Origin of the sequence: Streptomyces sp. NPDC058257, from assembly GCF_042881845.1 — a bacterium.
Lineage (GTDB): Bacteria > Actinomycetota > Actinomycetes > Streptomycetales > Streptomycetaceae > Streptomyces.
In genome coordinates this window covers 1-171928 of the sequence record NZ_JBHVXJ010000019.1, presented here as the reverse complement: position 1 = coordinate 171928, position 171928 = coordinate 1, and the positions used below count along the sequence as shown (strand labels likewise).

The following is a 171928-nucleotide window of genomic DNA, read 5'->3' as shown; positions in this document are numbered from 1 at the left end:
GGTTACATTCCGAACCCGGAAGCTAAGCCTCACAGCGCCGATGGTACTGCAGGGGGGACCCTGTGGGAGAGTAGGACGCCGCCGAACTATTATTAGAAGAGCTGGTCCCTGAACTTCGGTTCAGGGACCAGCTCTTTTTTGTTTTGCGACACTTGCCGTTCACGTTCCGCAGCCAGCATCTGAGGCATGGGGACAGTTGGCATGTTGCGAGCCGCAGGTGTCGGTGCAGGTGACGAGGTCATCGTGCCGGCATACGGAAACGTCGAGATCGCCGAGGCCGTGGTCCTGGCAGGGGCCGTGCCCGTGTTCGCGGACATCGACCGGGCGACGTACTGCCTGGATCCTGACGCGGTGAACGCCGCCGTGACCTCCCGTACGGCCGCTGTGGCCGTCGTGCACCGCTTCGGGCACCCGGCCGACGTCAGGCGGCTTCGGGACATCGGGCAGCGACACGGCATCCTCGTGCTGGAGGAGTGCGAGTCGGACGCACCCTACGACGAGCTCGCGCAGCGGCGTGGGCACGCGACCTACCTGAGTGGGCGGCTCGGCGGTGTGATCACCCCGGACGGTGTCGAGGGGCACAGCTATCAGCAGTACGTCGTGCGTGTGCCCGGCAACGGGCGGCCGGACCGGGACGCGTTCGCGCGTGCCGTGCGGGCCAAGGGAGTTGACTGCCGGGTGCCGGTGAAGACGCCCGTCCACCGCACGCCGAAGTTCTGGCGGGACGTGTATCTGCCGGAGACCGAGCGTGCCGCGGACGAGACGCTGTCGCTGCCGGTCGGCGCTTCGATGTCGCGGCGCGAACTGCAGCGGGTCGTATCGGCGTGCAACGCGCTCGGAGGTTTGTTGCAGCCTGCCTTCTGAGGGGCGCTCACCGCGGTTCGGATCGGGCGCGAGTTCGGGGTATGCTTTATTCCGTTGCGAAGCGGGAAACCGCAAAAGCGCAACAGGCCCCTATAGCTCAGTCGGTAGAGCGTCTCCATGGTAAGGAGAAGGTCAGCGGTTCGATTCCGCTTGGGGGCTCAGAGAGTAAGTCGGGAAATTCCCCGCCCAGTTGGGCGGGGAATTTTTTGTTTCCCGGGGGCCCGTAGGCCCCCGGGGCGGAATTCTCAGTCCTTCTGAATGCCGGGGACCCGCATCGCGAGGATCGCCATGTCGTCCGACGGGGCGTCCGTCGCGAAGCGCTCCACCGCGCGCATGATGCGGGCCGCGACCGCGCCCGCCGTGAGGCCCGTGCATGTGGTGAGGACGTCCGCGAGACCGTCGTCGCCGAGCATGCGTGTGCCCTCGCGGCGTTCGGTGACTCCGTCCGTCACACAGAGCAGGACGTCACCTGGGTCGAGCGTCATCGTCTGTTCGTAGAGCTCCAGGTCGTCCATGACGCCCAGGAGCGGCTGCGGCTCCGCGTACGGCTCGACCGTGCCGTCCTGGCGCAGGCGCAGCGGGAGCGGGTGTCCCGCGCAGACGATCTTCAGGACCGCCGAGCCGTCCTCCTGCGGCCACAACTCCCCGTAGAGGAGGGTGAGGAAGCGGCTTCGGGCGCCCTCGTCGAGGATCGCGGCGTTCAGGCGCTCCAGGACCGCCGGGCCGCCGAAGCCCTCGCGGGCGAGCAGGCGCAGGGCGTGGCGGGCCAGGCCGGTGACCGCGGCGGCCTCCGGGCCCGTTCCGCAGACGTCGCCGATCGCGAAGCCGTACGCGCCGTCGCGGATGGGGAAGAGGTCGTAGAAGTCGCCGCCGACCTCATTGCCCTCGCCTGCCGCGCGGTAGATGACGTCGACCTCGACGCCCGGGATCTGCGGGAGCCCCGGCGGCAGCAGGCTGCGCTGGAGGGACTGGCTGATGGCCATGCGCTCGGAGTAGAGGCGGGCGTTGTCCAGGGCGAGGGCCGCTCGGCGGGACAGATCCTCGGCCAATTCCAGGATCTCTTGGCGGAAGTGTTCGTCGGAGGGCTTGCCCAGCGTGAGCATGCCGATGACGCGGTTCCGGGCGACCAGGGGCAGGACGACCGTCTCGCCGCCCACCGCGGATGCCGTGGAGAGCGTCGTGCCGATGCCGGAGCCCAGGCTCATGGGCTCACCGAGGCCGAGGCTGCGCATGGAGGTGCGCAGGGCGGCCTGGTGGGCCGCTTCCGAGGGTGCGGCCCAGACGCGGGCTCCGGGGGTCGGCACGGGGTCGGGAGGGGCGATCTTGGAGAGGAGGGCCTTCAGGCCGTCGATGCGCTCCTCGTCCTCATGGAGGACGTACGAGAGATAGGGCTCGGACGCCTGGTCGGCGATGGTGTAGACGGCGCACCAGGTGGCGAGGGTCGGGACGGTCATCTGGGCCATGAGGGCCAGGGTCTGGTCGCGGTCCAGGGTGCCGGCGAGGAGATCGGAGGCCTCGACGAGGAAGGAGAGCGAGCCGCGGCGCAGGCGTTCGAGCTCGCCGAGGCGCGCGGACTCGACGGCCAGGGCGATGCGGTCGGCGGCGAACTGCAGGCGCAGGGCCTCTTCGTTCGAGTAGCGGTCGGGGGACTCGGCGGCGACGCCGAGGGAGCCCGTGAGGCGGCCTTCGACCTTGAGGGGGACTGTGACCACGGAGCGCATGCCCGTGCCGTTGAGGAGCGGGACGGCGCCGGGAACGACCGTGAGGTCCTCGTGTACGGCCGGCATGCGGGCGGAGCCGTAGCGTCCGGGGCCCGCCTCCACGGGGACGCGGGCGAAGCGCTGGCGGGCCGACGGAAGGCCTGTGGAGGCGCGGACCTCCAGCTCCGTCTCGTCGTCCGTGGCGAGGAGCAGGAAGGCGGCGTCGCCGTCGAGCATGTCGCGGGCGCGCTCGACCGTGCGCTGGAGCAGACCGTCGAGGTCGTCCGGCGCCGGGGAGCCGATGAAGACCTCGAAGGGGTCGGCGGTGTGCGACTCGGCGAGCACCCCGGGCTCGGGGGCGGGGCCGCGCAGCGGTGTCTGCAGGACGGCGCGCTCGTCGTCGCGGACGAGCAGACAGACCGTGGACGGTTCGCCGTCGGCGTCGCGGACGCGCAGGTGCGAGGCGTAGACGGGGGTCACGCGGCCGTCGGAGCCGCGGATGCCGTAGCTGCCCTCCCAGCGGGAGAGCCGCAGGGCCTCCACGATGCCGGTGCTCGTGCCGGGGGTGTGCGGCCAGGCGGCCAGGTCGGTGAGGGGTTTGCCGGTGACCTGTTCGGCGACGTACCCGAAGAGCTCTTCCGCGTCTTCGTTCCAGGCGGAGATCGCGCCGACCCGGTCGATCTGGACGACGGCGACGCGGACTCTGCCGTCGGTGACCGGGAGCATCTCGGCCGGCAGCGCGGGGCCGGCGGCGCGGGTGCCCACCGAGCGGTCGGGGAGGTCGAGTTGGAACCAGACCTGCTTGTGCTCGGGGGTGTAGTCGACGCCCCAGCGGGTGGCGAGTGCCGCGCACAGCTGGAGGCCGCGGCCGCCCTCGCGGTCGGGGCTGCCCATGTTCGCTGCGGACTGCTGGAGCGGGATCTCGCGCTCCGGATAGTGGTCCGACACCTCGATGCGTACGGCGTCGTCGCTGCGCAGGCAGAGGACGTCCGCGGCGGTTCCGGCGTGCACCACCGCGTTGGTGACCAGCTCGCTGGTGAGGACGACGGCGTCGTCGACGATGTCCGTGAACCCCCAGCCCTGGAGGGTGTCGCGGACAAAGGAGCGTGCCGTCGCGACGGAACGCCCGACGGGGTCGAAAGTCGCAGCCGCGCGCGCGGTGATCACAGAACTCCTCGTACGAGTATCGACGCCCAGATCTCCCACCATGGTGCGGCCGCCCCTCCGATGCCCGCTTGTACGTGTGCCACCGCCCAGGCCGGGCAGGACCGGGGTGGTTGGACAGCCGGATGCCAGGTTACTTACCTTCGCCGTCCAAGCTGATGCCGGTCGTCAGTGTTTTCCGCCCGGAGGGTGTGCGGACGGTGTGCGAAGCTGCCGAACTGTTATGGCCTGGTTCAGCCATGGTGAAACACTGGGCAAGCTTCTTGGAGAGAGCCCAGGTAACCCGAGCAGTACGGTCGACCCTTGCGGGAGGGACACAGTGGAGTCTGGCGCAGCGACGCGGGGCACTAAAACGCGTGCGAAAGACGGACAGTCCACGAGCAAACAGCGCAAACCGCGCCACGGGGCGACTACGTCTGTGGACACGGCGGCCCTGAACAGACTGCTCGCGGCGCTCGCGGCCATGCGGGACGGAAACTTCCGCAAGCGGCTCACGGTCTCCGGTGACGACGTCATGTCCGAGATCGCCGCCGTCTTCAACGAGGTGGCCGATCGCAATCTGCATCTGACGGGTGAGATCTCCCGGGTGCGTCGCATGGTCGGTCGTGAGGGAAAGCTCACGGAGCGGCTCGAGACCGGCGCCAGTGAGGGCTCGTGGGCACATGCGATCGATGCGTCCAACGCGCTCGTCGACGATCTCGTACGTCCGGTCTCCGAAGTCGGAAGGGTGCTCTCCGCTGTCGCGGACGGCGACCTGGAGCAGCGGATGGAGCTGCGGGCGCAGGCGGACGAGGGGAACGGCCACCCGCTGCGCGGGGAGTTCCTGAAGGTCGGCCGGACGGTCAACAATCTGGTCGATCAGCTCTCGACGTTCACCGACGAGGTCACGCGGGTGGCCAGCGAGGTGGGCACCGAGGGCAAGCTGGGCGGTCAGGCGCGGGTACGTGGAATGTCCGGTTCGTGGAAGGATCTCACGGATTCGGTGAACACCATGGCGTACCGGCTCACCGCGCAGGTGCGTGACATTGCTCTCGTCACGACGGCGGTCGCCAAGGGTGACTTGTCCCGGAAGGTGACGGTTCACGTCGCGGGCGAGATGCTGGAGCTGAAGAACACCGTCAACACGATGGTGGACCAGCTCTCGTCGTTCTCCTCCGAGGTGACCCGTGTCGCGCGCGAGGTCGGCACGGAGGGCGAGCTCGGCGGCCAGGCGCAGGTGCCCGGTGTGGCGGGAGTGTGGAAGGACCTCACCGATTCGGTGAATCTCATGGCCGGCAACCTCACCGCACAGGTGCGTGGGATCGCCCAGGTCACGACGGCCGTCGCGAACGGCGATCTGTCCCAGAAGGTGACGGTCAGCGCGCGCGGCGAAGTCGCCCAACTCGCCGAGACCATCAACCAGATGACCGAGACGCTGCGTACGTTCGCCGACGAGGTCACCCGGGTGGCGAACGAGGTCGGCGCCGAGGGGCAGCTGGGCGGTCAGGCGAATGTGCCGGGCGCGGCGGGGACGTGGAAGGACCTCACCGACTCGGTGAACACGGTCTTCCGGAACCTCACCACGCAGGTGCGGGACATCGCCACGGTGACGACGGCGGTCGCCAACGGTGATCTCTCGCAGAAGGTCACCGTCGATGTCGCGGGCGAGATGCTCGAGCTGAAGAACACCGTGAACACCATGGTGGACCAGCTCTCCGCCTTCGGTGCCGAAGTGACACGTGTGGCGCGGGAGATCGGCGTCGAGGGTGAGCTGGGCGGCCAGGCGCAGGTGCAGGGTGCGGCCGGTACGTGGAAGGACCTCACGGACTCGGTCAACACCGCCTTCCGCAACCTCACGGGCCAGGTCCGCAACATCGCGCAGGTGACGACGGCGGTCGCCAACGGTGATCTGTCGCAGAAGGTCACCGTCGACGTTTCCGGCGAGATGCTTCAGTTGAAGAACACCGTGAACACGATGGTGGACCAGCTGTCGTCCTTCGCCGATCAGGTCACGCGGATGGCGCGCGACGTGGGCACCGAAGGCCGCCTCGGCGGTCAGGCGCGCGTGGACGGTGTCAGTGGCACGTGGAAGGAACTCACCGACTCCGTCAACTTCATGGCCGGGAACCTGACGTCGCAGGTGCGTCAGATCGCCCAGGTCACGACGGCGGTGGCCCGGGGCGATCTGTCGCAGAAGATCGACGTGGACGCGCGTGGCGAGATCCTGGAGCTGAAGAACACCATCAACACGATGGTCGACCAGCTCTCCGCCTTCGCCGACCAGGTGACCCGGGTGGCCCGCGAGGTGGGCACGGAAGGCCGCCTCGGCGGTCAGGCGCAGGTGCCGGGCGTGGCCGGAGTATGGCGTGATCTGACCGACTCGGTGAACGGCATGGCCGGCAACCTCACCGCTCAGGTCCGCAACATCGCTCAGGTCGCGACCGCGGTGGCGCGGGGTGATCTGTCGCAGAAGATCGACGTGGACGCGCGTGGCGAGATCCTGGAGCTGAAGAACACCCTCAACACGATGGTGGACCAGCTCTCCGCCTTCGCCGAGCAGGTGACGCGGGTGGCCCGTGAGGTGGGCACCGACGGCATCCTGGGCGGTCAGGCCGAGGTGCAGGGTGTCTCCGGCACCTGGAAGGACCTCACGCAGTCCGTGAACGGCATGGCGAACAACCTGACCCTTCAGGTCCGCAACATCGCCGAGGTCACCACGGCCGTCGCCATGGGCGACCTCTCCAAGAAGATCACCGTCGACGCCAAGGGCGAGATCCTCGAACTCGTCACCACCGTGAACACGATGGTCGACCAGCTCTCCAACTTCGCCGAGCAGGTGAACCGCGTGGCCCGCGAGGTGGGCACGGAGGGCAACCTGGGCGGCCAGGCGCGGGTCCCGGGCGTCACCGGTACCTGGAAGGACCTCAGCGACAACGTCAACCTGATGGCGAACAACCTGACCGGCCAGGTGCGCAACATCTCCCAGGTCGCGGCGGCGGTCGCCAACGGAGACCTCACCAAGAAGGTCACCGTCGAGGCGCGCGGTGAGGTCGCGCAGCTCGCCGACACCGTCAACACGATGGTGAAGACACTGAGTTCGTTCGCGGACGAGGTGACCCGGGTGGCCCGCGAGGTGGGCACGGACGGCATCCTCGGCGGTCAGGCCCGTGTGCCCGGAGTCTCGGGTACGTGGAAGGACCTGACGGAGTCCGTGAACGGCATGGCCTCCAATCTCACCGGCCAGGTCCGCAACATCGCGATGGTCACCACCGCGATCGCCAAGGGCGACCTGACCAAGAAGATCGACATCGACGCCCGGGGCGAGATCCTGGAGCTGAAGACCACCATCAACACCATGGTCGATCAGCTGTCGTCCTTCGCCGAGCAGGTCACGCGGGTGGCCCGCGAGGTGGGCACGGAAGGGCAGCTGGGCGGTCAGGCACGGGTGCGGGACGTCGACGGCACGTGGCGCGACCTCACCGAGTCCGTGAACGAGATGGCGGGGAACCTGACGCGTCAGGTGCGCGCCATCGCCGAGGTCGCCACCGCGGTGACGCGCGGCGACCTGAACCTGAAGATCGACGTCGACGCGGCGGGCGAGATCCAGGTCCTTCAGGACAACATCAACTCGATGATCGCCAACCTCCGCGACACCACCCTGGCCAACAAGGAACAGGACTGGCTCAAGGGCAACCTGGCCCGCATCTCCGGCCTGATGCAGGGCCGCCGCGACCTGGACGACGTCGCCTCGCTGATCATGAGCGAGCTGACGCCGGTGGTCTCCGCGCAGCACGGCGCCTTCTTCCTGGCGCTGCCCACGGAGGACGCCCCGGAGCCCGGCGCCGAGCAAGGAGACGCGTACGAACTGCGCATGATGGGCAGTTACGGCTACTCCATGGGATCCATGCCGACGTCCTTCCGGCCCGGCGAGACGCTCATCGGCACGGCGGCACAGGAGCGGCGCACGATCCTCGTGGAGAACGCGCCGTCCGGCTATCTGCGGATCGCCTCCGGTCTCGGCGAGGCACCGCCCGCCCAGGTGATCGTCCTTCCGGTGCTCTTCGAAGGGACCGTCCTCGGTGTGATCGAGCTGGCCGCCTTCCAGCCCTTCACGCAGATCCAGAAGGACTTCCTCAGCCAGATCGCCGAGATGATCGCGACGAGCGTCAACACCATCAGCGTCAACACGAAGACCGAGGTGCTGCTCAGGCAGTCGCAGGAACTCACCGAGCAACTGCGGGAACGGTCGGCGGAGTTGGAGAACCGGCAGAAGGCACTGCAGGACTCCAACGCCGAACTGGAGGAGAAGGCCGAGCTGCTCGCCCAGCAGAACCGCGACATCGAGGTCAAGAACACCGAGATCGAAGAGGCCAGGCAGGTACTGGAGGAGCGCGCCGAACAGCTCGCCGTGTCGATGCGGTACAAGTCCGAGTTCCTGGCGAACATGTCGCACGAGCTGCGTACGCCGCTCAACTCGCTGCTGATCCTGGCCAAGTTGCTCGCCGACAACGCCGACGCGAACCTCACCCCCAAGCAGGTGGAGTTCGCCGAGACGATCCACGGGGCGGGCTCGGACCTGCTGCAGCTGATCAACGACATCCTCGACCTGTCCAAGGTCGAGGCCGGCAAGATGGACGTCTCCCCGACGCGCATCGCCCTCGTCCAACTCGTGGACTACGTAGAGGCCACTTTCCGGCCGTTGACCGCGGAGAAGGGGCTCGACTTCTCCGTACGCGTGTCTCCGGAGCTGCCGGCGACCCTGCACACGGACGAGCAGCGGCTCCTTCAGGTGCTTCGCAACCTCCTGTCCAACGCGGTGAAGTTCACCGACTCCGGAGCGGTCGAGCTGGTGATCCGGCACGCGAACGCCGATGTGCCCAACGCCATCCGCGAACAGCTCCTGGAGGCGGGTTCGCTGCGGGACGCGGACGCGGATCTGATCGCCTTCTCGGTGAGCGACACCGGCATCGGGATCGCGGGCAGCAAGATGCGGGTGATCTTCGAGGCGTTCAAGCAGGCCGACGGCACGACGAGCAGGAAGTACGGCGGTACGGGACTCGGGCTCTCCATCAGCCGGGAGATCGCGCGTCTCCTCGGCGGAGAGATCCACGCGGCGAGCGAACCGGGCCGCGGCTCGACGTTCACGCTCTATTTGCCGCTGCACCCGAGCGAACTGCCGCCCCAGGGCTACACGCAGCTGGCACCCCTGCCGGGAACCCCCGCGCGGCCCGCCCTGGAGGAGGGGGCGTCCACGGCCGCACCCGCGGCCGAGCAGCCGCCCCAGAGCGAAGCGGCCCCGCCGCCGAGGGCGGAGGAGATGCCCGGGGCAGGCACGCTCTTCAGGCGCCGCCGCCGTGCCGCGCACGCCTCGTCGGAGCAGCCGCCCGTGCTGCCCGGGCAGGGCGTCCCGGAGCCCGCGGAGGCGCGCTCGCAGGAGCAGTGGCCGACCGCGGGGCAGGAGAGGTCCGAGGCCCGTCCCGGCTATCACTTCGGCGGTGAGAAGGTTCTCATCGTCGACGACGACATCCGCAATGTGTTCGCGCTCACCAGCGTCCTGGAGCAGCACGGGCTCTCGGTCCTCTACGCGGAGAACGGCCGTGAGGGCATCGAGGTCCTGGAACAGCACGACGACGTGACGGTCGTCCTGATGGACATCATGATGCCGGAGATGGACGGGTACGCGACGACGACGGCGATCCGCAGGATGCCGCAGTTCGCCGGGCTCCCGATCATCGCGCTCACGGCGAAGGCCATGAAGGGTGATCGGGAGAAGGCCATCGACTCCGGCGCATCCGATTACGTTACGAAGCCGGTCGACCCGGATCATCTGCTGTCGGTGATGGAGCAGTGGATGCGAGGGGAGTGACCGAGAAGAGGCTCCATTACGCGGAGTTGCTGACAGAGTGTGGCCGAAGTCGTGTAGAACCACGGTATTCGGGGAACCTTCTGGTCTCCCACCGCGTTTCTGCTACGTGCACAGTGACATCGCGGTGACAGGGTGTGGCGACAGGCGGGGTGCGGCTACCATGACCGGCACAAGGACGGACGGCGTAAGGGAGTCGTCCCCTGGGGCGGCGCCCGGTGTACCGCCGGGGCGAGGAGGGCGGGCCATGGTGCAGAAGGCCAAGATCCTCCTGGTCGATGACCGGCCGGAGAATCTGCTGGCGCTGGAGGCCATCCTCTCTGCGCTCGATCAGACCCTGGTGCGGGCATCGTCCGGGGAGGAAGCGCTCAAGGCACTACTGACGGATGACTTCGCGGTCATCCTGCTGGATGTCCAGATGCCGGGCATGGACGGTTTCGAGACCGCCGCGCACATCAAGCGGCGGGAACGGACCCGGGACATCCCGATCATCTTCCTCACCGCCATCAACCACGGTCCGCACCACACGTTCCGGGGTTACGCGGCGGGTGCGGTGGACTACATCTCCAAGCCCTTCGATCCGTGGGTGTTGCGCGCGAAGGTCTCGGTGTTCGTCGAGCTGTACATGAAGAACTGCCAACTGCGGGAGCAGGCGGCCCTGCTGCGTCTCCAGCTCGAAGGCGGCGGCAAGTCCGCGGCGGGTGACGCCAAGGAGCCCGCAGGGCTTCTCGCGGAGCTCTCCGCGCGCCTGGCGGCCGTCGAGGAACAGGCGGAGGCGCTCTCCAAGCAGCTCGACGAGGACTCGGCGGATGCCGCCGCGGTCGCCACCGCGGCTCATCTCGAACGCAAACTCACCGGTTTGCGGCGGGCTCTTGACGCCTTGGAGCCGGGCACCGGCAGCGGTGCTCCTTCGGTGTCCTCGCAGAGCTGAGTGCGGCGCGGACACCGGGCGGAGCGGTGCCGGGGGTGGTGAACATCCGGAATCTTCAGGACCGGAGGCGGTGAACATCCGTCAGTTCACCGCCTCCGCAAGGGCGACACAAACGGGTGAAGCGGTGGGCACACGTGTCCGCAGTGGTCTCCACCGGTAACCTCGGACCCATGGCCTCACGTCCGTCCGCAGCCAAGAAGACGCCCGCGAAGAAGGCGGCCGCGCCCACAAAGGCTCCGGCGAAGAAGGCCGCCGCCAAGAAGCCGCCGCCCAAGAAGGCTCCGGCGAAGAAGGCGCCCGCCAAGAAAGCCGTGGCCAAGAAGCCCGCACCCAAGCCCGCGCCCAGTCCCACGGGCGGCGTCTACCGCCTCGCGCGCGCCCTCTGGCTGGGTCTCGCGCACAGCGTGGGTGCCCTGTTCCGTGGCATAGGGCGTGGCGCGAAGGGGCTCGACCCGGCGCACCGCAAGGACGGCGTCGCGCTGCTGCTGCTCGGTGTCGCCCTGATCGTCGCCGCGGGTACGTGGTCGAATCTGCGCGGCCCCGTCGGTGACCTCGTCGAGATGCTGGTGACCGGCGCCTTCGGCCGCCTCGATCTGCTGCTCCCGATACTGCTCGCGGTCATCGGCGTACGCCTCATCCGGCACCCCGAGAAGCCCGAGGCGAACGGCCGCATCGTGATCGGCCTGTCCGCCCTCGTCATCGGCGTGCTCGGCCAGGTGCACATCGCGTGCGGTTCGCCCGCCCGTGCGGACGGCATGGAGGCCATAAGGGACGCCGGCGGCCTCATCGGCTGGGCCACGTCCACTCCGCTGATCTTCACCATGGGCGAGGTCCTTGCCGTACCGCTGCTCGTCCTGCTGACCGTCTTCGGACTCCTCGTGGTCACGGCGACGCCCGTCAACGCCATCCCGCAGCGGCTGCGGCTGCTCGGCACCAAGCTCGGCGTCGTCCAGGCGGCACCGGAAGAGGCGCACGGGGACTACGGGGACGACGAGCGGTACGAGGAGCAGTGGCGCGAGGCGCTGCCCGCCCGCTCGCGCAGGCGCTCCGAGGCCCCTGAGGCGTACGACCCGGACCAGGCGGAGGAGGAGGCGCTCACCCGGCGGCGCAGGCCCCGCAGGGCGTCCCAGCCCTCTCTGGACCGGCCGATGGACGCGGTGGACGTGGCCGCCGCCGCTGCCGCCGCCCTGGACGGCGCAGTCCTGCACGGCATGCCGCCCTCGCCGCTGGTAGCCGACCTCACGCAGGGCGTCTCCGGGGAGCGCGAACGCGATGAGCAGCCCGCGGAGACCTCCGCGCCGGTGCCGACCGCGCGCGCCACGGACAGTCCCGCCCGCGCCAAGGACGGCCCGCCGCCCGGCGTACGTCGCAAGAAGCCCGGTGAGTCCGACGACTCCGGAGTGCCGGACCTGACCAAGGCCCCGTCGGACAAGCCCCGGGACCTGCCGCCGCGCGCCGAGCAGCTGCAGCTCGCGGGGGACATCACGTACTCGCTGCCCACGCTCGACCTGCTCGAGCGCGGTGGCCCCGGCAAGTCCCGCAGCGCCGCCAACGACGCGGTCGTCGCCTCGCTCAGCACTGTCTTCAGTGAGTTCAAGGTCGACGCCGACGTCACCGGCTTCACGCGCGGCCCGACGGTCACGCGGTATGAGATCGAGCTGGGCCCGGCCGTGAAGGTCGAGAAGATCACGGCTCTGGCCAAGAACATCGCGTACGCGGTCGCGAGCCCCGACGTCCGCATCATCAGCCCCATCCCCGGCAAATCCGCGGTCGGCATCGAGATCCCGAACTCCGACCGCGAGATGGTCAACGTGGGCGACGTGCTGCGGCTCGCGGACGCCGCCGAGGACGACCACCCCATGCTGGTCGCGCTCGGCAAGGACGTCGAGGGCGGCTTCGTCATGGCCAACATGGCGAAGATGCCGCACATCCTGGTCGCCGGAGCCACCGGCTCCGGAAAGTCGTCCTGCATCAACTGCCTGATCACGTCGATCATGATGCGGGCCACCCCCGAGGACGTGCGGATGGTCCTCGTCGACCCCAAGCGCGTCGAGCTCACCGCGTACGAGGGCATCCCGCACCTGATCACGCCGATCATCACCAACCCCAAGCGGGCCGCCGAGGCGCTCCAGTGGGTCGTGCGCGAGATGGACCTGCGCTACGACGACCTCGCGGCGTTCGGCTACCGGCACATCGACGACTTCAACCAGGCCGTCCGCGAGGGCAAGCTCAAGACGCCCGAGGGCAGTGAGCGGGAGCTCACCCCGTATCCGTACCTACTGGTGATCGTCGACGAGCTCGCCGACCTGATGATGGTCGCCCCGCGCGACGTCGAGGACTCGATCGTGCGCATCACGCAGCTGGCGCGCGCGGCGGGCATCCACCTGGTGCTTGCCACGCAGCGGCCGTCCGTGGACGTCGTGACCGGTCTGATCAAGGCGAACGTGCCCTCACGGCTCGCCTTCGCGACCTCCTCGCTCGCCGACAGCCGCGTCATCCTCGACCAGCCGGGTGCCGAGAAGCTGATCGGCAAGGGTGACGGGCTCTTCCTGCCGATGGGCGCGAACAAGCCCACCCGAATGCAGGGCGCCTTCGTCACCGAGGACGAGATCCACGCGGTCGTCCAGCACTGCAAGGACCAGATGGCGCCCGTCTTCCGGGAGGACGTCACCGTGGCCACCAAGCAGAAGAAGGAGATCGACGAGGACATCGGCGACGATCTCGATCTGCTCTGCCAGGCCGCTGAGCTGGTGGTTTCCACTCAGTTCGGGTCCACGTCGATGCTCCAGCGCAAGCTGCGCGTCGGCTTCGCGAAGGCCGGACGGCTCATGGACCTGATGGAGTCGCGCGGCATCGTGGGGCCGAGCGAGGGCTCCAAGGCCCGTGACGTTCTTGTGAAACCTGATGAGCTGGATGGCGTGCTGGCCGTGATCCGCGGGGAGGCTCACCCATAAGGGTGCGGCAGGCAACCGTTTCCCTTCGACATACGTCAAGTTGAGGGGAGGGACAGCACCATGCCCCACCATCAGGATGTGCCGCCATTCCGATGGCGTACAAAGTCCGTCGCCCAGTTGCCCCACCCTTCGCGAACCCCCCTAGACTGAACATCCGGCAGGTGGCTACACGCTCGAAAGGCGCCCCCGTGTCCATCGGCAACTCCCCTGAAGACGACCGCCCTTCAGACCACCGACCCACCGACGACCAGCCTGCCGAGAGCCTTCCGGCAGCTGAGAGTCCGGCAGACGACCGGCCCGCGCCGGCGGAGGACCGGCCCTCGATCGGCCGTATGCTGCAGCAGGCCCGCGTCGACGCGGGCCTGACCGTCGACGAGATCAGCACGTCCACCCGGGTGCGGATCCCGATCGTGCACGCGATCGAACAGGACGACTTCTCCCGATGTGGCGGAGATGTGTACGCCCGCGGTCACATCCGGACGCTCGCACGCGCCGTGGGGCTCGATCCCGCCCTGCTCCTTGCCCAGTACGACGAGGCGCACGGCGGCCGGCCGCCCGCGCCGACCCCGGCGGCGCCGCTCTTCGAGGCCGAGCGGATCAGGTCCGATCCGCGCCGTCCCAACTGGACCGCCGCCATGGTCGCCGCGATCGTCGCCGTCATCGGTTTCGTCGGCTTCACCGCGTTCAGCGGGGGCGACGACAGCAACGGGTCGAAGTCGCAGGTCGCCGAGGGTTCCACGCCCGCCACCACCAAGCCCGCCACGAAGAAGCCCGCGCCCGACAAGCCCGCCGACCCCAAGCCGGACCCCTCGGACAGCGCGATCGCCGGCGCCCCCCGGGACAAGGTCACGGTCAAGGTCAACGCATCGGACGGCCGCAGTTGGATCTCGGCCAAGGACCACAGCGGCCGGACGCTCTTCGACGGCGTCCTGGAGGAGGGCAAGTCGAAGACCTTCCAGGACAAGCAGAAGATCGACCTGGTCCTCGGTGACGCGGGCGCGATCAAGCTGTACGTGAACGGCAAGGCGGTCCAGAACGAGTTCGACCCCGGCCAGGTCGAGCGGCTCACCTACACCAAGGGCGATCCCGAGGTCGGCTGAGCTGCGTCAGGTGCGTCAGCCGCGTCAGCTCCGCGAGCCGTGTAAGGCCTTGTGGTGAGGGCCCGGACCCTCGCGGCGGGGGCCCGGGCAGGGACAAAGTAGTCTTGAGAGCATGCCTGAACGCCGCACCGTCGCCCTTGTCACTCTTGGCTGCGCCCGCAACGAGGTGGACTCGGAGGAGCTCGCAGGCCGCTTGGAGGCGGACGGCTGGCAGCTCGTCGAGGCCGCCGAAGACGCGGACGTCGCCGTAGTCAACACCTGTGGATTCGTCGAAGCCGCCAAGAAGGACTCCGTCGACGCCCTCCTGGAAGCCAATGACCTCAAGGGTCATGGCAAGACCCAGGCCGTCGTGGCCGTCGGCTGCATGGCCGAGCGGTACGGCAAGGAGCTCGCCGAAGCCCTGCCCGAAGCCGACGGTGTCCTCGGCTTCGACGACTACTCCGACATCTCCTCCCGCCTGAACACCATCCTGAGCGGTGGCAGTGTCGAGGCCCACACCCCGCGCGACCGGCGCAAGCTCCTTCCGATCAGCCCTGCCGAGCGGCAGGAGGCGGGCTCCGACGTCGCGCTTCCCGGGCACGCGCCCGTGGACCTGCCCGACGGCCTCGCACCCGCCTCGGGGCCGCGCGCCCCGCTGCGGCGGCGTCTGGGCACCAACCCCGTCGCCTCGGTGAAGCTGGCCTCCGGCTGCGACCGGCGCTGCTCGTTCTGCGCCATCCCCTCCTTCCGCGGCTCCTTCATCTCGCGGCGCCCCTCCGATGTCCTCGGCGAGACGCGCTGGCTGGCCGAGCAGGGCGTCAAGGAGGTCATGCTCGTCTCCGAGAACAACACCTCGTACGGCAAGGACCTCGGGGACATCAGGCTCCTGGAGACGCTGCTGCCCGAGCTGGCCGCCGTCGACGGGATCGAGCGGGTGCGGGTCAGCTACCTCCAGCCCGCCGAGATGCGCCCCGGGCTCATCGACGTACTGACCTCCACGGAGAAGGTCGCCCCCTACTTCGACCTGTCCTTCCAGCACTCCGCGCCCGGTGTGCTGCGGGCGATGCGGCGCTTCGGGGACACCGACCGGTTCCTCGAGCTCCTCGACACCATTCGGACGAAGGCACCGCAGGCCGGTGTCCGGTCCAACTTCATCGTGGGCTTCCCCGGGGAGACCGAGGCCGACGTCACCGAGCTCGAGCGGTTCCTCACGGGTGCGCGGCTGGACGCCATCGGCGTCTTCGGGTACTCCGACGAGGAGGGCACGGAAGCGGCGACGTACGACAAGAAGCTGGATCAGGACGTCGTCGACGAGCGGCTCGCGCGTATCTCGCGGCTCGCCGAGGAACTGACCTCGCAGCGCGCCGACGACCGTCTCGGTGAGACCGTCGAGGTGCTCGTGGAGTCCGTGGACGAGGAGGACGGCGCGATCGGCCGGGCGGCTCACCAGGCGCCCGAGACGGACGGCCAGATCCGCTTCACGGGCGCCACGGGTGGGGACGGCCTGCAGGTCGGCCGTATGGTCGTGGCAAAGGTGGTCGGCACGGAAGGCGTGGACCTGGTGGCTGAGTACAGCGAAATTCTGGGGGACCCGCCCCGGATCCCGGCCGAGGAGGCGCGCAGATGACCGGAGTCCCGGCATCCGCGGCGGGCGGCTCCGGCGCGCAGGGCGCCAAGCCGGTGCGCGGTGGAAAGTTGGGCGCTGCGGCCGTCAATCAGGCCAGCGTGTGGAACGTCGCCAACTTGTTGACGGTGATCCGGCTGCTGCTCGTGCCGGGCTTCGTGATGCTCCTGCTCGCCGAAGGCGGGTACGACCCGGCCTGGCGGGCGTGGGCCTGGGCGGCCTTCGCCGTCGCCATGATCACCGACCTGTTCGACGGACACCTGGCACGCACGTACAACCTGGTCACGGACTTCGGGAAGATCGCCGACCCCATCGCCGACAAGGCGATCATGGGCGCCGCGCTGGTCTGCCTCTCCTACCTCGGCGATCTGCCGTGGTGGGTGACGGGCGTCATTCTCGGGCGTGAGCTCGGGATCACACTGCTGAGGTTCTGGGTGATCCGCTTCGGTGTCATTCCGGCCAGTCGTGGCGGCAAGATGAAGACGCTCTGGCAGGGCGTGGCGGCCGGGATGTACGTCCTGGCGCTCACGGGACCACTGGCCACGCTGCGGTTCTGGGTGATGGCGGTCGCCGTCGTCCTGACGGTCCTGACCGGGCTCGACTACGTGCGGCAGGCGGTCGTGCTGCGCCGCCTCGGCCTCGCGGAGGCGCGGGAAGCGGCAGCCGCTTCCGCTGCGGCCTCCGGCGAGGGAGCCCGGGAGTCGGCGACCTGATGTCCGCCGATCCTTTCGCCGGTCTTTCCACCGATCCGTCCGCCGACCTCGCCGCCGAGCCGGCCGCGGAGGTTCTGCGGCTTCTTCAGGCCCGGGGTGAGACGCTTGCCGTCGCCGAGTCGCTCACCGGGGGTCTTGTGGCCGCCGAGCTGACGGCGGTGCCGGGGGCCTCGCGGGTCTTCAGGGGGTCCGTGACGGCGTACGCGACCGAGCTGAAGCATCAGGTGCTCGGAGTCGACGGCACTCTTCTGGCCGAGCGTGGAGCCGTGGATGCCGAGGTGGCGCTGCAGATGGCGGCCGGTGTGCGCAAAGTCATGGGGGCGGACTGGGGAATCGCGACCACGGGCGTCGCGGGGCCGGATCCGCAGGACGGGCAGCCGGTCGGAACCGTTTTCGTGGCGCTCGACGGGCCGGATTCAGCGGTCGGCGGGCCGGTTTCCGCGGTCGGCGGGCCTGGGTACGCGCTTCGCTCTGAGGGGAAAGTGGCGGCACTGCGGTTGAACGGTGAGCGTTCGGACATTCGTATGGAGAGTGCACGGAGCGTGCTCAGGCTGCTGATCGAGCGGCTGTCCGGCGAACGTGCTGGGAATGGGCGGGCACAGGATACGGAACAGAACGGGGGGACTTGATGTTTGCAGCCCTGAGTGAACACGACATCGCTCCCCGCACGGCCGCGGCGCGAGGCGGTACGGTGGGGCGTGAAGGATGCGGCTACGCGGTCCGAGGAGGGAGCCACCGATGATTCTGCTCCGTCGCCTGCTGGGTGACGTGCTGCGTCGGCAGCGCCAGCGCCAGGGCCGTACTCTGCGCGAAGTCTCCTCGTCCGCCCGAGTCTCGCTCGGCTATCTTTCCGAGGTAGAGCGGGGGCAGAAGGAGGCATCCTCCGAGCTGCTTTCCGCGATCTGCGACGCGCTTGACGTACGGATGTCCGAGCTCATGCGCGAGGTGAGCGATGAGCTCTCTCTCGCCGAACTGGCTGCGTCGGCAGCGGCTACGGAACCGGTGCGTGCACCGGTTCGCCCCATGCTCAATTCCGTCTCGGTGAGCGGTGTGCCGCCGGAACGGGTGACCATCAAGGCGCCTGCGGAGGCGGTGGACGTCGTCGCCGCGTGATGCCGCGCTGACTGCGCACACTGCTTGAGCGCTCAGACGTGACGAAGCCCCGGCCGGGTTACCGGCCGGGGCTTCGTGCGTTCTGACGTCCGGTTCGCGTTCGAGAGCCGCTGAAAGAGAGCTGTCTAAAGCTGCGATTTGAGGTGACTCGTTCATCTGCTGAACCGACTGTGAGATGTCCCTATTGGTGCACTCGTGTCATGGTTGGTGGGGATTTTCGCTTACGCGATCCCATGATCTTTGGAGGTTGGATGAACGTCGTGAAGAGCCCCCTGTCCGAAGCGGATCTGAAAACGGTCTCGGATGCCCTGCAGGGGGCGCTCGTGGACCTGGTCGACCTCTCCCTGGTGGCCAAGCAGATCCACTGGAACGTGGTCGGCCCGCGCTTCCGCTCCGTCCACCTGCAGCTCGACGAGGTCGTGGACACGGCACGGACGCACTCCGACACGGTGGCCGAGCGGGCTTCCACGCTCGGGGTCTCGCCCGACGGCCGTGCGGCGACCGTGGGGCGGAGCAGCGGCATCGGCGAGGTCGCCGGTGGCTGGGTCAAGGACACGGACGCGGTCGGAACGCTCGTGGACGCGCTCGGTGCGGTGATCACGCGGATGCGGGAGCGGGTCCAGGCGACCGGTGAGGCGGATCCGGTGAGCCAGGACATCCTCATCGGGATCACGGCCGATCTGGAGAAGCATCACTGGATGTTCCAGGCGGAGAGCGGCTGATGCCGAGAAGCACCGAGAGCCACCGAGAGCCACCGAGAGCTGCCGAGCGAGTCGAGCGAGTCGAGCGAGTCGAGAGCTGCCGAGTGAGCAAGGAACGGTTGATCAGGGCGGGGCGGGGCTGAACGGGGCGGTGGCTGTGCCTCGTGTGCTCTGTGGTGCGCCCTCCCGCTCGGTGAAGCGGGGCGTCTAGCGTGCACCCAGGGGGCGTCCGGGGGGGGGCGTCCGGCGTCGGATATCGAGCGGGCCTCGTGCGGAGGTGGTGGCCGTGGCATGGAAAGTCGTGCGGTGGACGCCGGCTCTGGCGTTCGGGGCGCTCTGGTGGTGGGGCGTGCTGCGGCTGGCGCTGGCTCCTGATGCGGGTGTTCTGGAGGGGGCCGTCGCCGCCGGAGGGTGGGGGCTGAGTCTGCTGCCGGTGCACTGCGTGCCGCAGTCCCGGGCGGTGCGCGCCGCGTCCCTGGCCAGAGCGCGCACTCCGCGAACGGATGGTGCGCGGTGGCCCGGCGGGCGTGCGCCGCGGTGGTCCGAGGAGCGTACGGCCAGGGGTGCCGCTCGGGCCGCTGCCGGTGCCGTCACCAAGGCATGGCGACGCCGCCGTTCGGGCGGAGAATCTGGCCCGTCGTGAAGGCGGACGCGTCCGAAGCCAGATGCAGGACGGCGTGCGCGATGTCCTCCGGTTCGCCGACGCGGCCCAGCGGGGACATGCGGACCATCAGGCCTTCGGTGTGCGTTTGGGCGTCGCTGTCGTGGCGGTCGGTCATGGGGGTGCGGATCCAGCCCGGAGCGACGGCATTGACGCGGATGCCGTGCGGGCCCACCTCGGTGGCGAGGGTCTTGGTGAGCTGGACGACGGCGGCTTTCGCGGCGCCGTAGCAGAGGAGGCCGGGGCCGCCGGTGTCCACGGCTCCTGAGGCCATGGTGATGATGCTGCCGCAGCTGCTTCCGGGGTGGCGGCGGCGGGTGTCGTTGGTCTCGTCGGCGTTTGCGGCGATCATCGCGCGGGCCGCGGCCTGGCAGGCGTACAGGACGCCCTTGAAGTTGATGTTCAGGACCCGGTCGAGGTCCTCGTCGCGGGTCTCCAGTACCGGGCTGTTGTGCATGATCCCGGCGATGGCGGCCATGACATCCAGGCGGCCCGTGGCTGCCGTGGCGCTTGCGACGGCCTGGTCGACCTGGGTTCTGTCCGCCACGTCCAAGGGGTGGGTGTGCGCGGCGCCGCCCGCGTCCTTGATGAGCGTGGCCGTCTCGTGGAGCCCCTGGGTGTCGCGGTCGGCACAGTGGACGGTGGCGCCTGCTTCCGCGAGCAGTACGGCCGAGGCCCTGCCGATGCCGCTTGCCGCGCCGGTGACGAATGCGGTGCGTCCGCTGAGGTCGTACGCCGTTATGGGCATGACGGGACGGTACGGCCGAATCTGACGGGGCGTCAACTGGTGTGCGGGTGTGGGGTGCTGTGCGCCGGGTGCGGTGCTTGGGGGCCGGATTCAGGGGGCCGGGCCCCGTTGGCAGGTGGGGCACCAGTACGTGGGGCGGTCGCGGGAGCCGTCGCCCTGCTGTGCCTTGCGGATCGGGGTGCCGCAACGCAGGCAGGGGTGGGGCGCGCGACCGTAGACGTACAGGCGCCGGCCAGGGAGGTCGCGGCCCGTGGTGGTGCGCGAGGGGCGGTCGCGGTTGGCTTCCAGGAGCTTCTTGGAGAGGGCGGGGAGGCGTGCGGCCGTCTCGGCGGAGAGCTCGCCGATGGGGAGCCACGGTGTGGTGCCCAGGAGGAAGCAGATCTCGCTCTTGAAGACGTTGCCGATGCCCGCGAGGTTGCGCTGGTCGAGCAGGGCCTCGCCGAGGGGGCGCTCGGGGGTCGCGAGGAGGTTGTCGAGCGCTCTGCCGGGGTCCCAGTCCGGGCCCAGGAGGTCGGGGCCGAGGTGTCCTACGGCCTTGTGCTCGTCGGCGGTGCGCATGAGTTCGAGTACGGGCAGGCGGTAGCCGACGGCTGTGCGCTCGGCGGTGCCCAGGATCGCCCTGATCTGGTAGCCGGGGCCGCCGCTCCAGCGCTCGCCGGGGGCGTACAGCCGCCAGGAGCCTTCCATGCGGAGGTGGGAGTGCAGGGTGAGCCCGCCCTCGATGCGGGTGAGGAGGTGTTTGCCGCGCGGGGTGACGTCCAGGACGGTGCGCCCGGTGAGGTCGACGGTCGCGAGCTTCGGTACGCGGAGGTCGGAGCGCGTGACCACGTGCCCGGCGAGAGCGGTGTGCAGCCGCCGGGCTGCCTGGTGGATGGTGTCCCCTTCGGGCATGAGGTCCAGGGTGGCATGTCGGTCGCGGGGCGAGGGCGAGGCGAGGGGCTTCGGGCGCGGCTGTGGGTGCGCTTGGTGGCCTCATGCGCTGGGCGTCACGCGCGCAGGCGTAGGCCCCGTGGGGTGGCGTGGAAGCCCGCTCCTTCCAGGAGTGGGGCGAAGGGCGAGGTCAGGGAGGAGCCTCCGTTGATGCGCTCGACCGTGACCGTGCCGAGTGAGCCCGCTCGGGCCGCGGCGGCGAGGGCTTCGGCGGCCGCGTGCAGGCGGGCGTCCTCGGTGGCGGGGGCGTCGTCCTGCGGGGCCGATGGCCAGGCAAGGAGGGTCTTGCCGCCGCGCTCCATATAGAGGGTCAGTTCGCCGTCGACGAGGACGACCAGGGAGCCTGCCTTGCGGCCCGGCTTGTGGCCCGCGTCGGTGGGCGGATCGGGCCAGGGGAGCGCTGCTCCGTAGGCGTTGGCCGGGTCGGCGGCGGCCAGAACGAGGGCCTGGGTCTCCGAGGAGCGTGGGGAGTAGTTCATGGCCGACGGCGAGCTGTCCGTGCGGTCGCGGGCGTTCGCCGCCGCGCGGAGCCGGTCCACCGCGCCGTCCATGGCGAACTGCGCGGCGCCGAGCCCCTCGACGACATAGCCGCGCCGCGCCTGACCACTGTCCTCGAAGGCGGACAGGACGCGATACGTCGCCGAGAAGCCGCCCTCGACCCCCTCGGCCGCGACGGCCCCGCGGGTCACCACGCCGTGCCGGTCCAGGAGAGTGCGGGCCAGGGCATGGGCGCGCAGGGTGGGGTCGGGTTCGCGGGCGGGGAGCAGCGACCAGCGGCCCGCGACGGTCGGCGGTCCCGTGCGCGAGGTGGGGCGGGCGGCGGCCGTCAGTGTGCCGTAGCGACCGCGCGGGGCGGAGCGCTTGGCGCGGTGGGCCGTGGAGCCCGCGGTGCGGCCCGAGCCCAGGAGCGAGCGCATCGGGGCGAGGGTGTCGTTCGTGAGCCGTCCGGACCAGGCGAGATCCCAGATCACGTCGGCCAGTTGGGTATCGGAGGCCTCGGGGTGTGTGGTGGCGCGGACCTGGTCGGCGATCTGCCGGAAGAACAGGCCGTACCCGCCGGAGAGGGTGTCAAGGACCGATTGATGGAGCGCGGTGAGTTCCAGGGGATGGGCCGGCGGCAGGAGCAGGGGTGCGGCGTCGGCCAGATACAGGGAGACCCAGCCGTCCTTGCCCGGCAGGGATCCGGACCCGGCCCACACCACCTCTCCGGCGGCGGTGAGTTCGTCGAGCATCGCCGGTGCGTACCCGGTTACGCGGGAGGGCAGGACGAGCTTTTCGAGGGCGGACGCGGGCACGGTCGCCCCCTGCAACTGCTCGATGGCGCGCACAAGGCCGTCCACGCCCCTCAGCCCGTGCCCGCTCAAGTGCTGCCACTGCGGCAGGAACTGGGCGAGCGCGGCGGGCGGCACCGGCTCCAGCTCATGCCGCAGGGCGGCCAGGGAGCGGCGACGAAGGCGGCGCAGGACGGCCGCGTCACACCACTCCTGGCCGATGCCCGCCGGATGGAACTCTCCTTGTACGACACGTCCGCCCGCGGCGAGGCGCTGCAGCGCGCCCTCGGTGACCGCCGCGCCCAGGCCGAAGCGGGCGGCGGCGGTGGCGGAGGTGAAGGGGCCGTGGGTGCGGGCGAACCGCGCGATGAGGTCACCGAGGGGGTCTTTGACGGGCTCGGTGAACGCCTCGGGGACACCGACCGGCAGCGCTGTGCCCAGCGCGTCACGCAGGCGGCCCGCGTCCTCGATCGCCGCCCAGTGATCGGCCCCGGCGATGCGGACGCGGATCGCGCGGCGGGCGGAGGCCAGCTCCCGCGCCCACTCCGGGTCGCCGCCGCGCTCGGCCAACTCGGCCTCGGTGAGCGGCCCCAGGAGGCGCAGCAGGTCGGCGACGCCTTCGACGTCCTTGACGCGGCGGTCCTCCGTGCGCCACTGGAGCTCCTGCTCCAGTTCCGCCAGGACGTCCGCGTCGAGCAGCTCGCGCAGCTCGGCCTGGCCGAGGAGCTCGGAGAGCAGCCGGGAGTCCAGGGAGAGGGCCGCCGCGCGCCGCTCGGCCAGCGGTGAGTCGCCCTCGTACAGGAACTGCGCCACGTAGCCGAACAGGAGCGAGCGCGCGAAGGGGGACGGCTCGGGGGTGGTGACCTCGACGAGCCGGACCTTGCGGGACTCGATGTCGCCCATCAGTTCTGTGAGGCCGGGGACGTCGAAGACGTCCTGGAGGCACTCCCTGATCGCTTCCAGGACGATGGGGAACGATCCGAACTCGCTCGCCACCTGGAGCAGTTGCGCGGCACGCTGGCGCTGCTGCCACAGGGGCGTGCGTTTGCCGGGGCTGCGGCGCGGCAGCAGCAGCGCGCGGGCGGCGCACTCACGGAACCGCGAGGCGAACAGGGCCGAGCCGCCCACCTGGTCGGTGACGATCTGGTTGACCTCGCCCTTGTCGAAGGCGACGTCCGCAGCCCCTACGGGGGCTTTCTCATTGTCGAAGTTCTCGTACTCCAGATGCTGGTCGGTGGGTTCCTGGTCGAGCAGGTCCAGGCTCATCAGATCGGCGTCCGGCAGGCGCAGCACGATGCCGTCGTCGGCGTGCATGACCTGGGCGTCCATGCCGTACCGCTCGGTCAGCCTGGAGGCGAGCGCCAGAGCCCAGGGCGCGTGCACCTGCGCGCCGAACGGGGAGTGCACCACGACCCGCCAGTCGCCCAGCTCGTCGCGGAAGCGCTCGACCACGATCGTGCGGTCGTCCGGGATGTGGCCGCAGGCCTCACGCTGCTCGGCGAGGTACGTCAGGATGTTGTCGGCCGCCCAGTCGTCCAGGCCCGCGGCCCGCAGCCGCACGCGTGCGTCGTCGCGCGACAGGGAGCCGACCTCCCGCAGGAACGCGCCCACCGCACGGCCCAGTTCGAGCGGGCGGCCCAGCTGGTCGCCCTTCCAGAAGGGGAGCCGTCCAGGGACACCGGGCGCGGGGGAGACGAGCACGCGATCGCGCGTGATGTCCTCGATGCGCCAGGAACTGGTGCCGAGTGTGAAGACGTCGCCCACCCGGGATTCGTAGACCATCTCCTCGTCGAGCTCTCCGACGCGGCCTCCGCCCTTCTTCGGGTCGGCGCCGGCCAGGAAGACCCCGAAGAGGCCGCGGTCGGGGATCGTGCCTCCGGAGGTGACCGCGAGGCGCTGCGCCCCGGGGCGCCCGGTGACGGTGCCTGCGACGCGGTCCCAGACCACTCGGGGGCGCAGCTCCGCGAAGGCGTCCGAGGGATAGCGGCCCGCGAGCATGTCCAGGACGGCCGTGAACGCCGACTCCGGGAGCGAGGCGAAGGATGCGGCGCGGCGGACCAGGGCAAGCAGGTCGTCGACCTGCCAGGTGTCGAGGGAGACCGTCGCGACGAGCTGCTGTGCCAGGACGTCCAGGGGGTTGGCCGGGATGCGCAACGACTCGATGGAGCCGGTCCGCATCCGCTCGGTGACCACGGCGGCCTGCACCAGGTCCCCTCGGTACTTGGGGAAGACGACGCCGGTGGAGACCGCGCCCACCTGGTGCCCTGCCCGGCCGACCCGCTGCAGGCCGGAGGCCACGGAGGGCGGTGACTCGACCTGGACGACCAGGTCGACCGCGCCCATGTCGATGCCCAGTTCCAGGCTGGAGGTGGCGACGACGGCGGGCAGGCGGCCCGCCTTCAGATCTTCTTCGACGAGTGCGCGCTGCTCCTTGGAGACCGAGCCGTGGTGGGCCCGTGCGAGGACCGGAGGGGCGCCCTTGGCCGCGCCCGACTCGGCCATCAGCTCGGCGGGGGAGTGGTCCTCGGGGAGAGGCTCTCCCGTCGCGCGTTCGTACGCGATCTCGTTGAGCCTGTTGCACAGGCGCTCCGCGAGACGGCGTGAGTTGGCGAACACGATCGTCGAGCGGTGCGCCTGGACCAGGTCGGTGATGCGTTCCTCGACGTGCGGCCAGATCGAGGGGCGCTCCGCGCCCTGGTCCGAGTCGGCGACCGGTGAACCGCCCAGCTCGGCGAGGTCCTCGACCGGCACGACCACGGACAGGTCGAACTCCTTGCCGGACGGCGGCTGGACGATCTCCACCCTGCGCTGCGGGGACAGATAGCGCGCCACCTCGTCCACAGGACGGACCGTCGCCGACAGGCCGATGCGGCGGGCGGGCCGGGGAAGGAGCTCGTCCAGCCGCTCCAGGGAGAGGGCGAGATGGGCGCCGCGCTTGGTGCCCGCGACGGCGTGCACCTCGTCCAGGATCACCGTCTCGATGCCCGTCAGGGCGTCCCGCGCGGCGGAGGTGAGCATCAGGAAGAGCGACTCGGGTGTGGTGATCAGGATGTCCGGCGGGCGGGTGGACAGGGCGCGGCGCTCGGCGGGCGGGGTGTCGCCCGAGCGGATACCGACCCGCACTTCCGGCTCGGGGAGCCCGAGGCGGACGGACTCCTGCCGGATGCCGGTCAGCGGGCTGCGCAGGTTGCGCTCCACATCGACCGCCAGGGCTTTCAGCGGAGACACGTACAGCACCCGGCAGCGCTTCTTGGGGTCGGCGGGCGGCGGGGTCGAGGCCAGCTGGTCGAGGGCCGCGAGGAACGCGGCGAGCGTCTTGCCCGAGCCGGTGGGCGCGACGACCAGCACGTCCGAGCCCTCGCCGATGGCCTTCCACGCCCCGGCCTGCGCGGACGTGGGCGCGGAGAAGGCACCCGTGAACCAGCTGCGGGTCGCGGGGGAGAACTCATCGAGAGCGCCGAGGGCGCTGGAGGCGGACCTGACCATGACCCCATCGTGCACCCCGCCACTGACAACTGCCCCGACCTGCGGAAAAGGGCTTGCGTGGCTGTCGCAGAATGGAGTCATGGCAGGTTCGTCGGAGCAGGCCCGGCACTGGCGGTACGCGGAGCTGCCAGGCGTCGATCTGCTGCGTGCCCACTACATCAGCAAGACCTTCGTGCGGCACACCCACGAGCACTTCGTGATCGCCGCGATCGCCGAGGGCGTCGACGTCTTCCACCACGGCGGCGCCGAGCAGCACGCCGGGCCCGGAACCGTCGCCCTGATCAACCCCGACACCATGCACACGGGCCGGGCCGGTGTGCCCGAGGGGTGGCGGTACGGGGTGGTCTATCCGTCGCCTGATCTGGTCGCGGCCATCGCCGCCGAGACCACCAACGTCCGCGGGACCCCCGGCTTCGTCCGTCCGGTCCTCGAAGACCCGTACGCCGTGACTCTCGTCCACCGGGTGCTGCGTGCCGCGGAGGAGGGCAACGCGCTCGCCGCCGATACTCTGCTGCGGGTGGCCGCGACCCGGCTGCTTCGGCTGAACGGCGGACCCGTTCCGCAGCGTGCCGTGCGCACGGCGGGTGCCAGGGTCGCGGCACGCGCGCGTGACGTCCTCCAGGAGCGTCTCGCCGACCCGCCGAGCCTGGAGCGGCTCGCAGCCGATCTGGGAGTCGGCCCCTTCGCCCTGCTGCGGGCCTTCCGCGACGCGTACGGGATGCCGCCGCACACGTGGCTCACCGACGCGCGTGTGCGCGCCGCACGGCGCCTTCTGGACGCGGGGGCGGCGCCCGCGGAGGCGGCCGTCGCCGTGGGGTTCACCGACCAACCACACCTGAACCGGCACTTCGCGCGGATCGTCGGGGTACCGCCCGGGGCCTACCAGCGCGAGCGCAAGAACGTACAAGACGGGGAATCGGCCCTGCTCGTACCGTCCGGCGTGTGGCAGAACAGACGACACCCGCAGACGTAGAAGCCGACCCCCGGGCAGACATGACAGGCGACCGCACACCGAGGAAACCCGACTCCGCCGTCGTCCGCGACGCCCTCGGCGTCGGGATCGCCGTCGGCCTCTCCGGCTTCGCCTTCGGAGTGACCTCGGCGGGCAGCGGCCTCACCGTGCCGCAGACCTGCGCGCTCAGTCTGCTGGTCTTCACCGGCGCCTCGCAGTTCGCGCTGGTCGGGGCGCTCGCGGGCGGCGGGAATCCGTTCACGGCCGCGGCGGGCGCCTTCTTCCTCGGCGTACGCAACGCGTTCTACGGACTGCGGCTCTCGCAGCTCCTGTCCCTGCCGCGCGCGCTGCGCCCGTTCGCGGCCCACTGGGTCATCGACGAGACCACCGCCGTCTCCCTCGCCCAACCGACACGGCGCGCCGCCCGCATCGGCTTCACCGTCACCGGGCTGAGCCTCTACGTGCTGTGGAACATCACCACGCTGCTCGGCGCTCTCGGCGCCGAGGCCATCGGTGACACCGACGCGTGGGGGCTCGACGCCGCGGGACCCGCGGTCTTCCTCGCGCTCCTCGCGCCGATGCTGCGTACGCCTACGGAGCGGGCCGTGGCGGGGATCGCGGTCGTCCTGGGGCTCGGCCTGCTGCCCGTACTGCCCGCGGGCGTGCCGGTCCTGGTGGCCGCGCTCGCCGCGCCGGCCGTGCTCTACGTAGAGGGCCGCAGGACCGCCGCCAGGGAGGGCGCGCGCCCCGACGGCACCCACCACGCTCCCCACACCCACCACGCTCCCAACACCCACAACACTCACAAGGAAGACCGTTGAACATCTGGATCGCGATCGGCGTGACCTTCGTCGGTTGTTACCTCGTGAAACTCGCGGGCCTGCTGGTGCCCGTCGGCGCTCTGGAGCGCCCGCTCGTCAGGCGCATGGCCGCCCTGCTGCCCGTGGCGCTGCTCGCCGCGCTCACGGCCCAGCAGGCCTTCGCCGAAGGGCGGGTCCTACAGCTCGACGCCAAGGCCCTGGGGCTCGTGGCGGCAGCCGTGGCGCTGCTGCTGCGCGCCCCGTTCCTGGTCGTCATCGGGGCGGCCGTGGTCGTCACCGCGGGGGTGCGGGCGCTCACGGGCTGACCGCTGCCGCCGTCCCCGCAGCCTCGAACACCCCATCCCTTCGTACACGGGCCCCGTGGGTAATGTGACGCGTCACCACCGCGGCCCCGCCCCTTGCGACCGCCCCCGGAGAGGAGACACCGTGGCGCTGTCCTCCGAAGCCAGATCCCTCGCGGCGCGCTGCGAGCCCAGGGTCAATGAACTGGCCCGCAGGATGGCCCGTGAGTCGTTCGAGGAACTGCCCGGATACGCGGAGCTCCCCGACGACGTGAAGGACCTGGAGATAGCCGCGACCGCACGCCACGGAGTGCGCCTCTTCCTGCGTCGCGTCACCGATCAGCCCGGCAGCCACCGGGTCTTCCGTGAGCGAGCGGCACAGCGCGCGGAAGAAGGCATGCCGCTGCACCTGTTGCTGCGTACGCACGCCCTGGGGGTCTACGTCCTGTGGCAGGCGCTGCGCGACGTGGCACGCCCCGGAGAGGAAGCGGCCCTGATCGAACTCGTGGACGTGCTGCTGCAGTCGCACCCCGCCATCGTCGGGACCGTGGCCGAGACCTACCTGGACGAGCGCTCCGCACTGGAGGCCGAGCAGCGCGCCCAGCGCGGTTCCCTGATCCGCGGCCTGCTCGACGGCATGGTGCCGCCCGGCCACGTGCTTCTCGGCCAACTGGGTCTGGCGGGGCCCGCGCTCGTCCTCGCGGTCGGCTTCGACGGGGCGCCGGCCGAAGGCCCCGTGGCGGTACGGCGGCGGCTGCGGCGTGTGCAGACCGCCCTGGACCACGCCTTCGACGTGGAGGTGCTCGCGCTCCTGGAGGCCGGCGGCGGGCGGGTCATCGTGCCCAAGGAGTGCGGGCCGCCCGATGACCTGCCGCGCCGTCTCGGCAAGGCCTGCGACCTTCCGGTGCGCGTGGCCGCGGTGGACGCCGCCGGGCCCGAGGCCGTGACCGGCGCGGCCCGCACCGCGACCGAGATACTGCGCATCACGCGCGCGTGCGGGATGCCTCCGGGCCTGCACCGCATGGAGGACGTGCTCCTTGAGTACCACCTCTCCCGCCGCAACGAGAGCAGCCACCTCATCTCCGCGCTGCTCGACCCGGTGGCCGACCACCCCGAACTCCTGGAGACGCTGCGCACCCACCTCGCCCATCAGCAGGAGCGCAGGGCGACCGCCGCCGCCCTCGGTCTGCATCCCAACACCGTCGACAACCGCCTCGCGAAGATCGGCGAACGCACCGGCATCGACCTGTCGGCACCGCGCGGCACGGCACTCGCCATCGCGGCGCTGCTCCTGAGGGAGGCGGAGGAAGCACCGTCAGGCGATGGGGCGTCCATGCGCCCGTAGCGTGCGCAGCGCCTCCACGGTGACGATCGGGCGCGATTCGAGGGCGCTGCCCGGCGCCCACTGCCGCCAGCGGATCGGCCAGCCACCGTCCTCCTGCTGCTCCTGTTCGAGGAAGTCCAGGGAGCGTGCCATCTCCTCGTCGGTGAACCACGCGCGCGCGAGCGACTCGGGCGTCTTCGCGTAGTCGTGGGCGAAGTGGTGCTCATCCGGTGCGTATCCGGGTGCCACGGGATACCCGTCGAGCCGTCCGGGGTCGAGCGCGACGAGGCGCTGCTCCCGGGTGAGCCTGCCGAGCCGGTCGGCGGCCGCCTGCGCGCGCGGGCGGTCGGGCGCCCCGTCGAGAAAGGCGACGGCCGCCTGGATCTCGTACGGATGAGACTTCTCGAGGGACTCGACGGCGGCCCAGCAGAAGTCGGTGGCCCTGAACAGCCAGGCGTGCCACACCTCGTTGCGGTGCAACAGGCCCACTACGGGGCCGGTGGTGAGGAGTTCGCTCGGCGGATCGTCCACCACGGGCACGAACGGAGCCGAGGGGTAGCCGCGTTGGCTCGGATGGATCGCGGGAAGGGCGCCGTCGGACGTGGAGACCGAGGTCAGATAACGGCACACGCGCTCCACCCGCTGCCCACCGCAACGCCGGATCGAGTCCAGGACGCGCAGCGCGTGCCCGACGTGCAGGGGCTGGCTCACGGGGCCGCGCAGATCCGGTTCGAGCGCATATCCGTACCCGCCGTCCTCGGTGTCGTAAGCGGCCAGGGCGGACTCGACCGCGTCGGCCAGCGGGTCGGCTCCACCGCCGCCCGTGCCGCTCAGGAAGTGGTACGCGAAACGCCGCTGCTCGAGGACGCGCGCGGTGAGCCAGACGAAGTGCTCGGCGCGTGCCACCGGCGAGGGCACGGCGTGCGGGGATGCTCCGGTTTCGGCCATGCACAGACCGTAGGCCGGAAAGCGCCTTCGGTAAGCCCTCTGCGTCCGGCTGCACTCTCAGGGGCGTGATACTGGAGGCATGCGGTTGACGATTTTCTGGGAGCGGATGGCGGACCACTTCGGACAGGGGTACGCCGACTCGTTCGCTCGCGATCACGTGATGGCGGAGCTCGGCGGGCGCACGGTGCATCAGGCGCTGGACGCGGGCTGGGACGCCAAGGACGTCTGGCGCGCCGTGTGCGCGGCGATGGACGTACCGGCCGCCAGGCGCTGACGGCGGGCAGCGCCGTCCGCGGGCGGGCCCTCCCCGGGTTCTGGTGGGCACGAAGATGTGGGGGGCGGCGGCTGAATGCCGGTGGCGTGGGCGAGACTGGGCTCGTGGCATCGACAGACGAGACCGCGCAGGTCACCCAGGATGTAGCTCCGCTCGGCACGACGCCGCCCGCACAGCCCCCGAACGGGGCGGGGACGGGGCGGGGCGCCAGCATGCCGCGCTGGCTGCCACGCGCCATGGTGCTGGCCCTCGCGCTCATCGCCTGTTTCCAGTTGGGCAGTTGGGCCTTCCATCAGCTGACCGGGCTCCTGATCAACATTTTGATCGCGTTCTTCCTGGCGCTCGCGGTCGAGCCCGCGGTGAGCTGGATGGCCGCGCGCGGGCTGCGCAGGGGCTTCGCGACCTTCCTGGTCTTCCTCGGTGTCCTGATCGCGAGCGCGGGCTTCGTCACGCTCATGGGCTCGATGCTCGCGGGCCAGATCGTGGACATGGTCGACGACTTCCCCGATTACCTCGACAAGGTCATCAGCTGGATCAACCAGACCTTCCACACGGAGCTCTCCCGGGTCGAGATCCAGGACAGCCTGGTCCACTCGGACTGGCTGCAGAAGTACGTGCAGAACAGCGCCAGCGGCGTCCTCGACGTGTCGGGGCAGGTCCTCGGCGGTCTCTTCCAGCTCCTGACGGTCCTGCTGTTCTCGTTCTACTTCGCGGCCGACGGCCCGCGTCTGCGGCGAGCGCTCTGCTCCGTGCTCCCGCCCGCCCGGCAGGCCGAGGTGCTCCGGGCCTGGGAGATCGCGGTCGACAAGACCGGCGGCTATCTCTACTCGCGCGGCCTGATGGCGCTGATCTCCGGAGTCGCGCACTACATCCTGCTGCAGGCACTCGGCGTGCCGTACGCGCCCGTGCTCGCTGTGTGGGTCGGCCTGGTCTCCCAGTTCATCCCCACCATCGGCACGTATCTGGCGGGCGCGCTGCCGATGCTGATCGCTTTCACGGTCGATCCCTGGTACGCGCTGTGGGTGCTGATCTTCGTGGTGGTCTACCAGCAGTTCGAGAACTACGTCCTGCAGCCCAAGCTCACCGCCAAGAGCGTGGACATCCACCCGGCGGTCGCCTTCGGGTCGGTCATCGCGGGCACGGCACTCCTCGGCGCGGTCGGCGCCCTGATCTCCATCCCGGCGATCGCGACCCTGCAGGCCTTCCTGGGGGCGTACGTGAAGCGGTACGACGTCACGGACGACCCGCGCGTCCACGGGCACCGGCGCAGGGGCGGAACGTCGCTGCTCACGCGCATGCGGCGTGCTCTGCGCGGGCCGAACCATCCGGGGGCGGCATCGGAGGCCGAGGTGGCGGCGGACGAGGCCGCTTCAGGTGCGGGCCCGGACTCCGGTGCGGGCCCGGATTCTGGTGCGGGCCCGGAGTCCGGGGCGGACCCGGCTTCCGGTGCGGGCCCGGGCGAACGTCAGTAGGCAGCGAGCGTCTGTAGGCCACCGTCCCCCGGATTCCCCGGGGTGTTTCTGAGGGACAGAGCCGCGGCACGGAGGCTCGCGGGGGCGATGTGCGCCCGGCGGACCGGACCCTTCCGTACCCTCGGTGGGGCCGCGTGGTGCGCTTGACACCAAAATCGAACATCCATTCTCATGGATGGCCTGGCGGCGTTTTCCCGGGGTTTTCGCGGGGGGATCCCTGGGGCTCCGGCGGATTCCGGCGGGGCGATCGCCCCGAGTTATCCACAGGCCGGACGGCCGTCGGGGCGGATTGTCAGTGGCAGGCGCTAGCGTCATTGACGTGAAGCGATCGACACAAGCAAATCGGGTGGAACCCATGGCAGGAACCGACCGCGAGAAGGCGCTCGAAGCCGCGCTCGCACAGATTGAACGGCAGTTCGGCAAGGGCGCAGTGATGCGCATGGGCGAGCGGCCGAACGACCCCATCGAGGTCATCCCCACCGGGTCGACCGCGCTCGACGTCGCGCTCGGCGTCGGCGGCATCCCGCGCGGCCGTGTGGTGGAGGTGTACGGACCGGAATCCTCCGGTAAGACGACGCTGACGCTGCACGCCGTGGCGAACGCACAGCGCGCGGGCGGCGCCGTCGCCTTCGTGGACGCCGAGCACGCACTCGACCCCGAGTACGCGAAGAAGCTGGGCGTCGACATCGACAACCTGATCCTGTCCCAGCCGGACAACGGCGAGCAGGCGCTGGAGATCGTCGACATGCTGGTCCGCTCCGGCGCGCTCGACCTGATCGTCATCGACTCCGTCGCGGCCCTGGTGCCGCGCGCGGAAATCGAGGGCGAGATGGGCGACTCGCACGTGGGTCTGCAGGCCCGTCTGATGAGCCAGGCGCTCCGGAAGATCACCAGCGCGCTCAACCAGTCCAAGACCACCGCGATCTTCATCAACCAGCTCCGCGAGAAGATCGGTGTGATGTTCGGCTCCCCGGAGACCACGACCGGTGGCCGCGCGCTGAAGTTCTACGCCTCCGTGCGTCTCGACATCCGCCGCATCGAGACCCTGAAGGACGGCACGGACGCGGTCGGCAACCGCACCCGCGTCAAGGTCGTCAAGAACAAGGTCGCGCCGCCCTTCAAGCAGGCCGAGTTCGACATCCTCTACGGCCAGGGCATCAGCCGCGAGGGCGGCCTGATCGACATGGGCGTGGAGAACGGCTTCGTCCGCAAGGCAGGCGCCTGGTACACCTACGAGGGCGACCAGCTCGGCCAGGGCAAGGAGAACGCCCGCAACTTCCTCAAGGACAACCCCGACCTCGCCAACGAGATCGAGAGGAAGATCAAGGAGAAGCTGGGCGTCGGCGTGAAGCCGAAGCCGGAGGAGCCGACCGCCGAGCCCGGCAAGGACGAGGCAGGTGTGACGGGCGCGGCCGAGGACGCCGCCAAGACGGTGCCCGCACCGGCGGCCAAGGTCACCAAGCCCAAGGCCGCCGCGGCCAAGAGCTGATCCATGACGCGGCGCACGGACTGGGCGGACCAGATCGCTCCCGAGCACCACACCGACCCCGCGGGCCGAGGCCTCGCGGACGGTGCGGATCAGGGCGGCGCCGACCGGGCCGGTGACGGCACCGGCCTCCGCGGGGGCGGCGGCCGGAGGGGCCGCCGACGGCGTGGCGGCTTCGGTGAAGGTCGAGGTGACGGTTCACAGGACAGCGGCCCCCCTTCCTCGTCGAGGGCCGAGAAGGGGGATCCGCCGACGGGGGATCCGGGTGAGCGGGCGCGGGCGATCTGTCTGCGTCTGCTCACCGGGACCCCGCGCACGCGCAAACAGCTGGCGGACGCGCTGCGCAAGCGGGACATCCCGGAGGACGTGGCGGACGAGGTACTCACCCGCTTCGAAGAGGTCGGTCTGATCAACGACGGCGCCTTCGCGGGCGCGTGGGTGGAGTCCCGGCACCACGGCCGGGGTCTGGCCCGACGAGCGCTCGCGCAGGAGCTGCGTACGAAGGGCGTGGACGCCACGCTGATCGAGGAGGCCGTGGGGCAGCTGGACTCGGAGCAGGAGGAGGCGACCGCACGCGAGCTCGTCGCCCGCAAGCTCCGTGCCACGCGGGGCCTCGACCGCGACAAGCGGCTGCGCCGCCTCGCGGGCATGCTCGCCCGCAAGGGCTACTCGGAAGGCCTGGCACTCCGGATCGTCCGGCAGGCCCTGGAGGAAGAGGGCGAGGACGCGGGGGACTTGGGGTACGACGGGGGTTGAGCCGACCAGGGCCCTCGCGGGGGTGGGGCTCAGGTCAGGGCCGGGCAGCGCGGTGCGAACCGCGGCCCGGCCCTTCTGCGTTCCGCGGGACAGGTCTCGCTCCTTAGGCGCGCCATGCCTCAACTCCCCTGCCCGGCCCGAGGGTGGGGTTACCCCCGCTGAAGACGCTCGCCGTCCTGTCGGCCTTCAGCGTCGGCATGACGGGCAGCGCCGCGCCCTCGATCACGCACTTGGTGTACGTCTGCGTGGTGGCCGTCGCGGCTCTGCTCGCCCGCACCGCGACCGCGCTTCCTGGCCGCGCCGCCCTGAAGCCCCGCCCCGTCACGGTGGCGACGGCCAAGGAGTGAATGTGCTCAGCCCCCGGCAGGAAGGCCGGTGTCGACAGGAAGCCCGGCGGCCTTCCACGCCTGGAAACCGCCGGTGAGGTCGGTCGCGTGCCGCAGCCCCAACTGCCGCAGCGAGAGGGCCGCGAGACTCGACGCGTACCCCTCGTTGCAGATCACGACGACCCGCAGGTCGTGGCTCACGGCCTGCGCGGCACGGTGGCTTCCCTGAGGGTCCAGGCGCCACTCCAGCTCATTGCGTTCGACGACGAGGGCGCCGGGGATCAGACCGTCCCGCTCGCGCAGGGCCGCGTACCGGATGTCGACCAGAAGCCCCCCGGCGGCAGCGGTGTCGCGCGCCTCCCGCGGAGTGAGCCGGTCGAGGTCGAGCCGCACGCGCTCCAGCAACTCGTCGATGCCTACGGGACGTACATCTGCGGGACGTACATCCGCGGGACGTGCGTCTACGGGCTGCTCACTCACTGCCAGTCCTCCGGGCGCTCCACGGACTCCAGACGCAGGACCGCGCCCGTACGGCTGTACCGGCGGATGCGGGGCAGCGGCGGATAGTAGGCGTGCACGGAGACGGCGTGCTCGCTCGTGGACTCGTTCAGAACCTCATGTACGTGGTTCTGGCCGAACGCCCTGCCCTTGCCGGCCGTCAACTCGCGCTCGCGGTCCACTCCTTCGGACAGTTCCAGGGTCTTCCAGCCGTCGGTGGGCAGCCGGGCGGCGAGCGAGTTCTCCTTGAGGGTGCCTGCGGCGGTGAGGAAGGCACCGACCGACTCCGCGTGGTCGTGCCAGCCCGTGCCGGTGCCGGGCGGCCAGCCGATCAGCCAGGCCTCGCTGCCGCCGGGCCCTTCCAGGCGCAGCCAGGTACGCCCCTCGGGGTCGAGCGGCAGTGAGGCGATCAGCTCGGGGTCGGCCGCGCTGCGGCGCACGAAATCGAGAAGCTCGGCGGCGGTGGGCGCGGGCGCCGGCGTGGAGGCATGCGTGGTGGGGACAGTCGAAACGGCGGAAGTCGAGCCGGTGGAGACAGAAGGAGACACAGCTACCGTCCTGGAAGTTCGCGGAAGCGCGCACCGAAGAGCCGAAGAGGCGGGCGCGCGAAGGGAGGGCGAATTCAGCAGGACGTGCGACACACGCAGCCCGCATAGCGGATGAGGTCCATATGGACCCTCCGCCACAGGCGCACATCGGTGTCGGTCATATTTCGGAGTAGACCATGACGCTGCGTACCGGTCAACTCCTGTTCACTGGGTGGTCGGCGGGCTCGCGACGGCCGTGCTCTCCTCCTTCTCCGCGGTGTCCGCACTCTTCTCCGCGGTGTCCGCGCTGTCCGCACGACGCTTGGGCACCGCACCGCCGAGAGCGGCCTCGGCCGCCGTATACAGCTCGGCGGGGCGTACCCCGCCGAGCGCGGTGACCAAGTGACCGTCGGGGCGGATGAGCAGCACCGAGTGCGCGGGGGCCCCGGGGTAACTCTCCGCCACGAGAAGTTCCGCCGGGTGCGGCAGCGCCGTGACGGCGGCGGCGAGCCGGGGCATGATCCCGGCCGTCACCCAGTGTCGCCGCTCCCACACAACCGTGCCGGGCGCGACGAGGACGACGAGCAGGTGCCCCACGCCGAGCCGGTCCCGCAGCCGCACGAAGGAGCCGTCGGGCGCCGTCACCGGCACATCGGCCACGGGTGCCCCCGGCTCCGTGTCCACGGCCACCTCGGACTCCAGGGGCGCGGGCGCCAGCGGTGACTCCGCGTACGACGTGGGCGCGCCGAGGGGCCCGCGGCCCACATGGCCGTCGGTGAGGAGTGTGTCGTGCCCGCGCGCCGACCCCGGCACGTACGAGCGCAGACCTCCGCCGCCCCGCAGTATCGGCAGCGACTGATCGGCGGCGCGCAGGCGTGCGGCGACGCTCGCCCGCCGCTCGGTCTGGTAGCTGTCGAGCAGAGCGTCCCGCGGGCCGTGATGCCAGGCAAGGGCCAGCTTCCAGGCGAGATTGTCCGCGTCCCGCAGCCCTTCGTCGAGCCCCTGCGTACCGAGCGCGCCGAGCAGATGCGCGGCGTCCCCCGCGAGGAAGGCGCGGCCGACCCGCCACCGCCGGGCAAGACGGTGGTGGACGGTGTGCACGCCCGTGTCGAGCAGCTCGTACGGTGGTGTGGAACCCCCGCACCAGCCCGCGAGGGTCTCGCGGATGCGGACCACCAGGGCGTCGGGCGTCACGAGATCACCGCGCGGCGGCAGCAGCCAGTCGAGCCGCCACACTCCGTCGGCGAGCGGGCGGCCCGTCACCTCGGCGCCTCCGTGGCGCCACGGAGGCATCCGATGCAACAACGCCTCGCCGGGTCCGGGAAGTTCCGTGCGCAACGCGGCCACGGCGTGTCGTTCGACAGCCGTGCGCCCCGGGAAGCGGACGTCGAGGAGCTTGCGCACGGTCGACCGGGGTCCGTCGCAGCCCACCAGATAACTGCCGCGCCACCAGGTGCCCTTGGGGCCGCGTGTGTGGGCTGTGAGGCCGCCCGCGTCCTCCTCCAGGGAGTCGAGCTTGCTCTCCACCGCGATCTTGACCAGACGCTCCTCGGCGATGGCCGCGCGCAGGGCGCCCGTCAGCGCGTGCTGGGGCACATGCAGCGGGGCGGGCATCTCGTCACTGAACGTGAGCTCCCGCATCAGCTGCTTGCGCCGCAGGGACCGCAGGCCGACCCATCGCGCGCCGGATTCCTGGTCACCGAACGAGTGATCGGTCAGCCGCTCCATGAGCGCCGCGGTGTCATCCCGCAGGACGACGGTCCTGGCGGGCCGCTGTTCGTCCTTGCCGGGACCTTCGTCGAGTACGACGGTGGGTACGGAGTGACGCGCGAGAGCCAGGGCGAGCGTGAGACCCACGGGGCCCGCGCCGACGACGATCACCGGGTCCACGGGACGCACCCTCCCGCCGCGAGGGCCCGGGAGCGCTGGACGTACGTACAGGAACTTACAGTTGGAGCCCGGTGCGCGATCACAGAACGTATGCAACAGACTGCTCGGCGAGCCGTCAAGCTGGACGCACGGGTGGCCGGGGTTCCTCTGGGATGGTTCGTGAGGGCGCCCGGTGGGACATGCGTCAGGGCCCGTCGAACGGATTCGACGGGCCCTGGGACATGCGCTGCTGACAGGGCGTCACTGCCCCTGGGATCGCGTCAGTTCTTCTTCTCCGGGCTGTCACCCGGCTGTACGTCCGCCGCGGCGGTGTCCCCGGCGGGGCCCTGCGGCGCGGAGGGGTCGAGCACACCGGGTGCCTCGGCCGGTTCGGCGGCCGCTGCGACGGCGATACCGGTCTTGGCGCGACGTCCGCGCTTCTCGATCCAGGTGGCGAGCGACGAGAGGAGAAGGCAGAGCCCGATGTAGATGACGCCGAACACGGTGACCGTCTGGACGAACGGGTACACGCCGTTGACCGGTGTGTTGTTCGCGATCAGTCGGGCCGACTGGAGCAGCTCGGGGTAGAGGACGAAGAATCCGAGCGAGGTGTCCTTCAGCGTCACCACCAGCTGGCTGATGATGGTCGGCAGCATCGACCGGATCGCCTGCGGGAAGAGCACCGAACCCATGACCTGGGTCTTGCGCATCCCCAGGGCGTAGGCGGCCTCCATCTGCCCCTTGGGCACCGCGTTGATGCCCGCTCGGAGCACCTCGGCCTGGACGCATCCGTTGTAGATGGTCAGGCCGATCACCAGCGCCCAGAACGGGGTCATGTCGCCGACCAGGCCGACCCAGAACGCGAAGATGGTGATGAGCAGTGGAATCGACCGGAAGAGGTCGATGAAGGCGACGGCGAACCAGCGCACCGGCTTGTGCTCGGAGAGCCGGGCCACACAGAGCACTACGGCGAACACCAGCGAGAAGATGCCCGCGAGGGCGAACACCTTCAGCGTGGCGACGAGGGAGTCCAGAATGTTCTGCTGAATTCCGGTGTAGTTGAAGATGTCCCAGAGGTCACCTTCGAACTCGCCCTTGCTGTTCAGTCGAAGAATGATCCAGACAATGCCGCCCAGGAAAGCCGCGGTGCCGACAACGCTGTAGATGATGTTGCGGACGCGGGCTTTGGGGCCGGGGGCGTCGAAGAGAACGTTGGCACTCATCGGGCGACCTCCAGGCGGTGCTCAAGGAGTCGGAAGAGGCCGTTGATGGCGTACGTGATGATCAGGTACGCGATGGTGATCCAGACGAAGATCATCACGATGTCGTAGCCCTCATTGCTCAGCGTCTTGGAGATGTTGAACAACTCGACGTTGTCGAAGGCACCCGCGATGGCGGTGTTCTTCGTCAGGGCGATGAAGATGCTGGAGAGCGGCGGCACCACCGTGCGCGTGGCCTGGGGCAGGACGATGAGCCGCATCGTCTGGGCGAAGCTGAGCCCGATCGCTCGGGCCGCCTCCGCCTGGCCGAGCGGCACGGTGTTGATGCCTGAGCGGACGGCTTCGGCGACAAATGCCGACGTGTAGAAACCGCAGGCGAGCGTGGCGAGGAGGAACGAGTCGAGGTCGGGGTAGAGAACCTTGGGCACGACGAAGAACGCCACAAGGAAAAGCAGAGTCAGAGGGGTGTTCCGCAGCAGCGTGACCCAGAGGGTTCCGAATATTCGCAGCGGCGGTACGGGTGATACGCGGAACCCGGCGATGATGACCCCGGCCAGCACAGCCACGAGCGCGCTGGATGCGGTCAGCTTGAGAGTCCCCCAAAACCCTTCGCGGAAAAGCGACAGGTTGTCGAGCAGTACGTCCATGAATTCTCCGCGAGGTCTTTCGCGACGGGTCGCAGGTGATCGCGACGGGCCCCGGCCGGCGGGGCCGGGGGCGGTGGCAGGGTTGTGCGACAGGTCCGGCAGCGATGCGGGCAGCGGACGTCCCGCTCCGCACCGCTGATGGGTGCGGGCGGAGCGGGACGTGCCGGACTACTTCGGGTCGGTGAAGGCCGGCGGGTCCTTGTAGTCGGAGCCGGACTTGCCGAGGGTGGCGTCGTAGGCCTTCTTGTAGTCGCCGTTCTCCTCGTGCGCCTTGATGGCGTCCGCGACGGCCGTCTGCAGGGCCGTGTCGCCCTTCTTCAGGCCGACACCGTAGGGCTCGTCCGAGAAGGGCTTGCCGACGACCTTGAGCTTGCCCTTGTTCTGCGCCGCGTAGCCCATCAGGATCGCGTCGTCCGTGGTGACGGCGTCGACCTGGTTGTTCAGGAGCTGGGCGACACACTCCGAGTACTTGGAGAGCTCGGTGACCTTGGCGCCGTACTTCGGCTTCTTGATGTTCTGCAGCGGCGTGGAACCGACGATGGAACAGACCTTCTTGCCGCGGACCGTCTCCGGGCCGGTGAGTTCCTTCTCGTCCTTGCGGACCAGGAGCGAGGCGCCGGCGTGGAAGTACGGTCCCGCGAAGTCGATCTGCTTCTTGCGCTCGGGGTTGATCGTGTACGTGCCGATCATCAGGTCGACGTCGCCCTTGGCGACCGCGGTCTCACGCGCGCCGGAGTCGACGGTCTTCCACTCGATCTGCTTCGGCGAGAAGCCGAGATCGGCCGCGATCATCTTGGCGATCTCGATGTCGAAGCCGGAGTACTCCTTGGTCGACTGGTCCTGGAAGCCCAGGTACGGCTGGTCGGCCTTGGCGCCGATCACCAGTTTGCCGCGCTTCTTGGCGGCCTTGAAGACGGACGAGTCGACCGATGCGTCCTTCTTGACGTCGTAGCTGAGGGCCTTGGAACCGGAGGTGTCCGGTCCTTCCGGCTTGTCGCCGGCGGAGCCCTCCTTGCCGCCGCAGGCCGTGGCGGCAAGCGAGAGCGCGGCGAGCGCCGCTACTGCGGCGGCGGACTTACGGAGCTTCATGGTGAACATCCTTAGATTCGACTGGCGTTGAGACGACGTAGGAGCCTCAGTGTTTAAGGATCTTCGACAGGAAGTCCTTGGCCCGGTCGCTGCGCGGGTTGCTGAAGAACTGGTCCGGCACGGCCTCTTCGACGATCCGGCCGTCCGCCATGAAGACGACGCGGTTGGCCGCCGATCGTGCGAAGCCCATCTCGTGGGTGACCACGACCATGGTCATGCCGTCACGCGCGAGCTGCTGCATGACCTCCAGGACCTCGTTGATCATCTCCGGGTCGAGCGCCGACGTGGGCTCGTCGAAGAGCATCACCTTGGGGTCCATCGCCAACGCGCGTGCGATCGCGACGCGTTGCTGCTGACCACCGGAGAGCTGCGCGGGGTACTTGTCGGCCTGCGTGGCGACACCCACGCGGTCCAGAAGGGCACGTGCCTTCGTCTCTGCTTCCGCCTTGGACGTCTTGCGCACCTTGATCTGGCCCAGCATCACGTTCTCGAGCACGGTCTTGTGCGCGAAAAGGTTGAAGGACTGGAAGACCATGCCCACGTCCGCACGGAGGCGGGCGAGCTCCTTGCCCTCCTGGGGCAACGGCTTGCCGTCGATCGAGATGTCTCCCGACTCGACCGTCTCCAGGCGGTTGATGGCGCGGCACAATGTCGACTTGCCCGACCCGGAGGGGCCGATCACGACGACGACCTCACCGCGGGTGATGGTCAGGTCGATGTCCTGGAGGACGTGCAGAGCGCCGAAGTGCTTGTTGACGTTCTTCAGCACGACCAGGTCGTCCGCTCCAGGCGGTATGGCGTCCTTGGTCACCGATACTTCGGTCACGGCTTGTTGCTCCATCCTCCTCGGTTGGGAGGACAGTAATAACCCGGTGCGACCAGCGTCATTACATCTGAGGGGAAATTGAGCATAACGATCCGGCCGCAACCGGACACTCCGCGTGAAGGGGACGCCCCCGCACGTACCGGCTGCGTAACGGAACGTGCCCGTGGCCCGAACCCTCTTGACGCGGTCCTTACCTATCGGCGTGGATGCCTTGGTGCCTGTGCACGCGCGCGTACCGGCCATCGGCGAGCGCGAACGGAACGACCGATGAACCGGAGGGGGCCCGCATGAGACTGCTCCTCGTCGAGGACGACAATCACGTGGCGGCGGCCCTGTCCGCGGTCCTGGCCAGGCACGGCTTCGACGTCGTGCACGCACGCAGCGGAGAAGAAGCGCTGCAGGCCCTGCTGCCCGGCAAAACGGCACCCTTCGGAGTCGTGCTCCTCGATCTGGGGCTGCCCGATCAGGACGGCTACGAGGTCTGCGGAAAGATCCGCAAGCGTGGGTCGACGCCCGTGATCATGGTGACCGCGCGTGCCGACGTGCGCTCGCGGATCCATGGTCTGAACCTCGGTGCCGATGACTACGTGGTGAAGCCCTACGACACCGGGGAGCTGATCGCCCGCATCCACGCGGTCATCCGGCGGCCCCCGTCCGGCGCCGCCGCGGGGCCCGCGGACAGCGAACTGCGCCTCGGTTCCGTACGCATCGAACTGCCCACCAGGCAGGTCAGTGTGGACGGTTCGACGGTCCAGCTGACCCGCAAGGAGTTCGACCTGCTCGCGCTTCTCGCCCAGCGGCCCGGCGTGGTGTTCCGCCGGGAGCAGATCATCAGCGAGGTGTGGCGCACCAGCTGGGAGGGAACGGGGCGCACTCTTGAGGTGCATGTCGCCTCCCTGCGCTCCAAGTTGCACATGCCGGCCCTGATCGAGACCGTGCGGGGCGTGGGCTATCGGCTCGTCGTCCCGGCCGCGTAGCGCGTAGCGAGGTCAGGTGCGTTCTCGCCTCCTCCCGCTGCTCATCGTCCTCATGGCGGGGGTACTGCTCGCGCTCGGCTTCCCGCTCGCGGTGAGCGTGGCCGCGGCGCAGCAGCAGAAGGTGGTCGTCGACCGGATCGACGACACGGCGCGCTTCGCGGCCCTCGCGCAGTTCGTCACCAAACGTCCCACGGGATCGCGCCCGCGGAACAAGGACGAACGCCGCGAAACCCTCCAGACTGAACTCGACTACTACCACGAGGTCTACGGGATCAAGGCGGGCGTCTTCTTCCGGGACCGTGAGCCCATGGCTCACGCGCCCGGGAGCTGGTTCCTGCCCTCCAGGGGTGCCGAGGTGCGGGAGGCCTTCGAGGAGGCCCTCAGGTCCCGTGGGAGCCACGATCCGCAGCAGGTGTGGCCCTGGCAGCGCGGCCGGCTCGTCGTCGCCTCCCCGGTGATCAGGGACGGGGACGTCATCGCGGTCGTCGTCACCGAATCACCTACGGGGCGCATGCGTTCGAAGACGCTGCAAGGGTGGCTGCTCATCGGCGCGGGAGAGTCGGCGGCCATGCTCCTGGCCGTCGGTGCCGCGCTGCGCCTCACCGGCTGGGTGCTGCGTCCGGTGCGGGTCCTGGACGCGACCACGCACGACATCGCGACCGGGAGCCTGAAGTCGAGGGTGGCGGCCGCGGGCGGCCCGCCCGAACTCCGGCGCCTCGCCCGGTCGTTCAACGAGATGGCCGACAACGTCCAGGACGTCCTGGAGCAGCAGCGGGCCTTCGTCGCCGACGCCTCGCACCAGCTGCGCAACCCGCTCTCCGCCCTGCTGCTGCGCATCGAGCTGCTCGCCCTCGAACTGCCCGAGGGGAACGCGGAGATCGCCTCCGTGCGTACCGAGGGCAAGCGCCTGGCCCAGGTCCTCGACGACCTCCTCGGACTCGCCCTCGCCGAGCACGCGGCAGCCGATCTGCGGCTCACCGACATCGGTGCGCTCACGGCCGAACGGGTCGGTGCCTGGCGGCCCCTCGCCGAGGAGCGTGGGGTGCGGCTGCTCGGCACCTGCCCGGCGACCACCGGCTGGGCCGACCCGGTCGCCCTGTCCAGTGCCCTGGACGCGGTGATCGACAACGCCCTCAAGTTCACACCCGAGGGCGAGGAGGTGCGCGTGGAGGTCACCTGGAGCGGTGCGCTGACGACCGTGGTCATCACTGATGGCGGCCCCGGCCTCACGGAGGACGAGCTCGCCCGCATCGGCGACCGCTTCTGGCGCAGCAACCGCCACCAGAACGTGCAGGGCTCGGGCCTCGGCCTGTCCATCTCGCGGGCCCTGCTCACCGCGGGCGGCGGCTCGATCGCCTACGAACAGCACGAGCCGCACGGACTGCGGGTGACCGTCGGCGTCCCGCGCGGCGAACCCGCCCCCCGGGCCTGACGGGATCCGACCGGGCCGGACACGGCCTGAGCGCTACGGCTTGACCGACTGGTAGTAGCGGCGTGCGCCCTCGTGCAGGGCGAGCGGGTCCGTGTAGAGCGCCGTGCGCAGGTCGACCAGCTGGGCCGCGTGCACCTCGTCACCGATGTGGTCGCGGCTGTCGATCACCGTGCGCGTCAGCCCCTCGGTCAGGTTCGGATCCGCCCGGTCAGTGGTGACCAGGAGGTTCGCCACGGCCAGGGTCGGTACGGACTCGCTCTGCTGGACGGCGGGATAGGCGTCGGCGGGCATCACCGCTGCCCGGTAGTAGCGGGAGGCCCCGCCCTGCTTGTGCAGCGCGTCCACGAGGTCGCCGAGCGGGACGAGCCGGACGTCGAACTTCTCGGAGAGCTCGGCCACGGTGAGGGTCGGCAGTCCGCCCGACCAGAAGAAGGCGTCGATGTCGCCCTTCTTGAGAAGTTCGGGCGCCGTGTCGATGCCGGAGTCCACCGACGTGAGGTCCTTGTCGGGATCGAGTCCGGCGGCCTTGAGCACCCGGTTCGCTATCAGCCGCACCCCCGAGCGCGGCTGGCCCACGGCCACCTTCTTGCCCCGCAGGTCCTGCGCCTTACCGATGTCGGACGAGCGCCGGACGACGAGCTGGACGTAGTCGTCGTACAACCGCGCACAACCCCGCAGCCGCTCCGCGCCCGCACGCCCCTCCTGGCGGTACTTCGCGACGGCGTCGGCCGCCGCGACGGTGAAATCGGCCCTCCCCGTGGCCACCCGCTCGACGTTCTGCTGCGAGCCCTCGCTGTTGAGCAGCTTCACGTCCACCTTGGGCATGTCATGGGAGATCGCGGTCCGCAGGAGCTTGCCGTACCGCTCGTACACCGCGTTCTTCACGCCCGTGCTGAACGTCATCCGGCCCTCCGGAGAGTCGCCGCCCGCCGGAACGAGCCACCACATCAGGAGTCCGAAGACCACGAGGGCGGCGGCCGCACCCTGGAGTGCGCGGCGCCTGCTGAGGTGGTGGGGTGCCTGGAGCATGCGCGCGATCCTGCCAGGCCACTCGCCGCGATGGCCAGGGCCCGGCTCCCGGCAGGGACACTTCGGCGACCGCCTACCCTTGTCCTATGAGCAGCGGAGACCGGGGACAGGCAGTGGGCGTCAAAGGAACGTACGAGGTACGCACTTACGGGTGCCAGATGAACGTCCACGATTCGGAGCGCCTCTCCGGTCTCCTTGAGGGCGCCGGCTACGAACGCGCGCCCGAGGGGTCGGACGGCGACGCCGACGTGGTCGTCTTCAACACGTGCGCCGTGCGGGAGAACGCCGACAACCGTCTGTACGGCAACCTCGGCCGCCTGGCGCCGATGAAGACCAAGCGGCCCGGCATGCAGATCGCCGTCGGCGGCTGCCTGGCCCAGAAGGACCGCGACACCATCGTCAAGAAGGCGCCCTGGGTCGACGTCGTCTTCGGCACGCACAACATCGGCAAGCTGCCGGTGCTCCTGGAACGCGCCCGCGTCCAGGAAGAGGCGCAGGTCGAGATCGCCGAGTCGCTCGAGGCGTTCCCCTCGACGCTGCCCACGCGCCGCGAGAGCGCCTACGCGGCGTGGGTCTCCATCTCCGTGGGCTGCAACAACACCTGCACGTTCTGCATCGTCCCCGCCCTGCGCGGCAAGGAGAAGGACCGCAGGACCGGCGACATCCTGGCCGAGATCGAGGCACTCGTCGGTGAGGGCGTCTCCGAGATCACCCTGCTCGGCCAGAACGTGAACGCGTACGGCTCGGACATCGGTGACCGCGAGGCCTTCAGCAAGCTCCTTCGGGCCTGCGGGAAGATCGAGGGCCTGGAGCGCGTGCGCTTCACGTCGCCGCACCCGCGCGACTTCACGGACGACGTGATCGCCGCCATGGCCGAGACCCCGAACGTGATGCCGCAGCTGCACATGCCGCTCCAGTCCGGCTCGGACCCGATCCTCAAGGCGATGCGCCGCTCGTACCGCCAGGACCGCTTCCTCGGCATCATCGAGAAGGTACGCGCCGCCATGCCCGACGCGGCGATCTCCACCGACATCATCGTCGGTTTCCCCGGGGAGACCGAGGAGGACTTCGAGCAGACGATGCACGTGGTCCGTGAGGCCCGCTTCGCCAACGCCTTCACCTTCCAGTACTCCAAGCGCCCCGGTACGCCCGCGGCGACCATGGAGGGGCAGATCCCCAAGGAGGTCGTGCAGGCGCGCTACATGCGTCTTTCCGCCCTCCAGGAGGAGATCTCCTGGGACGAGAACAAGAAGCAGGTCGGCAGGACCCTGGAGCTGATGGTCGCCGAGGGCGAGGGCCGCAAGGACGGCGCCACCCACCGCCTCTCCGGACGCGCCCCCGACAGCCGCCTGGTCCACTTCACCAAGCCGGACACCGAGGTCCGCCCCGGTGACGTCGTGACAGTCGAGATCACCTACGCGGCGCCGCACCACCTGCTCGCCGAGGGCCCCGTCCTGAACGTGCGCCCCACGCGCGCGGGTGACGCCTGGGAGAAGCGCAACACCGAGGCGGCGGCCAAGCCCGCGGGCGTGATGCTCGGACTGCCGAAGGTGGGCGCCCCCGAGCCGCTCCCGGTGGCCGCGGGCAGCGGCTGCGGCTGCGACTGACCGGGGCGAGTGGCGGGGACGGGGACGGGGAGAGGCTGATGGCGCGCTGGGCGCTGATGATGGAGAACCCTCCGGGGCCGGGGGCGTGGCATCTGTTCGAGCTGATGGCCACGGTGGACGGCACGCATGAGGAAGCGGTGGAGCGGTTCGCGGAGTTCGTCCGCCTGTACCGCCCCAAGCACCCGCGCTATCCGGTGCGGATGCGGCGCTACCGCACGGCCGACGGCTGGATGGTGATCGGCGACGGCTCGTCCGGGGGCTCCTTCCCGTACCGCTTCTCGATCTCCGAGCTGGAGTGGGACTCGGGCCCGATCGCCTACTAGCGCGCGGGCGCGCGTTACGCTGCCGATCATGCTTGTCGCCGCAGCCGTCTGCCCCTGCCCGCCTCTGCTCGTCCCCGAGGTCGCCGCGGGCGCTGCCCCCGAACTGGACGCGGCGCGTGCCGCGTGCACGGACGCCATCGGAGTGCTCGCGGCCTCGCGGCCCGACCGGCTCGTCGTGGTCGGCCCCGCCGAGCAGAGCGGGCGTGGCCCGCATCAGCAGGGTGCCCGTGGGTCCTTCCGCGGTTTCGGCGTGGACCTCGACGTGCGCCTCGGGCGTCCGGGCGGTGACGGCACGGACGGCGCCCCGGAAGCTGCGGCGGAGCGTGCGCTTCCGACCTCCCTTGCCGTCGCCTCCTGGCTGCTCGACCGTACGGATTGGTCGGCGGCCCCGCTGGAGGGGCTCGGCGTGGGGGAACCTCTGGCGGCCGAGCGGTGTATCCGAGTCGGCGGGGACATCGCGGCGCTGGGCGACCGGGTCGCTCTGCTGGTGATGGGCGATGCCAGCGCGTGCCGCACGCTGAAGGCGCCGGGGTATCTCGACGAGCGGGCGGCCGGGTTCGACGCGGAGATCGCTCGTGCGCTGGGGGCGGCGGACGTCGAGGCACTCAAGGCGCTCGACGAGGAGCTGGCATGCGAACTGAAGGCGGCAGGCCGGGCTCCGTGGCAGGTGCTCGCCGGCGCGGCCGAGGGCGCGGGCCTGAGCGGCGAGCTGCTCTACGAGGACGCTCCGTACGGCGTCGGGTATCTGGTGGCCACCTGGTCGTAGCGGCCTGGTCCAGGGCGCCCGACGCACGGCGACGGCCGCGGAGCTGGTGGCGCTCCACGGCCGTCCGCCGGTGTCGTTCAGTGACCCGGTCGGCTGACTCAGCCGGTCCTCCGGCGCTGTGCTGCCGCCGGTACCGCCGAGTGATCCAGCCGATGGTTCAGGGAGCCTGAGGGGGCTTCGGCGGGGCGGCGTCGCCGCCCGGGCCCTTGCCCTCGTCGGGTGTCCCGGCGAGGCGGTCCATGGCGTCCTTCGCCTTGCCCGTTCCCGTCTGGATCTTGTCGCTGTACTTGCCCTTGGTCTTGTCGTCGACCGCCTTCGCGGCCTTGTCGAGACCTTGGTCGATCTTGTCCCCGTGCTGTTGCGCGAGGCCCGCGACCTTGTCCTTCGCCGGGGCGAGCTTGTCTTTCAGGTTCTGCAGGAAGCCCATCGGTTACCTTCCCTCGCTGGGAGAGTCACTTGCGGGCGCCCTCGTCGGCCTCGTCGTTGTCGGCGGCCTTCTCCGCGGACTGCTGCTTCGGGATGTCCACGTTCTCCGCGGCAGCCTCTTCGGTGTCCTCCGCCTCGTCCTCGGTCTTGCCCTCGGTCTCGGCGTCGGCCTTCGTGTCGGCCTCGGTCTCGTCCTCGGCGGCGGCTTCGGCCTTGGCCTCTTCCTTGCCGGTCTCGGGCTCGGAGGACTCCCCGGCCGCTTCCGGCTCGGCCGTCAGGGTGGCGGCCGACGCCTCGGGTGTTGACGCCTCTTCCGTGTCCTTGGACTTCCTACGGAACCGTGCAAAAACGCCCATATCTACTCCATACGGTACTCGTGTGGGCGAAATCCCGCGCCGCCCGGTGCGCCCTGTTGCGCCGCCCGGGTCGCCGGTCCTCGAAAACCGGCGGCTGGAACCTCGCAACAGGCAACGACCCCGGAGGTGTGGCGTCACGTAGCTCGTTCGGGAAGTGGCCGCGGTGTTTGCGAGACTGGGGCGGTGAGTAGAGCAGCTCCCGCACCGCGGGTCATCGCCGTCGTCGGGCCGACCGCGGCAGGAAAGTCCGATCTGGGCGTTTTCCTCGCCCAGCGTCTCGGCGGCGAAGTCGTCAACGCCGACTCCATGCAGCTCTACAGAGGGATGGACATCGGGACCGCCAAGCTGACCCTCGAAGAGCGCGACGGAGTCCCGCACCACCTCCTCGACATCTGGGACGTCACGGAGGCGGCGAGCGTCGCGGAGTACCAGAAGCTGGCGCGAGCCGAGATCGACCGTCTCCTCGCCGACGGGCGCTGGCCGATCCTGGTCGGCGGCTCCGGGCTCTATGTCAGGGGGGCCGTGGATCACCTGGAGTTCCCCGGTACGGACCCCGTGGTCCGGGCCCGCCTGGAGGAGGAGCTCGAGCTTCAGGGCTCCGGCGCGCTCCACGCGCGCCTCGCCGCCGCCGACCCCGGTGCGGCCCAGGCCATCCTCCCCAGCAACGGCCGCCGGATCGTCCGCGCCCTCGAGGTCATCGAGATCACCGGCAAGCCCTTCACCGCCAACCTCCCCGGACACGACTCCGTCTACGACACCGTCCAGATCGGCGTCGACGTCGGCCGCCCCGAACTCGACGAACGCATCGCCACGCGCGTGGACCGCATGTGGGGCGCGGGCCTCGTCGACGAGGTGCGCGCTCTGGAGGCGGTCGGGTTGCGAGAGGGGCGTACGGCGTCGCGCGCTCTGGGGTACCAGCAGGTGCTCGCGGCGCTCGCGGGAGAGTGCACCGATGCCGAGGCGCGCGCGGAGACCGTGCGCGCGACCAAGCGCTTCGCACGCCGTCAGGACTCGTGGTTCCGCCGCGATCCCCGGGTGCACTGGCTCAGCGGCGCCATGGCCGATCGAGGGGAACTCCCGGGACGGGCACTGACGTTGGTCGAACGAGCGGTCACAGCCTGATCACGTGATGGCATCGGGACGCTCAGGCGGTCATCCCGGCCCCCGGCGCCGTGCCATCATCGACCATCGATCGACCAGTGGAGTCCGAAGCAGGAGGGCGGATGGCGATGGAGGCCGGCCCTCGTGACACCGCACATGGTGGCGGCGAGCTGACCCCGGACGGCCCCGACGGGGTACCGGACGGCGTGATCGACGACGGTCCCGGCCCGGAGCAGATGGCCGTGGCCGAGGTCGAGGTCGAACTGCGCCCGCAGCGCCGTCTGCGCATCTGGCAGCTCGCACCGATCGTCATCCTCGCCGCGGCGGGATCGCTGATGTTCGCCTTCCCGCTCGCCTTCGAGTTCGGTGACGGCGGAGCCGTCGTCGCCATGCTCGGGCTCCTGATCAGCTGCTGCGCCGCGGGCTGGGGCATGATGGCCGCGCGCCGCGTGGGTCACACCTGGCCGGGGCTGCCGGAGCGCGGTTCCGGAGGCCGCCCGGACTGGCGGATCGTCTGCGCGTACGCCCTGGTGTTCCTGGCTGTCGCCGTCCTCGCCGTGTGGCGCGTCGCCCGCCTTCGCTGACGGCGTCCTACCAGGTCAGGGCTCTGCTGGGTACCGTACGGGCCGAGTGTCGGCGGCACCCCGTACGATCGAGGAATGAGCACGCGGATCGCCTTCCTCAAGGGGCACGGGACCGAGAACGACTTCGTGATCGTCCCGGACCCCGAGAACGCCATCGAGCTGCCCCCGGCCGCTGTGGCCGCCCTGTGCGACCGCCGCGCGGGCATCGGGGGAGACGGCCTGCTGCATGTCGTGCGCTCCGCGGCACACCCCGAGGCGCGCCACCTGGCCGCCGAGGCCGAGTGGTTCATGGACTACCGCAACGGCGACGGTTCGATCGCCGAGATGTGCGGCAACGGCGTGCGCGTCTTCGCCCGCTATCTGCAGCGCGCCGGACTGGTGGGCGAGGGCGATCTGGCCGTCGCGACCCGTGGCGGCGTGAAGACCGTGCACATCGCCAAGGCGGCGGCCGGCGGGGACGTCACCGTCGGAATGGGCAAGGCGCTCCTCCCCGAAGGGGACATCGCCGTCTCCGTGGGCGACCGCCACTGGCCGGCGCGCAACGTGAACATGGGCAACCCCCACGCGGTCGCCTTCGTGGACGACCTGGCCCACGCCGGAACTCTGTACGACCCGCCGCCATTCAGCCCCGTCTCGGCCTACCCCGACGGCGTGAACGTGGAGTTCGTCGTCGACCGTGGCCCGCGTCACGTCGCCATGCGCGTGCACGAGCGCGGCGCGGGCGAGACCCGCTCGTGCGGCACGGGCGCGTGCGCCGTCGCCGTCGCGGCGGCCCGCAGGGACGGGGCGGACCCCAAGGCGACCGGTTCGCCGGTCACGTACACCGTCGATCTGCCTGGTGGGAGCCTGGAGATCACCGAGCGGCCCGACGGCGAGATCGAGATGACGGGCCCCGCGGTGATCGTCGCCGAAGGCGAGATCGACGCGGAATGGCTCGAAACTGTAAACCCGTGAACTGTCGCTCGAATGGGTGATCCGTTTCACGCTCGGCGAGAGGCGGTCAGCGGCGCGTGATGGGCTCGGTAGCATCAAGCACCGGCCCGGACGGAGCATGTCGCCGTCCGCTCACCGCCGGTCGGAGCAGCCGGAGGTGCCCATGAGTGCGGAGGCTACAAACCCTGCGATGTCTGGGCCCGTGACGCCCGCAGCGCAGCGCAGGCGCGGTCGTCCAAGGCTTGACCTGCGAAGGCTCGGCCGGGCGGCCCTGATGGGGCCCGCCGCCCGGGACCGGTTGCCGGACGCGATCGGCCATGTGGCGGAAGCCCATCGCGCCCATTACCCGGACGCGGATCTGGAGCCGTTGCGGCGTGCGTGGGTGCTCGCGGAGTCCTCTCACCGCGGCCAGATGCGCAAGAGCGGTGAGCCGTACATCACACATCCGCTCGCGGTGACGTTGATCCTGGCGCAACTGGGCGCCGAGATCACGACCCTGACCGCGTCCCTGCTCCACGACACCGTCGAGGACACGGACGTGACGCTCGATCAGGTACGTACGGAATTCGGCGACGACGTCTGTTATCTGGTCGACGGCGTCACGAAGCTGGAAAAGGTCGACTACGGAGCGGCCGCCGAGCCGGAGACCTTCCGCAAGATGCTCGTGGCCACCGGCAACGACGTCCGCGTCATGTCGATCAAACTGGCCGACCGCCTGCACAACATGCGCACGCTCGGCGTCATGCGCCCCGAGAAGCAGGCGCGGATCGCCAAGGTGACGCGGGACGTGCTCATTCCACTCGCCGAGCGCCTCGGCGTACAGGCGCTCAAGACCGAGCTGGAGGACCTCGTCTTCGCGATCCTCCTGCCGGAGGAGTACTCCCGGGTCCAGGAGCTGATCGCGGCCAACGAGGCGGACGGCGGCGACCCCCTGGAAAGGACGGCCGACGACGTGCGGGCCGTACTGCGCGAGGCGGGCATCGCTGCGGAAGTCCTCATCAGGCCGCGGCACTTCGTCTCGGTCCACCGGGTGCACCGCAAACGCGGCGAGATGCGCCCGGCGGACTTCGGACGGCTCCTGGTCCTGGTGAACGAGGACGCGGACTGTTACGGCGTGCTAGGGGAGCTCCACACGTGCTTCACGCCGGTGGTCTCGGAGTTCAAGGACTTCATCGCCGTACCGAAGTTCAACCTCTACCAATCGCTGCACACCGCCGTGGCCCGCCCGGACGGAGAGGTCGCCGAAGTCCTCATCCGTACGCACCAGATGCACAAGGTGGCCGAGGCCGGCGTCGTCGCCCTGCGCAATCCGTACGCTCCTCCTGCGGAGGAGCAGTCCGATACCGCGTCCGACACCCCTTCCGACGACTCCTTCGAGGGCGAGCGCGCCGACCCCACCCGGCCCGGCTGGCTCTCCCGCCTGCTCGACTGGCAGGAAGCGGCCCCCGACCCGGACACGTTCTGGTCCACGCTCCGCGAAGACCTCGCCCAGGACCGCGAGATCGCCGTCTTCCGCCCCGACGGCGGCACGCTCGGGCTGCCCGCGGGGGCGAGCTGCGTGGACGCCGCCTACGCCCAGTACGGCGAGGACGCCCACGCCTGCATCGGGGCACGTGTCAACGGACGCCTGGCGACGCTGAGCACGGTCCTGCGGGACGGCGACACGGTCCAGCTGCTCATGGGGCAGGACGCGGCGTCCGGGCCGTCGCGCGAGTGGCTCGACCACGCGCGCACGCCCGGCGCCCGGATCGCCATCCGGCGCTGGCTCACGACCCACCCCGCGCCCGCGTCGGCTCCCGCCGCGTCGTCCCCGGAGAAGCCCACGCCCCCGCCGCAGGCCGCCGACTTCCCCCGACCCGCCGCGGCGAACGCCGTCGTGGACAGGGAAGGCGCGAGCGTACGGCTCGCGGGCTGCTGTACGCCCGTGCCCCCCGACGAGGTGACCGCCTTCGCCGTGCGCGGCGGCGTCGTCACCGTGCACCGCGTCGAGTGCCCCGCGGTCGCACGCATGAAGGAAGTGGGCCGCGCCGAGGTCGGAGTGCGCTGGGGGGACAGCGCGGAGTGCCGGGTCACGCTGATCGCCGAATCGTTCGGGCGGGCACACCTGATGGCCGACCTCACCGAGGCCATCGCCATGGAGGGCGTCGAGGTCATGTCGGCGACCGTCGAGCCGCCGAGCCAGCAGCGCGTGCGCCACACGTACACGCTGCAACTCCCGGACGCGGACCACCTTCCGGGGCTGATGCGCGCGATGCGCGCGGTGCCCGGGGTGTACGACGTCAGCCGCGCCCAGCACCCGGCGGCGACTCCGTAGCAGCGCGCTCCGGCGCGTCAGCGTCGCCGCAGCCGCCTACTGGCGACTCGTTCGAGTGGCATGTCGCGCGCCGACACCGGCGTGGAAGGTCCGCGCTGATAGCGGTAGTTCATGCTGCTCACCCCCCGGGTCAAGGCCTCGCGGCCGAAGACTCTTCGCATCGCGACCGCGCTCCTGGCCGCGGCCGCCTCCGCCACGCTCCTCGCCGCGAGTGTGCCGTCACCGGCCAAGCCGCTCGGCATCGGCGACCGGCTCTTCCCGCATCTGGGAAATCCCGGCTACGACGTCATGTCGTACGACATCGACTTCACGTACCGCGGCGACAACAAGAAGCCGCTCGACGCCACGACGGTGATCGACGCGCGGACGAGTGCTCCGCTGGAACGGATCAACCTCGACTTCGCCCACGGCAAGGTCCGCTCCGTCGAGGTCAACGGCGCTCCCGCCCGCTTCGAATCCACCGGTGAGGACCTGGTCGTCACACCCTCGCGGCCGCTCGGCCCGGGCGAGAACATGCGGATCACCGTCCGGCACACCAGCGACCCCTCGCCCGCCAAGGACCAGGAGGGCGGCTGGGTGCCCACCTCCGACGGGCTCGCCATGGCCAATCAGGCCGACGCCGCGCACCGTGTGTTCCCGAGCAACGACCACCCCGCCGACAAGGCGCAGTTCACGTTCCGCGTCACCACCCCGAAGGGGCTCACCGCCGTCGCCAACGGCCTGCCCGTCGCCACGGCGCACACCGGGTCCACCACGACCCGGGTCTTCCGCACCCACCACCCCATGGCGACGGAACTCGCGCAGGTCTCCATCGGCCGCTCCACCGTGGTGCGGCGCTCCGGGCCGCACGGTCTTCCCGTACGTGACGTGGTGCCCACCAAGGACCGCAAGAAGGTGGAGCGCTGGCTGGACAAGACGCCGGACCAGATCGGCTGGATGGAGGGGAAGGTCGGCCGCTACCCCTTCGAGGCGTACGGGGTGCTGATGGCGCAGGCGCAGACCGGCTTCGAACTCGAGACGCAGACCCTCTCGCTCTTCGAGAGCGACCTGTTCAAGCGGCCCGAGTTCCCCGAGTGGTACGTGGACTCGATCATGGTGCATGAGCTGGCGCACCAGTGGTTCGGCGACAGCGTGAGCCCGAGCTCCTGGTCCGATCTCTGGCTCAACGAAGGACACGCCACCTGGTACGAGGCACTCTTCGCCGAGGAGAAGGCCAAGAAGCCCCTCCAGAAGCGGATGCGTGAGGCCTACCGCCAGTCCGACGGCTGGCGTGCCGCGGGCGGGCCGCCCGCCGCGCCGAAGGGCCCCGAGCCGGGGCAGAAGATCAGCATCTTCCGCCCGGTCGTCTACGACGGCAGCGCGCTGGTCCTCTACGCACTGCGGCAGGAGATCGGGCACCGCGACTTCGAGCGTCTGGAGCGTGACTGGGTGCGGACCTACCAGGACGGGAACGCGACGACCGAGGACTTCGTGCGGCTCGCCTCATCGGTCTCCGGCCGTGACCTGAGCGGATTCTTCGAGGCCTGGCTGTACGGCGCGAAGACGCCGCCGATGCCGGGGCACCCGGACTGGCGTAAGGCGGCTCCCGCAGGGAAATAACCCCGTGACGAGACGGGCCGTTCCGTGCAACCATTCTTCAGGTCGGCGCCGCTGCGGGTCCGGGAAAACCCTTCGGGGGCATCTCAGGGCCGGTATCGGTCGGCCCGGGGAATCTCGGGGCGGCCCGGAGCGTTGACCACCATGACGAGTCCCATCGACGTTAAGGATCCAATGACCTCCTCTTCTTCCCCTTCCCAGGACGCGCAGAGCCTCGCGCAGAACTACCCCGAAGGTCTTCGGGCCGATGCCCTGATGGAAGAGGACGTCGCCTGGAGCCACGGACACGACGGAGACCGGGACGGCGAGCAGTTCGACCGCTCCGATCGCGCGGCCCTGCGCCGCGTCGCCGGCCTCTCCACCGAGCTCGAGGACGTCACCGAAGTCGAGTACCGACAGCTCCGTCTGGAGCGAGTGGTGCTGGTCGGCGTGTGGACCTCGGGCACGGTGCAGGACGCGGAGAACTCGGTCGCCGAGCTGGCCGCCCTCGCCGAGACGGCGGGCGCGCTCGTGCTCGACGGTGTCATCCAGCGCCGCGACAAGCCCGACCCGGCCACGTACATCGGATCCGGCAAGGCTCTGGAGCTGCGCGACATCGTCGTCGAGACCGGCGCCGACACCGTCGTCTGTGACGGCGAGCTGAGCCCCGGCCAGCTGATCCACCTCGAAGACGTCGTCAAGGTCAAGGTGGTCGACAGGACCGCCCTGATCCTCGACATCTTCGCCCAGCACGCCAAGTCCCGAGAGGGCAAGGCGCAGGTCGCCCTTGCCCAGATGCAGTACATGCTCCCGCGCCTGCGTGGCTGGGGTCAGTCGCTCTCCCGTCAGATGGGCGGCGGCGGTTCCAGCGGTGGCGGCGGCATGGCGACGCGTGGTCCCGGTGAGACCAAGATCGAGACGGACCGTCGCCGGATCCGCGAGAAGATGGCGAAGATGCGCCGGGAGATCGCGGAGATGAAGACGGGCCGCGAGATCAAGCGCCAGGAGCGCAAGCGCAACAAGGTGCCCTCGGTCGCGATCGCCGGTTACACGAACGCGGGCAAGTCCTCCCTGCTCAACCGCCTCACGGGCGCGGGCGTCCTGGTGGAGAACTCCCTGTTCGCCACCCTCGACCCGACCGTGCGCCGGGCCGAGACGCCGAGCGGCCGGATCTACACCCTGGCCGACACCGTCGGGTTCGTACGGCATCTGCCGCACCACCTCGTCGAGGCGTTCCGCTCCACCATGGAAGAGGTCGGCGAGTCCGACCTGATCCTGCACGTGGTGGACGGTTCGCACCCGGTGCCGGAGGAGCAGCTGGCCGCCGTGCGCGAGGTGATCCGCGATGTGGGCGCGACAGACGTGCCCGAGATCGTGATCGTCAACAAGGCCGACGCGGCCGATCCGCTGGTCCTCCAGCGGCTGCTGCGCAACGAGAAGCACGCGATCGCGGTCTCCGCCCGCACGGGCGCGGGCATCGAAGAGCTGCTCGCGCTGATCGACACCGAGCTGCCGAGGCCCGAGATCGAGATCGAGGCCCTCGTTCCGTACACGCAGGGTCAGCTCATCGCGCGGGCGCACGCCGAGGGCGAGGTGCTCTCCGAGGAGCACACCGCCGAGGGCACGCTGCTCAAGGCGCGGGTGCACGAGGAACTGGCGGCGGACCTCACGCCGTACGTCCCCGTCGCGGGCTGAACGCGGGCCCGGACCGTACGCGGGCCCGGACCGTGCAGTGCGCGCGGATCACATGACGAAGGCCCGCCCCCTCTCGTAGGGGGCGGGCCTTCGCCGCGTCATGTGCGAGTCGCGAGGTGCGGCGGTCGCCCGCCGTGTGCGGCTACTTGGAGCCGTACTTCTCGCTCATCATGTCGTAGACCTGCTCGGCGCCCTTGCCCAGCTGCGGTCCTGCCAGCCAGGTGTTCTCGGCCGGGCCGATCGAGGTGTTCGAGACCAGCTGGGTCTTGCCGCCCACCATCCGGAACCAGCCGCCGCCGGACGAACCACCGGTCATGGTGCAGCCGATGCGGTACATCGTCGGCTGCGCGGGAGTCAGCGAGAGACGGCCCGGCTTGTCGACGCACTTGTGCATGATCTGGCCGTCGTACGGGGGAGCGGCCGGGTAGCCCCAGGCACCCATCGAGCTCACGCTCTGCGTCGCCGGGGTCGTGAAGTCGACGTCGAGCGCGTTGCCGACGGTCTCCTCCAGGGACTTGGATCCCTGCTCCGGCTTCACGTGCAGCACGGCGTAGTCGTACGGCGCACCGGCACCGCCCGAAGCGGCGCCCTGGTCGATCCACTCGTTGGAGGTCGAGACCCAGTCGGCCCAGTACTGGCCGTAGGGGGCGACTTCCTGCGGTGCCGCGTTGCTCAGCTCGGCCTCGGACTTGCCCAGGTCGTTGTAGGCGGGCACGAAGGTGATGTTGCGGTACCAGCCACCGGCGGAACCGGCGTGCACGCAGTGGCCCGCGGTCCACACGAGGTTGGACTTGCCCGGGTTGCGCGGGTCCTTCACGACCGTGCCGGAGCAGACCATCGAGCCTTCGGGGGCGTCGAAGAAGATCTTGCCGACCGGGGCGGCGTTCTCGTGGTAGGGCGTCTTCTCGCGCTTGGCCTGGACCGGCGACGGCTCGGGGTCGGTCGCGCCCTGGTCGGCTGCGGCGTCCTTCGCGGCGATCGTCTTGTTCGGGTCCTTGGCGTCCTTCATCCGCTCGGGCTTCCAGAGGCCCTCGATGACCGGGTTGACGAAGTCCTTGGACTCGCGGAGCCAGTCGTCCTTGTTCCAGTTCTTCCAGGCCCCGTCCTTCCACTTGTCCGGGTCGATGCCGTGCTTCTTCAGCTTGTCGGCGAGGTCCGCGGGCAGCTTGGCGTCGGAGCCGGTGTCGGAACCCTTGTCCGCGTCCGCGCCTTGGGAGGAGCCGGAGTCCGCCTTGTCACTGGCCTTGTCGTCGCTCGGACCACAGGCCGTGGCGGTAAGTGCCAGAGTCGCGGCGAGTCCGGTGGCGGCGAGTGCGAGACGCCGCCCGCGACTGCGCGCCAAGGGCACACGAGTGGAGTGCATGGTGCTGTAACCCCCGTATTGAACGTGTAATGCTGCAATTTGCCATGTACGTGTCATGTGTGCGCGGATGCTCCGGAAGCCTCCCGCCGACGCGACACCTCACTATGCCTGTGTGTTTGGGGACGAATGGAGGCGGGGTCGTGAAGGTTTCCGGCGACCCCGCCTCGTACACCAGGCGATTACCGATTCCTGAATACCGGCGACGAACTACCGGCAACGGGCTACCGGCGACGAACTACCCGTCGGCTACTTGTCGGCGAACTTCTTGCTGACCTCGCCGTAGATGCCCTTGGCCTCCTTGCCGAGACGCGGACCGGCGAGCCAGCCTGCCGTCACCGGGCCGATGGAGGTGTTGGACACCAGGGCGGGCTTGCCGTCCGAGCCCTCGGCGACCCAGCCGCCACCGGACGAACCACCGGTCATCGTGCAGCCGATGCGGTACATCGTCGGGTCGGGCTTGCTGATCGAGAGCCGGCCCGGCTTGTCGGCGCACTGGAACGCCTTCTGGCCGTCGAACGGCGGGGCGGCCGGGTAGCCGGTCGCCGTCATGTCGGCGATCTGGGGCACGGCCTTGGCGTTGAAGTCCACCGGGAGCGCCGAACCGACCTGCTCCTCGAGCGACTTGCCCTCGCTGCCCTTCTCGGGCGTCACGTGGATGACCGCGAAGTCGTACGGCGCGCCCGTGCCGCCCGTCGGGCCACCGTTCTCGATCCACTGGTCGGAGGTCTGCGCCCAGTCGCCCCACCAGACGCCGTGCGGAGCGACTTCTTCCTTGGGGGTGCTCTCCAGCTCGTCGACCGACTTACCGGTGTTGTTGTACGAGGGCACGAAGGCGATGTTGCGGTACCAGCCGCCCTTGGCGCCGGCGTGCACGCAGTGACCCGCGGTCCACACCATGTTGGACTTGCCCGGGTGCGCCGGGTCCTCGACGACGGTGGCGGAGCAGACCATCGAGCCGTCGGGCGAGTCGAAGAACAGCTTGCCCGACGCGGGAGCGCTGGCGTCGTACGGCGTCTTCAGGGCCGCCGCCTCCACCGGCTCGGGCGTCGGGTCGGTCACGCCCTGGTCCCCGGAGATGTCGTTCTCCTCGACACCGCGGTCGGGGTTCTTGTCCGCGTCCCGCATGCGGTCCGAGTCCCACAGGCCTTCGATGATCGGGTTGACGTAGTCACCGGCCTCGCGGAGCCAGTCGTCCTTGTTCCAGTTCTTCCAGGCCCCGCCCTTCCACTTGTCCAGGTCGATGCCGTGCTCCTTGAGCCGGTCCTGGATGTCCTGCGGAATCTTGACCTTGCCGTCGTCGTTGCCGTCGCCGGCGGACTGGGACGCGGACGACTCGTCACCCGCGTTGTCCTCGCTCGGGCCACAGGCCGTCGCGGTCAGAACGAGCGCCGCGCCGATGGCGACAGCGGCCGCCACGGGGGAGGTTCTGCCGCGCGCGCTCCTCCCACGACGAGCGGTCTTGAGCGGGCGTATGGGTCGCATAGAGAGATTCCCCCTGGGCTTCGAGATCGTTCGCATACCGGACACCCGGTGCCGCACGGCGCGTTGAGCACCGCACTCGCGTGGCGGTGCGCACCCTGCTGCGGATGAACGGCACCCCACACTATGCCGGTGCCGTAGGGGACAGCCGACGGAACGGCAACGGTTCCGTCACGGCAAGGATCTTCCGATTACCCGTGTTCCTCCGCAGCCTCCGTCGTTGGTACGTACGGGGGAGTGGCGGCCTGTGTTCATCTCCCCTGCCAACTCGTCGGCGCAGCAGCCCAGATCGAGTGGGGAGCGCCCATTCCCAGCGGGAGGACCAACAGTCGTGGCCGTGACCGAGCCGGCGCCCGCGGCGGTTTCCGCGGCGCAGTCCGCAGCGCACGAGGGAGCGCACGAGGGATCACAAGAGGGAGCGCACGAGGGGATCCTGCGACGCCAGGCGGCGCGCGAATCGTCGGCGCGCACCTATGCGCGCGCCCTGCCGATCGTGCCGGTGCGGGCGCGCGGCCTGACGATCGAGGGCGCCGACGGACAGCGCTACCTCGACTGCCTCTCGGGTGCGGGGACCCTGGCCCTCGGGCACAACCACCCGGTCGTGCTCGAAGCGATCAGGAAAGTCCTCGACTCGGGGGCACCGTTGCACGTCCTCGATCTGGCCACGCCGGTCAAGGACGCCTTCACCACCGAGCTGTTCCGCACGCTGCCCCGAGGACTCGCCGACCGGGCGCGGATCCAGTTCTGCGGACCCGCCGGTACGGACGCGGTGGAGGCCGCGCTCAAACTCGTGCGTACGGCCACCGGGCGCGACGGCATGCTCGCCTTCACCGGCGCCTACCACGGGATGACAGCGGGGGCGCTCGAAGCATCCGGCGGCGCTTCGGATGTACGCGTCGCGCGTCTGCCCTATCCGCAGGACTACCGCTGCCCGTTCGGCGTCGGCGGTGCGGGCGGCGCCGAGCTGGCGGCCCGCTGGACCGAGAGCCTCCTCGACGACACCAAATCGGGAGTGCCGCAGCCGGCCGGGATGATCCTCGAACCGGTGCAGGGCGAGGGCGGTGTGATCCCCGCCCCCGACCAGTGGCTGCGCCGGATGCGCGCGATCACCGCCGCTCGCTCGATCCCGCTCATCGCGGACGAGGTCCAGACCGGCGTCGGGCGCACCGGCGCCTTCTGGGCCGTCGAGCACAGTGGCGTCGTCCCGGACGTGATGGTGCTGTCCAAGGCCATCGGCGGCAGTCTGCCCCTGGCCGTCGTGATCTACCGCGACGACCTCGACGTCTGGCAGCCCGGCGCCCACGCGGGCACCTTCCGCGGCAACCAGCTCGCCATGGCTGCGGGCACGGCCACCCTCGCGTACGTCCGTGAGAACGGACTCGCGGAGCGCGCGGGAGTCCTGGGCGCCCGCATGCTCACCCAGCTGCGGTCCCTGGCCGCCGAGCAACCCTGCATCGGCGATGTCCGGGGCAGCGGCCTGATGATCGGCGTCGAGCTCGTGGACCCGGCTGCCGCGGACCCGTTCGACACGGCCGGCGCGGACCAACCCGGTCCGGGCGCCACGGACCTCCCTGACCCCGCCGGATCCGCCGACCACCTCGCCTCCGTCGCCCTGGACCGCGCCAGGCGTCCGCTTCCCCCGGCACCCGCACTCGCTGCCGAGGTGCAACGAGAGTGCCTGCGCCGCGGGCTCATCGTCGAGCTGGGCGGACGGCACTCCAGCGTCGTACGCCTCCTTCCTCCTCTGACCATTACGGACGAGCAGGCGGCCGCGATCCTGGACCGCCTCGCCGACGCGATCTCCGCGGCGGCGCGCCCGCACCGCGGATAGCCACGCGGACCAGGTCCGTCCCGTGTACGGCCCGAAGACAACAGCACAGCTCCAGCCCGTCACCCCGGAGCCCGAACGACTTCACAAGGAAGCCCTCTTGAACGCCACCCCCGCATCCGACGGCCCACCCCACTCCCACGTCCCAGGTGCGTGCGGCAAGCAATCCTCGCTGGTGGCGGAGCCCGGTACGGTCCCCCGGCAGAAGGGAGGCCGGCAGAGCGAGCAACTGCGAGGCGCGACCGCCGACCTCCTGGAGCACCCGGACCCGTACACCGCCGCGCAGGTGGCGGCCATCGAGAACCTCCTGCGCTGCTGGGTACGCGAGAACAACTTCCCCGCCCCCGAGCAGGGCGCCCTGCGCATCCCGCTCGACGCCAGCGGCACCGCACTCCTCGTCCCCGTGTACTACTGGTCGGCCACGGGCTGGCACCGGTTCGGCCTCCCGTACCTGGAAGACGGCCCCCAGAGCGCGCCCCCGGCCGACGCCGTCACCGTCGCCGCCCTCCTGGGCCGCGAGACGGGCCGGCGGAACACTGCCGCCGGTACCGGTACCGGCACCACCACCGGCATCAGCACCGATGGCGACGGTGACGAGCGAGTCGAGGCAGGCGACCTCGTCGGCCGCGTCGCCGACTCGGTGCGGCGCACCGCCACCTTCATCGCCGACCGCAGGAACAACCCCGGCGACGAGCCCGACCTCTTCCTGGCCGCCGAACAGTCCTTGCTCCTCGGCCACCCCCTGCACCCCACCCCGAAGAGCCGCGAAGGACTCTCCGACACCGAGTCCCGGCTCTACTCACCGGAGTTGCGCGGCACCTTCGCACTGCACTGGCTCGCCGTCGAACCCTCCGTGCTCGCCGCGGACTCGGCCTGGACCGAGCGTGGCCGCACCCTTCCGGCCGAACAGCTCATCGCCCGCCTCGCGGGCCCGGACCTGCCGCTGCCGGAAGGCCGCGCCGCCCTGCCCCTGCACCCGTGGCAGATCCGTGAGCTCAGGCACCGCCCCGCGACCGCCGCTCTCCTGGAAGCCGGACTCCTCAAGGACCTCGGCCCCCACGGCGCACCGTGGTACCCGACCTCCTCCGTGCGCACCCTCTACCGCTCGGGCGCCGCAGCCATGCTGAAGCTCTCGCTCGGCCTGCGCATCACCAACTCCCGTCGTGAGAATCTCCGTAAGGAACTCCACCGAGGCGTCGAGGTCCACCGGCTCCTGCGCAGCGGCCTCGCCGAGCGGTGGCAGGCGGCCCACCCGGGATTCGACGTGATCCGCGACCCGGCCTGGCTCGCCGTGGACGGCCCCGACGGCGAGCCGGTCCCCGGACTCGACGTCATGATCCGGCACAACCCCTTCAGACCCGGCGACGACGTCACCTGCATCGCGGGACTCGTCTCGCCCCGGCCGTCACCGCAGTCCACCGGGCATGACCGCGCCCCCATGCGCTCCCGGCTCGGCGAGATCGTCACCCGCCTCGCCGGCCGGACGGGCCGTCCGCGGGGAGCCGTGGCCACGGAGTGGTTCCTGCGCTACCTGGAGAACGTCGTACGCCCCGTGCTCTGGCTGGACAGTGAGGCAGGTGTCGCCCTGGAGGCCCACCAGCAGAACACACTCCTGCTGCTCGACTCCGACGGCTGGCCGGTGGGCGGCCGGTACCGCGACAATCAGGGTTACTACTACCGCGAGTCCCGGCGCGCCGAACTCGAACGAAGGCTCCCCGGCATCGGTGAGCACAGCGACACGTTCGTGTCCGACGAAGTGGCCAACGAGCGCTTCGCCTACTACCTCGGCATCAACAACGTCCTCGGCCTCATCGGAGCCCTCGGTGCCGAATGCCTGGCCGACGAGAGGCTGTTGCTCGCGGCGTTCCGCCGCTTCCTCGGCGATGTCGCCGCCGGCCCTGCTTCGCTGCGTACACCCTTGGCCTCCCTGCTTCTCGACTCACCCGTGCTGCGGTGCAAGGCCAACCTGCTGACCCGGCTTCGCGGGCTCGACGAGCTCGAGGGCCCCGTCGACACCCAGTCCGTCTACGTCTCCATCGCCAACCCCCTTCATTCCTGAGGAAGATGACCCACCGCTTCTGAGAGGAGCGACGCCGTGCCTCTGCCTGATGCGAGCGCCGACGCCGGAACCGAGACCGCTGCCGAGTCCGCCACCGCCGACAGGGCCGACATCCAGGACACCCTGGACCTGCGCCTCCCGGACGAACTCATCGCCCTGTTCGGCGCGAGTGACGCGAGTGAGCCAGTCGACGATCTGCTCGACAACGTCGCCGGCTGGGGCCCGGCGACCACCTCTGCCGGTGTCTTCCAACTCGTCTCCGTACGTGTCGAACGCGACCTCCCCCTCATCAGCCGGTGGATGAACGACCCCGCCGTGGCGGCGTTCTGGGAGCTGGCCGGCCCCGACGCCGTCACGGAGGCGCATCTGCGCGACCAGATCGACGGTGACGGGCGCAGCGTCCCCTGCCTCGGTGTCCTGGACGGCACACCGATGAGCTACTGGGAGGTCTACCGCGCGGACCTCGACGCCCTGGCCCGCCACTATCCGGCCCGCCCGCACGACACCGGTCTCCACCTCCTCATCGGCGGTGTCGCCGACCGCGGACGGGGGCTCGGCACCTGCTTGCTGCGGGCGGTCGCGGACCTCGTGCTCGACCATCGGGCCGCGTGCGCACGCGTCATCGCAGAACCCGACCTCCGCAACACCCCCTCCGTCTCCGCCTTTCTGAGCGCCGGCTTCCGCTTCTCCGCCGAGGTGGATCTCCCCGACAAGCGCGCGGCGCTCATGGTCCGTGACCGGGCCCTGCGCGCAGTGCTCTGACCCGCTCACCCTCAGCGCTCGCCCTCAGTACCCCGCTCGACCTGATCCGGTTCCCTCCCTGAGGAGTTCCCGTGCCGAATCCGTCCGTCCCCCCGACGCCCCGAGAGCCGACCGTTCCCAACGACCCGCCTCTCTACGACCCGCCTCTCTACGACCCGCCTCTCTACGACCCGCCCGAACTGACCCCGGAGAGATGGGCGAGGGCGGGGCGCCGCCTCCTCGCGAAAATGGTCGGTGAGTTCGCCTACGAGGAGATCATCGAGCCCGTCCCCGCCGGACCGGGAAAGACGGACGGTTACAGCCTCCGTCTCGATGACGACGACGGGGGCCACGGGGGCCACGAGGGCCACGGACAGGGCGGGGACGGCGGACACGAGCCCCCGGCGGCGGCCCCCTGCCTCCTCTTCCGCGCACACCGCGGCTCGTACGGCAGTTGGCGCGTCGACCCGGACAGCCTGGCCCTGGCCGAGGGAGATGGACCGCCGCTCCCCTTCAGCGACCCCCTCCGTTTCCTCGCCCTGGCCCGCCGCACCCTGGGAATCGACGGCGCCACGCTCGGCCACCTCATCCGCGAGCTGACCGTCACGCTCTCCGCCGACGCCCGGCTCGACCGGACCGCCCTCACCGCGGCGCAGCTCGCCGACCTCGACTACGCGCATCTCGAAGGGCATCAGACCGGGCACCCCTGGCTCGTCCTCAACAAGGGGCGCATCGGCTTCTCCGCGAGCGACACCGCCCGCTGGGCACCCGAGGCCCGCCTCACCGCGCGGCTCCCCTGGATCGCCGTCCACACCGACCTCGCCGCCTACCGGGGCGTCACCGGTCTGGACACGGCGGAGAAGCTCTACACGCGTGAACTCACCCCCGCGACAAGGGAGTCCTTCGCGGGCATACTCAGGGCACGCGGCCTCGACCCGCATGCCTATCTCTACTTGCCGGTGCACCCCTGGCAGTGGGACGACATCGTCCTGACCCTCTTCGCCCCCTCCGTCGCCGCGGGAATGATCGTCCCCCTCACCACCGACGGCGACCTGCGGCTGCCCCAGCAGTCCATTCGTACGTTCCTGAACCTGTCCCGGCCCGACCGGCACACCGTCAAGCTGCCGCTGTCGATCCTCAACACCCTGGTGTGGCGCGGACTCCCGACCGAGCGCACCCTGGCGGCCCCGGCGGTCACCGCCTGGATGCACGCGCTGCGCGACGCGGACCCCTTCCTGCGTGACGAATGCCGGATGATCCTGCTCGGCGAGGTCGCATCGGTGACCGTCGAGCATCCGCTCTACGAGGGTCTGCCCGAGGTCTCCTACCAGTACAAGGAACTGCTCGGTGCGATCTGGCGCGAACCGATCACCCGGTATCTCGCGCCCGACGAGCGCGCCCGCACGCTCGCCTCCTTGTTGCACACCGATCCGCACGGCAAGGCTTTCGTCGCCGAGCTGGTCGAGCGCTCGCGCCTGGCCCCCGAGGTGTGGCTGCGGCACTTCTTCGCCGCCCTGCTCCCTCCGCTCCTGCAGTTCCTGTACCGGTACGGCACGGTGTTCTCCCCTCACGGGGAGAACGCCATCGTCGTCTTCGACGACAAGGACGTACCCGTCCGGCTCGCGGTGAAGGATTTCGTCGACGACGTCAACGTCAGCGCCGAAGCCCTCCCGGAGCACGCGACGATGCCGGACGGCGTCCGGGACGTACTGCTCACCGAACGTTCCGATTTCCTGACGCAGTTCATCCACTCGGGGCTCTTCGTGGGTGTCTTCCGCTATCTCGCCCCGCTGTGCCACGAGCAGTTGGGCATCTCGGAGACCGTCTTCTGGTCCCTCGTCCGTGCCGAGATCCTCCGCCATCAGGCGCGCGCTCCGCAGCTCAAGGAGAGATACGAGATGTTCGACCTGCTCAGCCCCCGCATCGAGCGGTTGTGCCTCAATCGCAACCGGCTCCACCTCGACGGGTACCGGGACCGCCCCGAACGCCCGCACGCCGCCGTGCACGGGAGCGTGCCGAACCCTCTTCACCAGCCTTGACCGGAGGATTGTCAGTGGAGACCCGTAGGGTGGTCGCGCTATGACAAAGCCCTCCCTTCCCGAGCTCCTGCACGCCGCCGTCACCGCCGTCGGCGGCACGGAGCGCCCTGGCCAGGTGACGATGGCCGAGACCGTCGCCGAGGCGATCGACGACGGCTCCCACCTGCTGATCCAGGCCGGTACCGGCACGGGCAAGTCCCTCGGATATCTGGTGCCAGCCCTCGCGCACGGCGAGCGTGTGGTGGTCGCGACCGCCACGCTCGCGCTGCAGCGTCAGCTCGTGGAGCGTGACCTGCCGCGGACGGTGGACGCCCTGCATCCCCTCCTGCGGCGCCGGCCCCAGTTCGCCATGCTCAAGGGCCGCTCGAACTACTTGTGCCTGCACCGACTCCACGAAGGAGTGCCGCAGGAAGAGGAGGAGGGGCCGGGCCTCTTCGACCAGTTCGAGGCCGCCGCACCCTCCAGCAAGCTCGGCCAGGATCTGCTGCGGATGCGCGACTGGGCGGACGAGACCGAGACCGGCGACCGGGACGACCTCACTCCCGGCGTGTCCGACCGCGCCTGGTCCCAGGTGTCCGTCTCCTCCAGGGAGTGCCTGGGAGCGTCGAAGTGTGCGTACGGAGCGGAGTGCTTCGCCGAGGCGGCGCGTGAGCGGGCCAAGCTCTCCGATGTGGTGGTCACCAACCACGCGCTCCTCGCGATCGACGCCATCGAGGGCGCTCCCGTCCTTCCCCAGCACGAAGTGCTGATCGTGGACGAGGCCCATGAGCTGGTGTCCCGGGTCACCGGCGTCGCCACCGGTGAGCTCACTCCGGGCCAGGTCGGCCGCGCGGTGCGCCGAGCCGCCAAGCTAGTCAACGAGAAGGCGGCCGATCAGCTCCAGACCGCGTCCGAAGGCTTCGAGCGGGTGATGGAGCTGGCACTCCCCGGCCGTCTCGAGGAGGTTCCGGAAGATCTCGGGTACGCGCTGATGGCCCTGCGTGACGCAGCCCGCACGGTCATCTCGGCGCTCGGCTCCACCCGGGACAAGTCGGTCCAGGACGAGGACTCGGTACGTAAGCAGGCACTCGCGTCCGTCGAGTCGATCCACGACGTGGCGGAGCGCATCTCGAACGGCTCCGAGTGGGACGTCGTCTGGTACGAGCGTCACGACCGCTTCGGGGCCTCGCTGCGGGTGGCGCCCATGTCCGTGTCGGGCCTGCTCCGCGAGAAGCTCTTCAGCGACCGCTCCGTGGTCCTCACGTCCGCCACCCTCAAGCTCGGCGGCGACTTCAACGGAGTGGGAGCCTCCGTGGGGCTCGCCCCCGAGGGCACCGCGTCCGAGGACGCCCCTGCCTGGAAGGGCCTCGACGTCGGCTCGCCCTTCGACTACCGCAGGCAGGGCATTCTGTACGTCGCCCAGCATCTGGCCCGGCCCGGCCGCGAGGGCACGCGCAGCGACATGATCGATGAGCTGGCCGAACTGATCGAGGCGGCGGGTGGCCGCACGCTCGGCCTCTTCTCGTCCATGCGCGCCGCTCAGAACGCCGCCGAGGAGCTCCGTGGCCGGCTCGACATGCCCATCCTGCTGCAGGGCGAGGAGACGCTGGGCGAGCTGATCAAGAACTTCGCGGCGGACTCGCAGACCTGCCTGTTCGGGACGCTTTCGTTGTGGCAGGGCGTCGACGTGCCGGGTGCGAGCTGCCAGTTGGTGGTCATGGACAAGATCCCCTTCCCGCGTCCCGACGACCCGCTGATGAGCGCGCGCCAGAAGGCGGTGGACGACGGCGGCGGCAATGGCTTCATGGCCGTCGCCGCGACGCACGCGGCGCTCTTGATGGCGCAGGGCGCGGGCCGCCTTGTGCGGGCCTCGGCGGACCGTGGAGTGGTCGCCGTCCTGGACCCCCGGCTCGCCACCGCTCGCTACGGCAGCTATCTGAAGGCCTCGCTGCCCGATTTCTGGTACACGACGGACCGCAATCAGGCGCGCCGTTCCCTGGCCGCGATCGACGCGGCAGCGAAGGCGACGGTCACGATCACGGCCGCAGAGGAGGACAAGGCCGCAGAGGAGGACAAGGCCGCAGAGGAGGACAAGGCCGCAGAGGAGGACAAGGCCGGTAGCGAGGGCTCGGCCGACGGGGAGTAGCTCGCGTACGGCCCTGAGACGCACGTACGTACGACCCTCGGACGCAGCAGGGCCCCGGAACCGGCGCAGTTGGTTCCGGGGCCCGGTCAGGGGCGGGGGCTCACACCCGCCGCAGTACCGCCACGACCTTGCCGAGGATCGTCGCCTCGTCACCGGGGATGGGCTGGTACGCGGAGTTGTGAGGCAGCAACCACACGTGTCCGTCCTCGCGCTTGAACCGCTTGACCGTCGCCTCGCCGTCGAGCATGGCGGCGACGATGTCGCCGTTCTCCGCGACGGGCTGGCGGCGGACCGTCACCCAGTCCCCGTCGCAGATCGCGGCCTCGATCATCGAGTCGCCGACGACCTTGAGGACGAACAGCTCACCGTCGCCGACGAGCTGCCGGGGGAGCGGGAAGACGTCCTCCACCGACTCCTCGGCGAGGATCGGACCACCGGCGGCGATGCGGCCGACCAGTGGCACGTACGAAGCGGCGGGCTTGCCTGCCGTGTCCGTGGGCTGGCTGCTCGGCTGGTCCGAGCCGCGCACCTCGTACGCACGCGGGCGGTGCGGGTCACGGCGCAGGAAGCCCTTGCGCTCCAGGGCCATCAGCTGATGGGCGACCGACGAGGTACTGGAGAGGCCTACCGCCTGCCCGATCTCCCGCATCGACGGCGGGTAGCCCCGCCGCTGCACCGAGTCCCTGATGACCTCGATGACACGGCGCTGCCGGTCGGTGAGTCCCGAGCTGTCGGCGCGGATTCCAGGAGGTCGGCCCGGTAGGGAGCGGGTGGGCTTGGGGCCCTCCTGGTTCGTGTCTGCGTCATTCATGGCATGCACCGGCTCGAGTCGGCTCTGGCGGTCCTGGGCGGTGATGGTGGCGCTGTCTGCGGTGGTGGTCACGTCGGTCGGCCCCTCTCGAGAATGTTCTCCCTAGTTAGCCAACGGTAGTTGCTTTCGAAAGGTTGCGCCAAACACACGTTCGAGTGAAAAATCGCAGAATGCCTACTGCGATCATGCGTCTGGGTGTATGGCTAACGTTCGAGCCGAATGGCATTTCGGTTGATTACGGTACGCTTCACCGCTGAGGTCGCGACCCCCTCGGCGGGGCTCCCATACTGCCATTCGCCGCCCGGTCGGACCGGCACCGCCCCCCTTCCTGTGTGGCGCGCGAGGCGGGCTCGTACCCTTCACGGCGGGCCGTGGGTGCGCGACACGCGATGGGGCTGAATTTGCGGCCAAACCCCAGATCTAGTGGTTGGATTGCGACCACGGCCCAGCAGTTGTGGTCCCCGGTCTTTTCAGGCCTCGGGTATCGCCTATGCTTGGGGCTGCTTCGAGGGCCTCACGGGCCTGGTGAGGCCTACGAGTCGTGTCTTGAAGGAGGGTTGGGAGTTCCATGCACTGCCCCTTCTGCAGGCACCCCGACAGTCGCGTCGTCGACAGTCGCACCACCGACGACGGAACGTCGATCCGCAGGCGCCGTCAGTGCCCCGACTGCTCGCGTCGATTCACGACCGTCGAGACATGCTCACTGATGGTGGTCAAGCGCAGCGGCGTGACCGAGCCTTTCAGTCGCACGAAGGTGATCAACGGCGTACGCAAGGCGTGCCAGGGGCGGCCGGTGACCGAGGACGCCCTCGCCCTGCTCGGGCAGCGGGTCGAAGAGGCGGTACGGGCCACCGGAAGTGCCGAACTGACCACGCACGACGTGGGTCTGGCCATACTCGGTCCGCTGCAGGAGCTGGACCTTGTGGCCTACCTGCGCTTCGCGTCCGTCTACCGGGCGTTCGACTCTCTCGATGACTTCGAGGCTGCCATCGGGGAGCTGAGGGACCAGCGGGGGAAGCGGCTCGACGACGAGTCGCCCGGCGCCGACGGCGAGCGCGGCGCGAATGACTGCGGGCCCGGAGGGACTGTCGAAGTCCCGGTGCCCGCCACTGCCACCGACTGACCCGCGCAGCGGTCTACGGCGGCACACACAGACCTGCTTGCGGGGCGCCTTCGCGGGCTCCGCGGCACCGGACAACATCGTGTCACGGGAACATCGTGGCACTTCAGGGCGTTTTAGCCTGATACAGGGAGGCGGCATGACCGAGACGACGAGCGGCCCGGCACGAGGTTCCCGCGCCAAGGGATCCAAGGCCAGCAAGGGTCTGCGTATCGAGCGCATCCATACGACGCCCGGCGTGCATCCGTACGACGAGGTGGTCTGGGAGCGCCGAGACGTCGTCATGACCAACTGGCGCGACGGCTCGGTCAACTTCGAGCAGCGTGGCGTCGAGTTCCCCGACTTCTGGTCGGTGAACGCGGTCAACATCGTCACCAGTAAGTACTTCCGCGGGGCCGTTGGCACCCCGCAGCGCGAGACCGGCCTCAAGCAGCTGATCGACCGCATCGTGAAGACGTACCGGAAGGCCGGCGAGGACTACAACTACTTCGCGTCGCCCGCCGACGCCGAGATCTTCGAGCACGAGCTGGCGTACGCCCTCCTGCACCAGATCTTCAGCTTCAACTCGCCGGTCTGGTTCAACGTGGGCACGCCCCAGCCGCAGCAGGTCTCCGCCTGCTTCATCCTGGCCGTGGACGACTCCATGGACTCGATCCTCGACTGGTACAAGGAAGAGGGGATGATCTTCAAGGGCGGCTCCGGCGCCGGCCTGAACCTCTCCCGCATCCGTTCCTCGAAGGAACTCCTTTCCTCCGGCGGCAACGCCTCGGGACCGGTCTCCTTCATGCGCGGTGCCGACGCGTCCGCGGGAACGATCAAGTCGGGTGGCGCCACGCGCCGCGCGGCCAAGATGGTCATCCTCGACGTCGACCACCCCGACATCGAGGGCTTCATCGAGACCAAGGTGAAGGAAGAGGAGAAGATCCGCGCCCTGCGTGACGCGGGCTTCGACATGGACCTGGGCGGCGACGACATCACGTCCGTCCAGTACCAGAACGCCAACAACTCGGTCCGCGTGAACGACACGTTCATGAAGGCGGTCGAGGAGGGCGGCAAGTTCGGCCTCACGTCCCGCATGACGGGCGACGTCATCGAGGAGGTCGACGCCAAGTCGCTCTTCCGCAAGATGGCCGAGGCCGCCTGGGCCTGCGCTGACCCCGGCATTCAGTACGACGACACCATCAACGCCTGGCACACCTGCCCGGAGTCCGGCCGGATCAACGGCTCGAACCCGTGCAGCGAGTACATGCACCTGGACAACACGTCCTGCAACCTCGCCTCGCTGAACCTGATGAAGTTCCTGAAGGACGACGGCCTGGGCAACCAGTCCTTCGAGGCCGACCGCTTCGCGAAGGTCGTCGAGCTCGTCATCACCGCGATGGACATCTCCATCTGCTTCGCGGACTTCCCGACCCAGAAGATCGGCGAGAACACCCGCGCCTTCCGTCAGCTCGGCATCGGTTACGCCAACCTCGGCGCCCTGCTGATGGCGACCGGCCACGCCTACGACTCGGACGGTGGCCGCGCGCTGGCCGGTGCCATCACATCCCTGATGACCGGCACCTCGTACAAGCGTTCCGCCGAGCTCGCCGCGGTCGTCGGCCCGTACGACGGCTACGCCCGCAACGCCACGCCGCACAAGCGCGTCATGAAGCAGCACTCGGACGCCAACGGCACGGCGATCCGTGTCGACGACCTGGACACGCCGGTCTGGGCCGCCGCCACGGAGGCCTGGCAGGACGTGCTGCGCCTCGGTGAGAAGAACGGTTTCCGTAACTCCCAGGCGTCGGTCATCGCCCCGACCGGCACCATCGGTCTCGCGATGTCCTGCGACACCACCGGCCTCGAGCCGGACCTCGCCCTGGTCAAGTTCAAGAAGCTCGTCGGCGGCGGCTCGATGCAGATCGTCAACGGCACCGTGCCGCAGGCGCTGCGTCGTCTGGGCTACCAGGAGGAGCAGATCGAGGCGATCGTCGCCCACATCGCCGAGAACGGCAATGTGACCGACGCCCCGAGCCTGAAGACCGAGCACTACGAGATCTTCGACTGCGCGATGGGCGAGCGCTCCATCTCCGCGATGGGTCACGTCCGGATGATGGCGGCCATCCAGCCGTGGATCTCCGGCGCGCTCTCCAAGACGGTCAACCTCCCGGAGTCCGCCTCCGTCGAGGACGTCGAAGAGGTCTACTACGAGGCCTGGAAGATGGGCGTCAAGGCGCTCGCCGTCTACCGCGACAACTGCAAGGTCGGCCAGCCCCTCTCCGCCAAGAAGAAGGAGCAGGAGAAGGCCGCGGTCACCGAGAAGGCCGAGGACACGATCCGCACCGCGGTCGAGAAGGTGGTCGAGTACCGCCCCGTCCGCAAGCGCCTCCCCAAGGGCCGCCCGGGGATCACCACCTCCTTCACCGTGGGTGGCGCCGAGGGCTACATGACCGCCAACTCCTACCCGGACGACGGTCTCGGCGAGGTCTTCCTGAAGATGTCCAAGCAGGGTTCGACCCTCGCGGGCATGATGGACGCCTTCTCGATCGCCGTCTCCGTGGGCCTGCAGTACGGCGTTCCGCTGGAGACGTACGTCTCGAAGTTCACGAACATGCGCTTCGAGCCGGCCGGCATGACGGACGACCCGGACGTGCGGATGGCGCAGTCGATCGTCGACTACATCTTCCGCCGCCTGGCGCTGGACTTCCTGCCCTTCGAGACCCGTTCCGCGCTCGGCATCCACTCGGCCGAGGAGCGTCAGCGTCACCTGGACACCGGTTCGTACGAGCCGTCCCTCGACGGCTCCGACGCGGACGCCGAGGGTCTGGGCCTGGCCGCTCCGCAGCAGCCCGAGGTTCTGAAGCCGGTCGCCGTGCCGAAGGCGGCCGAGGCGGAGAAGCCCGCTCCGCAGCAGGCGCACACGAGTGCGGAGCTCGTCGAGATGCAGCTGGGCATCCAGGCCGACGCGCCGCTGTGCTTCTCCTGCGGGACGAAGATGCAGCGTGCCGGTTCCTGCTACATCTGCGAGGGCTGCGGCTCGACCAGTGGTTGCAGCTGAGCGGTTCTGGCTGAGCGGTCGTAGCTGAACGCCGCACGTGCCGGGAGCTTCGGGCGCCGGCCCGGAGTGAAGCCTGAACGACAAGGGCGGTGGTGCCGAGAAATCGGCGCCACCGCCCTTGTCGTTTGTCGTGACGCGAGGACCCGGGGCCGTCTCCGGGCGTCGTTCTCAGATCGCGGTCCCCATCACCGCGGCGAAAGTCGTCGGGTCGGCGTCGAATCCGCGGATGATCTCGCGGAAGGACCATGCGCCCGACTCGTTCCGGGTGAACTCCGCGATCGTCGCGGCCGTGTGCCCGGAGACCGCGGAGAGGTCGTTCTCCGCGAGGTCGGTGTGTCCGGTGCGGATGCGCACCGCGGTGTTCGGGATGTCGCCGAATGCCTTCGCCCCCTCGTGAGGCTGTATGGCCACACCGACCACCACGCGCGCGTACGAGGCCGCGAGCCGGTCGAGCTCCAGGGTCATTACCTCGTCGAAACCGAAGCCCTGGCCAGTCTTGCTGTCCCTGTTGAGGGTGATGGTCCCGTCGGGGGCGCGGCTGTCGAAGTGCACCAGGTACACGGGGCTGTCGTACGGGGCGTCCGCCAAGTAGGTCGCGGCGATGATGTCGAGATCATTCGGCGGCGTACCGACAGGGCTCGGATCCCATTTGAGCCCCACCTCGACCTTTTCGATCCCCTTGCTGACACTGCTCACAGAGCTTCCCCTCCTCGTGTACCGGCTGACGCTGACGCACCAGGCATGTCCGCACGGCACGTCCTACGGACACGCTACGGCGTATGACTGACATCACTGAAGTTTCCCGGTCCGTACGGCTGTTGGCCGCCGAGGGCATTTCTGGTGGCGTGCGTACACGCGCGCGTAGATCATTGGCCCCATGACTTGGAACGGGGAAGAACTGGACATCGAGGCCTACCTGGCCAGGATCGGTTACGAAGGAGAGGTGAAGCCCGACTTCGACACGCTCCGTGCACTCCACCGGGCGCATGTGGCCTCGATCCCCTTCGAGAACCTGGAGATGATGCTCGGCCGGCCCGTACCGCTGGACCTGGCGGCACTGCAGGACAAGCTGGTGCGGCAGCGCAGGGGCGGCTACTGCTACGAGCAGAACCTTCTGTTCGCCGCGGCTCTGGAACGTATCGGCTTCACCGTCACGGGACTCGGCGCGCGGGTCAGAGTGGGTGCCTCGTCGCGCCGCGCGGTGACGCACATGCTCCTGAAGGTCGAGGCGGACGGGCGGCAGTGGCACTGTGACGTCGGTTTCGGCGCCGAGGGGCTGCTCGAACCGATCCCCATGGGGGACGAGAGCGGCGTACCGCAGAACATGCGACAAGGAGAGTGGCGGTTCGGGATCGTCCAGGAGGCGAACGGTGCACGGGTGCTGCGGACCGAGCGTGCGGACGGATGGTCCGATCTCTACGAATACACGTTGGAAGAACGCCTTCCCGTCGACTACGTAGTGATGAACCACTACACATCGACCCACCCCAGGTCGCCGTTCATCCGCCGTCCCGTGCTCCAGAGGGCCGCTCCCGATGTGCGCCGCACATTGGTAGGTGAACATCTGACGGTGACGCGACCGGACGGCACAACGGACGAACGCGACGTATCCGCCGATGAGTTGAGCGAGGTCGTCGTCCGAGAGTTCGATATTGAACTGAGCGCCGATGACAGCGCCGAGCTGATCCGGGCGCACTACGCCGGAGCGTGACCCGGGCCACGCTCGCGGCCGTACGATGGCGCCGTGCTGGTCAAGTGGATTCGCTGCACCGTGGTGGACCGACGGGGGTTCGAGCGGGGGCAGCGAAAGTGGGCGGGGCTTCTGGGGGAGCCGGGGTTCCGGGGACAGGGTGGAGGGTGGAGCCGTGAGCGGCCGGGCGTGGCGCATGTCTTCGCCTTCTGGGAGAGCCGGGCTTTCTACGACTCCTTCATGGCGCGCTCCCATGACCGGCTGGCCGCAGCGCAGGCGGGCACCTTCAAGGACATCCAGAGCAAGCTGTTCGACCACCGTTTCGACGTGAAGACAGGCTTTGAGCCGCGCTTCGCGGACGCCGACGTGGTGCGGGTGGCGCACTGCCGGGTCCATGAGGCGCGGGTGGAGCACTTCGCGCTGATGCAGGAGAAGGTCTGGAACCCGGCGATGGCGGGCTCTCCCGGGATGGTGCGCGGGCTCTTCGGTGAGGCGTCAGGGCACGAGTTCCTCGTCCTCTCGATGTGGCTGTCGGCCGCCGAGCACGGCAAGTACCGCAGGGAACGGGTGGAACGCCTCTTGCTGCGCGCACAGACCGAGGCCGACGTCGCCGCGCTGGCCGGTGACATCGTGGAACTGGAGCCTTCGTGGACGGTGTGACGCCTCGTGCGGGGTGACCTGCCGCGGCGCCGCTGAGGGTGGGGTGACGGGGGCGGTACGGGTAGTGGCCGTATACGCCGGATGGAGCTCGGACAGCCGACCGGTTGGGCCGCCCGGCAGGGGGCGATCTAGGGTTTCCGTATGGCACGTCCGCGGCGCATCTTCCTTGTCCGACACGGCGAGTCGGCCGGAAACGCCGACGACACCGTGTACGAACGCGAACCCGACCACGCGCTGGCGCTCACCGAGAAGGGGTGGCGGCAGGCGGACGAGACGGGGGAGCAGCTGCGGGACGCCGTCGGCGTGGAGCGGGTGAGTGTGTACGTCTCGCCCTATCGCCGCACCCACGAGACCTTCCGGGCCATGCGGCTCGACCCCGATCTTGTGCGGGTGCGCGAGGAGCCGCGGCTGCGGGAGCAGGACTGGGGAAACTGGCAGGACAGGGACGACGTCAGGCTCCAGAAGGCGTACCGCGACGCGTACGGACACTTCTTCTACCGATTCGCCCAGGGAGAGTCGGGGGCCGACGTGTACGACAGGGTGGGCGCGTTCCTGGAGAGCCTGTACCGGAGCTTCGAGGCGCCGGACCACCCGCCGAACGTCCTGCTGGTCACCCATGGCCTGACCATGCGCCTGTTCTGCATGCGCTGGTTCCACTGGTCGGTGGCGGAGTTCGAGTCGCTGTCCAACCCCGGGAACGGCGAGATGCGGACGCTGGTGCTCGGCGACGACGGAAAGTACACACTGGATCGCCCGTTCGAGCGCTGGCGCGAACCGGAACCGTACGGCGTCACCGGATAGAGTGGCAGGGCGATGACCGCTGACTCCTCTCCCGACCGGCGCCTGGCCCGCGCTCTGGCCAGCCTGCGTGGACTGGCGGTGGGGGACGCGCTGGGCTCACAGTTCTTCGTGCCCGCGAACTACCCGCTGCTGAAGCGCCGGGAAGCGCCCCCAGGCCCCTGGCAGTGGACCGACGACACCGAGATGGCCTGCTCCGTGCTCGCCGTCCTGGTCCGTCACGACCGGATCGACCAGGACGCGCTCGCCCTGTCCTTCGCCGAGCACCATGACTTCGACCGCGGCTACGGCCCTGCCGTGAACCGGCTGCTCAGGCAGGTCCGGGAGGGCGGTGACTGGCGGGAACTGGCCTCCGCGCTGTTCAAGGGGCAGGGCTCCTGGGGGAACGGCGCTGCCATGCGGATCGCGCCGCTCGGCGCCTGGTACGCGGATGATCCGGAGCAGGCGACGCACCAGGCGGAGATCTCCGCCTACCCCACCCATCAGCACCGAGAGGCGGTCGTGGGAGCCATGGCGGTGGCCGCAGCCGCGGCACTGGCCGCCGCCCCCGACGGGCCGCCCGCGCCGAAGGCGCTGCTCGACGGCGTCATCGACCTCGTGCCCCGCAGCGCCGTGGGTGCGGGACTCCGCCGGGCGCGGGACATGCTCGACTACGGGGACGCGGCTACGGTCGCCGCGGTGCTGGGCTGTGGCCGCCGTACGACGGCTCATGACACGGTGCCCTTCGCCCTGTGGTCGGCAGCCCGAGGCCTCGGCGCCTACGAGCGGGCCATCTGGTCCACCGCCCAGGTGGGCGGCGACATGGATACGACCTGCGCCATCGTGGGCGGAGTGGTTGCTTCCGGTGAGGGTGGCGCGCCCTTGGACGAGTGGCTGGAGCGGAGCGAGGCGTTGCCCGGCTGGGTGCCGGTCGCGGCGGGCTGACTTCGGGGCTGCGGAAATCGGCTTCCGGGGATCGGCTTCCGGGGTTCCGGGTTCCGGGCTTTTTTCGGGGGGCCGGGGCGACTGTCACGGTCATGCCACAGCCGGGCCGATTCGCGGGGCGTCATCGGCCTCGCGGCTACTCTTTCCGGCAGGCCGCGAGTTGATCATGACTCGTGTGTCGTCAACGAGATGCCGGTCGCCCGGCGGCCCCGCCACGCGTGCGTGCCGTCCGCTGCACGTGCGGACCGGCCGGGAGGGGGTCCCGTGTCCGATACACCGTCCACGCCGTCCACGCCTGTGCCGTCAGGCAGTGGCAGCGAGAGGGAGAGCGAGGGGCCGGAGGACGCCGTGCCCCGCCCCCGTGGCGCTGAGGCGAGCCCGGGGCCGCCTGCCGACTGGGCGTACCCGGTGGGCTCCGCGGGCAAGCCCGAGCCGTTCCTGGCCGATCTGCGGGCCCAGCCGCCCGCTCCGGTCCGGACGGGAACGCTCGTCGCGGTGCTCGCCACCGGCCTGCTGAGCATGGTGCTGCTCGGCGACGGGCTCGCGCTCAATCTGCTCATCGTCGCCGTGCCGACCGCGCTCGCCGCGTACTTCGCCGCTGAACAGGCCGGTCGCAGGCCGCGCCCCTGGACGCTGGTCTGGGCGATCGGTGGCCTCGGGCTGCTTGCCGTGCCCGCCCTGCGGGACGCGGGCTGGCCTTCGTTCCTCGCCATCGTCTCCGCCGTCGCGCTCGGCTCGCTCGCCCTGCACGGCTGCCGCACCTGGCCCGGCGTCCTGCTCGGCCCGCTCGGGCTCTTCGAAGCGGTGCTCTCCGGACTGGGCTGGGGCTGGCGCGGTGCACGGAGCCGCGCGAGCGGGTCACGGAGCGGGCCCGTGCTGCGGGCGGTCGCGGTGACCGCCGTGCTGCTGCTGGTCTTCGGCGCGCTGTTCGCCGGGGCCGACGCCGCCTTCGCGGGGCTCCTCGGCGATCTGATGCCCGACGCCTCCGTCTCTGAGGGGCCGTGGCGTGTGCTGCTCTTCGCGGCCGGTGTCGTCGGAGCGCTCGCCGCGGCACACACCGCTGCCGCGCCCGTGCGCTGGGACCGGCTCTTCGTGGGTCCTGGCCGGGAGCGGGGCCGCATGGAGTGGGCGCTGCCGCTGATCGTCCTGAACCTGCTGTTCGCGGCGTTCAACGTGGTCCAGCTCGCGGTGCTCTTCGGTGGCTACGACGCGGTACTGGAGAAGACCGGCCTCTCGTACGCGCAGTACGCACGCCAGGGCTTCTGGCAGCTGCTCCTTGCCACGCTGCTCACCCTGGTCGTCATCGTCCTCGCGCTGCGCTGGGCGCCGCGTGACGGGTCACGCGACCGGGTCCTGGTGCGGGCCGTGCTCGGTACGCTCTGCGCCCTCACGCTCGTCGTCGTGGCGTCGGCGGTACGCCGCATGGACATGTACGTCGATGCGTACGGTCTGACCCGGCTGAGGGTCTCGGTCGTGGCCGTGGAGCTCTGGCTCGGTCTGATCGTCGTATTGATCATGGCGGCGGGGGTGTGGGGCGCCCGCTGGCTGCCGCGTGCCGTCGCAGCCAGTGCCGCGGCCGGTGTGCTGGCCTTCGGGATCCTCTCGCCCGACGGACTCATCGCCGAGCGCAATGTCCAGCGCTACGAGGACACCGGGAAGTTCGACCTGGAGTACGCGCGCGGGCTGTCCGCCGATGCCGCACCGGCCGTCGACGGGCTCCCGGAGCCGCTGCGCTCCTGCGCCCTTGAGGGCATCGCGAACGGCCTCGGCTCCGAGCGAGGCCCTTGGTATGCCACCAGCCTGGGCGAGGCGCGGGCCAGGGACATCATCGAGAAACGGCCGCCGGAGGTCCCCCCGGAGGGCTGCGAACGCTCCGGCGGCCGGGAGACCTCGTACCGCTGAGGCCCGCCGATGTGGAGCTCCACATCGGCGGGAGCTCCCGCCGATGTGGAGGCCCGGCGCATACGCCCCCTCAGCCGCCTGCGGGCCCCGCCGCACCGGCCGTACCTGACAGTGCCTCCAGGTCGCTCTTGCGCACCCGGACCAGTACCACGGCGGTGACCAGGGCGAGCAGGGCCATGGCGACGGCCGGTATGAAGGCCGTCGAGATCCCCTGGGACAGCACTTCGTGTCCCCAGGGCGCCGGGAGCTCACCGGTCTCGGCGAAGGCGGCCTTCTGCTGCGGCGACGCGTGCGCCATGAAGTCCGCCATCTGGTCCTTGCCCTCGTTCCGGCTCGCCGTGCCGAACACCGTGGTCAGGATGGAGAGGCCGAGTGAACCGCCCACCTGCTGTGTCGCGTTGAGCAGGCCCGATGCCGCGCCCGCCTCGTGTGGGGCCACTCCGGAGACGGCCGTCAATGTAAGGGTCACGAAGTTCAGACCCATGCCGAAGCCGAACACCAGCATCGGGCCGAGCACTCCGCTGACGTACGAACTGTCCGGACCGATGAGGGTCAGCCAGCCGAGCCCGAGGGCCACGAGGGCCGAACCGGTCACCATGAACGGCTTGGGGCCGAGGACCGGAAGGAGCCGTTGGGAGATGCCCGCGCCCGCCACGATCGCGACCGTGATCGGCAGGAAGGCGAGGCCCGCTTCGATCGGTGTGTAGCCCAGTACGTTCTGCACGAAGAGCACGATGAAGAAGAACATGCCGAACATCGCCGCGGCCAGGCTCAGCATGATCACGTACGAGCCCGAGCGGTTGCGGTCCGCGAACATCTTCAGCGGAGTGATCGGTTCCTTCGCCCGGCTCTCGACCAGGGCGAAGGCCAGGAGCAGGACGATCGCCGCGCCGAACGACGCCAGGGTGACGCTGTCGCGCCAGCCGTCCTCGGCCGCCCGGATGAATCCGTAGACCAGGGAGGCCATGCCGAGGGTCGACGTGAGGGCGCCCGCGATGTCGAAACGGCCCGGATGGCGCTCGGACTCGTTGATGTAGAGCGGGGCGAGGAAGGCGATCAGGATGCCGATGGGTACGTTCACGAACAGCACCCAGCGCCAGTCGAGCCACTCCGTGAGCATGCCGCCGGCCAGCAGACCGATGGCGCCGCCGCCCGCGGAGACGGCCGCGAAGACGCCGAACGCGCGGTTGCGCGCGGGGCCTTCGGGGAAGGTCGTGGTGATGAGTGCCAGGGAGGTGGGTGATGCGATCGCGCCGCCCACGCCCTGCAAGGCCCGCGCGGCGAGCAACTGCCAGGGTTCCTGGGAGAATCCGCCCAGGAGCGAGGCGAGGGTGAAGACCAGGATGCCGGTCATGAAGACCCGGCGGCGGCCGAGGATGTCACCGGCACGGCCACCGAGAAGCAGCAGTCCGCCGAAAGTGAGCGTGTACGCGCTGACGACCCAAGTGAGGTCAGTCGTGGTGAATGTGAGCGCGTCCTGAATGTGCGGGAGCGCGATGTTCACAATCGTCGCGTCGAGGACCACCATGAGTTGGCAGGCCGCGATGACGGCCAGCGCGATTCCGGGCCGGCCTGCTCGGCGGGCGGCGCCGGGCTTCTGATCTTGAGCTAACTGAGAGGTTGTCACTATGGGTCCCCCACAAGAGCATTAGTGAACGCTCCCGTTCACTGGATCGTCCACGGTAGTGACTCCCCATCAGTGAACGCAACCGTTCACTGACACTGCCTCGAATTGCGCAACGGAGAGATATCGATGGTTACTTCGCGCTGGAGCGCCGCCTCCGCTCAGACGGCCTCCCCGCGCCGACGGGGCCCTGTGCTGGAGCGGGCGATCCTCGATGCCGCGCTCGAGCAGCTCAGCACCGTCGGCTGGAACGGTCTGACGATGGAGGGTGTGGCGGCAGGCGCACAGACCGGCAAAGCCGCGGTCTACCGCCGGTGGCCCTCCAAGGAGGACCTCGTCGTGGACGCGCTGCAGGCCGCCCTTCCGGAACTCGACTCCGCGCCGGACTGTGGCGGAGTCAGGGAAGACCTCCTCCAGCTGTGCAGGCAGATGCGTGCGGCGATGTTCTCGCGGCCCGGATTCGCTCTCCGGTCCGTGCTTCACGAATGCGACACGGTGACGGCCGAGCGGTTCCATGGAGTGATTTTCGAAGGGGTCGTCGAGCCGAGCGTGAAGCTGATCAAAGAGGTCGTACGTCGTGGAGTCGAGCGCGGAGAGGTGCGCGCCGAGGCCGTGGACCCGTACGTATGCGACGTCATTCCGGCGATGATGATGTATCGCTCCAAGGTGTGCGGGAGCGAATGGAGCGACGAGGAATTCGCCGAACTGATCGACCAGGTCATGGTTCCGCTGCTCCGTCGGTAGACCTGGGTGTCGCGGGTGACATCCGGCGGCGTACGCTGTCTGGCGCCATGCCGTACGAACCTCCCACCCACACCGTCGAGCGCTCCCTTCGCGCTACCACCGGAGCGAAGATCGTTGCCGGCGTCGACGAAGTCGGGCGCGGCGCGTGGGCGGGACCGGTGACCGTCTGCGCGGCGATCACGGGACTGCGCAGGCCGCCCGAAGGGCTCACCGATTCCAAGCTGATCAGTCCCAAGCGGCGCACGACGCTCGCCGGGGAACTGGAGAGCTGGGTCACGGCGTATGCCCTGGGGCACTCCTCGCCCGAGGAGATCGACGACATGGGGATGACCGCCGCGCTGCGGCTCGCCGCCGTGCGCGCCCTGGAGGCGTTGCCGGTGCGTCCGGAAGCGGTGATTCTCGATGGGAAGCACGACTATCTCGGGATTCCCTGGCGGGTTCGTACGGTGATCAAAGGCGATCAATCCTGTGTGGCCGTCGCCGCGGCGTCGGTGATCGCCAAGGTTCGGCGCGACAAAATGATGGCCGAACTGGGTATCGAACATGCAGACTTCGGTTTTGCGGCCAACGCCGGCTATCCGTCGCCGGTGCACAAGGCCGCGCTGGCGGAGCGGGGGCCCACCCCGTACCACCGGATGTCGTGGGCGTATCTTGATGCGCTGCCCCAGTGGCGGCACCTCAAGAAGGCCCGCAGCTGGGCGGATGGAGGCGTTCCGGAAATCGAGGGCCAGCTTGGCTTCGACTTCTGACACTTCCGGCAGTTCCACTCGCACTCATGTGCCACCCGCCGATGCCCCTCGCACCGGCGTCTGATAAATAACAACGCATGCCTCTCAGTCCCGAGGAGCCTCAGATTCACGAGAGTGCCCAGGGTCCCCGCGTGACCCCGGCCAGTGGCCGCATCACGCCGACCCCCCGCCCCGTACCCGGCCCGCGTCCCGCGGCTGTGCCGCGTCCCGGCCGACCGGGCCCCGCCCGGCCGACGCCGCCGGCGCAGCGCACGTCGCACGAGCCGGCCGCCACGCCCGGGCCGTCCGCCCCGGCTGCTTCCGGACCTTCCGCCGTCTCCGCAGGTTCCCCTGCGGGCTCAGCGACGGATGCCGGTGCTTCGGTTCCGCAGATCCAGCTGATCCCGGCTTCCGCCGAGGGGGCGCTCGACGCCGCCGAGGAAGCAGTCGACCTGCTGCTCGACTCCGGCCGTGCTCCGGGTGAGGTCCTGGTGATCACCACCGGCGACCCGCACCCGTGGGCCACGCACGAGCTGTCGTTCGGCGAGGCCTCCTACTGGGCTCAGCACGACGCGGGTGACGACGTCTTCTATGCCGACGCCGCCGCCCTGGGCCGTGCCGTGACCCGCCCCGTGGTCGTCGTCGCCATCAACGGCGGCAGCGAGGAGACCGCGGTCGGCGCGCTGCCGACGGCGCTCACCCGGGCCGGAACCCTGCTGATCGTCTGCGGTGACCCGCAGCGGATCAACGCGATGCTGGGCGCGGGCGTCTGACGTTCACTGTCTGACACCTGCGCGCCGGGTCCCGGCTTCCACTGCCTGTCTCCGAAGTCGGGTGGCCGGTGACCGTGGTGGCGGTGGTGGTCGGTGTCGGGCGTGGCATGGCCGGGTGAGCTTCGAGCTGGGCGCGTCGCGTACCGCGTGACGCGGGTGGCGGCGCGCTCCGGTCCATGCCCGTGGCCCGCCCGGTGCGGCGGGGCGAAAAACGCCTCAGCGTGCCGCCGCCCGGCGCAGGACGTCGGACGCGGCGCCGCCGGTGCGGGGTGGCGGCGGATCGGTGTCGGCGAAAGCCTCCGGGCGTGAGCCGGAACTCGGCCGACGGCCGCCACGGCCTTCGCCGAGCACTTGCCAGCCGTCACGGGTCAGCGTGATGTAGGCACCGCACCGCAACCCGTGCAGTGTGCAGGCGTCCCGCAGACCCCACATCCACGCCCCGTCCTCCGGCGTCCAACGCGCGTCACCGTCACGGCAGTAGAGCAGGACGGCGGTGCGCACCGGGGTGCGGCGCCGCAGGTCGTGCGGGATGACCCGACGCAGCTGCGCGAGCAGCGCGTTACGGAACACCCAGCCGTCCGCCGTGCTCGGCCGTCGGGGGAACGAGGCGCTCGCCCGGAGCCGTTCCTCCGAATCGAGGACAGCGACGACGGCTGTCCCGGGCGTCGGGCGATGCCGGGCGTGCAGGCCGCTGACGACCTCACGCGGATTGCGCAGCAGGGGAATTCCCGCGGCTGACCACTCCGCGGGTTCGAGCATCCGGGCCAGTCGGTTGGTGGAATCGGCGGACATCTCAGCCGACGTCGAAGACTCCGACATCGATGCCGCAGCGAACGGAGCGAATCCGAAGGTCACGGTCCTCCCTTCGGCTACGCGCCCATAGGGCGGGTCGGACTGGGGAGCGCACCGCGGCACAGCCCTGCCGGACCACGGGGAGGCGCGCGGGGAGCAGCACCAATTCTTCCCGCCGTACTGCCTTGCGGCAACGAGCAATCGGGCCCGCCGACCAGTATCTGGTGATGCGCCGCCTATATCCCTGCCCAAGGCGACCCACATCGACGCTTGCGTCAGCCTTGTACGGCCAGGACCAGCGGCAACACCCCCTTGGCCCCGGCCCGGCGGAGCATGCGCGCGGCCACCGCCAGGGTCCAGCCGCTGTCCGTCAGATCGTCGACGAGCAGAACGGGACCGCCCGCTTCCTGGAGTGCCGCCGCGAGCTCGGGGGGCACGGTCAGCGCCCCGTCGAGGGCGCGCAGGCGCTGCGCGCTGTTGCTCCTGGGCACATGTGCCGTATCGGCTCCGGCGGCGTACTCGATGGAGCCGAGGAGCGGGAGGCGGCCGATCTCGGCGATCCGCGCGCCAAGTGACTGGATCAGCTGGGGCCTCGTGTGCGAGGACATGGCCACGACACCGGCCGGCCGCGCCTGGGCGTCGTCGTTGCCCGACGCCCAGCCGCCGGGGCCCTTCGCCCAGTCGGCGAGCACGCCGACCACGGCCTTCGCCACGTCGTCGGGCACCGGTCCGTCAGGGGCCTGCGGGGCGAGCATCGGCCGGAGTCTGTTGCCCCATCCGATGTCAGAGAGCCGCCCCAAGGCCTTGCCCTGGGAGGCCTGTTCTCCCACGGGGATGCGCCCCTTGAGGTCGACGCCGACGGCGGCGAGCCCGGTCGGCCACATCTTCCGGGGTTCCACGTCGACACCCGCACGGACCAGTTCGCCCCGTGCCGTGTCCAGTGCCCCGGAGGACACGGCATCGGTGAAGCGCGCGCCCGCGCAGTTGTCGCAGCGCCCACAGGGTGTTGCTGCCTCGTCGTCCAGCTGCCGCCGCAGGAACTCCATCCGGCAGCCAGGAGTCGTGGCGTAATCACGCATCGCCTGCTGCTCCGTCTGCCGCTGCTTGGCGACCCAGGCATAGCGCTCGGCGTCGTACGCCCAGGGCATCCCCGTGGAGGTCCAGCCGCCCTTGACGCGCCGGACCGCGCCATCCACGTCGAGGACCTTGAGCATCGTCTCGAGCCGGGACCGGCGCAGCTCGACCAGCGGCTCAAGGGCGGGCAGCGACAGCGGCCTTCCCGCCTGCGCGAGGACGTCCAGCGTGCGCCGGACCTGCTCCTCGGGAGGGAAGGCGAGCGAGGCGAAGTAGTTCCAGATCGCTTCGTCCTCCTTGCCCGGAAGCAGGAGCACCTCCGCGTGATCGACACCACGGCCCGCGCGGCCGACCTGCTGGTAATAGGCGATCGGGGACGAGGGCGAGCCGAGATGCACCACGAAGCCGAGATCCGGCTTGTCGAAGCCCATGCCCAGGGCGGAGGTGGCCACCAGGGCCTTCACCCGGTTGGCGAGCAAATCTTCCTCGGCCTGCTGCCGGTCCGCGTTCTCCGTCTTACCGGTGTACGAGGTGACGGTGTGCCCGCACTGCCGCAAGAAGGCGGTGATCTCCTCGGCGGCGGCGACGGTGAGCGTATAGATGATTCCCGAGCCCGGCAGCTCGTCCAGGTGGTCGGCGAGCCAGGCGAGCCGGTGCGCGGCGTTGGGAAGTTGGAGCACGCTCAAGCTCAGGCTCTCGCGGTCGAGAGGCCCGCGCAGCACGAGCGCGTCCGAGCTGCCGCCGGTGCCCAACTGCTCGGCCACGTCGGCCGTCACACGTGCGTTGGCCGTCGCGGTGGTGGCCAGCACGGGGACGCCCGGCGGCAGGTCGGCGAGCATGGTGCGCAACCGTCGGTAGTCGGGCCGGAAGTCGTGGCCCCAGTCCGAGATGCAGTGCGCCTCGTCGACCACGAGCAGGCCGGTCGCAGCGGCGAGCTTGGGCAGGACCTGATCTCGGAAATCCGGGTTGTTCAGCCGCTCCGGGCTGACGAGGAGAACGTCCACGTCGCCGGAGGCCACCTCGGCCTGGATGGTCTCCCACTCCTCCGTGTTGGAGGAGTTGATCGTGCGGGCGGTGATTCCGGCTCGCGCGGCCGACTCCACCTGATTGCGCATGAGCGCGAGCAATGGGGAGACGATCACGGTGGGGCCGCTGCCACGCTCCCGCAGCAGTGCGGTCGCGACGAAGTACACGGCGGACTTTCCCCATCCCGTGCGCTGTACGACCAGGGCCCGGCGCTTGTCGGCGACCAGCGCCTCGATGGCGCGCCACTGATCCTCGCGCAGTCGTGGACCGTCCGACGGCGCCTCCTCGCCGTTTTCGGGGGCGGGGCCGCCGACGAGGCGGGCGAGTACGGCATCGGCCGCCGTGCGCAGATCTTCGTTGGTCATGCCCCCATGCAACCCGATGGGTCTGACATTAGGCGAACGAGTCCACCGGCCTGTGGATAACTCTTGGCGTGCCCCTGATCGCAGTTATCCACAGGCCAAACCGGAATCTGGTGATCCGCGGGAGAGTCGGCGCATGGCGAATCACAGCGAACAGAACGACCCGATCAATTCCGCCGACTCCACCGACTCCGCCGACTCCATCGGTTCCACCAGCACCACTGATTCCATCGACGAGACCCTGGTCACCTTGCGCACCCCGGCCGAACTCGCCGATGCCCTTCCGTACCTGCTCGGGTTCCGGCCCGAGGAGAGCGTCGTCCTGATTGCTCTGCACGGCGAGCGGGGGCGGCTGGGTGGCCGTGTGCGCCTCGGTATTCCCGGGCGCGCTGAGGACTGGCCACCCATCGCGGAGCAGCTCGCCCAGTGTCTGGTGGGCGGCTGCGAGCGGCGCGGGACCCGGCCTGACGGCATTGTCGCCTTCCTGTGCGCGGAGCCCGTGGGTGCCGAATCCGGACGGCAGGTCATGGAGCGCCTGCGACCGCTTGCGCAAGTGCTCCGCACCGCCTGCGGAAGCCTCGACGTCCCCGTGTTCGAGGTCGTGTGCATCTCGGCGGGCAGTTTCTGGACCTACTGCTGCCCGAACAAGGAGTGCTGCCCGCCGGAAGGCGTACCGCTGCTGCGGCCGGGCACGTCGGTCCTGGCCGCGGCCACGGCCTACGCCGGCGTACAAGTGGGTGTCACGCCGAGGGAGATGCGGGCGCGCCTCACCCCATGGGAATCCGTCGCCGCGGCGGATCAGGAGGCCGCTCTCGACGCGGCGGGCATGGCGATCGTGCGCCGGATCCTGGACGAGGACGGGCACGCCGAGGTCGCCGCTGACACGCTCGACCTGGCCCGCCGGATCATGGCGCGCATGGCCGATGCACCGACGGTCGTCGACAGGCTGGAGGCGGATCTCCAGGACGACGAACTTATCGCGCACGACGAAGCCGCGGCGCTGATCCTCGGCCTGCAGGACCGTACGACTCGTGATCAGGCGGCGGAATGGATGGAGGGCGACGCCGCGGCAACGGCACTTCGTCTCTGGAGGGTGCTGGCCCGTCGCTGCGTCGGCGCCTACGGAGAGCACGCCGCGGCTCCCCTGTCCCTCGCGGGCTGGGTCGCCTGGTCCCTCGGCGATGCCACGGAGGGGCAGGAAGCCCTGGCCATGGCGCTGTGTGCCGACCCCAGCTACACCTTCGCGCAACTCCTGCACCATGCCTGCGCCGGGGATCTGGACCCTGAGCCGATCCGCCGCTGCTTGCGAAGGGGACGAACTGACGGTGGCGCGTCGGGTGTTCAGACCGAATTGCCCGTACCAGCGGAGACCTTGGACTCCGCGGGAGAGCCGGTGGGCGCCGCCTCCCGACGCCGCAGCCGCCCCTCACGGCCGAAGAGCGGCACTGGTGCACGGGCCGCCTCAAGGCCGAACACAGGGCCGCAGAACCGCCGTCGCACCACTCGGCGCGCGGCGAGGAACGACACATGAACGCGGGAGTTCGTTGCCTGGGGGCAGCCCTGAGGGCAGCCCTGGGGCAGCCGTGAGGGAGGGCGAGCGGGACAGGGCGAGATGGGTACCGTCGTGGGTGGCTTGCGGCCGAGACCGGGGCCGGCCGAGTGGCTTCGTGTTCCGTGGGCGTGACCTGGGGCGGGGGTGGCCCGTTCACCTGAGTGGCGGCACCTGTGCCTGGGCCGAGCCGCCGTACGACCTCCGACTCCCCGTAGCGCGGACAGCGCGGAAGAAGCCGCCTCATGTCCCTGCCCGCTCCGTCTCCAGTCTCCGGCAGAGAGGGTCCCCAGCGACCCACGCCGACTCCATGGCGCCCGTCCGGCGGGCACGCCCCGGCTCCCGCGCCGCGTCGCCCCGCACAGCTGCCGCCCGTGCACGACGCGCTGATCTGTGTGGCCATGCCCGCGCTCGCGATCTCCACGGGTCAGGGGCAGTTGACCGGCCGCGGACTCGAGGGGTTCTACCGCGCGGGGCGCAGGCTGTTGTCCCGCTGCCAAGTGCGGGTGGCGGGGCGCGAGCCGGTGGTCGTGCAGGCCCGGATGCTCTCGGCCGACCGTGCCCGCTTCGTCGCGACACTGCGTACGTCCGCGGACGGCGGTCCGGATCCGGATGTGATCGTCGAGCGGACCCGGTACGCGGATGGTACGGAGCGGATCGTCCTGACCAGCGGCACGGGCCGCCTTCTGCGGCTGCCCGTGGAGGTGTCCCTCGGCACGGACCTGGCGGAGCTCGGAGCGATCGCGTCCGGCAACACCGGTCCCGAACTGCCCGCCAGCGTCCACGACTCCGGCATGCGCTGGTCCTCTCCCGCTGGCCACTGCGCGGTTACCGCGCATCCGGCGCCCGCGGACGCGCTGGCCTCCGCGGGGCTGTTGCGCTGGGAGGTGGAGCTGCCACCGGGCGGTACCTGGAGTCTGGAGCTACGGGTGCGTACGGAGGGCGCGGGTCCGGTGCGGGCGGTCGGACACGGGGCCTCGCGTTCACTCACCACGGCACGGGCGGCGGGCGACGATCCCAGGGCGCGGGCTCTGCTGGACCGGTCAGTGGAGGATCTCCAGGCGTTGCTGATGCGGGACCCCGAGCACCCGACCGATGTCCATCTGGCCGCGGGGGCGCCATGGCGCTGTGGTCTCGCTCCGGCCGAGGCGCTCGTGGCCGCCCGGATGACGTTGCCGATCGGCACCCGGATCGCCTTGGGGACGCTGCGTACGCTCTCCCGCCGTCAGCTCACGGGCAAGGGCCCGCGGGCGGGCATGATCCCCGGACCGGTGCGGAACAAGGGTCCGCACCTGCCGCCCGGGTGCACGGGGATCGAGGCGACGCTGCTCTTCCCGGTGCTGCTGGCGGAGGCATGGCGTTGGGGACTTTCGGCGCGGGAGACGGAGGAGTTGCTGCCGACGGCCGAGCGCTGCCTGCGGTGGCTGCTCGCGGCGGTCGGCGACGGAGTACGACTGCCGGACCCGTATCCGGGTGGCCCCGCGCCATGCGAGACCCAGGCCCATGCCCACCGGGCCGCGCTGCTCGGCGCCGACCTGCTCGACGCGCACGGCCGTGCGGGCGGTACCGACCTGCGGCAGTGGGCGGAGCGACTGCGAGGCGCCTTCCGGGAGAACTTCTGGGTGGAGGACCGGACGGGTGGCCGACCCGCCGCGGCCTGCCTGCCCGACGGCCGCCCCGTTCCCCTCCTCACCGGTGGTGCCGCCCACCTCCTCGACACCGGCCTGCTCGGGTCCGGTGCGCTGGCACCGGGGCTGCTCGACAAGGTGCAGACCGAGCAGCTGGCCCGGCTGCTGGGCGGCCCCGCCATGGACTCGGGGTGGGGTCTGCGGAGCTTGGGCGTCAAGGAAGCCGCGTACAACCCTTTTGGGCATCGTGGCGGAGCGGTCCGTATCCATGAGACGTCGGTCGCCGTCGCGGGTCTGGCCGCCGCCGGATACGAGAAGGAGGCGAGTGGACTATTGCGGGGGGTGATGGCGGCGGCCGAGGCGTTCGGCTACCGGCTGCCTGAGATGTACGCCGGGGAGCAGCGCACGGAGGGCGGCGCTCCGTTGCCGCATCCCGCTGCCTGCACCCCGGCGGCCGTCTCAGCGGCCGCCGGGGTGCAGCTCCTCACGGCGCTCGCCGGGATCCGGCCCGACGCCCCGTCGGGCACGGTGACGCTGAGGCCCGTCAGCAGCGCCCCTCTGGGGGAGCTGGGGCTGACGGCGCTGTGCGTCGCGGGCGCCCCGTTCGCCGTGCGTGTCAGCAGACTCGGTCTCGCCATGGTCGAGGAGGCCGCCGACGGACTGCAGTTGGGTGTGTGACCCACGGGAGGAGGCCAGCGACGGGTGTGGCGCACACCTGACGCAGGACCCGCGGCGGGTGCACACCTGACGCGGGACCCGGTGAATCCAGCCGGGCAGGGACAGAGGGACAGCGCCGCGCGCACGTCGGGGAGGGAGGGGCAGCGCCGCGCGCACGTCAGGAAGGGCGGCCGATCTCCCAGGCTGCCTCGATCATCCGGAAGATCTCGTCCACCGCGGCCTCCGGATCGTCCGCCTCACGGGCCAGCGCATAGGCGTCGATCACGAACCTCGCGATCGTCCGGCAGGCCGTCGCGGTCTGCGACAGGTCGAGATCGGCGGCGATGGCCGTTGCCAGCGACTCCGCATGGCGCAGCTGCATCGACTCGTCGTACTTACGCAGGGCAGGTGATTCGTCGATCATCCGGAAGACCGGGGCGGCGTCGTTCGCCGTGCAATGTCGCACCAAGGCCTGGATCTCGCGGCGCAGCGCAGGGATGAGCGGTTCGTGCGGCGCGCGGCCGGTGACTGCCTGAGTGAGGCGTTTCTCGAAGTCTTCGTCCTGCTCGAACACCAGGGCCTCTTTCGAGGCGAAGTGGGAGAAGAGCGTGGTGACGGCCACGTCGGCCTCGGCGGCCACGTCACGGATGCCCACCGCGTCGTACCCGCGTTCCATGAAGAGCTGCATGGCGGTGTCAGCGATCTTCTGGCGGGTCGCGGCCTTCTTGCGCTCTCGACGTCCGGACGGCACGGTCATACGCTGATGCTATCAGGTACAAAACACTAACCGTTTTGGAACACTAACCGTTTTGAAGCACTAACGGTTAGTGTTACGGTCGTCGGTATGAAGAGAGTGAGCTTCGCCGAGTTCGGCGGTCCCGACGTTCTGCAACTCCTGGAAGCCGAGGAGCCCCACCCGGGTCCCGGCCAGATACGTATCGCCGTGCGGGCGGCAGGTGTGAACCCCGTTGACTGGCGGGTCCGTGAAGGTCAGGTCCTGGGGGCCCACCCGATCGAGCTGCCCGCCGGAGTCGGCCTTGACGCCTCCGGGGTGGTGGACGAGGTCGGCGAGGGTGTCGAAGGGGTCGAGATCGGCGATCACGTGTTCGGTGAAGGTGCCAGCACCTATGCCGAGTTCGCCGTGCTGTCGGCCTGGGCGCGAATGCCCGAAGGGCTGACGTTCGAAGAGGCGGCCGGTTACCCCTCCGTAGTGGAGACCGCGCTGCGCATCATCCGCGAGGTCGGTGTGCAGCCCGGGCAGACGCTGCTGGTCAGCGGTGCGTCGGGGGGAGTCGGATCGGCCGTGTTGCAGATCGCCCGCGACCGAGGCATCGCGGTGATCGGCACGGCCGGGACCGCGAACCAGGACTACCTGCGTGACCTGGGAGCCGTCGCCACGACGTACGGCGAGGGCTGGGTCGAGCGGGTACGGCAGCTCGGCCGTGTCGACGCGGCTCTCGATCTGGCCGGCTCGGGCGTGATCCGCGAGCTCGTCGAGCTGACCGGGGACCCGCAGAAGGTGATCTCCATCGCCGATCTCGGCGCGCCGGAGTTCGGTGTCCGATTCTCCGGCGTGGCCGGGAGTGTGCCGGCGGCGCTCGCCGAGGCCGCCGGTCTCATCTCGCGGGGGAGGCTCCATATCCCGGTCGAGAAGTCGTACACGCTCTCCGAGGCCGCTCAGGCGCACATCGACAGCCAGGCCGGTCACACGCGCGGGCGCCGGGTCGTGATCATCTGAGCCACTGCCTGCGGGGCCGCACGGCCCGGCGCGGCCCGGCAAGCTGAGTTCCTGGTAGCTCCGATTCGGCGAAGTCTCTCAACCACGGTCCATTGGGACGGACTTCGCCGAGTCGCCCCGTCCGCATGCCGAATCGACGGCGTGGGGGCTCTTGTGTGTGCTCCGGCCTTCTCCCGGGCGCTCCGCCGCGTTCGAGTGGTGCTCATGGTCGCGCGGAAATGTTCTTGAGACCGCGGAACCTGGAACCAGGATCGGCTGCCGGAGGAGCTGTTTATCGTCAGGCAGACGACTATGATCGCGGCATGTCGCCCTACGACCCGTCGGCCTTCCCGCCCTTCGCTGTCACCGTCGATCTGGTCGTGCTGACCGTGCGCAGCCACGCGCTCTGCGCGCTTGCCGTGCGGCGGGGTGAGTCGCCGTTCCAGGGCCGCTGGGCGCTCCCCGGCGGATTCGTGCGCGACGACGAGGACCTGTCGGCGGCCGCCGCGCGGGAGCTGGTCGAGGAAACGGGGCTGTGCGCCCACGATCGGGACACTCCGGTCCAGGCGAACGGCGCGCACCTGGAGCAGCTCGCCACGTACGGCGATCCCAAGCGCGATCCGCGGATGCGGGTCGTGAGCGTCGCCCATCTCGCGCTCGCCCCCGATCTGCCCGCACCACGAGCCGGTGGTGATGCGAAAAGCGCACGCTGGGCGCCGGTCGAGGCACTGCTCCATCAGGGCGGATACGGCCGCGAGGGCGAGCAGGCGGCGCCGCTGGCCTTCGATCACGCGCAGATCCTGGCGGACGGCGTGGAGCGCGCCCGTTCGAAGATCGAGTACTCCTCCCTTGCGACGGCCTTCTGCCCGCCCGAGTTCACCGTCGGAGAGCTTCGCCGGGTGTACGAAGCCGTGTGGGGCGTCGTGCTCGACCCGCGCAACTTCCACCGCAAGGTGACCGGCACGCCTGGCTTCCTCGTCCCCACCGGCGGTACGACCACCCGCCAGGGCGGCCGCCCCGCCCAGCTCTTCCGCGCGGGCGGCGCGACGCTGCTCAACCCGCCGATGCTGCGCCCCGAAGTCTGAGGTCCGAGCCGCGGGGCATGCGCTGGTCACCTGTCGGTCTGACCGCGCGATGGTCGCGTAATGGACACCCGCGACCCACACCCTGACCGAAATGACGGAAATATCGCGTTATCTTGCTGATGTACCCACGGGGTTCGTCCGTCCCCGACCCGGCGGACGAACCTTGGCCGCCGAGCGGTCGCACATCCCGCGAGAGAAGCGATGATCCAGGCCATCGGACTGACCAGCAATCTCCGCCAGGAGCTGCCACCCGCCGTCGACGACGTGTCCTTCGAGGCGCGAACAGGCCGTGTCACGGCGCTGCTCGGCGCACAGGGCGCCGGCAAGACGACGGCGCTGAGACTCATGCTCGAAATCCAACAGGGCCGAGGGATCACCTACTTCAGAGGGCGTCCGCTGCACCGCATCGCCCACCCCTCCCGCGAGGTGGGCGTCCTTCTGGGCGAGGTGCCGGGGCATCCCGGCCGCACGGTCCGCGGCCAGCTGCGCATGCTGTGCGCTGCCGCCGGTGTTCCCGTCCAGCGCGCCGACGACGTACTCGAGGTCGTCGGTCTCGTCAGCCTCCGTGATCAGCGGCTCGGCACGCTCTCGCGCGGCATGGACCGGCGTCTCGGCCTGGCCTGCGCGCTGCTCGCCGACCCGCACACGCTCGTCCTCGACGGTCCCGCCGACGGGCTTTCGGCCCGGGAGGGCGGGTGGCTGCACGACGTTCTGCGCGCGCACGCCTCCCAGGGGGGAACGGTCCTGTTCTCCACGGCCGACCCCAAGGAGGCGGCACGCAGCGCCGACCGGGTCGTCACGCTGGAAGCGGGCCGTCTCGTCGCCGACCAGGAAGCCGGGGATTTCGCCCGCACCCGGCTGCGCCCCCGTGTCGCGGTGCGCAGTCCCCACGCGGCGCGCCTCGGCGCCCTGCTGTCCAAGGAGGCCCGCGCGGGGCAACGCTCCATCGAGGTGGTGAAGGAGTACGGCAACAGGCTTTCGGTATACGGCAGCAATTGCGCCGACGTCGGAGAGACGGCGTTCCGCCACGGAATCCTCGTCCACCAACTCGCCGATGAGATCGGGGATGCGGGGCCTGTCGCTGTGGCGCCGACGCCGCTGGCCGCGCCCTCGCCCGCGCCCGAACGGTCCGCGCCCGCGCCCGAACGCAGAGTCGAAGTCTCCGGTGGGGCGGCTGCGGCCGTGGGCAGCACGGGCGTGGATACGGGGCAGACGTCACGCGGGGGCTCGGCGGGAAGCCCGGCAGGAAAGACCCCGGCGGGGGGCAGGCCGGCCGAGGCGGCTGACGTGCTGCCCGGGGCCGGGGCCGGGGCCGGGGCCGACACTGGCACTGGCAGCACTGGCAGCACTGGCAGCACTGGCAGCACTGGCACCGGCGTCGAGACCGTGTCCACGACCAAGATCCTCATCCCGCTCGCCCCCATGGACCTACCCGCCCCCACGGACCTACCCGCCCCCACCGACCCCCTCGCCACCGCTGCCCCACAGGCCGCCGTGGCCCCGTCCTCCTTGCCGCCACCCATCTCGATCCGCCCCGCCCGCAGCCCCCTTCGTCCCTTGCGCTACGAGCTGCGCCGCATCGCCGGTGTCGGCACCGGGTACCTCACCGCGGCCGTCGTGCTGGCCGTCTCCGCCGTCCTCTGCGTCTTCCTCGCAAGGAGCGGTCACACGCCGCAGCCGCTCCTGCTGGCCGCCTGGCCCCAGGAACTGCCCTTGCCGCCCGCGGCGCTTGGCGCCGGGCTGCTCGGCGCGCTCGCCTTCGGCGAGGAGTTCCGTCATCCCGCCCTCGCCGTCGACCGGGGCACCGTCCCCCGCCGCTTGGGGCTGCTCTGTGCCAAGTTGATCGTCGCGGCGGCCACGGGGCTCCTGCTGAGCCTGCTCGTCCTGGCTTCCGACACCGCGCTGCTCCACCTGGTATACGGCGACGAGCTCGTGAAAGTTCCCGCTGACTGGCTTTCGCTGAGCGCGAGTTGGATCGCCCTGGTGGTGGGCTGCGCCTGGGCGGGGGTGCTCGCGGGCGGAGTCTTCCGGTCCACTACGGCAGGCCTCGCAGCGGTTCTCGCGGTACCGATCGTCGTCGTACCGCTCGTACAAAAGGCCTTGGAGGGACCATCTGTGCGATCGGCGGCGGGGCTGCCGGGGAGGCTGCGCGACCTCGCGCTGGTGCAGTGGCCGTTCGGTGTCGAGCGATATCTGGCCGGCGGAGTCCGGATGGTCGTCCAACCTGTCGGCAGCGCACTGATGTTGTCACTGACCGCTCTGCTCTGCGCATATCTGCTCACCGGGATGCGCAGCAGAGCTCGATAACGATCGCTCGACGCTTCCGTTCCCGTGCTGCGCACAACTCCTAGGAGAACGGCCATTTCTTTCCGATAAGGCGTCAAGCGCGGCGGGGTAAGCGATCACCCTTTCGTGTGCTTTTCACCAAAGACCTCAAGGGACTTGGGAGCCACGCCGACAAAGGATCCGTGAGTACCCTTGCGCACACCATGATGACCGCCGCCCGCTCCGCAGACTCCGGTCTCGCCGGCCCGGGCGAACTCGACCGCTACCCCTACGCAGAGGCCCCTGGTGCCGACCGCGTCGTCGCGCCCCCGTGGGACAGCGCCGACCACGACCTCGGCCGTGTGGGCCGACGCACCGCAGGAAACCGTGGCCGTGGACTGCACGGCCAACTCGTCCAGCAGCTCGGTCAGATGATCGTCTCCGGCGACCTGGGCGCCGACCGCCCGCTGGTCCCCGAGGAGATCGGCCAGCGTTTCGAGGTGTCCCGCACCGTCGTGCGGGAATCGCTGCGCGTACTTGAAGCCAAGGGCCTGGTCAGCGCGAGGCCGAATGTCGGCACGCGCGTGCGCCCCGTCAGCGACTGGAACCTGCTGGACCCGGACATCATCGAGTGGCGCGCGTTCGGGCCGCAGCGCGACGACCAGCGCCGTGAACTGGGTGAGCTTCGCTGGACGATCGAGCCGCTCGCCGCCCGGCTCGCCGCGGGCCACGGCCGAGAGGAGGTGCAGCAGCGGCTCGCCGACATGGTCGAGATCATGGGCCATGCCCTGAGCCAGGGCGACGGGATCACCTTCTCCCGCGCCGACGCGGAGTTCCACTCGCTGCTCATCCAGCTCGCGAGCAACCGCATGCTGGAGCACCTGTCCGGCATCGTCTCGGCCGCACTCCAGGTCTCCGGTGGCCCGATCACCGGCTGCGACCGTCCCACCGAGGCGTCCCTGGCCCATCACTCGCGCATCGTCGACGCTCTCGGGTCGGGAGACGGACCCGGCGCCGAAGCGGCCATGCGGCAGCTGCTCACCGCCCACCCGGAGGTGGAGCGCGTCGTGCCCGCCCCCCGCGAGCACTGACCGGCCGGGTCTGCGTCCGTACGGCCGGCTCATGCGCCTCGCGGCCCGACCTCATCACTCCGTTGGCGCGGTACCGTCGCCGGGCCTCTGCGGGGCCCTCTGGGATCAGGCAGAGACCCGGTGGCGCGGCCGTTGCCGTCAGGACGGTCACCAGAGCCTTGATCTGGACACTTCTGACCGCATCTGGACGCTTTTGGGCGCTTACGGGGTGTGACTCGGGCCACGTAGATTGGGCGTAACGCTCCTCGGGGCAGCGCGATGACCTAAGAGGTGATAGCCGAGGAGGGAATACAGCAGTCGTTCGCGACGCTGTGTAGCTCCCCGGCCCCGCCTGCGCCGTCGGCCCATCCCCAGTCGTCGGTCGTCGGTCCTGGTCCACAATGGACGGGGCCGGAAGCCGTTTTCCAACGTTCCGAGAGGTTGTTCGTGTCGGCCAGCACATCCCGTACGCTCCCGCCGGAGATCGCCGAATCCGTCTCTGTCATGGCGCTCATCGAGCGGGGAAAGGCTGATGGGCAGATCGCCGGCGATGACGTGCGTCGTGCCTTCGAAGCTGACCAGATTCCGGCCACTCAGTGGAAGAACGTTCTGCGCAGCCTCAACCAGATCCTCGAGGAAGAGGGTGTGACGCTGATGGTCAGTGCCGCGGAGCCGAAGCGCCCCCGCAAGAGCGTCGCAGCGAAGAGCCCGGTCAAGCGCACCGCGACCAAGACCGTCGCGGCCAAGACGACCACGGCTAAGCAGGCCACCGCGACCGCCGCCCCCGAGGCGTCGGCCGTAGATGTCGCAGCTGAGGACTCGCCCGCGAAGAAGGTCGCCGCCAAGAAGACGACGGCAAAGAAGGCCGTCGCCAAGAAGACCGTCGCCAAGAAGGCGACGGCAAAGAAGAGCGCGTCCAAGCAGGACGACGAGATCCTGGACGACGAGGCCACCGAGGAGACACCCGCCAAGGGCAAGCCCGGTGAGGGCGAGTCCACGGAAGAGGGTCCCCAGGCAGGCTTCGTGCTCTCCGACGAGGACGAGGACGACGCCCCGGCCCAGCAGGTCGCCGCGGCCGGTGCCACCGCCGACCCCGTCAAGGACTACCTGAAGCAGATCGGCAAGGTCCCGCTCCTCAACGCGGAGCAGGAGGTCGAGCTCGCCAAGCGCATCGAGGCCGGCCTGTTCGCCGAGGATAAGCTGGCGAACGCCGACAAGCTCGCACCGAAGCTCAAGCGCGAGCTGGAGATCATCGCCGAGGACGGGCGCCGCGCCAAGAACCACCTCCTGGAGGCCAACCTCCGCCTGGTGGTCTCCCTGGCCAAGCGCTACACCGGCCGCGGCATGCTCTTCCTGGACCTCATCCAGGAGGGCAACCTCGGTCTGATCCGCGCGGTCGAGAAGTTCGACTACACCAAGGGCTACAAGTTCTCCACGTACGCCACCTGGTGGATCCGGCAGGCGATCACCCGCGCCATGGCCGACCAGGCCCGCACCATCCGTATCCCGGTGCACATGGTCGAGGTCATCAACAAGCTCGCGCGCGTGCAGCGCCAGATGCTCCAGGACCTGGGCCGTGAGCCCACCCCGGAGGAGCTGGCCAAGGAACTCGACATGACCCCCGAGAAGGTCATCGAGGTCCAGAAGTACGGCCGTGAGCCGATCTCCCTCCACACCCCCCTGGGTGAGGACGGCGACAGCGAGTTCGGTGACCTCATCGAGGACTCCGAGGCGGTCGTCCCGGCCGACGCGGTCAGCTTCACGCTCCTTCAGGAGCAGCTGCACTCCGTGCTCGACACGCTGTCCGAGCGTGAGGCGGGCGTGGTCTCCATGCGCTTCGGTCTCACCGACGGCCAGCCGAAGACCCTCGACGAGATCGGCAAGGTCTACGGAGTGACGCGTGAGCGCATCCGTCAGATCGAGTCGAAGACGATGTCGAAGCTGCGTCACCCGTCGCGTTCGCAGGTTCTGCGCGACTACCTCGACTAGTCACCAGCGCTCCACAAGAAGGACCCGAAACCTCGTGCGAGGCTTCGGGTCTTTCTGTTTGTCCGATGAGTTCGCCCTGGCCCGGACGTGCGTGGCGCGGGTGCGGGGTGTGCCGCACTGGATCACTGTGGGTGTGCCATGGCAACCCAAAGTGAGGAGATCGCATGCCTCGTCCTTTCGCCCGAACATTTACGGCGGCATTGGCCCTTGTCGCACCGGTGGCGGTGCTGCCGCTGGCCTCTCCGGCCCCCGCGGCGGCCGACAGCATCGTCATCGGGGGCAGCCCGGTCCGGGTGGCCGACAATCCCTGGGTGGTGGCGCTGTCCAGTCGTGACCGGTTCGGGGGTACGCGCTCGGGACAGTTCTGCGGAGGTGTGGTGGTCGGTCCCACGACGGTCCTCACCGCGGCGCACTGCATGGGCGAGGAAGTCCTCGGAGTGCCGCTGCGCAAGATGAGCGACCTGAAGGTGATCGCGGGCCGTGACGACCTGAGCACGTCGGCCGGCCGCGAGATCCCGGTGCGCGAGGCGTCGGTCAACCCGGAGTACGACAGCTCCTCGAACTCCGGAGACGTCGCGGTCCTGTCTCTGGCGAGCCCGCTTCCCAAGAGTTCCGCGATCCGCATGGCCGGGGAGGGGGACCCGGCGTACGAGCCCGGCACGCGCGCGGCCGTCTTCGGGTGGGGTGACACGACGGGGGCGGGTGACTACGCACGTACGTTGCGCTCCGCGCCCGTACGGGTACTGCCTGACTCGACGTGCGGGAAGGCCTACCCGGGCAGCTCCGACGGTACGTACACGGCCGCGTCCATGCTGTGTGCCGGGGAAGTCAAGGGCGGGCGTGACGCCTGCCAGGGGGACAGCGGGGGTCCGCTTGTCGCACACGGGCGGCTGATCGGCCTCGTGTCGTGGGGCAGCGGCTGCGGGCGGGCCGGGAGCCCCGGGGTCTATACGCGGATCTCGGGCGTCGCGCGGGACATGCCTCTGCACGGCTGAGACTGCGGAATTCGCCACGCGGGGAGAGTGAACCTCCGCGTGGGACCGCCGAGAAGGTGCCTGGGCGGCCGTGTGACGAGAGCGGGCGGCCGCCCCTGGGGTTGGCAGGGTCGGCCGCCCGGTCACCGGCCTGGAGAGCGCCGGATGGCTCGTCGTGGGTGCGAGGTGTCAGTGATCCTCGTCATTGGTTTCCGGGACGGCCGTAAGCCGCTCCGTCTCGTCCTGTATCTCAGCGGCGATCTTCTTGAGTTCCGGCTCGAACTTGCGGCCATGGTGGGCGCAGAAGAGCAGTTCACCGCCGCTCAACAGGACGACGCGCAGGTATGCCTGGGCGCCGCAGCGGTCGCAGCGATCAGCGGCCGTCAGGGGGCTCGCGGGGGTCAGAACAGTAGTCACGTCGCCTCTTCTCTAGCTCGACGAGCTGTCGTACCAGGGTCAACATCCAACCAGGCCGAAAACGTTCCCGCTCGTGGCTTTTCCTCGAAGTTTTTTCCGAGGCGGCTGTCTGCTGCCGGTTGGCGGCGAATGTGCCGTATTACGTCTCTTACGTGTCGTACGGTTTCGCGCTGTCTGTCAGGTCGGTCGTCCACCGGCTGGGTTGCCGGTTGTTCATGAGGACGTGCCCGGAGCCTAAATGGTTCATGCCTGGAAGGGAACGTGACGTGCGCTTCACTCCATTGAGGGATCGAACAAGCGTGCGGCGCTGGACTAGTGTGAGTTGAGACGAGGGTGGCGTTACAACGGCTCTACCAGGCCTCGGTACCCTCTGAGCGGCAACCGAAGCCGGGGCCTTACCCCAAAGGACCCCATTTGAAATTCAGCGAGGAGCGAACCGCGTGACCGCCGAGACGTCCGTGCCGTCCACAGCGTTGCTGACCGGAGCAGACCGGGACGGTTCCAACTACACCGCGCGGCACCTGCTCGTCCTGGAGGGGCTCGAGGCCGTTCGCAAGCGTCCGGGCATGTACATCGGGTCGACGGACAGCCGTGGCCTGCTGCACTGCCTCTGGGAGATCATCGACAATTCCGTCGATGAGGCCCTGGGCGGCTACTGCGACCACATCGAAGTCATCCTCCACGACGACGCCTCCGTAGAGGTCCGGGACAACGGCCGAGGCATCCCGGTGGATGTCGAGCCCAAGACCGGCCTCTCCGGCGTCGAGGTCGTCATGACGAAGCTCCATGCGGGCGGCAAGTTCGGCGGTGGCTCCTACGCCGCCTCCGGCGGCCTGCACGGTGTGGGTGCCTCCGTGGTGAACGCCCTGTCCGCGCGCCTCGACGTCGAGGTGGACCGCGCTGGGCACACCCACGCGATCAGCTTCCGTCGTGGTGTCCCCGGCGCCTTCGCCAAGCCCGGCCCCGATGCCGACTTCGACTCGTCGGCCAAGCTGCGCAAGGCGAAGAAGATCCCCAAGAACCGCACCGGCACGCGCGTGCGCTACTGGGCCGACCGGCAGATCTTCCTGAAGGACGCCAAGCTCAACCTGGACACGCTGCACCAGCGCGCCCGGCAGACCGCCTTCCTTGTGCCGGGCCTGACCATCGTCGTACGCGACGAGTACGGCCTCGGCGACGGCGGCACCAAGGGCGAGGAGTCCTTCCGCTTCGACGGCGGCATCAGCGAGTTCTGTGAGTACCTCGCCCAGGACAAGGCCGTCTGCGACGTCCTTCGCCTCACCGGGCAGGGCAGCTTCAAGGAGACCGTCCCGGTCCTCGACGACCACGGCCAGATGACCCCCACCGAGGTCACGCGTGATCTCACCGTGGACGTCGCCATGCGCTGGGGCACGGGTTACGACACGACGCTGCGGTCCTTCGTCAACATCATCGCCACCCCCAAGGGCGGCACCCACGTATCGGGCTTCGAGCGCTCCCTCACCAAGACGATGAACGAGGCGATGCGCACCCAGAAGGTGTTGCGCGTCGCCGAGGACGACATCGTCAAGGACGACGCCCTGGAGGGACTGACCGCGGTCGTCACGGTCCGTCTGGCCGAGCCGCAGTTCGAGGGCCAGACCAAGGAGGTGCTCGGCACCTCGGCGGCCAACCGCATCGTCGCCAACGTCATCGCCAAAGAGCTCAAGGCGTTCCTGACATCCACCAAGCGGGACGCCAAGGCGCAGGCGCGCGCCGTGATGGAGAAGGCCGTCGCCGCGGCCCGCACGCGCATCGCGGCCCGTCAGCACAAGGACGCCCAGCGCCGCAAGACGGCCCTGGAGTCCTCCTCGCTGCCCGCGAAGCTCGCCGACTGCCGCAGCGACGACGTGGAGCGCAGCGAGCTCTTCATCGTCGAGGGCGACTCGGCGCTCGGCACCGCCAAGCTGGCGCGGAACTCCGAGTTCCAGGCACTGCTGCCGATCCGCGGCAAGATTCTCAACGTTCAGAAGGCGTCCGTGACGGACATGCTGAAGAACGCCGAGTGCGGCGCGATCATCCAGGTCATAGGGGCGGGGTCCGGCCGGACCTTCGACATCGACGCGGCGCGCTACGGCAAGATCATCCTTCTCGTCGACGCCGATGTCGACGGCGCGCACATCCGGATTCTTCTGCTCACCCTCTTCCAGCGCTACATGCGCCCGATGGTGGAGGCGGGCCGGGTCTTCGCGGCCGTGCCGCCCCTGCACCGTATCGAGCTGGTGCAGCCGAAGAAGGGCCAGGACAAGTACGTCTACACGTACTCGGACAACGAACTGCGCGAGACGCTGCTGGAGTACCAGCGCAAGGGGATCCGCTTCAAGGACTCCATCCAGCGCTACAAGGGCCTCGGTGAGATGGACGCGGACCAGCTCGCGGAGACCACCATGGACCCCCGCTACCGCACGCTGCGGCGGGTCAACATCGGTGATCTGGACGCCGCCGAGCAGGTTTTCGATCTGTTGATGGGCAACGACGTGGCGCCCCGCAAGGAGTTCATCACGAGCTCGGCGGCGACGCTGGACCGCTCGCGCATCGACGCGTAGCGCTCGCGCGAAACTGGTGCGTCCCGCCCGTGCGAACGCACTCCACCCGTGGGTGGAGCCCTCGGCTCCACCCACGTTCCACCCCTGCTCCGATGTCCTGACCAGGTCTTTTCCGTAGCGTCGAAGGCGTCGATCCTCCTCGGATCGGCTCCGAACTCTTTCGCCCCACGGAGGCCGTCATGTCTGGGCTCGCCAATGTTCTGGTGGTCTGCGCCGTCGTCGCGTTTGTGATCGTGCGCCAGTTCAAGGCGCAGCAGATCACCGCGGACAGGCGCTGGTGGGTCATACCTGCCGTGCTGGTCTTCATGGCCGTGCGCAAGCCCGACGTGCTGGATCCCCATCACCACGCGCTGTCCATCGCCCTGCTCGGTGCGGAGCTGGTGGTCGCTCTGGCCATGGGCTTCGGCTGGGCGCGGACCACATATGTGTGGACGGCGCCGGACGGTGCCGTGTGGGGGAAGGGCACCAAGGCCACCGCCCTCGTGTGGGGGGTCGGGATCGGGCTGCGGCTCGGCCTGTTCGGTCTCGGCGCGCTGCTGGGCGTGCGGCAGGGCAGTGCCGCTCTGATGCTGGCCCTCGCGGCCACGCTGCTTGTGCGCAGCGGCATGCTGGTGCAGCGGGCCGGCCTGTTCCGCCCGGCGTACGGTGTTGCGGACGCGGCATACGAGCCGATGCGGAAGGACCCCGTGTGATCTCGGACCGGTGGATGAGATGGCCCTCCCGGGAAGGGCTCACCCGGGGAGGACAGAGCGCCGCCCGGCTGTGGTTCGTCAGAGTCCTGCGGGTGGTGATCGCCGGCGGCCTGCTGTGGAACGCGTTCCATCACGACAGAGGCTGGCGTCTGGTGGCCGGGGTCGGCCTGGTCGTGCTCTGCTCCGGGCTTGCCTGGGCATTCTTCCGCACCTCCTTCGATCGTCGGTTGTGGCCCTCGGTCACTCTGCTGCTCCTGCTGACGGGGGCCGGGTATGCCGCGCAGGCGGGCGACTGGAGGGTGCTTGCGCTCGTCCTCTGGTGCAGTACGGGGGTCCTGGCCCTGGAGAGGCTGCCGCTTCTGATGGCGGCGGGTTGTGCGCTTGTCGCGCTGGCCGGGTTCGCGGCGTACAACAACGACAACTGGCTCGTCACGAGCCTCATCGTCATCGGGCTCGCGCTGGCCGGGTACACCCTGCGGCTCGACGCCGACGCGCGGGGCAATGCCCAGCGACTGCTGGCCCAGGAGCGGGCCGCTCGCACGGCGGAGGCCGAGACGGCCGCGCTCGCCGAGCGGGCCCGCATCGCCCGGGAGATCCACGACGTGCTCGCGCACAGCCTTTCCGCACAGATGGTGCACCTGGAGGCGGCGCGTCTGCTGATCGAGGGGGATGCGACACGCGATCAGGTTCTCGATCGCGTGGTGGCGGCGCGGTCCATGGCCCGCGAAGGGCTCGCGGAGACCCGGCAGGCGCTCTCCGCGCTGCGTGGCGAGATGACGCCCGTCGAGGATTTCCTTCACGAACTTGTCGCCTCGGACAAGGCCGCGGTGTCCGTGACGGGGGCGCGGCGCGCTCTGCCCGCCGAAGCGTCACAGACGGTGCGCCGCGTCGCGCAGGAGGCACTGACGAACGTCCGCAAACACGCGCCGGGCGCCACCGTGTTCGTACGCCTGGCGTACGGGGAGGGTGAAGTGACCCTGGACGTAAAGGATTCGGGCGGGCCGCCGGGTGAGCTCGCCGCTTCCGGAGCCGGGTACGGTCTGCTCGGAATGCGGGAGAGGGCGGAGCTGCTGGGCGGGTCCCTGACGGCCGGGCCCGGCGAGGAGGGCTTCATCGTGACGCTGAAGGTGCCCACATGACGACGGAGGGCGGCGCCAAGGTGCCGGCGCGGGTGATCGTGGTCGACGACCAGACAGTGGTGCGCGAGGGGATCGTGATGCTGCTGGGGCTGCTGCCCGGCATCGAGGTCGTCGGTTCCGGGGGAGACGGAGAGGAGGCCGTCCGGCTCGTCGCCGAACTCGCGCCGGACGTCGTCCTGATGGACCTGCGCATGCCCAGGGTCGACGGCGCGGAAGCCACCCGCCGTATCCGCGCCGAGTATCCAGGGACACAGGTCGTGGTGCTGACCACCTTCGCCGACGACGACTCGCTCTTTCCTGCGCTGAGAGCCGGTGCGCGGGGCTATCTCACCAAGGACGCCGGTGGGGACGAGATCGTGCGGGCCGTCGAGGACGTGCTCTCCGGCAACGGGGGTCTCTCGCCGCAGATCCAACGGCGTTTGCTGGAAAGGCTCTCGGAGCCCGAGCAGCCCGCGCCCGCGGTGGAGCCGCCCGACGGTCTCACCACGCGCGAGACCGAAGTGCTCGTCCTGATCGCCGAGGGAATGACGAATCAGGAGATCGCCCGAGAGATGTGCGTCTCCACCGCGACGGTGAAGACGCACATCAACAACCTCTTCGCCAAGACAGGCCTCAAGGACCGAGCGCAGGCTGTTCGTTACGCCTACGGGCACGGTCTCGCCAAGCCGCCGAGCGCCAGGCCCACCTGAGTGCGGTCTTTGATGAGGTCCGTCACCTGATGGGGTGAAGTGAGGGGAGAGGAGAGTCAGGGATCTTCCCGTTCTGTCCATCCTTGGGCACGCGGCCGAACCAGGCTGCGGACAAGGAGAGTTCGGTGGAGAAGCACGACGGGCGCGATGCCGGGCAGGCGCGGACCGGTGATCCGAGGGATCCCTGGTACGACGCGCTTGCGTCCGGCTGGGGCGAGTTGGACGGCACAGGGGCTCCGGCGCCTGTGGCGCCGCCCCGATCCGCGCCGGAGCGGGGCGCGAGTGCGGCCGACATCTATCTGGAGGTCCAGCGCAGTGCTGCCTTCCAGGAGGTGCGCGGCCGGTATCGGCGGTTCGTCATCCCTGGTGTGGCCGTCTTCTTCACCTGGTACGTCGCGTATGTCGTGACGGCGACGACGGCGCCCGGGTTCATGGCGCGGCCCGTCACCGGATCCGTGAACGTGGCGATGCTCGCGGGTCTCGGGCAGTTCCTCACGACCTTCCTGCTGACCTGGGCGTATTCCCGGCATGCCCGGCTGAGGAGAGATCGCGCGGCGCTCGATCTGCGCTGGGCCGTGTTCGAGCAGAAGCGGGAGCAGGACCAGAAGAGGGTCCAGGCCCAGCGGGAACACGACCAGTCGAGCGAGCAGGAGTCGGGCCGGGGGAGTGAGCGATGACCGGGGACCACCAGACGCTCGCGCTCCTGCTGTTCGGCGTGTTCGTGGCCGTCACGCTCGCCATCACGACGTGGGTGAGCCGGAACCGGCACGGCTCGGCGGAGGAGTTCTACGCGGGTGGGCGGCTCTTCTCGCCCATGGAGAACGGATTCGCCATCGCGGGCGACTACATGTCGGCCGCATCCTTCCTCGGCATCTCCGGACTGATCGCCCTCTTCGGGTACGACGGGCTGCTCTACTCCGTGGGCTTTCTCGTCGCCTGGCTGGTCGTGCTGTTCCTGGTGGCCGAACTGGTGCGCAACTGCGGCCGGTTCACGCTCGCCGATGTCGTCGCCGCCCGGATGAGGGAGCGGCCCGTGCGTATCGCGGCGGGAACTTCCTCGGTGACCGTGTCCGTTCTCTACCTGGTGGCGCAGATGGTGGGGGCGGGCTCGCTGGTCGCGCTGCTGCTCGGCGGGACGAGCGGGGCGGCGCAGGCCTGGACCGTGATCGGCGTCGGCGCGCTCATGGTCGTCTACGTGTCGTTGGGAGGGATGCGGGCCACCACCTGGATCCAGATCGTCAAGGCGGTCCTGCTGATGTGCGGCACGATCGCGCTGACCGTGCTCGTTCTGGTGCGTTTCCACGGCGACTTCGACCAGTTGCTGCGGACGGCGGCCGACCGCAGTGGACACGGCAGCAAGTTCCTCGCGCCCGGCTTGAAGTACGGCGGGGACTGGACCTCACGCCTGGACTTCATCAGCCTCGGGCTCGCGCTCGTCCTCGGCACGGCCGGACTTCCGCACATCCTCTCCCGCTTCTACACGGTGCCGACCGCGCGCGCCGCCCGCCGCTCCGTGGTCTGGTCCATCGGTCTCATCGGCAGCTTCTACCTGATGACGATCGTCCTTGGCTTCGGCGCCGCCGCGATCGTGGGACCCGGAGCCGTGCGGGGATCGAACGCCGCGGGGAACACGGCGGTTCCGCTCCTCGCCCTCGATCTCGGGGGCGGCGCGAACTCCACAGGCGGAACGGTTCTGTTCGCGATCGTCGCCGCGATCGCCTTCGCCACGATCCTCGCCGTCGTCGCCGGGATCACGCTCGCCTCATCGGCGTCCGTGGCCCACGACCTGTACGCGTCGCTGCGGCGCAAGCGAGCGAAGCCTCGCAGTGAGGTGGCGGTGGCACGCCTCGCTGCGGCCGGGATCGGCGTGGTCGCGATCGGCCTGGGGCTGCTCGCCCGAGATCTCAACGTGGCGTTCCTGGTCGGACTCGCCTTCGCGGTCGCCGCGTCCGCGAATCTGCCCGTGCTGCTCTACTCGCTGTTCTGGCGGAACTTCACCACACGGGGAGCGGTCTGGTCGGTCTACGGGGGCCTGGTGCCCTCCCTGGCGCTTGTCGTGCTGTCACCGGTGGTCTCCGGAGGGCCCGGATCCCTCTTCCCGGGGGTGGACTTCCAGTACTTCCCACTGGAGAACCCGGGGCTCGTCTCCATCCCGCTGGGCTTCCTCGCCGGATGGCTGGGCACCGTCACCTCGCCGGAGCCGGCGGACGAGGCCAAGCACGCGGAGACCGAGGTGCGGTCGCTCACCGGGGCGGGAGCGGTGTAGGCGCCCTCTACGAGCGCCCGGCTATGAAGCGCTGGGCGCCCATTCGTAGCGGTGTTCAGGGCGGCCCGTGTCGCCGTACTTGAGGCTGAGCCTGACCCGGCCCGAGCGCTCCAGGAGCTTCAGATAGCGCTGGGCCGTCTGGCGGCTCAGCCGGGTGCGGTCCGCCAACTCCTGGGCGGACAGCGGCCCCTCGGCCCCCATCAAGGCCCTGCGGACCAGCTCGGCCGTGGTGGGGGAGTGCCCCTTGGGCAGTTCCGGCGCCGGAGTCGCCGAGAGGGCGCCGAAGATCCGGTCGACCTCGGCCTGCTCGGCCTCGCCCCCGCCGTCCAGGGTGCGGCGCAAGGTCGCGTACGCGTCGAGCTTGGCCCGGAGTCCCGCGTAGGAGAACGGCTTGACCAGGTACTGCAGGGCGCCGTGACGCATCGCGGCCTGGACGGTGGCGACATCGCGCGCGGCGGTCACCATGATCACGTCTGTCTGATGGCCGCGCTCACGCAACGTACGGACCACCGTGAGGCCTGTCTCGTCCGGCAGATAGTGGTCGAGGAGCACCAGATCGACGGGGAGCTCCTCGACGAGCCGCAGTGCCTCGGCGGCGCTGTGCGCCTTCCCGGCCACCCGGAAGCCGGGGACCTTGGCCACGTAGGCGGCGTTGACGTCCGCGACCCTGACGTCGTCGTCCACGACGAGCACCTCGATCATCGTGTCTCCTCCGTGGGGGCGAGGTCGGACTGTGCGAGCGCTTCGGGCAGTACGACGGTGAACTCGGCGCCCCCGTCGGGCGAGGCGCCGGCCCGCGCGCTGCCGCCCTGCCGCTCGGCGAGCCTGCGGACCAGGGCGAGCCCGATGCCGCGCTTGCCGTGCGCCGGGGGCTCCTTGGTGGACCAGCCCTCCGTGAAGATCGTCTCGCGTTGTTCGGACGGTACGCCGGGGCCCGTGTCGCGCACCTGTAGGACGACGGCGCGTCCCTCGGTGCGCACATCGACCTCCACGCGCGCGTGGAGGGTGCCCGCCGCCGCGTCGAGCGCGTTGTCGACGAGGTTGCCGACGATGGTGACCAGACCGCCCGGGTCGATCAGACGGTCGGGCAGCGCGGTGTCGCGCGGGACGGCGAGGACGACGCCCCGCTCCGCGGCGACCGTGGCCTTGCCCACCAGGAGCGCGGCGAGCAGCGGATCGCCGATCTTCTCCGTGATCTGCTCGGCCGTCACCCGGTGGGCGCCCGCCACCTCACCGACGAACTCCGCGGCCTCCTCGTACATCTCCAGCTCCAGGAGGCCGAGCAGTGTGTGCATGCGGTTGGCGTGTTCGTGGTCCTGGGCGCGCAGTGCGTCGATGAGGCCGCGGGTGGAGTCCAGCTCGCGGCCAAGCTGCTCCAGTTCGGTGCGGTCGCGCAGGGTGGCGACGGCGCCTCCGTCGTCCGTGGGCATGAGGTTGGCGATCAGGACACGCTGGCCGCGAACGGTCAGGAGGTCGGTTCCCGTGACCCGCCCCGCGAGCACGTCGGTCGTACGGCCCGGGCCGAGCGCGGTGTCGAGCGGCTGCCCGATGGCTTCCGCTCCGAGGCCCAGGAGGCGCTGGGCCTCGTCGTTGAGGAGGCGGATCCGGCCGGCGCGGTCCAGCGCGACGACACCCTCGCGGATGCTGTGCAGCATGGCCTCGCGTTCCGCAAGGAGTGCCGAGATATCGGAGAAGGCCAGGTCACGAGTCTGCCGCTGCACCCTGCGTGAGATCAGATAGGCGGCGAGGGCGCCGACGGCGAGCGCCCCGCCCGCGTACGCGAAAAGACCGGGGATCGCGTGGATGAGGCGGGCCCGGACGCTGTCGTACTCGATGCCTACGGAGACGGCGCCCACGATGTCCCCGTCGATGTCCCGCAGCGGCACCTTGCCGCGCGCCGAGCGGCCCAGGGTGCCGTCGTCGATCTCCATGACCTCGTCCCCGGCGAGCGCGTCGCTCGGGTCGGTCGAGACGACCTGTCCGATCTGGTCGTGGTCGGTGTGGGACCAGCGAACGCCGTCCTTGTTCATGATCACGACGTACTCGGCGCCGCTGGCACGCCGGATCCGTTCCGCTTCCGTCTGCACGGGGCCGTCGACCGTCGGTTTCGAGGAGCGCAGGTCATCGGCGATCTTCGGCTGGGCGGCCGTGGTCTGCGCGATGGCGAGCGCGCGGCGCATCGCCTGGTCGTCCAGCTGATCGCTGAGCGGCGCGAGGAACAGCCCCGTGGCGAGCACGGCGACCCCGGCGGCGATCGCCAGCTGCATCAGCAGCACCTGCGAGAAGACGCGCCGCGGCAGGCCGAGGCGGAGTCGTCGGGCAGGAGAGGTGGGGCTCATGTGTACGAACGGTACGGCGCCCTGAGCGCTACTCCGAAGTCACTGTGGCGGGGATCTCCTGTACGGAGTCGTACGCCGTCGGCCGCACCGCCACGACATCCATGCGCGCCGGGGCCGCCAGTGCCGCCCCGCAGCTCTCGGGGCGCGGCGGCAGCGAGGTCCCCTGGGCGACCGTCACGCGCCATCGCCGTCCGTCGGCGTGGGCCACCGTCACGTCCCAGCGTGGGGCCGTGCCGTCCGTGTGGACGACGCTCAGGGCCCCCGCGGCGGTCTCGCCCGTCTCCGTGCGCACCGCGAGCTCGGCGGCCTGCGCAGGGCGCTCCCAGGCGGAGCTGCCCCGGCAGCCTTCGGTGACGACGTGGCCCGTGCGCACCCCTTCGAGGATCTCCTTGACGGCGGCCTGTCCGGAGCGGCCGTACGCGTAGCCGTAGGGCAGGACCAGCAAGGTGGGGGAGAAGCGGTGACCACCCAGATGAGTGACCTCCCAGACGCCTTGTTCGCCGGACGCGGTGAGCTCAGCGGCAAGTGGCCTGCCGAGAAGGGCGCAGCAGCGGTCACGCTTGCCGTTCGTGCAGACAAGGGCGAGCGGGGCGCCCGTGTGCGGGGTACCGAATCCGCCGTGGTCGCCCGCGCCGAGGGCCGTGAAGTCGAGGTCGAGCAACTCCTGCGGCCTGTCCGTGACATGGCCGCGCAGCCAGGTGTTGCCGGGCACGGTGTGGGCCGCGTACACCCGCCGGAGCGCCGGGGTGTGGCGGTCCGCGTGGCGTCCGGGGCGGCGGATGAGTGCGACGCGTACGCCGGTTCCCTCGGCGGCGGCCTCAAGGGCGCCGCCGATCGCCGGATCCAGATGGCTCGCGGTGAGCGCTTTGGCGCCCCACGGGCCCGGCTGTTCAAGGAGCAGCCAGGTCCTGGCGGTGGCCGCGGTCCCCGCGAGAGGCTCGTCCAGATCCCGCGAAGCGGTGGCGCACTTACTCACAGAGGGGAGCCTAACCCGCGCCGGGTCCGTGGTGGTTCATCCGCCGCCGGGAGCGGGCATCGGCTGGGGCGGGCGCGGCCCGACGTACTGCCCACTGGGGCGCATGCGCAGCGGGCGTTCCTCGTACTCCTCCAGGGCATGGGCGATCCAGCCCGCCGTGCGTGCCACGGCGAAGATCGTCTCGCCTGCCTCCGCGGGCATCCCGGACGAGGCGGTCAGGACGGCCAGGGCCAGGTCGACATTGGCGTGCAGGTCGGTGTGCCGGGCCGTGGTGGCCACCACGTCGCGGGCCGCCGCCAGGGCGGGGCCCGCCTTGGGGATGACCTCCAGGAGGGCGAACAGGGCCTCCGCGCGCGGGTCTTGGCCGGGATAGAGCCGATGGCCGAGGCCCGGGACACGGCGGCCCGCGCGGAGTTCGTCGGCCACTACGGGGGCCGCGCTGCCCCGGTCGAGGACGTCCAGGAGCATGCGGTGCGCGAGGCCGCTCGCCGCGCCGTGCAGGGGACCTTCCAGGACGCCGAGGCCGGCGGACACCGCCGCGTACGGGTGGGCGCGGGCGGAGGCGGCGACGCGGACGGCGAGCGTGGACGCGGCGAGATCGTGGTCGATGAGGAGGGCGAGCGCGGTGTCCAGGGCGTGCAGGAAGGCGTCGTCCGGCTGTCGGGCGGTCAGCCGGGCCCAGAGCCGGTGGGCCAGGGGGCCTTCGTCCCGGTGGGTTCGGCCGGCCGGTGGCAGCGCGGTGACGAGGGTGGGGATGAGGGTGCGGGCGGTGCCGATGACGGCTTTTTCGGAGAGGTCGAAGCGGAGGGGGTCCGCTGCCGCGGCCGAGATGGCGGCCACGCGCAGGTGGTCGGTCGGGCCGCTGTGCTCGGGCAGCGCGTCGATGGCACGGCGTGCGGCGCCGACGGTCTCCGCGGGGGCGGTGAAGCGGATTCCTGGGCGCATGACGCCGGTCCACAGCCACTCGGCGACCTCTTCGTACGAGTGCGCCAGGGCCAGGTCCAGCGCGTCGACGCCGCGGTAGTAGTAGCGGTCCTTGTCGATGAGAGTGATGCGGGTGCGGACGGAGAGTTCGCCGCCAGTGGAGGCGACCGCCGGCTCCCGGCGGTTCTTGCGGGCGAGCGACTCGACCTCCTCGGCGTCGAAGGTGCTGCCCCGTGCGCCGGGACCGCGGCGGCTGCTGAGCTGCCCGCGGCTCACATAGGCGTACACGGTCTCGGGCTTCACGCCGAGCAGTTCGGCGGCTTCCCGGGTGCTCAGGCGGCGGCCCTCGCGGGTGGCTGCCGACGTGGCGTGGCCCGACGCCTCGCTGTCCGTGCGGGTCACTTCTCGATCCGTCATGGGCGACACCGTATCCGGATTGACTATGTATTGATTCAATCAATATTGACAGGTATTGAGTCAAGCATGGACAGTCAAATCAAGTCCAGGGAGGAAGTCGAGGAAGAACATGCCGATCAATGGATCCACCACCACCCCCACCGCCCCCATGGAGGTCCCTCGCGGGCTCGCGGGCGTCGTCGTGACCGAGACCCGGCTCGGCGACGTCAGGGGGTACGAGGGCTTCTACCACTACCGCCAGTACTCGGCCGTCGAGCTCGCGCGGACCCGCGGCTTCGAGGACGTCTGGCACCTGATGTTCCACGGCACGCTGCCGGACGCCGAGCAGCGGAGCGCCTTCGCCGCGCGGACCTCGAACCTGCGTCGGCTGCCCGACGAGGTACGCGCCGCGCTGCCCGCCATAGCCCGCGCCAGCGCCCTGTCGGGGCCGCTCTCCGGGCTGCGCACGGCCCTGTCGCTCTTCGGCGCCGCGAAGGGCTTCCGCCCCGTGTACGACATCGACGAGGACCGGCGCCGCGACGACGCCCTCGCCGCGTCAGCCGTGGTGCCGACGCTGCTCACGGCCCTGTACCGGCTCGGCCAGGGACTCGACCCCGTCGAACCCCGCGACGACCTGTCGTACGCGGCCAACTACCTCTACATGCTGACGGGTTCGGAGCCGGACCCCGATCGGGCGCGGGCGATCGAGCAGTACTTGATCTCGACCGTTGATCACGGATTCAACGCGTCAACGTTCACGGCCCGGGTGATCACCTCGACCGGCGCGGATGTCGCGGCCTGTCTGGTGGGTGCTGTGGGCGCGCTGTCGGGGCCGCTGCACGGCGGGGCGCCCAGCCGTGCGCTCGACACGCTCGATGCCATCGGCACGCCCGACCGCATCGACGGCTGGATCCGAGAGCGGGTCCTCGCGGGCGACCGCATCATGGGCTTCGGTCACCCGGTCTATCGCACGGAGGACCCGCGTTCGCGGATGCTGCGGGGTATCGCGCAGCAATTCGGTGGCCGGATGGTGGAGTTCGCGGTCGAGGTCGAGCGCCAGGTCGAGGCGATCCTCGCCGAACTGAAGCCGGGGCGCGAACTGCACACGAACGTGGAGTTCTACGCGGGTGTCGTCATGGAGCTGTGCGGTCTGCCGCGCGAGATGTTCACGCCCACGTTCGCGGCGGCGCGGGTGGTGGGCTGGGGCGCGAACATCTTGGAGCAGGCGGAGGACTCGAAGATCATTCGGCCTGCGGCGCGGTATGTGGGGGAGCGTGCGCCACAAGCGGTGCCGACGGCCCTCTAGACGGTGATGGAGATGCCCTGCGTCTAGTGCCGCTTCAAGCGACGCCGCAGCGCCTGATCGGCTCGACCCGCAGCCAGGTGCTCGCTCTGTCGACGCAGGCGAGTCGGCGCCGGTCGTCGGCATGGTGGTTTCGCGAGATTTCGCCAGATTTCGCCAGCTGATGTAGCGGCGGATCGTGCTGCCCTGTTCCTCGTGGGTGGCGTGGTCGGTGCCGTCGGGGGCGAAGTGGCGCAGGCGGGGGCGAAGTGGCGCGGGCGGGGGTGAACTGGGCCGCGAGCTGCCGGGCGGTCCAGCCGGTCATGGAGCGCGGCTCTTTCCACCGAAGGGAGGCAGGCGGTGTCGCCGTCGCCGGTGTCGCAGCGGCGGCACCGCCGGGGGAGTTCCTCGCAGTTCCTCGCAGTTTCCCGCAGTTTCCCGCAGTTCCTTGCTGTCACTTGCAGTCACTTGCTGTCTATGCGGCCGATCGCCGTTCCGGCCTCGGCGAGGGCGGAGGCTGCCTTGTCCCAGCTGGTGTCGGACGGGTTCAGCGCGCTGCGCAGATAGGCGGTGGTCAGGCGCTGGAGGACAGCGACGCGCTCCGGGTTCTCGTCGGTGGTCTCCGCAGCTTCCCAGTTCGGGATACCGCCCAGGGAGTGTTCCGCACCGAACAGAGTGAGCAGGTCGGTGGCTCCGGGGCTGTGCGTGTAGGCGTCGGTGAACCAGTCCGGGCCGCGGCTGGACATCTTGGACTGGTCGCGGTCGCCGGCGACCACGAGCGTCGGCGTGGCCAGCTCGGCGAAGGACGGGTTCATGAACGGAAAGTGCTCCTTGGCGAACGGGTGCAGTTCCTCGCCGCCGATCCCGGTCGCGGCCAGCAGCACACCGGCCTTGACCCGCCGGTCCGCGTAGTCCCCGCCCACGTGCCCGAATCCGTCGAGGATGCGGGCACCGAGCAGCATCTGAACCGTCTGCCCGCCCCAGGAGTGGCCGGCGACGACGACCTGGTCCCGGTCCACCCGCCCGGCGAGCCCCGGTACGGCCGCTTCCACGGTGTCGAACTGGTCGAGAACGCGTTCCAGGTCCGCGTGCCGTTCGGTCCAGATCCGCCCGAACGCCGGGTCGTCGAATCCGATGCCGTTCCGCCGGGAATCCAGGTGGGTCGGCTGCACCACGACGAAGCCCCGCGATGCCCAGAACGCCGTCAGCGGAGCGTATCCGTCCAGCGACCAGCCGTTGCCGTGCGAGAACAGCAGTACCGGCAGGCTCTCACCGGTCACCGGTGCGGAGACCCGCACCGCGAGCGGAACGGCCCGGCCGGGGGCGTCCAGGGCGACGGGGGCGACGGACACGACTCGGTCGCCGGTGCCGACGACCTCGTCCAGGGCGTGCACGATCGGAGTATCGGTTGTTGCGGGAGCGCTGCTCATGAGAGTCCTCTGGTCTTTGCGTTCTGGGTTCCCGCCGCCCACAATGAAAGCGGAGCGACGCTCCGAACAATACGGAGCGCTGCTCCGCTTTGCAACGCCGCGACGAAAGTGCCCTCGATGACCGACCCGAACACCCCTGCCGCAGCGCCTCGCGGCAAGCGGACCGACGCTCGCCGCAACGAGCGGGTCCTGCTCGACGCGGCGGCGGCCGTATTCGTCACGCGCGGGGTCGACGCGCCGGTGCGGCTGATCGCGGCGGAGGCGGGTGTGGGGATGGGGACGATCTACCGGCACTTCCCGACCCGTCCCGCTCTGATCGCGGCGGTCTATCGCCATCAGGTCGAAGCGCTGGCCGAGGCCGGGCCGACCCTGTTGCGGGAGGCGGCGGAACCGAGCGCGGCGTTGCGGCGGTGGGTGGCCGGGTTCGTGGACTTCCTCGTCACCAAGCACGGGCTGGCCGGCGCCATGGGGGCCGATGCCGACGGCGCGGACGCCCTGCACCGGTACTTCCTCGACCAGTTGGTGCCCGTCTGCGACACCCTCCTGCATGCGGCGCTCGGCGACACCGGCACGGAACGGATCTCGGGGTTCATGCTCATGCGCGGCATCGGCAACCTCTGCATCGGCGCCGGTAACGACGCCCGCTACGACGCCGGCCGCTTGGTCGACCTGCTCGTCACCGGCCTTCTCGCCACCGAGCAGCCGAGCGGCCGTTCACGCTCCGCGGGAAACGCCGCTCACTGACCCCGCTCACTGACCCCGCTCACTGACCCCGCTCACTGACCCCGCGCGCTGACCTCGATCGATGGCTCCCGACTCAGCCGCATCGAGGCCCAGTTCATCGCCCTGCGCTGCGAACGTTGCTTGAAGCGGCGCTGGACGGGGGTGTACGCATTACGGGCTCGGCCGCTCCAGCGGCCGAGCCCGTAATGCGTACACCGACTGACGTTCAGGCGTCCGGGATGTCGCCCTTGGCGCGGACCAGCGTCTCGCGGCTCACGATCACGATGCGTTCGTAGTCCGCCCGCGAGGCGTCGGACGGAAGTTCCTTCTCGAGCGCCGCTGTTGCTTCTGTCCCGATCACGGCGAAGTTTCCGTCGCTGAGTTCGAATACATCGGGGCACGACTGTCCTGAGGCGCTGCCCCGCTGCTGGGGAGAGACTCCGATGCGACGCACGATCTTCAACGGTTATCCAGTCTGGGAGCGTTTGGGAGATCCGCGTCCGGGGTAGAACGCGCGCGCCCACAGTAGAGACTGGCGATGCCTTAGACAAGCCGGGTCAACTCGGCACGCGACGTCATCGAAGGGTTCAACTAGGCTTATTCGTACGGAGGTTCACCGACGACCCACCATTCGTCGGTGTCGGCCTCCTCCAGATCCTGGATGAGCTTGTCGACCATTCGGCCCAGGCGGGCCTCGTCCGAAGCATCGAGGAGGCTGGCCCGGTGCGGGCCGGTGGCCTTCCAGTAGCCGCGGAAGACCGGGTTCTGGCAGATCAGGCGCAGATGCCCGTGCACCTCTTCCCAGCTGAAGTTGCCGACGCGCCAGAACAGCAGTGCGTTGGTGTACACCGCGTTCGCGAACAGGTACTGCCGCAGGGTCCGGGCATCGAGAGGCATGTCGAAGGTGTCCAGGACAGCCGCCAGGTCGGGGTCGTCCATCGCCTTGCTGAGCATGTCGAACTGCAGTCGCTGCTGCGCGATCAGGTTGTCGTCGCGCTGGTGCTCGGACTGCTCCGCGCACGTGAGTCGCAGCCGCAGCGTCCCGTGCTTGCGTTGCTGAGCGGTCAGGGCCGCCAGAGCCCCGACGGCGAAAGCAAGGCCCGCGGATGCGGCGGACCCCAACCCCCGTGTCCCAAATTTCTGTGTGGCCATGTCAACCCCCGAATCGGCGACCGTCCGCCGGTCGTCGGATGCGGGTCGACAGGGTGAGGACCGGCGAGCGATGGGCGGCGCGCTTGCCGCCTCCTAGGATGCCGAGCGGCTCTGATCGGCAGGGAGGCGGAGAGGAGGCGCACGGAAGGCAGCAGTGTTCGCATGTCCCGACGCCGTGACCGATGTGTGCCCCGCCTGCGCCGCTAACAATCGTTCACTTCGCGGCCCCTCTACGCGCTCGTATGCTGGGGCGGCAGTCGTTCGTCGTACGCGAGCCGGGCACGCGCCGGTGCGCGCGTCAGTGTGAAAGGGGTCGCACGTTGACTCAGCCGGGTGCTCGCGCAGGTGCTCAACCGGGTGCGGGGCAGATCCCCGTCGTCGTCCTCACCGGTTTCCTGGGCTCCGGCAAGACGACGCTGCTCAATCATCTGCTCCACCGTAGCGGTGGCAGCCGTATCGGTGCGATCGTCAATGACTTCGGGTCCATCGAGATCGATGCCATGGCTGTCGCCGGGCAGCTGGGTGACTCCACCGTCTCGCTCGGCAACGGCTGCCTGTGCTGCGCCGTCGACGCCAGTGAGCTCGACGAGTATCTGGAGCGGCTCGCCCGGCCCTCCGCCCGGATCGACGTCATCGTCATCGAGGCCAGCGGGCTCGCCGAACCGCAGGAACTCGTGCGCATGGTGCTCGCCAGCGAGAATCCGCACATCGTGTACGGAGGGCTCGTCGAGGTCGTCGACGCCGCCGAGTTCGACTCCACCCGGCAGCGGCATCCCGAGGTCGACCGGCATCTGGGGATCGCTGATCTTGTCGTCGTCAACAAGGTCGACCGCGTCCCCGAGGCGGAGCGTGAGCGGATCCTCGGCGTCGTCCGGGGCTTCACCGATCGCGCGGCCGTGATCGCGGCCTCGTACGGACGTGTCGACGTGGAGCTGCTCCTGGACCGGAAGCCGGTGGGTGAGCGGATCGGGCAGCTGTCCTTCGATGACCTGCATCAGCACGACGACGCCGGGCAGCAAGAGGACGGCGGGCAGCACGAGTGCGGCGGGCAGGACGAGGACGGCGGGCACGACGGGCACCACGATCATCTGCACTCCGCCTACGAAAGCCTCGCCTTCTCCTGCGACGTGCCCATGAGCCCCCGGCCGTTCATGGCGCTCCTCGACAGTCGGCCCGAAGGGCTCTACCGCATCAAGGGGTACGTCGACTTCGGCGCCGCCGACCCGCGCAACAAGTACGCCGTGCACGCCGTGGGGCGGTTTCTGCGCTTCTACCCCGAGCCGTGGGCCCCGGGCGAGGCCCGTCTGACCCAGCTCGTCCTCATCGGGACGTGCGTCGACGTACCCGCTCTGGAGAAGGAGCTCGACGCCTGTCGTGCGTACGCCCCGCACGCTGATGCCGATGAGCACAGCATGTGGGGCGTACTGCGATACGTACAGGAACTCGATCCGGTGGAGTAAGCGGAGTAAGCGGGGCAAGCGGAGTAAGTGGGGCAAGCGGGGACAGGCGTGCTACGCCGGGCCCGCTACCGCCGCCACCGGCTTCGCCAAGGAGACTCCCGAGCCGTCGCGGCGCGGGTCGATCTCCGGCAGCTCGGCCGGCAGACCAGTGCGCTGGGCCGCGAGCGGCGGTGTCGGGCCCGCCCACGCGAAGCTCAGACAGTCCTCGCCCTTCAGGAAGCGCTGGACGCGCACGCCTCCCGTGGCCCGGCCCTTGCGGGGGTACTGGTCGAACGGCGTCACCTTGGCCGTCGTCTGCACCGAGTCGTCGAGCGTGCCGCGCGAGCCCGCCACCGTGAAGACCACGGCGTCCACGGCAGGGTCCACCGCCACGAAGGAGATGACCTTGACGCCGTCCGCGAGCTTGATGCCCGTCATGCCGCCCGCCGCACGGCCCTGCGGGCGCACCTGCGCGGCTTGGTACCGCAGGAGCTGGGCGTCGTCCGTGATGAAGACGAGGTCCTCCTCGGCCGTGCGCAGCTCGGCCGCGCCGATGATCCGGTCACCGTCCTTGAGGGTGATGACCTCCAGCTCCTCCTTGTGGGACGGATAGTCCGGGACCACGCGCTTGACCACGCCCTGTTCGGTGCCGAGGGCCAGGCCCGGTGAGGACTCGTCCAGGGTCATCAGGCAGATCAGGCTCTCGTCGCCCTCCAGGGAGAGCAGCTCCGAAACCGGCGCGCCTCCGGAGAGGTTGGGCGCCGCATGCGTCTCCGGGAGCTGCGGGAGGTCGACTACGGAGAGGCGCAACAGCCGTCCCTCGGACGTCACCGCGCCCACCTCGCCCCGCGCGGTCGCGGGGACGGCGGAGACGATCACGTCGTGCTTGACGCGCTTGGTGTCGCTCTCGGCGAACGGCTCGCCGTTGGCCGTGCGGGCAAGGAGGCCGGTCGAGGAGAGGAGCACGCGGCACGGGTCGTCCGCCACCTGCAGCGAGACCGTGGGCGCCGGGGTGCTCGCCGACTCCAGGAGGACCGTGCGCCGGTCCGTGCCGAACTTCTTGGCCACGGCGGCCAGTTCGGCGGAGACCAGCTTGCGCAGCTCCGCGTCCGACTCCAGGATCCGGGTCAGCTCGTCGATCTCGGCCTTGAGCTTGTCGCGCTCGGACTCCAGCTCGATGCGGTCGAACTTGGTCAGGCGGCGCAGCGGAGTGTCCAGGATGTACTGCGTCTGGATCTCGCTCAGCGAGAAGCGCTCGATCAGGCGCTCCTTGGCCTGTGCGGAGTTGTCGCTGGAGCGGATGAGGCGGATGACCTCGTCGATGTCCAGGAGGGCGACGAGGAGCCCCTCGACCAGGTGCAGCCTGGCCTGCTTCTTGCCGCGGCGGAACTCGCTGCGGCGGCGCACGACGGTGAAGCGGTGGTCGAGATAGACCTCAAGAAGTTCCTTGAGGCCGAGTGTGAGGGGCTGGCCGTCCACCAGGGCCACGTTGTTGATGCCGAAGGACTCCTCCATCGGCGTCAGTTTGTAGAGCTGCTCCAGGACGGCCTCGGGGACGAAGCCGTTCTTGATCTCGATGACCAGGCGCAGGCCGTGCGAGCGGTCCGTGAGGTCCTTGACGTCGGCGATGCCCTGGAGCTTCTTCGAGCCGACCAGGTCCTTGATCTTCGAGATGACCTTCTCGGGGCCTACGGAGAAGGGCAGTTCCGTCACGACCAGGCCCTTGCGGCGGGCCGTCACGTTCTCGACGGCGACCGTCGCGCGGATCTTGAAGGTGCCGCGCCCTGATTCGTACGCGTCCCTGACCCCGGACAGGCCGACGATGCGGCCACCCGTGGGCAGGTCGGGACCCGGCACGAAACGCATCAGCGTCTCCAGGTCGGCCCCGGGGTGCTTGATCAGGTGGCGGGCGGCGGCGATGACCTCGCCGAGGTTGTGCGGCGGCATGTTCGTCGCCATGCCGACGGCGATGCCCGACGCGCCGTTGACCAGAAGGTTCGGATAGGCCGCCGGAAGGGTGACCGGCTCCTGCTCCTGGCCGTCGTAGTTCGACTCGAAATCGACTGTGTTCTCTTCGATCGACTCCGTCATCAAGGACGTCGCGTCGGCCATCTTGCACTCGGTGTACCGCATGGCGGCCGGCGGGTCGTCGTTGCCGAGCGAGCCGAAGTTGCCGTGTCCGTCCACCAGGGGCAGACGCATGGAGAAGGGCTGGGCCATGCGCACCAGGGCGTCGTAGATCGACGCGTCGCCGTGCGGGTGCAACTTACCCATGACCTCGCCGACGACGCGGGCGCACTTCACATAGCCGCGGTCGGGGCGCAGGCCCATCTCGTTCATTTGATACACGATCCTGCGGTGCACCGGCTTCATGCCGTCGCGGGCGTCCGGCAGGGCGCGCGAGTAGATGACCGAATACGCGTACTCGAGGAAGGATCCCTGCATCTCGTCGACGACGTCGATGTCGAGGATCTTCTCCTCGAACGACTCGTCGGGCTGCGGGGTCTTCGTGCTGCGGCGGGCCATCGCTGCTGCGGCTCCTTCACGGTGTCTGCCAGGGCATCAACGGGATCTGACGCCGACCATTGTGCTCTGTCCCACTGACAACGCCGACCACGACCCGGACTTCGGCCGTGACTACGCCGAGCGCGGAGCGGGAACTTCACCGGTTGTCAGCACGCTTGCATACAGTGGCACGACTGGCAGAATTTCCAGCTTTTCGCGATCGAAGGGACGTACATGCCCATGGGTCACACGGCCACAGCCGAGGCCGGCTCCGGCGGCCTGACAGCGACCGAGCACCGGCTGGCCAACGGCCTGCGCGTGGTGCTCTCCGAGGACCACCTGACCCCGGCCGCCGCGGTCTGCCTCTGGTACGACGTCGGCTCGCGCCACGAGGTCAAGGGGCGTACGGGCCTCGCCCACCTCTTCGAGCACCTGATGTTCCAGGGCTCGAAGCAGGTGCACGGCAACGGCCACTTCGAGCTGGTGCAGGGTGCGGGCGGGTCGCTCAACGGCACCACGAGCTTCGAGCGCACCAACTATTTCGAGACCATGCCCACACACCAGCTCGAGCTGGCCCTGTGGCTGGAAGCCGACCGGATGGGCTCACTGCTCTCCGCGCTCGACGAAGAATCCATGGAGAACCAGCGGGACGTCGTCAAGAACGAGCGCCGCCAGCGCTACGACAACGTTCCCTACGGCACGGCGTTCGAGAAGCTGACCGCCCTCTCGTACCCCGAGGGCCACCCCTACCACCACACCCCGATCGGCTCCATGGCCGACCTGGACGCGGCGACGCTCGAAGACGCGCGGAACTTCTTCCGTACGTACTACGCGCCCAACAACGCAGTCCTGTCGGTCGTCGGCGACATCGACCCGCAGGAGACCCTCGCCTGGGTCGAGCGGTACTTCGGGTCCATCCCCTCGCACGACGGCAAGCAGCCGCCGCGCGACGGCTCGCTGCCCGACACGATCGGCAAGGAGCTGCGCGAGGTCGTCGAGGAAGAGGTACCGGCCCGCGCCCTGATGGCCGCCTACCGCCTCCCGGAGGACGGCACGCGCGCGTGCGACGCGGCCGACCTGGCGCTCACGGTCCTGGGCAGCGGCGAGTCGTCGCGGCTCTACAACCGCCTCGTGCGCCGCGACCGCACCGCCGTGGCGGCAGGTTTCGGCCTGCTGCGCCTCGCCGGAGCCCCCTCGCTCGGCTGGCTCGACGTGAAGACGTCCGGCGACGTCGAGGTCCCCGTCATCGAGGCGGCCGTCGACGAGGAGCTCGCCCGCTTCGCGGAAGAGGGCCCCACCGACGAGGAGATGGAGCGCGCCCAGGCACAACTGGAGCGCGAGTGGCTGGACAGGCTCTCCACGGTGGCGGGACGCGCGGACGAACTGTGCCGGTACGCGGTCCTGTTCGGCGACCCGCAGCTCGCCCTGACAGCCGTCAAGCGCGTCCTCGACGTCACGGCGGAAGAGGTCAAGGCGGCCGCGGCGGCCCGCCTGCGCCCCGACAACCGCGCGGTGCTCGTGTACGAGCCCACCGAGGGCTCAGCGGCCCCCGAAGGCGCCGAAGCCACTGACGAGGACGAAGAGGAGGCGGCGAAGTGACCGAGGCCGCGACGATGCAGTTCCACCCCCAGCCCCAGGCGGGCACCGCACGGCCGTGGGCCTTCCCCGCGCCCGAGCGCGCCACCCTGGACAACGGCCTCACCGTGCTGCGCTGCCACCGCCCCGGCCAGCAGGTCGTCGCCGTGGAGATCCACCTCGAGGCGCCGCTCGACGCCGAGCCCGCGGGCCTGGACGGCGTCGCCACGATCATGGCGAGGGCCTTCAACGAAGGCACCGACAAGCACTCCGCCGAGGACTTCGCCGCGGAACTCGACCGCTGCGGCGCCTCCATGGACGCGCACGCCGACCACCCCGGCGTGCGTGTCTCCCTCGAAGTCCCGGTCTCGCGCCTCCCGAAGGCGCTCGGCCTGCTCGCCGACGCCCTGCGCGCCCCCGCCTTCGCGGACAGCGAGATCGAACGCCTCGTGCGCAACCGCCTGGACGAGATTCCGCACGAGGCCGCCAACCCGGGGCGCCGCGCCGCCAAGGAGCTCTCCCGGCAGCTGTTCCCGGCGACGTCGCGCATGTCGCGCCCCCGCCAGGGCACCGAGGAGACGGTCACCGCCATCGACTCGGCGGCGGTGCGTGCCTTCTACGAGAAGCATGTGCGTCCCGCCACTGCCACCGCGGTCGTCGTGGGCGACCTGACCGGCGTCGACCTGGACGCCGTCCTCGCCGACACCATCGGCGCCTGGACGGGCGGCACGGCCCAGCCGCGCCCGGTGCCCCCGGTGACCGCCGACGACACCGGGCGTGTCGTCATCGTGGACCGCCCCGGCGCCGTCCAGACGCAGCTGCTCATCGGCCGCGTGGGACCGGACCGGCACGACCGCGTCTGGCCCGCGCAGGTGCTCGGCACGTACTGCCTCGGCGGCACCCTCACCTCGCGCCTCGACCGCGTCCTGCGCGAGGAGAAGGGATACACCTACGGCGTACGGTCCTTCGCCCAGGTCCTGCGTTCCGCCCCGGACGGCACAGGTGCCGCGATGCTGGCCATCAGCGGCTCGGTGGACACCGAGTCCACGGGACCGGCCCTCGAAGACCTGTGGAAGGTGCTTCGCACCCTCGCCGCCGACGGTCTGACGGACGCCGAGCGCGATGTCGCCGTGCAGAACCTGGTGGGCGTCGCCCCGCTCAAGTACGAGATGGCGGCGTCCGTCGCCGCCACTCTCGCCGATCAGGTCGAGCAGCACCTTCCGGACGACTTCCAGGCGCAGTTGTACCGCCGGCTGGCCGCGACCGGCACCGTGGAGGCCACCGCCGCCGTGGTGAGCGCCTTCCCCGAGGACCGCCTGGTGACGGTGCTCGTCGGTGACGCCGCGCAGATCGAGGAGCCCGTCAGGGCGCTCGGCATCGGTGAAGTGAGTGTGGTCACGGGCTGAGTGACAGTCAGGACATATCGGGACCCCAGTGGCTGGAATTTGCTACTGGGGTCCTCATATGTCCGAATTAGTATGGAGGTTACGTGTCTGCCCTGTGGCGTGCGCTACAAAAACTCTGATCCGTTTGTCGTTTGAAAGACGCCCCGCTTAGCGTCGGTCCGGCTGTTCGTCATGCAGTACGCCGCACCCGCGGCACCGGACAGTCATCGCCGAGTCCCCGTACGGCGCGAGCCAGGGGAGCCGGGGACCCACATGTCCCCTTGGGGTGAATCGGGAACCTTGCCGTGAGGCGAGGGACTCGTAGGAGACCTTCCTGCTCCGAACCCGTCAGCTAACCCGGTAGGCGAGAAGGAAGGAAAGGATCAGCCGCTTCATGGCGTTCACCCGTGCCACCGGGAAGCACCGTCGCCCCAGCCGCCTCACGCGCACGACCGCGAACGTGGCGGGCGTCGCCGCCCTCACCACCACCGGTGTCATAGGAGGCCTGGCCGCTCCGGCCCTCGCCGCCGACGACGCCGCGGCTCTTGAGCACACCGGCCTCACCCAGGCGGTCTCCGTCGGCGACTCGCTCGCCGCCAGCGTCGACGCGCAGGCCGCCGCCCAGCAGCAGGCCGCCGACGACGCGGCAGCGGCCAAGAAGGCCGAAGAAGCCGCCAAGAAGAAGGCCGAGGAGGCCAAGCGCAAGGCCGAGGCCGAGGCGAAGGCCAAGGCCAAGAAGGAGCGCGAGGCCAAGGAGCGCGCCGCTCGCGAGGCCGAGCGCAAGCGCCTCAACAGCTACGTCTCCCCGATCACCGGCTCGTACGTCTCCACGGGCTACCAGACCGGCGGCGGCATGTGGTCCTCCGGCAGCCACACCGGCATCGACTTCCACGCCGCGTCCGGCACCTCGGTCCACGCGGTCGGTTCCGGCACCGTCGTCGAGGCCGGCTGGGGCGGTGCCTACGGCAACAACGTGGTCATCAAGATGAACGACGGCACGTACACCCAGTACGGCCACATGTCGTCCCTCGGTGTCACCGTCGGCCAGGCCGTCACCCCGGGCCAGCAGATCGGCCTCTCGGGCTCCACCGGCAACTCCAGCGGCCCGCACCTCCACTTCGAGGCCCGGACCGGCGCGGACTACGGCACGGACATCGACCCGATCGCGTACCTCCGCTCGCACGACGTCGGCGTCTGATCCACCGAACGCCGATCCACCGAACGCCGATCCAGCGAACGCTGATCCAGCGAACGCTGATCCACTGAAAGCCCCGGCTCGTCGAGAGCCGGGGCTTTCGCCGTACCGCCGTAGCCGTAGCCGTAGCCGTAGCCGTACTTGTACCCGTACCCGCGCCGATCGCCTTTGGCCAAAATATATCCATGAATTTCGGCCTGCCATCGGAAATTCGGCCGCTCTGCAATAGGGTCACTGAAAAGGCGTCGATCGACCGCGTTTCGCGGGGATTAAGGCGGAGGTCAGGTCATGCGCATTCCCGCGCACTCGGTATGCACGGCCATCCGGGACGACATCGTCTCCGGTGTCTACGAACGGGGTGGCCGACTCACCGAGGAACTGCTCGCACGCCGCTATGGAGTCTCCCGCGTCCCCGTGCGCGAGGCCCTGCGCACCCTGGAGGCCGAGGGGTTCGTCGTCACGCGCAGGCACGCGGGCGCGTGCGTCGCGGAGCCCACCGAGCAGGAGGCGGCCGACCTCCTGGAGATACGCATGCTCCTGGAGCCGCTGGGGGCGGCCCGCGCCGCTCAGCGCCGCACGGAGGCGCATCTGAAGGTCCTGCGCGGACTCGTCAGGCTCGGCCAGGAGCGTTCGAGGGGCGGTCGGAGCGACGACCTGCGCTCCCTGGGCGGCTGGTTCCACGAGACGCTCGCCCAGTCGTCCGGCAGCCCGGGTCTCACAGCGCTGCTCACCCAGCTCCGGCACAAGATCGCCTGGATGTACGTCGTCGAGACACCGGCCGCTCCCGCGGAGTCCTGGGCGGAGCACGCCGCGATCGTCGACGCGGTCGCCCGCGGGGACGCGGAACGGGCCAGGTCGCTCGCGGCGGCCCACGCGGAACGGGCGGCGGCCGCGCACCGGCCGCGCTTTCGCCCGCAAGGTCACCGGGCCGCGGGACGAGATCGTGTGAGGGATTCGCAACATGCCGTAAACACGGTGGGCCTCCGGCATTAACAGAGGCGCCGTATACAAAGAAGTGCTATTCGGCGGGGGACTATTTCGGCTGCCCGAATGTGGCACGTTCAGGGAATGCGGCTCTGATATTCGGCAGCTGGAAACAGAAGCACCGAAGGGCCCGCCCCTATTCAGCGCGGGCCCTTCGGCGTATGAGTACCAGTCTTTACTAGACGGTCTCGGGGAGCTCTTCGAGGCCGTCCGCGACCAGCTTCGCCAGACGGTCGAGAGCGGCGTCCGCGCCCTCGGCGTCGGAGGCGAGCACGATCTCCTCGCCGCCCTGCGCGCCCAGACCGAGCACCGCGAGCATGGAGGCGGCGTTCACGGGGTTGCCGTCAGCCTTGGCGATCGTCACGGGGACGCCGGCGGCGGTGGCCGCGCGGACGAAGATGGAGGCGGGTCGGGCGTGAAGGCCCTCGGCCCAGCCGACGTTGACGCGGCGCTCAGCCATGTGTTGCTGCCCTTCCAGATGTCTCACACTTGTCTAGACCAGTGTCTCATGCGATCACATGTGCTCCGCCGGCCGTCGGCCCGTACGGTGCCGACCGACGGGCCCTGCTCCGCCGACCGTACGTCCTCGTGCCGCGGGCCCACGTCCCGCCCTTCGACGACTCCTAGCCTGCCCCGGCCGAGGCGCCCCCGCGACCCGTACCCTGGGCCTCATGCAGACCCCGTCGGAACGGCAGGCATATCCCTCCCACTGGGAAGCCGACGTCGTCCTGCGTGACGGAGGCACCGCCCGGATCAGGCCCATCACGGCCGAGGACGCGGATCGCCTGGTCAGTTTCTACGAGCAGGTCTCGGACGAGTCGAAGTACTACCGCTTCTTCGCCCCCTACCCGCGCCTGTCCGCCAAGGACGTCCACCGCTTCACCCATCACGACCAGGTGGACCGGGTGGGTCTGGCGGCCACGGTGGGCGGCGAGTTCATCGCCACCGTGCGCTTCGACCGGATCGACTCCCGCGGCATGTCCGCGAGCGCGCCCGCCGACGAGGCCGAGGTCGCCTTCCTGGTGCAGGACGCCCACCAGGGCAGGGGCGTCGCCTCCACCCTCCTGGAACACATCGCGGCCGTCGCCAGGGAGCGCGGCATCCGCCGCTTCGCCGCCGAGGTGCTGCCCGCCAACACCAAGATGATCAAGGTGTTCACGGACGCGGGCTACCAGCAGAAACGCAGCTTCGAGGACGGCGTCGTACGACTCGAATTCGATCTGGAGCCGACCGACCGCTCGCTCGCCGTGCAGCGCGCCCGTGAGCAGCGGGCCGAGGCGCGGTCGGTGCAGCGGCTGCTCACGCCGGGTTCGGTCGCCGTGATCGGCGTCGGGCGCACGCCGGGCGGCGTGGGGCGCAGCGTCCTTCGCAATCTGCGCGAGGCGGGCTTCACGGGGCGCCTGTACGCGGTGAACAGCGCGTTCGGGGAGGGCGAGGAGGGGGGCGAGGTCGACGGGGTGCCTGCCTACCGCTCCGTGCGGGACATCGACGGGCCCGTCGAGCTCGCCGTCGTCACGGTGCCCGCCGAGCGGGTGCCGCAGGCCGTCGCCGAGTGCGGTGAGCGCGGGGTGCTCGGGCTCGTCGTGATCTCCGCCGGGTACGCGGAGAGCGGCCCCGAAGGGCGTGAGCGGCAGCGCGAACTGGTGCGTCAGGCGCGGTCGTACGGCACGCGCATCCTCGGCCCGAACGCCTTCGGGGTCATCAACACGTCGCCCGACGTACGGCTCAACGCCTCGCTCGCCCCGCGTCCGCCCGCGCGCGGCAGGATCGGCCTCTTCACCCAGTCCGGCGCGATCGGCATCGCGCTCCTCTCGGGCCTGCACCGGCGCGGCGCGGGCCTGTCGACCTTCGTGAGCGCGGGCAACCGCGCGGACGTTTCCGGCAACGACGTGCTCCAGTACTGGTACGAGGACCCGGACACCGATGTCGCCCTGATGTACCTCGAATCCATCGGCAACCCGCGCAAGTTCACGCGGCTCGCCCGGCGCGCGGCGACGGCGAAGCCGCTGGTCGTGGTGCAGGGGGCGCGGCACAGCGGGATCGCGCCCACGGGGCACGCCGTGCAGGCCACGCGGCTTCCGCATGCCACGGTGTCGGCGCTGCTGCGCCAGGCGGGGGTCATCCGGGTCGACACCGTCACCGAGATGGTGGATGCGGGGCTGCTGCTCGCGGGGCAGCCGTTGCCCTCCGGGCCGCGGGTGGCGATTCTCGGGAACTCCGAGTCGCTCGGGCTCCTCACGTACGACGCGTGTGTCGCCGACGGGCTTCGGCCGCTGCCCGCGCGGGACCTGACCACGGGGGCCACCCCGGATGACTTCCGGGGCGCTCTCGCCGAGGCGCTGTCGGACGATGCCTGCGACGCCGTGATCGTCACGGCGATCCCCTGGGTGGGGGAGGACGGGGCCACGGGGTCGCCCGAGGGCGAGGAGCTCGCCGCCGCGCTGCGGGAGGCGGCTGCCGGTTGCCCGGCGAAGCCGGTGGCCGTGGTCCACGTCGAACTCGGCGGGCTCGCCGAAGCGCTGGCCGCGGCGACGCGTACTCGCCCTGACGCCGCTGCGCCTGTCCCCGGCGGTGAGGGCTGCGCCCACCCTTCCCCGAGCTCTCAACTTCGTTCGGGCAGGGAAGGCCCCCATCGCCCTGCGGGACGCCCGCCCACAGCGACGGCGGCTTCAGCGGGTGGCCCCGCGGCGCAGGTACCCACCGCGCCCGCAGCGCAGGCCGCCACCGTGCCCGCGGTCGCCGTCCCCGCCCCGGAGCCCGAAGCCGGACCCGGCCCGGCGCAGGCGTACCGCATCCCCGCCTACCCCGCCGCCGAGCGCGCCGTCCGCGCCCTTGCCGAAGCCGTCAAGTACGCCCAGTGGCGGCGGGACGCCAAGGCGCCCGGGAAGGTTCATGAGTACGAGGACATCGACGAGAGCGGCGTCGCCCGGCGGATCGACGAGCTTCTCGTGGAGCAGGGTGACCCCCGTGGCGCCACTCTCGCCGAGGGTGACGCCCGCGAACTGCTCGGGCGGTACGGCATCGACGTACGCGAGGCGCTGCCAGCGCCCGACCCCGACGCGGCCGTGGCGGCCGCCCGTGCGCTCGGCTACCCCGTGGCCCTCAAGACCACGGCCCCGCACCTGCGCCACCGCGCCGACCTCGGCGGCGTGCGGCTCGATCTGGCGGACGAGGAGCAACTGCGCCGCGCCTACGCCGAACTGACCGACGCCTTCGGCAAGCCCGTCGAGCTGCGCCCCGTCGTGCAGCCGATGGCGCCCCGAGGTGTCGACACCGTCGTCCGCGCGGTGATCGACCCGGCGGCCGGAGCGGTGCTCTCGTTCGGTCTCGCCGGCGCCCCGTCCGAGCTGCTCGGCGACACCGGACACCGGCTGATCCCGGTCACCGAGCGCGACGCGGGCTCCCTGGTCAGATCCATCCGGACCGCCCCGCTCCTCTTCGGCTGGCGCGGCTCGGCGCCCGTGGACACCCCGGCTCTCGAAGAACTGCTCCAGCGGGTCTCGCGCCTCGTGGACGATCACCCCGAGGTGGTCGCCGTGTCCCTGGAACCCGTGGTCGTCGCCCAGCGCGGCCTCTCCGTGCTCGGCGCCTCCGTGCGGCTCGCGCCCCCGCCCGCGCGCAGTGACCTCGGCCCGCGGACCCTGCCCGGGTACTGAGGCGGCCGGTGGGGAACCGTGGGCCCTCCGCCGGGTCGTAGGATGGACGGTATGGCAAAGACCGGTACGACGACCCAGGGGCTGCGCGCGGCGATCGAGCGCAGCGGCTACTACCCGGCCCTCGTGGCCGAGGCGGTGGAGGCCGCGATCGGCGGCGATCCCATCGGGTCGTACCTGGTCCACCAGGAGACCACGTTCGACGCGAACGAAGTCCGCAGGCACGTGACGGTCCTCGTCCTGACCGGCACCCGCTTCATCGTCAGCCACACGGACGAGCAGGCGGCGGACAGCACATCGCCGACGCCGTACGCGACGACCTCCACGGAGTCCGTGAAGATCGGCCGGATCTCGTCGGTCGTCGTCAGCCGCGTCGTCGCCAACCCCGAGAAGTACGTCCCCGGCTCGCTGCCCCGCGAGGTCGTCCTGACCATCGGCTGGGGCGCCGTGTCGCGCATCGACCTGGAGCCCGCCGCCTGTGGCGATCCCAACTGCGAGGCGGACCACGGCTACACCGGCAGCTCCACCGCCGACGACCTCAGCCTCCGTGTCAGCGAGGCGGGCGACGGCCCGGACGCCGTGCGCCAGACCCTGGCGTTCGCGCAGGCGCTTTCCGAGGCGACCGCGGAGACCGCCCGCTGATGTCCCTGCCCGCCTGGGATGACGTAGAGCCGCTCTCCCTCGACTCCGCACCCCTGCCCGAGTACGGCGCGGGCTCGCTCGCCGACCTGCTGCCCACGCTCGTCGCGCACCAGGGCGTCGACGGCTTCACGCCCGTCATCCCGGAACTCGCGCCCGCCGACCGGAACTGCGTCTTCCTGATCGACGGCCTCGGCTGGGAGCAGCTCCGCGCCCATCCGGCCGAGGCGCCCTTTCTGACCTCGCTCATCAGTTCCTCGCGAGGCGGCACGGGCCGTCCGATCACCGCGGGCTTCCCCGCCACCACCGCGACCTCCCTCGCTTCGGTCGGCACGGGCCTGCCGCCCGCGTCGCACGGCCTGCCCGGCTACACGGTCCGCAATCCCGCCACCGGCGAGCTGATGAACCAGCTCCGCTGGAACCCGTGGACGGACCCGCGCAAGTGGCAGCCGTACCCCACCGTCTTCCAGCAGGCCCACGCCGCGGGCGTGCACACCGCCCAGGTGTCGTCCCCGACCTTCCAGAACACTCCGCTCACCAAGATCGCCCTGAGCGGCGGCAGCTTCCGCGGCAAGCTCTCCGGCGAGGACCGCATGGACCTCGCGGCCGAGCAACTTGGCGCGGGCGACCGGTCGTTGGTCTACACGTACTACGCGGAGGTCGACGGCAAGGGGCATCGCTTCGGCGTCGACTCCGACGCCTGGCGCGGCCAGCTCATGTACGTCGACCGCCTGGTCCAGCGACTTGCCGAGCAACTCCCGCCGCGCAGTGCCCTGTACGTCACCGCCGACCACGGCATGCTCGACATCCCCTTCGACGAGCGGTCCCGTATCGACTTCGACGAGGACTGGGAGCTGAGCGCGGGCGTCGCCCTCCTCGGCGGCGAGGGCCGTGCGCGCCATGTGTACGCGGTGCCGGGCGCCGAGAACGACGTCCTGACCGTATGGCGCGAGGTGCTCGGCGAGCAGTTCTGGGTGGCGAGCCGGGACGAGGCCATCGCCGCGGGCTGGTTCGGTCCTTCCGGCGCCGTCGACGAGCGGGTGTACGCACGCATCGGCGATGTCGTCGCGGCCGCCCACGACGACGTGGCGATCATCGCTACCAAGAAGGAACCGAAGGAGTCGGCCCTCGTCGGCATGCACGGCTCCATGACCCCCGTCGAGCAGCTCGTGCCGCTCATCGAAGTACGCCCCTGACCGGACACCCGGTGCGCACCGCCCCCGTACGTACGCCTCGAAAGGCCTCAACTCCCCATGCCCGAGCTGGTGTTCTTCTCCGGAACGATGGACTGCGGAAAGAGCACCCTGGCTCTGCAGATCGAGCACAACCGCTCGGCCCGCGGCCTGAAGGGGATGATCTTCACCCGTGACGACCGCGCGGGCGAGGGCAAGCTCTCCTCGCGGCTCGGCCTCGTCACGGACGCGATCGAGGCCGCGGAGGACTTCGACTTCTACGCCCACCTCGTCGACCACCTCTCCCGGGGCGGCCGCGCGGACTATGTGATCGCGGACGAGGCGCAGTTCCTCGCCCCGGGACAGATCGACCAGCTGGCCCGCGTCGTCGACGACCTGGGGCTCGACGTCTTCGCCTTCGGCATCACCACGGACTTCCGCTCCAAGCTCTTCCCCGGCTCGCAGCGCCTGGTCGAACTCGCCGACCGTGTCGAGGTGTTGCAGGTCGAGGCCCTGTGCTGGTGCGGCGCCCGCGCCACCCACAACGCCCGCACCATAGGGGGCGAGATGGTCGTCGAAGGCGCCCAGGTCGTCATCGGCGACGTCAACCACGCGGCGGACGAGGTGGGTTACGAGGTGCTGTGCCGCCGTCACCATCGCAAGCGGACGACGAGCGCCACCTCCCACGCGGCGGCCCTGTCGCCGGACGTCCTGCCGGTCACTCCCGGTTGATCGCTTCGGGGCCCCTGTGGCGAGAATCGGCGCCTCGATGTGTGGGCCCTGGGGCCGCCCTTCGCCGTACAAGCGCATGCGCACACGCATGAATTCATCATGTTGAAGGCATGACGGCGAGGATTCCCCGGTCGGTGGGCAGTGGCCGAGACTCGAAGGTGCCAAGGATTCGGTCACCCGCCCAAAGGACTGCCATGGACATCGTTCCCGAGCTCTCGCCGTTCTTCCGCGGTCCACAGCACTTGGTGCACAAGCCGGACAGCCCTGAGGCCTTCCTCCTCGATGTGGGCTCGCCCGTGCGGCAGAGCTTCACGTACGCCACCGAACTGCCCGAGGGCCACCCGCTGTTCGGCGACATGGCGGCCCCCTTCCACGATCTGCTCTTCCCGGTCGAGGCACTGCGGCACGCCGCGCTGTTCGCGGCCCGGCAGTACTTCCGGGTACCGCCGCAGCGGATCACCGCGGTCTCCGCCAGCGGCACGGAGATCACCGACGTGGCTCCGTGGCGGCGGTCCGACGGGCCCGCGTTGATCGCGCTCGAACTCGCCCTCACCCCGGTCAACGTGATCACAGGAGTACCCCGTGGCCTGGAGTGCGAGGCCACCGTGTCGATCGGCGGCCGGCGCTGCGGAACGGCGGGGGCCGAGCTCGTCTTCCTCTCGCCCGGAGTGCACCGCGGCCACCGCGAGGCGGGGCGGCGGCAGAGCGAGCAGAGCCTCCTCGCCGGGTGCGGGCAGATCCCCGTGTCCGGTGTACCCGCGCCTGAACACGTGGGGCGGCGCAGCGCCCGCAACGTACTCGTGGGGCTGCCGGTCGAGGGCGACGACGAGCGGCTCGTCTTCCCCGTGGACCTGGAGGCGGCGGGCCAGGTGCTCGGCGACGAGGTGCCCGCGGCGCTGTTCCTGGAGGCCTCGCGGCAAGCGGCCCTGATGGCCGCCGCCGAGCTGCACGGATTCATCCCTTCGCACGCGCTGCTCACCCGCTGGCACGGCGCCTTCCGCGGCTTCGCCGAGCCCGCGCTCCCACTGCGCTGTGCGGTGCGCGCGGAGAAGCCGGACGCCCGGGGCGCCGTACGGAATGCCGCCGGGTCACCCACGGCCCGGTTGCGCCTGGAGTTCCTGCAGGGCGACCGCGAAGTGGCCCAGGTGTCCGCGTCCGTACTGCAGGACTGCTAGGCACGCCATGCGATTCAGAGTGCTCGGACCGGTACGGATGGCGCCGCGGGCGCCGACCGCGGCCAAGCCGCGGGTGGTGCTCGCCACCCTGCTGATGCAGGGCAACAGCGTGGTCTCGACACATACCCTCATCGACGAACTGTGGAGCACCGAGCCGCCCCGCACGGCCGCGACCACCCTGCAGGTCTACGTCTCCCATCTGCGCAAGGCACTCGTGGATGGCGTCGGGGACGAGGCGCAGCCGCTGCTCACCGTGCCGCCCGGCTATCTGATCCGGGTCGCCGCCGACGACCTCGACCTGCTGGTCTTCGAGACGCTGCGGGACGAAGGGCGGGCGGCCTACGCGCGCAAGGACTACGCGGAGGCGTCCCGGCGGCTCGCGCGGGCGCTTGCCCTGTGGACGGGCCCCGCGCTCTCCGGTATTCCGCACGGGCCGACCCTGGAGACCTCCGCCATCCGGCTCAACGAGCTGCGCCTGGAGGTCCTGGAGCAGCGCGTCTCCGCAGATCTGCGCCTGGGCCGCCACCAGGAACTGATCGGTGAGCTCATGGCGCTCGCCCATGACCACCCCCTGCGCGAGACCGTGCACTGCCATCTGATGGTCGCGCTGTACCGCTCGGGGAGGCAGTCGGACGCCCTGCACGTGTACCACCGGGCCCGACGCGGGCTCGTCGACGAACTCGGGGTGGAACCCGGCCCCGTGATGAGCCGCCTCCTGGAGCGGATTCTCGCCTCCGACTCCTCACTGACCTGGCAGGGGAACACCCCCGGTACCGCCGAAGCTCCCCCCAGGACTCCGCCGGGCCCGGAGGGGCCCGTGGTGCGGCTGCCGGAACCGGTGGACCACTTCACCGGGCGCGCGGCCCAACTCTCCCTGGGGAGGCGGTTCCTGGAAGGGGCCGGGCCGCTGCCGGGGCGGGTGCTCGCGATGTCGGGGCGGGCCGGGGCCGGGAAGACCGCGCTCGCCGGGCGCCTCGCGCACGACGCGGGCGACCTCTTCCCCGACGGCCGTGTGCTGCTGTTGCTGCGTGACGCCGGGGGGCGCGCGCTGACCCCGCATGCCGCCCTGACGACGCTGCTGCGCCGACTGGGAGGCGGCAAGGGGGAGGCGGGGCCCGTGGTGGGTGACGGGTCCGGGGCGTCCGCTGTCGCTCCGGAGGCCGAAGCCGCCGATCTCGTCTACGAGTCGACCAAGGGCCGCAAGATGCTCTTCGTGCTCGACGACGCGGTGTCCGAGGCGCAGGTGCGGCCGGTTCTCGCGGCGCTGCCCGACAGCACGGTCCTGCTGACCGGTCGGCATGCGCTCGGCGCCCTCGACGGCGTACAGCACCTCGTTCTCGACGTGTTCGGCCCGCAGGAGGCGGAGGAGCTCCTGGTGCGGTGCGGCGGCCCCGCGATGAGCGAGGACCCGGTATCGGTCAGCGAGACCGCCCGGCTGTGCGGCAATCTGCCGCTCGCGCTGCGGGTGGCCGCCGCGGGGCTCGCCGCGCGTCCGCACTGGAGCGCCGCGGACCTCGTCGGGCGGCTCGCCGACGAGCGGACCAGGCTCACCTCGCTGGAGCTCGGCGACCTCGACGTGCGCAGCAGTCTGCTGACCGCCTACCGGGACGTGGGGATACAGGGGCGGCAGGCCTTCCGGCTCCTCGGTCTCGCCCCGCTGCCCGACTTCCCGCTGTGGAGCGCGGCGGCGCTGCTCGCCACGGATCTCGCGGAGGCCGAGCGGCACGCCGAGGAGCTGGTGCGCGCCCAACTCCTGGAGGCCAGGCCCCACTCCGGGCAGCTGACGACGGTCCGCTACAGCTTCCACCCCCTGCTGCGGTCCCTGTCCCTGGAACTCCTCGACAAGCGGCCGGTGTCGGCGACCGACCGGCTCGGCCGTGCGTTCCTGGCCCTCGCGCGCCGCGCCGACGCCCTGCTCGCGCCCGGGCGCGACCCTCTCGGGGACTCCCTGGAACCGTCGGCCGGTATCCACCCCGACGCACTGATCGGATCCGCGCCGCTCCAGTGGTTCCGGGAGGAGGCCGCGGGCCTTCTGGAGACCGTGCGGCAGGCGCACGCGGCGGGGCTCTGGCAGCTCTGCTTCGCCCTGGCATCCGCGTCGGCGGGCTACTACGAGGCCGCGGCGCTGTGGGACGACTGGGAGCAGGGGCACCAACTCGCCCTGGACGCGGCCCGGCAGGCCGGTGACCCACGGGCGGAGGCCGCTGTGCTGCGCTCCCTCGGCGATCTGGCGTGGCAGCGGCAGGAGACGGCGACAGCCATCGACCGTTACCGCCTCGCCTGGCACCTCTTCACCCGCTGCGGGGACCGTGTGTCCGCCGCCCGCTGTCTGTCCGGCGAGGCGGACGTCATGCTCGGACAGGGCCGTGGGGCGCGCGCCGAGCGCTGCTACGTGCGCGCGCTGTCGGCCGGGCAGGCGGAGAACGACCCCCGGGGCACCGCCGACGCCCTGCGCGGCCTGGCCCTCGTGGCGCTGCGGGAGGGGCGCACCGCCGAGGCCCGCGGTCGGCTCGCCGAGTGCGCGGCGCAGGCCCGGCGTGCGGGGGACCGGCGCTGGGAGGAGTACGCCACGCGCACGCTGGGCGCCGTGGACGCGACGGCGGCCGTGGGCCGTGAGGCGGACACCGCGGGCCGGCCGCTGGAGGTCAGACCGGGCGTGTGGCTGCTTCCGGCGCTCGGTCCTGTCCTGCCCCGAGCGACCTGACCTGTGGGTTGTCGGAGCCGGCGTACCGCGGCGCCCGCAGCCTGAAGGGACGGTTGTGCGGCCTCAAAGCGCCCTGCGACAAGGCGTGTTGACCTAGTAGCGTTACGTGGTGACCCACCCGTGAGTGGCTCCCCCCGGGACGCCATGGAAGGAGCGCAGACACAGTGCGCCGTATCGCGTCCGAAGTCCAGATCAGCGCCCGTCCCGACGAGGTGTGGGACGTCCTCACCGATTTCGAGCGGTTCCACGAATGGAACCCGTTCCTGGTGCGGGCCGCAGGCCGCGCCGAGCCGGGCCAACGCCTCATGCTGCGTTTCCGGTTGCCGGACGGCGGCCGCGAGATGGTGTTCAAGCCGACCGTCCTGACGAGCGAGCCGGGCCGACTGCTGCGCTGGCGGGGCAGGCTCGGCCTGCCCGGCGTCTTCGACGGGCTGCACACCTTCGAGCTGACGGCTGGCGGGGGCGGCACCCATGTGCTGCAGAGCGAGACGTTCACCGGTGCGCTCGTCCCCGTCACCGGATCCGTCATCCGGCAGAGCGAGACGGGGTTCGGGATGCTGACCGATGCCCTGAAGGGGCGGGTGGAGGAGCGGGCCGCCGCGAGTTGAGGGGCCGCCGCGAGCTGAGGGCCGCGGCGGACCGGGGGCCGCGAACCGGGACGCGAGAGCCGGGCGGGGAAGCCCGCCGCCGGCCCCCCGGGGGAAGTGGGGCCGGCGGCGGGCTGGCCCGGGGCCGCGCCGAACGGGTGCGGCGCATGTCCATCACCCTGCCCGGGCGCTCTAAAGGCGCACTTGAGCCCGGTCCGACGGACGATCTGCAAGGGCCTCTTTAGCCGCTGCCGGGAGAGTCGAGCGACCGTGACTCCTCCGGAAAGGCAGCGTTGACGATGACAACTGAGCTGACCGCACAAGTGTGCGTGGTCGGAGGGGGGCCCGCGGGCCTCACCCTGGCCGTGGAGCTCGCCAAGCGCTCGGTCTCCGTCGTGGTCCTGGAGCAGAGCGGCCACTTCGACCGGTCGTTCCGTGGCGAGTCGGTCTCTCCCGACTCGGTGTGGCTCCTCGACCGCCTCGGCGTCCTGGGGCGGCTCGACGGCGCCTACCAGCAGATGCACCGCATGGAGATAGTGGACTCCGGCAGCGCCGTGCTGCGAGCCGACTTCACCCGCTTCCCGTATCCGCACCCCTACCCGGTGGAGATGCCGCAGCCCGCGCTCCTGTCGGCACTCGCGGGGCTCGGTGAGGAGTACGCCGACGACTTCACGCTGCTCCGCAAGGCCACGGCGGTGGGCCTGGTGCGCGAGGGCCAGGGGCCGGTGACCGGGGTGCGGGCGCGCACTCCGGAGGGCGAGGTCACGGTGCACGCCGCCCTGACGGTGGCGGCGGACGGCCGGTTCAGCAAGGTGCGGGAGATGTCGGGGCTTCCCTACACCCGCATGCCGCTGGAGCGGGACGTGGTGTGGCTGAAGCTGCCGTTCCCGAAGGAATGGGACGACCGTACGTACCGCATTCGCATCGAGGGCGATCAGCACGGCCTGTTCATCCCCACCCACCCCGACAGCGTGCGGGTGGGCTTCAACATCCCCAAGGGCGGCCTCAAGGAGCTGCGCGCCAAGGGGCTGCCCGCCCTGTACGAGCGCCTGGACCGGCTCGCCCCCGAGCTGTCCGGCACGGTGCGCTCCGAGATCCGCAGCTGGTCGGACACGTCGATGCTGGACATCTTCACCACCCTGGTGCCGCGCTGGTCCTGCCCGGGACTGGTACTGACCGGCGACGCCGCGCACACCCTGACACCGATTCTGGGGCAGGGCGTCAACCACGCCATCATCGACGCGGTGACGCTGGCTCCGCTGGTGCAGCGGGCGTTCGCGGCCGGCGGCTCGGTCGCCGAACTCGGGCGCGCGGGTGAGGAGTTCCAGCGGGCCCGGGAGACGTCGGTGAGCAAATCGCGGGGGCTCCAGCTGCGCCAGGAGCGGCTCTTCGCGCTGCACGGCGCAGGGGGCACCCTCCGGCGCACCCTGTACCGGGCCGTGGACCGCAGCCAGCGGCTGAAGCAGCGGGTACTCGCGGGGGCGTACTTCCAGTTGCAGCAGCAGGGCCCGCACGAGGTGCCCACGCACCAACCGGCGTCGCGTGTGTGACGGCACGCGCCGCTGCACGGCGAAGGCCCTGACTCCGGGCGGGAGTCAGGGCCTTCGCCGTGCCCGTGCGGGGCGCGCGGCGCGGGAGGGTCACCAGGCGACGGGCAGCCTGGTCAGTCCGTGCACCATCATCCCGGTCGTCATACGCAGGTCGGCGACGTCTTCGGCGAGCTTCAGGGCGGGGAAGCGGCGCAGCAACGAGCCGATGACGATCTGCAGTTCGGCGCGGGCGAGCGCCGCGCCGAGGCAGTGGTGCGGGCCGTGGCCGAAGGCGACGTGCTGGGTCGCCGAGGGGCGCCGGGGGTCGAAGTCGGCGGGCGAGCCCTCGGGGAAGCGCGCCGCGTCCTGATTGGCCGAGCAGATCGCCGCGAGCACGGCGCTGCCCTTGGGGATGAGCGTGCCGCCGAGCTCGACGTCCTCCAGGGTGACGCGCAGCGGCCCGCCGTCACCGATCGGGTTGATCCGCATCAGCTCCTCGACGGCGTGCTCGATCATGTCGGGGTTCTCACGCAGCGCGGCCAGGTGCTCGGGGTGGCGCAGCAGGGTCAGTACACAGGTACCGATCATGGAGACGGTCGTCTCGTGTCCGGCGACGAGCAGCGTGATGCACATGGTGATCAGCTCGTGCTCGGTGAGCCGGCCCTCCTCGTCGTGAGCGGTGACGAGCGCTCCGATGAGGTCGTCGGTGGGCTCGTCCCGCTTGCGCTGGATGAGAGCCGCCAGATACGCGATCATCGACGCGCGCTGGGCGGCGGTCTCCTCGGGGGTGTGCGAGGTGAGCGACACGAAGGCGTCGGACCAGGCGCGGAAGCGGCCCCGGTCCTCGAAGGGCACGCCGAGCAGCTCGCAGATGACCATCACCGGCAGCGGGAAGGCCAGTTCGGTGTTGAGGTCGACGGGCGGCGCGAGACGCTCCATCGAGTCGAGCAGTCCGTCGGTGAGTTCCTGGATGCGCGGGCGCAGTTGCTGCACGCGGCGCCCGGTGAACTCCCGCAGGACCAGCTTGCGCAGCCGGGTGTGCTCGGGCGGGTCCATCGTGAACAGGCCGCCGGCCAGCGGGGGCGTGCTGGACAGCTGGGGGGCGCCGGGCTCGACGGTGGCGGCGCGGCTGAAGCGGGGGTCGGCAAGGACGGTGCGCACGTCGTCGTAGCGGGTGACCACATGCCCCGGATCGCCGCTCGGCAGACGTACGTGAGCGACCGGGCACCGGTCCCTCAATTCCTCGTACACCGGCGGGACTTCAATGGCGGACGGCCGGTGGAACGGGTAGCTCAGAGTCGGCTCGGCGGCGCTCGCGCCGCTGGGGGCCGACTGCTCTTCGATGTCCATGGGTGCTGCCTCCATGAAGGGGGTCAGGGCTCGCGAGATCGTCGCAACGCGGGCTTGTGGCGGGGCAAAGGCCGTGCTGGTCGGGGTGTGGGGGCGGTTCAGCGCTGCCGGCCGTCGGCCGTGCGCAGCCCGTATCCCAGGGCTCGGTCGAGGGCGATGTGCAGCAGCCAGGCGAGGCCGAAGGTGAAGGGTGCGGCGTTCTGGCCGGGGCCGTCCGCGAGCAGGGCCACCACCGTCATCAAGGCCAGTGGCCCGGCCGGCCGGTGGACGAGGTTGTAGGCGCCCACGGTGGCGCGCGGCAGCTGACCGTGCTGATGCGGGCCCGAGGCGCCGACGAAGAACGACAGGTCGGGTGCGACGAAGCCGAGCAGGCCGAGCGGGATCACCCAGCCCGTGTGCTTGACCATCTCGAACACGACCCAGACGAGCAGGAACACGCCGAGCAGCGCCCAGGCGGTGCGGACCGCCACCGACGTCGAACTGCGGGTGGCGTCCCGGGTGGCGGATGACGTCATGAACTCACTCCTAGTGGGGGAACGGCGTGCGTGCGGGTGCGTGCGGGCTTACGGCATGCGTCGGCGTCACCATCGGGGACCGCCCTAAAGGCTCGGATGGGCCCCGGCCCGAGCCGCCGCGGCCCTCGGATTTGGCCGCCCTTTAGCCGTCGACCGCACGCTGCGTGATGTGTCGGCCGGGATCCGCTCCGCAGCGGATCCGGTGCCCTCCCGGCCGGGCAGTGACCCGGCCCGCGCATGTCCATGCTGTGCGGGCCCGGCTCAGCCCGTCCGATCGGCCGCCGGCCGAGCGCCGCGCGGCGGATCCCGCCGGCACACCCACGCAGGACGGACCCGAGGCGGAGCAAGATGACGCGATACCTGGCCCGGAGCAGCATTGACGAGAGCTCGAGCGCGGACATACGGCTGTTCTGTTTCCCGTACGCGGGCGGCGGCGCCTCGGCGTACGGGCGCTGGCAGCGCACCCTGGACGCCCACGGCGCGGGGGTGCGGGTCATGCCCATCCAGCTCCCCGGCCGTGAAGGGCGCATCGACGAACCGCGGTTCACCGATCTGCAGGCCCTGATCGACGACATGGACGCCCAGCTCGACGACGAGCTGGAGCGGCCCCACATCTTCTACGGGCACAGCATGGGCGCGTTGATCGCCTACTCGCTGGCCTGGCGGCGGCAGCAGCGCGGCGCGCCGCTGCCGCTCGCGGTCGTACTGAGCGCCTACCGGGCGCCGCACCTGCCCGCGCCGCAGATCGCCCGCCCGGAGGCGAGTGACGAGGAGCTGATCGAGAGCCTTGCCGCGCTCGGCGGGATACCCCAAGTACTCCTGAACCACCCCGACTTCCTCGCCGCGCTGCTGCCGGTGGCCCGCGACGACCTGCTGCTGTGCACGGGCGACGCGGCCTCGTGCCTCTCCGATCCGCTGCGGGTGCCGCTGCACCTGTTCGCGGGCCGCAGGGACCGGCTGGTGTCGGTGCCCGAGGTGGTCTCGTGGCGGCGGCACGCGGGGCGGGGCTGCGAGGTGCGGACCATGCCGGGCGGGCACTTCTTCGTCCGGGCCCACGAGGAGACGTTCCTGGGTGAACTGGCCCCGCTGGTACGCCAGTACGCACGGGTGCCCGTCGCCGCCTGACGGCGCGGCCCCGACCCGGCACCAAGGCGGCCGGACCATGAACTCCTCATGGTCCGGCCCTCGCGCACGCACGGTCCGGCCCGTGTCCGGATCACTGTCCCGGTACGCCCCCGCGTGCCACCGTGAGGGGTCGCCGGAGCGGGCCGCGACCCGATCAGGAGGTGCGCTGTGATGCCGAAGACCCAGCCGTGGCCGCTCGTGCTCGACGACGTGTACGGCCCCCACGACGTGCGCGCCCTGCGGCCGGCGCGACTGCCCGCACTGGCCGTGGAAGTCCGGGAGTCGCTTGCCGCCCACCCCGGTGCGGACACCGGCGTCGAGCTGGGCATCGCGCTGCACCGGGTCTTCGACTCCGCGCGAGACCAAGTGGTCTGGGGAAGCCCTCAGCTCTCGTCCGCCCATGAACTGCTGTGCGGACGCCGTGAGTTCATGGCGCGGTCCGGTGCCGCCGGGGCGGTCGGCCCCCTGGGCGTAGGGGCCCTTTCGTACGCCGAAGGGCTCGCCCGCGCCTTCCTGCTCGGCGGGCGCACCGACCGGCACGCGATCGCCGTCGTGGACGGCGCGGTCCTCGCGACCGACGCGGCCCGTGAGGCCCTGGACTCCCTGGCCCGCACCCCCGAACTGCGGATCGTCGTCGTGGTCCACGGGGAGGTCACCGGGGGAGGAGGGCTGCACCGGGGCGCACGTGGCGGGATCACCGGCCGGATCGTCGGGGGTGCTCTGCGCCGTGCTCCCCTCGTCGGGACGAGCTTGTACGACGCGTTCACCGGGCCGGGTCTCGAACACACCGGGCCGGTCGACGGCCGCAGCCCCGCGCGGCTGGAATCCGCGCTGCGCGCCGCCAGGGAAGCGGACCGGCCGGTGGTCGTGCACTGTGTGACCCCGGGGCGGGCCGGGACCGAGCGGCTCGGTGTGCTGCCCTCGCGGTCGTGGGCGTCCGTCTTCGCCGAGGAGCTGGCCGCGGCCGGGGCGGAGCAGCCGGACGTCGTCGCGGTGAGCGCTGCCCGCCGACTGCCCCATGTCCTCGCGGGGTTCGCCGCGATCCACCCGGAGCGCGCCCTGGCCATGGGCGGCACCCGGGAGCACGCAGTGCACTGCGCGGCGGGCCTGGCCGCCGAGGGGCTGCACCCCGTGATCGCCGTGCCTGCCGGGGCGCCGATGCCCGCGGTCGGGCGCGGGCACGGGACCACCTTCGTGCTCGACGGGGCGCCGTCCCCGGCCGGGCTGCCGGACGGTGTGCGCTGCGCGGTGCCGCGCGACGGGGCCCGGTTGCGGGCGCGGCTGCGGGAGGCCCTGGGCACCGCGGACGCGCCCACCGCGGTGTGCTTCCCCGAAGGGCCCGTATCCCCGGACATCGAGGCCGTGGCCCACGACCGTGGACTCGACGTGCTGCGCCGTGCGCCGCAGCAGGTCCCCGACGACGTACTCATCGTGTCGGTCGGATCCATGGCCCGGATCTGCCTGGAGGCGGCCCGGCTGCTCGACGACCGGGGCGTGGGGGTGACCGTCGTGGACCCGGGGTGGACCACACCGCTCCCCGCGCGGCTCGGTGAACTCGCCGCCGAGCACGCCCTTTCGGTGACGGTGCGAGGCGGTGTGCTGACCTTCGCGGGGGTCGGTGAGTCGGTCGGTGAGTCGGTCGGTGAGTCGCTGGGTGAGTCGGTCGGCGGTGCCTCGCTGACCGGCGCCGCCGTTGCCGAGAGCGTCGCGCTGCGGCTCGGCGAACTCCACGACGCCTGCGGCTGAACACCCCGTACGCCGCTGTGGCCCGCAACCCGGATGACCGGGCGGCGGGCCACAGCGGCGTACGGGGACGGACTCAGCCCACGGTCTGCGCGGGGGCCTTGACCGCCGGGGCGCCGGTGGCGTCCTGTGCGCCGGTCGTGCCCTCGGCGGCACCCCCGGCCGTGCTCGGCGTGCCGGCCGGGACGAGGGGTCCGCGCCGGAAACCGAAGAGCCCCGTGAGCACGGACAGGACCAGGAACACGAGGAGGACCGTGAACGCGGACTGCAGCCCGTTCACCAGCGCGACATCAGGGTTCGCGCCGTGCGCCGCCTCCGAGGCCGTCTTGTTGTTGAGCACCGTCACGGCGACGGCGATACCGAACGCGGCGCCGATCTGCGTCGAGGCGTTGAGCAGCGCGGAAGTGGTCCCCGCGTCCTCGTCGGTCGCCTCCGACGTGCCCACGACCGGGGTCGGGATGAGGCAGAAGACCAGGCCGACGCCGAACAGAGTGGTGGCCGGAAGCAGGAAGCTCCAGTAGCCGGTGTGCACGGGAAGGCCGATCAGCATGACGACGCAGCCCGCGAGCGCGACCGTACCGGCCAGGTACATGTTCCGCGGCCCCGTCCTGCCGATCAGTGTGGAGGCGAGGGGAGCGAGGACCATCAGCGCGATGCTCACCGGCAGATACGCGAGACCGGTCCGCAGCGGGCTGTAACCGAGGACGCCCTGCATCCACAGCGGAAGGAGGAAGAAGATCGGCATCATGATCGCCGCGGTGAGGAACTCGCCGAGGCCGCCCGCCACCACCGAACGCGAGCGGAAAAGACGCAGCGGCACGAGCGGCGCCTTGCTGCGCCCCTCCACCACGACGAACGCGATCAGCAGCGCGACCGCGACGGCGAAGGCCCCGAGGGTGCGCCAGTCCGCCCAGCCGTGGTCGCCGGAGGTCACGATGGCGTACACGAGCAGCAGCAGACCGCCGGTCGCCGTGACCGCTCCGGCCAGGTCCTTGGCGGGCCGCTCGCCCGACGGCCTGAGCGCCTTGACGAGGACGAGGGCGGCCGCCCCGACGGCCAGGCCGACCGGCACATTGATCCAGAACGCCCAGCGCCAGTCGACGTTGACGATGGCTCCGCCCATGATGGTCCCGGTGCTCGCGCCGATCCCGATCACCGCGCCCCACACGCCGAACGCCTTCGCCCGCTCCTTGGTGTCGGGGAACACCGTCACCAGGATGGACAGTGAGGCGGGTGACAGGGCCGCGGCGCCGATGCCCTGCAGCGCACGCGCGGCGAGCAGCGCCCCCTCCGAATCGGCGAGTCCGGCGCCCAGCGAGGCGAGCGTGAACAGCGCGAGACCGGCCAGGAAGACAAGGCGACGGCCGACTACGTCGGCGAGCCGGCCGCCGAGCAGCAGGAGGCCTCCGAAGAGGAGGACGTAGATGTTCATGACCCACTGCAGGCCGGTGGTCGACAGGCCGATGGACTCCTTGAGCCTGGGGCCCATCACATTGACGACGGACGAGTCGATGGCGATGACGAACTGGGCAAGGGAGATGACTCCGAGCACCCACCAGCGCCGGGGGTCTGGCGGGGCGGTGGCGGCAGGTGCGGACGCCCCCGCGTGAGCGGTGCCCCGCTCGGGAGCCGAGTCGGTCTTCATGAGGTCTCCTCGCATGCCGGGCCGGGGTGGCCGGGGGCGACTAGATGTTCCGGGTGGTCGTGCGTGCAGGTTCCGGGTGGTCGTGCGTGCAGGTACGGCAGCGTGCGCGCGAGTGCTTGCGGCTCGCTGAAGCGACGCCTTCGCCACCCGCCCGGCGGCCCGGGTGCAACCGGCCCTTTAGTTCTCCCGCACACGGTGACTGGCCACGAGCGGCGCCGATGTCCCTCCGTGCGGCTGCTGCACGAGCGACAGGAGAAGAGGAACGTGACCACAGCAGTGACGACCCCTGAGGCGGAGCGGCTCGGCCCGCTCGACCGGCTCCGCGCCCTGCACCAGGAAGGGCGGATCGCGGCCGAGTATCCGGCGGTGCCCGCGCTCCTCGCCGAACTCACCGGCCACGACGCGGACTTCGCGGCCCTCGCCCGCGCCGGACGGCTGCTCGCCCGGGTCTCGCCGGAGAGCATCAGAGAGCTGCACCCTGGCGCCGCACCGGCGACCGTGGCGCTCACCGGACACGGCATGCTGGACGCGCTGCCCCCGGCGCTCACCGCCCAGTTCGCCCGGCACGGCATACCGGTGCGGATCTCCGACGCGGAGTACGACTCCTGGCTGCGGGACCTCCAGGACACGTCCAGCCCGCTGTACGAGTCCGGCACGGAACTCGCCCTGTGCGTCCTGGACGCGCAGGTCGTCTTCGACGAGCTCCCGCTGCCCTGGCAGGTCACGGACCTGGCCGCGGTCCTCGACAGCAAGTTGAAGCAGCTCACCGGGCTCGTCGGGCGCTACACCGAGCACGGCCCCGGCACCCTGGTCCTCAACACCCTGCCGCTCCTGAGCGGCCACACGCACCAGCTCGTCGACCACGCGTCGCGCGCCGAGCTCTCGCTGCGCTGGCGCGAGTTCAACTCGGGGCTGCTGCGTCTGGCGGCCGAACACCCGCGCCTTCACGTGGTCGACCTGGACCCGCTGATCGCCGACGGCGGCCCGGTGCGCGACAGCAGGCTCGCCGCGTACGCGAAGGTGCACCTGGGCGAGGAGCTCCTGGGGCGGTACGCGCGGGAGATCGGGCACCTCGCCCGGACACTGCGCGGGCGCGCCAAGAAGGTCCTCGTCGTCGACCTCGACAACACCCTGTGGGACGGCATTCTCGGCGACGACGGCGCGGACGGCATCGCCGCGGCGACGACCTACCGCGGCGAGGCGTTCGGCAAGTTCCAGCGCGCCGTCAAACAGATCGGCGCCCAGGGCGTGCTGCTCGCGGTGTGCAGCAAGAACGACCGGGAGCCCGTCGTCGACGTGCTGCGCGACCACCCCGACATGACGCTGCGCGAGGCCGACTTCACGCGGATCAACGCCAACTGGGACCCCAAGGACGGGAATCTGCGGGACATCGCCACACGCCTCAACCTCGGCGTGGACAGCTTCGTCTTCGCCGACGACTCGCCCTTCGAGTGCGGCCTCGTGGCGGCCGGCCTGCCGGAGGTCGCCGTGGTCCGGCTCGACGAGGAGCCCGCGCTGCACGTGGACCGGCTGCTCGCCGACGGCTGGTTCGACGTGCGCTCCCTGACCGCGGAGGACCGGCTGCGATCGGGGCAGTACCGCTCCGAGGCCGACCGGCAGGACCTCCAGGAGAGTTCGGGCTCGATGGAGGACTATCTGCGGGCCCTGGACATCCGCCTGGAGGTGTCGCCCGTACGCGACCACGAAGTGGCCCGCATCTCCCAGATCACCCTGCGCACCAACCAGTTCAACCTCACCACCCGCAGGCTGCAGGAGGCCGACGTACAGGAGCGGCGTACCGATCCGGACCATCTCGTCCTGGCGTTGCGCGCCCGCGACAAGTTCGGTGACAACGGCGTGATCGGGGCCGTCTTCGCGCACCGCGACGGCGACGCGCTGCACCTGGACAACATGCTTCTCAGCTGCCGGGTCTTCGCCCGGGGCATCGAGCAGGCGGCGGTGTCCGTGCTCCTCGCGCACGCCCGTGACACCGGGGCGGCGGCCGTGCACGCGAGCTACCGCCCCACCGCGAAGAACCACCGGGTGCGCGGCTTCTACCCCTCGCTCGGCTTCGAGACCACCGCTGAAACAGCCGATGGAGGGCTTGAGTTCGTCCACCGGCTCGGCGACATCACGCCGGTTCCCGGGCAGCTGGCCCTGGACGCCGACTTCGCCTGATGCCGCCGCCGGGCGAGCGACGTCGAGGCCGCTCAAGCCCGCCGAGCCCCCGCACAAGCGGCACCCAAGCCGTTCGCCGCAGCATCGAACTGTCCGAAAAGACCAACGCCCGGCGCTGTGCCGTCGGATCGTCGAAAGGTCAGGGAACGACGTTGACAGCCTTCCGAACCTTTACGGAACTGGTCCTGGCGCGTACCGACGCGCTCGGCTCCAAGGACGCCTTCATCTTTCTGCCGGACGACGCCAAGGGTTCGGCCCCCCAGCACCTGACGTATCGCCAACTCGACCTGGAGGCACGGAAGATAGGGGCCTGGTTGCAGCAGAACGGGGCCGCGGGGCACCAGGTGCTGCTGCTGTTCCCTTCGGGCCTCGAATTCGTCAAGGGCTTCATCGGCTGCCTGTACGCGGGGGCCGTCGCGGTACCCGCGCCGCTCCCCACCGAGCAGGGCAACCACTTCACCCGCGTCTCGGGGATCCTGCGCGACGCGGAGGCGCGCGCGGTCCTCACCGACTCGGTCAACGCCCCCGACATCACGGCCTGGCTGGCGGCCGAGAACATGACCGACGTGCGGTGCCTGGCCACCGACGCCCCCGACCACGGTGACGCGGCGGCCTGGACCGCGCCGTCCCTGATCCCGGAGGACCTCGCGTTCCTCCAGTACACCTCGGGCTCGACCAGTGACCCCAAGGGCGTCATGGTCTCGCACCGCAACCTGCTCGCCAACGAGCAGGCCATCAAGAACTCGGCCGGCGGCGACTCCGATACCCGCTACGGCGGTTGGCTGCCCTTCTACCACGACATGGGCCTGATCGGGCACATCCTGCAACCCCTGTTCCTTGGCGCCTCGGCCGCCCTGATGTCGCCCGTGTCGTTCCTGAAGCGGCCGCACCGCTGGCTTCAGATGATCGGCGACCACAAGGTCACCATCGGCGGCGGACCCAACTTCGCGTACGACCTGTGCCTGCGCCGCGTCACCGACGAGCAGCTCGCCACCCTCGACCTGTCCAGCTGGCGGGTGGCCTGCAACGGAGCCGAGCCCGTCAGGGCCGAGACGATACGGGCCTTCACCGAGCGCTTCGCACCCGCGGGCTTCAGGCCCGAGACGTTCTTCCCCTGCTACGGCATGGCCGAGACGACGCTCCTCGTCTCCGGCACCCCGCAGGCCAGTCGGCCCGTCGTCCTCGGCGTCGACTCCGAGGCCCTTGAGGCCGGCGAGCTCGCCGACCCGCGCGAAGACACGCCCAGCCGCACCCTGGTCAGCAGCGGCGTCGTCAACCCCGACGACTTCGACGTGCGCATCGTCGACGCGGAGACCTTCAAGGAGCGCGACGAGGGGTCCGTCGGCGAGATCTGGGTGCGCGGCGAGAGCGTCGCGGAGGGCTACTGGAAGCGCCCGCTGACCAACAAGGAGATCTTCGACGCGGCCATTTCCAACGGCAACGGCGGTACGGACGCAGGGGGTTGGCTGCGCACCGGCGACCTGGGCGTGCTGGAGGACGGCCAGCTCTACGTGACGGGCCGGCTCAAAGAACTGGTCATCTTCGCGGGCCGCAACCTCTACCCGCAGGACATCGAGCGGGCGGTGCAGGGCACCGACAAGGCCCTTGGCATCGGCGCGGGCTCGGTCTTCGCGGTGGAGACCGACCGCGAGCACCTGATCATCGTGCAGGAGGTGCGCACCAGCAAGGTCGCCACCGATCTGCGCACCCTGGCCACCAGCGTCCAGGGCTTCATCGGACGGGAGTTCAACATCCCCGCGGGCAATGTGCTCCTGGTGCGCCCCGGCACGATCCGCAAGACCACCAGCGGCAAGATCCAGCGCACCCTGATGAAGCAGCTGTTCCTCAAGGGACAGATCACCCCGCTGTACGAGGTTCTCGAGCCCGCGGTCCGTGAGCTCGTCGCCGACGCCATCGACCGCCCGCTGGTTCCGGGAGCCTGACATGGAGCATCCGCCGTACCGGCTGGCCGAGGAGTTCGACGCCTTCCTCGGGGACCCGAACGACCCGCGCACCACCTTCTCGTACGAGCGCTGCACCGAGCTCGACGAGAAGGAGGAGTTTCCCGCGGACATCTGCCGTCTCCTTCAGGAATGGGGCCTCTCCGACTACTACGTGCCGGTCCAGCACGGCGGACAGCTCGACGACTACGAGCAGTTGCTCCAGCTCCTGCGGGCCGTCGCGAGGCGCGACCTGACCACCGCGATCGGCCACGGCAAGACCTACCTGGGCGGAGTCTGCGTCTGGGTGGCAGGCAGTGCCGAGCAGGCCGAGCGGCTCGGCGGCGACATCCGGGCCGGGGTGCCGGTATCGCTCGGTCTCACCGAACGGGCACACGGCAGCGACCTGCTCGCCTGCGAGGTGAGCGGTCGCCCGGCCGCAACGCCGGGCGACGGCGACGGCGATGGCTGGCTGGTGAGCGGCGAGAAGTGGCTCATCAACAACGCCACCCGCGGCTCGCTCCTGTCGCTGCTCACCCGCACCGACCCGGCGGGCGGCCCGCGCGGCTTCAGCGTCCTGCTCGTCGACAAACGGGAGCTGGCCGAGGGCACCTACCGGCATCTGCCCAAGGTGGACACCCACGGCATCCGCGGCGCCGACATCTCGGGCGTCGTCTTCGACGGGGCCCGGGTGCCGCGCCGGGCCCTGGTCGGCGCGGAGGGCGGCGGCGTCGAGACGGTCATCAAGGCGCTGCAGCTCACCCGCACCATGTGCGCAGCGCTTTCGCTCGGAGCGGGCGACCACGGGCTGCGCATCGCCCTGGACTTCGCCGAGGAGCGCGAGCTCTACGGGCGGCGGCTCATCGAGCTGCCGAAGGCCCGCAGGACCCTGGGCACCGCCGCGGCCGATGTACTGCTGCATGAGGCGCTCGCCCTGGTGGCCTCGCGCGCCGTGCACACCCAGACCGCGGAGATGAGCCTGACGGCCGCGGTCACCAAGTACCTGCTGCCCTCCGGCACCGAGGGCGTGCTCACCGAACTGACCCGGCTGCTCGGCGCCCGCGCCTTCCTCAAGGACGTGTACGCGCACGGCCGGTTCCAGAAGCTCGACCGGGACCACCGCATCGTGGGCCTGTTCGACGGCAACACACTGGTGAACCTCAACTCGGTGGTGAACCAGTTCCGTTCGCTGGTACGCGGTCACCACCGCGGCACCGGCGACACGGCGGGAGCCGCGGCCGCCCAGGACCTGAGTGTGCCGCTGCCTCCGCTCGACCCGGCGCGCCTTTGCGTGGTCGCACGGCGCGGAAGCGGGATCATCGCGGGTCTGGCCGGCAACCTCGCCCAGCTGACCGGGCGGGCGCAGTCCCGTCCCCAGCTGTGGCCGGCCGTCGCGGCGGCCCGGCGGCTGCTCGCCGTCACCGACGCGGTGCACGCCGAGATGGAGACCCACCAGGGCGTCGTCACCGACGTCCCCCCGGCCGCCTTCGAGACCGCCCGGCGCTACACCCTGTGCTACGCGGGCGCGGCCGTCCTCGGCCTGTGGACCGAGAACGTGGACCGGTTCACCGACGGCGCGAGCGCCGCACTGTGGCGCGACGCGCTGTGGCTGCGGGCCGCGCTCGACCGGATCCTCACCCGACTCGGCGAGGGCGACTGTCCGGGCACGGCCGACGACTCGGAGCCGGAGACCTACGAGGCGCTGCTCGCCGAGCTGCGGTCCGCGCGCGCCCAGGGCCGCCTGTTCTCGCTCATCGAGCAGCGGGAACCGGCCTCGCCCACCTCCGAGAACACCGCTGCGAACGCCGCTGCCACGCACGGCGGGAACGAGAGGACGTCATGCTGACCGGTTCCCTGCCCCAGGGGGCCCCCGGAGCCCCCGCCACCGACCAGGAGACCAGGGTCGTCGCCCGCGTCGCCGAGTTGGAGAAACGTCTCGGCGACCCGAACGACGAGACGAACCCCGTCTCGTACGCCCGGCTCCTTGAGGCCGACGAGGCCGGGGAGATCTCCGCGGCCGGTGAGCGCGTCCTCGACGAGGCGGTGCTCAACGCCGACTTCGTGCCGCGGGAGCACGGTGGCCGCCTGGAGCGGATCGACACCCTGGTACGGGTGATGCGCCAGGTGTTCCGCCGCGACGTCACCCTGGGCCTCGGCTACGGCGTGACCTCGTTCATGGCGGGCGTCAACGTGTGGTCGGCCGGCTCCGCCGAGCAGCGCGAACGCCTCGCCCGGATCATGCTCGACGGGGGCAAGGTCTCGGTCGCGTACCACGAACTGGCGCACGGCAACGACTTCGTACGCAATGAGTTCGAGGCCAAGGAAGGGCCGGACGGAGGCTATCTGCTCTCCGGTGAGAAGCAGGTCATCAACAACGCCGACCGGGCCGCGGCCTGGGTCCTCTTCAGCCGCACGAGCCCGGCCCCCGGCAGCCGCAGCCACTCGGTCGTGTTCGCCGAGCGGGCGGGCCTCGACGCCGAGAGCTACCGGGTACTGCCGCGGTACGACGCGGTCGGCGTACGCGGCTGCCATCTGTCGGGGCTGCACTTCGACGACACCCCGGTGCCCGCGGACGCGCTCGTCGGCGAGGTCGGCAAGGGCGTCGAACTCGCCCTGCGCGCCTTCCAGATCACCCGCAGCGCGGTGCCGGGCATGGCGCTCGGCGCGGCCGACACCAGCCTGCGCACCGTCGTCTCGTTCGCGCTCGGCCGTGAGCTGTACCGCAAGTCCGTGATGAACATCCCGCACGCCAAGGCGACCCTGTCCGGGGCCTTCCTCGACCTGCTCGCCTGCGACAGCCTCTCGCTGGCCGCGACCCGCGCGGTGCATCTGCTGCCCGACGAGACCAGCGTCTACGCGGCCGCCACCAAGTACCTGGTGCCGAAGATCCTCACCGAGACGATGCACGACCTGTCGATCGTCCTCGGGGCCCGCTTCTACGTCCGCGAGGGCGAGTTCGGCATCTTCCAGAAGCACATCAGGGACCTGCCGGTCCTCAGCCTCGGCCACGCGGGCTCCGCCGCCTGCCAGGCCACGATCATCCCCCAGCTGGCCCGCCTCGCCCGGCGGTCCTGGTTCGTGGGGGACCCGGCGCCGGCGTCGCTGTTCCGGCTGCGCGAGGACCTGCCGGACATTCCCTTCGAGAAGCTCAAGCTCGCCAGCGGCCGTGACGCGCTGAGCGCCACCCTCGTCGCCGCGGTGCAGGAGCTGCCCAGTTCCACGCCCGAGGAGCGGGCGGTCCACGGGATCGCCCTGAAGATGATGGACGAGCTGCGCCAGTTGCAGGAGGCGAGCCTCGCACTCGCCCCGGAGAACCGCACCGCCCTGGCGAGCCCCGCCACCTTCGCCCTCGCCGACCGGTACGCGGTGCTCCTCGCCGCCGCCTCCGCGATCGGCGTCTGGCAGCAGGCCCGCTCCGGCGACGACATGTTCCTGGCCGACCCGTCCTGGCTGGCCGCCGTGCTGCACCGCCTGGCGCGCCGTCTCGGCCAGCAGCCCCCGGACCTGCCGCCGGCCGTCGACGTCCGGCTGCACGAGGAAGTACTGCACCGGTTCGACCAGCGCAGGAGCTTCGACCTCTACAACACGCCGCTGGCCGGCTGACCCCGAGCAACTCATCGCTGAACCAAGGAGTGCACCATGCCCGCTTCCCTCGCCGGACACACCCGTGAGTCGCTCACCGGCTGGTTGACCGAGCGCATCGCCCTGTACCTCAAGCGACAGCCGTCCGAGATCGACGCGGCCGTCCCGCTTGCCGAGTACGGCCTCGACTCGGTGGCCGCCTTCGGCCTGTGCGGCGACATCGAGGAGGACTTCGACTTCGTCCTCGAACCCACCGCCGCCTGGGACTACCCGACGGTGCACGCGCTCGCCGACCACCTCCTCGCGGAGTTCGCGGCCGTGGAAGGCGGCTCCAGCTGATGGAACCCATCGCCATCGTCGGCATCGATTGCAGGTTCCCGGGGGCGCCGGACACCCGCGCCTACTGGGACCTGCTGTTGCGCTCGGGAGACGGTGTGGGGGAGGTGCCCCGGCTGCGGTGGGAGGCCAAGGAGTTCCACTCGGCCGCCGGTTCACCGGGGCACACGAACACCACCGAGGGCGGCTTCGTCAGCGACCCCGACGCGTTCGACAACGAGTTCTTCACCATCTCGCCGCGCGAGGCGGCAGCCATGGACCCGCAGCAGCGGCTGCTCCTGCAGTGCGCCTGGCGTGCCGTCGAGGACGCCGGGATCGCCCCGCACCGCCTCGCCGGATCGGCCACCGGCGTCTTCGTCGGCATCATGGGCAACGAGTGGGCGCAGCTCCACCTGACCGACTACGACAACGTCACCGCGCAGATCGGCTCCGGCAACGGCTACTGCATGACCGCCAACCGGGTCTCCTACCACCTGGACCTCAAGGGGCCCTCGCTCGCCGTCGACACCGCCTGCTCGTCGTCGCTCGTGGCCGTGCACCTGGCGGTCAACTCCCTGTTGTCCGAGGAGAGCGACGTCGCGCTCGCGGGGGGTGTCAACGTCGCGCTCACCCCGGCCCTCTCGATCTTCTACACGCAGGCGGGCCTCTCGGCGCCGGACGGCCGCTGCAAGCCGTTCAGCGCGGACGCCGACGGCATCGGTCGCGGCGAGGGCGTCGGCGTCGTCGTGCTGCGCAGGCTCAAGGACGCGGTCGCCGACGGACAGCGCGTGTACGCGGTGATCCGGGGCACCGCCGTCAATCAGGACGGGCGCTCCAACGGCATCACGGCGCCCAACCGCTGGGCGCAGCAGGACGTGCTCGCCGCGGCCTACCGCAGGGCCGGGGTCGAGGCGTCCGACGTCACCTTCACGGAAGGGCACGGCACCGGCACGGCGCTCGGCGACATGATGGAGATCAAGGCCCTGGGCCACCATCACGCCGGGCGCGAGGGCAAGCCGATGGCGCTCGGCTCGGTGAAGGGCAACCTGGGGCACACCGAGGGCGCAGCGGGCATCGCGGGCCTCATCAAGGTCGCCCTCGCCCTGCACCACCGGGTCGTGCCCGCGAGCAGGTTCGCCGCCAAGGAGAACCCCGGCCTGAAGCTTCGCGAGCGCGGGCTCCGGCTCCTGAAGGCGCCGCTCCGGCTGCCCGCGACGGGCGTCGTCGCCGGACTCAGCAGCTTCGGTATGGGCGGCACGAACGCACATGCCGTGCTGGAGAGCGCCCCCGCCGCGGCGGGCAGGCCGCCGCAGCCGTCGGGCGCGCCCGGCGGGCTCGCCGCCGCCGTGTTCACCCTCACCGCGCCGGGCGTGAACTCGCTGCGGCGCAACCTGCTGGCCCAGGCGGACGCCGCCGCGGCACGGCGGGTGCCGGTGGGGGCTCTCGGCTGGACCAGCAACCACGTCAAGGGCGGCCACCGCTACCGGTTCGCCGTCTCCGCCGTGGACACGCCGCAGCTGGTGACCCGGCTGCGGGAGGCCGCAGCGGACGACGACCTGCTCGCCCGCCTCACCGCGGCGCCCGCGGGCCGCCCGAGGACGGCGTTCCTGTACACCGGGCAGGGCTCCCAGTACCCGGCGATGACGGCGGGCCTCTACCGGGACTCGGCCCTGTACCGGTCCTTCCTCGACGAGGCCGACGCCGCGCTCCTGCCGCACACGGGCAGCTCCGTACGCGATCTGATCCTCGGCAGATCCGATGACATCGACGCCGTCCACCGGACCCGGTGGACCCAGCCCGCCCTGTTCGCCGTCGAGTACGCCATGGGGCGCACCCTCGACGCGCTCGGCGTGCGGCCCGACATGCTCCTCGGGCACAGCGTCGGCGAATACGCGGCGGCCGTCCTCGCCCGGGCTCTCCCGTTGGACGGCGCGGCGCGGCTGATCGCGGCGCGGGGCGCCCTGATGCAGGAACTGCCCGACGGCGGCGGCATGTTGTCGGTGCGGGCCGCGCGCGAGTCGCTCGAGGAGCGGATTGCCGCGGAGCCGCTGGTGGGCATCGCCGCCGTCAACGGCCCGCAGGCCACCGTCCTCTCCGGCGATCTGGCCGCCCTGGAACGCGTCGAGGCCGAACTGACCGCGGACGGCGTGCGCACCCGCAGGCTCCAGGTCTCGCACGCCTTCCACTCGCCGCTCATGGAGCCGGTCGTCGAACGCTTCGCGGCGCTGGCCGACGAGGTCGGCGGCGGGGTGCCCGAGACTCCGGTGTACTCCACGGTGCGCGGTCGCGTCCTCGACGGGGAGGCGATGGACGCGGCGTACTGGACGGAACACATCGGTGCCCCGGTGCTGTTCGCCGACGCGGCGGCCGCCCTGCTCGCCGACGGGGCGAGCCATCTGGTGGAGACAGGGCCACGTCCCGTCCTGTCCCGGATGGTCCGCGCCCTCGGTGGTGCGCGGCCCGGCTCGGAGCCCACCCACGTCACGCCGGTGCCCGCCGAGGACTCGGGCGGGCAGGACCTGGCCGACGCCCTGGCAGCGCTCTACCGCGGCGGCGTCGACCCGGACTGGGACGCCGTGTACGAGGAGCGGGACCGCGTACCGCAGCAGCTGGCGTCGTACGCCTTCTCCGATCAGCACCGCTACTGGGCGGCGCGGGTCCCCTCGCGCGGCGCCGCGCCCCGATCCGTCGCGCCGGTCCTTGAGGTCACCGAGCCGGAGCGTGGCCGGGCGACCCAGGAGCCTCAGTCAGGGGCCGTCGCCGTACTCAATGTCAGCCGCGGCAAGGCCGATGGGCCGGTGGCGCTCGCCGCCATGGAGGCCGTCGGGCAGGTCGGCGGCTACAGCTCCGACGAACTCACCCCGGAACTGCGGCTCTACGAAGACCTCGGTTTCGACTCCGTGATGGTCATGGAGCTCAAGACCCGTCTGGACGAACGGCTCACCGGGCTCGACTCGGTGAGCGTCCAGGATCTGCTGCCGCGGCTCGCCACCATCGGTGACCTCGTCAGCTTTCTCCACGAGATCGACGCCGCCGCACCCGGCCACGAAGAGAGGACGGCATGAGCCAGGAACCGCAGACCGAGACCACACCGACCGCCTACATCGCGTCCATCGGCACCGCCCTGCCCGGCGACCCGGTGGACAACGCGTCGCTCGCCAAGATGCTCGGCGTCAACGAGGAGTGGATCGAGGTCTTCATCGGCACCAAGACCCGGCACTTCGCCCGCGACCTGGCCACCGGCGAGGTCCGCTGGTCCCTCGCCGACCTGTGTGCCCGCGCCGCCGAGAAGGCCCTGTACGCGGACGGCGTCGACGCCTCCGACATCGATTTCATCGTGCTCGGCACCGCGACGCCCGACACCCTGATGCCGGCCACGGTCAACGACGTCGCCGACCAGCTCGGCATCGACCAAGTGCCCACCTTCCAGCTGCAGTCGGGCTGCGCGGGTGCCGTGCAGGCGCTCAGTCTGGCCCAGACCATGATCGCCTCGGGGCAGTACCGCACCGGCCTGGTCATCGGTGGCGACGTGTGCAGCAAACACCTCGACGTGCGGCGCGACCTGTCCGACGCGGCCCCCAGCGACCTGGTCAACTTCGTGCTGTTCGGGGACGGGGCCGGCGCCGCCGTGCTCACGTCCGAGCCCGCCGGGCAGCGGGTCGCGGTACGCCATGTCCTCAACCGGTTCACGGGCCTGGGCCGCAAGGCGGGGCAGGTGATCGAGTGGTTCGGGCTCGCCGACCGCCACGACGACCGGCAGGCGCTCACCGAGGACTACAAGGCCATCGAGGAGGGCGTGCCGGTGATGGCCGTGGAGATCCTCTGGGAACTCCTCGGTGAACTCGACTGGGAGGCGGATGACCTGGACTACCTGCTGCCGCCGCAGCTGTCGGGCCGTATGACGCGCCGTATCACCGAGGAGCTCGGTCTGCCGACCGCGCGCGAGGTGTCCTGCGTCGCCGACACCGGCAACAACGGCAACGCCCTGCCCTTCCTGCAGATGGAGAAGCTCCTCGGCGAGATGTCCCCGGGCGAGAAGGCCCTGGCGGTCGCCGTCGAGTCAAGCAAATGGATCAAGGCCGGATTCGCCCTGGAGAAGATATGAGCAGCCCTGCGAGCACCTTCACCCTCGACGCGTTCACCCGACTCGTCCGCGACGAGATCGGCATGCCCCTGGAGCCCGAACAGGTGACGGCGGACTTCGACGAACTTCCCGAATGGGACTCCCTCTACCTGCTCAAACTGGTGACCGCCCTGGAAGTCGCCACCGGACACGGCGTCCCCGTCGGCAAGATCCTCGAGGCCCGCAGCCTGAAGGAGATCTACGACCTGGCGGTGCCGGCATGAGCAAGGCCACGGCGCTCGGGGCGCGCACCGTCGTGGAGCGGCGCCGTCGGCACACCCTGTTCTTCCTGGAGTGGGCGGCCGGCCAGCGCCCGGTGCACCTGGACACCGACATCGACATGACGCGGATCCAGGAGCACCGGTCCCAAGCCCGGGCCCGCGGCCTGCGCTACTCGTACGTGACGTATCTGCTGTTCGCGGCGGGCCGCGCCCTGGAGCGGCACCCCGAGGCCAACGCGGTGATGGCACCGGGCTGGCCGGGGATGTTGCGCGCGCCCCGCATCGTGCGCTTCGAGGGGGTGACCGCGAAACTCGCCCTCGACCGCAAGGTGGAGGGCGAGCGGACCGTCCTGTCCGCCCTGGTACCGAACCTGGAGCGGGCCGGGCTGCGTGAGATACAGCAGCAGGTCGACCGCTACCGGGGGCAGGACGCCGCCGAACTGCCCGAGTTCAAGGGCGTCCGGATGCTCGGACGCCTCCCGTTGCCACTGGCCCGCACCGCGTTCGCGGCGGCCCTGCGCGACCCGGGGAAGCGGCCCGCCGTCTTCGGCACCGTCTCGGTGAGTTCACTCGGGCACAGCTCGGTGGACGGCTTCCACTCGGCGGGCGGCACCGCCGTCACCCTGTGCGCGGGGCGGGTGGCGCAGCGGCCCGTGGTCCGAGCGGACGGTTCCGTGGCCGCCGCCCCCATGCTCCGGCTCGGCCTGACCTTCGACCACCGGGTGATCGACGGCGGGACGGCAGCCGATCTGCTGACCGATCTCCACCACACCATGGAGGCCTTTGATGACGGCTCCAGCGGGCAGACCAGCCCTGCGGACCATCGGGGAGCCGATCGTGATCACGGGACCCGGCGGGGACTGGAGCAGAGTCCGCGCTGACCTGGACCGGCACGCCTGCACGATCCTCTACGCCCGCCTGGGCGACTGGCGACCGGAGGAGGCGAGGGGGCCCCGCCTGCGGGCCCTGCTCGGCCGGGACTGGGCGCGCTTCCTGGAGTTGACGCACCCGGACGTGCGGACCAGGTTCGCCTCGTCCCGGGTGCTGCTCAAGTTCGCCGCCGCGGCGGCGCTCCATGTACCGCCGCAGTCCGTCGAGTTGGGCTACACGCACACCGGACGGCCCTATCTGCGCGGCTACGACGGCGTGCACATCAGCCTCAGTCACACCGACGACCTGCTCCTCGTGGGCCTCGCCACCGGCGGCGTCATCGGCGTCGACGCGGAGAGCGCCGACCGCAAGCTGTACGGGCCGGGACTCGACCGGCACATGTGCACCCCGCACGAGGCCGCGGAGATCGAGGCGATGGATCCGGAGAAACGCGACCCGGCGCTCGTCCGCCTCTGGACACTGAAGGAGGCGTACAGCAAGGCGATCGGCCTCGGCATGCAGTTCCGCTTCACCAACTTCGGCTTCCGGACCGACGGCACGTCCACCGATGTGCTGCGCCCCGACGGCAGCCCCGGCTCGGACGGCGAGTGGACCTTCCGTACGTACGAGATCGACGGCAAGTACACCGTCAGTGTGGCCGTCGGCGACGCCGGGTTCGGCCCCACGGACGACACGGCGGCGGGCACCGCCCTCGACGCGGGAATCATGGACGCGCTCGCCGAGGTGCTCGGCGAGGACGAGACGCAGGAGGACGAGGCCGGCGACTGGTGGTGACGGGGCCCGGACGCGTACAAGCGGGCCCCAAGCACCCGCGGGAACACTGGCGGCAGACCCGATAAGCCGCGCAGGTGACCGCGAGAGGAGACGCTCCATGAAGGCCGATCTCCGGGTGATGGAATCCCACCCCCAGACGACGGCGGCGCACGCGCCGGCCGCCGGTGCCCCGGCTCCACCGACCCCCGTCCCGGCGGACCGCTGGACCTGGCGCACCACCACCGGGCGGGCGCTCAGCGCGGTCACCGGAGCCGCCGCGTTCGGCACCGGGCTCGCGCTCGGCGGGGCGGTGGGATGGACCTTCTGGACCGCGCTCATCGCCCCTGACGTCGCCCTCTTCCACCGGGGCGCGACGCCGCCGGCGGGACCCGGCCGCCTCTCGCCCGACTCGGTCCGCTTCTACAACACCCTGCACGACCCGCGCCTGGCGGGCGCCGTCGTCGCGGCGGGTGTTCTCACGGCGAACCGGCCACTGCTGCTCGCGGGGCTCGGCTGGACCACACACATCGCGGTGGACCGTGCCTTCGGCTTCGGCTTCCGGCGCCCTGACGGTGCCATCCACTGACGGAACGGGGAGTCATGGACCATCTTCAAGAGCTCAAGGAATTCGCCAGCCTGCACGCCCGCGGCCAGGGCATGGCGCCCGGCCACGCCGCCGGGGTGCTGGCACGGATCGACAACGACACGGCGGGCGACCCGGCGTCCTGGGCCGCCGTGTGGACGGCGGAGGGCACGGCCGCGGCGGGCCGCGGCGACCTCCTGGACGCCTGCAGGCACTACGCCCTCGCCCGCTTCCCGTACCACGCGGACGACGACAGGGTCCTGGCCCAGCGGCTCTGCGTGGACACCTTCGACCGCTGGCGCAAGGGCCAACAGGGCATCGAACGCCTTGAGTTCAAGCACCCGGACGGTACGTTCAGCTGCTGGGCGTCCGGGCTCGACGCGCCACGCCCACGACCGCTCCTGGTGGTGATGGGCGGCATCGTCAGCGTGAAGGAGCAGTGGGCGCCGCTCCTGCCGGTGCTGCGCAAGCTGGGCTTCGCGACCGTCGTCACCGAGCTGCCCGGCGTCGGCGAGAACACCCTTCCCTACGCCCCCGACTCCTGGCGGATGCTGACGTTCCTGATGGATCGGCTCTCCGGCCGTGCGGCGGTGGACGACACCTCGATGCTCGCGCTCAGCTTCAGCGGCCATCTCGCGCTGCGTGCTGCCGCACGGGATCGCCGCGTGCGCCAGATCCTCACCGTGGGCGCCCCCGTGTCCGAGTTCTTCTGCGACCCGGAGTGGTGGCCGCGGGTGCCCGGCATCACCGCGGACACCCTGCGCCGCCTCACCGGCGTCGCCACCACCGCCGAACTCCGCGCCCTCCTGCCGCGGTTCGCGCTCACCCCGCAGGAGCTGCACGCCGTGCGGGTCCCCGTCCGGTACGTGGCGAGCAGCCGGGACGAGATCATCCCCGCCGGGGAACAGGACCTCCTGCGCCGGTTCGCCGAGGACGCCCGCTTCAAGGTCTTCGACGACGTGCACGGCTCTCCCGCACATCTGGGCGCGATGCGGCGCTGGCTGTTCTCCTCTCTGCTGCGCCGACGCCTCGCCGAGCGCGTCCGCGCCACCATCCGGCCCGGCCGGTCCGTCGGGTCCGCCCGGCCCGCCGGGTCCTCGCGATCCGACCGGCCCACCCGAGGAGGGGTCCCGTCATGACGGACTCGTCGAAGCCCTCGCGTACGTCCCGAACGGTCCGGCCCTGGCAGAGTCTCGCCTCGCTCGGCGTGACCGAAAGCGATCTGACCACCGTCCACCACCGGCCCGCCGCGGCCTTCCGGCCGCCCGGTGAGCGGCCGGGCGAGCGGCGTCACCGTGCCCCCGAGGGAGGCAGCACACCATGACCTCGCACAGCGGCTCCGAGCAGCGCGGCAACAGCTCGGCCATCCGGATGCGGTATCGCACTGTGCACGGCCACCGGCGGGCCTTCCGGATGGCCGGCAAGGGCCGGGCGATCCTGCTGATCCACGGCATCGGCGACTCCTCCGACACCTGGCGCGACATCATGCCGGGACTCGCGCGGAACTACCGGGTCCTGGCCCCGGACCTGCTCGGTCACGGCGCCTCCGACAAGCCCCGTGCCGACTACTCGCTGGCCGCGTACGCCAACGGGATGCGGGACCTGCTCGGCGTGCTCGGCATCGAACGGGTCACACTGGTGGGGCACTCGCTCGGCGGCGCGGTCGCCATGCAGTTCGCCTATCAGTTCCCCGAGCGGTGCGAGCGGCTCGTGCTCGTCGGCACCGGCGGGATCAGCCGCCAGGTGACGCCGCTGCTGCGCGCGGCGACGCTGCCCGGCGCCGAACTGCTCCTGATGGCCCTCGGTCTCCCGACGATGCGCACCCAACTCGGCATCGCGGTCAAGGCGTTGAGGCTCCTGGACACCGGCCTCGGGGTGGACGCACCCGACCTGCTGCGGGTGGTGGACGCGCTGCCCGACGGCACCTCGCGCAGCGCCTTCATCAGGACGCTGCGGGCCGTCGTCGACTGGCGCGGCCAGGTCGGCACGATGCTCGACCGCTGCTATCTGGCCGGGGGAATGCCCACGATGCTGGTGTGGGGAGGCCGCGACCAGGTGGTGCCCCCCACGCACGCCGGACTCGGCCACGTGGCCATGCCCGGCAGCCGCCTTGAGATCTTCGAGGAGGCAGGCCACTTCCCGTTCCGTACGGACCCGCAGCGCTTCGAGAACGTCCTGCGGGACTTCATCGCCACCACGGAACCGGCTCAGTACAGCGCCGAGCAGTGGCGACGGATGCTGCGCAGCCGCCACCCCTCGGTGCGCGGTACGCGGCAGCAGACCCCGGGCACCTTCCCGCGCTCCGCCTGACCGCACCTCCTCCGGCTGCCCTACAGCCCTACAGCCCAACAGCCCAACAGCCCAACAGCCCAACAGCCCCACTGCCTCACGCCGAGCGGCCCTTCCCCCCTGATCCATCGGGGTGAAGGGCCGCTCGCGTCGTACCGCGCAAGGGGGTCGATCAGCGCGTCAGTTGGGCTCCTTGACGGGCTCCGCCGAGACGACGGGGTGGTCGGCGGGCAGCGGCCCCGCGGCGCCGGCCCCGCCGCTCACCTCGCCCGAGGCGAAGATTTCCTGGTCGGCGGTGGCGTATCCGGCCCACTCGGACGGCATCGAGTCCTCGTAGAAGATGGCCTCGACCGGGCATACGGGTTCGCAGGCACCGCAGTCGACGCATTCATCGGGGTTGATGTACATCTTGCGGGGACCCTCGTAGATGCAGTCGACGGGGCATTCGTCGACGCAGGCCTTGTCCTTGAGATCGACGCAGGGCTGGGCGATGACGTAGGTCATGAGGATCGCTCCACGGTCCAGGTGTCGCCTCCGGCGAGGAGTGCGGCGAGGTCGCCTTTGCCGTTCTGTTCGATGGCGGTGTCGAGTTGGTCGGACATGAGGGTGTCGTAGACCGGGCGTTCGATGTTGCGGAAGACGCCGATGGGGGTGTGGTGCAGGGTGTCGGGGTCGGCGAGGCGGGAGAGTGCGAAGGCCTGGGTGGGTGAGGTGGAGTGTGCGTCGTGGATGAGGATCTGTGGCTCGGTCTCGGGGGTGACGGGGACGACTTTGAGGTCGCCGGTGGCCGGGTCGCGTACGACACCCTTGGAGCCGGAGCCGGAGCCGTTGTCCTGGGGTGCTCCGAAGCGGATGGGCTGGCCGTGTTCGAGGCGGATGACGGCTTCTTCGGCCTGTTGTTTGTCCTTGAGGACTTCGAAGGCGCCGTCGTTGAAGATGTTGCAGTTCTGGTAGATCTCCACCAGGGCGGTGCCGGGGTGTTCGGCGGCCTGGCGCAGCACGCTGGTGAGGTGTTTGCGGTCGGAGTCCACGGTCCGTGCCACGAACGACGCTTCGGCGCCGATGGCCAGGGAGACGGGGTTGAAGGGTGCGTCGAGGGAGCCCATCGGCGTCGACTTGGTGATCTTCCCGACTTCGGAGGTGGGGGAGTACTGGCCCTTGGTGAGGCCGTAGATCCGGTTGTTGAACAGGAGGATCTTCAGGTTCACGTTGCGGCGCAGGGCGTGGATGAGATGGTTGCCGCCGATGGACAGCGCGTCGCCGTCCCCGGTCACCACCCACACGGACAGGTCCTGCCTGGAAGAGGCGAGTCCGGTGGCGATGGCGGGGGCGCGGCCGTGGATGGAGTGCATCCCGTAGGTGTTCATGTAGTACGGGAAGCGGGAGCTGCAGCCGATGCCGGAGACGAAGACGATGTTCTCCCTGGCCAGGCCGAGTTCGGGCATGAAGCCCTGCACGGCCGCCAGCACGGCGTAGTCCCCGCAGCCGGGGCACCAGCGCACCTCCTGGTCGGACTTGAAGTCCTTTGCCGTCAGGGGTACTTCGGACCTGGGAATGAGAGTGAGTGCCTCAGTGGGCATGGAGGGCCTCCTGGAGTACGGCGGCGAGCTGCTCGGCCTTGAACGGCATCCCGTTGACCTGCGTGTGCGAGACCACGTCGGCCAGGTAGGTCCCGCGCAGGAGCAGGGCGAGCTGGCCGAGGTTCATCTCGGGGATCACCACGCGGTCGTAGGAACGCAGTACCTCGCCCAGATTTGCCGGGAAGGGGTTGAGGTGGCGCAGGTGGGCCTGGGCGATGGACTGTCCCTGGCGGCGCAGGCGCCGTACGGCCGCGGTGATGGGTCCGTACGTCGAGCCCCAGCCCAGGACGAGGAGCGTGGCGTCGCCGCCGGGGTCGTCGGCCTCCAGATCCGGCACGTCGATATTGTCGATCTTGGCCTGGCGGGTGCGGACCATGAAATCGTGGTTGGCCGGATCGTAGGAGATGTTGCCCGTACCGTCCTGCTTCTCGATCCCGCCGATCCGGTGCTCAAGACCCGGCGTACCGGGAATCGCCCAGGGGCGGGCCAGGGTCCGCGGATCACGCTTGTAGGGCCAGAACACCTCACTCCCGTCGTCCAGGACGTGGTTGGGCCCTTGCGGGAACTGCACCAGCATTTCGGGCAGTGCGTCGACCTGAGGTACGCGCCAGGGCTCGGAGCCGTTGGCCAGATAACCGTCGCTCAAAAGGAAGACGGGTGTGCGGTAGGTGACCGCGATGCGGGCCGCCTCGATCGCCGCGTCGAAGCAGTCGGCCGGGGTCTTCGGCGCCACGATCGGTACCGGCGCCTCACCGTTGCGCCCATACATCGCCTGCAGAAGATCCGCCTGCTCGGTCTTGGTCGGCAGCCCCGTGCTCGGCCCGCCGCGCTGGACGTCCACGATCAGCAGCGGCAGCTCCAGCGACACCGCGAGCCCGATCGTCTCCGACTTCAGCGCCACACCGGGCCCGGAGTTGGACGTGACGGCCAGCGAACCGCCGAACGCGGCGCCGAGGGCGGCGCCGATCGCGGCGATCTCGTCCTCGGCCTGGAAGGTGCGCACCCCGAAGTTCTTGTGCTTGCTCAGCTCGTGCAGGATGTCGGAGGCCGGAGTGATCGGATACGCACCCAGGAACAGGGGCAGCCCCGTCTGCCGACCGGCCGCGATCAACCCGTAGGACAGCGCGAGATTCCCGGAGATGTTGCGGTAGGTGCCGGCCGGGAACGCCTCGGTGGCCGGGGCGACCTCGTAGGAGACCGCGAAGTCCTCCGTCGTCTCACCGAAGTTCCAACCCGCCCTGAACGCCGTCACGTTCGCCTCGGCGATGTCCGGCTTCTTGGCGAACTTCGCCCGCAGGAACCTCTCCGTGCCCTCGGTCGGCCGGTGATACATCCACGACAGCAGCCCCAGCGCGAACATGTTCTTGCACCGGTCCGCGTCCTTGCGCGAAAGGCCGTGGGACTTCAGTGCCTCGACCGTGAGCGCCGTCAGCGGAACGGGATGCACCTGGTAGGCGTCAAGTGCGTTGCCCTCCAGGGGGTTTGAGGCGTAGCCGACCTTCTGCAGCGCCCGCGAGGTGAACTCGTCGGTGTTGACGATGATCTCCGCACCGCGCGGCACATCGTCGATGTTGGCCTTCAGGGCGGCCGGGTTCATCGCGACAAGGACGTTCGGGGCGTCGCCCGGCGTGAGGATGTCGTGATCGGCGAAATGCAGCTGGAAGCTGGAGACTCCGAGCAACGTGCCCGCGGGGGCCCGGATTTCGGCGGGGAAGTTCGGCAGCGTCGAGAGGTCGTTGCCGAAGGACGCCGTCTCGGAGGTGAACCGGTCGCCGGTGAGCTGCATGCCGTCACCCGAGTCACCCGCGAAGCGGATGATCACCCGGTCCAGACGGCGGACATCCTTGCTCCCGGAGTGTGGGGACTCGTTGCTCTCCACTGTATGAACGGCCACCGGCCGTCCCCCTTCCCGTAGACATGGATTAGACGTGGACGCAGTGGGCTGACTGTCGCGAACGGTAGGGAGGGGTCCTTGCGACCGGGCTAAGCGGCAAGCGGACGGGAGAAATCCGGGGGAGACCGGAACTTGCCGATCACCTATGAGATCTTCATGTGCGGGCTATGAAACCGTGGCTGTCTCCGCGCTGTCCGGCTGCCGGATACTCGGTGGCCGACCACCCATTGGAAGGGGGCTCGCCGTGCCGAATCCTGTCGGTAGGCAGCCGCTGCACCTGTGGTCGCTGAGCGAGGATGTCGTCGTGGAGACCACCGGTGACGCGGTGGTGCTCACGGGCCGGTTCGGCACGGAGGAGCTCATCGACCCCGATCCGATCGTCCGCGAGGCGCTGCGCCGCATGGAGCTGGGCCCTGTTCTGCCCGCCAACGCCAAGGCGAACCCGGAGGGCAGCGTCTACCTGCTGCTCCTGCCCACGCTGAGCCGGCTCTCCCACCTGACGGTGCGCACCCTGGGCCTCGACGACCTGAAGGGGCCTCTCCTCTCGGTGTCTCCCGAGTCCCGCCTCGCGACGTTCTCCCCCGACGAGCTCGAGGCCGAGGACGAGATCCGGCTGCCCCGGGACGTCAGGGTGACGCTGGACGCCGCGGGGGTCGCGCTCGAGTCGGCCGCCTCACTGCACAGGGTGGTGCTGCACCGCCCGGAGGCGGTCTGGGTGGTCGGCATGCTCGCCTGGCCCGTCACACCGGACGCCGCCACCGAGGCTCTGCCGCTGCACCCCGAAGTGACGGACGGCATCCTGCGCTACCTGGTGGCGGCGGGCATGGCCAAGCCGGTGCACCCACCGGCCTCCGGAGCGGATTCCTAGACCGGCACACTCGGTCCGGGCACACTCGGTCCGGGCACACTCCGTCCGGGCACACTCCGTCCGGGGACGCTCAGACCGGCGGTGCTCAGACCGGCGGCCTCAGTACAACCAGCCGGAATCGCGGGCGATGCGGATCGCGTCGACGCGGTTGCGGGCGTTGAGCTTGGAGACGACCGTCGTCAGGTAGTTGCGGACCGTGCCGGTCGTCAGATGCATCCGGGATGCGATCTCGGGTGCCTCCGCCCCCTGCGAGGCCAGCTTGAGCACCTCGTTCTCCCGCTCCGTCAGCGGGTTCTCGGCGCCGCCCCAGGCGGCAAGCGCCAGCTGCGCGTCGACGGCACGGTGGCCCGCGGCGACCCGCCGCACCGCTTCCGCCAACTCCTTGGGCGGGGCGTCCTTGAGGAGATAGCCCGACACATGCGCGGCGAGCGCCCGGCGCAGCGTGCCCGGTCGGCCGAGACTGGTGAGGATGAGCGTGCGGCACTCCGGCATCCGCTCCCGCAGATGGGTCGCGGCCGTCAGGCCGTCGAGGCCCGGCAGGTCGATGTCGATGACCGCCACGTCGGGTTTGGTCTCGAGGGCCATGGCGACGATCTGGTCCCCCCGCTCGACTTCGGCGACCACGTCGAGATCGGCCTCGAGATTGAGCAGCGCGACCAGCGCGCCGCGGACCATGTGCATGTCCTCAGCCAGCAGTATCCGAATCACGGCCCCCCCCGTAATCAGCGAATTCCGGCCGGATTCTATCAACTGGGCGGTCAGAACCGACTATGCGGTGGAGCCCTGCGCGTTCAACGGCCGGGAAAGGTGTCCTGTCGGGCTGTCCTGTCGGGTTGTCCTGTCGTGTCCCGTCGTGTCCTGTCGTGCTAATTCTGCCCGGCCGGGACCACGACCAGCAGGCGGAACCGGCTGCCGTCGACCCGCCCGGCCTTCACCTCTCCACCGATCGCCCGCACCCTCGTCTCCAGGTTCATCAGGCCGCTGCCACCGTGCGGAGAGTGCTCGTGATGATCCGGGTCGGCCCCGTCGTTGGCGACCAACAGCTGGACACTGCCGTCCAGTTGAACTGCTTCGATGCTGCAGTTGTCCGCCTTGCTGTGCCTCAGTACGTTCGTCACCGCTTCCCTGAGGACCGCCGCGAGGACCGAGGACGTCTGTGTACCGACGCTGCCGAGCGAGACCCGTACGTTCGTCCCGATGTCGGCCGCGTTCAGCACCGAGCGGGCCGAACTGATCTCCTGTTCAAGGGACATGTCCTGAAACCCCCGGGCCACTCGGCGCACATCGGCCAGCGCGTCGCGCGCCACGGACAGGACATCCTGGACTTCTTCTCTGGCGCGCTGCGGATGCTGCGGTATGAGCCGGTGGATGAGCTCGCTCTTCAGCGTGATGGCGGAGAGACTGAAGCCGAGCAGGTCGTGCAAGTCCCGTGCGAAGCGCAGCCGTTCCTCGGTCACGGCCATGTGGGTCAGCTCGTCGCGGGCCATGTGCACCTCCTTGACCAGCTCGCTCAGCCGGGAGAGCCCGTACGTGACCAGGCCGGTCAGCAGCGTCGACTGGCAGAGGTACACGACGACGAGCACCGACCGGCCTTCCAGGGCGGCGGGCAGCGAGAGGCTCGCCCCGACCACCGCGTAGAGACTCCAGGCGATGCGGGACGGCAGCAGGAGCAGCAGCGACCCGGCGAGGAACCCCGCCATGGCGCCCCATTCGGCGCTGAAGATGAACAAGGGCAGGTAGGTGAGGAGCGCCTGCACGGTCAGGGTGAGGCAGCGCTGCCACAGCGGCGCCCGGTTGGCACCGGGCGCCGAGTGTCTGAACTGCAGGGCGAGAATGGCCGCGAGCGACACCAGGGCGACGCCCTCCTGTGGCCCCGGCATGTCCGCGCCCAGGATGTTGAGCATGGTGACGACGGTGTAGCTGAGCAGTGCCATCACCAGGATGACGTGGGCCACCCGGGGGGCCGGCAGATCCCGGCTGTGTTTCTCCGGCCGTGGCGACCGGCTCTCCGGCGGTGGTGACCCGGCCCCGGTCCCGGGCAGTGGTGACCCGGCCCCGGTCCCGGGCAGTGGTGACCCGGCCCCGGCCCCGGGCACCCCATCGCCCCTCTCGCGCTCACCGTTGCTTCTGTCAGCGATGTCGAACCGATCCTGGTTGACCACCGTTCGCGACCTCTTCTCGCAACTGTGCGCGTCTGTCTGCGGATGATATGTGAAGGCCATGACAACCGCGTAAGAGTTCGCATGAGTACTCAAAAGTCGCTTTTCAAGGCAGCGTTCGCTGGCCGGAGTTCCGGTACAAGTGCCTGGTCAGACGAAGAGCGGAACGGGATTCAACTCTTCGTACGCGGTCGGTGAGTCGAGCCGGCCCAGGGCCACGGGTGCGTCGAAGAGCCGTCCGGGGGCGAACCGTGCCCAGAAATGACGCATGCCCGGTACCACTACCTTCACGACCGGAACTTCAAGGTCCGGTCTGCTCTGGTCGAGCACGAGGAGCTCCATCCCCCGGTCCCGCACCAGTGCGGTGATGGCGGTCACGTCGTCGAGGAGATCGGTGCGGTGGACGTAACTCCAGTGCTCCGGGGCGCGCGCGGGCAGCCGCCGATCGGGCCGCAGATAGGGCTGGTTGGCGATCGTGGCCCGGCGCCACCAGCCGAGCGGCTCGGGATCCGTGAGCGCGTAGCCGGTGCCGTCCGCCCGTGCGTCGCACACGGTGGGCAGCAGCTGGCCGAGCTCCGACAGGGCCCGGCGCATCGCCACCCGCGGGTCGAAGTGCGCCCCGAACCCGAAGATCACGTCCTCGGCGGGCTTGTCGGTGCGCCGGGACAGGGCGGCGAAGACCGGGATGCCGAGGTCCGACGTGAGGTCGAGCACCCAGAGCTCGCGGCGCAGGCCGGCGCAGGCCGTGCGGATCCGATCGGCGTACGGCTCGGTGAACGCGTCGATGTCGACCGCCGGTTGGCGGGTGCGGTTGTACCACCACAGGGCCACCGCGTCCCGCTCGACCAGCTCCAAGAAGCCCTGGATCAGGGCGTCTTCGCGGCTGCTGCCCGCCGCGTTGCCGTTGGAATCGGCGTACAGGCCGTCCGAAGTCGGCTCGCCATGGGTGAAGTAGAGCATCGAGGTGGGCAGCAGGCGGCGGGTGCCGGAGGTCAGCGACCACACGGGTGTCCACTCCGTCGGCCGGTCCTCGGCGAAGGGCCGCGGCACGTACTGGAAGCTGGAGAACCGGGCGTTCCAGCGCTCCCGGTCGCGGAACTGCCGCTCGTCGTAGAGCTGGCAGGCGTACGGGTGCACGGCTTCGGAGCCGAGGCCGCGGTAGGTGTCGCGCACCACGGGCTCATCGCCGTGCCGGGTTCCGCTGTAGCGCTCCACGGCCTCACACAGGGCGCTGACCCGCGCTTCCGTCTCGGTGAGCCCTTTCCCGCCGCTCAGTGCGCGCAGCCCGGCCCGCAGTCCGCCGAGCGTGTGTGCGCTCATGGCCAGATTGGGCCCGGATATGCAGGAGTTGAGCCCCTCCGGGGTGCGTGGCGCGCGGCGGATCTCTTTGATGATGCCGGTCACCGGGTCGATGAGGTGGCTGTGCCTGGCCAGCATCTGCTCGGGGGTCAGCGCGCGGTGCCCGCCGCCCGCCGCCGATGGGGCTTTGGGGCGCGGGGCGGGGACGAAGGGCCGTTCGACCCACGCGGCCACGGTGCCGGGGTCGCCGCAGACGGGGCACTGCGTACGCCGGTCCACCCGGTGGGTGCGGCCCCGCATCCGGAGGGTGTCCCAGGTGTGGAGCTGCCCCTGGGAGTCGTCCCGGACCCCGGCGAGCCACTTCGCCGCCTCCAGGACGGCCAGGTTCAGGGCGATGGAGCGGCCCGCGGTGAGCGAGGCGGCGGGCCTGGTCGGCGGTCCGTCGATGCCGAGCGCGCGCCGCACCGGGCCCTCGGCGCGCCGGTGCCCGGAGAGCCGGGACCCCAGGCAGGTCCAGCAGGGCCCGCCGTCCGGCCGGAAGACCGGGCCGACCCAGGGCTCCGCGCCACAGATCCGGGCGATCAGCCACGGTGTGCCCTGCGCGCGGTGCGCGGTGTCCAGGTCGCGCAGCCGCGGCGCGAGGTAGTCGTCGCACAGGACCAGAGTGAGGTCGGCGGCGCCCCCCTCGGGGGCGAGGGCGAGTCCGGAGGCCCGGCAGGCCGTGCGGACCGCTTCTGGATCGATGTCGTCGAGCACTTCAAGACGGAGCGACGCGCTCCGCAGCCGGGCGGCCGCCGCCCCGCCGTCGAGTCCGGCCAGATCCCAGTAGGCCTCGGCCGCCGCGCTCACCGTGCCGTCCGCCGGAGCGGACGGCACGGTGAGCGGGTGGAGGCGCAGCAGCCCGGCCGTCGTGAGGTCGTCGAGCGACCGCAGGACGGACTCGGAGTCGAGTCCCGGTGCGGCGTCGCGCAGGACGCCTGCCAGATCGCGGGTGCCGTCGAGCAACGGCACCAGAAGCTCGGCGTGTTCGCCGCGCAGAGCGGTCACACCGAGCCGCGACACCAGATATGTGGCTTCTCCCGGTACGACGACCGGGCGCAGATGAAGCTTGAATCCGACGCCCGTCCGGTCGCTCCCCAGCGACGGACGGGCCTTCCACCCCCCGGTGAGATTCATGCCGTGAGCCACCCGCGCACTTCCGGGTGACGGTTCTCGGCCGGCTCGGTGCCGGGCGCCTGGGGAGCGGGGGTCTTCGGAGCGGGCGGTTCGGCGATGGTGCAGATGGAGGCCAGGGCGACGCCCGGACCCAGCGCGTCGCTCAGGTTCTCGATCACCAGGCGCGGACGCTGCGGCCTGGTGCACGGGGCGGCGTGCTGCTGTACGGGCTCGAAACGGTGCTGCATGACAAGGGTCATGAACGTATTGCCCTTTCGTGCCGATCCGGACTTGCTCTGTGGCACGTCATACTCGTGTGCGAAAGAGGCCGGAAACAGTGGCCCCCTCACGGCTGAGGTGTGAAGTTCTCACAGTGAGATTCTGGCCAGCACGTGGCGCTAAATACCCCTTGTCAGGGACCCGACCGTACGAGTGTCAGGGACCCGACCGTACGAGTGTCAGGGACCCGACCGTACGAGTGTCAGGAATTCGACCGCACAAGCGCGAAGACCGCGCCCTCCGGGTCGGCGACCGTGGCCACCCGCCCATGGATGCCCGCCCGAGCGGCCTCGATGACGTGCCCGCCGAGTTCCGTGACCCGCTTCACCGAGGCGTCCACGTCGACGACTTCGAAGTACGTCATCCAGTGCGGCCCCCGGTCCCGCGGCAGGTCCTGACCCACGCCGTGCACCGCGGCCACCGGTCGGCCGTCGACCTGGAACGTGACGTAGTCGGTCTCGGTCTCGGACTCGGACGGGACGACCGCCTCTTCGGTGTACCCGAAGACCGCTTCGTAGAACTTGACGACGTCCGCCGTCTCCGTCGTCACCAGTTCGTTCCAGGCGGGCGCTCCGGCCTGCCCGACCAGCTCGCCGCCCAGGTGCTCCGCCGCCTGCCAGATGCCGAAGACCGCGCCCGCGGGGTCCACCCCGATGGCGAGACGTCCGGCCGTACCCGCGTCCAGCGGGCCGACGCCGATCGTGCCGCAGCAGTGCCGCACGGCATCGGCGGTCGCGTTCACGTCCTCCGACGCCAGGTAAGGCGTCCAGGCGATCGGCAGGTGGTGGTCGGGAGGCAGCTGGCCGATCCCGGCGACCTCGTGACCGTCGAGCAGTGCCCGTACGTAGGGCCCGAGCTGCTCCGGGCCGGGCCGGAACTCCCAGCCGAACAAAGCTCCGTAGAACTCCTGGGTCGTGGCCAGGCCATGCGCCATCAGGCTCACCCAGGTGGGTGTGCCGGGCGCGCGGCCGACGGCCTCCGAGCCGTCATGCCGGCCCGTCGACCCCCGTACCTCCGTCATCGTTACTCTCTCCTCGGCCCGTCGTGGTGGCCGCTCGGCTCCGCTTTCGAACGCGCGTACCCATGTCGCGCGTCTGCCCGCCCGTGCAGATGCTTGCACCACCTGCGGCACCGCGCGCCCTGGCCGCGCCGCGTGGCCCGGCTCCGCTCAGAGGATGCCCGGTTTGCCGTTTCTCATCCGTTAACGCGCGATTGCTCGGTGATGTCGTCATGAAGTGCGTGGTGTCATCAACAAGTACACGGTGTGCCCGACCGTGTACGCAATGGGTTCGGCGGTCTCCGGCGGAGCAGGCTAGCCGGACCTGACCGAGGCGGCCACCTCGTACGCAAGGATGGGCCCATGAATGCCATCATCTCCGCATCCGAACTCGCGAGCGACTTGGCGGGCGAGAACCCGCCGGTACTCCTGGACATCCGCTGGCAGCTGAGCATCGCGAAGGCGGCGGGCGCCCCCGCCTTCGACGGGCGGGCCGAGTACGAGAAGGGCCACATCCCGGGCGCCGTCTTCGTCGACCTGGACGCCGATCTCGCGGGTGAGGCGGGCTCGGCCGGACGGCATCCCCTGCCGGACGTGAAGCGCTTCGGAGCGGTGATGCGGGCGGCCGGGGTCCGTGCGGACCGGGACGTGGTCGTGTACGACGGCGGGCAGGGCTGGGCCGCCGCACGCGCCTGGTGGCTGCTGCGCTGGACGGGGCATTCCTCGGTGCGCGTGCTCGACGGCGGGCTCTCGGCGTGGAGCGGTCCGCTGGAGGCGGGGGACGAGCACCCGGCGACCGAGGGTTCGTTCGTCCCCGAGACGAACACCAAGGACCTCCTCGACGCGGACGCCGCGGCTGCCCTTGCCCGCTCCGGGCTGCTTCTGGACGCCCGCGCGGCCGAGCGCTACCGCGGTGACGTCGAGCCGATCGACCGCGTCGGCGGCCACATCCCGGGCGCGGTCTCCGCGCCGACCACGGAGAACGTCACGGCGGACGGCACCTTCCGCCCTGCCGCCGAGCTCGCGGACCGCTTCAACTCCCTGGGCGCGTCCGACACGTCCGAGGTCGGCGTCTACTGCGGCTCCGGTGTGTCCGGGGCCCACGAGGTGCTCGCGCTCGCGGTGGCGGGGATCCCGGCGTCGCTGTACGTCGGCTCGTGGTCCCAGTGGTCGTCGGACGAGTCACGTCCGGTGGCCAAGGGCCCGGACCCGCAGTAGCGGGCGGCATACGCGTCGTGGGGGGCCCCCCCCCCCCCCGGGCGGGGCCCCCCGCCCGGTGCCCCGCGGGGGGTTTTACAAAAAAACACCCCCCCCAACAGAAAAAAAAAGG

General features: G+C 70.5%; 137 protein-coding genes, 1 tRNA gene, 1 rRNA gene, 1 pseudogene and 1 riboswitch. Of the genes and pseudogenes, 94 read left to right on the top strand and 46 right to left on the bottom strand.

Annotated features, from left to right (window positions below; genetic code table 11):
* The 3 genes from rrf to ACFVXC_RS33590 all read left to right on the top strand — a co-directional run.
* Positions 1 to 87 (top strand): 5S ribosomal RNA (gene rrf, locus ACFVXC_RS33600); the annotation flags it as partial.
* A gap of 114 nt (positions 88 to 201) precedes the next feature.
* On the top strand, positions 202 to 864 hold the full coding sequence (locus tag ACFVXC_RS33595; protein ID WP_389913208.1) for a DegT/DnrJ/EryC1/StrS family aminotransferase: 663 nt from the start codon (positions 202 to 204) through the stop codon (positions 862 to 864).
* A gap of 86 nt (positions 865 to 950) precedes the next feature.
* Positions 951 to 1023, top strand: a tRNA-Thr gene (locus ACFVXC_RS33590).
* Between the two features lie 86 nt (positions 1024 to 1109).
* Here the strand turns inward: ACFVXC_RS33590 and ACFVXC_RS33585 are convergent.
* Complete coding sequence (locus ACFVXC_RS33585; RefSeq protein ID WP_389913205.1) at positions 1110 to 3773, bottom strand: SpoIIE family protein phosphatase; 2664 nt, start codon at positions 3771 to 3773, stop codon at positions 1110 to 1112.
* 274 nt (positions 3774 to 4047) lie between these two features.
* On the opposite strand from ACFVXC_RS33585, the gene ACFVXC_RS33580 reads away from it, so the two are divergent.
* The 9 genes from ACFVXC_RS33580 to ACFVXC_RS33540 all read left to right on the top strand — a co-directional run bounded on the left by ACFVXC_RS33580 (position 4048) and on the right by ACFVXC_RS33540 (position 18706).
* Positions 4048 to 9573, top strand: coding sequence for a HAMP domain-containing protein (locus tag ACFVXC_RS33580; protein ID WP_389913202.1), 5526 nt, complete (start codon positions 4048 to 4050; stop codon positions 9571 to 9573).
* A gap of 244 nt (positions 9574 to 9817) precedes the next feature.
* Positions 9818 to 10501, top strand: a complete 684-nt coding sequence (locus tag ACFVXC_RS33575) for a two-component system response regulator (protein WP_389913199.1) — start codon at positions 9818 to 9820, stop codon at positions 10499 to 10501.
* A gap of 170 nt (positions 10502 to 10671) precedes the next feature.
* Positions 10672 to 13455, top strand: a complete 2784-nt coding sequence (locus ACFVXC_RS33570; RefSeq protein WP_389913196.1) for a DNA translocase FtsK — start codon at positions 10672 to 10674, stop codon at positions 13453 to 13455.
* Between the two features lie 188 nt (positions 13456 to 13643).
* The gene (locus tag ACFVXC_RS33565) at positions 13644 to 14555 is read left to right on the top strand and encodes a helix-turn-helix domain-containing protein (RefSeq protein WP_389913193.1); all 912 of its coding nucleotides are present in this window, start codon (positions 13644 to 13646) and stop codon (positions 14553 to 14555) included.
* Positions 14556 to 14667: 112 nt separating this feature from the next.
* Positions 14668 to 16161, top strand: coding sequence for a 30S ribosomal protein S12 methylthiotransferase RimO (rimO, locus tag ACFVXC_RS33560; RefSeq protein ID WP_389913190.1), 1494 nt, complete (start codon positions 14668 to 14670; stop codon positions 16159 to 16161).
* Complete coding sequence (pgsA, locus tag ACFVXC_RS33555) at positions 16158 to 16871, top strand: CDP-diacylglycerol--glycerol-3-phosphate 3-phosphatidyltransferase (protein ID WP_389913187.1); 714 nt, start codon at positions 16158 to 16160, stop codon at positions 16869 to 16871. Before rimO ends, pgsA begins: the two co-directional genes overlap by 4 nt.
* The gene (locus ACFVXC_RS33550; protein ID WP_389913184.1) at positions 16871 to 17500 is read left to right on the top strand and encodes a CinA family protein; all 630 of its coding nucleotides are present in this window, start codon (positions 16871 to 16873) and stop codon (positions 17498 to 17500) included. The genes pgsA and ACFVXC_RS33550 overlap by 1 nt, the downstream gene beginning before the upstream one ends.
* A 109-nt stretch (positions 17501 to 17609) precedes the next feature.
* Entirely contained in the window at positions 17610 to 17984 is a 375-nt protein-coding gene (locus ACFVXC_RS33545) for a helix-turn-helix domain-containing protein (RefSeq protein ID WP_160507571.1), read from the top strand.
* Positions 17985 to 18235: 251 nt separating this feature from the next.
* A complete protein-coding gene (locus ACFVXC_RS33540; protein WP_389913181.1) occupies positions 18236 to 18706 on the top strand; it encodes a Dps family protein in 471 nt (156 codons plus the stop codon).
* A gap of 569 nt (positions 18707 to 19275) precedes the next feature.
* On the opposite strand, the gene ACFVXC_RS33535 is transcribed toward ACFVXC_RS33540, so the two are convergent.
* The 3 genes from ACFVXC_RS33535 to ACFVXC_RS33525 form a co-directional block, all read right to left on the bottom strand.
* Entirely contained in the window at positions 19276 to 20094 is an 819-nt protein-coding gene (locus tag ACFVXC_RS33535; protein ID WP_389913178.1) for an SDR family NAD(P)-dependent oxidoreductase, read from the bottom strand.
* Positions 20095 to 20184: 90 nt separating this feature from the next.
* Positions 20185 to 20985 (bottom strand): DNA-formamidopyrimidine glycosylase family protein, encoded by an 801-nt coding sequence (locus tag ACFVXC_RS33530; protein ID WP_389913175.1) that lies wholly within the window; start codon positions 20983 to 20985, stop codon positions 20185 to 20187.
* Between the two features lie 95 nt (positions 20986 to 21080).
* Positions 21081 to 25781, bottom strand: a complete 4701-nt coding sequence (locus ACFVXC_RS33525; RefSeq protein WP_389913173.1) for an ATP-dependent helicase — start codon at positions 25779 to 25781, stop codon at positions 21081 to 21083.
* Positions 25782 to 25860: 79 nt separating this feature from the next.
* On the opposite strand from ACFVXC_RS33525, the gene ACFVXC_RS33520 reads away from it, so the two are divergent.
* From ACFVXC_RS33520 to ACFVXC_RS33505, 4 genes are all read left to right on the top strand, one after another.
* Positions 25861 to 26754, top strand: a complete 894-nt coding sequence (locus ACFVXC_RS33520; protein ID WP_389913171.1) for an AraC family transcriptional regulator — start codon at positions 25861 to 25863, stop codon at positions 26752 to 26754.
* Entirely contained in the window at positions 26724 to 27554 is an 831-nt protein-coding gene (locus ACFVXC_RS33515; RefSeq protein WP_389913168.1) for an AzlC family ABC transporter permease, read from the top strand. The genes ACFVXC_RS33520 and ACFVXC_RS33515 overlap by 31 nt, the downstream gene beginning before the upstream one ends.
* Entirely contained in the window at positions 27551 to 27859 is a 309-nt protein-coding gene (locus ACFVXC_RS33510; RefSeq protein WP_389913165.1) for an AzlD domain-containing protein, read from the top strand. The genes ACFVXC_RS33515 and ACFVXC_RS33510 overlap by 4 nt, the downstream gene beginning before the upstream one ends.
* A gap of 121 nt (positions 27860 to 27980) precedes the next feature.
* Positions 27981 to 29180, top strand: coding sequence for a PucR family transcriptional regulator (locus tag ACFVXC_RS33505; protein ID WP_389913162.1), 1200 nt, complete (start codon positions 27981 to 27983; stop codon positions 29178 to 29180).
* On the opposite strand, the gene ACFVXC_RS33500 is transcribed toward ACFVXC_RS33505, so the two are convergent.
* Positions 29151 to 30107 (bottom strand): hypothetical protein, encoded by a 957-nt coding sequence (locus ACFVXC_RS33500; protein WP_389913160.1) that lies wholly within the window; start codon positions 30105 to 30107, stop codon positions 29151 to 29153. The two genes, ACFVXC_RS33505 and ACFVXC_RS33500, sit on opposite strands and share 30 nt — an antisense overlap.
* Before the next feature lie 79 nt (positions 30108 to 30186).
* On the opposite strand from ACFVXC_RS33500, the gene ACFVXC_RS33495 reads away from it, so the two are divergent.
* From ACFVXC_RS33495 to ACFVXC_RS33475, 5 genes are all read left to right on the top strand, one after another.
* The gene (locus ACFVXC_RS33495) at positions 30187 to 30381 is read left to right on the top strand and encodes a DUF3046 domain-containing protein (protein WP_389913158.1); all 195 of its coding nucleotides are present in this window, start codon (positions 30187 to 30189) and stop codon (positions 30379 to 30381) included.
* Positions 30382 to 30485: 104 nt separating this feature from the next.
* A complete protein-coding gene (locus ACFVXC_RS33490; RefSeq protein ID WP_389913155.1) occupies positions 30486 to 31853 on the top strand; it encodes an AI-2E family transporter in 1368 nt (455 codons plus the stop codon).
* A gap of 355 nt (positions 31854 to 32208) precedes the next feature.
* On the top strand, positions 32209 to 33342 hold the full coding sequence (gene recA, locus ACFVXC_RS33485; RefSeq protein ID WP_389913152.1) for a recombinase RecA: 1134 nt from the start codon (positions 32209 to 32211) through the stop codon (positions 33340 to 33342).
* 3 nt (positions 33343 to 33345) lie between these two features.
* The gene (gene recX, locus ACFVXC_RS33480) at positions 33346 to 34095 is read left to right on the top strand and encodes a recombination regulator RecX (RefSeq protein ID WP_389913149.1); all 750 of its coding nucleotides are present in this window, start codon (positions 33346 to 33348) and stop codon (positions 34093 to 34095) included.
* Between the two features lie 143 nt (positions 34096 to 34238).
* Positions 34239 to 34442, top strand: coding sequence for a hypothetical protein (locus ACFVXC_RS33475; RefSeq protein ID WP_389913147.1), 204 nt, complete (start codon positions 34239 to 34241; stop codon positions 34440 to 34442).
* A 6-nt stretch (positions 34443 to 34448) separates the two neighbouring features.
* Here ACFVXC_RS33475 and ACFVXC_RS33470 read toward each other — a convergent pair whose 3' ends face one another.
* From ACFVXC_RS33470 to ACFVXC_RS33435, 8 genes are all read right to left on the bottom strand, one after another.
* Positions 34449 to 34901 (bottom strand): rhodanese-like domain-containing protein, encoded by a 453-nt coding sequence (locus tag ACFVXC_RS33470; protein ID WP_389913144.1) that lies wholly within the window; start codon positions 34899 to 34901, stop codon positions 34449 to 34451.
* Positions 34898 to 35467, bottom strand: coding sequence for a cysteine dioxygenase (locus tag ACFVXC_RS33465; protein WP_389913142.1), 570 nt, complete (start codon positions 35465 to 35467; stop codon positions 34898 to 34900). Before ACFVXC_RS33465 ends, ACFVXC_RS33470 begins: the two co-directional genes overlap by 4 nt.
* Positions 35468 to 35541: 74 nt before the next feature.
* Positions 35542 to 35589 carry a hypothetical protein gene (locus ACFVXC_RS33460; protein WP_389913210.1) on the bottom strand — a complete coding sequence of 16 codons (48 nt, stop codon included), beginning with the start codon at positions 35587 to 35589 and terminating at the stop codon, positions 35542 to 35544.
* 82 nt (positions 35590 to 35671) lie between these two features.
* The gene (locus ACFVXC_RS33455; RefSeq protein ID WP_389913139.1) at positions 35672 to 37336 is read right to left on the bottom strand and encodes an FAD-dependent monooxygenase; all 1665 of its coding nucleotides are present in this window, start codon (positions 37334 to 37336) and stop codon (positions 35672 to 35674) included.
* Between the two features lie 260 nt (positions 37337 to 37596).
* A complete protein-coding gene (locus ACFVXC_RS33450) occupies positions 37597 to 38538 on the bottom strand; it encodes an amino acid ABC transporter permease (RefSeq protein ID WP_389913136.1) in 942 nt (313 codons plus the stop codon).
* The gene (locus ACFVXC_RS33445) at positions 38535 to 39182 is read right to left on the bottom strand and encodes an amino acid ABC transporter permease (protein WP_389913134.1); all 648 of its coding nucleotides are present in this window, start codon (positions 39180 to 39182) and stop codon (positions 38535 to 38537) included. The genes ACFVXC_RS33450 and ACFVXC_RS33445 overlap by 4 nt, the downstream gene beginning before the upstream one ends.
* A gap of 168 nt (positions 39183 to 39350) precedes the next feature.
* A complete protein-coding gene (locus ACFVXC_RS33440; protein ID WP_389913131.1) occupies positions 39351 to 40271 on the bottom strand; it encodes a glutamate ABC transporter substrate-binding protein in 921 nt (306 codons plus the stop codon).
* Between the two features lie 46 nt (positions 40272 to 40317).
* Positions 40318 to 41097 carry an amino acid ABC transporter ATP-binding protein gene (locus ACFVXC_RS33435; RefSeq protein WP_389913128.1) on the bottom strand — a complete coding sequence of 260 codons (780 nt, stop codon included), beginning with the start codon at positions 41095 to 41097 and terminating at the stop codon, positions 40318 to 40320.
* A gap of 287 nt (positions 41098 to 41384) precedes the next feature.
* Between ACFVXC_RS33435 and ACFVXC_RS33430 the strand changes: the two genes are divergently transcribed.
* Together ACFVXC_RS33430 and ACFVXC_RS33425 are read left to right on the top strand one after the other, a co-directional pair.
* Entirely contained in the window at positions 41385 to 42074 is a 690-nt protein-coding gene (locus ACFVXC_RS33430; RefSeq protein WP_389913125.1) for a response regulator transcription factor, read from the top strand.
* Positions 42075 to 42090: 16 nt separating this feature from the next.
* A complete protein-coding gene (locus ACFVXC_RS33425; protein ID WP_389913122.1) occupies positions 42091 to 43506 on the top strand; it encodes an ATP-binding protein in 1416 nt (471 codons plus the stop codon).
* Between the two features lie 33 nt (positions 43507 to 43539).
* On the opposite strand, the gene ACFVXC_RS33420 is transcribed toward ACFVXC_RS33425, so the two are convergent.
* Positions 43540 to 44535, bottom strand: a complete 996-nt coding sequence (locus tag ACFVXC_RS33420; RefSeq protein WP_389913119.1) for a TAXI family TRAP transporter solute-binding subunit — start codon at positions 44533 to 44535, stop codon at positions 43540 to 43542.
* A gap of 86 nt (positions 44536 to 44621) precedes the next feature.
* Between ACFVXC_RS33420 and miaB the strand changes: the two genes are divergently transcribed.
* The 3 genes from miaB to ACFVXC_RS33405 are packed head-to-tail and all read left to right on the top strand — an operon-like array spanning position 44622 to position 47231.
* Positions 44622 to 46142, top strand: coding sequence for a tRNA (N6-isopentenyl adenosine(37)-C2)-methylthiotransferase MiaB (gene miaB, locus ACFVXC_RS33415; RefSeq protein WP_389913116.1), 1521 nt, complete (start codon positions 44622 to 44624; stop codon positions 46140 to 46142).
* A 38-nt stretch (positions 46143 to 46180) separates the two neighbouring features.
* A complete protein-coding gene (locus tag ACFVXC_RS33410; RefSeq protein ID WP_383270683.1) occupies positions 46181 to 46465 on the top strand; it encodes a hypothetical protein in 285 nt (94 codons plus the stop codon).
* Positions 46466 to 46493: 28 nt separating this feature from the next.
* Complete coding sequence (locus ACFVXC_RS33405) at positions 46494 to 47231, top strand: class III extradiol dioxygenase subunit B-like domain-containing protein (protein ID WP_389913114.1); 738 nt, start codon at positions 46494 to 46496, stop codon at positions 47229 to 47231.
* Positions 47232 to 47388: 157 nt separating this feature from the next.
* Here ACFVXC_RS33405 and ACFVXC_RS33400 read toward each other — a convergent pair whose 3' ends face one another.
* Positions 47389 to 47658, bottom strand: a complete 270-nt coding sequence (locus tag ACFVXC_RS33400; protein ID WP_389913111.1) for an antitoxin — start codon at positions 47656 to 47658, stop codon at positions 47389 to 47391.
* Between the two features lie 25 nt (positions 47659 to 47683).
* Positions 47684 to 48013 (bottom strand): hypothetical protein, encoded by a 330-nt coding sequence (locus ACFVXC_RS33395; protein ID WP_389913109.1) that lies wholly within the window; start codon positions 48011 to 48013, stop codon positions 47684 to 47686.
* Positions 48014 to 48196: 183 nt separating this feature from the next.
* On the opposite strand from ACFVXC_RS33395, the gene miaA reads away from it, so the two are divergent.
* The 6 genes from miaA to hflX all read left to right on the top strand — a co-directional run bounded on the left by miaA (position 48197) and on the right by hflX (position 56215).
* Positions 48197 to 49135 carry a tRNA (adenosine(37)-N6)-dimethylallyltransferase MiaA gene (miaA, locus tag ACFVXC_RS33390; RefSeq protein ID WP_389913106.1) on the top strand — a complete coding sequence of 313 codons (939 nt, stop codon included), beginning with the start codon at positions 48197 to 48199 and terminating at the stop codon, positions 49133 to 49135.
* A gap of 101 nt (positions 49136 to 49236) precedes the next feature.
* The gene (locus ACFVXC_RS33385) at positions 49237 to 49698 is read left to right on the top strand and encodes a hypothetical protein (protein WP_389913103.1); all 462 of its coding nucleotides are present in this window, start codon (positions 49237 to 49239) and stop codon (positions 49696 to 49698) included.
* 75 nt (positions 49699 to 49773) lie between these two features.
* Positions 49774 to 50652, top strand: coding sequence for a diaminopimelate epimerase (dapF, locus tag ACFVXC_RS33380; RefSeq protein ID WP_389913100.1), 879 nt, complete (start codon positions 49774 to 49776; stop codon positions 50650 to 50652).
* A 142-nt stretch (positions 50653 to 50794) separates the two neighbouring features.
* Entirely contained in the window at positions 50795 to 52945 is a 2151-nt protein-coding gene (locus ACFVXC_RS33375) for a RelA/SpoT family protein (RefSeq protein ID WP_389913097.1), read from the top strand.
* A 111-nt stretch (positions 52946 to 53056) separates the two neighbouring features.
* Entirely contained in the window at positions 53057 to 54544 is a 1488-nt protein-coding gene (locus ACFVXC_RS33370) for a M1 family metallopeptidase (RefSeq protein WP_389913094.1), read from the top strand.
* A 171-nt stretch (positions 54545 to 54715) separates the two neighbouring features.
* Entirely contained in the window at positions 54716 to 56215 is a 1500-nt protein-coding gene (gene hflX, locus ACFVXC_RS33365) for a GTPase HflX (protein WP_389913091.1), read from the top strand.
* Positions 56216 to 56357: 142 nt separating this feature from the next.
* On the opposite strand, the gene ACFVXC_RS33360 is transcribed toward hflX, so the two are convergent.
* Positions 56358 to 57578, bottom strand: a complete 1221-nt coding sequence (locus ACFVXC_RS33360; protein WP_389913089.1) for a trypsin-like serine peptidase — start codon at positions 57576 to 57578, stop codon at positions 56358 to 56360.
* A gap of 246 nt (positions 57579 to 57824) precedes the next feature.
* Positions 57825 to 59060 (bottom strand): trypsin-like serine peptidase, encoded by a 1236-nt coding sequence (locus tag ACFVXC_RS33355; protein ID WP_389913086.1) that lies wholly within the window; start codon positions 59058 to 59060, stop codon positions 57825 to 57827.
* Positions 59061 to 59388: 328 nt separating this feature from the next.
* On the opposite strand from ACFVXC_RS33355, the gene ACFVXC_RS33350 reads away from it, so the two are divergent.
* The 5 genes from ACFVXC_RS33350 to ACFVXC_RS33330 all read left to right on the top strand — a co-directional run bounded on the left by ACFVXC_RS33350 (position 59389) and on the right by ACFVXC_RS33330 (position 67849).
* On the top strand, positions 59389 to 60888 hold the full coding sequence (locus tag ACFVXC_RS33350; RefSeq protein WP_389913083.1) for a diaminobutyrate--2-oxoglutarate transaminase family protein: 1500 nt from the start codon (positions 59389 to 59391) through the stop codon (positions 60886 to 60888).
* A gap of 97 nt (positions 60889 to 60985) precedes the next feature.
* Entirely contained in the window at positions 60986 to 62944 is a 1959-nt protein-coding gene (locus ACFVXC_RS33345) for an IucA/IucC family protein (protein WP_389913080.1), read from the top strand.
* A 36-nt stretch (positions 62945 to 62980) separates the two neighbouring features.
* Entirely contained in the window at positions 62981 to 63706 is a 726-nt protein-coding gene (locus ACFVXC_RS33340; protein WP_389913077.1) for a GNAT family N-acetyltransferase, read from the top strand.
* Positions 63707 to 63777: 71 nt separating this feature from the next.
* Positions 63778 to 65724 carry an IucA/IucC family protein gene (locus tag ACFVXC_RS33335; protein ID WP_389913074.1) on the top strand — a complete coding sequence of 649 codons (1947 nt, stop codon included), beginning with the start codon at positions 63778 to 63780 and terminating at the stop codon, positions 65722 to 65724.
* Between the two features lie 40 nt (positions 65725 to 65764).
* Positions 65765 to 67849 carry an ATP-dependent DNA helicase gene (locus ACFVXC_RS33330; RefSeq protein WP_389913071.1) on the top strand — a complete coding sequence of 695 codons (2085 nt, stop codon included), beginning with the start codon at positions 65765 to 65767 and terminating at the stop codon, positions 67847 to 67849.
* A gap of 100 nt (positions 67850 to 67949) precedes the next feature.
* Here ACFVXC_RS33330 and lexA read toward each other — a convergent pair whose 3' ends face one another.
* Positions 67950 to 68732, bottom strand: coding sequence for a transcriptional repressor LexA (gene lexA / locus ACFVXC_RS33325; RefSeq protein WP_383270716.1), 783 nt, complete (start codon positions 68730 to 68732; stop codon positions 67950 to 67952).
* 496 nt (positions 68733 to 69228) lie between these two features.
* Here lexA and nrdR point away from each other — a divergent pair, with 496 nt between their 5' ends.
* Complete coding sequence (gene nrdR / locus ACFVXC_RS33320) at positions 69229 to 69783, top strand: transcriptional regulator NrdR (protein ID WP_389913068.1); 555 nt, start codon at positions 69229 to 69231, stop codon at positions 69781 to 69783.
* Positions 69784 to 69919: 136 nt separating this feature from the next.
* Positions 69920 to 72820, top strand: coding sequence for a vitamin B12-dependent ribonucleotide reductase (locus ACFVXC_RS33315; RefSeq protein WP_389913065.1), 2901 nt, complete (start codon positions 69920 to 69922; stop codon positions 72818 to 72820).
* A gap of 168 nt (positions 72821 to 72988) precedes the next feature.
* Here the strand turns inward: ACFVXC_RS33315 and ACFVXC_RS33310 are convergent, their stop codons facing one another.
* Positions 72989 to 73516, bottom strand: coding sequence for a TerD family protein (locus ACFVXC_RS33310; protein WP_389913062.1), 528 nt, complete (start codon positions 73514 to 73516; stop codon positions 72989 to 72991).
* Positions 73517 to 73697: 181 nt separating this feature from the next.
* Here ACFVXC_RS33310 and ACFVXC_RS33305 point away from each other — a divergent pair, with 181 nt between their 5' ends.
* From ACFVXC_RS33305 to ACFVXC_RS33285, 5 genes are all read left to right on the top strand, one after another.
* Positions 73698 to 74531 carry an arylamine N-acetyltransferase gene (locus tag ACFVXC_RS33305; RefSeq protein WP_389913060.1) on the top strand — a complete coding sequence of 278 codons (834 nt, stop codon included), beginning with the start codon at positions 73698 to 73700 and terminating at the stop codon, positions 74529 to 74531.
* 33 nt (positions 74532 to 74564) lie between these two features.
* Positions 74565 to 75170 (top strand): YdbC family protein, encoded by a 606-nt coding sequence (locus tag ACFVXC_RS33300; protein WP_389913057.1) that lies wholly within the window; start codon positions 74565 to 74567, stop codon positions 75168 to 75170.
* Between the two features lie 141 nt (positions 75171 to 75311).
* A complete protein-coding gene (locus tag ACFVXC_RS33295; protein ID WP_389913054.1) occupies positions 75312 to 75971 on the top strand; it encodes a histidine phosphatase family protein in 660 nt (219 codons plus the stop codon).
* 12 nt (positions 75972 to 75983) lie between these two features.
* Complete coding sequence (locus tag ACFVXC_RS33290) at positions 75984 to 76892, top strand: ADP-ribosylglycohydrolase family protein (RefSeq protein ID WP_389913051.1); 909 nt, start codon at positions 75984 to 75986, stop codon at positions 76890 to 76892.
* Positions 76893 to 77081: 189 nt separating this feature from the next.
* Positions 77082 to 78794, top strand: coding sequence for a DUF4153 domain-containing protein (locus ACFVXC_RS33285; protein WP_389913048.1), 1713 nt, complete (start codon positions 77082 to 77084; stop codon positions 78792 to 78794).
* A gap of 70 nt (positions 78795 to 78864) precedes the next feature.
* Here ACFVXC_RS33285 and ACFVXC_RS33280 read toward each other — a convergent pair whose 3' ends face one another.
* Entirely contained in the window at positions 78865 to 80421 is a 1557-nt protein-coding gene (locus ACFVXC_RS33280) for an MFS transporter (protein WP_389913045.1), read from the bottom strand.
* A gap of 126 nt (positions 80422 to 80547) precedes the next feature.
* Between ACFVXC_RS33280 and ACFVXC_RS33275 the strand changes: the two genes are divergently transcribed.
* From ACFVXC_RS33275 to ACFVXC_RS33265, 3 genes are all read left to right on the top strand, one after another.
* Positions 80548 to 81162: a TetR/AcrR family transcriptional regulator gene (locus tag ACFVXC_RS33275; RefSeq protein WP_389913042.1), complete on the top strand. Its 615-nt coding sequence runs from the start codon at positions 80548 to 80550 to the stop codon at positions 81160 to 81162.
* A 47-nt stretch (positions 81163 to 81209) separates the two neighbouring features.
* Entirely contained in the window at positions 81210 to 81911 is a 702-nt protein-coding gene (locus ACFVXC_RS33270) for a ribonuclease HII (RefSeq protein ID WP_389913039.1), read from the top strand.
* Between the two features lie 77 nt (positions 81912 to 81988).
* A complete protein-coding gene (locus tag ACFVXC_RS33265; RefSeq protein ID WP_389913036.1) occupies positions 81989 to 82663 on the top strand; it encodes a hypothetical protein in 675 nt (224 codons plus the stop codon).
* A gap of 216 nt (positions 82664 to 82879) precedes the next feature.
* On the opposite strand, the gene ACFVXC_RS33260 is transcribed toward ACFVXC_RS33265, so the two are convergent.
* The gene (locus ACFVXC_RS33260; RefSeq protein ID WP_389913033.1) at positions 82880 to 83518 is read right to left on the bottom strand and encodes a hypothetical protein; all 639 of its coding nucleotides are present in this window, start codon (positions 83516 to 83518) and stop codon (positions 82880 to 82882) included.
* A gap of 212 nt (positions 83519 to 83730) precedes the next feature.
* Positions 83731 to 85920, bottom strand: a complete 2190-nt coding sequence (locus ACFVXC_RS33255; RefSeq protein ID WP_389913030.1) for a RecQ family ATP-dependent DNA helicase — start codon at positions 85918 to 85920, stop codon at positions 83731 to 83733.
* Positions 85921 to 86053: 133 nt separating this feature from the next.
* Here ACFVXC_RS33255 and ACFVXC_RS33250 point away from each other — a divergent pair, with 133 nt between their 5' ends.
* Together ACFVXC_RS33250 and ACFVXC_RS33245 are read left to right on the top strand one after the other, a co-directional pair.
* The gene (locus tag ACFVXC_RS33250) at positions 86054 to 87448 is read left to right on the top strand and encodes a DUF4192 domain-containing protein (RefSeq protein WP_389913027.1); all 1395 of its coding nucleotides are present in this window, start codon (positions 86054 to 86056) and stop codon (positions 87446 to 87448) included.
* 263 nt (positions 87449 to 87711) lie between these two features.
* Positions 87712 to 89772 carry a glycogen debranching N-terminal domain-containing protein gene (locus ACFVXC_RS33245; protein WP_389913024.1) on the top strand — a complete coding sequence of 687 codons (2061 nt, stop codon included), beginning with the start codon at positions 87712 to 87714 and terminating at the stop codon, positions 89770 to 89772.
* A gap of 157 nt (positions 89773 to 89929) precedes the next feature.
* Here ACFVXC_RS33245 and ACFVXC_RS33240 read toward each other — a convergent pair whose 3' ends face one another.
* A complete protein-coding gene (locus tag ACFVXC_RS33240; RefSeq protein ID WP_389913021.1) occupies positions 89930 to 90508 on the bottom strand; it encodes a TetR/AcrR family transcriptional regulator in 579 nt (192 codons plus the stop codon).
* Positions 90509 to 90595: 87 nt separating this feature from the next.
* Here ACFVXC_RS33240 and ACFVXC_RS33235 point away from each other — a divergent pair, with 87 nt between their 5' ends.
* From ACFVXC_RS33235 to ACFVXC_RS33210, 6 genes are all read left to right on the top strand, one after another.
* Positions 90596 to 91489: an NADP-dependent oxidoreductase gene (locus tag ACFVXC_RS33235; protein ID WP_389913018.1), complete on the top strand. Its 894-nt coding sequence runs from the start codon at positions 90596 to 90598 to the stop codon at positions 91487 to 91489.
* Positions 91490 to 91791: 302 nt separating this feature from the next.
* The gene (locus ACFVXC_RS33230) at positions 91792 to 92553 is read left to right on the top strand and encodes an NUDIX domain-containing protein (RefSeq protein WP_389913015.1); all 762 of its coding nucleotides are present in this window, start codon (positions 91792 to 91794) and stop codon (positions 92551 to 92553) included.
* A 201-nt stretch (positions 92554 to 92754) separates the two neighbouring features.
* Positions 92755 to 94860 carry an ATP-binding cassette domain-containing protein gene (locus tag ACFVXC_RS33225; RefSeq protein WP_389913012.1) on the top strand — a complete coding sequence of 702 codons (2106 nt, stop codon included), beginning with the start codon at positions 92755 to 92757 and terminating at the stop codon, positions 94858 to 94860.
* Positions 94861 to 95021: 161 nt separating this feature from the next.
* Positions 95022 to 95909 carry a FadR/GntR family transcriptional regulator gene (locus ACFVXC_RS33220; protein ID WP_389913009.1) on the top strand — a complete coding sequence of 296 codons (888 nt, stop codon included), beginning with the start codon at positions 95022 to 95024 and terminating at the stop codon, positions 95907 to 95909.
* A 420-nt stretch (positions 95910 to 96329) separates the two neighbouring features.
* Positions 96330 to 97877: an RNA polymerase sigma factor gene (locus ACFVXC_RS33215; protein WP_389913006.1), complete on the top strand. Its 1548-nt coding sequence runs from the start codon at positions 96330 to 96332 to the stop codon at positions 97875 to 97877.
* A gap of 164 nt (positions 97878 to 98041) precedes the next feature.
* Entirely contained in the window at positions 98042 to 98872 is an 831-nt protein-coding gene (locus tag ACFVXC_RS33210; protein WP_389913004.1) for a S1 family peptidase, read from the top strand.
* Positions 98873 to 99040: 168 nt separating this feature from the next.
* Here ACFVXC_RS33210 and ACFVXC_RS33205 read toward each other — a convergent pair whose 3' ends face one another.
* Positions 99041 to 99268, bottom strand: coding sequence for a hypothetical protein (locus ACFVXC_RS33205; protein ID WP_389913001.1), 228 nt, complete (start codon positions 99266 to 99268; stop codon positions 99041 to 99043).
* Positions 99269 to 99708: 440 nt separating this feature from the next.
* Here ACFVXC_RS33205 and ACFVXC_RS33200 point away from each other — a divergent pair, with 440 nt between their 5' ends.
* The 6 genes from ACFVXC_RS33200 (at position 99709) to ACFVXC_RS33175 (ending at position 106618) form a co-directional block, all read left to right on the top strand.
* Positions 99709 to 101832 carry a type IIA DNA topoisomerase subunit B gene (locus ACFVXC_RS33200; RefSeq protein WP_389912998.1) on the top strand — a complete coding sequence of 708 codons (2124 nt, stop codon included), beginning with the start codon at positions 99709 to 99711 and terminating at the stop codon, positions 101830 to 101832.
* Positions 101833 to 102011: 179 nt separating this feature from the next.
* Complete coding sequence (locus ACFVXC_RS33195) at positions 102012 to 102524, top strand: DUF1453 domain-containing protein (RefSeq protein ID WP_389912995.1); 513 nt, start codon at positions 102012 to 102014, stop codon at positions 102522 to 102524.
* Positions 102521 to 103663, top strand: a complete 1143-nt coding sequence (locus ACFVXC_RS33190) for a sensor histidine kinase (protein WP_389912992.1) — start codon at positions 102521 to 102523, stop codon at positions 103661 to 103663. The genes ACFVXC_RS33195 and ACFVXC_RS33190 overlap by 4 nt, the downstream gene beginning before the upstream one ends.
* Positions 103660 to 104352, top strand: coding sequence for a response regulator (locus ACFVXC_RS33185; RefSeq protein ID WP_389912989.1), 693 nt, complete (start codon positions 103660 to 103662; stop codon positions 104350 to 104352). The genes ACFVXC_RS33190 and ACFVXC_RS33185 overlap by 4 nt, the downstream gene beginning before the upstream one ends.
* 125 nt (positions 104353 to 104477) lie before the next feature.
* Entirely contained in the window at positions 104478 to 105029 is a 552-nt protein-coding gene (locus tag ACFVXC_RS33180; protein WP_389912986.1) for a DUF485 domain-containing protein, read from the top strand.
* Positions 105026 to 106618, top strand: a complete 1593-nt coding sequence (locus ACFVXC_RS33175) for a cation acetate symporter (protein WP_389912984.1) — start codon at positions 105026 to 105028, stop codon at positions 106616 to 106618. Before ACFVXC_RS33180 ends, ACFVXC_RS33175 begins: the two co-directional genes overlap by 4 nt.
* Positions 106619 to 106639: 21 nt before the next feature.
* On the opposite strand, the gene ACFVXC_RS33170 is transcribed toward ACFVXC_RS33175, so the two are convergent.
* The 4 genes from ACFVXC_RS33170 to ACFVXC_RS33155 are packed head-to-tail and all read right to left on the bottom strand — an operon-like array spanning position 106640 to position 111274.
* On the bottom strand, positions 106640 to 107320 hold the full coding sequence (locus ACFVXC_RS33170) for a response regulator (protein ID WP_389912981.1): 681 nt from the start codon (positions 107318 to 107320) through the stop codon (positions 106640 to 106642).
* Positions 107317 to 108957, bottom strand: a complete 1641-nt coding sequence (locus ACFVXC_RS33165) for an ATP-binding protein (RefSeq protein WP_389912979.1) — start codon at positions 108955 to 108957, stop codon at positions 107317 to 107319. Before ACFVXC_RS33165 ends, ACFVXC_RS33170 begins: the two co-directional genes overlap by 4 nt.
* 28 nt (positions 108958 to 108985) lie before the next feature.
* Entirely contained in the window at positions 108986 to 109933 is a 948-nt protein-coding gene (locus ACFVXC_RS33160; protein ID WP_389912976.1) for a sucrase ferredoxin, read from the bottom strand.
* Positions 109934 to 109969: 36 nt separating this feature from the next.
* Positions 109970 to 111274, bottom strand: a complete 1305-nt coding sequence (locus ACFVXC_RS33155; RefSeq protein WP_389912973.1) for a citrate synthase family protein — start codon at positions 111272 to 111274, stop codon at positions 109970 to 109972.
* 109 nt (positions 111275 to 111383) lie between these two features.
* On the opposite strand from ACFVXC_RS33155, the gene ACFVXC_RS33150 reads away from it, so the two are divergent.
* Positions 111384 to 112559: a citrate synthase/methylcitrate synthase gene (locus ACFVXC_RS33150; protein WP_389912971.1), complete on the top strand. Its 1176-nt coding sequence runs from the start codon at positions 111384 to 111386 to the stop codon at positions 112557 to 112559.
* A gap of 34 nt (positions 112560 to 112593) precedes the next feature.
* Here ACFVXC_RS33150 and ACFVXC_RS33145 read toward each other — a convergent pair.
* Together ACFVXC_RS33145 and ACFVXC_RS33140 are read right to left on the bottom strand one after the other, a co-directional pair.
* A pseudogene (locus ACFVXC_RS33145) lies at positions 112594 to 112793 on the bottom strand (hypothetical protein); the annotation flags it as partial.
* Between the two features lie 206 nt (positions 112794 to 112999).
* Entirely contained in the window at positions 113000 to 113965 is a 966-nt protein-coding gene (locus ACFVXC_RS33140) for an alpha/beta hydrolase family protein (RefSeq protein ID WP_389912969.1), read from the bottom strand.
* Between the two features lie 117 nt (positions 113966 to 114082).
* On the opposite strand from ACFVXC_RS33140, the gene ACFVXC_RS33135 reads away from it, so the two are divergent.
* On the top strand, positions 114083 to 114709 hold the full coding sequence (locus ACFVXC_RS33135; RefSeq protein WP_389912966.1) for a TetR/AcrR family transcriptional regulator: 627 nt from the start codon (positions 114083 to 114085) through the stop codon (positions 114707 to 114709).
* Between the two features lie 205 nt (positions 114710 to 114914).
* Here ACFVXC_RS33135 and ACFVXC_RS33130 read toward each other — a convergent pair whose 3' ends face one another.
* Positions 114915 to 115151, bottom strand: coding sequence for a hypothetical protein (locus tag ACFVXC_RS33130; protein ID WP_389912963.1), 237 nt, complete (start codon positions 115149 to 115151; stop codon positions 114915 to 114917).
* Positions 115152 to 115285: 134 nt separating this feature from the next.
* Positions 115286 to 115810 (bottom strand): DUF6082 family protein, encoded by a 525-nt coding sequence (locus tag ACFVXC_RS33125; RefSeq protein WP_389912960.1) that lies wholly within the window; start codon positions 115808 to 115810, stop codon positions 115286 to 115288.
* Positions 115811 to 116160: 350 nt separating this feature from the next.
* Between ACFVXC_RS33125 and ACFVXC_RS33120 the strand changes: the two genes are divergently transcribed.
* The gene (locus ACFVXC_RS33120; RefSeq protein WP_389912957.1) at positions 116161 to 117300 is read left to right on the top strand and encodes a CobW family GTP-binding protein; all 1140 of its coding nucleotides are present in this window, start codon (positions 116161 to 116163) and stop codon (positions 117298 to 117300) included.
* A gap of 51 nt (positions 117301 to 117351) precedes the next feature.
* Here ACFVXC_RS33120 and ACFVXC_RS33115 read toward each other — a convergent pair whose 3' ends face one another.
* Positions 117352 to 119805, bottom strand: a complete 2454-nt coding sequence (locus ACFVXC_RS33115) for a DNA topoisomerase (ATP-hydrolyzing) subunit A (protein ID WP_389912954.1) — start codon at positions 119803 to 119805, stop codon at positions 117352 to 117354.
* A gap of 213 nt (positions 119806 to 120018) precedes the next feature.
* On the opposite strand from ACFVXC_RS33115, the gene ACFVXC_RS33110 reads away from it, so the two are divergent.
* From ACFVXC_RS33110 to ACFVXC_RS33095, 4 genes are all read left to right on the top strand, one after another.
* Complete coding sequence (locus ACFVXC_RS33110; protein WP_389912951.1) at positions 120019 to 121383, top strand: M16 family metallopeptidase; 1365 nt, start codon at positions 120019 to 120021, stop codon at positions 121381 to 121383.
* Positions 121380 to 122765: a M16 family metallopeptidase gene (locus ACFVXC_RS33105; RefSeq protein WP_389912949.1), complete on the top strand. Its 1386-nt coding sequence runs from the start codon at positions 121380 to 121382 to the stop codon at positions 122763 to 122765. Before ACFVXC_RS33110 ends, ACFVXC_RS33105 begins: the two co-directional genes overlap by 4 nt.
* A 197-nt stretch (positions 122766 to 122962) precedes the next feature.
* A riboswitch (cyclic di-AMP (ydaO/yuaA leader) is annotated at positions 122963 to 123126 on the top strand.
* Positions 123127 to 123138: 12 nt separating this feature from the next.
* Positions 123139 to 123942 carry a M23 family metallopeptidase gene (locus ACFVXC_RS33100; protein WP_389912947.1) on the top strand — a complete coding sequence of 268 codons (804 nt, stop codon included), beginning with the start codon at positions 123139 to 123141 and terminating at the stop codon, positions 123940 to 123942.
* A 285-nt stretch (positions 123943 to 124227) separates the two neighbouring features.
* Entirely contained in the window at positions 124228 to 124932 is a 705-nt protein-coding gene (locus ACFVXC_RS33095; RefSeq protein WP_389912944.1) for a GntR family transcriptional regulator, read from the top strand.
* A gap of 169 nt (positions 124933 to 125101) precedes the next feature.
* Here the strand turns inward: ACFVXC_RS33095 and ACFVXC_RS33090 are convergent, their stop codons facing one another.
* Entirely contained in the window at positions 125102 to 125383 is a 282-nt protein-coding gene (locus tag ACFVXC_RS33090) for an HPr family phosphocarrier protein (RefSeq protein WP_190085156.1), read from the bottom strand.
* Positions 125384 to 125594: 211 nt separating this feature from the next.
* On the opposite strand from ACFVXC_RS33090, the gene ACFVXC_RS33085 reads away from it, so the two are divergent.
* From ACFVXC_RS33085 to ACFVXC_RS33050, 8 genes are all read left to right on the top strand, one after another.
* Positions 125595 to 128579: a GNAT family N-acetyltransferase gene (locus ACFVXC_RS33085; protein WP_389912941.1), complete on the top strand. Its 2985-nt coding sequence runs from the start codon at positions 125595 to 125597 to the stop codon at positions 128577 to 128579.
* Between the two features lie 51 nt (positions 128580 to 128630).
* The gene (locus tag ACFVXC_RS33080) at positions 128631 to 129218 is read left to right on the top strand and encodes a DUF5998 family protein (protein WP_389912938.1); all 588 of its coding nucleotides are present in this window, start codon (positions 128631 to 128633) and stop codon (positions 129216 to 129218) included.
* A complete protein-coding gene (locus ACFVXC_RS33075) occupies positions 129218 to 130411 on the top strand; it encodes an alkaline phosphatase family protein (protein WP_389912935.1) in 1194 nt (397 codons plus the stop codon). Before ACFVXC_RS33080 ends, ACFVXC_RS33075 begins: the two co-directional genes overlap by 1 nt.
* Positions 130412 to 130468: 57 nt before the next feature.
* A complete protein-coding gene (locus tag ACFVXC_RS33070; protein WP_389912932.1) occupies positions 130469 to 131119 on the top strand; it encodes a thymidine kinase in 651 nt (216 codons plus the stop codon).
* Between the two features lie 194 nt (positions 131120 to 131313).
* Positions 131314 to 132294: an AfsA-related hotdog domain-containing protein gene (locus ACFVXC_RS33065; protein ID WP_389912929.1), complete on the top strand. Its 981-nt coding sequence runs from the start codon at positions 131314 to 131316 to the stop codon at positions 132292 to 132294.
* Between the two features lie 7 nt (positions 132295 to 132301).
* The gene (locus ACFVXC_RS33060) at positions 132302 to 134998 is read left to right on the top strand and encodes a BTAD domain-containing putative transcriptional regulator (RefSeq protein WP_389912927.1); all 2697 of its coding nucleotides are present in this window, start codon (positions 132302 to 132304) and stop codon (positions 134996 to 134998) included.
* 164 nt (positions 134999 to 135162) lie between these two features.
* Positions 135163 to 135606 carry an SRPBCC family protein gene (locus ACFVXC_RS33055; protein WP_389912924.1) on the top strand — a complete coding sequence of 148 codons (444 nt, stop codon included), beginning with the start codon at positions 135163 to 135165 and terminating at the stop codon, positions 135604 to 135606.
* 278 nt (positions 135607 to 135884) lie between these two features.
* Positions 135885 to 137135: an FAD-dependent oxidoreductase gene (locus ACFVXC_RS33050; RefSeq protein ID WP_389912921.1), complete on the top strand. Its 1251-nt coding sequence runs from the start codon at positions 135885 to 135887 to the stop codon at positions 137133 to 137135.
* A 90-nt stretch (positions 137136 to 137225) separates the two neighbouring features.
* On the opposite strand, the gene ACFVXC_RS33045 is transcribed toward ACFVXC_RS33050, so the two are convergent.
* Both ACFVXC_RS33045 and ACFVXC_RS33040 read right to left on the bottom strand, forming a co-directional pair.
* Positions 137226 to 138464 carry a cytochrome P450 gene (locus ACFVXC_RS33045; RefSeq protein WP_389912918.1) on the bottom strand — a complete coding sequence of 413 codons (1239 nt, stop codon included), beginning with the start codon at positions 138462 to 138464 and terminating at the stop codon, positions 137226 to 137228.
* 98 nt (positions 138465 to 138562) lie between these two features.
* Positions 138563 to 138979, bottom strand: coding sequence for a DUF4260 family protein (locus ACFVXC_RS33040; RefSeq protein ID WP_389912916.1), 417 nt, complete (start codon positions 138977 to 138979; stop codon positions 138563 to 138565).
* A gap of 348 nt (positions 138980 to 139327) precedes the next feature.
* Between ACFVXC_RS33040 and ACFVXC_RS33035 the strand changes: the two genes are divergently transcribed.
* On the top strand, positions 139328 to 140104 hold the full coding sequence (locus ACFVXC_RS33035; protein ID WP_389912913.1) for a thioesterase II family protein: 777 nt from the start codon (positions 139328 to 139330) through the stop codon (positions 140102 to 140104).
* Between the two features lie 171 nt (positions 140105 to 140275).
* A complete protein-coding gene (locus ACFVXC_RS33030) occupies positions 140276 to 141850 on the top strand; it encodes a 1-deoxy-D-xylulose-5-phosphate synthase N-terminal domain-containing protein (protein ID WP_389912910.1) in 1575 nt (524 codons plus the stop codon).
* A 73-nt stretch (positions 141851 to 141923) separates the two neighbouring features.
* Here the strand turns inward: ACFVXC_RS33030 and ACFVXC_RS33025 are convergent, their stop codons facing one another.
* Positions 141924 to 143492: a DHA2 family efflux MFS transporter permease subunit gene (locus tag ACFVXC_RS33025; protein WP_389912907.1), complete on the bottom strand. Its 1569-nt coding sequence runs from the start codon at positions 143490 to 143492 to the stop codon at positions 141924 to 141926.
* 264 nt (positions 143493 to 143756) lie between these two features.
* On the opposite strand from ACFVXC_RS33025, the gene ACFVXC_RS33020 reads away from it, so the two are divergent.
* From ACFVXC_RS33020 to ACFVXC_RS32955, 14 genes are all read left to right on the top strand, one after another.
* Positions 143757 to 145670 (top strand): HAD-IIIC family phosphatase, encoded by a 1914-nt coding sequence (locus ACFVXC_RS33020; protein ID WP_389912905.1) that lies wholly within the window; start codon positions 143757 to 143759, stop codon positions 145668 to 145670.
* 152 nt (positions 145671 to 145822) lie between these two features.
* Positions 145823 to 147613 (top strand): fatty acyl-AMP ligase, encoded by a 1791-nt coding sequence (locus ACFVXC_RS33015; protein ID WP_389912902.1) that lies wholly within the window; start codon positions 145823 to 145825, stop codon positions 147611 to 147613.
* Position 147614: 1 nt separating this feature from the next.
* Positions 147615 to 149456 (top strand): acyl-CoA dehydrogenase family protein, encoded by a 1842-nt coding sequence (locus ACFVXC_RS33010; RefSeq protein WP_389912899.1) that lies wholly within the window; start codon positions 147615 to 147617, stop codon positions 149454 to 149456.
* Positions 149450 to 151213: an acyl-CoA dehydrogenase gene (locus ACFVXC_RS33005; RefSeq protein ID WP_389912896.1), complete on the top strand. Its 1764-nt coding sequence runs from the start codon at positions 149450 to 149452 to the stop codon at positions 151211 to 151213. Before ACFVXC_RS33010 ends, ACFVXC_RS33005 begins: the two co-directional genes overlap by 7 nt.
* A gap of 36 nt (positions 151214 to 151249) precedes the next feature.
* A complete protein-coding gene (locus ACFVXC_RS33000; RefSeq protein WP_389912893.1) occupies positions 151250 to 151531 on the top strand; it encodes an acyl carrier protein in 282 nt (93 codons plus the stop codon).
* The gene (locus ACFVXC_RS32995; protein WP_389912890.1) at positions 151531 to 154572 is read left to right on the top strand and encodes a type I polyketide synthase; all 3042 of its coding nucleotides are present in this window, start codon (positions 151531 to 151533) and stop codon (positions 154570 to 154572) included. The genes ACFVXC_RS33000 and ACFVXC_RS32995 overlap by 1 nt, the downstream gene beginning before the upstream one ends.
* Positions 154569 to 155612, top strand: a complete 1044-nt coding sequence (locus ACFVXC_RS32990; RefSeq protein ID WP_389912888.1) for a 3-oxoacyl-ACP synthase III family protein — start codon at positions 154569 to 154571, stop codon at positions 155610 to 155612. The genes ACFVXC_RS32995 and ACFVXC_RS32990 overlap by 4 nt, the downstream gene beginning before the upstream one ends.
* Positions 155609 to 155854: a phosphopantetheine-binding protein gene (locus tag ACFVXC_RS32985; protein WP_389912886.1), complete on the top strand. Its 246-nt coding sequence runs from the start codon at positions 155609 to 155611 to the stop codon at positions 155852 to 155854. The genes ACFVXC_RS32990 and ACFVXC_RS32985 overlap by 4 nt, the downstream gene beginning before the upstream one ends.
* Positions 155851 to 156732, top strand: a complete 882-nt coding sequence (locus tag ACFVXC_RS32980; RefSeq protein WP_389912883.1) for a 2-oxo acid dehydrogenase subunit E2 — start codon at positions 155851 to 155853, stop codon at positions 156730 to 156732. Before ACFVXC_RS32985 ends, ACFVXC_RS32980 begins: the two co-directional genes overlap by 4 nt.
* Complete coding sequence (locus ACFVXC_RS32975; protein ID WP_389912880.1) at positions 156689 to 157516, top strand: 4'-phosphopantetheinyl transferase family protein; 828 nt, start codon at positions 156689 to 156691, stop codon at positions 157514 to 157516. The genes ACFVXC_RS32980 and ACFVXC_RS32975 overlap by 44 nt, the downstream gene beginning before the upstream one ends.
* 97 nt (positions 157517 to 157613) lie before the next feature.
* Positions 157614 to 158081, top strand: a complete 468-nt coding sequence (locus ACFVXC_RS32970) for a DUF4260 family protein (RefSeq protein WP_389912877.1) — start codon at positions 157614 to 157616, stop codon at positions 158079 to 158081.
* A 14-nt stretch (positions 158082 to 158095) separates the two neighbouring features.
* Positions 158096 to 159217, top strand: a complete 1122-nt coding sequence (locus tag ACFVXC_RS32965; RefSeq protein WP_389912874.1) for an alpha/beta hydrolase — start codon at positions 158096 to 158098, stop codon at positions 159215 to 159217.
* Complete coding sequence (locus ACFVXC_RS32960) at positions 159214 to 159402, top strand: hypothetical protein (RefSeq protein ID WP_389912871.1); 189 nt, start codon at positions 159214 to 159216, stop codon at positions 159400 to 159402. The genes ACFVXC_RS32965 and ACFVXC_RS32960 overlap by 4 nt, the downstream gene beginning before the upstream one ends.
* Positions 159399 to 160388: an alpha/beta fold hydrolase gene (locus ACFVXC_RS32955; RefSeq protein WP_389912869.1), complete on the top strand. Its 990-nt coding sequence runs from the start codon at positions 159399 to 159401 to the stop codon at positions 160386 to 160388. The genes ACFVXC_RS32960 and ACFVXC_RS32955 overlap by 4 nt, the downstream gene beginning before the upstream one ends.
* 159 nt (positions 160389 to 160547) lie before the next feature.
* Here ACFVXC_RS32955 and fdxA read toward each other — a convergent pair whose 3' ends face one another.
* The 3 genes from fdxA to ACFVXC_RS32940 are packed head-to-tail and all read right to left on the bottom strand — an operon-like array spanning position 160548 to position 163841.
* Positions 160548 to 160871, bottom strand: a complete 324-nt coding sequence (gene fdxA / locus ACFVXC_RS32950; protein WP_389912866.1) for a ferredoxin — start codon at positions 160869 to 160871, stop codon at positions 160548 to 160550.
* Positions 160868 to 161947 (bottom strand): 2-oxoacid:ferredoxin oxidoreductase subunit beta, encoded by a 1080-nt coding sequence (locus ACFVXC_RS32945; RefSeq protein ID WP_389912863.1) that lies wholly within the window; start codon positions 161945 to 161947, stop codon positions 160868 to 160870. The genes fdxA and ACFVXC_RS32945 overlap by 4 nt, the downstream gene beginning before the upstream one ends.
* Positions 161937 to 163841 carry a 2-oxoacid:acceptor oxidoreductase subunit alpha gene (locus ACFVXC_RS32940; RefSeq protein ID WP_389912860.1) on the bottom strand — a complete coding sequence of 635 codons (1905 nt, stop codon included), beginning with the start codon at positions 163839 to 163841 and terminating at the stop codon, positions 161937 to 161939. The genes ACFVXC_RS32945 and ACFVXC_RS32940 overlap by 11 nt, the downstream gene beginning before the upstream one ends.
* Positions 163842 to 164085: 244 nt before the next feature.
* Between ACFVXC_RS32940 and ACFVXC_RS32935 the strand changes: the two genes are divergently transcribed.
* Complete coding sequence (locus tag ACFVXC_RS32935) at positions 164086 to 164709, top strand: NADH oxidase (protein ID WP_389912858.1); 624 nt, start codon at positions 164086 to 164088, stop codon at positions 164707 to 164709.
* A gap of 99 nt (positions 164710 to 164808) precedes the next feature.
* Here ACFVXC_RS32935 and ACFVXC_RS32930 read toward each other — a convergent pair whose 3' ends face one another.
* From ACFVXC_RS32930 to ACFVXC_RS32910, 5 genes are all read right to left on the bottom strand, one after another.
* Complete coding sequence (locus ACFVXC_RS32930) at positions 164809 to 165417, bottom strand: DNA-binding response regulator (RefSeq protein ID WP_389912856.1); 609 nt, start codon at positions 165415 to 165417, stop codon at positions 164809 to 164811.
* A 158-nt stretch (positions 165418 to 165575) separates the two neighbouring features.
* On the bottom strand, positions 165576 to 166643 hold the full coding sequence (locus ACFVXC_RS32925; protein ID WP_389912853.1) for a sensor histidine kinase: 1068 nt from the start codon (positions 166641 to 166643) through the stop codon (positions 165576 to 165578).
* A gap of 375 nt (positions 166644 to 167018) precedes the next feature.
* Positions 167019 to 169343: a TOMM precursor leader peptide-binding protein gene (locus ACFVXC_RS32920; RefSeq protein WP_389912851.1), complete on the bottom strand. Its 2325-nt coding sequence runs from the start codon at positions 169341 to 169343 to the stop codon at positions 167019 to 167021.
* A complete protein-coding gene (locus tag ACFVXC_RS32915) occupies positions 169340 to 169582 on the bottom strand; it encodes a hypothetical protein (protein ID WP_389912848.1) in 243 nt (80 codons plus the stop codon). Before ACFVXC_RS32915 ends, ACFVXC_RS32920 begins: the two co-directional genes overlap by 4 nt.
* A 221-nt stretch (positions 169583 to 169803) precedes the next feature.
* The gene (locus tag ACFVXC_RS32910) at positions 169804 to 170622 is read right to left on the bottom strand and encodes a VOC family protein (protein ID WP_389912845.1); all 819 of its coding nucleotides are present in this window, start codon (positions 170620 to 170622) and stop codon (positions 169804 to 169806) included.
* Positions 170623 to 170961: 339 nt separating this feature from the next.
* On the opposite strand from ACFVXC_RS32910, the gene ACFVXC_RS32905 reads away from it, so the two are divergent.
* Positions 170962 to 171816, top strand: coding sequence for a sulfurtransferase (locus ACFVXC_RS32905; RefSeq protein WP_389912842.1), 855 nt, complete (start codon positions 170962 to 170964; stop codon positions 171814 to 171816).
* Positions 171817 to 171928: the final 112 nt, after the last annotated feature.

What these genes read in the sequence shown, in the direction of transcription:
- ACFVXC_RS33595 (WP_389913208.1), top strand. Translation starts at nt 202, where the DNA reads ATGTTGCGAGCCGCAGGTGTCGGTGCAGGTGACGAGGTCATCGTGCCG.
- ACFVXC_RS33585 (WP_389913205.1), bottom strand. Translation starts at nt 3,773, where the DNA reads ATGGTGGGAGATCTGGGCGTCGATACTCGTACGAGGAGTTCTGTGATC.
- ACFVXC_RS33575 (WP_389913199.1), top strand. Translation starts at nt 9,818, where the DNA reads ATGGTGCAGAAGGCCAAGATCCTCCTGGTCGATGACCGGCCGGAGAAT.
- ACFVXC_RS33570 (WP_389913196.1), top strand. Translation starts at nt 10,672, where the DNA reads ATGGCCTCACGTCCGTCCGCAGCCAAGAAGACGCCCGCGAAGAAGGCG.
- rimO (WP_389913190.1), top strand. Translation starts at nt 14,668, where the DNA reads ATGCCTGAACGCCGCACCGTCGCCCTTGTCACTCTTGGCTGCGCCCGC.
- pgsA (WP_389913187.1), top strand. Translation starts at nt 16,158, where the DNA reads ATGACCGGAGTCCCGGCATCCGCGGCGGGCGGCTCCGGCGCGCAGGGC.
- ACFVXC_RS33550 (WP_389913184.1), top strand. Translation starts at nt 16,871, where the DNA reads ATGTCCGCCGATCCTTTCGCCGGTCTTTCCACCGATCCGTCCGCCGAC.
- ACFVXC_RS33545 (WP_160507571.1), top strand. Translation starts at nt 17,610, where the DNA reads ATGATTCTGCTCCGTCGCCTGCTGGGTGACGTGCTGCGTCGGCAGCGC.
- ACFVXC_RS33540 (WP_389913181.1), top strand. Translation starts at nt 18,236, where the DNA reads ATGAACGTCGTGAAGAGCCCCCTGTCCGAAGCGGATCTGAAAACGGTC.
- ACFVXC_RS33535 (WP_389913178.1), bottom strand. Translation starts at nt 20,094, where the DNA reads ATGCCCATAACGGCGTACGACCTCAGCGGACGCACCGCATTCGTCACC.
- ACFVXC_RS33530 (WP_389913175.1), bottom strand. Translation starts at nt 20,985, where the DNA reads ATGCCCGAAGGGGACACCATCCACCAGGCAGCCCGGCGGCTGCACACC.
- ACFVXC_RS33525 (WP_389913173.1), bottom strand. Translation starts at nt 25,781, where the DNA reads ATGGTCAGGTCCGCCTCCAGCGCCCTCGGCGCTCTCGATGAGTTCTCC.
- ACFVXC_RS33520 (WP_389913171.1), top strand. Translation starts at nt 25,861, where the DNA reads ATGGCAGGTTCGTCGGAGCAGGCCCGGCACTGGCGGTACGCGGAGCTG.
- ACFVXC_RS33500 (WP_389913160.1), bottom strand. Translation starts at nt 30,107, where the DNA reads ATGGCCGAAACCGGAGCATCCCCGCACGCCGTGCCCTCGCCGGTGGCA.
- ACFVXC_RS33495 (WP_389913158.1), top strand. Translation starts at nt 30,187, where the DNA reads ATGCGGTTGACGATTTTCTGGGAGCGGATGGCGGACCACTTCGGACAG.
- recA (WP_389913152.1), top strand. Translation starts at nt 32,209, where the DNA reads ATGGCAGGAACCGACCGCGAGAAGGCGCTCGAAGCCGCGCTCGCACAG.
- recX (WP_389913149.1), top strand. Translation starts at nt 33,346, where the DNA reads ATGACGCGGCGCACGGACTGGGCGGACCAGATCGCTCCCGAGCACCAC.
- ACFVXC_RS33450 (WP_389913136.1), bottom strand. Translation starts at nt 38,538, where the DNA reads ATGAGTGCCAACGTTCTCTTCGACGCCCCCGGCCCCAAAGCCCGCGTC.
- ACFVXC_RS33445 (WP_389913134.1), bottom strand. Translation starts at nt 39,182, where the DNA reads ATGGACGTACTGCTCGACAACCTGTCGCTTTTCCGCGAAGGGTTTTGG.
- ACFVXC_RS33440 (WP_389913131.1), bottom strand. Translation starts at nt 40,271, where the DNA reads ATGAAGCTCCGTAAGTCCGCCGCCGCAGTAGCGGCGCTCGCCGCGCTC.
- ACFVXC_RS33430 (WP_389913125.1), top strand. Translation starts at nt 41,385, where the DNA reads ATGAGACTGCTCCTCGTCGAGGACGACAATCACGTGGCGGCGGCCCTG.
- ACFVXC_RS33420 (WP_389913119.1), bottom strand. Translation starts at nt 44,535, where the DNA reads ATGCTCCAGGCACCCCACCACCTCAGCAGGCGCCGCGCACTCCAGGGT.
- miaB (WP_389913116.1), top strand. Translation starts at nt 44,622, where the DNA reads ATGAGCAGCGGAGACCGGGGACAGGCAGTGGGCGTCAAAGGAACGTAC.
- ACFVXC_RS33410 (WP_383270683.1), top strand. Translation starts at nt 46,181, where the DNA reads ATGGCGCGCTGGGCGCTGATGATGGAGAACCCTCCGGGGCCGGGGGCG.
- ACFVXC_RS33405 (WP_389913114.1), top strand. Translation starts at nt 46,494, where the DNA reads ATGCTTGTCGCCGCAGCCGTCTGCCCCTGCCCGCCTCTGCTCGTCCCC.
- ACFVXC_RS33400 (WP_389913111.1), bottom strand. Translation starts at nt 47,658, where the DNA reads ATGGGCTTCCTGCAGAACCTGAAAGACAAGCTCGCCCCGGCGAAGGAC.
- ACFVXC_RS33395 (WP_389913109.1), bottom strand. Translation starts at nt 48,013, where the DNA reads ATGGGCGTTTTTGCACGGTTCCGTAGGAAGTCCAAGGACACGGAAGAG.
- ACFVXC_RS33385 (WP_389913103.1), top strand. Translation starts at nt 49,237, where the DNA reads ATGGCGATGGAGGCCGGCCCTCGTGACACCGCACATGGTGGCGGCGAG.
- dapF (WP_389913100.1), top strand. Translation starts at nt 49,774, where the DNA reads ATGAGCACGCGGATCGCCTTCCTCAAGGGGCACGGGACCGAGAACGAC.
- ACFVXC_RS33375 (WP_389913097.1), top strand. Translation starts at nt 50,795, where the DNA reads ATGAGTGCGGAGGCTACAAACCCTGCGATGTCTGGGCCCGTGACGCCC.
- ACFVXC_RS33370 (WP_389913094.1), top strand. Translation starts at nt 53,057, where the DNA reads ATGCTGCTCACCCCCCGGGTCAAGGCCTCGCGGCCGAAGACTCTTCGC.
- hflX (WP_389913091.1), top strand. Translation starts at nt 54,716, where the DNA reads ATGACCTCCTCTTCTTCCCCTTCCCAGGACGCGCAGAGCCTCGCGCAG.
- ACFVXC_RS33360 (WP_389913089.1), bottom strand. Translation starts at nt 57,578, where the DNA reads ATGCACTCCACTCGTGTGCCCTTGGCGCGCAGTCGCGGGCGGCGTCTC.
- ACFVXC_RS33355 (WP_389913086.1), bottom strand. Translation starts at nt 59,060, where the DNA reads ATGCGACCCATACGCCCGCTCAAGACCGCTCGTCGTGGGAGGAGCGCG.
- ACFVXC_RS33330 (WP_389913071.1), top strand. Translation starts at nt 65,765, where the DNA reads ATGACAAAGCCCTCCCTTCCCGAGCTCCTGCACGCCGCCGTCACCGCC.
- nrdR (WP_389913068.1), top strand. Translation starts at nt 69,229, where the DNA reads ATGCACTGCCCCTTCTGCAGGCACCCCGACAGTCGCGTCGTCGACAGT.
- ACFVXC_RS33315 (WP_389913065.1), top strand. Translation starts at nt 69,920, where the DNA reads ATGACCGAGACGACGAGCGGCCCGGCACGAGGTTCCCGCGCCAAGGGA.
- ACFVXC_RS33305 (WP_389913060.1), top strand. Translation starts at nt 73,698, where the DNA reads ATGACTTGGAACGGGGAAGAACTGGACATCGAGGCCTACCTGGCCAGG.
- ACFVXC_RS33295 (WP_389913054.1), top strand. Translation starts at nt 75,312, where the DNA reads ATGGCACGTCCGCGGCGCATCTTCCTTGTCCGACACGGCGAGTCGGCC.
- ACFVXC_RS33290 (WP_389913051.1), top strand. Translation starts at nt 75,984, where the DNA reads ATGACCGCTGACTCCTCTCCCGACCGGCGCCTGGCCCGCGCTCTGGCC.
- ACFVXC_RS33285 (WP_389913048.1), top strand. Translation starts at nt 77,082, where the DNA reads ATGCCGGTCGCCCGGCGGCCCCGCCACGCGTGCGTGCCGTCCGCTGCA.
- ACFVXC_RS33275 (WP_389913042.1), top strand. Translation starts at nt 80,548, where the DNA reads ATGGTTACTTCGCGCTGGAGCGCCGCCTCCGCTCAGACGGCCTCCCCG.
- ACFVXC_RS33270 (WP_389913039.1), top strand. Translation starts at nt 81,210, where the DNA reads ATGCCGTACGAACCTCCCACCCACACCGTCGAGCGCTCCCTTCGCGCT.
- ACFVXC_RS33265 (WP_389913036.1), top strand. Translation starts at nt 81,989, where the DNA reads ATGCCTCTCAGTCCCGAGGAGCCTCAGATTCACGAGAGTGCCCAGGGT.
- ACFVXC_RS33255 (WP_389913030.1), bottom strand. Translation starts at nt 85,920, where the DNA reads ATGACCAACGAAGATCTGCGCACGGCGGCCGATGCCGTACTCGCCCGC.
- ACFVXC_RS33250 (WP_389913027.1), top strand. Translation starts at nt 86,054, where the DNA reads ATGGCGAATCACAGCGAACAGAACGACCCGATCAATTCCGCCGACTCC.
- ACFVXC_RS33245 (WP_389913024.1), top strand. Translation starts at nt 87,712, where the DNA reads ATGTCCCTGCCCGCTCCGTCTCCAGTCTCCGGCAGAGAGGGTCCCCAG.
- ACFVXC_RS33240 (WP_389913021.1), bottom strand. Translation starts at nt 90,508, where the DNA reads ATGACCGTGCCGTCCGGACGTCGAGAGCGCAAGAAGGCCGCGACCCGC.
- ACFVXC_RS33235 (WP_389913018.1), top strand. Translation starts at nt 90,596, where the DNA reads ATGAAGAGAGTGAGCTTCGCCGAGTTCGGCGGTCCCGACGTTCTGCAA.
- ACFVXC_RS33230 (WP_389913015.1), top strand. Translation starts at nt 91,792, where the DNA reads ATGTCGCCCTACGACCCGTCGGCCTTCCCGCCCTTCGCTGTCACCGTC.
- ACFVXC_RS33225 (WP_389913012.1), top strand. Translation starts at nt 92,755, where the DNA reads ATGATCCAGGCCATCGGACTGACCAGCAATCTCCGCCAGGAGCTGCCA.
- ACFVXC_RS33210 (WP_389913004.1), top strand. Translation starts at nt 98,042, where the DNA reads ATGCCTCGTCCTTTCGCCCGAACATTTACGGCGGCATTGGCCCTTGTC.
- ACFVXC_RS33195 (WP_389912995.1), top strand. Translation starts at nt 102,012, where the DNA reads ATGTCTGGGCTCGCCAATGTTCTGGTGGTCTGCGCCGTCGTCGCGTTT.
- ACFVXC_RS33185 (WP_389912989.1), top strand. Translation starts at nt 103,660, where the DNA reads ATGACGACGGAGGGCGGCGCCAAGGTGCCGGCGCGGGTGATCGTGGTC.
- ACFVXC_RS33175 (WP_389912984.1), top strand. Translation starts at nt 105,026, where the DNA reads ATGACCGGGGACCACCAGACGCTCGCGCTCCTGCTGTTCGGCGTGTTC.
- ACFVXC_RS33170 (WP_389912981.1), bottom strand. Translation starts at nt 107,320, where the DNA reads ATGATCGAGGTGCTCGTCGTGGACGACGACGTCAGGGTCGCGGACGTC.
- ACFVXC_RS33165 (WP_389912979.1), bottom strand. Translation starts at nt 108,957, where the DNA reads ATGAGCCCCACCTCTCCTGCCCGACGACTCCGCCTCGGCCTGCCGCGG.
- ACFVXC_RS33155 (WP_389912973.1), bottom strand. Translation starts at nt 111,274, where the DNA reads ATGACGGATCGAGAAGTGACCCGCACGGACAGCGAGGCGTCGGGCCAC.
- ACFVXC_RS33150 (WP_389912971.1), top strand. Translation starts at nt 111,384, where the DNA reads ATGCCGATCAATGGATCCACCACCACCCCCACCGCCCCCATGGAGGTC.
- ACFVXC_RS33140 (WP_389912969.1), bottom strand. Translation starts at nt 113,965, where the DNA reads ATGAGCAGCGCTCCCGCAACAACCGATACTCCGATCGTGCACGCCCTG.
- ACFVXC_RS33135 (WP_389912966.1), top strand. Translation starts at nt 114,083, where the DNA reads ATGACCGACCCGAACACCCCTGCCGCAGCGCCTCGCGGCAAGCGGACC.
- ACFVXC_RS33115 (WP_389912954.1), bottom strand. Translation starts at nt 119,805, where the DNA reads ATGGCCCGCCGCAGCACGAAGACCCCGCAGCCCGACGAGTCGTTCGAG.
- ACFVXC_RS33110 (WP_389912951.1), top strand. Translation starts at nt 120,019, where the DNA reads ATGCCCATGGGTCACACGGCCACAGCCGAGGCCGGCTCCGGCGGCCTG.
- ACFVXC_RS33100 (WP_389912947.1), top strand. Translation starts at nt 123,139, where the DNA reads ATGGCGTTCACCCGTGCCACCGGGAAGCACCGTCGCCCCAGCCGCCTC.
- ACFVXC_RS33095 (WP_389912944.1), top strand. Translation starts at nt 124,228, where the DNA reads ATGCGCATTCCCGCGCACTCGGTATGCACGGCCATCCGGGACGACATC.
- ACFVXC_RS33090 (WP_190085156.1), bottom strand. Translation starts at nt 125,383, where the DNA reads ATGGCTGAGCGCCGCGTCAACGTCGGCTGGGCCGAGGGCCTTCACGCC.
- ACFVXC_RS33085 (WP_389912941.1), top strand. Translation starts at nt 125,595, where the DNA reads ATGCAGACCCCGTCGGAACGGCAGGCATATCCCTCCCACTGGGAAGCC.
- ACFVXC_RS33080 (WP_389912938.1), top strand. Translation starts at nt 128,631, where the DNA reads ATGGCAAAGACCGGTACGACGACCCAGGGGCTGCGCGCGGCGATCGAG.
- ACFVXC_RS33075 (WP_389912935.1), top strand. Translation starts at nt 129,218, where the DNA reads ATGTCCCTGCCCGCCTGGGATGACGTAGAGCCGCTCTCCCTCGACTCC.
- ACFVXC_RS33070 (WP_389912932.1), top strand. Translation starts at nt 130,469, where the DNA reads ATGCCCGAGCTGGTGTTCTTCTCCGGAACGATGGACTGCGGAAAGAGC.
- ACFVXC_RS33065 (WP_389912929.1), top strand. Translation starts at nt 131,314, where the DNA reads ATGGACATCGTTCCCGAGCTCTCGCCGTTCTTCCGCGGTCCACAGCAC.
- ACFVXC_RS33060 (WP_389912927.1), top strand. Translation starts at nt 132,302, where the DNA reads ATGCGATTCAGAGTGCTCGGACCGGTACGGATGGCGCCGCGGGCGCCG.
- ACFVXC_RS33050 (WP_389912921.1), top strand. Translation starts at nt 135,885, where the DNA reads ATGACAACTGAGCTGACCGCACAAGTGTGCGTGGTCGGAGGGGGGCCC.
- ACFVXC_RS33045 (WP_389912918.1), bottom strand. Translation starts at nt 138,464, where the DNA reads ATGGACATCGAAGAGCAGTCGGCCCCCAGCGGCGCGAGCGCCGCCGAG.
- ACFVXC_RS33040 (WP_389912916.1), bottom strand. Translation starts at nt 138,979, where the DNA reads ATGACGTCATCCGCCACCCGGGACGCCACCCGCAGTTCGACGTCGGTG.
- ACFVXC_RS33035 (WP_389912913.1), top strand. Translation starts at nt 139,328, where the DNA reads ATGACGCGATACCTGGCCCGGAGCAGCATTGACGAGAGCTCGAGCGCG.
- ACFVXC_RS33030 (WP_389912910.1), top strand. Translation starts at nt 140,276, where the DNA reads ATGCCGAAGACCCAGCCGTGGCCGCTCGTGCTCGACGACGTGTACGGC.
- ACFVXC_RS33025 (WP_389912907.1), bottom strand. Translation starts at nt 143,492, where the DNA reads ATGAAGACCGACTCGGCTCCCGAGCGGGGCACCGCTCACGCGGGGGCG.
- ACFVXC_RS33010 (WP_389912899.1), top strand. Translation starts at nt 147,615, where the DNA reads ATGGAGCATCCGCCGTACCGGCTGGCCGAGGAGTTCGACGCCTTCCTC.
- ACFVXC_RS33005 (WP_389912896.1), top strand. Translation starts at nt 149,450, where the DNA reads ATGCTGACCGGTTCCCTGCCCCAGGGGGCCCCCGGAGCCCCCGCCACC.
- ACFVXC_RS33000 (WP_389912893.1), top strand. Translation starts at nt 151,250, where the DNA reads ATGCCCGCTTCCCTCGCCGGACACACCCGTGAGTCGCTCACCGGCTGG.
- ACFVXC_RS32995 (WP_389912890.1), top strand. Translation starts at nt 151,531, where the DNA reads ATGGAACCCATCGCCATCGTCGGCATCGATTGCAGGTTCCCGGGGGCG.
- ACFVXC_RS32990 (WP_389912888.1), top strand. Translation starts at nt 154,569, where the DNA reads ATGAGCCAGGAACCGCAGACCGAGACCACACCGACCGCCTACATCGCG.
- ACFVXC_RS32985 (WP_389912886.1), top strand. Translation starts at nt 155,609, where the DNA reads ATGAGCAGCCCTGCGAGCACCTTCACCCTCGACGCGTTCACCCGACTC.
- ACFVXC_RS32980 (WP_389912883.1), top strand. Translation starts at nt 155,851, where the DNA reads ATGAGCAAGGCCACGGCGCTCGGGGCGCGCACCGTCGTGGAGCGGCGC.
- ACFVXC_RS32970 (WP_389912877.1), top strand. Translation starts at nt 157,614, where the DNA reads ATGAAGGCCGATCTCCGGGTGATGGAATCCCACCCCCAGACGACGGCG.
- ACFVXC_RS32965 (WP_389912874.1), top strand. Translation starts at nt 158,096, where the DNA reads ATGGACCATCTTCAAGAGCTCAAGGAATTCGCCAGCCTGCACGCCCGC.
- ACFVXC_RS32960 (WP_389912871.1), top strand. Translation starts at nt 159,214, where the DNA reads ATGACGGACTCGTCGAAGCCCTCGCGTACGTCCCGAACGGTCCGGCCC.
- ACFVXC_RS32955 (WP_389912869.1), top strand. Translation starts at nt 159,399, where the DNA reads ATGACCTCGCACAGCGGCTCCGAGCAGCGCGGCAACAGCTCGGCCATC.
- fdxA (WP_389912866.1), bottom strand. Translation starts at nt 160,871, where the DNA reads ATGACCTACGTCATCGCCCAGCCCTGCGTCGATCTCAAGGACAAGGCC.
- ACFVXC_RS32945 (WP_389912863.1), bottom strand. Translation starts at nt 161,947, where the DNA reads ATGCCCACTGAGGCACTCACTCTCATTCCCAGGTCCGAAGTACCCCTG.
- ACFVXC_RS32925 (WP_389912853.1), bottom strand. Translation starts at nt 166,643, where the DNA reads ATGGCACTGCTCAGCTACACCGTCGTCACCATGCTCAACATCCTGGGC.
- ACFVXC_RS32920 (WP_389912851.1), bottom strand. Translation starts at nt 169,343, where the DNA reads ATGAATCTCACCGGGGGGTGGAAGGCCCGTCCGTCGCTGGGGAGCGAC.
- ACFVXC_RS32915 (WP_389912848.1), bottom strand. Translation starts at nt 169,582, where the DNA reads ATGACCCTTGTCATGCAGCACCGTTTCGAGCCCGTACAGCAGCACGCC.
- ACFVXC_RS32910 (WP_389912845.1), bottom strand. Translation starts at nt 170,622, where the DNA reads ATGACGGAGGTACGGGGGTCGACGGGCCGGCATGACGGCTCGGAGGCC.
- ACFVXC_RS32905 (WP_389912842.1), top strand. Translation starts at nt 170,962, where the DNA reads ATGAATGCCATCATCTCCGCATCCGAACTCGCGAGCGACTTGGCGGGC.